Origin of the sequence: Streptomyces sp. NPDC048290 (assembly GCF_040652095.1) — a bacterium.
Lineage (GTDB): Bacteria > Actinomycetota > Actinomycetes > Streptomycetales > Streptomycetaceae > Streptomyces.
The window spans coordinates 337,963-568,648 of record NZ_JBEZLM010000002.1; the positions used below are offsets into that span (position 1 = coordinate 337,963).

At 72.0% G+C, this 230,686-nt stretch carries 181 protein-coding genes and 2 pseudogenes (2 of these 183 running past the window's edge); 92 read left to right on the forward strand and 91 right to left on the reverse strand.

Going from position 1 to position 230,686, the window contains the following annotated elements; all coding sequences use genetic code 11:
* Both AB0D49_RS03770 and AB0D49_RS03775 read left to right on the forward strand, forming a co-directional pair.
* Positions 1 to 824: the 3' portion of an NAD(P)H-quinone dehydrogenase gene (locus tag AB0D49_RS03770; protein ID WP_362750118.1), read on the forward strand. Its footprint begins 625 nt before the window's first position; only the last 824 of its 1,449 coding nucleotides appear in the window; its start codon lies off the left edge, out of view; the stop codon is at positions 822 to 824.
* Between the two features lie 176 nt (positions 825 to 1,000).
* A complete protein-coding gene (locus AB0D49_RS03775; RefSeq protein WP_362750121.1) occupies positions 1,001 to 1,990 on the forward strand; it encodes a DeoR/GlpR family DNA-binding transcription regulator in 990 nt (329 codons plus the stop codon).
* 203 nt (positions 1,991 to 2,193) lie between these two features.
* On the opposite strand, the gene AB0D49_RS03780 is transcribed toward AB0D49_RS03775, so the two are convergent.
* Entirely contained in the window at positions 2,194 to 3,966 is a 1,773-nt protein-coding gene (locus AB0D49_RS03780; protein ID WP_362750124.1) for a biotin carboxylase N-terminal domain-containing protein, read from the reverse strand.
* A 376-nt stretch (positions 3,967 to 4,342) separates the two neighbouring features.
* Here AB0D49_RS03780 and AB0D49_RS03785 point away from each other — a divergent pair, with 376 nt between their 5' ends.
* Positions 4,343 to 4,792 carry a hypothetical protein gene (locus tag AB0D49_RS03785; protein WP_362750127.1) on the forward strand — a complete coding sequence of 150 codons (450 nt, stop codon included), beginning with the start codon at positions 4,343 to 4,345 and terminating at the stop codon, positions 4,790 to 4,792.
* Here AB0D49_RS03785 and AB0D49_RS03790 read toward each other — a convergent pair.
* From AB0D49_RS03790 to AB0D49_RS03805, 4 genes are all read right to left on the reverse strand, one after another.
* Positions 4,761 to 5,378: a nucleoside triphosphate pyrophosphatase gene (locus AB0D49_RS03790; RefSeq protein WP_362750129.1), complete on the reverse strand. Its 618-nt coding sequence runs from the start codon at positions 5,376 to 5,378 to the stop codon at positions 4,761 to 4,763. The genes AB0D49_RS03785 and AB0D49_RS03790 overlap by 32 nt on opposite strands.
* Before the next feature lie 29 nt (positions 5,379 to 5,407).
* Complete coding sequence (locus tag AB0D49_RS03795; protein ID WP_362750131.1) at positions 5,408 to 5,536, reverse strand: hypothetical protein; 129 nt, start codon at positions 5,534 to 5,536, stop codon at positions 5,408 to 5,410.
* Between the two features lie 236 nt (positions 5,537 to 5,772).
* Complete coding sequence (locus AB0D49_RS03800; protein WP_362750133.1) at positions 5,773 to 5,982, reverse strand: acyl-CoA carboxylase subunit epsilon; 210 nt, start codon at positions 5,980 to 5,982, stop codon at positions 5,773 to 5,775.
* 18 nt (positions 5,983 to 6,000) lie between these two features.
* Positions 6,001 to 7,584, reverse strand: a complete 1,584-nt coding sequence (locus AB0D49_RS03805) for an acyl-CoA carboxylase subunit beta (RefSeq protein WP_362750136.1) — start codon at positions 7,582 to 7,584, stop codon at positions 6,001 to 6,003.
* 175 nt (positions 7,585 to 7,759) lie between these two features.
* On the opposite strand from AB0D49_RS03805, the gene AB0D49_RS03810 reads away from it, so the two are divergent.
* Both AB0D49_RS03810 and AB0D49_RS03815 read left to right on the forward strand, forming a co-directional pair.
* Positions 7,760 to 8,620 carry a biotin--[acetyl-CoA-carboxylase] ligase gene (locus AB0D49_RS03810; RefSeq protein ID WP_362750139.1) on the forward strand — a complete coding sequence of 287 codons (861 nt, stop codon included), beginning with the start codon at positions 7,760 to 7,762 and terminating at the stop codon, positions 8,618 to 8,620.
* Between the two features lie 171 nt (positions 8,621 to 8,791).
* Positions 8,792 to 9,913 (forward strand): adenylate/guanylate cyclase domain-containing protein, encoded by a 1,122-nt coding sequence (locus tag AB0D49_RS03815; protein ID WP_362750142.1) that lies wholly within the window; start codon positions 8,792 to 8,794, stop codon positions 9,911 to 9,913.
* A 213-nt stretch (positions 9,914 to 10,126) separates the two neighbouring features.
* Here the strand turns inward: AB0D49_RS03815 and AB0D49_RS03820 are convergent, their stop codons facing one another.
* The gene (locus AB0D49_RS03820) at positions 10,127 to 10,714 is read right to left on the reverse strand and encodes a hypothetical protein (protein WP_362750145.1); all 588 of its coding nucleotides are present in this window, start codon (positions 10,712 to 10,714) and stop codon (positions 10,127 to 10,129) included.
* A 219-nt stretch (positions 10,715 to 10,933) separates the two neighbouring features.
* Between AB0D49_RS03820 and AB0D49_RS03825 the strand changes: the two genes are divergently transcribed.
* From AB0D49_RS03825 to hutH, 3 genes are all read left to right on the forward strand, one after another.
* Positions 10,934 to 11,737: an enoyl-CoA hydratase-related protein gene (locus tag AB0D49_RS03825; protein ID WP_362750148.1), complete on the forward strand. Its 804-nt coding sequence runs from the start codon at positions 10,934 to 10,936 to the stop codon at positions 11,735 to 11,737.
* 300 nt (positions 11,738 to 12,037) lie between these two features.
* Positions 12,038 to 13,201 (forward strand): diguanylate cyclase, encoded by a 1,164-nt coding sequence (locus AB0D49_RS03830; RefSeq protein WP_362750151.1) that lies wholly within the window; start codon positions 12,038 to 12,040, stop codon positions 13,199 to 13,201.
* Positions 13,202 to 13,265: 64 nt separating this feature from the next.
* Entirely contained in the window at positions 13,266 to 14,804 is a 1,539-nt protein-coding gene (gene hutH, locus AB0D49_RS03835; RefSeq protein WP_362750761.1) for a histidine ammonia-lyase, read from the forward strand.
* A 54-nt stretch (positions 14,805 to 14,858) separates the two neighbouring features.
* Here the strand turns inward: hutH and AB0D49_RS03840 are convergent, their stop codons facing one another.
* Positions 14,859 to 15,677, reverse strand: a complete 819-nt coding sequence (locus tag AB0D49_RS03840) for a hypothetical protein (protein WP_362750154.1) — start codon at positions 15,675 to 15,677, stop codon at positions 14,859 to 14,861.
* 110 nt (positions 15,678 to 15,787) lie between these two features.
* Positions 15,788 to 16,126, reverse strand: coding sequence for a hypothetical protein (locus AB0D49_RS03845; RefSeq protein WP_362750157.1), 339 nt, complete (start codon positions 16,124 to 16,126; stop codon positions 15,788 to 15,790).
* A gap of 109 nt (positions 16,127 to 16,235) precedes the next feature.
* On the opposite strand from AB0D49_RS03845, the gene AB0D49_RS03850 reads away from it, so the two are divergent.
* From AB0D49_RS03850 to AB0D49_RS03870, 5 genes are all read left to right on the forward strand, one after another.
* Complete coding sequence (locus AB0D49_RS03850; protein WP_362750160.1) at positions 16,236 to 16,652, forward strand: hypothetical protein; 417 nt, start codon at positions 16,236 to 16,238, stop codon at positions 16,650 to 16,652.
* A gap of 293 nt (positions 16,653 to 16,945) precedes the next feature.
* Complete coding sequence (locus AB0D49_RS03855; RefSeq protein WP_362750163.1) at positions 16,946 to 18,202, forward strand: Ig-like domain-containing protein; 1,257 nt, start codon at positions 16,946 to 16,948, stop codon at positions 18,200 to 18,202.
* Between the two features lie 160 nt (positions 18,203 to 18,362).
* On the forward strand, positions 18,363 to 19,811 hold the full coding sequence (locus AB0D49_RS03860; RefSeq protein ID WP_362750166.1) for an ABC transporter permease: 1,449 nt from the start codon (positions 18,363 to 18,365) through the stop codon (positions 19,809 to 19,811).
* 338 nt (positions 19,812 to 20,149) lie between these two features.
* Positions 20,150 to 20,833, forward strand: coding sequence for an ABC transporter ATP-binding protein (locus AB0D49_RS03865; RefSeq protein ID WP_362750169.1), 684 nt, complete (start codon positions 20,150 to 20,152; stop codon positions 20,831 to 20,833).
* A gap of 227 nt (positions 20,834 to 21,060) precedes the next feature.
* Entirely contained in the window at positions 21,061 to 24,369 is a 3,309-nt protein-coding gene (locus tag AB0D49_RS03870) for a S8 family serine peptidase (protein ID WP_362750172.1), read from the forward strand.
* A gap of 81 nt (positions 24,370 to 24,450) precedes the next feature.
* Here AB0D49_RS03870 and AB0D49_RS03875 read toward each other — a convergent pair whose 3' ends face one another.
* Positions 24,451 to 25,365, reverse strand: coding sequence for a helix-turn-helix transcriptional regulator (locus AB0D49_RS03875; protein ID WP_362750175.1), 915 nt, complete (start codon positions 25,363 to 25,365; stop codon positions 24,451 to 24,453).
* Between the two features lie 172 nt (positions 25,366 to 25,537).
* Between AB0D49_RS03875 and AB0D49_RS03880 the strand changes: the two genes are divergently transcribed.
* A complete protein-coding gene (locus AB0D49_RS03880) occupies positions 25,538 to 26,578 on the forward strand; it encodes an NAD(P)-dependent alcohol dehydrogenase (protein WP_362750178.1) in 1,041 nt (346 codons plus the stop codon).
* Between the two features lie 300 nt (positions 26,579 to 26,878).
* Here AB0D49_RS03880 and AB0D49_RS03885 read toward each other — a convergent pair whose 3' ends face one another.
* The 3 genes from AB0D49_RS03885 to AB0D49_RS03895 all read right to left on the reverse strand — a co-directional run bounded on the left by AB0D49_RS03885 (position 26,879) and on the right by AB0D49_RS03895 (position 30,335).
* The gene (locus tag AB0D49_RS03885; RefSeq protein ID WP_362750181.1) at positions 26,879 to 27,949 is read right to left on the reverse strand and encodes an iron ABC transporter permease; all 1,071 of its coding nucleotides are present in this window, start codon (positions 27,947 to 27,949) and stop codon (positions 26,879 to 26,881) included.
* A 296-nt stretch (positions 27,950 to 28,245) separates the two neighbouring features.
* Positions 28,246 to 29,238 carry an iron ABC transporter permease gene (locus AB0D49_RS03890; protein WP_362750764.1) on the reverse strand — a complete coding sequence of 331 codons (993 nt, stop codon included), beginning with the start codon at positions 29,236 to 29,238 and terminating at the stop codon, positions 28,246 to 28,248.
* A 20-nt stretch (positions 29,239 to 29,258) separates the two neighbouring features.
* Complete coding sequence (locus AB0D49_RS03895) at positions 29,259 to 30,335, reverse strand: iron-siderophore ABC transporter substrate-binding protein (RefSeq protein ID WP_362750184.1); 1,077 nt, start codon at positions 30,333 to 30,335, stop codon at positions 29,259 to 29,261.
* Positions 30,336 to 30,471: 136 nt separating this feature from the next.
* Between AB0D49_RS03895 and AB0D49_RS03900 the strand changes: the two genes are divergently transcribed.
* A complete protein-coding gene (locus tag AB0D49_RS03900; protein WP_362750187.1) occupies positions 30,472 to 30,858 on the forward strand; it encodes a VOC family protein in 387 nt (128 codons plus the stop codon).
* A 1-nt stretch (position 30,859) separates the two neighbouring features.
* Here AB0D49_RS03900 and AB0D49_RS03905 read toward each other — a convergent pair whose 3' ends face one another.
* The 7 genes from AB0D49_RS03905 to AB0D49_RS03935 form a co-directional block, all read right to left on the reverse strand.
* Entirely contained in the window at positions 30,860 to 32,458 is a 1,599-nt protein-coding gene (locus tag AB0D49_RS03905; RefSeq protein WP_362750190.1) for a sigma-70 family RNA polymerase sigma factor, read from the reverse strand.
* A 189-nt stretch (positions 32,459 to 32,647) separates the two neighbouring features.
* Complete coding sequence (locus AB0D49_RS03910; RefSeq protein WP_362750193.1) at positions 32,648 to 34,750, reverse strand: restriction endonuclease; 2,103 nt, start codon at positions 34,748 to 34,750, stop codon at positions 32,648 to 32,650.
* 34 nt (positions 34,751 to 34,784) lie between these two features.
* Positions 34,785 to 35,921: a caspase family protein gene (locus tag AB0D49_RS03915; RefSeq protein ID WP_362750196.1), complete on the reverse strand. Its 1,137-nt coding sequence runs from the start codon at positions 35,919 to 35,921 to the stop codon at positions 34,785 to 34,787.
* Positions 35,908 to 36,312 carry a hypothetical protein gene (locus AB0D49_RS03920; RefSeq protein WP_362750199.1) on the reverse strand — a complete coding sequence of 135 codons (405 nt, stop codon included), beginning with the start codon at positions 36,310 to 36,312 and terminating at the stop codon, positions 35,908 to 35,910. The genes AB0D49_RS03915 and AB0D49_RS03920 overlap by 14 nt, the downstream gene beginning before the upstream one ends.
* Before the next feature lie 46 nt (positions 36,313 to 36,358).
* The gene (locus AB0D49_RS03925; protein WP_362750202.1) at positions 36,359 to 36,931 is read right to left on the reverse strand and encodes a DUF4291 domain-containing protein; all 573 of its coding nucleotides are present in this window, start codon (positions 36,929 to 36,931) and stop codon (positions 36,359 to 36,361) included.
* 233 nt (positions 36,932 to 37,164) lie between these two features.
* A complete protein-coding gene (gene msrA, locus AB0D49_RS03930) occupies positions 37,165 to 37,833 on the reverse strand; it encodes a peptide-methionine (S)-S-oxide reductase MsrA (protein ID WP_362750205.1) in 669 nt (222 codons plus the stop codon).
* A 58-nt stretch (positions 37,834 to 37,891) separates the two neighbouring features.
* On the reverse strand, positions 37,892 to 39,010 hold the full coding sequence (locus tag AB0D49_RS03935; protein WP_362750208.1) for a hypothetical protein: 1,119 nt from the start codon (positions 39,008 to 39,010) through the stop codon (positions 37,892 to 37,894).
* 130 nt (positions 39,011 to 39,140) lie between these two features.
* Between AB0D49_RS03935 and AB0D49_RS03940 the strand changes: the two genes are divergently transcribed.
* On the forward strand, positions 39,141 to 40,295 hold the full coding sequence (locus AB0D49_RS03940) for a cystathionine gamma-synthase (protein WP_362750211.1): 1,155 nt from the start codon (positions 39,141 to 39,143) through the stop codon (positions 40,293 to 40,295).
* On the opposite strand, the gene AB0D49_RS03945 is transcribed toward AB0D49_RS03940, so the two are convergent.
* From AB0D49_RS03945 to AB0D49_RS03955, 3 genes are all read right to left on the reverse strand, one after another.
* Positions 40,292 to 40,555, reverse strand: a complete 264-nt coding sequence (locus AB0D49_RS03945; RefSeq protein ID WP_362750214.1) for a hypothetical protein — start codon at positions 40,553 to 40,555, stop codon at positions 40,292 to 40,294. The genes AB0D49_RS03940 and AB0D49_RS03945 overlap by 4 nt on opposite strands.
* Positions 40,552 to 41,052: a sigma factor-like helix-turn-helix DNA-binding protein gene (locus tag AB0D49_RS03950; protein WP_362750217.1), complete on the reverse strand. Its 501-nt coding sequence runs from the start codon at positions 41,050 to 41,052 to the stop codon at positions 40,552 to 40,554. The genes AB0D49_RS03945 and AB0D49_RS03950 overlap by 4 nt, the downstream gene beginning before the upstream one ends.
* Before the next feature lie 506 nt (positions 41,053 to 41,558).
* Positions 41,559 to 42,065, reverse strand: a complete 507-nt coding sequence (locus AB0D49_RS03955) for a MarR family transcriptional regulator (RefSeq protein WP_362750767.1) — start codon at positions 42,063 to 42,065, stop codon at positions 41,559 to 41,561.
* A 281-nt stretch (positions 42,066 to 42,346) separates the two neighbouring features.
* Here AB0D49_RS03955 and ilvA point away from each other — a divergent pair, with 281 nt between their 5' ends.
* The 3 genes from ilvA (at position 42,347) to AB0D49_RS03970 (ending at position 45,640) form a co-directional block, all read left to right on the forward strand.
* A complete protein-coding gene (ilvA, locus tag AB0D49_RS03960; protein ID WP_362750220.1) occupies positions 42,347 to 43,576 on the forward strand; it encodes a threonine ammonia-lyase in 1,230 nt (409 codons plus the stop codon).
* 217 nt (positions 43,577 to 43,793) lie between these two features.
* Entirely contained in the window at positions 43,794 to 44,798 is a 1,005-nt protein-coding gene (locus AB0D49_RS03965) for an ATP-binding cassette domain-containing protein (protein ID WP_362750223.1), read from the forward strand.
* Positions 44,795 to 45,640, forward strand: a complete 846-nt coding sequence (locus AB0D49_RS03970) for an ABC transporter permease (RefSeq protein ID WP_362750226.1) — start codon at positions 44,795 to 44,797, stop codon at positions 45,638 to 45,640. Before AB0D49_RS03965 ends, AB0D49_RS03970 begins: the two co-directional genes overlap by 4 nt.
* A gap of 94 nt (positions 45,641 to 45,734) precedes the next feature.
* Here AB0D49_RS03970 and AB0D49_RS03975 read toward each other — a convergent pair whose 3' ends face one another.
* Both AB0D49_RS03975 and AB0D49_RS03980 read right to left on the reverse strand, forming a co-directional pair.
* Positions 45,735 to 46,106, reverse strand: coding sequence for a hypothetical protein (locus AB0D49_RS03975; protein WP_362750229.1), 372 nt, complete (start codon positions 46,104 to 46,106; stop codon positions 45,735 to 45,737).
* Positions 46,107 to 46,111: 5 nt separating this feature from the next.
* Positions 46,112 to 47,338 (reverse strand): helix-turn-helix transcriptional regulator, encoded by a 1,227-nt coding sequence (locus tag AB0D49_RS03980; protein WP_362750232.1) that lies wholly within the window; start codon positions 47,336 to 47,338, stop codon positions 46,112 to 46,114.
* Positions 47,339 to 47,732: 394 nt separating this feature from the next.
* Here AB0D49_RS03980 and AB0D49_RS03985 point away from each other — a divergent pair, with 394 nt between their 5' ends.
* The 3 genes from AB0D49_RS03985 (at position 47,733) to AB0D49_RS03995 (ending at position 49,522) form a co-directional block, all read left to right on the forward strand.
* The gene (locus tag AB0D49_RS03985) at positions 47,733 to 47,972 is read left to right on the forward strand and encodes a hypothetical protein (protein WP_362750235.1); all 240 of its coding nucleotides are present in this window, start codon (positions 47,733 to 47,735) and stop codon (positions 47,970 to 47,972) included.
* 230 nt (positions 47,973 to 48,202) lie between these two features.
* The gene (locus tag AB0D49_RS03990; RefSeq protein ID WP_362750238.1) at positions 48,203 to 48,349 is read left to right on the forward strand and encodes a hypothetical protein; all 147 of its coding nucleotides are present in this window, start codon (positions 48,203 to 48,205) and stop codon (positions 48,347 to 48,349) included.
* Positions 48,350 to 49,522 carry a methyltransferase domain-containing protein gene (locus tag AB0D49_RS03995; RefSeq protein WP_362750241.1) on the forward strand — a complete coding sequence of 391 codons (1,173 nt, stop codon included), beginning with the start codon at positions 48,350 to 48,352 and terminating at the stop codon, positions 49,520 to 49,522.
* Positions 49,523 to 49,604: 82 nt separating this feature from the next.
* Here AB0D49_RS03995 and greA read toward each other — a convergent pair whose 3' ends face one another.
* Positions 49,605 to 50,105, reverse strand: a complete 501-nt coding sequence (gene greA / locus AB0D49_RS04000; RefSeq protein ID WP_362750244.1) for a transcription elongation factor GreA — start codon at positions 50,103 to 50,105, stop codon at positions 49,605 to 49,607.
* Between the two features lie 229 nt (positions 50,106 to 50,334).
* The gene (locus AB0D49_RS04005) at positions 50,335 to 50,733 is read right to left on the reverse strand and encodes a DUF4307 domain-containing protein (protein WP_362750247.1); all 399 of its coding nucleotides are present in this window, start codon (positions 50,731 to 50,733) and stop codon (positions 50,335 to 50,337) included.
* Between the two features lie 267 nt (positions 50,734 to 51,000).
* On the opposite strand from AB0D49_RS04005, the gene mca reads away from it, so the two are divergent.
* The 3 genes from mca to AB0D49_RS04020 all read left to right on the forward strand — a co-directional run bounded on the left by mca (position 51,001) and on the right by AB0D49_RS04020 (position 52,841).
* The gene (mca, locus tag AB0D49_RS04010) at positions 51,001 to 51,882 is read left to right on the forward strand and encodes a mycothiol conjugate amidase Mca (protein ID WP_362750250.1); all 882 of its coding nucleotides are present in this window, start codon (positions 51,001 to 51,003) and stop codon (positions 51,880 to 51,882) included.
* The gene (locus AB0D49_RS04015) at positions 51,875 to 52,162 is read left to right on the forward strand and encodes a hypothetical protein (protein WP_362750253.1); all 288 of its coding nucleotides are present in this window, start codon (positions 51,875 to 51,877) and stop codon (positions 52,160 to 52,162) included. The genes mca and AB0D49_RS04015 overlap by 8 nt, the downstream gene beginning before the upstream one ends.
* 94 nt (positions 52,163 to 52,256) lie before the next feature.
* Positions 52,257 to 52,841: a hypothetical protein gene (locus tag AB0D49_RS04020; RefSeq protein WP_362750256.1), complete on the forward strand. Its 585-nt coding sequence runs from the start codon at positions 52,257 to 52,259 to the stop codon at positions 52,839 to 52,841.
* A 105-nt stretch (positions 52,842 to 52,946) separates the two neighbouring features.
* Here the strand turns inward: AB0D49_RS04020 and AB0D49_RS04025 are convergent, their stop codons facing one another.
* The 9 genes from AB0D49_RS04025 to AB0D49_RS04065 form a co-directional block, all read right to left on the reverse strand.
* Positions 52,947 to 56,147 (reverse strand): tetratricopeptide repeat protein, encoded by a 3,201-nt coding sequence (locus AB0D49_RS04025; RefSeq protein ID WP_362750259.1) that lies wholly within the window; start codon positions 56,145 to 56,147, stop codon positions 52,947 to 52,949.
* Positions 56,148 to 56,269: 122 nt separating this feature from the next.
* The gene (locus AB0D49_RS04030) at positions 56,270 to 57,616 is read right to left on the reverse strand and encodes a cation:proton antiporter (protein ID WP_362750262.1); all 1,347 of its coding nucleotides are present in this window, start codon (positions 57,614 to 57,616) and stop codon (positions 56,270 to 56,272) included.
* Between the two features lie 194 nt (positions 57,617 to 57,810).
* The gene (locus AB0D49_RS04035; RefSeq protein WP_362750264.1) at positions 57,811 to 59,079 is read right to left on the reverse strand and encodes an MFS transporter; all 1,269 of its coding nucleotides are present in this window, start codon (positions 59,077 to 59,079) and stop codon (positions 57,811 to 57,813) included.
* On the reverse strand, positions 59,076 to 60,338 hold the full coding sequence (locus AB0D49_RS04040) for an ATP-grasp domain-containing protein (protein ID WP_362750267.1): 1,263 nt from the start codon (positions 60,336 to 60,338) through the stop codon (positions 59,076 to 59,078). The genes AB0D49_RS04035 and AB0D49_RS04040 overlap by 4 nt, the downstream gene beginning before the upstream one ends.
* 31 nt (positions 60,339 to 60,369) lie before the next feature.
* Positions 60,370 to 61,563, reverse strand: a complete 1,194-nt coding sequence (locus AB0D49_RS04045) for a serine hydroxymethyltransferase (RefSeq protein ID WP_362750270.1) — start codon at positions 61,561 to 61,563, stop codon at positions 60,370 to 60,372.
* A gap of 64 nt (positions 61,564 to 61,627) precedes the next feature.
* Entirely contained in the window at positions 61,628 to 62,974 is a 1,347-nt protein-coding gene (locus tag AB0D49_RS04050) for a hypothetical protein (protein ID WP_362750273.1), read from the reverse strand.
* On the reverse strand, positions 62,971 to 74,481 hold the full coding sequence (locus AB0D49_RS04055) for an amino acid adenylation domain-containing protein (RefSeq protein WP_362750276.1): 11,511 nt from the start codon (positions 74,479 to 74,481) through the stop codon (positions 62,971 to 62,973). The genes AB0D49_RS04050 and AB0D49_RS04055 overlap by 4 nt, the downstream gene beginning before the upstream one ends.
* A gap of 512 nt (positions 74,482 to 74,993) precedes the next feature.
* Complete coding sequence (locus AB0D49_RS04060; RefSeq protein WP_362750278.1) at positions 74,994 to 75,572, reverse strand: dienelactone hydrolase family protein; 579 nt, start codon at positions 75,570 to 75,572, stop codon at positions 74,994 to 74,996.
* A 182-nt stretch (positions 75,573 to 75,754) separates the two neighbouring features.
* A complete protein-coding gene (locus AB0D49_RS04065) occupies positions 75,755 to 76,462 on the reverse strand; it encodes a phenylalanine--tRNA ligase beta subunit-related protein (RefSeq protein WP_362750281.1) in 708 nt (235 codons plus the stop codon).
* Positions 76,463 to 76,544: 82 nt separating this feature from the next.
* Between AB0D49_RS04065 and AB0D49_RS04070 the strand changes: the two genes are divergently transcribed.
* Positions 76,545 to 77,222 carry a VOC family protein gene (locus AB0D49_RS04070; protein WP_362750284.1) on the forward strand — a complete coding sequence of 226 codons (678 nt, stop codon included), beginning with the start codon at positions 76,545 to 76,547 and terminating at the stop codon, positions 77,220 to 77,222.
* A 427-nt stretch (positions 77,223 to 77,649) separates the two neighbouring features.
* On the forward strand, positions 77,650 to 78,636 hold the full coding sequence (locus tag AB0D49_RS04075; protein WP_362750287.1) for a fatty acid desaturase: 987 nt from the start codon (positions 77,650 to 77,652) through the stop codon (positions 78,634 to 78,636).
* On the opposite strand, the gene AB0D49_RS04080 is transcribed toward AB0D49_RS04075, so the two are convergent.
* Together AB0D49_RS04080 and AB0D49_RS04085 are read right to left on the reverse strand one after the other, a co-directional pair.
* On the reverse strand, positions 78,620 to 87,685 hold the full coding sequence (locus AB0D49_RS04080) for an amino acid adenylation domain-containing protein (RefSeq protein WP_362750291.1): 9,066 nt from the start codon (positions 87,683 to 87,685) through the stop codon (positions 78,620 to 78,622). The genes AB0D49_RS04075 and AB0D49_RS04080 overlap by 17 nt on opposite strands.
* On the reverse strand, positions 87,685 to 89,616 hold the full coding sequence (locus tag AB0D49_RS04085) for a fatty acyl-AMP ligase (protein WP_362750294.1): 1,932 nt from the start codon (positions 89,614 to 89,616) through the stop codon (positions 87,685 to 87,687). Before AB0D49_RS04085 ends, AB0D49_RS04080 begins: the two co-directional genes overlap by 1 nt.
* 379 nt (positions 89,617 to 89,995) lie before the next feature.
* Between AB0D49_RS04085 and AB0D49_RS04090 the strand changes: the two genes are divergently transcribed.
* The 3 genes from AB0D49_RS04090 (at position 89,996) to AB0D49_RS04100 (ending at position 96,364) form a co-directional block, all read left to right on the forward strand.
* On the forward strand, positions 89,996 to 91,519 hold the full coding sequence (locus AB0D49_RS04090; protein ID WP_362750297.1) for an MFS transporter: 1,524 nt from the start codon (positions 89,996 to 89,998) through the stop codon (positions 91,517 to 91,519).
* A gap of 31 nt (positions 91,520 to 91,550) precedes the next feature.
* Positions 91,551 to 93,974 carry a lantibiotic dehydratase gene (locus AB0D49_RS04095; protein ID WP_362750300.1) on the forward strand — a complete coding sequence of 808 codons (2,424 nt, stop codon included), beginning with the start codon at positions 91,551 to 91,553 and terminating at the stop codon, positions 93,972 to 93,974.
* 110 nt (positions 93,975 to 94,084) lie between these two features.
* Complete coding sequence (locus tag AB0D49_RS04100) at positions 94,085 to 96,364, forward strand: M20/M25/M40 family metallo-hydrolase (RefSeq protein WP_362750302.1); 2,280 nt, start codon at positions 94,085 to 94,087, stop codon at positions 96,362 to 96,364.
* An 809-nt stretch (positions 96,365 to 97,173) separates the two neighbouring features.
* Here AB0D49_RS04100 and AB0D49_RS04105 read toward each other — a convergent pair.
* Positions 97,174 to 98,304: an aminotransferase class I/II-fold pyridoxal phosphate-dependent enzyme gene (locus tag AB0D49_RS04105; RefSeq protein ID WP_362750305.1), complete on the reverse strand. Its 1,131-nt coding sequence runs from the start codon at positions 98,302 to 98,304 to the stop codon at positions 97,174 to 97,176.
* A 251-nt stretch (positions 98,305 to 98,555) separates the two neighbouring features.
* Here AB0D49_RS04105 and vioC point away from each other — a divergent pair, with 251 nt between their 5' ends.
* Complete coding sequence (vioC, locus tag AB0D49_RS04110) at positions 98,556 to 99,584, forward strand: arginine beta-hydroxylase, Fe(II)/alpha-ketoglutarate-dependent (protein ID WP_362750308.1); 1,029 nt, start codon at positions 98,556 to 98,558, stop codon at positions 99,582 to 99,584.
* A 15-nt stretch (positions 99,585 to 99,599) separates the two neighbouring features.
* Here the strand turns inward: vioC and AB0D49_RS04115 are convergent, their stop codons facing one another.
* The 5 genes from AB0D49_RS04115 to AB0D49_RS04135 all read right to left on the reverse strand — a co-directional run bounded on the left by AB0D49_RS04115 (position 99,600) and on the right by AB0D49_RS04135 (position 106,314).
* Positions 99,600 to 100,763 carry an aminotransferase gene (locus AB0D49_RS04115; protein ID WP_362750311.1) on the reverse strand — a complete coding sequence of 388 codons (1,164 nt, stop codon included), beginning with the start codon at positions 100,761 to 100,763 and terminating at the stop codon, positions 99,600 to 99,602.
* A gap of 196 nt (positions 100,764 to 100,959) precedes the next feature.
* Positions 100,960 to 102,201: a crosslink repair DNA glycosylase YcaQ family protein gene (locus AB0D49_RS04120; protein ID WP_362750314.1), complete on the reverse strand. Its 1,242-nt coding sequence runs from the start codon at positions 102,199 to 102,201 to the stop codon at positions 100,960 to 100,962.
* Positions 102,198 to 102,953, reverse strand: a complete 756-nt coding sequence (locus tag AB0D49_RS04125) for a response regulator transcription factor (RefSeq protein WP_362750317.1) — start codon at positions 102,951 to 102,953, stop codon at positions 102,198 to 102,200. The genes AB0D49_RS04120 and AB0D49_RS04125 overlap by 4 nt, the downstream gene beginning before the upstream one ends.
* Before the next feature lie 426 nt (positions 102,954 to 103,379).
* Positions 103,380 to 104,729, reverse strand: a complete 1,350-nt coding sequence (gene lat / locus AB0D49_RS04130) for an L-lysine 6-transaminase (RefSeq protein WP_362750320.1) — start codon at positions 104,727 to 104,729, stop codon at positions 103,380 to 103,382.
* 58 nt (positions 104,730 to 104,787) lie between these two features.
* Positions 104,788 to 106,314, reverse strand: coding sequence for an aldehyde dehydrogenase family protein (locus tag AB0D49_RS04135; protein WP_362750322.1), 1,527 nt, complete (start codon positions 106,312 to 106,314; stop codon positions 104,788 to 104,790).
* Positions 106,315 to 106,504: 190 nt separating this feature from the next.
* Here AB0D49_RS04135 and AB0D49_RS04140 point away from each other — a divergent pair, with 190 nt between their 5' ends.
* Positions 106,505 to 107,755, forward strand: coding sequence for a cytochrome P450 (locus tag AB0D49_RS04140; protein ID WP_362750325.1), 1,251 nt, complete (start codon positions 106,505 to 106,507; stop codon positions 107,753 to 107,755).
* 183 nt (positions 107,756 to 107,938) lie between these two features.
* Here the strand turns inward: AB0D49_RS04140 and AB0D49_RS04145 are convergent, their stop codons facing one another.
* From AB0D49_RS04145 to vioD, 3 genes are read right to left on the reverse strand one after another with little or no spacing between them, the layout of a single operon-like run.
* Positions 107,939 to 111,778, reverse strand: a complete 3,840-nt coding sequence (locus AB0D49_RS04145; RefSeq protein WP_362750328.1) for an amino acid adenylation domain-containing protein — start codon at positions 111,776 to 111,778, stop codon at positions 107,939 to 107,941.
* Entirely contained in the window at positions 111,775 to 116,457 is a 4,683-nt protein-coding gene (locus tag AB0D49_RS04150; protein ID WP_362750331.1) for an amino acid adenylation domain-containing protein, read from the reverse strand. The genes AB0D49_RS04145 and AB0D49_RS04150 overlap by 4 nt, the downstream gene beginning before the upstream one ends.
* Positions 116,454 to 117,587, reverse strand: a complete 1,134-nt coding sequence (vioD, locus tag AB0D49_RS04155) for a capreomycidine synthase (RefSeq protein ID WP_362750334.1) — start codon at positions 117,585 to 117,587, stop codon at positions 116,454 to 116,456. Before vioD ends, AB0D49_RS04150 begins: the two co-directional genes overlap by 4 nt.
* Before the next feature lie 253 nt (positions 117,588 to 117,840).
* Here vioD and AB0D49_RS04160 point away from each other — a divergent pair, with 253 nt between their 5' ends.
* The 6 genes from AB0D49_RS04160 (at position 117,841) to AB0D49_RS04185 (ending at position 124,213) form a co-directional block, all read left to right on the forward strand.
* Positions 117,841 to 118,947 carry a branched-chain amino acid aminotransferase gene (locus tag AB0D49_RS04160; RefSeq protein ID WP_362750337.1) on the forward strand — a complete coding sequence of 369 codons (1,107 nt, stop codon included), beginning with the start codon at positions 117,841 to 117,843 and terminating at the stop codon, positions 118,945 to 118,947.
* 214 nt (positions 118,948 to 119,161) lie between these two features.
* Positions 119,162 to 119,380 (forward strand): MbtH family protein, encoded by a 219-nt coding sequence (locus tag AB0D49_RS04165; protein ID WP_362750340.1) that lies wholly within the window; start codon positions 119,162 to 119,164, stop codon positions 119,378 to 119,380.
* 59 nt (positions 119,381 to 119,439) lie between these two features.
* Positions 119,440 to 121,290: a non-ribosomal peptide synthetase gene (locus AB0D49_RS04170; protein ID WP_362750343.1), complete on the forward strand. Its 1,851-nt coding sequence runs from the start codon at positions 119,440 to 119,442 to the stop codon at positions 121,288 to 121,290.
* Complete coding sequence (locus tag AB0D49_RS04175; protein WP_362750346.1) at positions 121,274 to 122,566, forward strand: cytochrome P450; 1,293 nt, start codon at positions 121,274 to 121,276, stop codon at positions 122,564 to 122,566. Before AB0D49_RS04170 ends, AB0D49_RS04175 begins: the two co-directional genes overlap by 17 nt.
* A gap of 139 nt (positions 122,567 to 122,705) precedes the next feature.
* Complete coding sequence (locus AB0D49_RS04180) at positions 122,706 to 123,455, forward strand: alpha/beta fold hydrolase (protein WP_362750349.1); 750 nt, start codon at positions 122,706 to 122,708, stop codon at positions 123,453 to 123,455.
* Entirely contained in the window at positions 123,452 to 124,213 is a 762-nt protein-coding gene (locus tag AB0D49_RS04185) for a thioesterase domain-containing protein (protein WP_362750352.1), read from the forward strand. The genes AB0D49_RS04180 and AB0D49_RS04185 overlap by 4 nt, the downstream gene beginning before the upstream one ends.
* Positions 124,214 to 124,232: 19 nt before the next feature.
* On the opposite strand, the gene AB0D49_RS04190 is transcribed toward AB0D49_RS04185, so the two are convergent.
* Positions 124,233 to 124,460: a type I-E CRISPR-associated protein Cas6/Cse3/CasE gene (locus tag AB0D49_RS04190; RefSeq protein WP_362750355.1), complete on the reverse strand. Its 228-nt coding sequence runs from the start codon at positions 124,458 to 124,460 to the stop codon at positions 124,233 to 124,235.
* Between the two features lie 237 nt (positions 124,461 to 124,697).
* Positions 124,698 to 125,264, reverse strand: a complete 567-nt coding sequence (locus tag AB0D49_RS04195; RefSeq protein WP_362750358.1) for a Uma2 family endonuclease — start codon at positions 125,262 to 125,264, stop codon at positions 124,698 to 124,700.
* A gap of 145 nt (positions 125,265 to 125,409) precedes the next feature.
* On the opposite strand from AB0D49_RS04195, the gene AB0D49_RS04200 reads away from it, so the two are divergent.
* From AB0D49_RS04200 to AB0D49_RS04220, 5 genes are all read left to right on the forward strand, one after another.
* Entirely contained in the window at positions 125,410 to 127,443 is a 2,034-nt protein-coding gene (locus AB0D49_RS04200; protein WP_362750360.1) for a thioredoxin domain-containing protein, read from the forward strand.
* A 234-nt stretch (positions 127,444 to 127,677) separates the two neighbouring features.
* On the forward strand, positions 127,678 to 128,973 hold the full coding sequence (locus tag AB0D49_RS04205; RefSeq protein ID WP_362750363.1) for a glycosyltransferase: 1,296 nt from the start codon (positions 127,678 to 127,680) through the stop codon (positions 128,971 to 128,973).
* A complete protein-coding gene (locus AB0D49_RS04210; protein ID WP_362750366.1) occupies positions 128,970 to 130,646 on the forward strand; it encodes a phospholipid carrier-dependent glycosyltransferase in 1,677 nt (558 codons plus the stop codon). Before AB0D49_RS04205 ends, AB0D49_RS04210 begins: the two co-directional genes overlap by 4 nt.
* Positions 130,643 to 131,941, forward strand: coding sequence for a glycosyltransferase (locus AB0D49_RS04215; RefSeq protein ID WP_362750368.1), 1,299 nt, complete (start codon positions 130,643 to 130,645; stop codon positions 131,939 to 131,941). The genes AB0D49_RS04210 and AB0D49_RS04215 overlap by 4 nt, the downstream gene beginning before the upstream one ends.
* The gene (locus tag AB0D49_RS04220; protein WP_362750371.1) at positions 131,938 to 134,349 is read left to right on the forward strand and encodes a galactose oxidase-like domain-containing protein; all 2,412 of its coding nucleotides are present in this window, start codon (positions 131,938 to 131,940) and stop codon (positions 134,347 to 134,349) included. Before AB0D49_RS04215 ends, AB0D49_RS04220 begins: the two co-directional genes overlap by 4 nt.
* Positions 134,350 to 134,594: 245 nt before the next feature.
* Here the strand turns inward: AB0D49_RS04220 and AB0D49_RS04225 are convergent, their stop codons facing one another.
* Positions 134,595 to 135,926 (reverse strand): tetratricopeptide repeat protein, encoded by a 1,332-nt coding sequence (locus AB0D49_RS04225; protein ID WP_362750374.1) that lies wholly within the window; start codon positions 135,924 to 135,926, stop codon positions 134,595 to 134,597.
* Between the two features lie 620 nt (positions 135,927 to 136,546).
* On the opposite strand from AB0D49_RS04225, the gene AB0D49_RS04230 reads away from it, so the two are divergent.
* Together AB0D49_RS04230 and AB0D49_RS04235 are read left to right on the forward strand one after the other, a co-directional pair.
* Complete coding sequence (locus AB0D49_RS04230; protein WP_362750377.1) at positions 136,547 to 136,792, forward strand: hypothetical protein; 246 nt, start codon at positions 136,547 to 136,549, stop codon at positions 136,790 to 136,792.
* A 623-nt stretch (positions 136,793 to 137,415) separates the two neighbouring features.
* Positions 137,416 to 138,261, forward strand: a complete 846-nt coding sequence (locus tag AB0D49_RS04235) for a phosphotransferase (protein WP_362750380.1) — start codon at positions 137,416 to 137,418, stop codon at positions 138,259 to 138,261.
* A 282-nt stretch (positions 138,262 to 138,543) separates the two neighbouring features.
* On the opposite strand, the gene AB0D49_RS04240 is transcribed toward AB0D49_RS04235, so the two are convergent.
* Positions 138,544 to 138,792, reverse strand: a complete 249-nt coding sequence (locus tag AB0D49_RS04240; RefSeq protein WP_362750383.1) for a GntR family transcriptional regulator — start codon at positions 138,790 to 138,792, stop codon at positions 138,544 to 138,546.
* Between the two features lie 330 nt (positions 138,793 to 139,122).
* Between AB0D49_RS04240 and AB0D49_RS04245 the strand changes: the two genes are divergently transcribed.
* The 4 genes from AB0D49_RS04245 (at position 139,123) to AB0D49_RS04260 (ending at position 141,364) form a co-directional block, all read left to right on the forward strand.
* Positions 139,123 to 139,473, forward strand: a complete 351-nt coding sequence (locus tag AB0D49_RS04245; protein ID WP_362750386.1) for a hypothetical protein — start codon at positions 139,123 to 139,125, stop codon at positions 139,471 to 139,473.
* A 190-nt stretch (positions 139,474 to 139,663) separates the two neighbouring features.
* Entirely contained in the window at positions 139,664 to 140,203 is a 540-nt protein-coding gene (locus AB0D49_RS04250) for a hypothetical protein (protein WP_362750388.1), read from the forward strand.
* 31 nt (positions 140,204 to 140,234) lie between these two features.
* The gene (locus AB0D49_RS04255) at positions 140,235 to 140,783 is read left to right on the forward strand and encodes a SigE family RNA polymerase sigma factor (RefSeq protein ID WP_361531038.1); all 549 of its coding nucleotides are present in this window, start codon (positions 140,235 to 140,237) and stop codon (positions 140,781 to 140,783) included.
* The gene (locus AB0D49_RS04260) at positions 140,780 to 141,364 is read left to right on the forward strand and encodes a PASTA domain-containing protein (RefSeq protein WP_362750392.1); all 585 of its coding nucleotides are present in this window, start codon (positions 140,780 to 140,782) and stop codon (positions 141,362 to 141,364) included. The genes AB0D49_RS04255 and AB0D49_RS04260 overlap by 4 nt, the downstream gene beginning before the upstream one ends.
* Positions 141,365 to 141,440: 76 nt before the next feature.
* On the opposite strand, the pseudogene AB0D49_RS04265 reads toward AB0D49_RS04260, so the two are convergent.
* Positions 141,441 to 142,462 (reverse strand): annotated as a pseudogene (locus AB0D49_RS04265) (transposase); the annotation flags it as partial.
* Positions 142,463 to 142,474: 12 nt separating this feature from the next.
* On the opposite strand from AB0D49_RS04265, the gene AB0D49_RS04270 reads away from it, so the two are divergent.
* Together AB0D49_RS04270 and AB0D49_RS04275 are read left to right on the forward strand one after the other, a co-directional pair.
* Positions 142,475 to 142,705 (forward strand): helix-turn-helix transcriptional regulator, encoded by a 231-nt coding sequence (locus AB0D49_RS04270; protein ID WP_362750770.1) that lies wholly within the window; start codon positions 142,475 to 142,477, stop codon positions 142,703 to 142,705.
* Between the two features lie 292 nt (positions 142,706 to 142,997).
* The gene (locus AB0D49_RS04275; RefSeq protein WP_362750395.1) at positions 142,998 to 144,239 is read left to right on the forward strand and encodes a hypothetical protein; all 1,242 of its coding nucleotides are present in this window, start codon (positions 142,998 to 143,000) and stop codon (positions 144,237 to 144,239) included.
* A gap of 33 nt (positions 144,240 to 144,272) precedes the next feature.
* On the opposite strand, the gene AB0D49_RS04280 is transcribed toward AB0D49_RS04275, so the two are convergent.
* Together AB0D49_RS04280 and AB0D49_RS04285 are read right to left on the reverse strand one after the other, a co-directional pair.
* Entirely contained in the window at positions 144,273 to 144,902 is a 630-nt protein-coding gene (locus AB0D49_RS04280; RefSeq protein WP_362750398.1) for a class I SAM-dependent methyltransferase, read from the reverse strand.
* A 479-nt stretch (positions 144,903 to 145,381) separates the two neighbouring features.
* Positions 145,382 to 147,205, reverse strand: a complete 1,824-nt coding sequence (locus AB0D49_RS04285) for a phosphoenolpyruvate carboxykinase (GTP) (RefSeq protein ID WP_362750401.1) — start codon at positions 147,203 to 147,205, stop codon at positions 145,382 to 145,384.
* A gap of 297 nt (positions 147,206 to 147,502) precedes the next feature.
* Between AB0D49_RS04285 and AB0D49_RS04290 the strand changes: the two genes are divergently transcribed.
* The 3 genes from AB0D49_RS04290 (at position 147,503) to AB0D49_RS04300 (ending at position 149,715) form a co-directional block, all read left to right on the forward strand.
* Positions 147,503 to 148,219, forward strand: coding sequence for a hemolysin III family protein (locus AB0D49_RS04290; protein ID WP_362750404.1), 717 nt, complete (start codon positions 147,503 to 147,505; stop codon positions 148,217 to 148,219).
* A 62-nt stretch (positions 148,220 to 148,281) separates the two neighbouring features.
* Positions 148,282 to 148,923, forward strand: coding sequence for a TetR family transcriptional regulator (locus AB0D49_RS04295; RefSeq protein ID WP_362750407.1), 642 nt, complete (start codon positions 148,282 to 148,284; stop codon positions 148,921 to 148,923).
* Between the two features lie 33 nt (positions 148,924 to 148,956).
* A complete protein-coding gene (locus AB0D49_RS04300; RefSeq protein WP_362750409.1) occupies positions 148,957 to 149,715 on the forward strand; it encodes a Mut7-C RNAse domain-containing protein in 759 nt (252 codons plus the stop codon).
* A gap of 78 nt (positions 149,716 to 149,793) precedes the next feature.
* On the opposite strand, the gene AB0D49_RS04305 is transcribed toward AB0D49_RS04300, so the two are convergent.
* The 6 genes from AB0D49_RS04305 to AB0D49_RS04330 all read right to left on the reverse strand — a co-directional run bounded on the left by AB0D49_RS04305 (position 149,794) and on the right by AB0D49_RS04330 (position 156,312).
* A complete protein-coding gene (locus AB0D49_RS04305) occupies positions 149,794 to 150,396 on the reverse strand; it encodes a hypothetical protein (protein WP_362750412.1) in 603 nt (200 codons plus the stop codon).
* Positions 150,383 to 151,948: a VWA domain-containing protein gene (locus tag AB0D49_RS04310; RefSeq protein ID WP_362750415.1), complete on the reverse strand. Its 1,566-nt coding sequence runs from the start codon at positions 151,946 to 151,948 to the stop codon at positions 150,383 to 150,385. The genes AB0D49_RS04305 and AB0D49_RS04310 overlap by 14 nt, the downstream gene beginning before the upstream one ends.
* The gene (locus AB0D49_RS04315; protein ID WP_362750418.1) at positions 151,945 to 153,174 is read right to left on the reverse strand and encodes a toxic anion resistance protein; all 1,230 of its coding nucleotides are present in this window, start codon (positions 153,172 to 153,174) and stop codon (positions 151,945 to 151,947) included. The genes AB0D49_RS04310 and AB0D49_RS04315 overlap by 4 nt, the downstream gene beginning before the upstream one ends.
* 14 nt (positions 153,175 to 153,188) lie before the next feature.
* Positions 153,189 to 154,262 carry a substrate-binding domain-containing protein gene (locus AB0D49_RS04320; RefSeq protein WP_362750421.1) on the reverse strand — a complete coding sequence of 358 codons (1,074 nt, stop codon included), beginning with the start codon at positions 154,260 to 154,262 and terminating at the stop codon, positions 153,189 to 153,191.
* A 292-nt stretch (positions 154,263 to 154,554) separates the two neighbouring features.
* Complete coding sequence (locus AB0D49_RS04325; RefSeq protein WP_362750424.1) at positions 154,555 to 154,986, reverse strand: hypothetical protein; 432 nt, start codon at positions 154,984 to 154,986, stop codon at positions 154,555 to 154,557.
* A 114-nt stretch (positions 154,987 to 155,100) separates the two neighbouring features.
* A complete protein-coding gene (locus AB0D49_RS04330; RefSeq protein WP_362750427.1) occupies positions 155,101 to 156,312 on the reverse strand; it encodes a pyridoxal phosphate-dependent aminotransferase in 1,212 nt (403 codons plus the stop codon).
* 239 nt (positions 156,313 to 156,551) lie between these two features.
* Here AB0D49_RS04330 and AB0D49_RS04335 point away from each other — a divergent pair, with 239 nt between their 5' ends.
* On the forward strand, positions 156,552 to 157,403 hold the full coding sequence (locus tag AB0D49_RS04335; protein ID WP_362750430.1) for a serine protease: 852 nt from the start codon (positions 156,552 to 156,554) through the stop codon (positions 157,401 to 157,403).
* A 10-nt stretch (positions 157,404 to 157,413) separates the two neighbouring features.
* Here AB0D49_RS04335 and AB0D49_RS04340 read toward each other — a convergent pair whose 3' ends face one another.
* Complete coding sequence (locus AB0D49_RS04340) at positions 157,414 to 159,033, reverse strand: D-aminoacylase (RefSeq protein ID WP_362750433.1); 1,620 nt, start codon at positions 159,031 to 159,033, stop codon at positions 157,414 to 157,416.
* Positions 159,034 to 159,046: 13 nt separating this feature from the next.
* Positions 159,047 to 160,363 carry an amino acid deaminase gene (locus AB0D49_RS04345; RefSeq protein ID WP_362750436.1) on the reverse strand — a complete coding sequence of 439 codons (1,317 nt, stop codon included), beginning with the start codon at positions 160,361 to 160,363 and terminating at the stop codon, positions 159,047 to 159,049.
* A 131-nt stretch (positions 160,364 to 160,494) separates the two neighbouring features.
* Between AB0D49_RS04345 and AB0D49_RS04350 the strand changes: the two genes are divergently transcribed.
* From AB0D49_RS04350 to AB0D49_RS04370, 5 genes are all read left to right on the forward strand, one after another.
* The gene (locus AB0D49_RS04350) at positions 160,495 to 161,562 is read left to right on the forward strand and encodes a sugar kinase (protein WP_362750439.1); all 1,068 of its coding nucleotides are present in this window, start codon (positions 160,495 to 160,497) and stop codon (positions 161,560 to 161,562) included.
* Positions 161,559 to 162,308 (forward strand): IclR family transcriptional regulator, encoded by a 750-nt coding sequence (locus AB0D49_RS04355; protein ID WP_362750442.1) that lies wholly within the window; start codon positions 161,559 to 161,561, stop codon positions 162,306 to 162,308. Before AB0D49_RS04350 ends, AB0D49_RS04355 begins: the two co-directional genes overlap by 4 nt.
* 89 nt (positions 162,309 to 162,397) lie before the next feature.
* A complete protein-coding gene (locus AB0D49_RS04360; protein ID WP_362750445.1) occupies positions 162,398 to 162,808 on the forward strand; it encodes a RidA family protein in 411 nt (136 codons plus the stop codon).
* 124 nt (positions 162,809 to 162,932) lie between these two features.
* Positions 162,933 to 164,423, forward strand: coding sequence for a gluconate:H+ symporter (locus AB0D49_RS04365; RefSeq protein WP_362750448.1), 1,491 nt, complete (start codon positions 162,933 to 162,935; stop codon positions 164,421 to 164,423).
* A 91-nt stretch (positions 164,424 to 164,514) separates the two neighbouring features.
* Positions 164,515 to 165,102, forward strand: a complete 588-nt coding sequence (locus tag AB0D49_RS04370) for a hypothetical protein (protein WP_362750451.1) — start codon at positions 164,515 to 164,517, stop codon at positions 165,100 to 165,102.
* 30 nt (positions 165,103 to 165,132) lie between these two features.
* On the opposite strand, the gene AB0D49_RS04375 is transcribed toward AB0D49_RS04370, so the two are convergent.
* Positions 165,133 to 166,482, reverse strand: a complete 1,350-nt coding sequence (locus AB0D49_RS04375; RefSeq protein ID WP_362750454.1) for a M14 family metallopeptidase — start codon at positions 166,480 to 166,482, stop codon at positions 165,133 to 165,135.
* Positions 166,483 to 166,843: 361 nt separating this feature from the next.
* On the opposite strand from AB0D49_RS04375, the gene AB0D49_RS04380 reads away from it, so the two are divergent.
* The 4 genes from AB0D49_RS04380 (at position 166,844) to AB0D49_RS04395 (ending at position 172,645) form a co-directional block, all read left to right on the forward strand.
* Positions 166,844 to 169,243, forward strand: coding sequence for a LuxR C-terminal-related transcriptional regulator (locus AB0D49_RS04380; RefSeq protein ID WP_362750456.1), 2,400 nt, complete (start codon positions 166,844 to 166,846; stop codon positions 169,241 to 169,243).
* 376 nt (positions 169,244 to 169,619) lie between these two features.
* Positions 169,620 to 170,555: an MEDS domain-containing protein gene (locus AB0D49_RS04385; RefSeq protein WP_362750459.1), complete on the forward strand. Its 936-nt coding sequence runs from the start codon at positions 169,620 to 169,622 to the stop codon at positions 170,553 to 170,555.
* 86 nt (positions 170,556 to 170,641) lie between these two features.
* Entirely contained in the window at positions 170,642 to 171,133 is a 492-nt protein-coding gene (locus tag AB0D49_RS04390; protein WP_362750462.1) for an ATP-binding protein, read from the forward strand.
* A 180-nt stretch (positions 171,134 to 171,313) separates the two neighbouring features.
* A complete protein-coding gene (locus AB0D49_RS04395; protein WP_362750465.1) occupies positions 171,314 to 172,645 on the forward strand; it encodes an Nramp family divalent metal transporter in 1,332 nt (443 codons plus the stop codon).
* A 122-nt stretch (positions 172,646 to 172,767) separates the two neighbouring features.
* Here the strand turns inward: AB0D49_RS04395 and AB0D49_RS04400 are convergent, their stop codons facing one another.
* The gene (locus tag AB0D49_RS04400; RefSeq protein WP_362750773.1) at positions 172,768 to 174,426 is read right to left on the reverse strand and encodes a glycoside hydrolase family 18 protein; all 1,659 of its coding nucleotides are present in this window, start codon (positions 174,424 to 174,426) and stop codon (positions 172,768 to 172,770) included.
* 456 nt (positions 174,427 to 174,882) lie between these two features.
* Here AB0D49_RS04400 and AB0D49_RS04405 point away from each other — a divergent pair, with 456 nt between their 5' ends.
* The 14 genes from AB0D49_RS04405 (at position 174,883) to AB0D49_RS04470 (ending at position 186,548) form a co-directional block, all read left to right on the forward strand.
* Positions 174,883 to 175,800, forward strand: coding sequence for a hypothetical protein (locus tag AB0D49_RS04405; RefSeq protein ID WP_362750468.1), 918 nt, complete (start codon positions 174,883 to 174,885; stop codon positions 175,798 to 175,800).
* A 53-nt stretch (positions 175,801 to 175,853) separates the two neighbouring features.
* Entirely contained in the window at positions 175,854 to 176,561 is a 708-nt protein-coding gene (cpaB, locus tag AB0D49_RS04410; protein WP_362750471.1) for a Flp pilus assembly protein CpaB, read from the forward strand.
* Positions 176,562 to 176,592: 31 nt separating this feature from the next.
* A complete protein-coding gene (locus tag AB0D49_RS04415) occupies positions 176,593 to 177,921 on the forward strand; it encodes an AAA family ATPase (protein ID WP_362750473.1) in 1,329 nt (442 codons plus the stop codon).
* Between the two features lie 74 nt (positions 177,922 to 177,995).
* Positions 177,996 to 178,325 (forward strand): pilus assembly protein, encoded by a 330-nt coding sequence (locus AB0D49_RS04420; protein ID WP_362750776.1) that lies wholly within the window; start codon positions 177,996 to 177,998, stop codon positions 178,323 to 178,325.
* A 166-nt stretch (positions 178,326 to 178,491) separates the two neighbouring features.
* Positions 178,492 to 178,818 carry a TadE/TadG family type IV pilus assembly protein gene (locus tag AB0D49_RS04425; RefSeq protein ID WP_362750779.1) on the forward strand — a complete coding sequence of 109 codons (327 nt, stop codon included), beginning with the start codon at positions 178,492 to 178,494 and terminating at the stop codon, positions 178,816 to 178,818.
* Positions 178,819 to 178,927: 109 nt separating this feature from the next.
* Positions 178,928 to 180,265, forward strand: coding sequence for a CpaF family protein (locus AB0D49_RS04430; protein ID WP_362750476.1), 1,338 nt, complete (start codon positions 178,928 to 178,930; stop codon positions 180,263 to 180,265).
* 18 nt (positions 180,266 to 180,283) lie between these two features.
* Complete coding sequence (locus tag AB0D49_RS04435; RefSeq protein WP_362750782.1) at positions 180,284 to 181,228, forward strand: type II secretion system F family protein; 945 nt, start codon at positions 180,284 to 180,286, stop codon at positions 181,226 to 181,228.
* A gap of 16 nt (positions 181,229 to 181,244) precedes the next feature.
* Positions 181,245 to 182,135: a DUF5936 domain-containing protein gene (locus AB0D49_RS04440; RefSeq protein ID WP_362750478.1), complete on the forward strand. Its 891-nt coding sequence runs from the start codon at positions 181,245 to 181,247 to the stop codon at positions 182,133 to 182,135.
* A gap of 18 nt (positions 182,136 to 182,153) precedes the next feature.
* Positions 182,154 to 183,539, forward strand: a complete 1,386-nt coding sequence (locus tag AB0D49_RS04445) for an ATP-binding protein (protein ID WP_362750481.1) — start codon at positions 182,154 to 182,156, stop codon at positions 183,537 to 183,539.
* Complete coding sequence (locus AB0D49_RS04450; RefSeq protein ID WP_362750484.1) at positions 183,536 to 184,378, forward strand: response regulator transcription factor; 843 nt, start codon at positions 183,536 to 183,538, stop codon at positions 184,376 to 184,378. The genes AB0D49_RS04445 and AB0D49_RS04450 overlap by 4 nt, the downstream gene beginning before the upstream one ends.
* 120 nt (positions 184,379 to 184,498) lie before the next feature.
* On the forward strand, positions 184,499 to 184,696 hold the full coding sequence (locus AB0D49_RS04455; protein WP_362750785.1) for a hypothetical protein: 198 nt from the start codon (positions 184,499 to 184,501) through the stop codon (positions 184,694 to 184,696).
* A complete protein-coding gene (locus AB0D49_RS04460; protein WP_362750788.1) occupies positions 184,693 to 185,283 on the forward strand; it encodes a pilus assembly protein TadG-related protein in 591 nt (196 codons plus the stop codon). Before AB0D49_RS04455 ends, AB0D49_RS04460 begins: the two co-directional genes overlap by 4 nt.
* A 36-nt stretch (positions 185,284 to 185,319) precedes the next feature.
* Positions 185,320 to 185,907 carry a hypothetical protein gene (locus AB0D49_RS04465; protein WP_362750487.1) on the forward strand — a complete coding sequence of 196 codons (588 nt, stop codon included), beginning with the start codon at positions 185,320 to 185,322 and terminating at the stop codon, positions 185,905 to 185,907.
* A gap of 11 nt (positions 185,908 to 185,918) precedes the next feature.
* Positions 185,919 to 186,548, forward strand: coding sequence for an OmpA family protein (locus AB0D49_RS04470; RefSeq protein WP_362750490.1), 630 nt, complete (start codon positions 185,919 to 185,921; stop codon positions 186,546 to 186,548).
* A 70-nt stretch (positions 186,549 to 186,618) separates the two neighbouring features.
* Here AB0D49_RS04470 and AB0D49_RS04475 read toward each other — a convergent pair whose 3' ends face one another.
* Complete coding sequence (locus AB0D49_RS04475; RefSeq protein ID WP_362750493.1) at positions 186,619 to 186,993, reverse strand: DUF192 domain-containing protein; 375 nt, start codon at positions 186,991 to 186,993, stop codon at positions 186,619 to 186,621.
* A gap of 89 nt (positions 186,994 to 187,082) precedes the next feature.
* On the opposite strand from AB0D49_RS04475, the gene AB0D49_RS04480 reads away from it, so the two are divergent.
* The 6 genes from AB0D49_RS04480 to AB0D49_RS04505 all read left to right on the forward strand — a co-directional run bounded on the left by AB0D49_RS04480 (position 187,083) and on the right by AB0D49_RS04505 (position 194,947).
* Positions 187,083 to 187,958, forward strand: a complete 876-nt coding sequence (locus AB0D49_RS04480) for an LLM class flavin-dependent oxidoreductase (protein ID WP_362750496.1) — start codon at positions 187,083 to 187,085, stop codon at positions 187,956 to 187,958.
* 9 nt (positions 187,959 to 187,967) lie between these two features.
* On the forward strand, positions 187,968 to 188,885 hold the full coding sequence (locus AB0D49_RS04485; RefSeq protein ID WP_362750499.1) for a methyltransferase domain-containing protein: 918 nt from the start codon (positions 187,968 to 187,970) through the stop codon (positions 188,883 to 188,885).
* A gap of 913 nt (positions 188,886 to 189,798) precedes the next feature.
* A complete protein-coding gene (locus AB0D49_RS04490; protein WP_362750502.1) occupies positions 189,799 to 190,572 on the forward strand; it encodes an isoprenyl transferase in 774 nt (257 codons plus the stop codon).
* A 404-nt stretch (positions 190,573 to 190,976) separates the two neighbouring features.
* Positions 190,977 to 192,302: a PhoH family protein gene (locus AB0D49_RS04495; protein WP_362750505.1), complete on the forward strand. Its 1,326-nt coding sequence runs from the start codon at positions 190,977 to 190,979 to the stop codon at positions 192,300 to 192,302.
* Between the two features lie 418 nt (positions 192,303 to 192,720).
* Positions 192,721 to 193,425 carry a transglycosylase SLT domain-containing protein gene (locus AB0D49_RS04500; RefSeq protein WP_362750791.1) on the forward strand — a complete coding sequence of 235 codons (705 nt, stop codon included), beginning with the start codon at positions 192,721 to 192,723 and terminating at the stop codon, positions 193,423 to 193,425.
* 157 nt (positions 193,426 to 193,582) lie between these two features.
* A complete protein-coding gene (locus tag AB0D49_RS04505) occupies positions 193,583 to 194,947 on the forward strand; it encodes an AI-2E family transporter (RefSeq protein WP_362750508.1) in 1,365 nt (454 codons plus the stop codon).
* 21 nt (positions 194,948 to 194,968) lie between these two features.
* On the opposite strand, the gene AB0D49_RS04510 is transcribed toward AB0D49_RS04505, so the two are convergent.
* Both AB0D49_RS04510 and AB0D49_RS04515 read right to left on the reverse strand, forming a co-directional pair.
* Positions 194,969 to 195,505 (reverse strand): alkyl hydroperoxide reductase, encoded by a 537-nt coding sequence (locus tag AB0D49_RS04510; RefSeq protein WP_362750511.1) that lies wholly within the window; start codon positions 195,503 to 195,505, stop codon positions 194,969 to 194,971.
* 5 nt (positions 195,506 to 195,510) lie between these two features.
* Complete coding sequence (locus AB0D49_RS04515; RefSeq protein ID WP_362750514.1) at positions 195,511 to 196,065, reverse strand: peroxiredoxin; 555 nt, start codon at positions 196,063 to 196,065, stop codon at positions 195,511 to 195,513.
* 139 nt (positions 196,066 to 196,204) lie between these two features.
* Here AB0D49_RS04515 and AB0D49_RS04520 point away from each other — a divergent pair, with 139 nt between their 5' ends.
* Positions 196,205 to 197,188: a LysR substrate-binding domain-containing protein gene (locus tag AB0D49_RS04520; protein WP_362750794.1), complete on the forward strand. Its 984-nt coding sequence runs from the start codon at positions 196,205 to 196,207 to the stop codon at positions 197,186 to 197,188.
* Positions 197,189 to 197,569: 381 nt separating this feature from the next.
* Here AB0D49_RS04520 and AB0D49_RS04525 read toward each other — a convergent pair whose 3' ends face one another.
* The 5 genes and pseudogenes from AB0D49_RS04525 to AB0D49_RS04545 all read right to left on the reverse strand — a co-directional run bounded on the left by AB0D49_RS04525 (position 197,570) and on the right by AB0D49_RS04545 (position 202,703).
* The gene (locus AB0D49_RS04525; protein ID WP_362750517.1) at positions 197,570 to 199,891 is read right to left on the reverse strand and encodes an FtsX-like permease family protein; all 2,322 of its coding nucleotides are present in this window, start codon (positions 199,889 to 199,891) and stop codon (positions 197,570 to 197,572) included.
* Positions 199,888 to 200,586, reverse strand: coding sequence for an ABC transporter ATP-binding protein (locus AB0D49_RS04530; RefSeq protein ID WP_362750519.1), 699 nt, complete (start codon positions 200,584 to 200,586; stop codon positions 199,888 to 199,890). Before AB0D49_RS04530 ends, AB0D49_RS04525 begins: the two co-directional genes overlap by 4 nt.
* Positions 200,583 to 201,107: a PadR family transcriptional regulator gene (locus tag AB0D49_RS04535; RefSeq protein ID WP_362750522.1), complete on the reverse strand. Its 525-nt coding sequence runs from the start codon at positions 201,105 to 201,107 to the stop codon at positions 200,583 to 200,585. Before AB0D49_RS04535 ends, AB0D49_RS04530 begins: the two co-directional genes overlap by 4 nt.
* Before the next feature lie 430 nt (positions 201,108 to 201,537).
* Positions 201,538 to 201,765: pseudogene (locus tag AB0D49_RS04540) on the reverse strand (hypothetical protein); the annotation flags it as partial.
* Positions 201,762 to 202,703 (reverse strand): SPFH domain-containing protein, encoded by a 942-nt coding sequence (locus AB0D49_RS04545; protein WP_362750524.1) that lies wholly within the window; start codon positions 202,701 to 202,703, stop codon positions 201,762 to 201,764. The gene AB0D49_RS04545 and the pseudogene AB0D49_RS04540, both read right to left, overlap by 4 nt.
* 276 nt (positions 202,704 to 202,979) lie before the next feature.
* Between AB0D49_RS04545 and AB0D49_RS04550 the strand changes: the two genes are divergently transcribed.
* The 4 genes from AB0D49_RS04550 (at position 202,980) to AB0D49_RS04565 (ending at position 208,882) form a co-directional block, all read left to right on the forward strand.
* A complete protein-coding gene (locus AB0D49_RS04550) occupies positions 202,980 to 205,286 on the forward strand; it encodes a transglycosylase domain-containing protein (RefSeq protein ID WP_362750527.1) in 2,307 nt (768 codons plus the stop codon).
* Between the two features lie 207 nt (positions 205,287 to 205,493).
* Positions 205,494 to 207,725, forward strand: coding sequence for a glycoside hydrolase domain-containing protein (locus AB0D49_RS04555; RefSeq protein ID WP_362750530.1), 2,232 nt, complete (start codon positions 205,494 to 205,496; stop codon positions 207,723 to 207,725).
* 40 nt (positions 207,726 to 207,765) lie between these two features.
* Complete coding sequence (locus tag AB0D49_RS04560) at positions 207,766 to 208,221, forward strand: hypothetical protein (RefSeq protein ID WP_362750533.1); 456 nt, start codon at positions 207,766 to 207,768, stop codon at positions 208,219 to 208,221.
* Entirely contained in the window at positions 208,211 to 208,882 is a 672-nt protein-coding gene (locus tag AB0D49_RS04565; RefSeq protein WP_362750536.1) for a twin-arginine translocation signal domain-containing protein, read from the forward strand. Before AB0D49_RS04560 ends, AB0D49_RS04565 begins: the two co-directional genes overlap by 11 nt.
* A 201-nt stretch (positions 208,883 to 209,083) precedes the next feature.
* Here the strand turns inward: AB0D49_RS04565 and AB0D49_RS04570 are convergent, their stop codons facing one another.
* From AB0D49_RS04570 to AB0D49_RS04655, 18 genes are all read right to left on the reverse strand, one after another.
* Positions 209,084 to 210,547, reverse strand: a complete 1,464-nt coding sequence (locus tag AB0D49_RS04570; protein ID WP_362750538.1) for a catalase — start codon at positions 210,545 to 210,547, stop codon at positions 209,084 to 209,086.
* A 114-nt stretch (positions 210,548 to 210,661) separates the two neighbouring features.
* A complete protein-coding gene (locus AB0D49_RS04575; protein WP_362750541.1) occupies positions 210,662 to 212,788 on the reverse strand; it encodes a SpoIIE family protein phosphatase in 2,127 nt (708 codons plus the stop codon).
* Between the two features lie 317 nt (positions 212,789 to 213,105).
* Positions 213,106 to 213,816 carry a DUF402 domain-containing protein gene (locus AB0D49_RS04580; RefSeq protein WP_362750544.1) on the reverse strand — a complete coding sequence of 237 codons (711 nt, stop codon included), beginning with the start codon at positions 213,814 to 213,816 and terminating at the stop codon, positions 213,106 to 213,108.
* A 100-nt stretch (positions 213,817 to 213,916) separates the two neighbouring features.
* A complete protein-coding gene (locus tag AB0D49_RS04585) occupies positions 213,917 to 215,326 on the reverse strand; it encodes a class II fumarate hydratase (RefSeq protein ID WP_362750547.1) in 1,410 nt (469 codons plus the stop codon).
* A gap of 182 nt (positions 215,327 to 215,508) precedes the next feature.
* Positions 215,509 to 216,186 carry a GntR family transcriptional regulator gene (locus tag AB0D49_RS04590; protein WP_362750550.1) on the reverse strand — a complete coding sequence of 226 codons (678 nt, stop codon included), beginning with the start codon at positions 216,184 to 216,186 and terminating at the stop codon, positions 215,509 to 215,511.
* Positions 216,187 to 216,214: 28 nt separating this feature from the next.
* Positions 216,215 to 217,216 carry a proline racemase family protein gene (locus tag AB0D49_RS04595; RefSeq protein ID WP_362750553.1) on the reverse strand — a complete coding sequence of 334 codons (1,002 nt, stop codon included), beginning with the start codon at positions 217,214 to 217,216 and terminating at the stop codon, positions 216,215 to 216,217.
* A gap of 14 nt (positions 217,217 to 217,230) precedes the next feature.
* A complete protein-coding gene (locus tag AB0D49_RS04600; protein ID WP_362750556.1) occupies positions 217,231 to 218,124 on the reverse strand; it encodes a dihydrodipicolinate synthase family protein in 894 nt (297 codons plus the stop codon).
* The gene (locus tag AB0D49_RS04605; RefSeq protein WP_362750559.1) at positions 218,121 to 219,569 is read right to left on the reverse strand and encodes an FAD-dependent oxidoreductase; all 1,449 of its coding nucleotides are present in this window, start codon (positions 219,567 to 219,569) and stop codon (positions 218,121 to 218,123) included. Before AB0D49_RS04605 ends, AB0D49_RS04600 begins: the two co-directional genes overlap by 4 nt.
* A complete protein-coding gene (locus tag AB0D49_RS04610; RefSeq protein WP_362750562.1) occupies positions 219,547 to 219,873 on the reverse strand; it encodes a (2Fe-2S)-binding protein in 327 nt (108 codons plus the stop codon). The genes AB0D49_RS04605 and AB0D49_RS04610 overlap by 23 nt, the downstream gene beginning before the upstream one ends.
* A complete protein-coding gene (locus tag AB0D49_RS04615) occupies positions 219,860 to 221,032 on the reverse strand; it encodes an FAD-binding oxidoreductase (RefSeq protein WP_362750565.1) in 1,173 nt (390 codons plus the stop codon). Before AB0D49_RS04615 ends, AB0D49_RS04610 begins: the two co-directional genes overlap by 14 nt.
* A 74-nt stretch (positions 221,033 to 221,106) precedes the next feature.
* Positions 221,107 to 221,325 carry a DUF397 domain-containing protein gene (locus AB0D49_RS04620; RefSeq protein WP_362750568.1) on the reverse strand — a complete coding sequence of 73 codons (219 nt, stop codon included), beginning with the start codon at positions 221,323 to 221,325 and terminating at the stop codon, positions 221,107 to 221,109.
* Entirely contained in the window at positions 221,322 to 222,152 is an 831-nt protein-coding gene (locus tag AB0D49_RS04625; protein ID WP_362750572.1) for a helix-turn-helix transcriptional regulator, read from the reverse strand. Before AB0D49_RS04625 ends, AB0D49_RS04620 begins: the two co-directional genes overlap by 4 nt.
* Positions 222,153 to 222,607: 455 nt before the next feature.
* Entirely contained in the window at positions 222,608 to 223,078 is a 471-nt protein-coding gene (locus AB0D49_RS04630) for a hypothetical protein (protein ID WP_362750575.1), read from the reverse strand.
* Between the two features lie 66 nt (positions 223,079 to 223,144).
* The gene (locus AB0D49_RS04635) at positions 223,145 to 223,369 is read right to left on the reverse strand and encodes a DUF397 domain-containing protein (protein ID WP_362750577.1); all 225 of its coding nucleotides are present in this window, start codon (positions 223,367 to 223,369) and stop codon (positions 223,145 to 223,147) included.
* Positions 223,370 to 223,467: 98 nt separating this feature from the next.
* The gene (locus tag AB0D49_RS04640) at positions 223,468 to 224,301 is read right to left on the reverse strand and encodes a helix-turn-helix transcriptional regulator (protein ID WP_362750579.1); all 834 of its coding nucleotides are present in this window, start codon (positions 224,299 to 224,301) and stop codon (positions 223,468 to 223,470) included.
* Entirely contained in the window at positions 224,298 to 224,816 is a 519-nt protein-coding gene (locus tag AB0D49_RS04645; RefSeq protein ID WP_362750581.1) for a DUF6879 family protein, read from the reverse strand. The genes AB0D49_RS04640 and AB0D49_RS04645 overlap by 4 nt, the downstream gene beginning before the upstream one ends.
* Positions 224,800 to 225,012: a hypothetical protein gene (locus tag AB0D49_RS04650; protein ID WP_362750583.1), complete on the reverse strand. Its 213-nt coding sequence runs from the start codon at positions 225,010 to 225,012 to the stop codon at positions 224,800 to 224,802. Before AB0D49_RS04650 ends, AB0D49_RS04645 begins: the two co-directional genes overlap by 17 nt.
* 237 nt (positions 225,013 to 225,249) lie before the next feature.
* Complete coding sequence (locus AB0D49_RS04655; RefSeq protein ID WP_362750585.1) at positions 225,250 to 226,917, reverse strand: fumarate hydratase; 1,668 nt, start codon at positions 226,915 to 226,917, stop codon at positions 225,250 to 225,252.
* A gap of 156 nt (positions 226,918 to 227,073) precedes the next feature.
* Here AB0D49_RS04655 and AB0D49_RS04660 point away from each other — a divergent pair, with 156 nt between their 5' ends.
* Positions 227,074 to 227,802 (forward strand): DUF1707 domain-containing protein, encoded by a 729-nt coding sequence (locus tag AB0D49_RS04660; protein ID WP_362750588.1) that lies wholly within the window; start codon positions 227,074 to 227,076, stop codon positions 227,800 to 227,802.
* A 195-nt stretch (positions 227,803 to 227,997) separates the two neighbouring features.
* Positions 227,998 to 228,375 carry a WhiB family transcriptional regulator gene (locus AB0D49_RS04665; protein WP_362750591.1) on the forward strand — a complete coding sequence of 126 codons (378 nt, stop codon included), beginning with the start codon at positions 227,998 to 228,000 and terminating at the stop codon, positions 228,373 to 228,375.
* A gap of 169 nt (positions 228,376 to 228,544) precedes the next feature.
* On the opposite strand, the gene glpX is transcribed toward AB0D49_RS04665, so the two are convergent.
* Complete coding sequence (gene glpX / locus AB0D49_RS04670) at positions 228,545 to 229,579, reverse strand: class II fructose-bisphosphatase (RefSeq protein ID WP_362750594.1); 1,035 nt, start codon at positions 229,577 to 229,579, stop codon at positions 228,545 to 228,547.
* A gap of 174 nt (positions 229,580 to 229,753) precedes the next feature.
* Here glpX and AB0D49_RS04675 point away from each other — a divergent pair, with 174 nt between their 5' ends.
* Positions 229,754 to 230,290: a DUF4245 domain-containing protein gene (locus tag AB0D49_RS04675; RefSeq protein WP_362750597.1), complete on the forward strand. Its 537-nt coding sequence runs from the start codon at positions 229,754 to 229,756 to the stop codon at positions 230,288 to 230,290.
* A 108-nt stretch (positions 230,291 to 230,398) separates the two neighbouring features.
* On the opposite strand, the gene AB0D49_RS04680 is transcribed toward AB0D49_RS04675, so the two are convergent.
* On the reverse strand, positions 230,399 to 230,686 hold the 3' portion of the coding sequence (locus AB0D49_RS04680; protein ID WP_362750600.1) for a malonic semialdehyde reductase. 303 nt of this gene lie beyond the right edge of the window; the window shows 288 of its 591 coding nt (coding positions 304-591); its start codon lies beyond the right edge, outside the window; it ends in the stop codon at positions 230,399 to 230,401.

Below are 230,686 nucleotides of genomic sequence, written 5' to 3' on the forward strand. Positions count from 1 at the left end.
CCTACCAGGCGCTCGGCTCCGACGTCACCCTGGTCTCGTCCCGCGACCGGGTGCTGCCCGGCGAGGACCCGGACGCCGCCGCCGTCCTGGAGGACGTGTTCCGCCGCCGCGGGATGAATGTGATGGCCCGCTCCCGCGCCGCCTCCGCCAAGCGGGTCGGCGACCGGGTCGAGGTCACCCTCGCCGACGGCCGGGTGATCACCGGCTCGCACTGTCTGATGGCCGTCGGCGCCATCCCGAACTCCGCCGGGATGGGTCTGGAGGAGGCCGGGGTCAAGCTCACCGAGTCCGGGCACATCTGGACCGACAAGGTCTCCCGCACCAGCGCCCCGGGCGTCTACGCCGCCGGTGATGTCACCGGGATCTTCGCCCTCGCCTCGGTCGCCGCCATGCAGGGCCGTATCGCCATGTACCACTTCCTGGGCGACGCGGTGACCCCGCTCAACCTCAAGGCCGTCTCCTCCAATGTCTTCACCGACCCGGAGATCGCCACCGTCGGCTACACCCAGGCCGATGTGGACGCGGGCCGGATCGAGGCCGTCGTCGTCAAGCTGCCGCTGCTGCGCAACCCGCGCGCCAAGATGCAGGGCATCCGGGACGGCTTCGTGAAGCTCTTCTGCCGCCCCGGCACCGGCATCGTGGTCGGCGGTGTGGTCGTGGCGCCGCGCGCCTCGGAACTGATCCACCCCATCTCGATCGCCGTCGACAACAATCTGACCGTCGAACAGATCGCAAAGGCGTTCACCGTGTACCCGTCCCTCTCGGGTTCGATCGCCGAGGTGGCCCGGCAGCTGCACACCCGCAAGACCAGCGGCCAGGGCTGACGGCCGCCCCGACTCCCCACCGGTCACGGGGAGTTGCCGTCCGGCCGGGCCCGCGGGCCCGGCCCGGTCACCGGGCGTGGACCCCTATACCACCTTCAGTGGTCGCGTGCGAACAACTTCTGCTATTCGGCGCAAACTGCTGAAAGCAGACGGTCGTTGGGGTTACTGTCAGTTTCGTGTTCGCAGCAGAACGTCGCCAATTGATCCTCGAAATGGTGCGAGCAAACGGAGCGGTATCGCTCCGTGAGCTGGCCCGCGTCGTCCAGACCTCCGAAGTGACCGTACGGCGGGACGTGCGCGCACTGGAGGCAGAAGGACTCCTCGACCGCCGTCACGGCGGTGCGGTACTGCCGGGCGGATTCACGCGGGAATCCGGCTTTCCGCAGAAATCACATCTCGCGACCGCGGAGAAGACGGCCATCGCCGATCTCGCCGCGAGCTTCGTCGAAGAAGGCGAGGCGATCGTCGTCGGCGCCGGGACCACCACCCAGGAGCTGGCCCGCCGGCTCGCCCGGGTCCCCGGACTCACCGTCGTCACCAACTCACTGCTGGTCGCCCAGGCCCTCGCGCACGCCAACCGGGTCGAGGTCGTCATGACCGGCGGTACGCTCCGCGGCTCCAACTACGCCCTCGTCGGCTCCGGCGCCGAACAGTCCCTCCAGGGTCTGCGGGTCTCCCGTGCCTTCCTCTCCGGCAGCGGGCTCACCGCCGAACGCGGGCTGTCCACGTCCAACATGCTCTCCGCCTCCGTCGACCGGGCGCTGGTGCAGGCCGCCGCCGAGGTCGTGGTCCTCGCCGACCACACCAAGCTCGGCACCGACACCATGTTCCAGACCGTTCCCACCGATGTGATCACCCGGCTGGTCACCGACGAGCCCCCGGCCCATGACGACCGGGCGGCCACCGAGTTGCAGGCCCTCGCCGACCAGGGCGTCCAGATCGCCGTGGCGGGTACCCCGGGCGCCTCGGGCGGCCCGCCGGGAAGCACGGGGGGTGACGCCACACCGACCCGCCCGGCCCGCCGGGACATGCGTGACGTCCCCCTCCCGGGCCCCCGCAGGGGCGTCCCCGGCTCCACCTCCGCCCTGCGCGGCGCCGCCGCGGTGCTGGGCGAGCAGCCCCCGGGCCCGGAACGGGCCCGCGTCGCGGATCTGCGGCGCCGGTAGCACGCGCCGGTAGCACGCGCCGGTAGCACGGGAGCGGACCCGCGCGGCAGATCCGCCCGGGGACAACGGAAGGGGTCGGCCTGCTGGCCGACCCCTTCCGGTCATTCTCGGTCAATCTCAGTATCCGTTCGGCACCTTTTCAGTGCCTTCTCAGCGCCTTTCAGCGCCTTTCAGTGCCTGTGCAGCACCCGCTCGGTGCCTGCTCAGTCCTTGATCTCGCAGATCGTCGCGCCGGACGTCAGCGATCCGCCGACCTCCGCCGACAGGCCCTTGATGGTGCCGGACTTGTGGGCGTTCAGCGGCTGCTCCATCTTCATCGCCTCCAGGACGACGACCAGGTCGCCCTCCTTGACCTCCTGGCCCTCCTCGACGGCCACCTTCACGATGGTGCCCTGCATCGGGGAGGTGAGGGTGTCGCCGGAGGCCACGGGCCCGGACTTGCGGGCCGCCCGCCGCTTCGGCTTGGCGCCCGCCGCCAGCCCCGTACGGGCCAGGGACATGCCCAGCGACGCCGGGAGGGAGACCTCGAGGCGCTTGCCGCCGACCTCGACCACCACCGTCTCGCGGCTGGTGTCCTCGTCACTGTCGGTGTCGGCCGGAGCCGTGAAGGGCGCGATGTCATTGACGAACCCGGTCTCGATCCACCGGGTGTGGACCGTGAACGGGTCGGCGGAGCCGGTCAGCTCGGGGGCGAACGCCGGGTCGGTGACCACCTTGCGGTGGAACGGGATGGCCGTGGCCATGCCCTCGACCTGGAACTCGGCGAGCGCGCGGGCGGCCCGCTGGAGGGCCTGCTCCCGGGTGGCGCCGGTGACGATCAGCTTGGCCAGCAGGGAGTCCCAGGCCGGACCGATCACCGACCCGGACTCCACGCCCGCGTCCAGCCGGACGCCGGGGCCGGTCGGCGCGTCGAACCGGGTCACCGTGCCGGGCGCGGGCAGGAAGCCCCGGCCGGGGTCCTCGCCGTTGATCCGGAACTCGAAGGAATGGCCGCGCAGCTCCGGGTCCCCGTAGCCCAGCGCCTCGCCGTCGGCGATCCGGAACATCTCACGGACCAGGTCGATCCCGGCGACCTCCTCGGTGACCGGGTGCTCGACCTGGAGCCGGGTGTTGACCTCCAGGAAGGAGATGGTGCCGTCGTTGCCGACCAGGAACTCCACGGTCCCGGCGCCGACGTACCCGGCCTCCTTCAGGATCGCCTTCGACGCCGAGTACAGCTGGGCGACCTGGGCCTCCGAGAGGAACGGCGCCGGGGCCTCCTCGACCAGCTTCTGGTGGCGGCGCTGGAGCGAGCAGTCACGGGTGGAGACGACCACGACATTGCCGTGGGTGTCGGCCAGACACTGGGTCTCCACATGCCGGGGCTTGTCGAGGTAGCGCTCCACGAAGCACTCGCCCCGGCCGAACGCGGCGACCGCCTCGCGGACCGCCGACTCGTACAGCTCCGGGACCTCCTCCAGCGTCCGGGCGACCTTCAGACCGCGACCGCCACCGCCGAAGGCGGCCTTGATCGCGATCGGCAGCCCGTGCTCCTCGGCGAACGCCACGACCTCGTCCGATCCGGACACCGGGTCCGGCGTACCGGCGACCAGCGGGGCGCCGGCGCGCTGGGCGATGTGCCGGGCGGCCACCTTGTCGCCGAGGTCGCGGATGGCGTGCGGCGGCGGGCCGATCCAGGTCAGCCCGGCGTCCAGCACGGCCTGCGCGAACTCGGCGTTCTCCGAGAGGAAGCCGTAGCCGGGATGGATGGCGTCGGCGCCGGACTCGCGGGCGGCGGCCAGCACCTTCTGGATGTCGAGATAGCTGGTGGCCGGGGTGTCACCACCCAGGGCGAACGCCTCATCGGCGGCGCGGACATGGAGCGCGTCCCGGTCCGGCTCCGCGTAGACGGCCACGCTCGCGATCCCTGCGTCCCGGCAGGCTCGCGCCACGCGGACAGCGATTTCGCCACGGTTGGCGATGAGCACCTTGCGCACGATTGAGGCTCCCTCCTTGAAACAAGCCGAGTTTAGGGACAGCCGACACGACACTTCGACCCGTCCCCAATGGTGAGCTTGCCCACACGGAGCGTGATGCGAGGCTCGCTCCACCCGCGAAAGCCCTTGTCGCACCGTGGTACGCCGGGACCCTCCGTAAAACCCTAGCCCTCCTCTGTGGCCAAGGTCTCTGTCACCAGGTGCTGCGGGCCACTCGGTTTCTTTGTTGAGTCCCTACTAATGGCCCAATGATTCTTTGCCCTCCGTAGAACCCTTGTCCCGGGATTTACCCGTTAGTAGCCTGCGGGCTGTCTCGAACGTACTTGGGGTAACCCGGGTCGTGGTCGAACGACGCTCGGAAAGAGGGTGGGGACCGGTGATACGCAGGCCGGTGGCGTGGGTCGTGGCGGTGGTGCTGTTCGGCGAGGCGCTCGGTGTCGCCGCGCTCAACTGGTTCCTCGGGATGGTGGTCGACCGCCAGGACATGTCCCTGGCCGGGCTCGACCCGCAGCTGATGTCCGTGTCGTCGAAGACCGGCGGGATCGTCTTCGGCCTTTACTACGTCCTGTGCGGGCTGACCGCGCTGCGGGTCGCGCTGCGCGACCGGGCCCCGGCCCGCCCCGGCCGGGCCCTGCTGATCAGCGCGGCCGTGGTGCACGCCCTGCTGGGCGCGGTCACCTGGGGCCTGGTCGGCTGGCCCGCCTTCCTCTTCATGGTCCTGGTGTTCGCGCTGATCGTGCTCCTGCTGACGACCTACGACGGGCCGCGGCGGCGGGAGCCCGGGAATGCCCCGGTCAGCTCTCCGGCTGCGCCCACAACTCCGTGATCCCGACCCCGAGTTCGGCCAGCAGACGGCGGAGCAGGGGCAGGCTGATGCCGATCACATTGCCGTGGTCGCCGTCGATGCCCGCGATGAACGGCGCGGAGCGGCCGTCCAGGGTGAACGCCCCGGCGACGTGCAGCGGCTCGCCCGAGGCCACGTACGCGGCGATCTCCGCGTCCGTGGGCTCGCCGAAGCGGACCACGGTGGAGGCGGTGGCGGAGGCGTAGCGGCCGGTGGCCGTGTCGTAGACGCAGTGGCCGGTCTGGAGGGTCCCGGCGCGGCCCCGCATCGCCTTCCAGCGGGCGGTGGCCTCCTCGGCGTCGGCGGGCTTGCCGAGTGCCTGGCCGTCGAGGTCCAGCACCGAGTCGCAGCCGATCACGAGCGCGTTCCTCGCGTCGGGGCGGGCGGCCACCACGGACGCCTTCGCCTCGGCGAGGGCGAGTGCCAGTTCGGCGGGGGTGGGCGCGGTGACGGCGTCCTCGTCGACGCCGCTGACGATGACCTCCGGGGTCAGGCCGGCCTGGCGGAGCAGATTCAGCCGGGCGGGGGACTGGGAGGCGAGGATCAGACGGCGGGGGTGGTCGGTCATGCGGTCAGATTACGGGGTGTCGGGTGGGGTCAGGCGAGGCCGATCACGATCATCGCGACGACCATCGCCAGGGCCATGAGAACGCTGAGGCGCCGGAGCATCTCCTGGGTTTCGCGGAGTTCCTTGGGGGGTTTGTTCTCGGGGTCGGACCAGAGCATGCCACTAGCGTGGGGCTTGGGGGGTTGGGGGGCCTGAGTATGCGTACTCAAGTCGGTGCCCCCCGCTTTTGCGCCTGCTGTGGGGGGGGCTTTCGGTCGGATGGCGGGTGCGGGTTCGTTGTGGCTGGTCGCGCAGTTCCCCGCGCCCCTGGGGGGGGGGCCGGTGCGTTGTCGTGTGCGGGGCGGTGGGGCTGATTCGCGCAGTTCCCCGCGCCCCTAAAAGACGGGGGTGGCTGCTAGCTCGGCCAATAGGTGCGGGGCCATGCCGTGGGGCCTGGGTGGGGGACCCTGGTGGCTGCCAGGCGGGACGGGTCTGACCAGGAGTCGCGGGGGGTGAGGGGGCCGGGGGGCTGGGAGTCGGCTGCCAGGGCTCGGGCTCGGACCACCGCCAGGGTCGCTGCCAGTTCCTCCGGGGTGGGGTTGCCTCTTATGACCTTGATGGACATCACTGCGGGCTCCTGGGGCTAGAGGGGGATGTTGCCGTGCTTCTTCGGAGGCAGGGATGCCCGCTTCGTACGGAGCTGACGCAGACCGCGGACCACCTGGCCGCGGGTGTCCGACGGCATGATCACCGCGTCGATGTAGCCGCGCTCGGCCGCGATGTACGGGTTGAGGAGGGTGTCCTCGTACTCCCGCATCAGACGGGCGCGGGACGCTTCCGGGTCGTCGGACTCGGCGATCGTGCGGCGGTGCAGGATGTTGACCGCGCCCTGGGCGCCCATGACCGCGATCTGGGCGGTCGGCCAGGCCAGGTTGAGGTCGGCGCCCAGGTGCTTGGAGCCCATGACGTCGTAGGCGCCGCCGAACGCCTTGCGGGTGATGACCGTGATCAGCGGGACCGTCGCCTCCGCGTAGGCGTAGATCAGCTTGGCGCCGCGGCGGATGATGCCGTCGTGCTCCTGGTCCACGCCGGGCAGGAAGCCGGGGACGTCCACGAAGGTCAGCACGGGCACGTTGAAGGCGTCGCAGGTGCGGACGAAGCGGGCCGCCTTCTCGCTGGCCGTGATGTCCAGACAGCCCGCGAACTGCATCGGCTGGTTGGCCACGATCCCGACCGGGCGCCCCTCGACCCGGCCGTAGCCGGTGAGGATGTTCGGCGCGAACAGCGCCTGCGTCTCGAAGAACTCGGCGTCGTCGAGGACATGCTCGATGACGGTGTGCATGTCGTACGGCTGGTTGGCGCTGTCCGGGACGATCGTGTCCAGCTCGGCGTCCTCGTCGGTGCGGGTGAGGTCCGCCTCCTCCGGGAACGCGGGCGGCTCGGAGAGGTTGTTGGACGGCAGGTACGACAGCAGCTGCTTGACGTACTCGATGGCGTCCTTCTCGTCGCCCGCCATGTGGTGGGCCACCCCGGACGCGGTGTTGTGGGTGCGGGCGCCGCCCAGCTCCTCGAAGCCGACGTCCTCGCCCGTCACCGTCTTGATGACGTCGGGGCCGGTGATGAACATGTGCGAGGTCTGGTCCACCATCACCGTGAAGTCGGTGATCGCCGGGGAGTACACCGCGCCGCCCGCGCACGGGCCGACGACCAGGCTGATCTGCGGGATCACCCCGGAGGCATGGGTGTTGCGGCGGAAGATCTCGCCGTACGCGCCGAGTGAGGCCACGCCCTCCTGGATACGGGCGCCCCCGGAGTCGTTGATGCCGATGACCGGGCAGCCGGTCTTCAGCGCGAAGTCCATCACCTTGACGATCTTCTGGCCGTAGACCTCGCCGAGCGCCCCGCCGAAGACCGTGAAGTCCTGGGAGAAGACGGCCACCGGCCGTCCGTCGACCGTGCCGTAACCGGTCACCACGCCGTCCCCGTACGGGCGGTTGTGCTCCAGGCCGAAGTTGGTCGAGCGGTGCCGGGCGAACTCGTCCAGCTCGACGAACGACCCCTCGTCCAGCAGCAGCCCGATCCGCTCACGCGCCGTCAGTTTTCCCTTGGCGTGCTGCTTCTCGACCGCGCGTTCCGAACCGGCGTGCGTCGCCTCCTGGACGCGGCGCTGGAGATCCGCGAGCTTCCCCGCGGTCGTGTGCGTGTCGATCTCTTCCGGCTCGGACATCGGGATGCGGCTCCCTGCCTGCTCAAAAGGGGGGACGGTTACTCATCCGTAGAGTAGTGCGGGGCCCCGCGTTCGGCAGTGCGGCGTTTCCCACACCCGGCGTGCCTTGCGGATCACACCCGGCAGCGGTCGTCCGGCGCGAACCGTACGCCCCGCCGACCCTAGGGTTGGTCGTATGACGCCGCGAGACGAAGACCCCGCCGGCCGCTGGGCCGATCTGGACCGGCCGCCCCTGAACGCCACCGCCCTGCGCCGGGCCCTGCTGCGGGACGGCGGGCTCTGGCGCGAGCTGGAGGTCGTGCAGCGCACCGGCTCCACCAACTCCGACCTCGTCGCGCGGTCCGTGGGCGGCAAGGCGGCGGACGGCACCGTACTGATCGCCGAGGAGCAGACCGCCGCGCGCGGGCGGCTCGACCGGCGGTGGACCGCGCCGCCCCGCTCGGGCCTGTTCCTGTCCGTGCTGCTGGAGCCCGCCGGTGTCCCCGTCGCCCGCTGGGGCTGGCTCCCGCTGCTGACCGGCGTGGCCGTCGCCACCGCCCTGTCCCGCACCGCCGGGGTCGACACGGCACTCAAGTGGCCCAATGACCTCCTGGTGACCGTGGACGGCCAGGAGCGCAAGGCGGGCGGCATCCTGCTGGAGCGCGCCGGGGACCGCGCGGTGGTCATCGGCGCCGGGATCAACGTCAGCCTGCGCGCGGACGAACTCCCCGTCCCCACCGCCGCCTCCCTGGCCCTCGCCGGGGCCGCCGTCACCGACCGCGACCCCCTGCTCAGAGCGGTGCTGCGGTCCCTGGAGGAGTGGTACCGGCGCTGGCTCGCGGCCGGTGGCGACCCGGTGGCCAGCGGCCTCCAGGAGACCTACGCGGCGGGCTGCGCCACCCTCGGCCGGACCGTCCGGGCGGAACTGCCGGGCGACCGGTCGATCACCGGGGAGGCGGTGGCCCTGGACGGCGACGGACGGCTGGTGATCGCCACCGCCGAGGGCGTGCAGGAGCCGGTCGGGGCGGGGGACGTGGTCCATCTGAGGCCGGTGTGAACGGGCAGGTCCGGCTGCCGGTACGGACACCGGGAGCGGCGAGGGCGTCCGCCGCGGCCCCGCCGTGCCCCACCATGGCGGCACGTCCGAGAACGGAGTGACCTGGCCCACAGCTACCGTAAAGTTGTGGCCGGTCGATCCTGACCGCGGCAGATCGGAAGGGCAGCAGGCGTGACCGTCGACGACACCGGCTCCGGCATGGGTCGTAACCCAGCGCCCGACGGCACCGAACCGGGGGACGACCCCCTGGCGCTCCGGCTGGAGCAGCTCATCCTGGGCGCCGAGCGGCGCTACACCCCCTTCCAGGCGGCCCGCAGCGCCGGGGTCTCCATGGAACTGGCCTCGCGCTTCTGGCGTGCCATGGGCTTCGCCGACATCGGCCAGGCCAAGGCGCTCACCGAGGCCGACGTCCTCGCGCTGCGGCGGCTGGCCGGTCTGGTGGAGGCGGGGCTGCTCAGCGAGGCGATGGCGGTGCAGGTGGCGCGGTCCACCGGGCAGACCAGCGCCCGGCTGGCCGAATGGCAGATCGACTCCTTCCTGGAGGGCCTGACCGAGCCGCCGGAGCCCGGCATGACCCGTACCGAGGTCACCTATCCGCTGATGGAGCTGCTGCTGCCGGAGCTGGAGGAGTTCCTCGTCTATGTCTGGCGGCGCCAGCTCGCCGCCGCGACCGGCCGGGTGGTGCAGGCCGCCGACGACCAGGAGATGGTCGACCGCAGGCTCGCCGTCGGCTTCGCCGACCTGGTGGGCTTCACCCGCCTCACCCGCCGGCTGGAGGAGGAGGAACTCGGCGAGCTGGTCGAGGCGTTCGAGACCACCGCCGCCGACCTGGTCGCCGCGCACGGCGGACGGCTGATCAAGACCCTCGGCGACGAGGTCCTGTACGCCGCCGACGACTCCGCGGTGGCCGCCGAGATCGCGCTGCGGCTGATCGAGACCATGTCCGGCGACGAGACCATGCCGGAACTGCGGGTCGGCATCGCCTTCGGCACGGTGACGACCCGGATGGGCGATGTCTTCGGCACCACCGTGAACCTCGCCTCCCGGCTGACCTCGATAGCGCCCCGGGACGCCGTCCTGGTCGACAGCGCCTTCGCCGAGGAGCTGATCCGCACCGGCGAGGCCCCCGCCTCGGAGTCCGAGGCCGCCGAACGGGCCGCCGCCGCGGAGAAGGAGGGCGAGCCGCCCCCGGCATACCGCTTCGCGCTCCAGCCGATGTGGCAGCGCCCGGTGCGCGGCCTCGGCGTGGTGGAACCGTGGCTCCTGACCCGCCGGGACGGCGACCGGCCGTAGGACGGCGCCGGAGCGCCTCCGGCGGTGGTGCCCGACGTCCTCCCGACCGGGTGGCCGCGCGCGCCGGGCCCTGCTCTCGCCGGTCGGTGAGGGCGGTCGGGCGCCGGGTGTCGGAGCGCCCTCCTGGCTCGGTGGCCGCGCTCGGCGCGCCCCGCTCCGGTCGGTCGGCGGGGGCGGCCGGCCGCTGTCGGGGTGGTCCGGGCGGCCGGCACGTCAGCCCAGGAGGCCGCCCAGGCACAGGTTCAGCAGCGGGACGCACAGCCCCGGGTCGTCGTCCTCCTCGGCCGGGGGTGTGGTGGACGGTGGCGGTGGCGCGGGTGGGGTACGGGGCGGGGTCGCCGTGGGGGACGGGCGGGGCGCGGGCGGGGTGGAGGGCTGGGGCGTGCCGGGAGCCGGTGCGGTGCCGGGCGTGCCGCCGGGGTCCGCGGCGCGCGGTGAGGCCGGGCCGCTCTCGGTGACCTTGCCGCCGGTCGGCGGGGCGGTCTCCGGGGAGGCGGCGGTGGCCCGGGTGGCGCGGGCGGAGCGGGTGACGGACGGGTCGGGACCGGGCCAGGCGTGCGGCGCGTCCGGGGCCGCGGTCCCGGGACCGGCCTGCACGGTACGCGGCGCGCCGGGACCGGTCCCGCCCTCGGGCGGTACGAGGCTCAGGGCGCCGACCGCGAGGACCAGCCCGGCGACGGTCGGCACGAGCCCGCGCGGACGCGGGCGGCGGTGCCGTCCGGTCGGGTACAGGGGCCAGAGCCGCAGCCCCCCGGCCGCGCCGTCGGCCGTCCGACCGCCGGATGTGTCCGTCTCCGTCATGGGTCCCCTCCCCGGTGTGCGCCGCGCGACCCCCCGGTACGGCGTGGCGGTGGGCACGCTATGCGCTCGTGTGGGTGAAGGGACGGGAGTCGGCCGGGATGTCACCCGAACGGGGTGCGGGGCGCTGCCGCGCGGGTTTTGGGCGGGTCTTTCCCCGGTGTGGCCCCGGCTGCGATGATCGGCGGCGTTGGTGTTAACCCGCGTTAACCGGAGGGTGTCATGGGCGGCGAGGAGCGGTTCGGGGAGCACGTGGCGGTACGGCGGCCCGGGGACGGGCAGGTCGCTGAGCTGGTGCTCGACCGGCCGCGCGCGATGAACGCGGTGTCGACCGAGCTGGGCGGGTCGCTGGCGCGGGCCTGCGCGGCGCTCGGCGCGGACCGGGACGTGCGGGTGGTGGTGCTGACCTCGACCAGCGAGCGGGCGTTCTGCGTGGGGGCGGATCTGAAGGAGCGCAACGGGCTGAGCGACGCCGAGCTGGTACGGCGGCGCCCGGTGTCCCGGTCCGCGTACACCGGGGTGCTGGAGCTGCCGATGCCGACGGTGGCGGCGGTGCACGGGTTCGCGCTGGGCGGCGGGTTCGAGCTGGCGCTGTCCTGCGATGTGATCGTGGCCGACGGGACGGCGGTGGTGGGGCTGCCGGAGGTGACGGTCGGGGTGATCCCGGGCGGCGGGGGGACGCAGTTGCTGCCCCGCCGGGTGGGGGCGGCGCGGGCGGCGGAGCTGATCTTCACGGGGCGGCGGGTCGAGGCGGCGGAGGCGCGGGAGCTGGGGCTGGTGGATGTGCTGGTGGAGAACGGGCGGGACCGGGAGGAGGCGATGGGGCTGGCCGCCCGGATCGCCGCGAACTCTCCTGTGGGGGTGCGGGCGGCGAAGCGGGCGCTTCGGGTGGGGTACGGGTTGGACCTGCGGTCCGGGCTTGAGGTGGAGGACGCGGCGTGGCGGACGGTGGCGGTGTCCGGGGACCGGGCGGAGGGGGTGGCGGCGTTCGTGGAGAAACGGCGGGCGGTGTGGCCGGGGGAGTGACGGGGGAGTGCCGGGGGCGGTGCCGGTGTGGTGCCGGGTGCGGGTTGGTGGGGGCTGGTCGCGCAGTTCCTCCCCCAGAGGGGGGACCCCCAGCGCCCCTAAAAGAAGCGGCGTCCGGTGTGGCCCGGGGAGTGACGGGTGCGGGCCGGTGGGGCTGATTCGCGCAGTTCCCCGCGCCCCTGGAAGCGAAGGGCGAGGGCGATCCCCTGGTTTTTAGGGGCGCGGGGAACTGCGCGATCAGCCCCCACCGGGCCGCACCCGGCCATGCACAACAACCCATACCCTCCCTAATCTGGACGAATGGCAGAGGACATCCGGCTGGCCGCCGTGGTCGCCCTGGCACAGGCCATGGCCGCGGCCACCACCCCGCGACAGACCTGGCACGCCGCGGCGACCGGCGCCCGCCGGGCCCTCGGCGGCGGCTTCGCCGCCCTGTCCCTGTGGGAGCGCGAACTCGGCCGCCTCCGCGTCCTGGTCAACGTCGGAGACGACCTCGCGGCGGACGAGGAGGAGTTCCCGGACTACGAGGCGTACCCCGTCCACCAGTTCCCGGAGATCACCGAGTTCCTGCATGAGCGCTGGGCGGGCGGCGGCGGTCCCAACGCCTGGGTGGAGACCGCCGACGGTCCCGCCGCCGGCCGCCCCGGCTATCTCCATCAGCGGGTCGCCGCCCTGCGCCGCCGGGGTCGCGGCTGCTGTGTCGTCGCCCCCGTCGTCCTGCACGGCCGGGCGTGGGGCGAGCTGTATGTCGCCCGCCCGGTCGGCGCCCCCGTGTTCGACCGCGCGGACGCCGAGTTCGCCACCGTCCTCGCCTCCGTCGTGGCCGCGGGGCTCGCCCAGACCGAGCGGCTGGAGGAGGCCCGCAGGCTGGCGTTCACCGACTCGCTCACCGGTCTCGCCAACCGCCGCTGTGTCGACACCCGGCTCGACGAGGCGATCGAGCGCCATCGCCGCGAGGACACCGTCGTCAGCCTGGTCGTCTGCGACCTCAACGGGCTCAAGAAGGTCAACGACACCCAGGGGCACGCCGTCGGCGACCGGCTCCTGGAGCGCTTCGGGACGGTGCTCTCGCTGTGCGGCGCGATGCTCCCCGGCGCGCTCGCCGCCCGGCTCGGCGGCGACGAGTTCTGTCTGCTGGCGGTCGGCCCCCCGGCCGACGACGTGGTGCGGGTCGCCGAGGAACTGTGCCGCCGCGCCGCCGGACTGGAACTGGGCGAGGGCGTGGCCTGCGGGGTGGCGTCCACCGAGGACGCCATCGGCCCGGTCCGTTCCGCCCGCCGGCTCTTCCGGCTCGCGGACGCCGCCCAGTACCGGGCCAAGGCGGTCCGCGCCGACCGGCCGGTGGTCGCCGGACGCGAGGGCCCGGACGACCCCGTCGTACGGCTCGCCGACGCGCCCTCCGAGCGGCCCGCCGGTGAGCGCCGGCGCTTCCGGGGCCGTCAGGACACCGCCGCGGACCGGTAAGGGGCGAACCCGGTCGCCACTGGTGACATCTTCGAATTCACTGCGTACGCTCCTGAATATGGATATGCACACTGTGGTGGTGGGGACGTCGGGTACGACCGCGTCCGACGTGCTCGCCGTGGCGCGCGGCGGCGCCCGGGTGGCGCTCTCCGACGAGGCGGTCGACGCCCTCACGGCGGCCCGGACGGTCGTCGAAGCGCTGGCCGCCAAGCCCGAACCGGTCTACGGGGTCTCCACCGGCTTCGGCGCGCTGGCCACCCGGCACATCGGCCAGGACCTGCGCACCCGGCTCCAGCGCAACATCGTCCGCTCGCACGCCGCCGGGATGGGCCCGAAGGTGGAGCGGGAGGTCGTCCGGGCGCTGATGTTCCTGCGGCTGAAGACCGTCTGCTCGGGCCACACCGGGGTCCGCCCCGAGGTGGCGCGGACCATGGCCGATCTGCTCAACGCCCGCATCACCCCGGTCGTGCATGAATACGGCTCCCTGGGCTGCTCCGGCGACCTCGCCCCGCTGTCCCACTGCGCGCTCACCCTGATGGGGGAGGGCGAGGCGGAGGGCCCCGACGGCACCGTACGCCCCGCCGCCGAACTGCTCGCCGCGCACGGGATCGCCCCCGTCGAACTCCGCGAGAAGGAGGGCCTCGCCCTCCTCAACGGCACCGACGGAATGCTCGGCATGTTGCTGATGGCGCTCGCCGACCTCGACGCCCTCTACACCGCCGCCGACATCACCGCCGCGCTCTCCCTGGAGGCGCTGCTCGGCACCGACAAGGTGCTCGCCCCCGAACTGCACGCCATCCGCCCGCACCCCGGGCAGGCGGCCAGCGCCGCCAACATGCTCGCCGTGCTGAAGGGGTCCGGACTCACCGGCCATCACCAGGACGACGCCCCCCGTGTCCAGGACGCGTACTCGGTGCGCTGTGCCCCGCAGGTCGCCGGGGCGGGCCGGGACACCCTCGCGCACGCCCGGCTGGTCGCGGAGCGCGAACTGGCCGCCGCCGTGGACAACCCGGTGGTTCTGAGGGACGGCAGGGTCGAGTCCAACGGCAACTTCCATGGCGCCCCGGTCGGCTATGTCCTGGACTTCCTCGCCATCGCCGTCGCCGACCTCGCCTCCATCGCCGAGCGCCGCACCGACCGGCTGCTCGACAAGAACCGCAGCCATGGGCTGCCGCCGTTCCTCGCCGACGACCCCGGTGTCGACTCCGGGCTGATGATCGCCCAGTACACCCAGGCCGCCCTGGTCAGCGAGTTGAAGCGGCTGGCCGTACCCGCCTCGGCGGACTCCGTCCCGTCCTCCGCGATGCAGGAGGACCATGTCTCCATGGGCTGGTCAGCCGCCCGCAAGCTGCGCACCGCCGTCGACAATCTGACCCGGGTCCTCGCCGTCGAGCTGTACGCCGCCACCCGCGCCGTCGAACTCCGCACCGGCCTCACCCCGGCCCCGGCGACCCGCGCGATCATCGACGCGGCCCGCGCGGCGGGCGTCGGCGGCCCCGGCCCGGACCGCTTCCTCGCCCCCGACCTCGCCGCGGCGGACACGTTCGTCCGGGACGGCGCGCTGGTCGCGGCGGCGCAGACGGTCACCGGCCCGCTCCACTGACGGCAACGGAAAGGGCCCTCCGGCGGGGGAGGGCCCTTTCCACACGTGTGTCTTCTACTTCAGCTTGGCGACCTGCGCCTCGAGGACCGCGGCCGGGACCTCGCCCAGATCCCCGGTGCCCAGCGACGCCAGGTTCACGGTGTAGAACGTGGCGATCGTGTTCCCCTTGCGGACGACCTCCGTCTCGAAGGTCGCGGTGCCCTCGCCGTCCATGTCCACGCCCATGGTGAACGCCAGCGACTCGTCACCCAGGTCGGCGCCCTCGGTGGCGGCGACCTCGGTGAACTTCGTGGTCTCGCCCTCGGCCGTCATGGTGAAGCCCCCGGCGCACGCCTTCACCCCGTCGGAGAGGGACTTCATGGCCTGCCCGGCGCCGTCGCCCTCGTAGGACGAAAGGCCCACGAAGGTCATCGCCATGTCGAAGGCGGACTCGATGCTGTCCTCGGTCAGCTCCGTCGCCGCCGGGTCGGGCGACTGCTGCTCCTCGGTGAGCACATTGCCCGCGCCCGCGTCCGTGTCGCCCGGCGGGAGCGCGGCGGTGGCCCACATCAGCGGCTCGCACTCGGCCTTGCTGATCTTCGCGTCGGACTTGGCGGCGAGCGCGGTCTCCTCACCCGTATCGGCGGAGTAGCCCTTGACCTCGCCCGTCGTCAGCAGCAGCTTCTCCAGCTCCGCCGCGCTCAGCGCCTTGCCCGAGGAGCCGGAGGACCCAGAGGACCCAGAGGACTCGGACGAGCTGGAGGAACCGTTCTCCTTCGCCCCCTCGGCGTCCGTGGATCCCCCGTCGGAGTCCGAGCAGCCGGTGATGAGGGCCAGCGACAGCGCGCCCGCGGCGAGCGTGGCGCTCAGCCGCGCCCTCGATGTTCTGTTCATGAGCGGACTATGAAGAACGGGTCAAAGGAACGTCAAATCCAATACGCCAGATCCGCGTCGAGCCCAGTTCCCATACCGGTCCAAGACAGGTCCCCTACAGGTCCAGAACGTCAGATCCGCGGCGAATACAGCCGGTCGCGCCGGACCGAATACACCACGAATCCCGCCCCCACCGTCAGAAACAGCGTGCCCCCGACGACATACGGGGTGCTGTCGAAGCTGCCGGTGTCGGCCAGCTCGATGCCGCCCCCGGCCGGGTCGGTGCCGGTGGTGGCGGTCGGGTCGGAGGTGATCGTGGCGATCCTGGCCTGGGTGGTCGGGGTGGTCGCGGGAGTGCCGCCCCTGAGGGGCTCGTCGTCCGTCGCGTTCGCGGAGGGGACGAACCAGAGGGCCCCCAGCAGGGCTCCCGCGGCGGTGGCGGTCAGCAGCGGACGGCGGGCGGATGACACGGAATATCGATCCCCTTGTGATGCTGGCGAATTGGCCGTGTGGGGCGATGTTAGTGAAAGGCGCGGGTCACGGGAAAGTCACGGGAGCCGCTGGCCGTACGCTCCGACCATGAGCACACCAGAGACATCACGATTTGTACGGCTTCGGGTGGACCTCGTCCTGGAGGTGGAGGATGCCGCCGCGGTGACCGGAGCCGCGCTGGCCAGGGTCGCGGGCGACGCGGACCTGCCGCCCGCGGAGCGGTCGCACGCGGAGGCCGCTGTGAGCGAGGACACAGCGGAGGCGCTGGCGTACCTCGTGGACCCCTTCGACCTCGTCGGCGAGGTGCCCGGGGTCGAGCTGCACCAGGCGTCCTGGAGCAGCGAGCAGATCGACTACGACCCGGACTCGCCGGAGTGGGACGCCGACGCCGACGACGAGGACGCCGACGACGACGAGGGGTACCGGCTGTACGGCTCCGGCGGTGAGGGAGCCGTGGACGGAGCCGCGGGCGGTGTGGCCTCGCTCCGGGCGGTCCCTCAGTAGCCGCCCCCGACCCCCCTCCCGACCCCGCCCCTGAGTCCCCGGCAAAGTCCGGGTAAAAGGCCGCGGGTTCCAGTGCCCCGGACGGGAACCGCCGTCCGGGGTTTCGTCGTCTCACCCTGCGCACGGACCGACTTGCGTCACCCCTGTCGCGCACGCGCGCGCGGACGTGGTGCGCCCCACACCGCCCAGGCATGGGGAACGGGATGATCCGGTCGTAGCGTTGATGGTTGTGGACGGGGACTCTCGGGGTACTTCGCGGTACCGGGGATTCGGCAGTGATGGAGAAGCGTGTGATGACGAACAGCAAGCGGCGCAGGGGCCTCGCGGTCGCGTCCGCTCTGCTCGGCGGTGTGCTGGTGCTCTCTGCGTGTTCCGGCGGCGGGGACGACGGAGCCTCCTCCGGTGACGGGGGCGGGGCCAGCGCGCAGGCCAAGGTCGACGAGGCGGCGGCGCAGAAGACCTCCGAGGCCCAGATCAAGATCACGCCGAAGGACGGCTCGGCCAACGCCTCCATCAACAACTCCGCCGCGGTCACGGTCAGCAAGGGCACGCTCACCGAGGTCACCATGACCACCGCCGACGGGGCGGCGGTCGAGGGCGAGATATCCGCGGACAAGACGAGCTGGAAGCCCACCGGTCAGCTGGAGCGCTCCACCACCTACAAGGTCCAGGTCACCGCCACGGACGCGGACGGCCGCGCGGCCCACGAGAACGCCTCCTTCACCACGGTCTCCCCGGACAACAGCTTCATCGGCACCTTCACCCCGGAGGACGGTTCCACGGTCGGGGTGGGTATGCCGGTCTCGATCAATTTCGACAAGGCGATCACCAACAAGGCCGAGGTCCAGCAGGGCATCACGGTCAGCACCAGCAGCGGCCAGGAGGTCGTCTGCCACTGGTTCAACGCCAACCGCATGGACTGCCGCCCCGACGAGTACTGGCAGGAGAACTCCACCGTCACCCTGAAGCTGGCGCTCGACGGTGTCGAGGGCGCCGACGGGGTCTACGGCGTCCAGCAGAAGACGGTCTCCTTCACCATCGGCCGCAACCAGGTCTCGATCGTCGACGCCAACACCAAGCAGATGAAGGTCATGCAGGACGGCAAGGTCGTCAAGACCATCCCGATCTCCGCGGGCGCCCCCGAGAACAAGACCTACGAAGGCCAGATGGTGATCTCCGAGAAGTTCAAGGAGACCCGGATGAACGGCGCCACGGTCGGCTTCACCGACGACGACGGCAAGGGCGAGTACGACATCAAGGACGTCCCGCACGCCATGCGCCTGTCGACCTCCGGCACCTTCATCCACGGCAACTACTGGGGCGCCAAGTCCATCTTCGGCAGCGTCAACACCAGCCACGGCTGTGTCGGCCTCTCCGACACCAAGGGCGCCAACGACTCCGGCACCCCGGGCGCCTGGTTCTTCGACAACTCGATCGTCGGTGACGTCGTGGTCGTCCAGAACACCGGCGACAAGACCATCGCCCCGGACAACGGCCTGAACGGCTGGAACATGGACTGGACCCAGTGGAAGGCGGGTTCGGCGGTCTGACGCCGGATCACCACCGCCCCGGCCGTCCTCCGTACGGCTCCGAGTGCCGCCCCCCGTCCGACGGGGGGCGGCACTCTTTTGCCCGTGCTGTACGCGCTTCTCATGGTCCTCTTATCCCGGCCTTATTCCGCCATCACGCTGCCTCCCTACTTTGCGGCGCATGTTCTTCACCTATCTGAGGCGCGAACTGCGCCGCCGCAGGAAGGCGGCCCTTGTCGTCGCCTCCGGACTGGCGCTGGGAATCGCGCTGGTCATCGTGGTCAGCTCCGTGTCGTCCGGCATGGGCAAGGCCCAGGACAAGGTGCTCGAATCCCTCTACGGGCTCGGCACCGACATGACGGTCACCAAGGCCGTCGAACAGCCCACCGGGGAGGACGCCGAACGGCCGCGCTTCCAGTTCGACGCGGGCGAGGAAGGAGCCGGGGAGCAGAGCAGCGACCGGGTCATGGTGCAGGGCTTCCAGACCCTCGCCGCGTCCACCGTCGACAAGGTCGGCCGGCAGAAGGGGGTCTCCGGCGCGGTCGGCGGGCTGAGCCTCCAGGTCATGAAGGTCAACGGGGAGTTCACCCGGGGCGAGGTCCAGCCGCAGGAGGGCGCCGCGCCGACGGCTCCCGGTGAGGGCGGCGGAGGCGGCGGGGGCCGGGTCGAGGGCGGCGGCGCCGAGTTCGACGTCAACAGCTACTCCGTCTACGGCACGGACGTCGGGCAGCTCGGGCTGGGCCCGCTGACCACCTCGAAGATCACCAGCGGCCGTGGCTTCGCGTCCGGCGACACCGATGCCAAGGTGGCCGTCGCCGACTCCGCCTACGCCCAGGAGAACGACCTCAAGGTCGGCTCCGAGGTCACCATCAAGGAGGTGAAGTACGACGTCGTCGGTATCGCCACCGCCGACAGCGGCGACTCCACCGCCGATCTCTACCTCCCGCTGAAGCAGGCGCAGACGCTCAGCGACTCCGCCGACAAGATCACCACGATCTATGTCCAGGCGGCCGACTCCCAGCAGATCGACGCCGTGAAGTCGCAGATCCAGAAGAACATCGCGGGGACGACGGTGACGACCTCCGCGGATCTCGCCGACACCGTGTCCGGGTCGCTGTCCACGGCGGCGGACCTGGCGACCAAGGTCGGCACCTGGCTGTCCATCGCCGTACTGATCGCCGCGTTCCTGGTGGCGGGGCTGCTGACGTCGTCGGCGGTGTCACGGCGGGTGCGGGAGTTCGGCACGCTGAAGGCGCTCGGCTGGAAGTCCGGGCGGGTGACCCGGCAGGTGGTCGGCGAGGCCGTGGTCAACGGGCTGGTCGGCGGGGCGCTGGGCATCGCGGTCGGACTGGCGGGCGCGTACGCGGTGACCGCGGTGTCGCCGACCCTCCAGGCGGAGCTGGGCGGCGGCACGGAGGCCGCGGGGCCCGGCGGGGGCGGCCGGATGATGATGACCGGCGGCCCGTCCGCGTCCCGCACGCTCGATGTCGCCCTGACCGCGCCGGTGTCCGTGACGACGATCCTGCTGGCGGTGGGCCTCGCGGTGACGGGCGGCCTGATCGCGGGCGCGTTCGGCGGCTGGCGAGCCTCCCGCCTCCGCCCAGCAGACGCGTTGCGCCGCGTGGAGTAGCCCCCCCTTGGCAGCGGGGGCCGAGCTGTCCAGGGGCGCGGGGAACCGCGCACGGCACAGGAGCTTGCGCAGGATTCTCACGCAGGCGAGCAGCAACGTTTTCAGGGGCGCGGGGAACCGCGCACAGCACAGGAGCCTGCCCAGGATTCTCACGCGGCCGAGCAGCAACGTTTCAGGGGCGCGGGGAACCGCGCACGGCACAGGAGCCTGCTCAGGAATCTCACTCAGGCGGACAGCAACGCCCTGCTTTTCAGGGGCGCTGGGGGTCCCCCCTCTGGGGGAGGAACTGCGCGACCAGCCCCCCGAACCCGCACCCGAACCACCCAGGAGCCACCCACATGTACGAACTACGCGCCGTCACCAAGACATACCAGCGCGGCAAGCAATCCATAGACGCCCTCGCCGAAGTCGACCTCACCATCCCCGACGGGGACCGTCTCGTCATCCAGGGCCCCACCGGCGGCGGCAAGTCCACCCTCCTCCAGATGCTCGGCGGCCTGGACCGCCCCACCTCCGGCGAGGTCGTCCTCGACGGCACCGACCTCGCCCGCCTCCCCGAGGCCCGCCTCACCCGCGTCCGCAGCGAAAGCATCGGCTTCGTCTTCCAGAGCTTCAACCTCATCCCCACCCTCAACGCCCAGGAGAACGTCGAGACCGCGCTCGTCCCGCTCGGCGTCAAGGCCAAGGACCGCGCCGAACGCGCCGCCGAGGCACTGGACTCGGTCGGACTCGGTGAACGCCTCGGACATCTCCCCGGCGAGATGTCCGGCGGCCAGCAGCAGCGCGTCGCCATCGCCCGCGCCCTGGTCAAACGCCCCAAGGTGCTGCTGGCCGACGAACCCACCGGCAACCTCGACGAGTCGATGCGCGACGAGATCATGGACGTACTGGAGACCCTGTGGAAGGAGCACGGGCTGACCTTCGTCATGGTCACCCATGACTCCGCGATCGCCCGCAAGGCCCCCCGGGTCGCGACCCTGCGCAAGGGCAGGATCACCGTCGCCGAGAACCGCCACACCTGACCGGCCCTCCCGGGACGGGACGGCACGACACATCGCCGCAACACATGTGCCCCACAGGAGACTTATAGCGAACTCGTGACAGAGGCCCCTATTGAGGTGCGTGATCACCCCCCGGCATACTGCGACGTCCGGGGGGTGTACGCGCACATGTACGAGACCGCCCCCGGCCGGGTGAACACCCACGGGCACCCGGTACCTCGTCTCCAGGGGGAGTTTTGCGCAGACAAGTGAAGAGTGCGGGCGCGGCCACCGTCGCCGCAGCCGCGGCCGTGGTCCTCGCGGCGGGCCTGACCAGCCCGGCATCCGCGAAGACCGAAGCGGGCGCGGACGGCGCCGCGGTTCCCTCGCCGGCCGGGCAGCAGCACATCACCCTGATCACCGGTGACCGGGTGAGCCTCGACGCCAAGGGCCGGGTCGTCGGCCTGGAGCCCGCCAAGGGCCGGGAGCGGATACCCGTCCAGGTCCGGCAGAGCGACGGGCACACCCTGGTGATCCCCGCCGACGCGGCCCGCCTGGTCGCCACCGGCAAGCTGGACCAGCGGCTGTTCGATGTCACCGAGCTGACCAAGTCGGCCACCCGCAAGGCCCAGAAGAACGGCCTCAAGGTCATCGTCGGCTACCGGGGCACCGCCGCCGCGGCCAAGTCGGACGTCCGTGACGCGGGCACCCTGCGGCGCACCCTGAAGTCCCTGAACGCGGACGCCGTGCAGACCCCGAAGAACGACCCGGCCGATCTGTGGGCCGCGGTCACCGACGGCGGCAGCGCCGCCTCCGGCATCGCCCATGTCTGGCTGGACGGCGTCCGCAAGGCCGCCCTCGACAAGTCCGTGCCGCAGGTCGGCGCCCCCAAGGCGTGGGCCGCGGGCTACGACGGCAAGGGCGTCAAGATCGCCGTCCTCGACACCGGTGTGGACGCCACCCACGACGATCTGAAGAACCAGGTCGTCGCGTCGAAGAACTTCAGCGCCGCGCCCGACGCCACCGACAAGAACGGCCACGGCACGCATGTCGCGTCCACCGCGGCCGGTACCGGTGCCAAGTCCGGCGGCAGGATGAAGGGGGTCGCGCCCGGCGCGCAGATCCTCAACGGCAAGGTCCTCGACGACAGCGGCTTCGGCGACGACTCCGGCATCCTCGCCGGTATGGAGTGGGCGGCCGAGCAGGGCGCCGGGGTCGTGAACCTCAGCCTCGGCGGCGGTGACACGCCCGAGATCGACCCGCTGGAGGCGGCGGTCAACAAGCTGTCCGCCGAGAAGGGCATCCTGTTCGCCATCGCGGCGGGCAACGAGGGCCCCGAGAGCATCGGTTCGCCGGGCAGCGCCGACGCGGCCCTCACCGTGGGCGCCGTGGACGGCGCCGACAAGCTGGCCAACTTCTCCAGCACCGGCCCGCGCGTCGGTGACGGGGCCATCAAGCCGGACCTGACCGCGCCCGGCGTGGACATCACCGCCGCCTCGGCCAAGGGCAGCGCCATCGCCGCCGAGTTCGGCGAGAACCCGCCCGGCTATGTGTCGATCAGCGGTACGTCGATGGCGACCCCGCATGTCGCCGGTGCCGCCGCGATCCTCAAGCAGCAGCACCCGAACTGGACGTCCGCGCAGATCAAGGGCGCCCTGACCGGCTCCACCAAGGGCGGCAACTACACCGCCTTCCAGCAGGGCTCGGGCCGCCTCCAGGTGGACAAGGCCATCAAGCAGACGATCGTCGCCGACCCGGTCTCGGTCAGCTTCGGCACCGCGCAGTGGCCGCACACCGACGACACCCCGGTCACCAAGCAGATCCAGTACCGCAACCTGGGCACCCAGGCCGTCACGCTCAACCTGACCGCGACCGCCATGAACCCCAGGGGCCAGGCGGCTCCCGCCGGGTTCTTCACCCTCGGCGCCACCCAGGTCACGGTCCCGGGCGGGGGCACCGCCTCCGTGCCGCTGACCGCCAACACCAAGCTCGGCGGCACCACCGACGGCACCTACTCGGCGTTCGTCACCGCCACCGGCGGCGGGCAGAGCGTCCGTACGGCCGCCGCCGTGCAGCGCGAGGTGGAGTCGTACGACCTCACCGTCAAGCACCTGGACCGGGCCGGGAACGCGGCCAAGGACTACGGCACCACCCTCATCGGGACCGCCGGTCTCGGCGCGGGCAAGTGGCTGCCGGTGTACGAGCCGGACGGCACCGTCACGCTCCGGGTGCCCAAGGGCACCTACGCGCTGGACTCCGCGCTGTTCGTCGACCCCGAGGACTTCTCCAAGGGTTCCGACTGGGTGGCCCAGCCGAAGCTGAGCATCACCAAGAACACCACGGTCACCGTCGACGCCCGTAAGGCCAAGCCGGTGAACATCACCGTGCCGGACGCCACCGCCAAGTCCGAGTTCGCCGCCCCGTCGTACACCATCGAGGCGGGCAACTCCGGGTTCACCTTCGGCTGGTGGCTGGACTCCTACGCCGGGTTCCGCAGCGCGCACCTCGGTCCGCAGATCACCGACGGCTCGCTGAGCCAGCAGTGGGACGCGCACTGGTCCAAGGGCACGGACAAGCAGTGGTCCACCACCACCGGCTCCGGCGTCAAGCAGCTGGCCACCGGGTTCACCAAGAACTACAAGGCCACCGAGCTGGCCACCGTCAAGGTGAGCATGGGCGCGCCGACGCCCGGCAAGACCGGCAACGTCACCGCCTTCGGCTGGCTGCCCGGCGGTTCGGGCGGCACCGCGATCTCCATCGACCAGAAGCTGCCCGGCACCCGCACGCTGTACCTGTCCACCGTGAACGGGGCCACCTGGGACATCGACTTCGCGCAGAACGGTCCCCGGGACCCGGACGGCTGGCCCACCACCGAGGCGGTCTACAGCGTCTCCGCCGGTGAGGTCTTCAAGGGCGGCAAGAGCTACTCCAAGACCGTCCACCGGGCCGTCTTCGGACCGACCCTGACCAAGGGCTTCGGGCTGTACCGGGACGTCAACGAGATCAGCGGGATCATCCCGCTGTTCGCCGACTCCCAGCGCAACCCGGGCCTCTCGCTGCTGACCTCGTCGGCCACCACGCTGTACCGCAACGGCACCAAGGTCGGCTCCAGCACCGATCCGCTGACCGGTGAGGCCGTCTTCAAGGTGCCGTCCGCCGACGCCGAGTACCGGCTGACGACCTCGGTGAAGCGCACCACCGCCGTGGCCGCCGCCTCCACCCGGATCGACGCGAGCTGGACCTTCCGGTCGAAGAAGACCTCCGGGTTCAGCACGCTGCCCGCCTCCACGGTCCGCTTCCAGGCGCCGACCGGGGCGGACAGCAAGGTCACCGCGGGCTCGACGCTGTCGGTGCCGGTGGTGGTCGAGGGCGCGGCCCGGGGCAGCAACCTGAAGTCGCTGGCCGTGTACGCCTCGTACGACTACGGGCAGACCTGGAAGAAGCTGACCGTCCGGAACGGGAAGGTCTCCGTGAAGAGCCCGGCCAAGGGTAAGGCGATCTCCTTCCACGCGAAGATCACCGACAAGAAGAACAACAAGTCGACGATCTCGATCTACAACGCCTACTACGGCAAGTAGGGGTCCGGTTCTTCGGTAGTTCCGGTCTTCCACCGGCCCGCAGTCGCCTTCCGGCTGCGGGCCGGTCCGTTGTGCGGGCGGCTACACGCCCGCCCGGGTCGCGTCCGCGCCCCAGCTCGCCAGCAGGCGCAGGGACTCGGCGGACGGGGAGTCCGGGGCGGCGTGGTAGGTGATCAGGGACTGCTCGCCGTCCGCCGCGGGGCGGAAGGACTCGAAGTGCAGCTCCAGTTCGCCGACCAGCGGATGGCACAGCCGCTTGACGCCATGGGTCTTCTCCTTGACGTCATGGGTCGCCCACAGCCTGCGGAAGTCCTCGCTCTTCACCGACAACTCGCCGACCAGCGCGGACAGCCGCTGATCGTCCGGGTAGCAGCCCGCGTCCATGCGTAGCTGGCAGACGACGTCGATGGCCTTCTGCTCCCAGTCGACGAAGGGATCCTGGTAGTCGGGGCGGAGGAAGACCAGCCGGGCCCAGTTGCGCTCCCGCTCCGGCAGCGCGCCCCAGTCGCCGAACAGCGCCGCCGCCATCGGGTTCCACGCCAGGATGTCGGAGCGGCGGCCGACGACATACGCCGGGATGCCGTCCAGGACGTCGAGGAGTTGGCGCAGCGCGGGCCGGACCCGCTGGGTGCCGCGGTCGGCCGGTTTCTTCTTGTGCTTGGGCTTGGCCAGATGGGTCAGATGCGCGTGCTCGGCGTCGCTCAGCCGCAGGGCCCGCGCGATGGCGTCCAGCACCTCCGCGGAGACATTGCGGCCGTTGCCCTGTTCCAGCCGGGTGTAGTAGGCCACGGACACCCCGGCGAGCTGGGACAGCTCCTCGCGGCGCAGTCCGGGCACCCTGCGGTGCCGTCCGAAGTCGGGCAGCCCCACGTCACCGGGCTTCAGCCGGGCCCGCCGGGTGCGCAGGAACTCGCTCAGCTCGGCCCGCCGGTCCAGGCCCGCCGCGGAGGCGGGCCGCTCCGGGTCCGGTCCGGCCGTGGGGTCGATGGCGTCCATCCCCCCAGTATCGCCGGACGTAGGTCCAGGAGCCTGTCCCCGCCAGTGGTAGGCACGGCGGACGTACGCAAAGCGGTGACCTGGGTGGATCGGCGGACCGGGGAGACGCTGGAGAGGTCTCCGGCGGAACACGGCCGGACGGCATCCGTCTCTTTCGAGGAGAACCCCCAGCATGACCACCGTCGCCGCATACGCCGCCCCCGCAGCGAAGGCTCCCCTGGAGCGCACCACGATCGAGCGCCGGGCGGTCGGTGAGCACGATGTCCTGATCGACATCAGGTACGTCGGGATCTGTCACTCCGACATCCATCAGGCCCGCGAGGGCTGGGGCGAGGCCATCTTCCCGATGGTTCCCGGCCATGAGATCGCGGGCATCGTCGCCGAGGTCGGCCCCGGCGTCACCCGGTACGCGGTCGGCGACCGGGTGGGCGTCGGCTGCCTGGTCGACTCCTGCCGCGTCTGCGAGAACTGCCGCGCCGGGCGGGAGCAGTACTGCACCGGCGGCAATGTGCTGACGTACAACGGCGTCGGCAAGGACGGCGAGCCGACCTATGGCGGTTACGCGCAGACCGTCGTCGTCGACGAGAACTTCGTCCTGCGTATCCCCGAGGGCATCGGTCTTGACGAGGCCGCGCCGCTGCTGTGCGCCGGGATCACCACGTACTCGCCGCTGCGGCACTGGAACGCCGGACCCGGCAAGAAGGTCGCCGTGATCGGTCTGGGCGGGCTCGGTCATATGGCCGTCAAGCTGGCCCACGCGCTCGGCGCCGAGGTGACCGTGCTGTCGCAGTCCCTGCGCAAGAAGGACGACGGGCTGCGGCTGGGCGCCCAGCACTACTACGCCACCAGCGACCCGGCCACCTTCGAGGACCTCGCGGGCGGCTTCGACCTGATCGTGTCGACCGTGGCGGCGCCGCTGGACCTCGACGCGTATCTCGGGCTGCTGAAGACCGGTGGTGTGCTGGCGAATGTGGGCGCTCCCGAGGAGCCGGTGCGGCTGAACCTGTTCTCGCTGCTCAACCACGGTCGTGTGCTCGCCGGTTCCATGATCGGCGGTATCGCAGAGACCCAGGAGATGCTGGACTTCTGCGCCGCGCACGGGGTGGGCGCCGAGATAGAGCTGATCAGCGCGGACCAGATCAACGAGGCGTACGAGCGGGTGCTCGCCAGCGATGTGCGGTACCGCTTTGTGATCGACAACGCGACGATCTGAGCCTCTGGCGATTTCGGTGGTCCAGTGGTCCGGCGGTGGTGATCCCGGTACCGCCACGAGGTGAGTGCTGGGCCGAGCGGGCTGTGCGGCGGCTGGGATCAGATCAGTACGGCCGGGTTCGGGCGCCGGGCTGAGCGGGCGGTCCAGTGGCTGGGCGGCGTGGATGGGCGCGGTCGTGAGGTGAGCGCCGGGCGGTGTGGGTGGTCCGGTGGGCGCGATCGGTGCCGCCTTGATCTGAGTGCCTGGCGGTGTGGGTGGTCCGGTGGCCACCGTCGGGAACGCGGCGGTCCGAGCCCCCGCTCAGTGGGTGGTCCGGCGGCCCAGTAGCCACAGCAGGTACGGGCCGCCGACCAGGGCGGTGAGTGCGCCGACCGGGATCTCCAGTGGGGGGAGCGCGGTGCGGGCGGCCAGGTCCGCGGCCACCAGGACCACCGCGCCCGTCAGCGCCGAGCCCAGCAGGGGCAGTTGCGGGGTACGGGTGAGGCGCCGGGCCAGTTGCGGGGCGGTCAGTGCGACGAAGCCGATGGGTCCGGCGGCGCCGGTCGCCGTCGCGGCGAGGACCACCCCGATCAGGGTCAGCCCGAGCCGGGTCCGGTCCACCCGGACGCCGAGCGCGCCCGCCGTCTCCGGGTCGAGACCCAACGGGCGCATCGCCCGTCCCGCCCACACCAGCGCGGGTACGGCGGCCAGCAGGACGACCGCGAGTGGTCCGGCCTGCTCCCAGCCGCGTCCGTTCAGGCTGCCGGTCAGCCAGAGCTTGACCTGCTCGGCGGCCTCCAGCTCGCTGTCCGTGAGGTACAGCTGCACCACCGCCGACAGCGCCACCCCGACGCCCACGCCGGTCAGCACGAACCGGCTCGGCTGCATACCGTGCCGCCACGCCAGGACGTAGACCAGCGCGGCGGCGGCCAGTCCGCCCGCGACCGACACGACCGGCAGCGCCCCCGGGGACGCCACCGTCCCGGTGGCCAGCGCCAGGACGGTCGCGGCGGCGGCGCCGTGTCCGACGCCGATCACATCGGGGCTGGCCAGCGGATTGCGGGTGACGCTCTGGATCAGCGCGCCCGCCGTGCCCAGGGCGGCGCCCACCAGGGCGCCCAGCACGATCCGGGGGACCCGCAGCTCGCCCACGACCAGGTGGTGCGCGGGGTCCCGGCCCCGCAGGGTCTCCCAGACGGTGAGGGGCGTGACCACGGTCTGTCCGAGGGACGCGGACGCGGTCATCACGGCCAGCAGCAGCAGGGCGAGCGCCACGGCGACGGTGGCGGAACGCCGGTGCACCAGGATCGAGACGCGGGGGCGTGGGCGCAGCACCCAGGCGGTCTTCGCGACGCGGCTCCCCGGTGCGGGAGCACCGGCCGCGGAGGTCACGACACCGGCCTCTGGTGCCGTGCCCGGGGCGCTGGCCCGCGGTGTCGTTCCGGGGGCGCCTGTGCCGGACGTCCTGGCACCGCCCTCTGGTGCCTCGCCGGGGGAACGGCCCTGCGGCCCCGTTCCAGGAGCGCCGGCCGCGGAGGTCATGGCACCGGCCTCTGGTGCCGTGCCCGGGGCACCGGCCTGCGGTGTCGTTCCGGGGGCGCCCGTGCCGGTCGTCACGGCACTGGCCTCTGGTGCCTCGCGAGGGGCGCCGCCTTCCGGTGCCGTGCCAGGGGCGTCCGCGGCGGACGTCATGACACCGCCCCCCGGCGCCGTACCAGGAAGACCAGGACCGGTACGCCCACCAGGGCCGTCATCACTCCGGCCGGGATCTCCGCCGGGGCGCGGATCACTCGGCCGGTGATGTCCGCGGCTGTCAGGAGGCCCGCGCCGAGGAGGGCCGACAGCGGGAGGACCGCACGGTTTCCGGCCCGCACCAGGCGGCGGGCCAGATGCGGGACCGCGAGACCGACGAAGGCGATCGGACCCGCGGCGGCGACCGCGGCGGCCGTCAGCAGGGTCGCGCCCAGTGCCGCCGCGCCCCGGACCAGCGCGACCCGGTGCCCGAGCGCCGCCGCCGTCTCGTCGCCCAGCGCCAGCGCGTCCAGGCCCCGGGCGCAGGCCAGCACCAGGACCGTCCCGGCCAGCAGGAACGGCAGCATCGACAGCACCGTCCCGGCGTCCCGGCCGCTGAGCGAGCCGACCTGCCAGAACCGGAACTGGTCCAGGGTGGCGGAGCTGGAGGTGAGGACGACCGTCGTGCCGCCCGCCGCCATCGCCGACAGCGCGGTCCCGGCCAGCGCCAGCTTCACCGGCGTCGCCCCGCCGCGTCCGCGTGCGGCGATCCCGTACACCAGGGCCGCCGCCAGCACCGCCCCGGCGAAGGCGTACCAGACATGGCCGCCGAAGCCGCTGGCCAGGCCGAGGCCGAGGGCGAGGACGACGCCGGCCGCCGCGCCCTGGGAGAGGCCGAGGATGCCGGGGTCGGCGAGCGGGTTGCGGGTGACCGCCTGGAGCGCGGCCCCGGCGAGTCCCAGGGCGGCCCCGGCGGCGAGTCCGACCTCGGTCCGCTCCAGCCGCAGTTCCCGTACGACCAGCGCGTCCGGGGTGGTGCCGCCGTGCAGCAGCGCGTCCAGCACCACCGCGGGCGGTATCGGGCGGGTGCCGACCGCGAGGCTGAGCACGGCGACGGCGGCCACCGCGAGGGCGACCGCCGGCCACACCAGTCCCCGGGCCGCGGACAGCCGCCCGCCCGGTCCCTTGCTCACGCCCCGAGCTGCTCGGTGAGCTGCCCGATCACCAGCCGCGCGGCCGTGGGACCGGCGTTGAGGTACCACGGGTCGTCGTCCACCCGCACGGCCTGCCCGGACCGGACCGCGCCCATCGACTTCCACAGCGGACCGGCCACCACGCTCGCCGCGTCCGTCTCGGCCGCGTCGCCCTGCACCGAGTAGAAGATCCAGTCGCCGTCGGCGATGTCGATGCTCTCGGCGCCGATGTCCTCGGAGATCGCCTGGAACCGCTGGGACTCCGGGCGGGCGAGGCCCATGTCGACGGCGATCGAGCCGGTGAAGGAGGAGACGCCGAACATCCGGGTGCGGTCCGGGGTGAAGCGGACCATGGAGACGGTCGGGTCGCCCTCGATCGCCGCGCCCCGCTCGGCCGCGTCGGCGACGATCCCGTCCAGCAGCTCCTGTGCCGCCTGCCCCTTGCCGACGGCCTCGCCGACCAGCAGCAGGTCCCGCTTCCAGTTGATGCCGTTGCCCGCGGTGACCACGGTCGGCGCGATCTTCGACAGCTGTGGGTACAGCTCGCCGAGGGAGTCGTTGGCGAGGATCAGATCGGGCTTGGCGGCGGCCAGGGTCTCCAGGTTGGGCGCGGAGCGGGTGCCCGCGTCCGTCATGCCGTCCAGCCGTTCCTTGTACTGCGGGAAGGCGTCCGTCAGATAGTCCGGGACCAGTCCGGCGTTGTCGGCGCGGGTGGTGGCCGTCGGGACCAGGCCGAGGGTGAGCAGATCGTCGAGCTGGCCGGTGCTGAGCGCGGCGATCCGGGTGGGCGCGGCCGGGATCTCCGTAGCGCCCTGGAAGTGGGTGACCGTGCGCGGGAAGGCGCCGTCGGTGTCGGTGTCCGCGCCCATCCCGTCGGCGAGCGCGCTCGGCGCGGCGGACGGGCCCTCGGAGGCCCCGGCGACCAGATTGCGGTCGCCGTCGCCGCTGCCGCTCGCGGCGTCGCCGGCCCCGCCACCGGACCCGTCGCCGGAGGAGGAGCAGCCGGCGAGCAGCCCGCCGACCGCCAGCGCGGCCAGCACGGTCTTTACGGTCCCGCTTCGGAAAGTGCGCACGACAACTCCGGAAGTGCTCGACAAGGGAAGTCCCGCTAAGGGAAGGCTTACCTTAGCTCGTCTCGCTGTGTGATGGACCCGGCCCCGGGGGATGCTGGAAGCAGGCCCGCGACCAGCCCCTGAGGAGGCTCACGGCATGACCGTCCAGCTCAACCACACGATCGTCGCCGCCCATGAGAAGCACGGTTCGGCCCGTTTCCTGGCCGATCTCCTGGGACTCCAAGTCCGCCCGGAGTACGGCCCGTTCGTGCCGGTCGAGGTCTCCAACGGGGTGACCCTCGACTACATGGACACCAGCGGCCCCATCACCACCCAGCACTACGCCTTCCTGGTCTCGGAGGACGACTTCGACGTCATCTTCGACCGCATCCGCGGTGCCGGACTGACCTACTGGGCCGACCCCTACCACCGCCGCGCGGGTGAGATCAATCACCTGGACGGCGGCCGGGGCGCCTACTTCGACGACCCCAACGGCCACAACATGGAGATCTTCACCCGCCCCTACGGCAGCGGTGGCGACTGACCTACAGCCGCGTACCGAACACCTGGGTCCACCACGGGCCGCCCGCGCCCTCGTGCACCCCGAGACCCATCTCCCGCACCGAGCAGTTGAGGATGTTGGCGCGATGGCCGGGGCTGTCCATCCAGGACCGCATGACCTGGGCGGCGCTCTGCTGGCCGAGGGCTATGTTCTCGGCGTAGGTGCTCCAGCGGTAGCCCGCCGCGGTGATCCGGTCGCCCGGGTCCTCGCCGTCCGGGTTGGTGTGGTCGAAGAAGTCCCGTGCGGCCATGTCGGCGGAGTGCTCCCGGGCCGCGCTGTCCAGGGTGCCGTTCTGTCCGACCGACGGGCAGCCGGCCTTGGCCCGCTCCTCGTTCACCAGCGCCAGCACCTGCCCCGTGAAGGTGCCCGGCGGTGCCGCGGTGGGCGCCGGGAACGGGTCGGGGCGCGCGGTCGTCCGGCTCGGCTCCGGCGCCGGGCGCCCGCTGCTCGCCGCCGGGCTCGGCCTCTTCGTCTTCGAGACCGAGGGGGACGGTGAGGCAGAGGCCGAGCGGGAGACGGACGGTGACGCGGACGGGCTCGGCGACGCGGACGGACGCCCGGCGGACCGCTCGGGCGCGGTGAGCGCCGCCGTGGCCCCGCCCTTGTCCCGTACCGCCTGTGACGGACCGTCCGAGCCGTCCCCGGGGAGCAGCAGCGCGATCGTGCCGCCACCGGCCAGCAGCGCCACGCACCCGGCGACCGCGATCCGGCGGCGTCTGCGGCGCAGCGCCCGCCGCTGCCCGACCCGGCCGCCCGCCGTGGGCCCCGCGGCGGCGGCCAGCGCGAGAGTCTCCTCGGAACCGGCGGACACGACGACCCCCGGCGGGATCAGCGCCAGCCCCACCAGCAGCCCCTCGGCCGGGGCCAGCCCCCGGCCGAGCCCGCCGCACACCGTGCAGTCCCGGGTGTGCCGCGCCAGCCGTTTGCGCCACAGCGCCGACGGCACACCGTCCCAGGACGCGACCACCTCGTCCAGCAGCACGCACCGGGGCACCGCCGCCAGCGCCCGTACCCCCACCCGGGCCGACTCCAGCTGGGCCTTCATCCGCTGTACCCGGACCGCGGTGTGCTGCGGCGTCAGCTCCAGCGCGCTGGCGACCTCCGCCCGGCTCAGCCGCCCGGCGGCCTCCAGCCACCACAGCGACAGCAGCGCCCGGTCGTCCTCGTCCAGCCAGCGGCTCGCCTCGGCGACCTCGCGCCGCTGCCCGGAGAGCCCCAGCCGCAGGATCGCCAGCTCCACGAAGTCCGCGCCCGGGTCCGGGACGTCGTACGCCTCGCGCAGGCCGTCGCCGACCACCGGGGTGGCGCGATGGGCGTGCACATGGCCGCGTATGCGGTTCATGGTGATGGCGACCAGCCAGGACCGGAAGCGGTCCGGCTCGCGCAGCGAACCGAGCGCGTTCAGCGCCCGGATCATCGTCTCCTGCACCACGTCGTCCACATCGGCATGGCCGTTCAGGGCCCGTCCCACGATGTTGTAGACGAGCGGCAGGTACCGGGCGACCAGTTCCTGCCGGGCCTGGTCGTCACCTCGCTGCGCGGCCCTGACCAGCGCCGCGTCACCGTCCCTCTCCCTGCCCACACTCACTCCTCGGATCGTCCCTGTGCTGCGGCTGTCCCTTCCGGCACACGGGAGACCCCGCGCGGGCGGTGGCGATAACAGAAATCTGAGTACGGGAGCGTAGGGCGGACGGCGGTGGGGGCGCCGGACTATTCGGACGTGACGGTGGCCACGTGGCGCGGGCGTGGGGGAGGGGGAGGTGGATCGCGGTTACGCAACAGCGATTCCAAAGTCCTGGACGAGGTGGGCGAGCCCGCCCGTGTAGCCCTTGCCGCCGACCACGAAGTCCCAGTCGCCGTTCGCCCGCCGCCGGAACGACCCCAGCACCAGCGCGGTCTCTCCGGCCCGTCCGTCGGACACCTCCAGCTCGCCCAGCGCCGCCCCCGACGGGTCCAGGAGCCGGATACGGGCGTCGGTGAAACCGGACAGATCGGCCGCCGGATTCACCTCCGGGTCCACCGCCGCCACCAGCACCAGCCGGTCGGCGTCGGCCGGCAGCGCGTCGAACGCGACCCGCAGCGCGGCCTTGTCCGGCGGCACCGCGGACAGCGCGCGGACCGCCCCGCCCGGGGTGGCCGGGTTGTTGAAGAAGACGAAGTGGTCGTCGTCGAGGACCCGGTCGCCCCGGCAGACCAGCGCGCAGACATCCAGCACCACCGCACCCGACCAGGACATGCCGAGGGTGTTGTGCTCGGCGGCGGGCGGCTCCGGTTCCTGGTGCGCGGGCATCACCAGCGTCGGCGCCTCCGGGTCCGGGACGGCGGCCCGTGCGCCCGATGGCCCGCCCTCCCCGAGCCGTCCGCGCAGCCCGTGCCGGTGCAGCAGATCGACCAGATCGGGCCCGGTCACCAGCTCCAGCGGCTTGCCGTGCGCGAACGCGTACGAACCCGGGCCGAAACCGGACGTGGTGACCAGCACCCCCTTGTTGGCCCCGGCGTCCTGGACCGTGCCGTACAGATCCCGCACGGCCGTGGGCGGCACGGTGGCCCGGTAGCGCTTGACCTGGACGACGATCTTCCCGCCCCGGATCGGCGCCGGGTCCACCGCGTCGATGTCCACGCCCCCGTCGCCTGAGCGCTGGGTGGTCACCGCGCGCATCCCCATCGCCCGGAACAGCTCGGCGACCAGCCCCTCGAACGCGATCGGGTCCATGGCGTACAGATCGGGCTCCTCGCCCAGGTCCGGCAGCCCCGCGCCATGTGTGACGACGGGATTCCCGATCTCGTCGGGCCGCGGCCCCGGACGGACCGCCGTCAACTGGTCCGGGCGGGCCGTGAGCCGCCCCCGCAGGGCGTCCGTCAGACAGCTCACCGGGTCCACCTGGTCCAGCCGCAGCTCCCCGAGGACGTCCCGCGCGGCGCTCACCGAGGCCAGCACGATCCGCGCACGGCGCCCGGTGGCCGGGTCGTTGTCGTCCACGAAGCCATTGAGGACGACCGAGCGCAGCACCCCGTACGCGTCCCCCGCGTGCAGCTGACGCAGCACCAGCAGGACGCACTGGGCGAGCAGTTCCCGGTACAGCGCCCGCCGCTTGGTGACCGGAAGGGCGGTCTCCCGGTCGCGGTCCTCGGTGGCGACGTACCGCACCGCCCGCGCCTCGGGCACCAGCGCGTACGGCGGTAGCTCCCAGTCCAGGACCAGCCGCCGCGCGCCCGGCTCGTAGGCGGCGGAGACCTGCCGGGGGAAGTCCTCCGGCCAGGCGGTGGAGGCGTACAGCGCGGCGGTGAAGTACGCGACGACCGCCTCGGGGTCACCGCGCCGGACCCCTTCGGTGACCTCCGAGACCCCGTCGTTGTGCCCCCGCACCTCGGCCCGCCGTCCCTCGGCCCACCGCTCGTACTCCCGCTGCCGCAGGGCGAGTTGCCGCTGCCGCTCCGCCTCGGCGGCCTGCGCGGTGTGCCAGTCGTACTCGAACCGGGCCCGCGCCTCCGCCTGCGCCCGCCCCCGCGCGCCCCAGCCGCCCTGCGCCGGGTAGTGCGCCGGGTCCGGCATCGGCACCGGTATGCCCAGCGGGCCGGGGTCGAAGGCGGGGATGTCGACGGCCCGCAGCAGCGCGGACGCGCTGAACCCGGGCGCCTGACAGCCGTTCACCAGAATCCCCCGCAGGCCCGCGAGCCGCGCCTCCAGCTCGTCGGTGCGCCGCCGCGCCTCGGCCTGCCGCCACTCCTTGTACTCCCGGGCGGCCTGATTGCGCCGCTGTCGCGCCTGCTGCTCCTGCCCCCGCTGCCGCTGTGCCTCGGCGGCCACCAGCCGCTGCTGCTGCCGCTGCATCTCCGCCCAGATCCCCACCAGACCGGCAGACCGACGACTCATCCGCTTGTGCCCTCCCACCCCACCGAACGAACTCCTACCGTACGAGTCTGAGCACCGGGAGTCTGCCGTGGGCGCCGACGAAGGCGGGCGGACCGGGCTGGTAGTGGTGGTCGGGCGGGGCCCAGACGTGATAGCCGCCGGGCACCCGCTGGATCTTCATCTCGACGGTGCCGCCCGGGTGTTCGTCGGCGGGATAGTCCGGGTGCAGCCACAGCCGCCGGTGCTCGTCGGCCCACATCGCCCAGGGCAGGGTGTAGGCGACGGCACCGACCTCCATACCGGAGATGGTGGCGGGCTGCATGTCCTCCGGCAGCAAAGCGGCGTCACCTTCGGCACTTTCGGCCCCCGCGACGCCGGGCGAGCCCCCCTCCCGTCCTTCCTCCCCCTCCTCCCCCTCCTCCCCCTCCTGCCCCTGCTGTCTCTGCGCGACGACGAGGTCCCCGACCCCGTCGAGAATCCACAGCTTGGGCGTCTGCCGGGTGCGCCCGGTCCGCATCTCGGCGCTGAGATACCGGTGCAGATCGAGCGCGGACACGAACCCGTCCCCGTCGACATCGGCGGCCCCGGTCCGCAGCCCCTGCACGACGGCGGCGGTGAACACGGACAGCCCGTCACCGTCGCCATCGCCGTCGTCGTCGGGCACGGTCTCGAAGGCGAGCTGGATCTCGTCGGTGGCGCTGATCACGACGGTGCCGCTGCCCCGGAACGACCCGGCGAACCCGACCCCGGACTCCTCGGCCCCCTTGGCACCCGGCCGGATGGCACCGCTGAAACAGCAGTCGAGCAGCAGCACCTTGCGATCCGCCCGGCACGACTGGAGCTGCTCGCTGACGAACGCGGCGGGCACGGCGTACGACTGGAGGAGCAGAGGTTCGCGCAAGGTGTCCGTACCGGCGAAGAAGAGCCGCTCGTCGTAGTCCTTGATGCCGTGGCAGGAGAAGTAGACGAGCAGTTCGTCGTCCCGCCCGGCCTCGGTGAGGAACCGCTGAAGGACACGCTGGACCAGATAGGCGGGCTGATCGACCACGGAGGTGACCTGATACCCCCCGATCCCGTCGTCCGCCAGCACCCGCCCCAGCGCCTCCGCGTCCCGCGCGGGCGCCCCGAGCGGACTCCACCGCTCGTCCTCGTACCTGCCGATACCGATGAGCAGCGCCCTACGCCGCCCCATCGCCGCCGTCCTCCCCGGACGAGCCATCGGTTCGCGCCAGGAACCGGTCGATCAGCTCCTGCTGCTGCCGCGCGGTGAGCCCGGTCATCTCCAGGCTGTCGTCCCCGAACTCCAGCCGGGCACTGCGCCCGGCGGCCCGCTCGGACCACGCCTGCACCACGGCGACCACAGCGGTGATCACCTGCGGCACCAGCGTGACGACCAGGGTCCCGGCGACCACCAGCTCCCCGCCCTTGCTGTGCCCCGGGCCCGCACCGCCCCCCTCGGGCACCACGTCCTCGACGGACCGCCGCAGCAGCATCTCCCGCAACTGCCGCACGGCGTCCACCAGCTCCCGCCCGTCGGACCCGTCCCCCGCACCCACGACGACCCGCACCTTCACGCCACCCATGCCGAACATCCTGGCAGAGAAGGGTAGTTGTGGACCCGGGATACCCCTACTCACCTACTGGCGGATAGGGACGCTCCTGCGGAAGCAGCCGCGTCGCCGCGTCCAGGTCACCGGCGCGGACCAGACCATGGATCTCCCGAGCGAGCGGGGTCACGTCATGGATGGCGACCGTCCACTCGTCCGCGTAGCGCCGCACGGCCTCACCGGACAGCCCCAGTTGCAGCGAGCGGTAGGGCAGGCGCTCCAGCCGCAGATCCCGCTCCGGGTCCCACTGCACCCGGGCGACCGACCGCTTCAGCTCCCGCTGCCAGGCCGCCCGATCAGCATGCACGCCCCGGACATAACTCGACAGACACGCGTTGCGCAGCGCCCACTCGAACCCGTCCCGACGGATCTCGACGGCGAGAACGGTCTCCTGGCCCTCCTTGGCGCCCCAGCCGCAGCGGTACATCATCCACAGGAAGGACGGCTTGATCCAGGTCATCCGGTCCCGCTGCCACGCCGCCGGAAACCGCCCCTCCCGCGCGGCGGCCAGCCCCAGCTCGGGGCGGTACGCCTGGTAGACGGTGATCGTGCTGGCGCTGTAGGACGCGCGGATCTCACGCTGTGGTCGTTCCATGACGTACAGCGTCGGGCGATGCGGACGGCGGTGGCCAGCGAATTTCGCCGGTGGGTCGGCCACCGGGGTGGTCCGCCGGTGGGGCGGGCATCGGGGCCCGTCCGTGGTGTGGAGACCTCCGCGCGCTGTGGGAGGCGCGCGGGGGCGTCGGCCCGGTGGCCTCGTCGGGCAGCCGTGGGCGATCTGTCCGGTTGCCCTCCGGGCTGCCGGGCCGCCGGGCGGGCGCGGGGGCGTCAGCTCCCGGCGGGGGCCACGCCGATCGGGCAGGAGACGCCCGTCCCGCCGATGCCGCAGTAGCCCGCCGGGTTCTTGTCCAGGTACTGCTGGTGGTACGCCTCCGCCGGGTAGAAGGGGACGCCGTCCGCCGGGCGGATCTCCGTGCTGATCTTTCCGTAGCCCGAGCCCGTCAGGACCTTCTGGTAGGCCGCGCGGGACGCCTCGGCCGTCGCCGCCTGCTCGGGGGAGTGGGTGTAGACCGCCGAGCGGTACTGCGTGCCCACGTCATTGCCCTGGCGGAAGCCCTGCGTGGGGTCGTGGGACTCCCAGAACGTCTTCAGCAGGGACTCGTACGAGACGATCTTCGGGTCGAAGACCACCCGGACCACCTCGGTGTGACCGGTCAGGCCTGAGCAGACCTCGTCGTAGGTGGGGTTCTCGGTGGAGCCGCCCTGGTAGCCGACCAGCGTGGTGTACACGCCTGCCGGGAGCTGCCAGAACTTGCGCTCGGCGCCCCAGAAACAGCCGAGGCCGAAGTCGGCGGTCTCCAGGCCCTCCGGGTAGGGGCCGAGCAGCGGATTGCCGAGGACCGTGTGGCGCTCGGGGACGGTGAAGCCCGGCTCCGGGCGTCCCCGCAGCACCTGCTCGGGGGTCGGCAGCTGGGGCGTTCGGCTGTACAGGAACATCGCGGTCTCCCATCGGGGGTCGATCGGGTCAACGTCAGGGGCGTCCCCGGAATTCCGGTCAGGCTCTGAGTGTGGCCGGGCTGCCGCCGTTCGCCTCGTAGCCCGCCACCGCCAGTGCCCGGTACACCGCGAACTCCGCCGCCGGGTCCGGCGACAGCGTCCAGGGCAGGGCGCCCACATGGCCGTCCACCCGCACCAGCTGGCCCATGGCCTCCGCCCAGCGCTCCGAGCGGACCAGGAAGAACACCAGCAGATGACGGACGTGCGCCAGCATCGGGTCGTCCGCGCGGGCCGAGTGCACCGCGTGCAGCGCGCCATGGATCGCCTTGGTCACCACCTCGCTCTGGTAGAAACTCGCCACGAGATTGACCTCGGGCAGATGCTCGAACACCGCGAACAGCGGCATCGCGGCCAGCAGCGACCCGCGCGGGGCCCGCGCCGCCGCTGCCTCCGCGAACGAGTACGCCAGCTCCCGCGAGCCGTGCCACTTCTCGCACCAGTAGTGCAGCGCCGCCAGATGCGCGCCCATGTGGTTCGGCGCCCGGTCCAGGATCTTCAGCCAGAGCTGCTCGAACTCCTCGCGGGTGTAGCCGAGGCCCCGCGCCACCGACAGCTCCACGATGTACGGCACCGGGTCCCCGGGGGCGAGCAGCGCCGCCTGTCCCAGCGCCGCCTTCGCCTCCTCCATGATGATCCGGAACTCGTCCGTGCCCCGGGTAGCCGTCCGCCACGCCTGCTGGGCCAGGAACTCCGCGTGCACCGCCGCGCCGCCCGCGTCCTTGGGCTGCTCCGCCCGCCACACCCGCAGCCACTGCCCGCCAGGCGTCTCACCGACCCCGCCGGGCCGCTGCTGGAGCTCCAGCGCCGCCGCGCCCGCGAACGCCTGCACCCGCTGCCAGCGCGGCTCGCCCTCCGCGTCCGTACCCGCGAGGAGCTGGGCCGCGGCGCGATAGTCCTGGCCGCGCTGCACCACGTCCAGGACGTCCAGCAGATCCTGGTCGGGGCCCGGCATCCGGATGTCCAGCTCCTCCTGGCGCACGAACCCGTAGTTCGCCGGATCGGCCGCGTCCGGGTGGCCGGGCGGGACCAGCCCCACGGCGCGCCGCCTGCGCAGGGCCACCGGGCCCAGCACGAAGCCGAGCATGAGCAGCGCCATCAGGACCCACAGAATCTCCATGCCTCAAGCGAACCAGACCGCGCCGACAATTGGCCAACCCGGTCCCCCACCCTGTGGATAACTCCCCTCCGGGGGCCCCGGCGCCCGTTCCCGGCCTGCCCCGCCCTCCCGGCGGACTACGCTCGGGCCCATGAGTGACAGGCACATCAGTCAGCACTTCGAGACCCTCGCGATCCACGCGGGCAACACCGCCGACCCCCTGACCGGGGCGGTCGTACCGCCGATCTACCAGGTGTCCACCTACAAACAGGACGGTGTCGGCGGGCTGCGCGGCGGCTACGAGTACAGCCGCAGCGCCAACCCCACCAGGACCGCCCTGGAGGAGAACCTCGCGGCGCTGGAGGGCGGCCGGCGCGGTCTCGCCTTCGCGTCCGGGCTCGCGGCCGAGGACTGCCTGCTGCGCACCCTGCTCGGCCCCGGCGACCACGTGGTCATCCCGAACGACGCCTACGGCGGCACGTTCCGGCTGTTCGCCAAGGTCGTCGCCCGCTGGGGTGTGGAGTGGTCGGTCGCCGACACCAGCGACCCCGCCGCCGTACGGGCCGCGCTCACCCCGCGCACCAAGGCGGTCTGGGTGGAGACGCCGTCCAACCCGCTGCTCGGGATCACCGACATCGCCGCCGTCGCCCAGCTCGCCCAGGACGCGGGCGCCCGGCTGGTCGTCGACAACACCTTCGCCACGCCCTATCTCCAGCAGCCGCTGTCGCTCGGCGCCGATGTCGTGGTGCACTCCCTGACCAAGTACATGGGCGGGCACTCCGACGTGGTGGGCGGCGCCCTGGTCGTCGCCGACGAGACGCTCGGCGAGGAGCTGGCCTTCCACCAGAACGCCATGGGCGCGGTCGCCGGACCCTTCGACTCCTGGCTGGTGCTGCGCGGCGCGAAGACGCTCCCGGTGCGCATGGACCGGCACAGCGAGAACGCCACGAAGGTCGCCGACATGCTCACCCGGCACCCGCGCGTGACCCGCGTCCTGTACCCGGGCCTGCCCGACCACCCCGGTCACGAGATCGCCGCGAAGCAGATGCGGTCCTTCGGCGGCATGGTCTCCTTCCAGGTCGAGGGCGGCGAGGAGGCGGCCGTCGCGGTGTGCGACCGTGCCCGGATCTTCACGCTCGGTGAGTCCCTCGGCGGTGTGGAGTCCCTGATCGAGCACCCGGGCCGGATGACCCACGCCTCGGCCGCCGGTTCGGCCCTGGAGGTCCCGGCCGACCTGGTCCGCCTGTCGGTCGGCATCGAGAACGTCGACGACCTGCTCGAAGACCTCCAGCAGGCGCTGGGCTAGTCGCCGGGCAGCCACCAGCCGGTCAGGGGTGGGGTCGTCTCCGACGGCGGCTCCACCCACGGGCGCACCGTCAGCGCCCACACCGTGAACGCCACGGACCCGGCCAGCAGCACCAGCCACAGCAGCCGCAGCGCGGCCCGGCGGCGCCGCAGCAGCCGGGCGCCGAGCCGTACGGCGTCCCCGTGCAGCTCCGGGGGCACCGGCGGTGGACGCCGCTCCAGGACGCGCCGCGCGGCGGCCTCCCGGTCGGCGCGGCTCATGAGGTGACCGCTTTCGCCGTCACCGTCGGCGCGGGCGGGCGCGGCGGATGCAGCAGCGTCGCGGTGGCCCGGTCGCACAGGGCGCGGACCCGCTCCACGGGCATGCCCAGCAGGGCGGCGGTCTGCTGCTCGGCGACCCCCTCGAACAGCCGCAGCACCAGGACCAGCCGTTCCCGGGGCGCGAGATCGGCCAGGGTGCTCCCGGGGCGGGGCCTGGCCCGGCCGAACGCCCCGTACTGGTGCCAGGCGGCGCGCGCGAACCGGCCCGCGAGGTGCTGCCGGGTCCGGTCGTAGGGGTCCTCGCCGCGCAGCCCGTCCCAGTGGGCGTACGTGTGGGCGAGGGCCAGGGTGAGCAGGCGCCGGGCGCGCGGATGGGCGTCCGGGGTCTCCGCGGTGAGCAGGACGGCGGTGTGCAGCAGCCGTCCCGAGGCGCCCGCGACGAACGCCGCGAACTCCCGGTCCCGGCGCGCGTCCCGCGCCGTCCGCCGTGCGTGCACCGCGCCTCCCCCCTGAGGCCGCTCCGAAGGGGCGGCACGGGAAGCGACCGCCCTGCGCCTCATATGAGGCCAGCCGGACCCCGACGGTCAAGAACCGTGCACGACCGGGAAGGGATCGGTCAGGAACGGAAGGAGTGGTTCAGGGGCGGGGGAGAGAGACCCCGGCAGGGGCAGGGGCAGGGGCAGGGGCAGGGGCAGGAGAAGGGGAGGGGGAGGGGAGGGAACGGCGGACACGGGCGCGGCAGGGGACGCCGGACAGGTGGGCCGCGACGGGACGCCGGACATGGGTGGCCGTCAGGGAACGCTGGACATGTGTGCCGCGACGGGACGCCCGACACGGGTGGCCGTCAGGGAACGCCGGGCATGTGCGCCGCAAGGCACCGGCGGACAGGTGTGCCGCCAGGCAACGCCTGACACAGGTGCCGCACGCGAACCCCGGACACAGGTGCCGCACGCAAACGCCCGACACAGGTGCCGCACGCGAACCCCGGACATACGTGCCGCCCTCAGGACACGCCCGGCGCCTCCGCGCCCGTCTCACCCGGCGCCGCCATCCGCAGCGACAGCGCCCGGTTGAACCGGGTCAGCAGCGCGCAGAACGCCACCCGCTCCTCCGGCGCCCAGTCCTCGGTCAGCTCGGCCATCAGCTGGCGCCGCGAGGAGCGCACCTCGTCCAGCCGGGACAGCCCGCGCGGGGAGAGCTGGAGCACCACCGCGCGGCCGTCCTCCGGGTGCGAGGTCCGCTTGACCAGCCCGGTGTCGACCAGCGGGGCCACCTGCCGGGTCACCGTCGAGGAGTCGATGCCCATGCTGGCGGCGAGCGCCTTGACACCCATCGGGCCCTCCTTGTCCAGCCGGTTGAGCAGCAGATACGCGGCCCGGTCCATGGAGTTGCGCACCTGCCCGACCCCGCCGAGCCGGGTCTGTTCGGCCCGGCGGGCGAACACCGCGACCTCGTGCTGCATCGCGTCGAGAAGACCGGTGTCACCGACGGTCGTCATGTCCATCGACATGTCAGGCGTTGTGGGCATGGCCGGGGGCTCACTTCATGCTGGGTGCAAGGTTGGGGGACAGGGTACGCGGCTGGGAGGCGGGCCGTACCGGGGCTGAGCAAACCGGTCCCGGCGCTTGGTCACACCCGCGCGGGGCGGCTGTGAACTGCGAGACTCGAGTCATGAACGACTGCGGGACCCGAGTCATGAACGGCTGCGGGACCCGAGTCATGAACGGCTGCGGGACCCGAGTCATGAACGGCTGCGAGACCTGCGTCATGAACGGCTGCGAGACTTGAGTCATGAACCACCGCAGGACCGCCCCTTTGCCGCCGGTCACCCTGGACGACGTACGCGGTGCCCAGAAGATGCTGGCGGGTGTGGCGCGGACGACCGCCATGGAGGGCAGCCGCTATCTGACCCAGCTGCTGGGCTCGCCCGTGCACCTCAAGTGCGAGAACCTCCAGCGGACCGGCTCCTTCAAGCTGCGCGGCGCGTATGTGCGGATCGCCGGGCTGCTGCCCGAGGAGCGGGCGGCCGGGGTGGTCGCGGCCAGCGCCGGGAACCACGCGCAGGGCGTGGCGCTGGCGTCGGCGCTGCTCGGCGTGCGGGCGACGGTGTTCATGCCGAGGGGCGCCCCGCTGCCCAAGATCAGCGCGACCCGGGAGTACGGCGCCGAGGTGCGGCTGCACGGTCAGGTCGTCGACGAGACCCTGGCCGCCGCGCAGGAGTACGCCCGCACGACGGGGGCGGTGTTCATCCACCCCTTCGACCACCCGGACGTCATCGCCGGACAGGGCACGGTCGGGCTGGAGATCCTGGAGCAGTGCCCGGAGGTGCGCACGATCCTCGTGGGGATGGGCGGCGGCGGGCTGGCGGCCGGGATCGCGGTCGCGGTGAAGGCACTGCGGCCGGACGTGCGGATCATCGGGGTGCAGGCGGCGGGCGCGGCGGCGTATCCGCCGTCGCTGGCGGCGGGGCGCCCGGTGGCGGTGGAGCTGCCGTCGACGATGGCCGACGGCATCAAGGTCGGGCGGCCCGGGGACGTGCCGTTCGCGATCTGCGCGGAGCTGGTGGACGAGGTCCGCACGGTCTCCGAGGACGCGCTGTCGGCGGCGCTGCTGCTCTGTCTGGAGCGGGCCAAGCTGGTGGTGGAACCGGCCGGGGCGAGCCCGGTGGCGGCGCTGCTCAGCGACACCGCGGGGATCGCGGGGCCGGTGGTGGCGGTGCTGTCCGGCGGCAATGTCGACCCGGTGCTGATGGAGCGGGTGCTGCGGCACGGCATGGCCGCGCAGGGCCGCTACCTGGCCGTACGGCTCCGGCTCACCGACCGGCCGGGGGCGCTCGCCTCGCTGCTGGGGGCGTTGTCAGTGGTGGACGCTAACGTGCTCGATGTGAGTCATGTACGGACCGATCCACGGCTGGGGCTCACGGAGGCGGAGGTCGAACTGCACCTGGAGACCAAGGGTCCGGCGCACTGCGCCGAGGTCGGACAGGCCCTGCGTGACGCGGGGTACACCGTCATCGACTGAGGCGCCCGGGGTCGATCAGACCGGGGAGAAGCGGAGAAGCCCCAGGTCAGCGCCGTTTTCCTGGCCGCGGCGGGGAGCACTGCAAATTCCGTTGTGACACGCGATACATCGCGTTATGGTGGGTCGTCGGGTCTGGGCTCGCCGTATCCAGGCGGCACAGGACGCCCATCCGCACCCACGCTTCTCACTCACACACCCTGACCATGGGGAGACTCATATGCCAGGCGCCATCTACGCCGAGGGTCTGGTCAAGACCTTCGGTGAGGTAAAGGCACTGGACGGCGTCGATCTCGATGTCCCGGAAGGCACCGTACTGGGCCTGCTGGGGCCGAACGGCGCCGGAAAGACCACCACCGTCCGCTGTCTGACCACCCTGCTCCGCCCCGACAGCGGCCGTGCCGTCGTCGCCGGGATCGACGTCCTCAAGCATCCCAACGAGGTCCGCCGCTCGATCGGCCTGTCCGGCCAGTTCGCCGCGGTCGACGAGTATCTGACCGGCCGCGAGAACCTCCAGATGGTGGGCCAGCTCTACCAGATGCGCTCCAAGGCCGCCAAGGTCCGCGCCACCGAGCTGCTCGACCAGTTCCATCTGACCGACGCCGCCGACCGCCCCGCCAAGACCTACTCCGGCGGGATGCGGCGCAGGCTCGACCTCGCCGCCGCGCTCGTGGTCCGCCCGCCGGTGATGTTCATGGACGAGCCGACCACCGGCCTCGACCCCCGCAACCGCCAGCAGCTGTGGGAGGTCATCAAACAGCTCGTCTCGGGCGGTACGACGCTCCTGCTGACCACCCAGTATCTGGAGGAGGCCGACCACCTCGCGCACGACATCGCGGTGGTCGACCACGGCAAGGTGATCGCCCGCGGCACCTCCGACCAGCTCAAGGCCCGCACCGGCGGCGAGCGCGTCGAGGTCGTCGTCCACGACCGCGAGCACATCGCCACCGCCGCCGAGATCCTGCGCGGCCTCGGCAAGGGCGAGGCCACGGTCGACGACCACCAGCGCAAGCTGACCGTCCCGGTCACCGGCGGCGCCAAGCTGCTCGCCGAGATCATCCGCGAACTCGACACCCGCGGCATCGAGATAGACGACATCGGGCTGCGCCGCCCCACCCTGGACGACGTCTTCCTCTCCCTCACCGGCCATGTCGCCGAGGAGAACCCCGCCGACGAGGACGTGTCCGGCACGCCCCGCAAGCAGCAGAAGGAGACCGCGCAGTGAGTGCCGTCCCCGAAGCGGTGCCGATCGCACCGCCCGCGAACCCGGTGGTCCAGTCCGTACGGGACTCCCTGGTGGTGGCCCGGCGGAATCTGATCCGCATGTCCCGCATCCCCGAGATGATCATTTTCGGCCTGTTCCAGCCGATCATGTTCGTCGTGCTGTTCAGCTATGTCTTCGGCGGCTCCATGGACATCGGGGGCACCACGGACCCGGCCGTCTACCGCGAGTTCCTGATGGCGGGCATCTTCGCCCAGACCGTCACCTTCGCCACGGCCGGCGCGGGCGCCGGAATCGCCGACGACATGCACAAGGGCCTGATCGACCGCTTCCGCTCGCTCCCGATGGCCCGCGGCGCGGTGCTCACCGGACGGACCCTGGCCGACCTCGTCCAGACCGCGCTCACCCTCTTCGTCCTGGCGATCGTCGCCCTGCTGGTCGGCTGGCGCACCCACACCAACCTCGGTGAGGTACTGGGCGCGTTCGGCCTGCTGCTCCTGCTGGGCTACGCGTTCACCTGGGTCGGCGCCCTCATCGGCCTCTCCGTCCGCACCCCGGAGGCGGCCACCTCCGGCGGCCTGGTCTGGCTGTTCCCCGTCACGTTCGTGTCCAACGCGTTCGTCGACAGCAGCCGGATGACGCCCTGGCTCCAGCATGTCGCCGACTGGAACCCGTTCAGCGCCACGGTCCAGGCGTGCCGCGTCCTGTTCGGCAACCCCGGCGTCTCCCCGTCCGACGCCTGGCCGATGCAGCACCCGGTGTGGGCGTCCCTGATCTGGTCGATCCTGATCATCGTGGTGTTCCGGACCCTGGCGGTCCGCAAGTACCGGAGCGCGAGCCGCTGAGCGGGGGCGGTGCCCGGATCGGCAGAAGGGCCAGGACCGAGAAGCAGCGGTCCTGGCCCTCCGGGTTCCTCCGCCCCGCCGTGGATCAGCCGGGTCAGCCGACGGCCTCGATCGCCTCGAAGATGTCGGAGTTCACCGCACGCTGCCACTCGGGCTGATCCGCCCAGTCGGCGACGTACGACGGCTTGGGGTCCGGGAAGTGGGCGAAGATCTGGGCGATCCAGCACAGCGAGACGAAACGGCCCTTCTGCTCGCGGGTCAGCCGTGCGGCGCTCCGGCCGCTCACCCGGAGAAACTCGCGGACCTGTCCGCAGACCACCGCGGCGGACTCCCGCTCCCAGTCCGGGGTCTCCTCCCAGGGCACGATGTAACCGGGCTTGGGCTCACCGGGGTAGTGGGCTTTGACCCCGGCGATCCAGGCTTCCCGGAACAGTCGGCCGTCTTCTTGGGGGTGTGACACGTCCATCCCTTTCATTGCGCCAATGCGGCAATCTCCGCGCTCAGTTCGGCCACCCGGGCGTCGTGAGCGACCTGCTCCAGTTCTCGTTGCAGGACCTGGAGTCTACGGACGATGTACCCAGATCTTGAGCGTTGGGCCAGTTCCAGTGCTTGTCGGCCGAATGTCATGACTTGATCGACTTCTCGGCGCTTGGCGCCAATGGTCGCCAGGTCGGCGAGTACAGCCGCGCGCCGCCGGAAGGAAGAACCACGAGCAAGGGCATCCTGCGTGAGAGCGGCCGTCAATGTCGTCTCGGCCAGATCGAGCCGCCCCAGTTCCAGATACCGCGACCCACGTTCCTCAGCCAGTCGTGAGCCGTCGAACCGTAGCCAACCGCCGTTGGTACTGCCCGCCGGAAGCCGCGCCACGTCCTCGGCTGCGTCGAGTGCTCTCTCGCACGCGCTCAAATCTCCGAGTCCCGCGTACGCCTGGGCCTGCGCGGCAGCTACCCAGTGGCGGGTCGCAAGGGCGCTGTCACCCCGTTGTGCCACCTTCTCGGCAGCCGTGAGCATGGCAGCCGCTTGGCGGTGCTGGCCCTCGTACAGGCCCACGTATGCGTGTCTGGTCAGGGCGCAGGCCCACAGGTCGTAGGCTCCGGCCTCACGGCTGGCGCTCAGGGCGAGCGTGTAGCAATGGGCCGCCTCGGTGTATCGGTCTCCGTCGAAGGCGAGTTCGCCCGCGAGTTGGAAGAGATCGGCGGTCAGACCGCACAACTCTGCCACGCGCCTTCCGCTTTCGAAGGAGTCCGAGAGGGTCGTGAGCTGATCCAGAATCAGCGGACGGACAGAACTCTTGTTGCGGGAGAGCTGATAGACGCGCCATAAGTGTGTGTTCATCGCCTCGAAGTCGTCCCAGCCCGGTCCTTCGTCCAGGGCATCGGCAGGAAGCATGGCTATTGAGCCAGCGACGGTGAGATGGCGGAGGAAGTCTCTGCGAAGCATGTCGTCGGAGTCACCTGAGTCAAAGGAGGTGGCGGGGACTGGATGTTCAGCGGCCTTCGGCGCCATGAGGAGTGAATCGAGTTCTGTCAGCGTAACGTCGAACAGGTCTGCGAGCTTGCGGCGGTGGTGGCCGCGCATCTGGGTCTCGCCTCGTTCCCAGCGGCCAACCGTGGTGCGGTCGGTGCCCAGGCAGTGGGCCACATGTTCCTGGCTGTAGCCCAGTCTGCGGCGCAGCTTGGCGAGTTCCGACGATGCCATGACCTGTCTCCCTGCCTGCTCGGACTCGTGTGCGCATCATGCGCTGCCCGCAGATGCATCAAGAGTGCCGCACATGTGCCGTGGTCAGGTGACGCCTCATGCGATTTCCTCAAAGGGAACTTGCAAACGCGCTTACTGCGAGGAAGGTCGACATGGTTGCGCGTGACTTCGCAGGGTCCGGTGAGCCTGCTCCCCGTGTCGGTGATCGATTCCTGGACACTCGAACGAATTGCGTCGGTGAGTGGCAGGGCGAGATCGCTGGGCGGTGGATGCTGCGGCCGGTAGGTGGAGGGCGTGAATGGGAAGTCGATCCCGACCACGTCAGAATTCCCGGAACCTCGGAAGATGTGCGGGCGCGCAATAACGCCCGTAACCGGATGACGGGGAGGGGCCTGTGAGCGGCCCGCACACCGTCATCGCTCCCACAGAACGGCACCTGGTGCCCGACCGCGAGCCCGGCGCCCCGCCCGTGACCCACACGATGCGGTGTTCCGCCTGCGGAGAGGAATCCGCCCCCGACGGCGAGTGGGAGCCGCCTCAGCGCTGGGCGTTGGCCCACTCCGGACGCAACCCGGACCACCTCGGCTACGAGGAGATCATCACCCGGCCCTGGCGTACGCGGAGCAAGCAGTGATCAAGCAACTCCTCTTCCGATACGCCGGACCCCTCTTGGTCTTCACCGTCGCAGGGTCGACCGGCTTCGTGCTGATCGCCGCCTACATCCTGGCGAACCCCTGAGACCGGCCCCGCCCGAGCTGATCCCTTCCCTGTCGCTCGGGCGGGGTCGCACCACTCCACCCCGGGCATCGCCCAGGGTGGTCCGCACCACCACTTCATCCGAACCCCCCACCACACGGAGAGACCATGAATCCCACTCCTCCACCCCGGTCCGCCACCGCAGGCGGCGGCAACCCCCAGGACGACAGCGACAGCGGCAACAAGCACGGAGGCGGCGGCTCCGACGAGGGTGGCAACACCAACGACGGCCAAGGCCCCGCGGACGGCCGCTGAGTGAGTACGGGACACGACCAAGAAGCGCTCGCCGCCGCCCTCGTGGCGAAAGGCGTCCTGACCTCGGACTGGCTGCCCGCCTTCCACCGCGCGCCACGCCACCACTTCGTACCGGACACCATCTGGCCCGGCCGGGCGGGCATGAACCGGCAGGACGACAGGGTGATCCGCTCGGAAGATCCCGAGCTGTGGTGGAACGCCGTCCACACCGACGCGCCGATCACGACCCAGTGGGACGACGGTGCCCACACGGGCCCCGGAAGAGGCGGCACACCCACCAGTTCCAGCTCCATGCCCACCATGGTCTTCGCCATGCTGGACGCCCTCACCGTGGACGACGATCACCGCGTCCTGGAGATCGGCACCGGCACCGGATGGAACGCGGCCCTGCTGAGTCATCGCGTCGGCCCCGAGAACGTCGTGACGATCGAGGTCGACCCGGCCACCGCCGACGCGGCGCGGAAGCGCATCCGGGCGGTCGGCCTCCATCCGCTGTGTGTCGTGGGGGACGGCGCCGCCGGGTATCCGGAGGCCGGACCGTACGACCGGGTCGTCGCGACCTGCTCGGTCGGCGAGGTGCCCGCCGCCTGGATCAGACAGACCCGGCCCGGCGGCATCATCGTCGCCCCCTGGGGCCCGACGTACGGCGGTGAGGGCGTCGTGCGACTCGTGGTCCAGCAGGACGGCGGCACCGCGTCCGGGCGGTTCGTCGGGTCGTCCGCCTTCATGCGGCTCCGCGATCAGCGGATCGTGCGCAGGCATGTCCGGGAGTATCTAGGCGGGCAGAAGTGGCCGGGGGACGGCGTCAGGTCGATGACCTCCGTCTCGCCGGACGATGTGGGGGAGTGGCTGGCGATGTTCGCCATCGGTCTTCAGACGCGCGGTGTCCATCCCTGGGCCGAGATGTACGGCGACGGTACGTACACGCTGTGGCTGCGCGATCTCGCCGTCAGCTCCTGGGCCACGGTCGACTACGTACCCGAACGGGAGGAGTTCGAGGTGTACCAGTCAGGGGCGCGTCGGCTCTGGGACGAGGTGGTCGTCGCCCATCTGCACTGGCATGGGCTCGGGCGGCCCGGCTGGGAGCGGTTCGGGCTCACGGTCGACGTCGCGACGGGCGGGCACGTCGTCTGGCTGGACTCCCCGGACCAGCCGCTGTCGCCCATCGGCTGACCCCGCGTCCCCCGGCGGACATGCCGAGGCCCCGGTGTCACCAGCGACACCGGGGCCTCCAGGTCAGGGCGGAAAGGGGCCGTCAGCCGCTGTACGGTTCCGCCTTCAGGATGCGGACCGACGCCGTGCGGCCGTTGGGGAGTTCGTACTGCACGTCCTCGCCGACCTTGTGGCCGATCACGCCGCCGCCCAGCGGGGACTGCGGGGAGTAGGTCTCGATCTCCGAGCTGGCGTATTCACGGGAGGCGAGCAGGAACGCCAAGGTGTCGTCCTCGTCGCCGTCGAAGGCGATGGTGACGACCATCCCGGGGGCCACGGTGCCGTCCGTGGTGGCCGGTGCCTCGCCGACCTGGGCGTTCTCCAGCAGCTGGGTCAGCTGGCGGACCCGCAGCTCCTGCTTGCCCTGCTCCTCCTTGGCCGCGTGGTACCCGCCGTTCTCCCGCAGGTCGCCCTCCTCGCGTGCGGCGGCGATCTTGGCGGCGATCTCCGTGCGCGCACGACCAGTAAGGTAGTCAAGCTCTTCCCTGAGCTTGTTGTACGCCTCCTGGGTCAGCCAGGTGACGTTCTCGCTGGTCTGGGTCACAGGGTGCTCCTCGTCGGTACTGGGAATACAAAGCATCGCCCTACCCAGAAGGATGTTCCTTCATGAGTGGGCGAAACCACGAGCCTAACAATTCAATGGCGACCCCGGGAGGACATAAGTCACCAAAATCCCGTCAACGCAGGTCAGCCTTGAGGTTTTGGTCGTCGCCCGATGGTCGTGGGCGGGGCGGGGGCGGCGGGCGTCCGCCGGGCCCCGGGCCCCGGGGGAATCAGGTCGCGTGGCAGCCCATGAGTTCCGCCGATGTGGCCGGGGACGCCGTACGGAGCGTGACCACCTCATCCAGGCTGCTCGCGGCGCCGTCGAAGCGGAAGTCGGCGCGGCCCACCTCGGCGCCGCTCTCCGCCAGGGAGCGGACCGTACAGTAGCCGGACGCCCCGGCGTCCTTCTCCACCTTCAGTCTGACCTGCACCGCGTCCTCGCCCAGCTCGAAGCTGATCAGCTCCGCGCTGATCTTGTTCTGGCCGACGTAGTGGTAGGCGAAGTAGCCGAACAGGGCCAGCAGGGCGGCGCCCAGCACGGCTCCGGCGATCTTCAGGGTGCGGTCGGCGCGCTCGTCCGAGGTCCGGCCGTAGCGGCCCTGCGGCGGTCGCGTGCTCACCGTACTCATGATCGTCCTCTCGGCCGGGGGCGGAACACTCCCGAAGACGCTGTCCCAAAAGGGGCCCCGGAGCCGGACTCCGGAATTATTGGCCCTCCGATTCGGTCACTATAGAAGCCGCCCGTCCGTCGTCCGTCGCGGACCCCCGCCCCTCGTCGGCGAGACGGACCGGCCACCGGCCGCCGGTCACCGGGCCTTCGACCGCCGGCCACCGGCCATCGGCTACCGACCATCGCACCCGGGCACCCCGGGCGCCTATTCACCGAGGATCGAGTCTTGACTGACCAGCTGCGACTGATGGCCGTGCACGCGCACCCCGACGACGAGTCGAGCAAGGGCGCCGCGACCATGGCGAAGTATGTCTCCGAGGGGGTGGACGTGCTGGTCGTGACCTGCACGGGCGGCGAGCGCGGCTCCATCCTCAACCCCAAGCTCCAGGGCGACACCTATATCGAGGAGCACATCCACGAGGTGCGCAAGAAGGAGATGGACGAGGCCCGCGAGATCCTCGGGGTCAAGCAGGAATGGCTCGGCTTCGTGGACTCCGGGCTGCCCGAGGGCGACCCGCTGCCGCCGCTGCCCGAGGGCTGCTTCGCCCTGGAGGACGTCGAGCACGCCGCGGGCGAGCTGGTGCGGCGCATCCGTTCCTTCCGGCCGCAGGTGATCACCACCTACGACGAGAACGGCGGCTACCCGCACCCCGACCACATCATGACCCACAAGATCTCCATGGTGGCCTTCGACGGGGCGGCCGACACCGAGCGGTTCCCGGAGGCCGTGTACGGGCCCGCCTTCCAGCCGCAGAAGCTCTACTACAACCAGGGCTTCAACCGGCCCCGCACCGAGGCACTGCACCAGGCGCTGCTCGACCGCGGCATGGAGTCGCCGTACGGGGACTGGCTCAAGCGGTGGGACGAGTTCGGGCAGAAGGAGCGCACGCTGACCACGCATGTGCCGTGCGCCGACTTCTACGAGATCCGGGACAAGGCGCTGATCGCGCACGCCACACAGATCGACCCCGACGGCGGCTGGTTCCGGGTGCCGCTGGAGCTCCAGAAGGAGGTCTGGCCCACCGAGGAGTACGAGCTGACGAAGTCCCTCGTGGACACCTCCCTCCCCGAGGACGACCTCTTCGCGGGCGTCCGGGACAATGCCTGACATGAGCGCAAGCGCAAGCCTGGCAATGACGAACCTCGTCACCCTCGCGAAGGAGCTCGACGAGGACAAGGTGACCCCCGGCGTCCTCGGCTTCATCGTGTTCGCGGTGATGGCCCTGGCCGTATGGGGCCTCATGAAGTCGATGAACCGGCACATGGGCAAGGTCGACTTCAAGGAAGACCCGGAAGGGCAGCCCTCCGGCGGTGACGGTGACGGCTCCGTGGGCAAGGAGCCCAGCTCCGCGGGCGCGCCGCAGCGTCCCGGTGACGCCGGAGCGTAGGCGTCCCGATCCGCCGTCGTGTCGTTGACGTGTTCACCGCCACCCCGTCACCCTTGACCCGGGCACCGGGTCGGTGACCGGGGAGGCGGCACGGATGTGGGGCACACGAGCGGACACGGCGGCCGAGGACGCCCGGCGCCGGGCGCTGGAGGCCGCGGCGGCGCACGCGCTGGGCGAGCCCGCCGGACCGTCCCAGCGGCTGGCCGGCGGCACCGGCGGGCTGGGCTGTGTGTCCGCGCTGGTCGCCCTGCCCTGCGGTCTGGCGGGCGTCGGTCTGCTGCTCGGGCCCTACGGCACGACCGTCCAGGCCGTCGCCGCCGGTCTGCTGTTCGTCGCGATCGCCGTGCCGTTCCTCGGTCCCTGGGCGGAGAGCCGTCTCACCCACCGGGGGACCTGGCTGTACGTCTTCGAGGGCGGGGCCGTTCTCGTCCGTGGCGCCGACCCCGCCCACGCCGTGCCCTGGTCCCAGCTGGTGGTCACCGAGCGCACCGAGTCCGGGACGTACGGTCAGGGCGGTAACCGCTACCGCGCGGAGTGGCTCCATCTCGCCGGGCCCGGCGGTGTCGCTCTGGGGCGGGTCAACGCCAGCGGGGAGACGGGGCGGGCCCTGGTGCGGGCCCGGTCGGCGTACGGAGAGGGGACGCGGGCGCCGGAGGAGGACCGTCCCGACGCCGTCTGATCACACCGGACGCCGGGAGCCCGGCCTTTTGAGCCCGACCCCGGCGCCCCGGCCTCGCGCCCCGACCCCGGCGCCCCGGCCTCACGACCCCGACGCCTCCTGACGTCACGACCCCACCTGTACCCCCACCCCCATGACCTCCCGGGCGTGGCGGCTCGGGACCATGCCCAGGCGCCATGCCTGCCAGCCCGCCTCCAGACTGATCCCGCGCTCCAGGAACAGCTGGTACGTCTCCGCGTACTCGGTGAGCTTGGGGTCGCGGGAGGCGTGCGGGGAGCGGGACAGCTGGGCCAGCTCCTCCTGGGCCACCGCCGTACCGACCTCGACCCCGCCCGGCGCCGCGTACGGCAGCAGCGTGCAGCGCAGGAAGCGGGCCCAGTCCTCGCCCCGGCGGTCGCCGTACGAGGCGAACAGTGCCGCCGCCTCCTCGCACAGCGCGAGCGCCTGCGGGGTCTTCGCGTTGCCCGCGTCCACCACCGCCAGTTCCAGACAGGTCCACGCCTCGCCATGGGCGACGCCGATCCGCTGGAAGTCGGCGCGGGCGTCCACCAGGAGCTGCCGGGCGAAACCGGAGTTGCGCAGGGAGCCGGTCTGCGCCGCCCGCTGGTCGCGGGTCACCCGGGCCGAGTGGTGGCGGGCGCAGGCCAGCCCGTACACGTCCCGCATCCGGGAGAACATCGTGCGGGAGCGCTCCAGGTCGCGGACCGCCTGTTCGCGGTCGCCGCTCTCCTCCAGGGCCTGGCCGAGGTAGTACAGGGTCCACGCCTCGCCGCGGGCGTCCTCGTTCTCCCGGTGCCGGGCCGCCGCCGCGCGCAGTTCGTGCACCGCGGGGGAGGCGTCACCGGCGACCAGGTGGGCGCGGGCCAGCTGGGTCAGCGCCCAGGCCGTGCCGCGCGGGTCGCGGGTGCGGTCGTAGAGGTCCAGGGCCGAGTGCAGGGCCGACTCGGCGCGGGCCGTGTCGCCGAGCCGGACGTACAACTGGCCCAGCTGGAAGTGCGCCCATGCCTCGCCGTGCACCGACTCGCCCGCGCGGTGCAGGGCGAGGGAGCCGGTGAGCAGGTCGAGGGCCTCGGCGAGATGGGCGCGGTCGCGTTCGACGGCGGCCAGCGCGTGCATCGTCCACGCCCGGTCGGTGGCCAGCTGCGGGGCCGCCTGGAGGTCGAGCGCCTCGCGCAGCTTGGCCGCCGCCTCCACCAGATTGCCCTGGTGGTGCAGGGTGATGCCGAGCGAACACAGGGCACGGGCCGCGCCCGCGTCGTGATGCGCCTCCATATAGAGGTCCACGACGGAGGTGAGGGTCGTGCGGGCCTTGTCCAGCTCGCCGAGCTGGCGGGCCGCGATGCCGGTGCGCCACTGCACCGAACGGATCAGCAGCCCCTGGTCCACCGCCTGCGCCAGCTCGCTGATCTCCCCCAGCCGGTACAGGTCGCCGCGCAGTAGGCAGTAGTCGCACAGCGCGCCCAGCAGGTTCAGCACCGCGCCCTGGTCGACGCCCTCGGCATGGCGCAGGGTCGCCGTGATGAAGCTCGACTCGTCGTCCAGCCAGCGCAGCGCCTCGTCCAGCGAGGTGAAGCCGTGCGGGCCGAACCGGTCCGAGCGGGTCGACATGTTGCCGTCGACCAGCCGCAGGACGGAGTCGGCGAGTTCGGCGTAGTTGACGATCAGCCGCTCCTGCGCGGCGGTCCGTTCGGCCGCCTCCTCCTCGTCCAGCAGCCGGGCGTGGGCGAAGGCCCGCACCAGGTCGTGCAGCCGGTAGCGGTCGCCGCGCACCTGGTCGATCAGGCCCGCGCGGGCCAGCGCGGTCAGCTGGCGGCCCGCCTCCGCCTGGTCGGTGGCCAGCAGCGAGGCCGCGGCTGCCGTGCCGAGCGAGGCGCGTCCGGCGAGCGCGAGGCGGCGCAGCAGCCGCCGGGCCGGGTCGGACTGGTCGGTGTAGCGCAGCCACAGGGCCCGCTCCACCGGGTCGACGGGCCCGTACGCGCCCAGGTCGGCGGCGAGTTGCCGGGGGGAGCGCGGGCCGAGCGAGGAACCGGCGATCCGCAGGGCCAGCGGCAGCCCGCCGCACAGCTCGGTGATCCGGTCGCCGGACTCGGCGTCGTACGGTCCCGTGGTGTCCTCGGCGACCGCGCCGAGGACGTCCTCCGCGCCCGCCGCGTCCAGCGGCGGTACCGGGAGGTGGTGGACCGACGCCGGGAGGTCGGGCGGCAGGGCGAGCGGGTCGCGGGCGGTGACCAGGACCAGGCTGTCCGAGCGCTCCGGGACCAGGGTGCGGATCTGCGCCAGGTCCGAGGCGTCGTCCAGGACGACGGTCACCGGGACGCCGGTCAGATGCTGGTGGTACAGCTCGCTCAGCCGTTTGACCTGCTGGTCGGCGGACGACCGCTCACGGAACAGCAGTTGCTCACGCGGGGCGCCCAGCCGGTTCAGCAGATGCAGCAGGGCGTCCCGGGTGGACAGCGGCGGCTCGTCGGCGCTGTCGCCGCGCAGATCGACCACACAGGCGCCGCGGAACTGGTCCCTGAGGTCCAGCGCCGCCCGCACCGCCAGCGTCGTACGGCCGCTGCCCGGCGGGCCGTGCAGCACCACCACCGTCGGCCGGGTCGTGGTGCTGGCCCGGCCCGCCTGCACCCACTGCCGGATACGGGCCAGCTCCGGCCGCCGCCCGGCGAACGGCCCCGACGGGGCCGGGAGCTGACCGAACGACTGCTCCAGCACGCTCCGGCCGCGCGCCGCGCCGCTCTTGTCCGCGCCGAACAGCTTGGGCCCGGGTTTCGTCGGTCCGGTGGACGCGGCGAGCACCCGCTGCTGGTCCAGGAACGGCCGGATGCCCCGGACTTCGAGCGCGGTCAGCCATTGCAGCCGGAGCTGCTCCGGGCCGCCCGGCTGGCCGACCGCCCCGGCCCGGTGGTGCGCGGCCGGCAGATGGGTGCCCGCCACCTTCACCACCGTGGCCGCCGCCCCCGCCACGCCGACGGCCACGCCCGCCCCGACCGCCGTGCCCGTACCGGTGCCCAGCGCCAGGTCGGCCACCACCGCGGCGACCGCGCCCACCCCCGCCACCAGCAGCGGCGTCCCGCCGCCGTCGCGCGCGTAGCGCTGGGCGAACGTCAGCCGGCCGGCCTCGGACTCGTCCAGCGCCCGGGTGTACGCCGTGTACTCCTCGGCGGCGGTCCGCGCCATCGCGTCCAGCGCTCCCCGCGCCCGCGACATCAGCACCTTCGCGTCCGTACGGCCCCCCGAGCGCCGTACCTCCTCCTCCACAGCCCGTGCCAACAGCCTTTCGGCGTCGGCCCGATGACTGTCCCGCATCTTCCGTCCCCCTCCGGCAGCAACCGCTTCGTCGGTCAAGTGTGCTGCGGACGGCGCACGGGGGCGAGGGGGCGGTCGGTCTTCCGCACGTCTGTGGCGAGGCTGTGCCGTCGCCGTGGCCGTCAGACGTGGGCGTCCGGGGACTGGCCGGCCGGTTTCCAGTCGAGCACCGACCGGTCGCGCAACCGCAGTTCCTCCTCGGCGGTGTGCTCGACCCGGCGCATACTCCAGCGCAGCACGGGCGGCGCCATCAGCGAGGTCACGATGGCGACCAGCACGACGATCGTGTACGACGTGGCGTTCAGCACCCCGATCCGCAGTCCCGCGGCGGCGATGACCAACTGGATGACACCGCGGGCGTTGAGCGCCCCGCCGAGGGCCACCGACTCCCAGGTGCCGACGCCGACCGCCCTGGCGCCCGCGAAGACCCCGGCCACCTTGCCGACGACGGCGACCAGCAGCAGGACGACACCGGCAGCGAGCGTCGTGGGGTCGGCGAGGGCGTCCAGCTCCAGGCGCAGCCCGGCGGTGGCGAAGAACAGCGGCGCGAACACCGCGAGGACGACCGTGCGCAGGGGCGCGAGTCGGGCGCGCAGGGCCCGCGGGCCCGAGCTGATGAGCATTCCCGCCAGGAAGGCGCCGAACATGGCCTCCAGGCCCAGCGCGTGGGTGGCGGCGGCGGACAGCAGGACGAAGGCGGTCGCCGCGCCCACCACGGACGCGGTGTCGGTGGTGTGTTCGGCCGCCTTCATCACCCGGTTCACCAGGGGCCTGAGCACCCCGAAGGTGACCGCCAGCACCAGCGCCGTGGCGAGCAGCGGCAGGACGAGACCGGCCCCGCCCGCCCCGCCGACGGCCATCGCCGACACCACCGACAGCAGGATCCAGCCGACCACGTCGTCCAACATGCCCGCGGCCAGGGTGAGCTGGCCGACGTCCCGGTGGACGAGCTGCATATCGGTGAGGATCTTCGCGATGACCGGCAGCGCGCTCACGGACAGCGCGACACCGACGAACAGCGCGAAGACGAGGGGGTCGGCGCCGTCGGGGCGCAGGCTCTCGGGCGCCGCCCAGCCCACGGCGAAGCCGAGACCGAACGGCAGGACCAGGCCCCCGATGCCGACGCCGAGCGCGGTGGTGCCACGGCGGCGCACCAGCGCCATGTCCATCTCCATGCCGGTGATGCCGACCAGCAGCAGTACGCCGATCTGGCCGACCGCGTCGAGCAGATGGAACTGTCCGGCGTCCCGGGGCAGCAGCCACTCCGAGGCGGCCGGTAAGGCGCTGCCCAGCACGGTCGGCCCGAGCAGGATGCCGACGCACAGCTCCCCGGCCACGGCGGGCATCCGGAGCCGTACGGCGAGGCGCCCGCACACCACGGCGAGCAGGACGAGCAGCCCGGCCTGGAGCAGGAACACGAACAGTTGGTGGGCGGGCAGCGGGGGGATCGGCGGGGCTGAGAGGTGCACGGGGGGCGTCTCCTGACGGACGGTACGGCGTCGGGGTGCGGCGGAGGTGTGGGGTGGAGGCGTGGGGTGGAGGCGTACGGCGCCGGGGTGTGGCGGAGGTACGCGTCCCGGTCCGGCGGCGTGGGTCGCACGACGCGCGGTCCGGACCGGCGGCACGGGTCACGCGGCGCGCGGTCCGGTCCGGTGTACGGAGGTCACGCCACGCGCGTGCCGTCCCCCGTGTCCGCGGCGGACGCCGCCGGGTCCGGACGGGACAGCCGCGCACGGACAACGACGTAGAGGCCCGCCGCGACACCGGCCCCGGCTCCACCGGCCAGCCACCAGGGCAGGTCGCCGTGGACGCCGTAGAGGAAGACGCCGAGCGCCGGGCCGACCGACATGCCGGTGGTCTGCCAGAACACCAGGAACGACTGGTACCTCGCCACCGCGCCCCGGGGCGCCGCCCGCGCCGCGATCTCGGCGGCGGTGGGGGTCACCAGGATCTCCCCCGCCGTCCACAGCACGACGGAGGCGATGACGACGGGCCAGGCGATGCCGAGGGCCAGGATCGCCATGCCGCCGATCACACAGGCGGCCCCCGCAGCGGCCACCGCCTGCGGGGGCAGCCGCCGGATCACCACCGACACCGGGACCTCGCAGCACAGCACGATGACCGCGTTCGCGGTGAGCATGGCGCCGTACGTGCCCGCCCCGAATCCCGCGTCGGTGACGGCGAGGGGCAGCGGGCCCAGGTGCATGGCGTACACCATCGCCGTGAGGCCGATGAGGACACAGAACGCCATATAGCCGGGGTCGCCGGTCAGGGAGCGCTTCTCCGGCCGCCCGGCCGGGTCCTTCCCTGCCGTGTCCTTCTCTGCCGGGGCGGGCCGTTCCCGCAGCCCGGACGGCAGCGCCAGCAGCACCAGGGTCGAGGCGAACGCCGCGACGGCGTTGCCCAGCAGCAGGGTGTCCATGTGCGACTCGGCCCACAGTCCGCCGATCAGCCCGCCGAGCGCCGCCCCCAGATTGAACGTGGTCCGGAACCCGGCGAACATCGTGAGCCGCCGCTCCGGGGGAGCCGTCACGCTGATGACCGCCTGCGCCACCGGCGAGAAGCCCTGGACCGCCATCGACAGCAGCGCCGCGAGGATCACCGACGCGGTGAACCCGGTCAGCCCCATCAGCGCCAGGGACAGCACTCCGGTCGCCAGGGTGCACAGCACCAGCGTCCAGCGCGGCCCCATGCGGTCGGCGCTCCAGCCCGACACGCCCGCCCCCACCATGCCCGCCCCGGCGACGACGGCCAGCGCCATCGTGATCTGACCGGGGTCGAAGCCCCGGGAGGCGAGGATCAGCGCCAGGAAGATGGCGAAGAAGCCGCCGACCCGGTTGAGGAAGGCGCTGACCGCGATGATCAGGATCGGGGTGGGGACGCCCTTGACGGTGCGGTAGCGCCGCTCACCGGCCGCCGGTCCTTCGCTCATGCGTCGTCCAGCGGCTCGAAGTCCAGCTCCACGGTCCGCTCGGCCCGGTCCAGCAGCTCCGCGCACTCCTTCTCGTCCGCGCCCTCCACGATGATGTACGCGTAGCGCGCCTGGTAGTCGCCGGGGGGACAGCGCAGGACGGCCCCGGGGTAGGCGGCGGGGCCCGCCTCCACGACGCCCGGCAGGGCGACGGTCCGGGTCAGGTCCACCGACCGCAGGATCAGGTCCCGTTCGGGGCGCAGGAAGCGGATGCTCACCGTCTTCGAGCGGGTGGCGACGATCGACGGCGCCCGGCCGACGAGGGCGTCGACCGAGGCCGCGCCCACGTCGATGCCGGTCGCCAGCTCGCCGAGGCGCGGGATGAGGTCCCCGCCCGGACGCCCGTTGATCTCCACGATCACCGGGCCCCGCGGCGTGAGCTTGACCTCGGTGTGGGTCGTCGCGTGGGTGATGCCGAGGACCCGGTGGGCGTCCTCGACCATCCCGACCAGGGACGCGTCCCGCAGCAGCGGGTCGTCGCCGGTGACGGTGTGCCCCACCTCCACGAAGTACGGCGCGTCCGCCACCCGCTTGTGCGCCACGAACATCGGCGTGTACCGGCCGTCGAAGACGGTGCCGTCGACGCTGATCTCCGGACCGGTGAGGAACTCCTCCACGAGGTGGTCCTCCGGCACCGGGACGCCCGGGTAGCCCGCGCTGGTCGACACGGTGAACGCCCCGGTCATCTCCTCGGGGCGGTGCACGGCGACCACGCCGTAACTCGCGCCCAGCGTGCGGGGCTTGACGACCACCGGATAGCCCAGCTTCCGGGCCGCCTCGTGCGCCTCCCGCGCGGTGCGGGCCGTCGTGAACCCCGGCTGCGCGATGCCCGCCGCCGTCAGGAGCCGCCGGGTGGTCATCTTGTCGCGGCAGTTGGCCGCCGCGGCGACCGTGAGCCCCGGCAGGCCGAGGTGGTCCACGATCGCCGCGTAGTGCCGCAGTACCGCCTCGTCGGGGCAGAGCACCCCGACGATCCCGTGCCGTCCGGCCAGCTCCCCCGCCGCCCGGATCATGGCGTCGGTGTCGAAGAGGTCCACCACGGTGTGTCCGACCGCGTAGTCGGACTGCCAGGTGGGCTCGTCCTCCTCGAACAGCCAGACCGGATGACGGTCCGCCGCCGCCCGGAGCAGGTATTCCCGGTAGGGCCGGTTGTCGCGGCCCTTGTGACTTCCGATCCCCACGACCAGGAACACCTGGCCGCGGGCGGGCTGGCTGGTCACGTGCGCTGTCCTTCCTCGGGGCTGCTCGGGGTCAGGCGAACGTGGTCCGGACGGTCGGGTAGCGGGCCGTCAGCTCGGCGACCTCCTTGGCGAGGGTCTCCGGATGCCCGCCCTCCAGCGCACGGCAGATCAGATCCACCACCTCCCCCATGGCGTCCAGGTCCATGCCCATCCGGGTCAGTTCCTGCGTGCCCAGCCGCAGCCCGGACGTGCCCTGCCCGGGGAGGTGGACGACCGCCGCGCGTATCCCGCACTGCTGGAGCCGGGCGCCCCAGGCCACCGCGTCGGACGTGTTGCGCGGTGGCAGCACCCACACCTGATGGGTCTCGGTGAACCCGAAGTGCTCGCCCAGCACCCGCTGGCCGCGCTCGCTCAGCAGCTCCGCCAGCTTCCGCGCGTTGGCGATCACCGAACGGGCGTACGCCTTGCGGCTGTCCATCAGCTCGCCCAGGGTGACCGCCAGCGCCCCGACGCTGTTGCTGTGCGCGCTGGAGACCCGGAACTTCAGATGCTCGGCCATCCGCCCGGCGACCCGGTCGTCGCTGGTCAGCATGACCGCCTTCTGCGGACCCGGGAGCGTCTTGTGGGTGCTGGCCGTGCACAGGCTGATGTGGCGCCAGAAGTCGGGGAGGTCGTAGATCACCGGCAGCAGCCCCAGCACGTGCGAGGCGTCGAAGCAGATGAGCGCGTCGTCGCCGACCGCCTCGCGCATCCGCGCCATGTCGGGGACGCGCAGCGCCGTGGAGAGGTCCAGGTAGTAGAAGCGGGACGGGGACGTGCGGTGCTGTTCCGCCAGCCGGTCCATGTCGAGGCGCAGATCCACGGTGTCGAACGGCAGCGTGCCGACGTCATGGCCGAAGTCCCGGCAGATCTGCTCGGTGGCGTAGTGGCCGCCCGCGTCCGGGCCCAGCGACACGATCCGCTCGCCCGGCAGACTCAGGGTGGAGATCATGCTCTGCATGGCGTGCAGCCCGGACAGGAAGTGCACCAGGGCGTGGTCGACCTGGAAGTACTCCCGGGCGACGCGGGCGCATTCCTCGTACAGCTCGCCCACGCCGGAGGGGTCCCCGTACAGATAGCCGGGGCCGCTCATGCCCGGGTAGCGGGAGACCAGGTCGGAGGCGAGCAGGGACCGGGCTCCGTCGCTCATCCGGTTCTCGATCGGATAGAGATTGAGGGTGGGGCTCGCACCGCCGAAGCGGCTGACGATGTCTTCAGGGGTCACAGCGGGCCTCTCGTCGACCGTGGAAGAAGGGGAAAGAGGGGAAAGCAGGGGGAGCAGGGGGCGTTCACCGGCCCGGCTGTTCGCTCAGCGCCGCCAGGCACTGCCTGGCCCGTTCCGGCAGGACGTACTCGCCCTCCTTCTCGATGGCGTCGTACAGGGCCTCGACCCGCTCGTAGTGGGCGTCCAGGTTCTGGTCCAGCAGGTGGTAGTCCGACTTGTTGTAGATGCCGAACTGGAGGTCGGTCATCAGGCCGAATGGATCGATGTCCGCGGCGGTGCGGGCGGAGCCGAACACCAGGCGAAGGAAGTCGTCGACGCTCTCGTAGCCGAGCGTGGCGAGGAGGAACTCGATGGACGCCCACTTGCGCCGGACGTGGTGGGCGCGCTCGGCGGGGTCGACGATGAAGTCCAGACCGCTGGTCATGCCCTTCGGGTAGAGCACCTTGTTGAAGCAGCGCAGATCGATGGTGAGGCGGTCCTTCGTCGTCCGGGGCAGTGTGCTGTCCGCGTGCACTCGGTAGTTGTCGAAGACCAGGGCGTCCCCCACCCGGCTGTCGCAGTAGTAGCCGGGCGACGGCGGCCGGTCGGCGTAGGTGACCGCCCAGTACATCGCCATCAGGTAGTCCCGCACCGACGGCAGGTCGATCTCGGACAGCAGCCCTTCCTGGAACAGGTACAGCGCCTTGTCGACGGCGTCCTTCCGCTCCCCCTCAAGGCCGTGCTCCAGCATCTTCGTGTAGACGTACGGGAGGTTCGGCGCCTCCAGGTCCGCCTCCTCGAAGATCACGAACGGCTGGCGGGTCAGCGGTGTCGGGGTCAGCGCGGTGTGGAAGCTGCGGTACTCGGTGGGGAAACCGAGCTGCTTGCGCACCAGCGACGGGATCTGGAGGGCGATCGAGCTGGCCGCGTGCGTGCCGTACGGGCGTTTCTCGGCGGGCACGATGAAGGCGTTGACGACGGCGGTCTCGACCTCGGGGAAGTGCTCGCGGACGAGGTCCTGGTTCAGGTCGTAGAAGCGCTTCGCCGACGGTACGAACAGCACACAGTTCTCGAACATGGTGGACACCGGGAAGTAGCTGCCGATGGAGGCGGCGGCGAAGCTCTCCTGGATCACCGCCTGGCAGCGCAGCTGGCGGGCCAGGTTGTCCGCGAGGTCGTCGTCCAGGTTCATCCGGACGACATGGGTGGGGTGCGACTCGGGCAGGAAGCGGCTGGTGTTCAGCTTCCGCTCGGGCGGCAGCGTCGCCCGGACCGCCGCCGGGTCCGCCTGGTACTTGTCCAGCACCGGGGAGAGCTGTTCGGCGTGCGCCGCCGCCGAGCTGTGCAGGAAGGTGCCGGTCTTCTGGTAGGTGCCGGTGACGGTGGTGTCGTCGTCCACCGTCCCGCCGGTGATCTGGTGTGTGTCGCTCATGACGGGGTGTCCTCCGCTCGGTCCGAAGTGTGGATGCGGTGCACATAGGTACGGACATATGCCTCGTCGACCGGCGGGGAGGGGTAGTCCTCCGCGCCGAAGACGGCGTCTCCCACGGGCAGCGGGGCGAACATGTCCACCAGGCCCTGCGCGGTCAGACCGTCGATCAGGGCGGCGATCCGGGCCAGGGGGCTCGCCGGGTGCCCGGCGGCGAACTCCAGCGCCCGCAGCCGCCACACGTCGAACGGCAGGATCTCCGCCCCGCCCGCGGCTCCACCGGCCAGCTCGAAGAACCGGTCGAAGCCGGGGGCGCCGGAGTTGACGAAGTCGTGGTCCCGGCCGATGCGTGCCGGGTCGCTGATCATCGCCGCGGCGACCGTGCGGCACAGATAGTCGACCGGCAGCACCGCCCTGAGGTCGGTGGCCAGTTCCGGGAAGCCGCCCATGCCGAGGCAGCCGGAGACGAGGTTGTGCAGGAAGTCGCCCCGGTCCAGGCGGAACCGCCCGGTGCGGGTCGACGCCGCCACGTACGGCAGCCGGTAGGTCGACGCCTTGGCGCCCCGCCAGCGGGCGGCGGCCACCATCAGTTCCGCCTGCCACTTGGAGGTCTGGTAGCCGTACTCGGGCGCGTCCTCGGTCACCGGGTGTCCCAGGTAGCGGGGCAGTGTGGCGAACGTCGAGATGAAGTGGAACGCCTTGCCACGACCACGGGCCGCCAGCCGCAGCGCCTCGTGCGTGCCGACCATGTTGGGGCCGACGTACTCGGCCAACGGCCGCATCCAGTCCAGCAGGGCGGCGGAGTGGCAGACGGCGTCCACCTGGTCGGCCAGCGCGTCGAACCGCTCCTCGTCCAGACCGAACAGCGGCCGGGTGAGGTCGCCCACCACCGGGGTCAGCAGCGGGGCGAACTCCGGCTGCCACAGCTCGTAGTCGTCCAGGGCGGTGACCAGGCGCTTCATGGCCTGCTGGGGGTCGTCCGCGCGTACCAGGCAGTGGGCTTCCAGCCCGGCGGCGAGCAGCTCGGACAGCAGATGCGCGCCGACGAACCCGGTGGCGCCGGTGACGAAGACCGCCGACGGGCGGTCCGGCGCCGTGGCGGCGTTGTCGAACCGGAGGTCGGGGTGCAGGAAGCCCTGGCGGGCGGCGGACAGGTCCGGGACCGCGGCACCGGGCGGCTCGGCGGCCGGGGCGGGTCCTGAGGCCGTGTCCAGCCCCACGTCCAGGAGTTTCGCCAGCAGGAAGTCGCTCAGCGCGATCAGGTGGGGGTGGTCGAAGGCGATCCGCGCGGGCAGGGCGAGCCCGGTCAGCCGGGCGAGCTGGTTGCGCATCAGGACCGCGCTCAGCGAGTCGAAGCCGATGTCCCGCAACGGCAGATCGACGCCCACCGCCTCCGGCGAGGTGAAGCCGAGGGTCTTCGCCACCTCCGCGCGGACCGTACGCAGTACCACGGCGGGGTAGTCCTCCGGCGCGGTCTCGCCCAGCAGCTTGCGCAGATCCGTCCCGCCGCCCGGTGCGGAGCCCGGATCGGCGCCCGTGTCGAGCAGCGCCCGGAACAGCGGCGGTACGCCGCCCAGGTCCGCGAAGGAGAGCTGGGCGCGGGACAGGTCCAGGGCCGCCGCCACCGTCAGCGGGAGAGCGCCGCGCGCGGCGCGTTCGAGCAGCTCCAGGCCCTCGTCCGGGGTCAGCGGGTCCAGCCCGAGCCGGCTCAGCCGGGCCTGCTCGGACGCGCCGAGCCCGGCGGCCATGCCCGTGCCCTCCCAGGGGCCGTACGCCACCGATGTGGCCGGGAGGCCCGCGGCGCGGCGCCGGTGCGCGACGGCGTCCATGAAGGCGTTGGCGGCGGCGTAGTTGCCCTGCCCCGCCGTGCCCAGGACACCGGAGACGGACGAGAACATCATGAAGAGGTCCAGGTCCGCGTCCAGGGTCTGCCGGTGGAGCTGCCACAGACCGTCCACCTTGGGCCGCAGCACCGCGTCCAGCCGCTCCGGCGTCAGATCGGTGAGGACCCCGTCGTCCAGCACCCCCGCCGCGTGGACCACACCGCGCAGCGGGCGCTCCTCGCCGAACAGCGCCATCACCCGGGCGACATCGGCGCGGTCCGCCACGTCGCCCTCCACCACGGTGACCTCGGCGCCCAGCGCGGACAGTTCGGCCACCAGGTCCCGCGCGCCGGGACTCTCCGCGCCCTGCCGGGAGACCAGCACCAGGTCGCGTACGCCGTGCGTGCCCGCCAGCCATCCGGCCACCCGGCGTCCGAGGCCGCCGGTGCCGCCGGAGACCAGCACCGCGCCGTCCGGCCGGACGAAGGGCTCTCCGGCCGGGGCCGCCTCCTGCTGGTCCGCCCGCAGCAGCCGGGGCACCAGCACCTCTCCGGCGCGCACGGCGCACTCCGGTTCGGCCTCCAGCATCAGCGCGGCGGGCAGCGCCACCCGGTCCGCCTCCGCCTCGCCGATGTCGACCAGGCGCAGGCTCAGCTCGGGGTGTTCGGCGCGGGCGGTCCGTAGCAGCCCCCACAGCGGGGCGGCGCCCGGCCCGGAGACCTGGTCCCCGGCGCCGGTGCCGACCGCCCGCCGGGTCACCCAGACCAGCGGGGCACGGAACTCCGCGCCGATCGCCTCCTGAAGCAGTTCCAATCCCCGGGCGGTGAACGCGTGCGCCTGGCCGGGCACGTCTGTTGCTGTCTCCGTCTCCGTCTCCGTCTCCGTGCCCGCGTCCGCGTCCGCGTCTGTGCCCGCGTCCGTGTCCCACAGGCAGACCAGGCCGTCCAGGTCGTCGGCGTCCGCCAGGTCCTCGACCCTGATCAGCTGGATGCCGGACCGGGCCAGCAGGGTCTTCACGTCCCGCGCCCACGGCACGTCACCGGCGGGGGTCAGCAGGCCCCAGGAGCCGCCCAGTTCGACGTCCGCGATGTCCGCCGGACGCCAGTCCACGTCGAACCGGAAGCGGTCCACGCCCGGCGCGGCCAGCCGCCGCAGCACCGCCCGGTCCATGCGCCGGGCGTGGAGGCGGTGGAGGTGACCGACGGGGCCGCCGTCGCCGTCGTAGAGGTCGAGCGAGCCCCAGAACTCGCCGTCGGCCTGCTCGAACGCGGCGACCCGGACCCAGACCTCCGCCCGGCCCGTCACCCGTACCGAGAGGCGTTCGGCCTCGAACGGGACGAAGACATCGGTGCTGCCCGGGTTCCGCAGCCGGTGGGTCATCAGCAGCGACTGCATCGCCGAGTCCAGCAGCGCCGGATGCAGGGCGTAGTCGGCGGCGGACGGCTGTTCGCCCTCCGGCAGCGCGACCCGGGCCCACACCGCGCCCTCCGCCCGCCACGCCTCCCGCACGCTCCGGAAGCTCGGCCCGAAGCCGTACCCGGCGGAGTCCAGCTCGCGGTACAGGGCGGACACGTCCAGGGGTTCGGCGCCCGGGGGAGGCAGCGGGCCGGAGACGGGGGCGGTGACCGCCCCGGCGGGGGTGAGCGCGCCCTCGACGGGAGCGGCGGCCGGGTCCGTGGGGGTGACCGCGCCCGAGGCGGAAGCGGCGGCCAGGGCCGCCGGGGTCGGCGTGCCCGAGGGGGGAGCGCCCACCGCGCCCGCCAGGGTGAGCGAGCCCTCTCCGGTGGCGCCGACCGCCCCGGCGGGCGTGAGCGCGCCCTCGCCGGGAGCGCCCACCGGGACCGCCGGAGTCAGCGTGCCCTCGACGTGCAACTGCCAGGGGCCCTCCGCGTCCTCGGACGCGCTGTACACCTTGACCGGGCGGGCGCCACCGGCGGCCGGGGGGCCCACGGTGACCTGGGTGCGGACGGGCGTGCCGGGCTCGATCACCAGCGGCCAGGAGAACACCATGTCCGCCACGTCCCACGCGCCGTCGCCGAGGGCGTCCCCCGCCGACCGGGCGAGTTCGAGGAACGCCGTGCCCGGCAGCAGGACGCTGTCCAGCACCCGGTGTTCCCCCACCCAGCCGGGCCGGTCCGCCGCCAGTACTCCGGTGAACAGGGACAGCCCGGTACCGGCGATCTCCACACCGCCGCCGAGGAGCGGGTGCCCGGTGGGGCGCAGGCCCGTGGCGGCGGCCGGGGAGCGCGGCGGCTCGAACCAGAACCGCTCCCGCTGAAAGGCGTACGTCGGCAGGGGGACCCGGGTGCCGCCGAAGGGCGCGAAGTAGGCGTCCCAGTCGACCGCGACGCCCCGGACGTGCAGGGCGGCCAGGCTCCGCCCGGCGACCGTGGCGCCGTGCTCGCCCGGGGCGCAGGACGGCACGAAGGCCACCGGTTCCCCGTCGGCCAGGAAGGACGCGCCCATGGCGGACAGCACGGGCTGCGGGCCCAGCTCCAGGAAGGTGTCCACGCCCTGGTGGCGCAGCGCGCGCAGCCCGTCGGCGAAGCGGACCGTGTGGCGGACCTGGCGGACCCAGTAGTCGGGCCGCTCCAGTTCGCCGGGCGCGGCGGGCTCGCCGGTGAGGCCGCTGACGACCGGGACGCGCGGCGGATGGAAGCGGACGGTGTCCGCGACCGCCCGGAAGTCGGCGAGCAGGGCGTCCATATGGTGGGAGTGGAAGGCGTGGGACACCGTCAGCCGCTTCACCCCGCGCCCCCGCTCCGCGAAGTGGGCGGCGACCGCCTCCACGGCGTCGGTGTCGCCGGACAGCACGGTCTGCGTGGGTGTGTTGAGCGCGGCGATGTCCAGCCGCCCGCGCAGCCCGAGGGCGTCGAGCGCCGCCTCGGCCTCCTCGCCGCCCGCCTCCAGCGACACCATGGCGCCCCGCGCGGGCAGCGCCCGCATCAGCGCGCCCCGGGCCGCGACCAGCCGGCAGGCGTCGTCCAGGTCGAAGACGCCCGCCACATGGGCGGCGGCGAGTTCACCGATGCTGTGGCCGAGGAGCAGCCGAGGCCGTACGCCCCAGCTCTCCCACAGCCGCCACAGCGCCACCTCCAGGGCGAACAGGGCGGGCTGGGTGAGGTCGGTGCGGTGCAGCAGCGCCGCGTCCGCGCTGTCCGGGTCCGCCCACAGCACGTCCAGCAGCGGCCGGTCGAGACCGGTGAAGCGGGCGGCGACCTCCTCCAGCGCCGTACGGAAGACGGGGTGGACGTCGTACAGGTCCCGGCCCATGCCGGGGAGTTGGCTGCCCTGGCCGGTGAAGAGCAGGGCCAGCCGGGGTTCCCCGGTGGGGTCACCGGTGACCGCCGCGCCCGCGGGCGGCTCCCCGGTGCGCGCGAACGACGCCAACTGGGCCTGGAGTTCCGTCCGGTCCGTGGCGGACAGTACGAGGCGGCGCCGGAAGCGGCTGCGGGTGGTCGCCAGGGAGCGCGCCACGTCGATGAGGGGGTCCCCGGGGTGGGTGTCCAGGTGCAGGCGCAGCTTCTCGGCCTGGCCGCGCAGGGCGGCCTCGTCGTGCCCGGACACCAGGAACGGCAGCGCGGGCGGCAGCACGGGGGACGCGGCTTCCCCGGCGTCCGGCGCTGGCGGTCGCGGGGGTTCCTCGACGATCACATGGGCGTTGGTGCCGCCGATGCCGAACGAGCTGACGCCCGCCCGCCGCGGCACGTCCGTCACCGGCCAGGGGCGCTGCTCCTGGACCAGCGCCATCCCGGCGCCCTTCCAGTCGACGGCGGGCGTGGGCTCGGCGATGTGCAGGGTCCGGGGCAGGGTGGCGTGGCGCAGGGCCAGGACCACCTTCAGCAGACCGGCCAGACCGGCGGCGGCCTGGGTGTGGCCGAGGTTGGACTTGGCCGAACCGACCCACAGCGGCGCCTGCGGCGGGTGGCTGCCGCCGAAGACCTCCGCGAGGGCGGTGCCCTCGATGGGGTCGCCCAGCTTGGTGCCGGTGCCGTGCGCCTCCAGGTAGTCGATGTCGTCCGGCCGCAGCCCGGACGCGGCCAGCGCGGCCCGGACGACCCGCTGCTGGGCGGGACCGCTCGGTGTGGTGAGGCTGGCGCTGTGGCCGTCGTGGTTGACGGCGGTGCCACGCAGCACGGCCAGCACCGGGTCGCCGTCGCGCCGGGCGTCGGACAGCCGCTTGAGGACGACGGTGGCGGACCCCTCGCTCCAGCCGGTGCCGTCGGTGTCGGAGGAGAACGACCGGCAGCGGCCGTCCACCGACATACCGCGCAACCGGCTGAACTCGACGTGCAGTTCGGGGGTCAGCAGCAGACTCACCCCGGCCGACACCGCGAGATCGCACTCGCCCGCCCGCAGCGCGTTGCAGGCCAGATGCGTGGTGACCAGGGACGAGGAGCACGCCGTGTCCACGGTGAGGGCCGGACCCTCAAGACCGAGGATGTACGACACCCGCCCGGACATGGTGCCGCCCATGGACCCCGGGCCCACATAGCCGTCGAGGTCGCTCAGCCCGCCGGACGTGGTGAGGCCGTACTCGCGCCACGCCGAACTCTTGCCGATGCCGATGAACGTCCCGGTCCGGCTGCCACGGAGCTGGTCGAGGGTGTAACCGGCGCGTTCGAACGCCTCCCAGGTGGTCTCCAGCACCATCCGCTGCATGGGGTCCAGCGCACGGGCCTCGCGCGGCGAGATCCCGAAGAAGGGCGCGTCGAACAGGTCGATGGACCGCACGAACCCGCCCCGGCGGCAGTACGAGGTACCGGGCGTCTCCGGATCGGGGTCGTACAGCGCCTCCGCGTCCCAGCGGTCCTTCGGGATGTCGACGATCCCGTCCCCGCCGCGCTCCAGCAGCTCCCAGTACTCCTCCGGCGTGCTGACATCACCGGGCAGCCGGCAGGCCATGCCGATGACGGCGATGGGCTCGTCCCGGTCGGCGCGCGGGGACGCGGGGACCGGCTCGGGACGGGGCGCGGTGTCACCGGCCAGGTAGGCGGCCAGGGTCCGGACGGTGAAGTGCTCGAACAGCTTGGCGGCGGGCAGCGGGCGGCCGACCAGTTCCTCCAGCCGGGTCTGCACCCGGACGACCCGCAGCGAGGTGCCGCCGATCTCGAAGAAGCTCTCGTCCACGCCGATCCGGTCGTGTCCGAGCACATCCGCCCAGATGGCGGTGATGTCCCGCTCCAGTTCGGTGGCGGGCCGGGCGGCGGCGTCGATCTCCCGCACCGGGTCGGGCAGGGCGCTCTCGTCGGTCTTCCCGTTCGGGGTGAGCGGGATCGCGTCCAGTTCCACCACGAACGCGGGGACCATGTACTCCGGCAGCCGCTCGGCCAGCCAGGGGCGCAGCAGACGGTGCAGCGGGGGCCGGTCCGGTGCGCCGACCGCGGGCGTGTTGGCGTGCGGGCCGGTCACGGCGGGCGGGACGCCGAGGTCGGGGCGGACGCCGGGCCGCCAGAACAGGGCGTCGCACCGCCACGGGTCGCCGGAGCGGCTGGGCAGCAGGGCCACTTCCAGGCCCGCCGCACCGGCCGACGCGGTGAGGTCGGCGGGGTCGGTCCAGGCCGGGGGGACCGCCGAGGTGAGCGCGCCCAGGAAGTCCAGCGCCGGGGCGACCCGGCCGCAGACCCCGGCCAGCCGGCCGTTGGGGACGCCGTTCAGCCGCAGCGGGCGGTCGGCGATTGCGTCCAACTCGGCGCCGAGCGCCGCCGGGTCCAGGCCGTCCACCGGCCAGTCCCGCTCCTCCGCCGGGACGGCGGGCGGGGCGTCCTCGCCGATGTGCAGGGTGACGTCGTAGCGGTAGCGCGTCATCTCGTTGACGTAGTGGCCGTCCCGCAGGGTGATGTCGACGCGGCTGATCTGCGGGAACCGGGTCGGCAGCGCGGCGAAGTAGGCGTGCCCGAGCAGGAGTTCGCGCTCCGCGCGTGCCCCGCGCTCGGTCCGGCGGGCCAGTTCCTCGGCGGAGATCCCGCCGCCCTCCCCGGCCGCGCGGAAGTCCGCCACATCGGCGTGGAAGACGTCCAGCAGCGACAGATCGCGCACATCGCCGAGGAACACCCGGCCCCGGGTGACGGCCCGGGTCGCCCACTCCAGCACCGAGGTCAGATAGTCGGCGCCGGGGAAGTACTGGGCCACGGAGTTGATGACCACCGTGTCGTAGGCGCCCTCGGCCACCTCGGGCAGTTCGTGGGCGGCACGCTGTTCGCAGCGCACCTGCGGCAGACCGGCCAGGTGCCGCCGGGTGGTCTCCACGGCGGCGGCCGAGGCGTCCACGGCGTGGTAGGTGCGGCAGTGCGGGGCCAGCCCGAACAGCATCAGACCGCTGCCGGAGCCGATCTCGAAGACGTCCTCGGGCGCGTGGGAGAGGATGCGCCGGACGGAACTCCGCTGCCAGTCGCGCATCTCCCCGTCGGAGAAGGGCAGCCCGTCGTAACTGGTGCGCCAGCCCGCCAGGTTGAATCCGGGATCGTCGGCGCCGGGCCCGGGTCCGGCCTCGTAGGCGCGGTCCCAGGCGGCGGCCCACTCGGCGAGCGCGGTGCCGTGGCCCGCCGGGGACGGGACCGGGTCGGCGGCCGGGGCCGGTTCGCGGACGCAGTAGGCGATCAGCCGGTCGTCCCGGCCGACCACCACGGCACGCCGGACCGCCTCATGGCGGGTGACGGCCGCCTCGACATCGGCCAGTTCCACGCGGTGGCCGCGCAGTTTGATCTGGCGGTCGTCGCGCCCCAGCAGCCGTAGCCTGCCGGGTCCGTCGCTGACGGCCAGGTCGCCGGTCCGGTAGAGGGCGCCGGGGTGGAACGGGTTGTCCGGGAAGCGGTGCCCGGTCCGCGCGGGGTCGCCGCGATAGCCGCGGGCCACTCCCGCGCCGCCGACGCACAGCTCCCCGGGGAAGCCGGGCGGTACCGGCGCCAGGTCCGCGCCGAGCACATAGACCTGGGTGCCGTCGATGGGCGTGCCGATGAGGACGCCGTCCTCCTCGGAGCGCGCCGCCACCTCCCAGGCCGTCGACCACACGGTCGTCTCGGTGGGGCCGTACATGTTCCACACCGAGCCCTCGCCGACGGCGGCGAGCAGCCGGTCCGCCAGGTCGCGGGGGAGCGCCTCGCCCCCGCACAGCACCTTCGTCAGCGTGGGCGTGCCCCGCCAGCCGCCGTCCAGCAGCAGCCGCCAGGTGGAGGGCGTGCCCTGCATCAGGGTGATCCGATGCCGCTCCATCAACTCCCGTAGCGCCCTGGCGTCCACGGTCTCCCCGGACCGGGCGACCACCGTGGTCGCCCCGCAGACCAGCGGCAGGAACAGCTCCAGCACGGAGATGTCGAACGACACGGTGGTGATCGCCAGCAGCCGGTCGGCGGCGGTGCAGCCGGGCCGTCCGCGCATCGCGGTCAGGAAGGCGCCCACCGCCCCGTGGGTGATCTCGACGCCCTTGGGCCGCCCCGTCGAACCCGAGGTGTACAGGACGTACGCCAGGTCCCCGGGGTCCGTGTCGACGGCGAGGTCCCCGTCGGCGTCCGTCCCGTCGCCCAAGTGGACGCTCACACAGCGGCTCTCCCAGACGGCGAGGACGGGCGGCACCTCGGCGGACGTGATCACCAGGACGGGATCGGCGTCCTCGATCATGTGGTGCACACGTTCCGCGGGGAACCCGGGGTCGACGGGCACATAGGCCGCACCGGTCTTCAGGACCGCCAGCAGCGCCACGACCAGCTCGGTCGAGCGGCCCAGCGCCACGCCCACCAGGTCCCCGCGGCCCACGCCCCGGCCGACCAGCGCGTGCGCGAGCCGGTTGGCGCGGGCGTTCAGCTCGGCGTACGGGGTGCCGGTGTCCCCGCAGATCACGGCGGTGGCGTCGGCGTGCTCGCGGACGGTCGCCTCGAAGAGCCGGTGCAGGCCCGGTACGGGGACGCCCGCCGGGTCGGTGTGGTGCTGTCCGACGAGGGCCGCGCGTTCGGGCGCGGTGAGGAGGTCGACGGCGGCGGGGAGCCGCTCGGCGGCGGTGCGGAGCCGGCCGCACCAGGCGGCGAACTGGTCGGCGAGCCGGGCCACGTCGGGGGCCGCCAGACGGGCGGGGTCGGGGTGGAAGGTGACGCGGGCGTCCCGCGTGCCGCTGGCCGGTTCGATGTGGAGTGCGAGGCGTGGACCGTGGGCGTCCTGTGCGCCGGTGGCGCCGCGGGGACGGTCGCCTCCCGTGTCGCGAGGACGGTCGCCTCCCGTGTCGCCGGGGCGGTCGTCTCCCGTGTCGCGGGGGCCCCAGGAGATCAGGACGTCCGGGGTGAGCGCGCCCCGGTTCCAGCGCTCCCGCAGCGCCTCGTCCCGGCCGACGGCGTCCCGGCGTATCCAGCCCCGGTCCTGGCCGCGGGTGAACTCCTCGCGCACCGCCCGCAGGTTCTCGGCGACCGTCGCCCCGGCGTCGATCCGGCACGGCAGCGGCAGCCACGCGGCGAACAGGTCCCGGTGCGCGGGGTCGACGCCCTCCCGGGGGGCCGCCATCGCGAGGTGGACCTCCTCCCGGCCGCTCGCCCGGCCCAGGAAGAGGCCCAGTGCTCCGGCCAGGTACGCGGCGGTGTCACGGTCGGTCGCGGGCCCGGGGACGGGGCAGCGCACGGTGACCGGGGCCGCCGGGGACCCATGGCCGGGCTGCGGATGCGGCAGGCGGTAGGGGTGGTCACCGGCCTCGATCAGCTGGGCCCGCCAGCGGGCGGCGGACTTGGAGGCGTCGGTGCCGGCCCGGGTGAGCCGGGCGGCGGCGTCCTCGCCGGGGACGGCCAGGACCGTGCCGGGGCGGATGCCGTGCGTTGCCGCGAGCGCGTCGGCGGAGCGCTCCTCGCCCTCCAGGGTGCACAGCCGGGTCAGCGCGACGGTTCCGGCGCCGGTGGCCACGCGGAGGCCCGAGGCGGCGTCGCAGGCGAGGACCGTGCCGGGCGCGGCGGGGTCTTCGGCGGTGGTGGCGTCTGCGGCCTGGGGAACGGCTTCCCGGACGGCGTAGAAGTGCCCGCCCAGGTCGACCTTGGGCCACACCAGCGGGCTGGCGAACGGGCCGTGGTCGGTGGCCCGGACCAGGGCGGCGACGCGCTCGGCCGGTGCGTGCCAGTCGATGAGTCCCTCGGCGGGGAACTGGGTGTGCCGGGAGAAGTAGCGGCGGGTCGCGGGGTCCTGCGGGGTCGCGGTCTCGCGGCCCTCCGCGATCTGGTCGATCAGCGCGCCCACACTGGCGACGGCCGCCTCGTCGCACCTCAGGCCCAGCGACAGCGCCGTGTCCTCCGGTTCGATCGCCACCGGCACGCGCCCCAGCACCGCGCCGCCGTCCACCACCGTGTCCATGCGGTGCCAGGTGATGCCGTACTCCCGTGCCCCGTCCGCGATGGCCCAGGACGGGGTGTGCAGCCCGGAGTACTGGGGCAGCGGACCGTAGTGGTAGTTGACGGCGGCCCGGCGCGCGCAGGCCAGCAGGGCGTCGGGCACCACCGCGTAGTTCCCGGCGCTCAGCAGGAGATCGCAGGAGAGCCGGGGGGCGAGGGCCACGGCCTCGGCGAGTCCATGGTGCGCCACGCCCGCCTTCACCGCCCAGGACCGGGCGGTGGCGTCAGCGGTCACCACGGCGACGACCCGGTGCCCTTTCGCCAACAGCGCCTCGGCACAACGGGCGAGGACGCTCCCCCCACCGATCAGGACACAATTCATCGAAGTCATTGCCGTGCCTCCCCGTGATGGATCACCTGGTCGGTGAAAGTCCGGTCGAATCCGGGTGCGGCGAGGATCGGCTCGCGTTCCGTGTCCGACACCGGTTGTCGCTGGTGCGCATCTCGAAGTCCACCGGCCGACCGTTCACTTCCCGGCGGAACTCGGGAACTCGAAAGGTCTGTTGGCGACGCAGACACTACCTGCGGCTACTCGGCGGGGCGGTGTCACATGAATGGACGACAGATGGCCGCGGAGGCGGTGAAGGAGACCGGCTGAGCGGGGAAGTCACCGAATTCCGGCATTGGTGTTCGTGCCGAATCCGGGGTGCGCCGGGAGGAAATTGCTTTACACCCGCCGGCACAATGCGATCATCCGTTCGTGAACGGCGGACGGCCGGTCACGGACGACCGGTGACGGATGTGGACGACGTGTGAGGGACGCCGGGGCGGCGGCGGGATCACGCCAGGCGGCATGGACGTCCGCCCGTCGTTCCCGGCGGCGGAAGGGGGGCGAGGCGCGGGCTACTTGACGCGGTCGAGGAAGTCGAGGATCTGCCGGGTGGCCCGGGTCGCGGCCTCCTCGTCGTACGTCGCCAGGCTGCCGTCGGTGAACAGATGCCGGTCTCCGGGGTAGAGGAACAGCTCGGCTTCCGCCGCCGACGCGACCAGCTCACGGGCCGCCTCCAGGTCGCCCTCCTCGGTGAAGAAGGGATCGGCGTCCATGCCGTGGACCTGGACGGGCACGTCCCCGGGCCAGGAGTCGCCGTACTCCGAGACCGGCATACACGCCTCCAGCAGGAGCGCGCCCTTCGCGCCGGGGCGGGTCTGGGCCAGCTTCTGGGCGGGCAGCACGCCGAGCGAGAAGCCGAGGTAGACCAGTTCGGCGGGCAACTCCCCGGCGGCGGCCGTGCCGCGCTCGACGAGCGTGTCGAAGCCGATGCCCTCGGCGTAGTCGACGCCCTCCTCCAGGGTGGCGAACTCCTGGCCCTCGAACAGGTCCGGGACATGGACGGTGTGCCCGGCCCGGCGCAGCTGCCCGGCGAAGTCACGGACGCCGGCGGTCAGCCCGTGCCCGTGGTGGAAGACCAGTACCTCGGCCATGTCGTGCGCTCCTCGTACTCTGCGTGCTCTGCGTGCTCTGCGTGCTCTGGGTGTCGCGGTGCCCCGGTGGCACCGCGGCACCAGTATGGTTCGCGGCCCCCGGCTCCGTGGGCCGCGGACCGGCCCGATCAGATGGCCGAATACCGGGCGGCGCCCCGCCGCCCGGCGCCGGTGGGCGGGTCTCACACAGTGATCTCGGGGACGGCCGGGCCGAGGTGGTGCAGGTCGGTGCGGTCCGCGTGCGGGTCGAGCAGGGCCCGCAGCTCCGTCGCCGCCGACTTGAGCAGATGTCCGTCGCGCGGCTCCTGCACGGTCTCCAGGATGAAGGCGACGCGGGTGGAGTCCTCGGTGACCCGGGTGCGGTGGGCGTCACGGTGGTTCCAGCAGCGGGTCAGGACGCCCCCGGCGTCGGTGTAGACGACCTCGCCGGGCTTGGGGTGCTCGACGGTGTCCGGCTCGCCGAGCGGGGTGAACTCCTCGTCGCCGGTGGCGTACCGGATGGCGATGTCCCCCTCGACCTGGTCCAGGTCGAAGGCGCCTGCGGGCAGTCCGTGCCGGACGGAGACGCTGTTGTAGGAGTCCACGGCCGGGTTGATGCGCGGCAGATCGCCCTTCTTCGCCATCCGGCGGCCGAGCGCGTCGACACTGGGCCGCAGCCGGCGCGGGTTGGTGCCGAAGGCGCGGTACGCGGTGTGCCATGCCTCGATCCGGGGATCGCTCTCGTCGGCCGGGCTCCAGGTGCCGTCGGCGAGCTGTCCTTCCAGGTCCGCCAGGGCGCGGGCGGTGTCGGGCCAGGGCCCCTGGCCGCGCAGTCCGGTGGCGACGACCAGGGCGATCATTGTGCCGGGGAAGGCGTCGGCGACGGTGGGGGCGATACGGAAGACAGTCATGGGAGCGGCGTTCCTCGGGGCAGTGGCGGGCGTCGGGGGCGGGCCCGGTTCGGCCGTGCCCCGGTCGAGCATCATGGCAGGTATGCATGTACTGGGAGTCCAGGACGTCCTCGCGGCCATCGATACCGAACTCGCCGACTGGCGCAGGCTCGCCCAGCCGCTCGTGGCCCGGTTCCGGGGCGCGGACGCCGTCACCGGCGCCGGATTCGTGGCGGCCGTGACCCGGGAGGCAGCCGCCGCCCGCTACGAGATCCCCGACATCCGGCTGGGCCCCGGATACGTCGACGTGACCCTTTACACCGTGCACCCGGACGGCGGGCGGCGGCGGGTGACGGACAGGGAGCTGGAGCGGGCCCGCGCCATCAGCGCGCTCGCGGTGCGGCACGGGCTGCGGGCCGTGCCCGACGAGGTCACCCAGCTCGAACTGGTCCTCGACGCGCCCTCGGTGGCGGTCTCGGGACCCTTCTGGGCGGCGCTCCTCACCGGCGATCCCGCCAACGCGCCCGTGTCCGACACGGTGTTCGACCCGACGAACCGGGTGCCCAGCACCTGGTTCCAGCACACCGAGGTCCGCCCCGTTCCCCCGCAGCGCTGGCACCTCGACCTCTGGCTGGCGCCGGAGGCGGCCCCCGGCCGGATCGCCGCCGCGCTCGCCGCCGGGGGCACGGTGTACGACGACAGCCACGCCCCGGCGTTCACCGTCCTCGCCGACCCCGACGGCAACCGGGTCTGTGTGTGCACGGCCCTCGGCCGCATTTAGGGAACCTGGCCGAAGGCCGACCACGGCCGAAGGCGGGCCCCGGGGAAAGGTCCCCGGCAAAGCGCCCCGGCAAAGCTCCCTGTCAAAGGTCCCCGGTAAAGGGGACAGGAACCGAATGGCGCAGGTCTATAGCATCGCTCGGGACAGGGAAGCGCTGCGGGGTATTCGCGGTCATTGTCGCCGCGAATGCGTAAGGGACTGGCTGAGGCGAGAAGTTGACGAGCTGACGGACGGTTACTGTTCGCCGTGACGGCGGACGTCGACAGCGCATGGGTGGAACTCCGTGGAACTCCGCCGAGTTTCCGCCAGGTGTATCACCATGTCCGACGCTCCGCATTCTCGGCGTGAATGCCGACAGCGGTGCGAGGTATCCGAACGCTCCCCCCAGCAAGAGCCGGACTGCTCCATTGCTGCCGGGGGGGAACCGATGACGACGCGCCAGACACGCCCTGTTGCCCGACCGGAGGACGAGAGGCCGTACCGGAAGGGATACCGTCCGCCCCCGGCGCTGCGCGCCGAGATCGCCGCCGCGCACCGGACCCGCCCCCTGCTCACCGCGAGTTGCGCGGCCCTCGACGTACTCGTCGCCGTCGCGGTGACCGTGGCCTGCGGCTGGGCGCTGGTCTCCCTGACCCTGTGGGCGGCGCTGCCGCTCGCCCTGGCCGGCTGCGCCGTCGTCGCCCGGCAGTTGCGGGCGCTGGAGAACCTCACGCACGAGGCGTCCCACTACAACTGGGCGCGCCGCCACCGCCGGTGGAACGACGTCCTGGGCTTCGCGCTGGCCGGGCTGCCCACCGGCGGGCGGCTGGCCGCCTACCGGGAGAGCCATCTGCGCCATCACGGCAGGTTCGGCACCTTCGAGGACCCCGACCGGCAGCGCTACACCGCACTCGACCTGGAGGGCATACGGCGCTCGTCGGCCCTGGCGTTCCTGGGGTCCCTGCGCAGCCGGGTCGTGCCCTACCAGCTCGGCTGGCTGCGCGAGGTCGGGTCGGACCTGGCGGTGACCGCCGCCACGCTGCTGTGGAGCGCGGTGTGCGTGGCCCTGCCCGCCGCGCTGGTCGCCGGGCCGGGCGCGGCGCTCGCCGCCGAAGGGCTGTGGCTGGTGTCGGCGTTCGGGGCGCTGCCGGTGCTGCGGCTCGTCGCCGAGGCGGACGAACACGTCTACTCCGACTGCGACACCGTCTTCGAGGCCACCATCTCCAACATCGGGCTGCTGCAACGCGTCCTCGTCCATCCGCACGCCGACGGCTACCACACGGTCCACCATCTGTGGCCGGGCATCCCCCACCACGCGCTGCGCCGCACCCACCGGATGCTGATGGAGCGGGACCCGCAGTACGCCCGGCGGATACGGCTCCGCCGGGGCGTACTCGACACCCCCCGGGTGGGCGGGGCTACTCCAGCTCGCTGAGCAGCGCCTCCAGGGCGGCGGCGTCCGCCTGTCCGGCCTGGGAGCGGACGATCAGCTGGGCCAGGCTCTCCACCGTCGGCGACTCGAAGACCTCCCGCAGCGCCAGCTCGATCCGGAACGTCTCCCTGATCCGGGAGACCAGCTGGGTCGCCAGCAGCGAGAAGCCGTTCAGCTCGAAGAAGGTCTGGTGGACCCCCACCCCCTCGATACCGAGCAGCTCCTCGAAGATCTCCACCAACTGGCGTTCCACCGGGGTGCGCGGCGCGACATACAGGTCGGCCGGGTCGTTCCCGGCCGGGTCGGGCAGGGCGATCAGGTCGTAGTCGCCGTCGGGGGTGAGCGGGAGCCGGTCCAGCAGCACCAGCCGCTGCGGCGTCAGCCGTTCCGCGAGCCGGACGGTGAGATGGCCGCGCAGCTCGGACAGGCTGACCGCGTCCTCCTCGGCGGCGACGAAGGCGACCAGGTCCACCCGGCCGTCGGGCCCGGCGAGTTCGGTCACCAGGGCGTCCCGGACGGCGGGCAGGTCCCGCAGCGCCGCGACCGCCTCCACCAGGTCGGTACGGGAGCCCGCGGCGGCGGCGAACTCCAGCGTCCCGTCGGGGAGCCGGCGCCCCAGGTCGCCGGTGCGTCCGGCGGCGGAGCGGATCTCCCCGATCTCCCCGGGCGCGACCGGACGGCCCGCCGCGTCCATCACCTCGGTACCGGAGCCGTCCAGCGCCGTGCCGAGGGGGACCCGCAGCGGGGCGGTCTCCGCGGACCAGCCGTCCGGCACGTCGAAGACGGCCAGCGGACGGCCCGTGGCGCCCACCCGGTAGAGGGCGCTGACCCCGCAGGACGGCGCCACCCGGCGCGCCAGCTCCACATCGTGCGCGGTCAGCCTGCCGTCATGGGCGAGGAACACCCGCCGCAGCGCAGGCAGCCGCACCTCGTGCGCCGCCAGGTCCCGCAGTTGCGGCGCGGTCAGGTACAGCACGGTCACCGGGGTGTCCCGCAGCCAGGCGGCGAGCGCCCCGGGGTCCTTGGTGGCCGTCCCGTCCGGCACCACCAGCGTGCCACCGGCGGCCCGGGAGGCGTGGAACGCGCACATCAGGGCCCCGGAGCCGTCCTGGAGCACGGCGAACCGGTCGCGCGGGCCCAGCCCGTAGCGCCCGAGCGTCCAGTCCGCCACGGCGGGCACGGCCGCGTCCCCGGCCGGGCCCGCCACCTCCCCGAGCAACTGCCGTACGTCGATCGCCCCTTCGGGTGTGTCGTCGCCGGGGGCCGGGTCGAGGACCGTGGTGATCAGCGGGTGGTGCGCCAGCGCCGGGTCGGCGGCCACGGCCGAGAAGGGGACGCCCGCCAGGGCGCAGCCGAGCCCGGCCACGGCGAAGCCCGCTGTCCGCCGCTTGATCACGGCCACCTCCCCGTCCTCGTGTTCCGGGCGCTCCGCCCGCTCGGCGACAGCGCGGGCGACCCGCTCGGCCGCCGCGTACACCTGCGCGTACGTCCACGACCCGGCGGCGTCCGTCAGCGCGATGGCGTCGGGGGCGGGGCTGACGGGGCGTCCGTCGACCATCGCAGCCGGGGCTGCGGGAGTCTCGCCGGGCGCCTGGAGCGGGTACTCCAGGATGCCCAGCGCCGGGTCGGCGGCGACCCCGGCCAGCAGGGTCCGTATCTGGTCCAGCAGCGCGCGCATCAGCGCGGTGTCGTACCGGTCCCGGTGGTGGACCAGCTCGAAGCGGACCCCGCCGTCGGACATGTGCGCGGTCAGCGCGAGGTCGAACTTGCTGGGCAGGGCCGGGGGTTCCACGTTCCGTACCGACACGCCCGCCAGCTCCCAGTCCTCGGCGGTGCTCTCCACCATGTTCAGGACGATCTGGAACAGCGGGGTGTGGTGCGGGTCGCGGGGCACCTTCAACTCGTTGACCAGCACGTCGAACGGGGTGTCCTCGTTGTGCGCGTACCCGTCGAGGGCGACCCCGCGCACCCGGCGCAGCAGGGTGTCGAACGCCGGGTCGCCGGAGAGGTCCACGCGCAGCGGGAGCGTGTTGACGAAGAAGCCGATCAGGTCCGTCGTCGCCGCGTCGCTGCGGGTGGTGACCGGCGCCCCGACCACCAGGTCGTCCTGGCCCGACCAGCGCCGCACCACCGTGGCCAGCAGGGTCAGCAGCAGCATGAACGGGGTGACGCCATGGGCCCGGCACAGCGCGTGCAGCGCGGCGGTCTCCTCGGGCGTCAGCCGGGCCCACACCCGGCCGCCCTCGGCGCCCTGGGCGGGCGAGCGGCGCCGCGCGACCGGCAGGTCCACGGCGGCCGGGCCGCCGTCGAGGTGCTCGCGCCAGTAGCCGAGCTGCGCCTCCAGCCGCTCGGGGGTCAGCCAGGCGCGCTGCCACGCCGCGTAGTCCCGGTACTGCACCGGCAGCGGCGTGAGCCCCGCGGCGTCCGGGTCGCCGCCCGCCTCGTACAGCCGGGACAGCTCGCCGAGGAACAGCCGGATCGACCAGGCGTCCGAGACGATGTGGTGGATGGTGATGCTCAGCAGGTGCTCGTCGTCGCCGAGCCGGACCAGCAGACAGTGGAACAGCGGCCCCTGGGCCAGGTCGAACGCGGTGGTGGCCTGCTCGTCGGCGAGCTTCAGCGCGGCGCCCTCACGGTCCCCGGCGAAGCCGGTGAGGTCCTCGGTGGCCAGCCGCCAGGAGCCGTCCGGGTCGGCCACCGACTGCACGGTCCGGCCGTCCACCACCGGGAAGGTGGTGCGCAGCGTCTCGTGCCGGGCGATGACGGCCCGGATGCTGCGCTCCAGCACCGGCACGTCCAGCGTGCCCAGCAGCCGCTGCCGTCCGTGCACGTTGTACGCGACCGAGGAGCGCAGCTGGTCCTCCAGCCACAGCCGCCGCTGGTCGTAGGAGAGCACCGCCTCGGCGCCCGCCGGGCTCGGCTCGATCGCCGGGCGGCCGGGCGTCAGGGCGGCGGCGATGCGTTCCACCGTGCCCAGTTCGAAGACCTGCCGGACGGAGACCTCCACCCCGAGGGTCTCGCGCAGCCGGCCCACCACCTTCGACGCCTGGAGCGACTGCCCGCCCAGGTCGAAGAAGTTGTCCTGCCGGCCGACCGCCGGGACCTCCAGGACCTCCCCGATGACATCGGCGATGGCCTGCTCGGTGGGTGTGCGGGGCGGGGCGGTCGGCGCGGGCGCGTACCAGTCGGGCGCGGGCAGCTCGGTACGGCTGATCTTCGCGGTCCGGGTGTAGGGCAGCGCCGCCATCGGGACGAGCACCCGGGGCACCATGTAGTGCGGCAGGATCGCGTACAACTCGGCGCGCAGCTCGGCGCCTTCGGCCGGTCCGGTGAAGTACCCGGCGAGCTGGAGCTGCCCGGCCGGGTCGGTGACGGGGACGACGGCGGCGTCGGTGACCCCGGGCAGGGCGCGCAGCCGCGCCTCGACCTCGCCGGTCTCGACCCGGTGACCCCACAGCTTGACCTGGCCGTCACGGCGGCCCACCAGTTCCAGGGAGCCGTCGGGCAGCAGCCAGGCGAGGTCGCCGGTGTGGTAGCTGCGGCCCTCGGGACCGTCGTGGAAGACGGCCGCCGTCTGGGCGGGGTCGAGATAGCCCAGGGCCAGCGACGGCCCCGAGCAGATGATCTCGCCGAAGAGTTCGGCGGGGCGGCCGTCCGCGCCGCGAAGGTGGACGTCGACGCCGGGGATCGGGCGTCCGACGGACACCGAGGCCCGGGGGAGTGCCGCGCCGGGCTCGATGACGTGCATCAGCGCGACACTGCACTCGGTCAGCCCGTAGACATTGACGATCCGGCAGTCGGGCAGCTTGCGCTGGACGAAGGTGACGTCGTCGCGGGTGAGCTTCTCGCCGCCGTACGCGCAGGTGTGCAGGGTGTCCGGCCAGTCGGCGGCCCCGGCGGCGGTGGCGAGTTCACGGAACGCGGTCGGCGTGGAGTGGTAGACGGTCGCCCCCGAGCGGGCCAGGGTCTCGCGGACCGCCTCGGCCCCGTCCCGGCGCAGATCCATCGGGCAGGCGGTGGCGCCGTGCACCAGCGCCGAGTACAGGTCCTGGCCCGCGCCGTCCGCGGTGTAGGAGCAGACCATGGTGAGCCGGTCGCTCTCCCGCACACCGAGCACCTCGGCGTAGGCGTACACATGCCGGGCCACGTTGTGGTGGCTCTGGAGGACCGCCTTGGGCCGCCCGGTGGAGCCGGAGGTGAACAGGACGTACGCGACGGCGTCCGGGTCGAGCGGCGTCCAGGACTCCAGCGGGGGCGCGGAGGTGTCGGCCACGTCGAGCACCGGGCGGTCCCCGGCGATCTGCTCGGCCAGCGCCCGGTTCGCGCGGTCGGTGACGAGCGCGTCGGCGTCGGTGAGTTCGATCAGCTGGGACAGCCGGCCCGCGGGCGCGCTGGTGTCCAGCGGCATGTAGGCGTGCCCGGCGGCCATGATGCCGAGCATCGCCACCGGCACCTCGACACCTTGGCCGCACAGGATGCCGACCCGGCCGTGCCGGGCCGCGACCCGCTCCCGCAGGGCGCCGCCCAGCAGCCGGGCGCGCTGGTCGGTCTCGGCGTAGCTGAGGGTGACATCCGGCGTCCACAGCGCGGCATGGCCGGGCCGGCGCGCCACCTGCGCCAGGAACCCGTCAGCCACGGTGGCGCCCGGCGGGGCGACGGACGCGGTCAGCGAGATGCCGGTGCCGTCGGTGAGGCGCAGCGCGCCCACCGGGCGGCGGGGGTCGGCCGCGACCTGGGCGAGCAGCGTGACATACCGGCCGAGCACCGCCTCGGCGGTGTCCGGGTCGAACAGGTCCTCGCTGTAGCTGAGCAGCAGATCGACGGTGCCGTCGGGCAGGTCCTCGGCGTACAGCTCCAGGTCGTACTTGGCGGGCAGCCGCTCGGCCGCGAGCTGCTCGGCCCTCAGACCGGGCGCGGTGAACCCGGACCCGGGCTGGTTGAGGTAGTTGAACATCACGTCGAACAGCGGGGTGCGGCTCGGGCCGCGGGCGGGCAGGTCAAGCTCCGCGAGGATCGCCTCGAACGGGGCGTCCTGGTGGTCGAGGGCGTCGAGCACGGTCCGGCGGACCTGCTGGAGCAGCTCGGTGAACCCGGCGTCGTCACGGACCTCGGCCCGCACCACCACGGTGTGCAGGAAGAACCCGATCAGCCGCTCGACGTCGCTGTGGCCGCGGCCCGCGACGGGCGAACCGACCGTGATGTCGCTCTGCTCGCTGTGCCGGCGCAGCAGCACCAGGAACGCGGTGAGCAGCACCGTGTACGGGCTGGCCGCGTGCTCCGCGCCCAGCGCGTGCAGCCGCCGCGCCACATCCGCGGGGACCCGGCGGCGCACCAGCGCGCCCCGGTAGCTCGGGCGGGCCGGGCGCAGCCGGTCGGTGCGCAGCTCCAGCGGGGCGGCGCCGTCGAGTTGCTCGCGCCAGTAGGCGATGTGCGGCGCGAGGGCGCCGCTGTCCAGGGCCTCCCGGTGCCAGGTGGCGTAGTCGGCGTACTGGAGGGGCAGCGCGGGCAGCTCGGGGGCGCGGTCCTCGGTCAGGGCCGTGTAGGCGCGGCCGAGTTCGTCGCCCAGCACGGCCAGCGACCAGCCGTCGGCGACCAGGTGGTGCACGGTGAGCAGCAGGACGTGCTCCTCGGCGCCCAGCTCGGCCAGATGGACGGTGAGCAGCGGCCCCGCGTCCAGATCGAGCCCGGCCGCCGCCGTCTCGGCGAGGTCCGCAAGCTCCGACTCCGCGCCCAGCCGCACCCGCCGCAGCCCGTCGAGCGGCTCGGGGTGGACGACCTGCCGCAGCTCCCCGTCGACCTCGCGGAACGTGGTGCGCAGCGCCTCGTGCCGCCGTACGACCGTGCGCAGCGCCTGGTCCAGGAGGTCGGGGCGCAGGGCGCCGGTGAGGCGCAGCGAGCCCTGCATCAGCCACGCCCGGTGGGCGGCGGGGTCCATCCGGCACAGGAACCACAGCTGCTGCTGACCGGTGGTCACCGGGGCGGTCGTGGTGCCGTCCGGGCCGGGGCGGCGGGGCGCCGCGGCGGGCACCGCCCGGGGGCCGGCGTCCGTCAGCGCCGCCGCCAGCTCGGACAGCACCGACCGCTCGAACAGCAGCCGTACGGAGCCGTCGAGCCCGGCGCGCTCCCGCAGCCGGGTGAGGACCTGCCCGGCGAGCAGGGAGTGCCCGCCCAGGTCGAAGAAGTCGTCGTCCCTGCCGACGGTGGTGACACCGAGCACCTCGCGCCAGACCTCGGCGACGCGTTCCTCGGCCGCGCCCCGGGGCGGTCCGCCCCGGCTGCCCGTCCGCACCGGCGCGGGCAGGGCACGCCGGTCGACCTTGCCGTTGGGGGTGCGGGGCAGGGCGTCGAGCACCACGAACGCGGACGGCACCATCGCGTCGGTCAGGGTCCGGCGCAGCCCGTCCCGGAGCGCGCCGACATCGACCGTGCCCGGGTCGGCGGCGGCCACATAGCCGACCAGCCGGTCGCCGTGCAGGGTGGCGACGGCGTCGTCCACCCCGGGGTGGCGGCGCAGGGCCGCCTCGATCTCGCCGGGCTCGATCCGCTGTCCGCGCACCTTGACCTGGAAGTCCTGGCGCCCGAGGTAGTCCAGCCGGCCGTCCGGGCGGTACCGGACCAGGTCGCCGGTGCGGTACATGCGGCGGCCGGGGGCGAACGGGTCGGCGACGAAACGGGCGGCGGTCAGCGCGGGCCGGTTCAGATAGCCGCGCGCCAGGCCCGCGCCGGACAGATACAGCTCCCCGACGGCGCCCACCGGCACCGGGCGCAGCTCGGTGTCCAGGACACGGGCGTCCTCGTGCGGCAGCGGCAGCCCGATCGCCGGGGTCCGCTCGCCGCGCGGAATCCGCGCCCAGGTCGAGTAGGTGGAGTCCTCGCTCGGCCCGTAGAGGTTGTAGACGGCCTCCACGGCACCGGTCGCGTACAGGTCCTCGACCAGGGCGCCCGGCACGGCCTCGCCGCCGAGACCGATCACCTTGGGCGTGCCGCGCAGCCCGCCCCCGGCGACCAGCTCCCGCGCGGCGGTGGGCACCGTGCAGACCATGCTGACGTCGGGCGCGTCCGGGGCGAGCAGGGCGAGCGGATCGTCCACGACGACGACCGTGCCGCCCGCGCCGAGCGGACCGAAGAACTCGAACACCGACACGTCGAAACAGATCGACGTGGAGGCCAGCACCCGCGACAACTGCGGCTCGCTGTACGTGTCCAGCCCCCACCGCACCAGCTCCACCGTGCTCGCGTGGGTGACCATGACGGCCTTCGGGTTCCCGGTCGAACCCGAGGTGTACAGGACGTACGCCAGCGAGTCCGGCCGGGTCCCGGTGCCGGTCACCGGCGTCACGGGCTGCCGGTCCAGGGCCTCCTGGTCCAGCGCGGTGAGGATCGTCCGGGCCCCGCTGTCCTCGCGCATGAACGCGAGACGCTCGGCGGGATACGCCGGGTCGAGCGGCAGATACGCGGCGCCCGCCTTGAGGACGCCGAGCATCGCCACGGCCAGATCGGCGGTGCGCGGCAGCTGGATGCCGACGATGTCCCCGACGCCCGTGCCGTCCGCCCGCAGGAGATGGGCGAGCCGGTTGGAGCGCTCGTCCAACTCCCGGTAGGTGAGCTGCCGGTGGGCGTCGGTGACGGCGGGCACGTCCGGGACGCGGGCGGCCTGCGCGGCGAACAGATCGGTGAGCCGGGCCGGTCCGGCGGCGGGCCGGGGTCCGGCGCCCCACCGGGCGAGGAACGCGCGGTCGTCGGCGGTGTGCGGATCGAGATGCGCGGCGATCCCGTCCGGGTCCGCGAGGGCCTCGGTGAGCAGCACCCCCAGCCGCTCGGACATCCGGGCCGCGGTCGGCGCCTCGAACAGCCCGGCGTGGTAGTCCCAGGCCCCCCACAGCCGCTCACCGTCGCGCCACAGATGGAGTTCCACATCGTGCTGGAGCGCCGGGCGGCGCAGGGCGACCGGGCGCAGCGGGGCGCCGCCGAGCCGGGGGGCGGTGAACTCGCCGTGGAAGACGAAGTGGGTGCGGAACAGCGGATCGCGGTCCATCCGGCGGCCGTCCGCGAGCGCGGCGACGACCTCCTCGAAGGGCGCGTCGCGGTGCGCGAGGGCGGCCAGAGAGGTGTCCTTCGCGCGCCGCACCAGCTCCCGGAAGGTGGGGCGGCCCGACAGATCGGTGCGCAGCACCAGCGGGTTGGCGAGCAGTCCGACGGTGCCGTGCAGGCCCGGCCGGGCGCGGCCCGCCTCCGCCGTGCCCACGCCGAAGTCCCGCTGCCCGGTGTGGCGGCCCAGGAGCAGCTGGTAGGCGGCGAGGAGCACCGTGAACAGGGTGGTGCCCTCCGCCTTCGCCAGCCGTTCGGCGGCGGCCACCAGCGCGCCGGGCAGCTCCACCGGGACGGAACCGGCGGCGAAACCGGCGTCCGCCGTGCGCGGCCGGTCGGTGGGCAGGTCGAGCACGGGCAGCCCGGCCAGCCGCTCCGTCCAGTACGCGAGATGGCCGGGGTCGGCGACCTTGGCGGGGACGTCCGCCGCCGGGACCGGCAGCGTGCCGCCGTAGAGGTGCTCCAGCTCACCGAGGAGGACGCGCAGCGAACCGCCGTCGCACACCAGATGGTGGGTGACCAGGACGATCAGGTGCTCCCCGTCGGCGACCCGGATGCCGTGCACCCGCACCAGCGGCGCCCGGCCCAGGTCGAACGGGGCGGCGGCGGTCTCCTCGGCGAGCCGCTCGGCGGCGCCCGGGTCGGCCCGCAGGTCGGTCCAGCGCGTCGCCGGTGCCGCGGGCCCGGTGTGCACCGTGCGCAGGGGGCCGTCCGGTCCCGCCGTGAAGGTGCTGCGCAGGGCGGGGTGACGGTCGATCAGGGCGGTGACCGCCGCGTCCAGCCGGTCCTGGTCGAGCGGTCCCGTGTGCCGGGCCGCGAAGGCGAGGTTGAACACCGGGGTGTGCGGATGCAGCCCCTCGAACAGCCAGATGCCCTGCTGGGCGGGGCTGAGCGCGGCGGGTCCGCCGGTGCTGCGGGCCGCGCGCCAGCGGGCCACCAGGTCGCGTCCAGTCGTCAGATCCATCACGCCGCCGCCTCGCCCTTGATCACGGTCAGGACGCGGTGGAGCACCGCGTCCTGCGCCCGCCCGTCGGCGAGCCACTCCTTCACCAGCGCGTCCGCCACGTCCGCCGCGGTCGCCGCGGACAGCACCGTCCCCAGCGGCACCGGCAGTTCCAGCGCGTCCTCCAGCACCGCCGCCGCCTCGGCGGCCAGCACCGAGTCGAGGCCCAGATCGAGCAGCGCGTCCGTCGGGCGGCACTCCGGGATGTCCCGGATCGCGGCGACGACCCCGCAGATCAGCGTGGTCAGCTCGGCCGCCGTCGCCGTCTGCGCGGCAGCGTCGGGCGCGGGGGAGGAGAGGCCCCCGAGCCGGTCCGGGTCGTCGACGACCGCGTCGGCGAACGCCCCGGCGAGGAACTCCTCCCGGCACCGCGACCGCCGTACCTTGCCGCTGGACGTGCGCGGCACCGCGCGGGGCGGCACCAGGACCACCAGACCGAGCGGCAGTCCGGTGCCCGCGAGCACCGCCGAACGCACCTGGGCGGCGAGTTCCGGGGTCCGCTCGCCACGCACCTCCAGGACCAGCACCGGGCACGGGGACACCCCGTCGACCAGGAACGCGGCGGCCGTACCCGCCCGGCGGCCGAGCAGTTCCAGCGCGGGCGCCTCCACGTCCGTGGCGTGGTGGTTGGCGCCCCGGAACACGATGACGTCCTTCGCCCGTCCGGTGACGGTCAGTTCGCCCGCCCGCAGCCGCCCGAGGTCCCCGGTGCGCAGGAACCTCTCCCCGTCCAGCTCGCCGAACAGCCCATCGGCGTCGGCGGACAGATAACCGGGGGTGATGTGCGGTCCGGCGATCCAGATCTCGCCCTCCTGGCCCTCCGGGCTCGGCGCGCCGGTGTCCGGGTCCACGACGGTGACATGCTGGCCGGTCACCGCGGTGCCGCAGCTCACCGTGGCGTCGGCCGTCGGCCCCGACCAGTGGCCCGCGCTGACGATCAGCGTCGCCTCCGCCAGCCCGTAGCAGGGCACGAACGCCCCGGGCGTGAAACCGACCGGCGCGAAGCGCTCCGCGAACGCCGCCATGGTCCGCTGCCGGACCGTCTCGCCGCCGCTGAAGGCCACGCTCCAGCCCGACAGGTCGAGCCCCTCCAGCGCCGCGTCGTCGTGCGCCCGGCGCACACACAGCTGGTACGCGAAGTCGGGGCCGCCGCTGGCCGTGACGCCGTGCTCGGAGATCTGCCGCAGCCAGGACAGCGGCGCCTTCAGGAAGTCCTCCGGCGGCATGACCCGGACCGGGATGCCCGCCGACAGCGGCGCGAGCAGCCCGCCGATGAGCCCCATGTCGTGGTACGGCGGCAGCCAGGTCATCCCGCGCGAGGCGGCGGTCAGCCCGAACGCCTCCGCGATGGCCGCCGTGTTCGCGGCGACACTGTCGTGCCGGACCAGGACACCACGAGGCTGCCCGGTGCTGCCGGAGGTGTACTGCACGATGGCGATCCGCTGCTCCTCCGCACCCGGCGGGCGGAACCAGGCGGTGTCCTCGGCCTCCGCGCCGGGCACGGTCAGGAACGCGGCGCCCGGGACGCCCGGATGCCGCTCCGGCGCCAGCACCAGCGGGGGACGGGCGTCCTCGACGATGCCCGACAGCCGTCTGCGGTCCGGCAGCGACGACTGGTTCGGCGGGTACGCGGGAATCACCGGCCGGCCCGCCAGGAACGCGGCGAACACCGCGACCACATAGTCCAGACCGGCGGGATACAGCAGCAGCACCGGTCCGTCACCGCCCCCGGCCAGCTCCCCGGCCAGGGCGGACGCCCGCCCGGCGAGCGCCCGGTAGCTCAGCGCGGTGCCCGACCCGTCCCGGCCGACGAGTTCATAGGCGGTGGCGTCCGGGTCCCGGTCGGCCCGGGAGTGAAGTATGTCGACCAGAAGGTTGGCACGGCCGATCATCAGGGGCCCTCCCGAGCAATGCGATCCGACGGCCTGACCGGGGGATTCGGCAGACCGGACAGGGCCCCGCACACCGCGGGCGCACCGCTCGCGGCGCCGTCCTCGCCGAGGCCCGAGACCGATGGGGGTGCCACCCGCGGTCCGGCAAGGCGTCGTACGGGCGGCAGCCCACACCATGCCGAGGAAGGTAATCGCCTGTCGGAGGGGGCGGGCGTCCCATGAAACGGGGGGTGCACCCGCGGCGGCCCGATCCGTGAACATGGCCGGGTGCAGGGTCCGTCGGGCGCCGTACGCCCCGGACGGCACGGCACGGACGCACGTCCCGGGCGGCGGGGCTGCGGTCCCGACTCGACATACACCGTGGAGGGGGCGGTCGCACATGCGGAAGTTCACAGTGATCTGGGCGAGCAGCCTCGTCACGATGACGGGCTCGGCGCTCACCGGGTTCGCGCTCGGGGTGTGGGTCTATCTCGAAACCGGGTCGACCACCCAGCTCGCCCTCACGTTCGTGCTCGCCTTCCTGCCCGGCATCGTGTTCTCCCCGCTGGCCGGGGCGCTCGTGGACCGCTGGGACCGCCGGCTGATCCTGCTGGTCGGCGACGCGGTGGGGATCGGCACCACCCTGACGCTGGGGCTGCTCTTCGCGGCCGGCTCGCTGGAACCGTGGCACATCTTCGTCACCACCGTGATCCGGTCGACGCTACGGGCCCTCCAGGTCCCCGCGCTCAACTCGGTCGTGGTGCTGCTCGCGCCCAAGGAGCAGATCGGCCGGGCCAACGGCCTGATGGGCGTCGCCACCGCCGTCAGCCAGACCGTGGCACCGGCGCTCGGCGGTGCGCTCATGCTCGGCATCGGCCTCGACGGTGTGCTGTTCCTCGACTGTGCGACCTTCCTCCTCAATGTCGTCGTGCTCTTCCTGGTCCGCATCCCCACCCCGCCCCGCTCGCAGGCCGGGACCGAGGGCAAGGGGTCGCTGCGCGGTGAGATCGCGCAGGGCTGGCGGGTCCTGGCGGGCAACCGGGCGCTCCTCACCCTCGCCGGGTTCTACGCGGCGCTCGACCTCAGCGTCGGCTTCGTGGACATCCTCATCACCCCGATGGTGATCAGCTTCGCCTCGGTCTCCGCGCTGGGCGTGGTCCTCACGGTCGGCGGGGTCGGCCTGGTCCTCGGCAGCGTCACCATGGCGTCCTGGGGCGGCCCCCGGCGCCGGGTCCACGGCACCGCGGGCTTCGCGATCCCGCTCGGCCTGTTCCTCTGCCTCGGCTCGCTGCAACCCAGCGTCACCTTGGTCGCGATCGCCGCGTTCGGCTTCATGTTCTGCTCGATGATCATCGACGGCACCTCGCGCAGCATCATCGGCACCGAGGTGGAACCCGACCTCCAGGGCCGGGCGTTCGCCACCTTCAACATGGTGACCAACACCGTCCTGTGCGGCAGCTACCTCCTGGCCGGACCGGTCGCCGACCGGGTCTTCGAGCCGCTGCTCGCGACGGACGGCGCGCTCGCCGGGAGCGTCGGCGATGTCCTGGGCACCGGCCCCGGGCGGGGTATGGCGCTGCTGTTCGGGCTGCTCGGGCTGCTGGTGCTGGCGACGGCCGCGGTCGGCTATCTGACGCCGGGGCTGCGCGGGCTGACGGACAAGGTGACCAAGGCGACGGGGCCCGTCCCGGGGGACACCGGGGGCACCGGGGACACCGGCGCGGGTCCGGACGGCGACGGGGACGGGGGCGCGGACTTGGGCGCGGGCTTGGGCGCCGACCGGCGTACGGGCCAGGGCCCGGACCAAGGCGCGGACCAGGACAGCCCCGACAGCCCCGACGCCCCCGACGCCCCGGGCGCGGCCGGGCACCCGGACCGGGAGACCGCGGCGGGCCCCGCGCCCCAGCCGGTCTCCGACCGATGACCCGCCGCGACACGGAACGAGGGCCCCGCGTATGAGCAGCACGAACCCCACCGGCCCTACTAGCCCCACTGGCCCCACCAGCCCTACCGGCCCTACTAGCCCTGCCGGTACCGCCGGTACCGGACACCACCACCGGCGGCTGCCGCTGGGCGCCTCCGGCTGGGACCTGTGGGGGGACGCCGCGCTGCGCAGCGCCGGGTTCCCCGCGGAGCGGATCGGCGAGCTGTGCGACGGCGAACTCGCCACCGCCGCAGACCAGTTCGACGCCGGGGACGAGACGTCCCGCGCGCACTACGCCAAGGTGTTCCAGGCCGCCGCCGCCCGGCTGAGCGCGGTCGTCCGCCGTACCGCCGCCGACCCGGCCTTCCGGGAGGCGGTCACCTGGCAGAACCCGGCGCTGGTGCACAACTGCCTGGACAAGGCGGCGGCCGGTGAGCCCCGCAATGTGCGCGGCCGGTACCACGAGCTGACCATCGTCACCTACCTCCAGCGCTACTGCCTGAAGAACGACACGGTCGGGTTCTTCGGCCCCGTCGGCTGGGCCCGTATCGGCCCGGAGGAGACCGGTCTGACGCTGACGCCCGGTCCCGCACTGGTCGACCGCCGCACCACCTACTTCGAGGGCTGGGCCATCGAGGCACTCGCCCAGGCGATCGGCGCCCGCCGGGAGGTCCTGCCCTGGCTGGTCCCGCGGACCGCCCCCGCCGCCTCCCGCACCGGCTGGACGGTCCAACTGCCCTTCCAGAAGCCGGTCACCCTGACCGCGCGGGAGGCACGGGTCCTCGACCGGTGCGACGGCCGGCACACCGTCGGCGACATCGCGGGCACCCCCCTCGACCTGGAGACCGTGACCGCCCTGCTGAAGCTGCGCGATCTCGACATCGTCCGGATGGACCTCGCGGGCGGGCTCGTCCCCGAGCCCGAGCGGGACCTCGCCGACCGGATCGCCCGGATCGGCGACCCGGCCGTACGGGACCGCGCCGCCCAGCCGCTCGACGTCCTCCTCGCCGCCCGCGCCGAGGTCGCCGCCGCGGCCGGGGACCCGGACCGGCTGCTGAGCGCGACCCGGCACCTCGCGACCGAGTTCGAACGCCTCACCACCGCCTCCGCCACCCGCCGCGCGGGCGGCACCTACGCGGGCCGGACCCTGGTCTACGAGGACACCGTCCGGGACGTCGACCTGCGCATCGGACGCGCGGTGACCGACCGCCTCGCTCCGCCCCTCGGGCTGCTCCTGGACAGCGCGCGCTGGCTGGCCCACACCATCGGCGAGCGCTATCTCGCCCGCGCCCGCCAGATCCTCGACCGCGAACTGGCCCGCGGCGGCGCCGAGACGATGCCGCTGCTCCAGATGCTCACCGCGCTGCTGCCCGAGGTCGCCCGGCTCGCCACCGACAATGTCGGCTCGGAACTGGTCGACGAGGTGGTCGCCGAGTTCCGGGAACGCTGGCGCCGGGTCCTCGCCCTGCCCCTGGAGGCCCTCGCGGACACCCGTCACCACCAGGTCGGCGCCGCCGAGATCGCCGGAAGGGCGGCCCGGGAGTTCGCCACCGGGGCACCGCTGTGGAGCTCCGCCCGCTGGAACTCGCCCGACATCATGATCATGGCGGACAGCCCGGAGGCCGCCGCCCGGGGCGAGGTGGACTTCGTCGTGGGCGAGATGCACTGCGCCATCAACACCCTGGAGAGCCAGCTCTTCGTCTCCCAGCACCCCGACCCCGACCGGCTGCGGGCCAGCGCCGCCGCCTCCGGCATGGACCGCCGGATGATGATCGTCCCCCGGATGGACGCCACCCTGACCACCTCCCGGATGGCACGCGCGGCCCAGCTGAGACTGCCGCAGTACACCTATCTGTCGATCGGCTCCGACTCCTTCGACGCGCCCCCGGACGCCACCACCCTCTCGGTCGCCGATCTGGTGGTGGAGCGGCAGGGCGACGACGGACTGCGGGTGCGCCACCGCGCCGACGACCGGACCTACCCGTTCCTCGAAGTGATCGGGGAACCGCTGTCCCTGCTCACCGCCAACGCCTTCAGCCCGCTCGGCGGGACCCGCCACCGCCCCCGGGTCAGCATCGACCGGCTGGTCGTCGAACGCGAGGCGTGGACCTTCCCGGCGGCGGACTGCGACTGGGCGTTCGTCAAGGACGAACAGCGGCGGTACGCGGCGGCCCGCGCCTGGCGCGCCCGGCACGGTCTGCCCGAGCGCGGCTTCTACCGGGTGCCGGTCGAACGCAAGCCGATGGCCGTGGACTTCCGCAGCCTCGCGCTGGTGAACCTGCTGGCCAAATCGGTGCGCAGGACCGCCGAGACCGGCACCGGCGGCTTCACCCTCTCCGAGATGCTCCCCGACACCGACCGGCTCTGGCTGCGGGACCGCACCGGCGAGCGGTACACCGCCGAGCTGCGGATCGTAGCCGTCGACGCGACGACCCCCCGCCCGCCGGCCCACTGACCCCTTTTACTTCGCCGCCCACCCCGTCACCCATCCCGTCACCCACCCCGTCGCAAATCCCGTCGCCCATTCCGTCGCCCATTCCGTCGCGAGGTACGACTGTGCAGGCCATGACGATTCTGCGGAGACGGATACCGGCCCTGGCCGCCTTCCTGCTCCTGCTCCTCACCGGTGTCGCGGCGACCCTGCCGCTGCTCACCCCCGACCCCCGCCCGGCCTCCGCCGCCGAGGGCGACTTCTCCGCGGATCGCGCCCTCGGCAGACTCGACCACATCGCGAAGGTCCCGCACCCGACGGGTTCGGCCGCGCAGGCGGACGTGCGGGACTACCTCGTCGGCGAGCTGCGGGCGCTGGGCCTGCGGCCCGAGGTGCTGACCCGGGTCGCCGTCCGGCCCGCCGACGACGCCCCGGCGGGCGCGGGCACGGTCTCCGACGTGCACGCCACGCTGCCCGGCGAGCGGTCCACCGGCCGGGTCCTGCTCGTCGCCCACTACGACTCGGTGCCGACCGGCCCCGGCGCCGCCGACAACGGGGCCAATGTCGCCGCGATCCTGGAGATCGCCCGGGTGCTCACGGCCGGACCGGAGCCGCGCAACGACGTCGAGTTCCTCTTCACCGACGGTGAGGAGCACGGACTGCTCGGCGCCCAGGCGTACGTGGACGCGGCGACCGGGGACCAGCCCACCGTGGTGCTCAACCTGGAGGCCCGGGGCGTTTCCGGACCCGCCGTCATGTTCCAGATGGCGGGCACCGGACTGACCCCCGCCGTCCGGGAGGCGGGCGCGTTCACCACCTCCCTCGCCGACGAGGTCTACGGACTGCTGCCGCACGACACGGATCTGACGGTGTTCGACGAGGCCGGGATGCGGGGCCTCAACTTCGCCTTCATGCAGGGCGCCGCCCACTACCACACCGCCCATGACGACATCGAGCGGCTCGATGCCGGGTCCGTCCAGGACATGGGCGACAGCGCGCTCGGCGCGGTCCGTCAACTGGCGGACGACGACCTCGCCGACACCGGCGCCGACGCCACGTACTTCTCGGTGTTCGGCACGGTCGTCTCCTACCCGGCGTGGCTGGTCCTGCCGCTCGCCGCGGTGGCGCTGCTGGCCGTACCGCTGCTGCTGTGGACCGGCCGCCGCGCGGGCCTCGCCCCGGGCGGTGTCGGACGGGCCGCCGCCACGTTCCCGCTGACCCTGCTCGGCGCGGCCGTGCTCGGACTCGCCGCCTGGTTCGTACTGGCGTGGGTCCGCCCCGACTTCGTGCTCACCGCGGGCAGCGTCCACCACCTCGGGCGGTACGCGGTCGGCGAGGCGCTGCTCCTGCTGGTGCTGCTCGGCGGCTGGTACCGGTGGGCCCGCCGCACGGCGTCGCCGCTCGATGTCACGGTCGCCGTGCTCGGCTGGTTCGCGCTGTTCGCGGTGGTGTGCGCCGTCCTGCTGCCCGGCGCCGCCTATCTCTTCACCTGGCCCGCCCTGGCCGGCCTCGCCGCCGTCGCCGTACTGCTCCGCCGGACGGCCCGCACCTCGCCCTGGCGGCCCCTCGCCGCGGCGGTGGCCGCCGTACCGGCCGTGGCACTGGTCGTGCCGGTCGCGCTGCTGCTGCTGCCCACGCTGGGTCTGTCGGCCGTGGCTGTGCCGCTGGTCCTCGCCGCGTTCGTCGCGGGCACGCTGCTGTGCCTGGTGGAACCCCTGCCGCGTAAACGGGTCGCCACCGCGGCGATGCTCACCGCGGCGGTCGCGGGCACCGCCACGCTCGGCGTGGGGGCCGCCCTCGACGGCTACAGCGCCGACGAGCCCGAGGCGCTCAGCCTCGGCTACGTCCTGGAGGCCGACACCGGCAAGGCGAGCTGGGTCAGCCTCGGCGACGCCGCCGACCCCACCGTCGGCGGACTCCTCACCGAGAACCCCGTCCGCTACGACGACCGCGTCCCGCCCCTCTCCGGCGTCGCCCTGCCCAACGGCGCCGCCGAGACCGCCCCGCTGGCCGTCCCGCGCGCCGAGGACGCCTCGGCGACCGAGGACGGCGGCGTCCGGACCGTCCGCGTACGCGTCACCGTGCCCGAGGGCATCCACAGCCTCGCCGTGTACGCCGACACCCGCGACCACGAGATCCTCGGCGCCACCGCCGAGGGGGCGGAGCTGCCCGGAGGCCAGAACCATCCCCAGGGCGACTGGGGATGGGGGTTCACCTACGCGGCGCCGCCCGCCGACGGCCTCGACCTCGTCGTCCGCGCCCGGGGCGAGGGCCCGCTGCCGCTGCGCGTGGTGACCACCGCGGTGGGCCTCCCCGCCGGGGTCGGCGCCCCCGAACCCGCCGCCGACCAGAGCTGGGCGGGCTGGCCGTCGGTCGCGGGCCAGACCTTCGTGGTCCGCACCTTCACCCACTGACCCGCCCTGAACGGGGCGGTCCGGCCGGGCCACCTCCCTTGCCCGCCCGGACCGCCCACACGCCCCGGGACACCGGGGAGGGTACGGCGGTGGGCGCGGGGCGCCGGGAGGGGACGGCGGGGGCGCGCGGCGCCGACTGGGACGGCGGTGGGCGCGGGGCGCCGGAGGGTACGGCGGTGGGCGCGGGGCGCCGGAGGGGACGGCGCTGGGCGCGCGGCTCCGTACGGGACGGCGGTCGGTATCCGCCGCCGGACGCGGTCGTCGTGCGTACCCGTCGCCGGACGGACTCCCGTGGGCGCCCGCCGCCGCACGGCCCGGGGCGGGCACCCGTCACCGGTCCCGCCGCCGGAGGGACCGCCGTGCCCCCGGGCCGGACGGGACCGCTCCGGGCACCTGGCGTCGTAGGCGACCGGCGAGGGCACCAGCCTCGCGACGGACCGCGCTGGGCATCCGTCGTCCGAAGGGACCGCTGGGGGTGTCCGCCTGCGGGTACCCGCCGTCGGAGGGACGGACCGCCCGGAGTCCCGTCGCCGGGCGCACCGGCCGCCGGCGGGGACCGCCATGGCCCCCGGGCCGGACACACCCGCCGTGCGCACGCCCCTCGCCGGACGCCACCGCCTTACACCACACGAAGGCGGCACCCCCCGTCTCCCGGGGCGGTGCCGCCTTCGTCGTCCGATATCCAGACGCCCGGCGTCCAGACGCCCGGCGTCCAGACGCCCGGCGTCCAGACGCCCGGCATCCAGGCGTCAGGGCGTCCCCGCATCTGCGCGTCCAGGCGTCCTCACCGACGCGGGGCGCCGCGGGCGCTACGTCGCCGGGGTCAGGTCCCGGTACGCCGCTGCCATCGCCCGTACGGCCGTCTGGACCGTCTCGAACGGGCGGGCCAGGGAGATCCGGATGAAGCGGAGCCCGCTGTCCGGGTCGGCCCAGTGGAACGGGGCGCACGGCAGCACATGGACGCCGCGCGCCAGCAGCTCCTTGTGCAGCACCGCCGAGTCGGGGCCCCCGGCGGGGAGTTCGATCCGGGCGACGCTGATCTGCGAGCCGGGGTCGGCGAGCTTCAGGCCCGCCCCGGTGACCGTCTCCTCGACCACGGCGCGGTTGCGTTCGACCAGGTCGCGCGCCCGCTCGTAGCCGCCGTCGACCCAGTCCCCGGCCAGCTCGGTGATGAGCTGGAGGACGACCGGGGAGGCGGCGAGCAGCGACTCGGAGAAGGCGTACTCGATCGGCAGGTCGGTGCGCTCGCTGTAGGCGAGCAGACCGATCTTCAGCTCGTGCGTCGGCCACAGCTTGCCGGTGTCCTCGATGGTGATCCAGGCGCAGCCCGCCGCGTCGAGCACCGCGTAGGTGTCGTACTGGGCGTCGCGGACCTGGCCGCGGAAGCTGGCGTCGATGATGACCGTCTGGCCGTTGCGCGCCGCGTGCTCCGCGAGGGACCTGAGGTGTCCCTCCGGGGTGATCAGCCCGGTCGGGTTGTTCGGCAGCGTCACCACGATCGCCTCGACGGGGGCGCCCGGCCAGCGCTGCTCGAGGAGGTCCTCCTCGGACATCGGGACGAGCTGGAGCCCCCGGGTCCGCATCAGGTCGGCGATGTTGTCGAACGTCGGGTGCAGCACCGCGACCGTCGTGCCCGCGGGCAGCGCGCGGGCCACGATGTCCGTGGCGAGCGTCGACGAGTAGCAGCTGAGGATGCGGCCGGAACCGACCGGTGCGGTGTGCTGGCCGACGGCGCCGAAGAACGCCTTGTGAGCCGCCAGCTCGATTTCGGAGAACGGCCGGCGGGTGGCCTCCACAAACATTTCCGGAATACGGGCGACAATGTCCGACTGCTGTGGTGTGAGAACGAGCCGGGCGTGTCCGTCGGTGAGATTCAGCCCACCGTCGACGTCCATCAGCGCGTCAACTTCCATTGTCGTCAGATTGACAACTTCGGTCATCCTCAGCCCTTCAATAAGTCCCCGGATGCCTTCTGCTCGCCGTACTGTTGAGCCGCTTCGGGCGTCACGAAAATGCGATTGGGCTCCGCAGAAACTGTCACGTTGCCGAAATTATGGGGACAGTCGCACCCGCTGCGCCTGTCCCCTCTAACGGGGACCGCGGGCCATTCCGGTCCGCGCCTAGACTCCGGTCCGTTCACGTCGGACCGCGGGCGGAGACGTCCCGCGGCGGGAAGGGGGAGGACGGATTCATGCACCACCTGGCGCTCACACCCGAGGACAACGCGGCGCTCACCCCGATGCTGGCCGAGCTGGCGGCGGCGTACGACACGATCGAGAACCCCGGGCTGATCCGCCGGGCCCCGGTGTTCGCGAAGGCACTGCCCGCCCACCTTCTGGCCTTCCTCGAGGAGTTCCGCTTCGCGGAGCCGTCGGCGCTCTGCCTGGTCTCCGGTCTGGACGTGGACGAGGCGGTGCTCGGTCCGACGCCCGAGCACTGGCGCGACAGCCAGTTCGACTCGCCGTCCTTCCCGCAGGAGATCTTCTTCCTGCTGTGCGCGACCGCGCTCGGCGATGTCTTCGGCTGGGCCACCCAGCAGGACGGGCGCATCATGCACGACGTCCTGCCGATCCAGGGGCACGAGCACTACGAGATCGGCTCCAACAGCCTCCAGCACCTGTCCTGGCACACCGAGGACGCCTTCCACCCCTGCCGGGGCGACTATGTGGCGCTGATGTGCCTCAAGAACCCCGACGCGGTGGAGACGGTCGTGTCGACCGTGCCGGACATGGACTGGACGGACCTCGACGTGGACGCCCTGTTCGAGCCGGAGTTCACCGTCATGCCCGACAACTCGCACCAGCCCCAGCAGGGCCTGGCGTCGTCCGGCGACCCCCGGATCGACGCCCTGCGCGAGCGCAGCTTCCGGCTCATCCAGGAGTGGAACGAGAACCCGCAGCCCCGCGCCCTGCTCTACGGCGACCGGAGCGACCCGTACATGGCGCTCGACCCGTACCACATGGACCCCTCGGGGTGGCCGGAGCGCAGTCGGCGGGCGTTCACGCAGCTCTGCGAGGAGATCGAGAAGGCGATGAAGGACGTCGTGCTGCGCCCCGGCGACCTGGTGTTCATCGACAACTTCCGCGCGGTGCACGGCCGTAAGTCGTTCCAGGCCCGGTTCGACGGGTCGGACCGCTGGCTGAAGCGGCTCAACATCACCCGCAATCTGCGGGGGTCACGGGCCTGGCGCCCCGCGGCCGGTGACCGCGTCATCTACTGACCTGCCCTCCGGGGTTCACCCGCCGGCCGCCGCGAGGCGGCCGGCGAAGTCGTGCAGGGCGGCCTCGGACACATTGCTGACGCTGACCCGCAGGGTGCCGTGGTCCTCGGGGTGGAAGGCCGTGCCGGGCAGCACCAGGACGTCGTGCTTGAGCAGGAGTTCGCGCACCACGTCCTCGGTCGGCCGCCCCGCGAACGGATGGCGCACCCAGCCGAAGAAGCCGCCGACGGAGAGCAGCTCGAACCCGCCGGGACGGTCCGCCATGGCCGTCGCGAAGGCGTCCCGCTTGGCGGCGGCCTCCGCCGCCCGGTCCCGGCGCCACGCCCCGGCGGCGGTGAGCCCGGCCCACGCGGCCTCCTGTCCGATGCGCGGCGGGCAGATCGCGACACAGTCGAGGAGCTTCATGATCTCCCGGTTCAGCGCGGGCGGGGCGACGACCGCGCCCACCCGGTAGCCGGGGATCGCCAGGTCCTTGGAGAAGCTGTGCAGGCTGACCACCGTCTCCCGCCAGCCGGGGTCCGCGAACAGCGGATGCGGCGGCTCGTCCGTGCCCCGGAACGAGCGGTACGTCTCGTCCAGGACCAGGGCGATCCCGTGCCGCTCGGCCAGTCGGGCGAACGCGGCGATCTCCGGCGGCGGGATCGTGACCCCGGTCGGGTTGCCGGGCGTGACCAGCACGATCGCCCGGGTACGCGGGGTGATCTGGGCCTCCGCCGCCGCGGCGTCCGGCACCAGACCGGGACCGGGCTCAAGGTGGACCGGTGTGATCCCGTCGAGCCGCAGCCACATGTCGTGGTTGAAGTAGTACGGCAACGGCAGGATGATCTCGTCGCCCGGCTCTGCGAGGGCCGAGACCGCCAGACAGAACGCCTGGTTGCAGCCCGCGGTCACGACGATGTCCGCCGCGTCGACCCGCCCCCGGTAGTCCCGGGACAGCTCGTCGGCGAGGGCGGTCCGCAGCTTCTCCAGTCCCGCGAGGTCGACGTAGTCGGCGCCATGGGCGTCCCGGGCGATGTCCACGACATGGTCGACGACCGCCGGGGCCGCCGGGTACGCGGGCGCCGCCTGGGCGAGGTCGAGCAGCTCGGCGCCGCCCGCCGCCCCGCGCTCGTCCAGCAGCGCGTACGTCGCCCCGATGGGCGAGTCGGTGCGCAGCAGGGTCCTGGGAGTGAGTCGCACGCCGGTTCTCCTTCGGGGAAGCTGATCACCTTGAGCTTCCCCGGCGCCGCCCGCCACCGCCATCCCCCTCTTCAGGGGACGTGCTCCCCGAGCGGTACAGGACGGCGGCACGGGACGGCGGGGCGGGCGGTACGACACAGGTGGTGCGGGCGGTACGGCACAGGTGGTGCGGGTCGGTGCGGGGCGGTGCGGCCCGTCAGGACCCGACGAGCGCGGTACGCCATCCGTCCGGCAGCACCTCGCCGTACTCGATCCCGCCCACGCCCCGGAAGACGGCGAGTTCCTCCAACTCCGCGACGACCGCGCGGCGCAGCGCGGCCGTCGGCTGGACGCCGGGCTCCAGATGGATGCCCTCGACGACCAGGCTGTCCCGTTTGCGGTCGAGGCGCGGGGAGATGCGGCCGACGAGCCGGTCGTCGTGCACGATCGGCAGCAGGTAGTAGCCGTACTCCCGTTTGGCCTTGGGGATGTACATCTCGTTGCGGAAGTCGAAGTCCCACAGCCGCTGGGTCAGCCGCCGGTCGCTGACGAGGTTGTCGAAGGGGGAGAGCAGGGCGGTGCGGCCCTGCCACGCGCCGGAGCGGATCGCCGTCAGTTCCTCCTCCGCGTCCGTGTGCACGTACCAGGTCTCGGACGGCTTGCCGCCCTCGACCCGTACGGGGATCACCTTGCCCTGCTCGGTGAGGGCGCGCAGCACGCCGGGCAGACCGTCGTACTGACCGCGCAGGAAGTACTGCTTGATGTCCAGCGGCCGGGCCACTCCCAGGGCGCGCAAGGTGTGTTCGGTGGCCGTGATGACCTTCTGCTCGGGTGACATCGGGCGCCGGTCGGCGTCCGCGGGCAGACACGCGTCGGGCAGTCCCCACAGGCGCAGGCCGCCCTCGCGGGCCTGCACCATCACCTTGCCCTGGAGCCAGAGGAAGGTCAGCATCCGCTCGACGTTGCGGCCCGCGGTCCAGCCGGAGGACGGCCAGTCCATGGCCGCGCAGTCGTCGAACGCCTCGGTGGGCAGCGGGGTGCCCTCGGCGAGCCGGGACAGGATGTGCTTGAGGAGCACCTCGTTGGCGTCCATCCAGACCTGGGTGAAGGACCGGTTGGGCGGCGGGTAGGCGTCCATCGTGGCGCGGTGCAGCGGATAGTCCTCGGTGAGGACGATGGCCGCCGCGTGCGCCCAGTACTCGAACAGCTGGCGTTCCTGCCACCACGTCGTGGCCAGGTGGGGGGTCGCCGCGGTGCCCAGCCTGCTCCACACCACCAGTTCATGGCTGGGCGCCACGACGCTCACCGGGTCGAGCTGGAGGTAGCGCAGCGCGCGCAGTACGGTCCGCAGGCCCTCAGGCGTCGGCTCGGGGCGGGAGCCGGTCAGCTGCTGCCGGGTCAGCGCGAGCCGGCGGGCCTCGGCCGTGCTGAGGGTGGGAAGTGCCGTGGACGGGGTCATCGGGCCGCTCCTTGCTGTGCCAGCTCCCCGCGGGACCGGCCGAGCCCCAGGAAGCACTCGCCGCCGTGGGTCGTCCGGGCGGCCGGCGCGGGCAGCGGGGCGACCGGCGACGGCGCGGGCAGCGGGGCCGGGGGCTGCTGTCCGAGCAGGGCGACACGTGTGAGTTCCGCCTTGTTGCCGACGCCCAGCTTGGCACGGATGCGTTTGACGTAGGTGTCGACCGTGTGCGGGCTGATGCCCAGCCGGGTCGCTATCTGGCCGTGGGTCAGACCGCGGGAGATCTGGCGCAGCACCTGCGCCTCACGGTCGGAGAGATTGCCGTCGGGCGCGGCCACGCGTTCCGCCGCGGTCGGTGCGCCGGTGCAGCCGCAGGAGGACGGGGACTGGGCGTCGTCGCGCTGGCACGGGGTGGCCCGGGAACCGGCGGCGATGGCTTGAACGGCGCGCACGATGCACGCCACCGATCCGCGTTTGTGAATGACGCCGGAGGCACCCGCCATCAGATAGGCGTCATAACTTGCGGCGGGGCTGTGATTGACGACGAGGACCGGTGTATGGGCGGCGAGTTCGGTGATGTAGTGCACGGAATCGATGGGCAGGACTTCGGAGTCGAGCAGGATTACATCAGTGCGCCGGAGCGGATTCGCCTGGGACGAGCGGACGGTGACATCGATTCCCGAACCGTCCAGAACCTGGACGAGTCCGGCCAGATAGATGGGAGACGCCGTGATTACTTCGGTCCTGATCATCATTCCCCGTCTTGTAGCCGTGTTGCGTGCAAGCACATCGATATACAGATGCAAAGAACGGCTATGGGCAATTGTGTCGCCTCAGCCGCCTTCCCACGCGCGGCCCGGCCGCAAGTCCCCGTTATCGAGTGAACTGCGGTCCCGGGCAGTACTTCTCGAATCAAATCGGTATGTTATCAGCGGATTACCGATCATCCTGTAGCTGTTTCGGGGGACACATGAACCAGCCATTCATCGGCTTAGACCGGCCTATTCCGGTTGTTCTACGATGTGTCCCCCGAAGGCGGTTCGTCACCTCTGCGTCCGGGCCGTCCGGTCCGGGAGGCGACCGGCGCGCCACCCGGCCGTCACCGGCCGCGCGCGCTACCCGCCGTCGCCGTCCGCGCTACCCGCCGTCGCCGTCCGCGCTCCCCGCCGTCGCCGTCCGCGCTACCCGCCGTCGCTGGAGCGCTTGAGCGCCCGCGCGAACGCGTCGAGCGCGGCGGACAGTTCCTCCGGGCTCACCGACAGCGCGGGCCGCAACCGGACGCCGAGTTCGCCGCCGGGGAGGACGAGGACCCCCTCCTCCTCGCGGAGCATCGCCACGAAGGAGTCCCGGAACGCCGTCGACGGCAGATCGAAGGCGCACATCAGCCCGCGCCCCCGGGCGTTGGACACCAGCGCGGGGAACCGGTCGGCCAGCGACCGCAGCCCCGTCAGCAGCAGCTCGCCCAGCGTCCCGGCGCGCTCGATCAGCCCGTCCCGCTCGATGACTTCGAGCAGCCGCCGCGAGCGGACCATGTCGACCAGACCGCCCGCCCAGGTCGACCCCACCCGGGCGCTCACCCGGAACACATGATCCGGCACCAGATCCACCCGCCGCCCGGCCATGACCCCGCCGACCTGCGCCTTCTTGCCGAACGCCACCAGGTCCGGCGCGATGCCCAACTGCTGGTACGCCCAGGGCGTCCCGGTCAGCCCCACCCCGGTCTGCACCTCGTCCAGCACGAACAGCGCGTCGTGCTCCAGGCACAGCCGCTGCATCGCCTGGAGGAACTCGGGGCGCAGATGCTTGTCGCCGCCCTCGCTCAGGACCGGCTCGGCGATGAAGCACGCGATGTCGTGCGGGTGCGCCCGGAACGCCGCCTCGGCCTGGGCGAGCGCCGCCCGCTCCGCCTCCTCGACCTCGGCGCGATGGTCGGCGAGCGGGAAGCGGATCGCGGGGGCGTCGATCCGCGGCCAGTCGAAGACCGGGAACCGCTCGGTCTTGACCGGTTCGGTGTTGGTCAGCGAGAGGGTGTAGCCGCTGCGGCCGTGGAAGGCGTGCCGCAGATGCAGCACCTGGGTGCCCAGCGTGGCCGGGCGGCCCGCCGCCTCGTTGCGCCGGCTCTTCCAGTCGAAGGCGCACTTCAGCGCGTTCTCCACGGCCAGCGCCCCGCCCTCGACGAAGAACAGGTGGGGCAGCTCCGGGTCGCCCAGCACCCGGGCGAAGGTGGCGACGAACTCGGCGAGTTCCGTGGTGTAGGCGTCCGCGTTCGACGGCTTGTTGGCGGCGATCTTCGCCAGCAGCCGGCCGAACTCCGGGTCGTCGGCGACGTCCGGCGGATTGAGACCCAGCGGACTGGACGCGTACATGGTGAACAGATCGAGATACGCCCGCCCGGTGAGCCGGTCGACCAGCCGGCTGCCCCGGCTGCGCTCCAGATCGAGCACGAACGGGTACCCGTCGACCAGCAGATGGGCGGCCAGGCTGGTGTGCACCTGGTCCGGGGTGATGGAGCCCGTGGGGGGAAGAGTCATGGGAGTTCCTTGCGTCGAGGGGGGCGACAGGGCGACATCACCGGTCAGGAGAAACGGGTCAGGAGAAGCTGATGTTCTGGGCGAGGGCCACCTCGCCCGAGTAGTTGACGACCGCCGTCGACCGGCGCATGTACGCGTGCCACGCGTCCGAGCCGCACGCCCGGCCCCCGCCGGTCTCCTTCTCGCCGCCGAACGCGCCGCCGATCTCCGCCCCCGAGGTGCCCAGGTTGACGTTGACCAGACCGGTGTCGGCGCCCACCGCCGACAGGAAGGTCTCGGCCTCCCGCTGGTCCTGGGTGAAGATGCTCGCGGACAGTCCCTGCGGCACGTCGTTCTGGAGCGCGATCGCCTCGTCGAGGGTGTCGTAGGTCAGCACGTACAGCAGCGGCGCGAACGTCTCCTCCCGGACGACCGGGCTGTGTCCGTCGATCCGCACGATCGCGGGCCGCACATACGCCGCGGACCCGGCCGCCGTCGCCACCTGGTCGCCGCCGGTGAGCAGCTTGCCGCCGTCCTCGGTGACCCGGGCGAGGGCGCTTTCCAGGGCGGCGAGCGGCGCCGGGGAGATCAGCGGGCCGACCAGGGTGCCCTCCTCGAACGGGTCGCCCACCGGCAGCCGTTCGAAGGCGGCGGTCAGCCGGGGCAGCAGCTCGTCCACCACGTCCCGGTGCACGATGAGCCGCCGCAGCGAGGTGCAGCGCTGACCGGCGGTGCCCGCGGCGGCGAAGACCACCGCGGGGAGCGTCAGTTCCAGGTCGGCGCTGGGGGCGACGATCGCCGCGTTGTTGCCGCCCAGCTCCAGCAGGGAACGCCCGAAGCGGGCGGCCACCCGGGGACCGACCGCGCGGCCCATCCGGGTCGACCCGGTGGCGCTGACCAGCGCGACCCGCGGATCGTCGACGAGCGCCTCACCCGTCTCCCGCCCGCCGATCAGCAGCCGGTGGATGTCCGCCGGGGCGCCGCTCTCCTCGGCCGCCCGCGCCAGCAGCCGGGCGCAGGCCAGCGAGATCAGCGGGGTCTGCTCGGACGGCTTCCACACCACCGTGTCACCGCAGACCAGCGCGACCGTGGTGTTCCAGGCCCACACCGCCGCCGGGAAGTTGAACGCGGAGATGATCCCGACGACCCCCAGCGGATGCCAGCTCTCCGTCATCCGGTGACCGGCCCGCTCGGACGCGATGACCCGCCCGTACAGCTGGCGGGAGAGACCGACCGCGTAGTCCGCGATGTCGATCATCTCCTGGACCTCGCCGTACGCCTCGGCCCGGATCTTGCCCGCCTCCAGGGTGATCAGCTCGGCCAGGTCGTCGTGGTGCGCGCGCACCAGGTCGCCGAACCGGCGCACGATCTCGCCGCGGCGCGGCGCCGGGGTGGAGCGCCAGGTGAGGAAGGTGTCGTGGGCGGCGGTCACGGCCGCCGTCGTCTCCGCCGCGTCGCCGCCGCGCAGCCCGAACAGGTCCTCGCCGGTGATCGGGGTCCTGGCGTACAGGTCGCCGCCCTCCGGGACCACCACCCCGATACGGTCCAGGCACGCACGGGCACGGGTCCGCAGATCGTGGGTGGCGGGCAGGACCAGAGAAGTCATGCGTCCTCCTGAGACGTCGGGCGGGCCGCGGCCGACGGAGTTCCCGACGGTCGGCAGTCACCAGCTCAGGTCGTCACGGAGCGGACAGGTAGCCCCCGGTTCGCGTGACAGGACAGTGGGCCGCGGGCGTCGTACGTTCCTGAGACAGGGCGCAGGGGGCCCTGTTCGTACCGGCACTGGAGTTGTATAGATGCGCACCGACAGCCCGGCCCGACAGGACGACGGCATCGACGCGGCGGAGCGGCCCTCGTACGACCCGTTCTCGTGGGATCTGCACGAGAACCCCTACCCGGTCTATGCCTGGATGCGGGAGCACGAGCCCGTCTACCGCAACGCGGCACGCGACTTCTGGGCGCTGTCCCGGCACGCCGACGTGCTCTCCGCGCTGCGCAACCCGAAGCTGTACTCCAACCGCAACGGCATCTCGCTGGAGACCGAGCTGTGGGGTCCCGAGGCGTACAAGACCAGCTTCTTCCTCGCCATGGACCCGCCCGAGCACGGCCGGCTGCGCACCCTGGTCTCCAGCGGCTTCACCGCCCGGCACGTCACCGGTCAGGAGGCGCGCATCCGGCAGCTGGCCCGTGAGCGGCTGCTGCCGCTGCTGGAGGAGGGCGAGTTCGACTTCGCCGGGGACTACGCGGCGGCCCTGCCCAACGACATCGTGTGCGACATGGTCGGCATCCCCGCCGCCGACTGGGACCTGATCCGCGCCGACACCGACATGCTGAACATGCGGGGCGACGGCGAGGAGGACCGCCCGCCCGGCTCCGTCCAGGCCGCCCTGCGCCTCGCCGCCTACTTCGTCTCCCATGTCACGGAGCTGCGCCGCCACCCCGGCGACGACCTCACCTCGCATCTGCTGGACGTACGCGTCAAGGACCGGGCGCTGACCGACTCGGAGATCGTCGCCTTCCTCTTCCTGCTGATCACCGCCGGGAACGAGTCGACGGGCAAGGTCATCGGCAACGCCTGGTACCACGGCTGGCTGCACCCGGACGTGAAACGAGCGGGCCTCGACGACCGCCCCGACGACTGGACGATGGAGACCCTGCGCTACGACTCGGCCAGCCAGATGGTCGCCCGGACCGTCACCGAGGACACCGTGCTGCACGACGTCCACCTCCCGGCCGGCTCCCGGGTCGCGATCCTCCCCGCCTCCGGCAACCGCGACCGCCGGGTCTTCACCGACCCCGACCGCTTCGACCTGGACCGGGACACCAGCCAGCTGATCAGCTTCGGCCACGGCCCGCACTACTGCCTGGGCGCCGCCCTCGCCAAGCTGGAGATCAAGATAGCCCTGGAGGAGATCGGCGCACGGATCGCGGACTACGACATCGACCTGACGTACGCCCGCCGCGTCCACTCCCCCCACCAACGCGGCTTCGCGGTCCTGCCGACATCGGTGACGCCACGGAAGACGCCCCGCGCCCTGCCGGAGTAGCGGGGGCCGCCCCCGACGCCGTGAGCCCCGCCCCGAGTTGAGGGGCGGGGCCTCAACCGCGCCACCGGAGCGCGCGGGACTCCGACAGGCCCGCCCCGGGAGGGGCGCCGGGATGATCCAAACGACAGGCCCCAGCCCAGGGGACGCCGGGAAGTATCCGGCGTCCCCTGGGCCCACCCATGGTCACCCGACCCCCCGTCCCCCCTCCCCCGTCGCGGACGCGATCACCGTCGCCAGAGTCCCCGGCTGCTGTTGCAGGAAGTAGTGGCCGCCGTCGGGGACCGTCGCCAGGGTGACGGAGGAGCCGAAGCGTCCCCACACCCGGTGCTTGCGCTCGTAGCGCGCGGTCTCCGGGTCGGCCGTGCCGATGACGACGGTGACCGGCGCGGCCAGCGGCTCGACGCGGCCACGGCGTGGCCAGTGCTCGGTGAAGTAGCGCTGGGCCGCCGCCGCGTCGTGCCGGAACGCCCGCATGACGAAGGCGAGTTCGTCGTCCTCGACGACTCCGCCGAAGCCGCCGAGCGACTGGAGGTAGCGCATCTCCGCCCGGTCGGCGTCCGGACCCTCACGGCGCCGCCGCGCGAACCGGCTCTCGTAGAACGGGTACGACGCGCCGACGAACAGCCGCTCGACGGGCCGTCCGGCCGTCTCCAGCCGCCGTACCACCTCCACGGCGAGTGCCACCCCGACACAGTGGCCGTAGACCGAGACCGGTCCTTCCACGGTCTTCAGGACCTCGTCCGCGATCTCCTGGGCGACCTCGCCGAGCGGTCTCAGTCCCGGGTCGCCGCCCAGTTCGTGGCCGGGCAGGGCCACGGCCAGCAGGGCGAGGCCGGGGTCGAGGCTGCCCGCGAGGGGCTGGTAGCCGATGGCGCTGCCGCCGCCGAACGGGACGCAGACCAGGGTGTGTTCCGCCGCCCGGTCGGACGGGGTCAGCCGGAGCAGCAGCCCGGGTTCCTCCGCCGCGTCGAGCGCCGCCGCCAGTTCACGCACGCTCGGGTGGGCGGCGAGCAGCCCCACCGTGGCGCCCTCGATCCGCCGTACCGCCCGGACCGCGGCGAAGGAGTCGCCGCCGAGGTCGAAGAAGCTCGCGCGGACGTCCACGGCGGGCAGGTCCAGCAGGTCGCGGAAGACCGCGGCGACGCTCTCCTCCCGCGCGGACCCCGGCGCGTCCCCGGCCGCCCCGCCCGTCACGGGAGCCGGGTCGGGCAGGGCGCGGCGGTCCAGCTTGCCGTTGTGGGTGAGCGGCATCTCCGGCAGCGCGGTCACCGTGGCCGGGACCATGTAGCGGGGCAGCGCCGAGCGCAGGGCGTCCCGCAGCGCGGCCGGGTCGGGGGAGTCGCCGGTGACGTACGCGGCGAGGCGCGCCCCGTCCCGTACGGTCACCACCGCCTCCCGGACCGTCGGCTGGGCGAGCAGGACCTGCTCCACCTCCCCCAGCTCGATCCGGTAGCCGTGGATCTTCACCTGCTGGTCGATCCGGCCGAGGAACTCCAGCGCCCCGTCCGGCAGCCGGCGCGCCTTGTCGCCGGTGCGGTAGAGGCGTCCGCCGGGTCCCGCCAGGTCGTGCGCGACGAACCGTTCGGCGGTCAGCGCCGGGCGGTTGACATAGCCGAGCGCCAACTGCACGCCGCTGAGGAAGAGTTCGCCCGGCACTCCGGGCGGCGCGGGCTCCAGCCGGTCGTCCAGGACGTGCGCCCCGGTGTTCGCGACCGCGTCCCCGATCGGGACAACCCCCTGCGGCGCGGGCCGGGCGCAGTCCCACCAGGTGACATCGACGGCGGCCTCGGTCGGCCCGTACAGATTGTGCAGCTCCACCTGGGGCAGGACCGCCCGGAAGCGTTCCACCAGCGGGTACGGGAGCGCCTCGCCGCTGCACATGACCCGGCGCAGCGCGGGCGCCTCGACGGGCTCGTCCAGGAAGAGCTGGAGCATCGACGGCACGAAGTGCGCGACGGTGATGGCTCGTTCGGTCATGATCCGGGCCAGATAGGCGCTGTCCTGGTGTCCGCCGGGGCGGGCCAGCACCATGGTGGCGCCCGTCGTCAGCGGCCAGAACAGCTCCCACACCGACACGTCGAAACTCAGCGGGGTCTTCTGGAGCACCCGGTCGGCGGCGCCGAGCGGGAACGTCTCCTGCATCCACAGCAGCCGGTTGACGATCGCCCGGTGGGTGACGGCGACGCCCTTGGGGCGCCCGGTGGAGCCGGACGTGAACAGGACGTAGGCGGTGTCGTCGGAGCGGCCGGACGTCCGACAGTGCGTGTCCGCGCGGTCCGCCGGGGTCAGGACGGGGCGTCCGGTGGCCCGCGCGGCGGTCTCCGCGTGCTCTGGTGAGGCGAAGGCCACCGTCATGCCGGCCTCCCGCGCCATGAACGCCAGCCGGGCGGACGGCAGCGACGGCTCCAGCGGCAGATAGGCGGCGCCGGTCAGCAGGGCCCCGAGCACGCCCGTGACCAGGTCGAGGGAGCGGTCCGCGCAGACGCCGACGACCTCGCCGGGACCCGCCCCGGCCGCGGCGAGCGCGCCCGCCGTCCGCCGGGCGCGCTCCAGCAGCTCCGCGTACGTGAGAGTGCCGTCGTCCGCGTGGACGGCGACCGCCCCGGGGGTAGCCGCCGCCTGCCGTTCGACCAGTTCCGTGAGGGTGCGGCCCGCGTCCGGGTAGGCCACGCGCGTCACCGGCACGTCCGCCGTACGCTCCCCGGCGGTCCGCAGCACAGCGGAGACGGTCCCCGCCCCGGTGAGCGCGGCCAGCACCCGGAAGAGGTACGCCATCATGGCGTCGACCGCGCCCGGCTCGAACCGTTCGCGGTGGAACACCAGCCGCACCACGGAGGCGGGCGCGGGCGTCACGATCAGGGTCAGCGCCTCGCTGGTCTTCTCGAAGTCGTTGACCGGACGGATGGAGAACTGCCCGGCCAGGTCGCCGCCGCCGAGCGCGAGGGGGTAGTTGTCGAGGACGACGACGCTCTCGAACAGCGGCTGGTCGCCGGGCAGCCCCGCCCAGCCCCGGATCTGGGCCAGCGGGGTGTACTCGTAGCGGCGGGCCGTGGAGTGCCGCGTCTGGACCTCGCGCAGCCAGTCGGCCAGCTCGCCGTCGTCGGGCACGGTGACCCGGATCGGCAGGGTGTTGATGAACGAGCCGACGATCGCGTCGACGCCCCGCAGTTCGGCCGGGCGCCCCGAGCTGGTGCACCCGTAGGTGACCTCCGCGTCCCCGCTGAACCGGCGCAGGACCAGCGCCCAGGCGGCCTGGAGGACCGTGCTGAGGGTGACCTGATGGCGGGCGGCGACCGTGCGCAGCGCCTCGGCGAGGCCGGGCGGCAGATCCCGGCGGACCTCCTCGACCGGGCCGGGACCGCGCCGCGGGTCGAGCCGCAGCAGCGGGCCGAGCCGCCCGCCGCCGGAGGGGCCCGAAAGGGCCCCGCTCCACCAGGTCCTGGCCGCCGCCATGTCCTGGCGCTGGAGCCAGGCGATGTAGTCCCGGTACGGCGCGGGCGCGTCCGGCGCGGGAGCGCCGGTCACGAGAGCGCGGTAGCGCCGGACGAGGTCGCCGAGCACGATCGGCACCGACCAGCCGTCCAGCAGCAGCATGTGATGGGTCCACACGAACCCGTGCCGCCGCTCGCCCAGCCGGATCAGACGCAGCCGTTGCAGCGGGGGCCGCTCCAGGTCGAAGCCCGCCGACCGGTCCTGGGCGAGCAGCCGCTCGAACCGCGCCGACTGCTCGCCGCCGTCCACGTCCGACCAGTCGTGCCGCTCCAGCGCGCTCGGCGGATCCCGGTGCACCACCTGGAGCGGCTTGTCCAGCCCTTCCCAGTGAAAGGAGGTCCGCAGCGCCGGATGCGCCGCCACCACCTGCTGCCACGCCCGCTCCAGCAGATCGGCGTCGAGCGCCCCCTCGATCTCGAAGCTGCGCTGTGCGAGATATGTGTCCGGGTCACCGCCGTACAGGGTGTGCAGCACCATCCCCTGCTGGAGGGGCGACAGCTCGTAGACGTCCTCGACGCCGGAAGCGGTCACGGGGTGTCCCCGCCCGCCCCGAGCCGGCCGAGCAGTCCGTCGAGCTGCGCCTGGTCGACCCGGGCCAGCGGGAAGTCCGACGCCGTGGGCGTGCTGTCACCGCCGGACAGCAGGGCGCGCAGCTCCGCCAGCAGGCCCTGCGCGAGCCGCTCGACGGTCTCCCGGTGGTGCAGCCGGTGGTGGTACTCCCAGGTGACGGTGAGCTGTCCGCCCCGGATGGCGGCCCGGACCTCCAGCGCGTACGGGCGCCGGGCGCGCGGGCTCGCCGCGGGACCGGCGGGACCGGTCACGGTGAACCCGTCCGTGGCGGGCGACGGCTCGTCCACCTGCCCGGTGTACGCGAAGACCAGCTCCGCCGGGGACGGCGGCAGCGGATCGGTGCCCTGGCGCAGCAACTGCCAGCCGAGCCCGCCCTCGGGCACGGCCCGCAGCGCCTCCTTGACCGACTTCAGCGCGGTCTCGGGGGTGGCGCCGGGCTCGCTGACCAGGGCGACCGGGTGCACGGTGTCCAGCCAGCCCGTGGTGCGGGCCAGTTCGATGTCGCCGAACACCCGCTCACGGGTGTGCCGCCGCAGGTCGATCACGGTCCGGGGCGCGCCGGTCCAGGCGCCGAGGGTCCGGCCGAGTGCGCTCAGCAGGACGTCGTCGATCCGGCAGGTGTGCGCGGCGGGCACGCTCTGGAGCAGTGCGGTGGTCTCCTCGGCGCCGAGCCGCGCGACGACCTCGCGGGCGTCGGCGACCGTGCCGGGACCGGGGGCGTCCGCCGCGTCCGAGGGCAGCGGACCGGCCGTCTCCCCGACGACCTCCGTCCAGTACGGCCGCTGCGACTGCACCGGCTGGGTCGTGGCGTACGACGCCAGCCGGCGGGCCCAGGACTGCCAGGACGTGGTCTTCGCGGGCAGCGCCACGGTCCGGCCCGCGCCCAGCGCCAGCAGCGCGGTCCGCAGATCCTCGATCAGGATGCGCAGCGAGGTGACATCGGCGACCAGATGGTGTGCGATCACCGCGAGCCGGTCGGGGCGGTCCGCGCCGAGCTGGAAGAACTCGAAGCGGACCAGCGGGCCGACGGACGGCCGCAGGCCCGCCGCCGCCTCGGCGGTCAGCTCCGTGACCCGGCGCTCCTGCTCCGCCGCCGCCAGCCCGGACAGATCGTGCGCCGTGAACGGCGTACGGGAGTCGGGCAGGGCGATCCGCACCCGGGTCTGCACCCCGTTGAACTGGAACCGCTGGCGCAGCCCGTCATGGTGGACGAGGAGCTGCGCCACCGCCTCCCGCAGCGTCTCCGGCGGGTAGGTCGCGCGCAGTTCGAGCAGGGCGGAGACGTTCCAGTGGTGCGGGTCGGCGAGGTCGGCGCCGCAGAACCAGCGCTGGAGCGCGGTCAGCGGCGACGGCCCGCTGACCACGCCCTGCTCCGCGTCGATGACCGGCGCGGCCGTGGTCACCGCCGCCAGCATCGCGACCGTGGGGTGCTCGAAGAGGTCGAGCGGGGAGATCCGGATGCCGATGTCCTGTGCCTGCGCGACCACCTGGATGGCCAGGATCGAATCGCCGCCCAGCTCGAAGAAGTTGTCGTGCACACTGACCTTCGGGAGGCCGATGACCCCGGCGACGATCTCCGCGAGCCGCTGCTCCACCGGGTTGTCCGGGGCGACGAAACCCTCCGGTTCGGCGGGGCGTTCGGCGGTGGGCGCGGGCAGCGCGGCATGGTCGATCTTGCCGTTCGGGGTGAGCGGCACCGCGTCGATCGCGACGAACGCCGAGGGCACCATGTACGGCGGCAGCTCCTTGTCGAGGAACTCCCGCAGCTCGGCGGCGGCGGGTCCGGGGGCACTACGCGGGACGACGTACGCCGCGAGCCGCTTGTCGCCGGGTTCGGGCTCGTGCACCACGACCACCGACTCGGTGATCTCCGGATGCAGACTGAGGACGGCCTCGATCTCCGCCGGTTCCACCCGGAAGCCGCGGATCTTGATCTGGGTGTCGACCCGGGACACGAACTCCAGGTTGCCGTCCGGCCGCTGCCGGACCAGGTCACCGGTGCGGTACAGCCGCGCGCCCGGGTGCGCCGGGTCGGGGTCGGCGACGAACCGCTGCGCGGTCAGCGCCGGGCGGCCGTGGTAGCCGCGGGCCAGACCGACCCCGCCGATGTACAGCTCGCCGAGCCCGCCCACGGGGACCGGCCGCAGCCGGGCGTCGAGAATCCGCAGGTCCGCCGAGGGCAGCGGGGTGCCGATCGGCAGATTGGGCCAGTCGCGGGCCTGGTCGACCGGGTCGATCCGGAAGAACGTCGAGCTGACCGTCGTCTCCGTCAGGCCGTACACATGCATCAGCGGCACACCGAGCGGCTCCCACAGCGTGATGCGGTCGGGCAGGACCCGCTCGCCGCCGATGATCACCAGACGGAGCCGGTCGGAGAGAGCGCGGTCCTGGCGCCGCAGCGCGCGTGTCCACTCGTGCCAGTACGCGGTGGGCAGCTCCATCACCGTGACCTGCTCGCGCTCGACCAGCTCCGCGAGGTCGGCGCCGCCGCCCAGCATCCGTTCGGCGGGGATCACCACGGCGCCCCCGGCCAGCCAGATGGGGAACAGCTCCTCCACGAGGACGTCGAAACTGGGCGAGGCGAACTGGAGGAAGCGGTCCCCGCTGCCCAGCCCGAACCGCTCCACCACGTCCCGGGCGAAGGTCACCAGCGAACGGTGCTCGATCTGGGCGCCCTTGGGCCGCCCCGTCGAACCCGATGTGTACACCATGTACGCCGGGGTGGCCGGTCCCGGCAGCGTGGGCAGATCGTGGTCGGGCCGGTCCAGGGGGGCGTCCACCAGGACGAGTTCGCCGGGCAGCGGGCCGCCCGCCGCGGTCAGCGCCGCGGCCGGTGCCTCCTCCGTGACCAGCACCCGCACGTCCGCGTCGGTGAGCATGAACGCGAGCCGCTCCGCCGGGTACGACGTGTCCAGGGGCACGTAGTAGCCCCCGGCCTTGAGCACCGCGAGGATCGCGACGGCCATCCGGGGCGACCGGTCCAGCAGGACGCCCACCGGGACCTCAGGGCCGACGCCCCGGGCACGCAGCTCGTGCGCGAGCCGGTTGGCGTCCCGGTTGAGCTCCGCGTAGCTGACGGCGGTCCCGCCGTGGGTGACGGCCGTGGTGTGCGGGGCGAGCGCGGCGCGCCGCTGGAACAGCTCCACGAAGCCGGGCCCGTGGTCCACCGCCGTGCCGGTCGCCGCCGCGGCCGGGGCGACGATGAACTCGACCTCGCCGACCGCCGTGTCCGGCGCCGTCACCAACTGCCGCAGCACATGCACGAACTGCGCCGCCAGCAGCTCCACCGTCGCCGTGTCGAACAGCTCGGTGCTGTACTGCCACTGGAGCGAGACGGTGTCGCCGCGCGGCATCGCGAACAGCGTGAGGTCGATGGAGACCGGGCCGATGTCCATCGGCTCCGGCGCGATGGTGAGCCCCGGCACCGCGAGGGTGTTCGCCGGGGCGGTCAGCACATTGACCATCACCTGGATCAGCGGGGTCTGCGCCGCGTCCCGCCCGATGCCGAGCTGCTCCAGCAGCCGTTCGAACGGCAGATCCTGATGGTCGTAGCCGGAGGTCGTGGTGGACCGGGCGGCGTGCACCAGGGAGCGCAGGGTCTGGTCCTGGGCGAGCCGCATCCGCAGCGGCAGCAGATTGGCGAAGCAGCCGATGAGCTGCTCGGTCTCGACCCGGTTGCGGCCGGAGATGGCCGACCCGATCACCAGGTCGTCCTGCCCCGAGTACCGGTGCAGCAGCACCGAGAACGTGGCCAGCAGCACCATGAACAGCGAGGCGTTCTCCCGCTCGCTGAACACCTTGAGCTCGTCGCTCAGCTCGGGCGCGAGGTCGATGTGGTACTGGGCGCCCGCGAAGGTCGGCCGGGCCGGGTAGGGCCGGTCGACGGGGAGCGCGAGCCGGGTCGGCGCCCCGTCCAGCTCCCGCTTCCAGTAGGCGAGTTCGGCGGCGATCCGCTCATCGGTGTACTCCCGCGCCTGGAGCGCGGCGAAGTCGCCGAACTGGATCTCCGGCGCCGGGAGTCCGCCCGTGCCGCCGCCGCGGTGGACGCCGTACAGGGTCACGAACTCCCGGACCAGGATGGCCATCGACCAGGCGTCGGACGCCGCGTGGTCGGTGGTGAACAGCGCCACATGGGTGTCCGGGGCCAGCCTCAGCAACTGGAGCCGCAGCCGCTGCACATCCTCGGGGGCGAAGGGCCGCACCAGCTCGGCGTCGGCCCTTCGCCGCACCTCTGCGGGCTGCTCCTCGGCGGGCAGGTCCGTCAGGTCGACCACCGGGGTCGGCACCGGCGTGACCGGATGCACCACCTGCACCGGGGTACGGCCGTCCAGCTCGACCGTGGAGCGCAGCGCCTCATGCCGGTCGACGATCTCCGTGAGGACCCGGCTGAGCAGGTCCAGGTCGAGATCGCCGACGAGCCGCAGGGCGCCGCCGATGTTGTTGGAGCCGCGCAGCCGGCCGGTGGTCCACTCGCGCAACTGCGCGAACGACAGCGGGGTCGGCACACCGCGGTCGCGCGGCACGATCCGCCCGGCGGTGGCCGGGGCGCGCTCGGCCGCCATCGCGGCGAGCCGCCGCTCCAGCACCTCCCGCTTGTCCGGCGAGAGCGCCGCGATACGGGCCTGAAGGTCGTCGGTCATGCCGCCACCGTCCGGGAGTCTGCACGCAGCACGCGTTCGAGGGAGGAGAGTCCGGCGGTCAGCTCGGCGGTGGTGCCGCCGAAACCGAGCCGGGCGTAGGAGCGGAAGTCGTCGCCGAAGCACATGCCGGGCACCAGCAGCACCCGGTGCTGTTCCGCGAGCCTGCGGCAGGAGCGCTCCACGTCGGGCAGGCGCGGGAACTCGACGAAGGCCGTCACCCCGCCGTCGGGCGGGGTCAGCCGCACCAGGTCGGGCAGCCCGGCGGCCCAGTCCGTGAGGATCTTCAGCTGGGCGCCCGCGTGTTCCCGCTGGAGCGCCACGATCCGGTCCGCGTTGCGCACCGCGTGCTCGGCGAAGAACTCCAGCACGGGGGAGACGTACAGCGCGATGTAGTCGCGCAGCACCGCCATCTCCTCGTGCAGGGCGCGCGGCGCCAGACACCAGCCCACCCGCATCCCCGCCAGGCCGTAGCTCTTGGAGAGGGTGCCGAAGGAGATGACCTTGTCGTAGCGGTCGTGCGGCGGACGCAGCGGCTCCCCGGTGTAGGTCATCTCGCCGAACGCGTTGTCCCACACCAGCCAGGCGCCCGACGCGGCGGCGATGGCGACCAGCTCGTCCTGCTCCTCGGCGGTGATCGACACGCCGGTCGGGTTGTGCGGGAAGTTCACCACGATCATCTTGGGACCGGACGCGGCGAGTTTCCGCAGCAGTTCCAGGTCGGGGGAGAAGCCCCGGTCGGCGCGGAGCGGCCAGCGCGTGATCCGGCAGCCCATCGACTGGGCGATGTCGTAGAGCTGCTGGTAGGCGGGGTCCACGACGATCACCTCGTCGCCCGCTGACAGCAGGGTGTGCATGACGATGTAGATCGCCTCGCTGGACCCGTGGGTGACCATCACCGGGTCGACGTCCCCGCCGGTCCAGCGGTCGGCGAGCGCGGAGCGCAGTCCGGGGCCGCCGTACGCCTCGCTGTCGTGCAGCACCAGCGAGTCCAGCTCGGACAGCTCGAACCCGCACAGCGCGCGCAGTTCCGCCATGGACAGATCGCGTACGCCGCTGCTGCCGATGTCGTGATCGACCTTGTGGTAGTAGTCGCGCATCCAGGCTTCCAGCTTGGCAATGGCGATGCCCATACGTAATTCCATCCCGTCCGCGGCCACTTCGGTGGAACTGCGCGAAGCCGGAATTCGACAGCTTCCCCAGCCTCGGTCAGTCAGCCTCCTTCACCGGCCCCCGGCCCGCATGTCGTTCTTTCATGTGACACCGCGTCGCCCGCCGGGCGCGGGTACTTTCGAGGCGCCGACAAAGGCTTTCACCCGCCCGGTCCGGGCGGGGAAGAGCGCGGAAGTGCGCGGAAGTGCGCGGAAGAGAAGAGGTGGTCAGCCGGTGGACTTCGAGATCCGTACCAGTGACCGGCCGGTGCCGGACGGGGAACGCGCGGCGCTGCTCGCCGCCCCCGGCTTCGGCCGGACCTTCACCGACCACATGGTCACCGCGCGCTGGGACGAGGACCGCGGCTGGCACGACGGACGGCTCGAACCCTACGGTCCGATCGGCCTGGACCCCTCCGCCTCCGTCTTCCACTACGGCCAGGAGTGCTTCGAGGGCATGAAGGCGTACCGGCAGCAGGGCGGTGGCACCGCCCTGTTCCGGCCACGGGTCAACGCCGCCCGGTTCAACCGCTCCGCCGCGCGCCTGGCGATGCCCGACCTCCCCGAGGAGACGTTTCTGCGCGCCCTGGAGCTGCTGATCCACCAGGACGCCGCCTGGGTCCCCGAGGGCGTCGGCGAGAGCCTCTATCTGCGCCCCCTGATGATCGCCACCCAGCCCGAGCTGGGCTTCACGCTTCCCTCGCGCAGCTATCTGTTCGTGGTGTTCGCCTCCCCGGCCACCGCCTACTTCGGCCCCGGCGAACGGCTGCGCCCGCTCACCGTGTGGCTGTCCGAGGAGTACACCCGGGCCGCGCCCGGCGGCACCGGCGCCGCCAAGGTCGGCGGCAACTACGCCGCCGCCTTCGCCGCCCAGCGCCAGGGCGTCGCCGAGGGCTGCGACCAGGTGGTGTGGCTGGACGCGGCCGAGCACACCTGGGTGGAGGAGATGGGCGGCATGAACGTCTTCTTCGTCCTCGACGAGGGCGGCGGCGGCAGACCGACGCTCGTCACACCGCCGCTGACCGACACGCTGCTGCCCGGCGTCACCCGTGACTCCCTGCTCCGGCTGGCCCCGAGGCTCGGCCTGGCCGCCGAGGAACGGCCCGTGTCGGTGCCCGAGTGGCAGGAGCTGTGCGCGTCGGGGCGGATGACCGAGGCGTTCGCCTGCGGGACCGCCGCCGTCATCGCCCCCGTCGGCCGGGTCAAGGGAGCCGGCGGCAAGGGCTGGACCATCGGCGACGGCGAGCCCGGACCGGTCACCCGGCGGCTGCGCGAGGAACTGCTCGGCATCCAGTACGGGCGGCTGCCCGACCCGGACAGCTGGGTGTACAAGGTGGGCTGAGCCCGCGCCGGGGCCCGATGTCGTCCTTTCATGTGACACCACGCGGAGAGACCGTCCGGGTAGCTTCAGCTCGACGTCCCACGGTAATCGGGCGACCCGAGTGCGCGGTCCGCCGGGAATTCCCCGGTTGCCGCCGACGCCCTTTCGAAACCTCGCTGCGGCATTCCCGTCCGGTCCGCTCCCCTTCCGGCCGCCAATTCAAGGAGCCCATGCAATGAATCCCTTTGACGATTCCGAGGGGACCTTCGCCGTTCTCGTCAATGCCGAGGAGCAGCACTCGCTCTGGCCGGTCAAGCTGGACACCCCAGCGGGCTGGACCGCCGTCCACGAAGGCACCCGGCAGTCCTGCCTCGACCACATCGACGAGCGGTGGACCGATCTGCGCCCGCTCAGCGCACGCCAGGACCCCGCGGCGGCCTCCGCCTCCCGGTGAACCCGCAGCACCGCAGCGGCCGTCGGGCCGAGCCAAGAATCACCAGGCAGGAGTCAGTGATGGGTAGCCTTCAGTCAGCCCGCTCGCCGCGCTGTGTGCACGACATGGTCGCGGAACAGGCCGCGCGGACTCCCGGGGCGACCGCGATCAGCCACGGCGACCGCAGCCTCAGCTACCAGCAGCTCGACATGGGCGCCGACGCCCTGGCCCGGCGGCTGCGCGCGGCGGGCGTCGGCGGCGGCAGCGTCGTCGCGGTGCTGCTCGACCGCTCCATGGACCTCATGGTCGTCCTGACCGCGATCCTCAAGGCGGGCGGCGCCTATCTCTACCTCGACCCGGCCGAGCCGGGCGAACAGCGCGCCCGCATCCTGGACGACGCGCGGGCCCGCTTCGCCGTGGTCGACACGGCCACCGCCCCCCTGGCCGACGGCATAGCCCACGTGCTGTCCATAGACGACCGTGACGACCCCGCAGACCCCGCCGCCGACCGCCCGGGACTGCTGCCCGCCACCGAGATCGGCCCGGACAGCCCCGCCTACGTCTGCTACACCTCGGGCTCCACCGGCGTCCCCAAGGGCGTGGTGGTCTCGCACCGCGCGATCTTCCGGCTGATCGACACGCCCGACTGGATCGAGGTACGCCCCGACGACGTCTTCCTCCAGATCACCCGGGTCGGTTTCGATGTGTCGACGTTCGAGATCTGGACCTCGCTGGTCAAGGGCTGCCGGCTCGCCCTGGCCCCGTCCGGGCGGGCCGACCTGGACGAGATCGTCAAGACCATCCACGACGAGGGCGTCTCCATCCTGTGGCTGACCTCGGGTCTCTTCCACAAGCTGGTCGCCCACCACCTGGACGCCCTGGGCACCGTACGCCACCTCCTCGCGGGCGGTGACGTCCTCTCGCCCGACCATGTCCGCCGGGTCCTCGCCGCGCATCCGCATCTGACGTTCACCAACGGCTACGGCCCGACCGAGAACACCACCTTCACCACCTGCTGGACGACCCGGGAGAGCAGCGACAACGAGCGGGTGCCGATCGGCACCGCCATCCACGGCACCACCGCCGCCGTCCTGGACGACGCCATGCGCCCCGTCCCGCCCGGCGAGTGGGGCGAACTGTGGGTCGGCGGCGACGGCGTCGCCACCGGCTATCTCAACAAGCCGGGCGCCACGGCGGAGAAGTTCGTCGCCGACATCTTCGGCCCCGAACCGGGCCGCCGCATGTACCGCACCGGCGACATCGTGCGCGAACTGCCCGACGGCGCCCTGGACTTCCTGTGCCGCGCCGACCGCCAGGTCAAGATCCGCGGCTACCGCGTCGAGCCCAGCACCGTCGAGACGGAACTCCTCAAGTACCCCCGGGTCGAGGAGGCCGCCGCCCTCACCCACACCGACGGGGCGGGCGACACCCGGCTCCTCGCCTATGTCGCCGTGGGCGGCATCACCGAGGAGGAGGCCGCGGAGTTCGGCGCGGGCCTGCGCGAGAAACTCGCGGCCGTCCTGCCCGCCCATCTGGTCCCCTGGGCGATCCTCGCCCTGCCGGAGATCCCGCTCAACGCCAACGGCAAGGTCGACCGCGGCGCCCTGCCCTCCGCGAAGATCCCGCGCAATGTGTGGAACGACTACGTCGAACCGGCCGACGACCTGGAACGGCGCCTCGCCGCGATCTGGAGCGACGCCCTCGACGTCGAGCCCATCGGCTCCACCGACAACTTCTTCGAGCTGGGCGGGCACTCCCTGATGGCCGCCGAACTGCTCGCCGCGCTGCAACGCGACTTCAACGTCGAACTGCCCGCCCGGACCCTGTACCTGCGCCCGACGATCGCGGACCTCGCCGAGGGACTGCGGCGGGGCGAGGAGTCGGGCACACCCGAGTCGACCCAGGAGGCCGAGGATGCCACCGCTCGATGAACCGCCCGCCGCGGCGACCGCCCTCGCCGCCGGGTGCCCCGTGATCCCCGCCCAGCCCGCGCCCGGCTGCCCGGTCGGCAAGGCGGCCATGGGCCTCGCCGACCCCGCCCTCTACAGCCACGGCGACTTCCACCCCCTGTGGGCGGACCTGCGCGCGAAGGACCACCTCACCTGGCAGCAGGTCGACGACAACAACGGCTTCTGGTCGGTGGCCAACTACCACGACGCCGACCAGGTGCTGCGCGACTCCCACACCTTCACCTCCGAGCGCGGCACCCTGCTGAACATCCTCGGCGTCGAGGACCCGGCGGGCGGACGGCAGATCGCGGCCACCGACCCGCCCCGGCACACGATCATGCGCGCCCGGCTCCAGAAGGCCATGGCCATCAAGGCCATCGAACGCCAGGACCAGATGATCCGCGACCTGGTCCTGGAGATCCTGAAGCCCCTGGAGGACGGCGGCCCGTTCGACTTCGCCGAGGCGATGCTCGCCCTGCCGGTCGCCGTCGGCGGCATGTCCATGGGCCTGCCCCGCAAGGACTGGCCGTGGCTCGCGACCCTCCTCAACTCCTCCATCGCCGCCGACGACCCCGAGTACCGGCTGCCCGGCGGCACCCAGGCCACCCTGGACCACGCCCACCGCCAGCTGTTCGCCTACTTCCAGGACATCTACGGCGAACGCCGCCGCGCCCTGGGCGACGACCTGATCAGCGTCCTGATCACCACCGAGGTGGACGGCCGGCGCATGACCCCGGGCGAGGTGATGTCGAACTGCTACAGCGTGCTCCTCGGCGCCGTGGTCACCACCCCCCACTCCCCGAACTACATGCTGGCCACCCATGTCGAGGACGGCCTGCTGGACACCTGGGCGGCCGACCTCAGTGTCACCCCCACCGCCGTGGAGGAGGCCCTGCGCATGGGCTCCCCGGTCAGCCACTTCATGCGCTACGCCGTCAACGACACCGTCATCCGCGGCACCCGCATCAAGGCCGGTGACGCCGTGGTGGTCTGGCTGGGCTCCGCCAACCGCGACCCGGAGGTGTTCCAGCGGCCCGACACCTTCGACCTGCGCCGCCGCCCCAACAAACACATGGCGTTCGGGATCGGCCCGCACTACTGCGTCGGCCACACCGTGGCCCGGGTCACCCTGAAGATCCTCTTCACCGAACTCCTCACCCGGTTCAAGGACTTCGGGTACGCGGGGGAGCGCTCGCGCCTGGTCTCGAACTTCATCTCCGGCTACAAACACCTGCCGATCACCGCCAGCCGGCGCTGAGCCCCCGCCCCCGCCGCCCGCCGGCGCTGAGCCCCCGCCCCTGCTCCTGCCCACCGGCGCTGAGTCCCCTGCCCTCGCCCCCGCCCCCGCCGGCCGGCGCTGAGCCCCTCCGCCCTTCCCGACCCCTGGAGACCCGTCGATGACCCCTCGCCCGTCCGGCCGGAACCCGTGGCTGCCCCACCGGCCGTCGGCCGACGCCGTAGCGCGGGTGTTCCTCATCCCCTACTCGGGATGCGGCGCCAGCATGTACCGCCAGTGGCCGCGCCAGTGGAAGGGCGTGGACTTCGTCCCGGTGGAACTCCCGGGCCACGAGACCCGTTTCGCCGAGCCCAACTTCACCACGTACCAGGAACTGGCCCAAGCCATGTCCGCCGGACTACGGGACCACCTGGACGTCCCCTTCGCCTTCTTCGGCCACTGCGGCTCCGCGCTCGCCGCCTACGAGACCTCCGCCGAACTGGCCCGCACCGGCGGCCCCGCCGCGTCCCAGCTCTACATCTCCTCCCAGGTCGCCCCGCAGGACGGACCCGCGGGCCGCTTCCTGTCCATGGACGACACCGAGCTGAAGGCCGAACTGGAGAGCCTGATGCGCCGCATGGGCGGCAACCCCAACAGCGAGCTGCTCTCCCTCTACCTGGAGATCCTCCGCGCGGACGTCGACACCAACAAGCGGTACGTGATGCCCGACCCGTACGGGCTGCCCGGCCCGATCACCGCCATCGGCTGGACCGAGGACGACGAGATCCCCTACGCCGACATGACCGGCTGGACGAAGTGCGGCGAGACCACGTCGGTCCTCCTCGACGGCGGCCACCACGCCTTCATGGAAGCCCCCGAGAGCCTCCTCGACCTGATGTCCGCCCACCTCCTGAAAGCGTCCTCCCGATGACCGGCACCACCACGCCGGGCGCGGACGTCGACCGCCGCTGGTTCAAGCGGTTCGGCCGCACCGGGCCCGCCGAGACCCGCCTGTTCTGCTTCCACTTCGCGGGCGGCAACGCGGCACTGTTCCGCCGCTGGCCGCAGGACCTGCCCTGGTACATCGAGCCGGTCGCCGTCCAGCTCCCCGGCCGCGCCGACCGCTTCACCGAACAGCCCTACGACCGCATGACCCCCTTGATCGACGACCTGATCGAGGCCATCCACCCCCTCCTGGACCGCCCCTTCGCCTTCTACGGCGTCAGCATGGGAGCCCGCGTCTCCTGGGCCCTGACCCACGCCCTGCGCGAACGCCAACTCCCCCTCCCACGCGCCCTGTTCGTCGCCGCCAGCGTCGCCCCCGCGTGCGACGACGGCCAGTGGGAGTGGGACGGCCGCGACGACGGCCTCGAAGGCTATGTCCGCGAGATGGGCGGCACCCCCGTGGAGGTCCTGGACCAGCCCGAACTCCTCGCCGGCCTCCTCCCGACCCTGCGCGCCGACCTGACCGTCCTGAGCACCCACGGCTTCCACCCCTCCACCCCCCTGGACCTCCCTGTCCACGCCTTCGCCGGCACCGAGGACCCCGAGGCCCACCCCGACCGGATGACGGACTGGTCCCGAGAGACCCGCGCCCCCTTCAGCCTGACTCCGGTCCCCGGCGGCCACTTCTTCGACGACGCGGGCCGTCAGCAGGTGGTCCGCGCGATCGTGGACCACCTGACATGACGCCACTGTGTGGAGCCGTTCAGCGGACGAGGATCAGCCCGCAACTGTAGGCCCGCGCATGACCGATGCCCTGGGTGAGCGCCGCGACGAACACCGGGGGGTCGGTGACCGTGAGGGTGCCCTTGACCTCGGCGCGGGCGATACGCAGCCCTCTGTGCGGTGCCGGGCTCGACACGACCGGGAGCATCCGCACGGCGAGCCGGTCACACCAGCTCCGCCCGCTGACCAGCACCGCCGAACGCTCCACGTACGTCCTCGACCTGCCCCGCCCACAAGGCCGGGCCGCTCGTGGAGGCCCTCGCGCGGCGGATCGAGGTCCGGGGCAGCCCCCTCACCCCCCTCCCCGAGCTAGGGCGGAGACCGATACGGCTAACCCGACGCTCCGGCCCACAAGTTCGGCAAGCCAGTCGGCCATGCTGCGTCCGGTATCACGACGTGCGTGCCAACGGTCACGCTTCGACGCTGGCCGACCTTTCGGTGTCCCCTACAGGGCCCCAAGATCGACCATGAGAGAAAAGGGTGCGGTCGCCTTCACCGTGCCGGTGAACATCTCGCCGTCCCTGTATGCCTTGGTGGCGGGGTCGAGAATGTAGGTGTAGATGATCGGAACCCCGGTGGCGGCCTGTTCGACCCGCCAGTAGAAGGGGATGCCCGCCTTGGCGTACTGGTCCACCTTCACGATCCGGTCCGTGGTCTCCGAACCGGGCGAGACGACCTCGACGACCAGGAGCACGTGCTCGGGGCGGGTGGGCGTGAGGTCGATGGTGTCTGCCCGGTAGACGATGACGTCCGGACGGCGGTTGGTGAGCGGGACGTCCTGCAGACGGACGTCGAAGTCCGTGTCGGCGTTCCAGTCCGGGCCCGCGGCGGCGTCCAGGGCATTGGCCAGGACTCGGGCCAGCCGGTTGTGCCGCTTGGAGGCGCTCGGGCTCACGACGACCATCCCGTCCACGATCTCGATGCCGGCGCACTGCTCCTCGGACCAGGAGTCGTACTGCTCCGCGGTGATCTGCGTGTGCATCCACGCGGGCGCCACCATGTCAGCGGTCATGGTGCTCCTCCTTCGAGGGCCTCGGCGGTTCGGCAGTGCTTCCCCCAGCGTACTGTCCGGGGCGGGCTCGGGCCCGGAACCGTGAAAGGGGCCCCGAGCCGTGCCGGGCCCGCGGCGGGGCGGGGGCACGGCATAGATTGGCCACATGCCGAATCGCCTTGCGAGCGAGACCTCGCCGTACCTGCTCCAGCACGCCGACAACCCCGTCGACTGGTGGCCGTGGTCGCCGGAGGCTTTCGCCGAGGCGCGCGAGCGGGACGTGCCCGTTCTGCTGAGCGTCGGGTACAGCTCGTGCCACTGGTGCCATGTCCTAGCCAAAGAGTCCTTCGAGGACGAAGCCGTCGCCGCCTTCATGAACGCGCACTTCGTGAACATCAAGGTGGACCGCGAGGAGCGGCCCGATGTCGACGCGGTCTATATGGAGGCGGTGCAGGCGGCCACCGGACAGGGCGGCTGGCCCATGACCGTGTTTCTGACGCCGGACGCCGAGCCGTTCTACTTCGGTACGTACTTCCCGCCCGTCCCGCGCCACGGTATGCCGTCGTTCCAGCAGGTGTTGCAGGGGGTCGGGCAGGCGTGGAGCGGGCGGCGGGAGGAGGTCACCGAGGTCGCGGGGAAGATCGTCCGGGATCTCGCGGGACGGGAGATCTCCTACGGCGACGAGCAGCCGCCCGGCGAGGAGGAGGCCGCGCAGGCGCTGCTGGGGCTGACCCGGGAGTACGACCCGCAGCGCGGCGGGTTCGGCGGGGCGCCGAAGTTCCCGCCGTCCATGGTGATCGAGTTCCTGCTGCGCCACCACGCCCGCACGGGCGCCGAGGGCGCGCTCCAGATGGCGTCGGACACCTGTGAGCGGATGGCCCGGGGCGGGATCTACGACCAGCTCGGCGGCGGCTTCGCCCGCTACTCGGTCGACCGCGAGTGGGTGGTGCCGCACTTCGAGAAGATGCTGTACGACAATGCCCTGCTGTGCCGGGTGTACGCGCATCTGTGGCGGGCCACCGGCTCGGAGCTGGCCCGGCGGGTGGCGCTGGAGACCGCCGACTTCATGGTCCGGGAACTGCGCACCGCCGAGGGCGGGTTCGCCTCCGCGCTGGACGCGGACAGCGACGACGGCACCGGACGGCATGTGGAGGGCGCCTACTACGTGTGGACGCCGGAGCAGCTGCGCGAGACGCTCGGTGACGAGGATGCCGTGCTGGCCGCGCGGTACTTCGGGGTCACCGAGGAAGGGACCTTCGAGGAAGGTGCCTCCGTGCTGCAACTGCCGCAGCAGGAGGAGGTGTTCGACGCCGGGCGGGTCGAGTCGGTCCGGCGGCGGCTGCTCGCGCGGCGCGCCGAGCGGCCCGCGCCCGGCCGGGACGACAAGGTGGTCGCCGCCTGGAACGGGCTCGCCATCGCCGCGCTCGCCGAGACCGGCGCCTACTTCGACCGCCCCGACCTGGTGGACGCGGCCGTCGCCGCCGCCGATCTCGTCGTCCGGCTGCATCTGGACGAGCACGCGCGGCTCACCCGCACCAGCAAGGACGGGCGGGCCGGGGCGAACGCCGGGGTGCTGGAGGACTACGCGGATGTCGCCGAGGGCTTCCTCGCGCTGGCGTCGGTCACCGGCGAGGGGGTGTGGCTGGAGTTCGCCGGATTCCTGCTCGACCATGTGCTGGCCCGGTTCACCGACCCGGACAGCGGGGCGCTGTACGACACGGCGGCCGACGCCGAGCGGCTGATCCGCCGCCCGCAGGACCCCACGGACAACGCCGCGCCCTCCGGCTGGACCGCCGCAGCGGGCGCGCTGCTCGGGTACGCCGCCCAGACCGGCGCCGAGCCGCACCGCACCGCCGCCGAACGGGCGCTCGGCGTGGTCAAGGCGCTCGGGCCACGGGTGCCGCGGTTCATCGGCTGGGGGCTCGCGGTCGCCGAGGCGCTGCTCGACGGGCCGCGCGAGGTGGCCGTCGTCGGACCCGATCCGGGTGACGAAGGCGGGCGGGCACTGCACCGCACGGCACTGCTGGGCACCGCGCCGGGCGCGGTCGTCGCGTACGGGGTCCCGGACGGCGGGGAGTTCCCGCTGCTCGCCGGGCGACCGCTCATCAGTGGCCAGGCGGCGGCCTACGTATGCCGTAGCTTCACCTGCGACACCCCGACGACAGATCCGGACACCCTCCGCACGGCCCTGACCGGCTGATTCGCCCCGGCCGCCGCAAAGTCCCCGGCCAGCGGCCGTCTCCGCGGTGGTCCGGACCGTCCGAATAGGAGCACCTGTTCGGATACGCCCCGCTACCCACCCGCCGATCCGAAACACGCTTTTTATCGGAACGGCCCCCGCGCTTCACACATCCCCCTTAATCTCTCCACGGTGACGTGACGGCCATGACCTGCCGTCGCGCCCGGGGGATTAAGGGATCTGGGGGGATCTTTCTTGCTGACGTCCGTCTTGGTCGCCACCGTGTCGCTCGCCCTTTTCTGGATGGCGGCGTTCACTCTGTGGTGGCAGATGCACGCGTGGCGCACACCGGAGGTGCTCGCCTCCACCCGGTTCGGCAGACCGGACGGGGAGGGCCATGTCTCCTTCTCGCTGCTGCTGCCGGCCCGCCATGAACAGGCCGTGCTCGACCACACCATCCAGCGCCTGCTGGAGTCCTCGCACACCGACTACGAGATCATCGTCATCGTCGGCCATGACGACCCGGAGACCACCGAGGTGGCACGGGCGGCCGAGGAACGCGATCCCCGGGTCCGGGTCGTGGTGGACACCCATGAGAAGAAGAACAAACCGAAGGCCATGAACACCGCCCTGCCGTACTGCCGGGGCGATGTCGTCGGGGTCTTCGACGCCGAGGACCAGGTCCATCCGGAGCTGCTCGCCCATGTCGACCACGCTTTCCGCTCCACCGGCGCCGATGTCGTCCAGGGCGGGGTCCAGCTGATCAACTTCCACTCCAGCTGGTACAGCCTGCGCAACTGCCTGGAGTACTTCTTCTGGTTCCGTTCCCGGCTGCATCTGCACGCCCAGAAGGGGTTCATCCCGCTCGGCGGCAACACCGTCTTCGTCCGCACCGACGTACTGCGCGAAGCGGACGGCTGGGACCCCGACTGCCTCGCCGAGGACTGCGATCTCGGGGTGCGGCTGTCCAGCGTCGGCAAGAAGGTCGTCGTCGCCTACGACTCCGAGATGGTCACCCGCGAGGAGACCCCGGGCTCGCTGATGTCCCTGCTCAAGCAGCGCACCCGCTGGAACCAGGGCTTCCTCCAGGTGTACCGGAAGAAGGACTGGAAGCAGCTCCCCACCCTCGGACAGCGCCTGCTGGCCCGCTACACCCTGATGACCCCGTTCATGCAGGCGTTCACCGGGCTGATCATCCCGCTCAACATCGCCATCGCGCTCTTCCTCGACGTCCCCGTGGGCATCGCCTTCATCACCTTCCTGCCGGCCGTCACCGCCCTGGTCACCTTCGTCTTCGAGATCGTCGGCCTGCACGACTTCGGCAAGCAGTACGGACTGCGCGTGCGATTCGTCCACTACCTCAAGCTGGTCGTGGGCGGCCCCTTCTACCAGGTGCTGCTCGCCGGGGCGGCGCTCCGCGCCGTCTGGCGGGAGCAGCGCGGACGCAACGACTGGGAGCTGACCACGCATGTCGGCGCCCATCTGGGCCCGGCGCACGGCGATGAGGCCACCCGAGCCACCCGAGACATCCGAGAGGACGTTCCCGCGTGACCTCCACCCTCGACGCGGTGACCACCACCACGGTCCCCGCGCAGCCCCGGCCTGTCCGGATGGCCCGGCCCGGCCCGCCGCCCCCACCGCGACGGCTCCGCTCGTCCCGCCCCGACCTGCTGCTGTGCGCCGCCCTACTGCTCGTGATCATGGTCGTGCAGGGCTGGAACATCGCCGACTACCCCGCCCTCAGCGACGACGAGGGCACCTATCTCGCCCAGGCGTGGGCCGTCCAGGAGGGCCGGGGCCTGGCCCACTACACCTACTGGTACGACCACCCGCCGCTCGGCTGGATACAACTGGCCGTGCTGACCTGGATACCCGCCCTGCTCAGCCCCGAGTCGATGACCGTCGGCTCGATGCGCGTGGCGATGCTCCTGATCAGCGCGGCCTCCGCGGTCCTGCTCTACGTCCTGGCCCGCCGTCTCGCCCTGCCCCGCTGGGCCGCCGGACTCGCCATGGCGATCTTCGGGCTCTCCCCGCTCTCCGTGGTCCTCCAGCGCGAGATATTCCTCGACAACCTCGCCGTGATGTGGACCCTGCTGGCGTTCTGCCTCGCCGCCTCCCCGAGCCGCCACCTCTGGCACCACTTCGGCGCCGGGATCGCCGCCGCGACCGCCGTGCTCACCAAGGAGACGATGCTCGTCATCCTCCCGGCGCTGCTGCTCACCATGTGGCGCCACAGCCACCGCGACACCCGGAAGTTCGCCGTCACCGGCGCCATCACCGCCTGCGCCCTGATCGGCTTCTCCTACCCCCTGTTCGCGCTGCTGAAGGGCGAACTGCTGCCCGGCGCGGGCCATGTCTCCCTCTGGGACGGCATCACCTACCAGATGACCCGGCCCGGCTCCGGCTTCATCCTCGACCAGGGCACCGGCTCCTGGGGCGTCCTCCAGTCCTGGCTGTACTACGACCGGGTGCTGCTCCTCGGCGGGCTCGCGGGCGCGGTGCTGCTCCTGCTGACCTGGCGCTGGTCGGTCACCGCCCGCGCGCTGGCCGGACCCTGTCTCACCGTCACCATCCTCGCCGTGGTCGCCCTGCGCCCCAGCGGCTACCTCCCCGCGATGTACATCATCCAGGCGCTGCCCTTCCTCGCCCTGGTCCTCGCCGGGGGCACCGCGTCCGTCGCCCACGCCTGTCTGCGCCGCGGCCGGCGCCCCGGCGAGAAGCGGGCCGTCACCGGCGGCCGGTACGCCCTCGCCACGGTCCTCGCCATCTCCGCGGGCGCCTATGTCGTACCCCGCTGGTACGACGGCGCCCACATCGCCATGACCACCGACGCCAACGCGCCCTACCAGGCCGCCACGCGCTGGATGGCCACCGAGGTGCCCGACCCCGAGGACACCCGGGTCCTGGTGGACGACGCCATGTGGCTGGACCTGGTGCACGCCGGATACGAACCCGGGCTCGGCGTCATCTGGTTCTACAAGGCCGACCTCGACCCCGCCGTCACCAAGACCATGCCGGACGGCTGGCGTGACCTCGACTACGTCGTCGCCTCCCCGACCGTGCGCCGGGACGCCGTCGACCTGCCGAACGTGAAGGCCGCCATCGAGCACTCCACGCCGGTCGCCGTGTTCGGCGAGGGCGAGGACCGGGTGGAGATACGCCGGATCACCACCGGCGCCGACGCCGACGCGGACGCCGTGGCCGTCACCGGAGGCGCCCGATGAGCCAGGACCACATCCTCGGCGGCCCCGCCCCGCTGACCACCGAGGTCCCCGAACCGGGCGCCGTCACCGTCGTCGTCCCCACCTACAACGAGTCCGCGAACGTACGGCAGCTGCTGCGGCAGATCACCGAGTCGGTGCCCGCGCGGCTGCCCTGCGAGGTGGTCTTCGTGGACGACTCCACCGACGACACCCCCGACGTGATCCGCGCCGCAGCCCGCGACTGCCCCTACCCGGTGACCGTGCTGCACCGCGACGAACCCACCGGAGGGCTCGGCGGCGCCGTGGTGGAGGGCATCCGGACCGCCGGGTCGGACTGGGTCGTCGTCATGGACGGCGACTGCCAGCATCCGCCCTCCCTGGTCCCCGAACTCGTCGCCACCGGCGAGCGGACCGGCGCCGCGCTGGTCGTCGCCTCCCGCTACATCAAGGGCGGCAGCCGCGCCGGACTCGCCGGAAGCTATCGCGTCGCCGTGTCCCGCGTCGCGACCTGGCTCACCAAGTCCCTCTTCCCGCGCCGGCTGCACGGCATCAGCGACCCCATGAGCGGCTTCTTCGCGATCCGCCGCAGCGCGGTCACCGCCGAGGACCTCAAGCCCCTCGGCTACAAGATCCTGCTCGAACTCGCCGTCCGCGCCCGTCCGCGCGGGGTCAGCGAGGTGCCGTTCGTCTTCCAGGACCGCTTCGCCGGGGAGTCCAAGTCCACCGCCCGTGAGGGGCTGCGCTTCCTGCGCCATCTCGCCGGGCTGCGCACCGCCTCACCGGTCGCCCGGATGGTGGTCTTCGGACTGATCGGCGCCACCGGCTTCCTGCCCAATCTGCTCGGACTGTGGGGCCTGACCGCCGCCGGGATGCACTATGTGCCCGCCGAGGTGGTCGCCAACCAGTTCGGGGTCGCCTGGAACTTCCTGCTCATCGAGCGGCTGCTGTTCCGCGACCGCCGCCGCTTCCGCCGCTGGTGGGACCGGCTCGGCCGGTTCGCCCTGCTCGCCAACGCCGATCTGCTGCTGCGCATCCCGCTGATCGCGCTGCTCGTCGGCCGGTTCGGCATGGAAGCCCTGTCCGCCACCGCGCTCGCGCTGGTGACGACGTTCGTCCTGCGCTTCATCGGGACCGAGGCGCTGGTCTATCTGCCCCGCCGTGGGACGCGGGGCGATCAGGAAGAGAGCGGCAGCACAGCAAGGGAGAGCCGAGTGCACGACCACGACCACGATCACGACCGCGATCACATCACGCACGGAACGCACGAGACGCCGGGAACACCCGGAGCGACCAGCTCAGAGGGGAGAGCGGCGTGAGACCCGAGAGACGGAGAACCTCCACCGCCCTGCTCGCCGTCGCCGCGCTGACCGGCGGACTGCTGCTCACCTCGCCGCAGTCCGCGTCGGCCGCCAACCTCATCACCAACCCCGGCTTCGAGACGGCGGGCACCGGCGACATGCCGGCCTGCTGGTCCAAGTCGGGCTGGGGCGACAACGACTTCACCTTCGAGACCACCACCGACGCCCACTCCGGCGACAGCGCCATGAAGGTCACCCTGACCCGCCGCGCGGACGGCGACCGCAAGGCGCTGATCACCGAGTCCGCGGCCTGCGCGCCCCTGGTCACCGAGGGCAAGCAGTACGACCTGTCGCTCTGGTACAAGACGACCACCCCGGACGCCAACATCACCCTGTTCCGGCATGACACCACCGCGGGCTGGCAGTACTGGACCGACCTCAAGACCCTCGACCTGGCCGCCGACTGGACCCAGGCGGGCGTACGCACCCCGGAGATCCCGCCCGGCACCGACCAGATCACCTGGGGCGTCTCCGTCTACGGCACCGGCTCCGCCACCACCGACGACTACGTCATGGAGCAGGTCGCCGACCCGATACCGGACCCGGAGTGCACCGGCACCGCCGAGGAGTGCGCCAACGGCCGCTGGGACGTGCTCCCGGTGCAGAACCCGGTCCGCTCCATGCACTCCGTCGTCCTGCACAACGGCAAGGTGCTGCTGATCGCCGGGTCCGGCAACGACCCGGAGATGTTCGAGGCGGGCACCTTCACCTCCGCCGTCTACGACCCCTCGGACGGCACGTACACGATCGTCCCGACGCCCAAGGACATGTTCTGCGCCGGTCATGTCCAGCTCCAGGACGGCCGGGTGCTGGTGATGAGCGGCAACAAGGGCTATCCGTCGGCCGACGGCACCCTCGGCTACCAGGGCTACAAGGACTCGTACATCTTCGACCCCGAGACGGAGACGTACACCAAGACCAACGACATGAACGACGGGCACTGGTACCCGTCGGCGACCATCCTCGGCAACGGTGACGTGATCTCCTTCGGCGGGCTGAAGGAGGACTCCACCGGGGCCGTCAGCGCCGAACTCTGGTCGGACGCCCAGCAGAAGTGGCTGCCGACCTGGCAGGTCAACCAGACCTGGTCCTTCTGGGGCCTGTACCCGTCGATGATCCTGATGCAGGACGGCCGCCTCTTCTACTCCGGCAGCCATGTCTTCGGCAACAACATCCCCGGCACCGGCTCGGCGATCTACGACTACGACGCCAACACCATCACCCAGGTACCCGGCCTCCAGAACAAGGACGAACGCGACCAGTCGGCGAGCGTGCTGCTGCCGCCCGCCCAGGACCAGAAGGTCCTGACCCTCGGCGGCGGCAACATCGACTCCAACCCCGAGGCGAACCGGCTCACCGACGTCATCGACCTCAAGGACCCGAACCCCGCGTATGTGGCGGGGCCGCCCATCCCGCAGGGCACGGTCGACTTCGGCGCCGGACCGGTCCCGCAGACCGGCGACCAGGGCAAGATGTACCTCTCCGCGGTGCTGCTGCCCGACGGCAAGGTCCTGGAGACCGGCGGCGCCCTGCACAACCGGGCCAACCCGGTCTTCGAGACCTCGCTCTACGACCCGGCGACCGGCACGTTCGACCCCGTCGCCACCGACCCCGAGGCGCGCGGCTACCACTCCTCGGCGTTCCTGCTGCCCGACGGCCGGGTGATGACCACCGGTGACAACCCGGGCAACGGCTCCTGGAACCACAACGTCTCGGTCTACACCCCGCCCTACCTCCTGAGGGGCGACCGTCCGGCGATCACCTCACTGATCGACACCGAGTGGACCTACGGCGACACCCAGCGGATCACGGTGGACCGGCCGATCGCCAAGGCGGAACTGATCCGCCCGGCCGCCGTCACCCACTCCTCCGACCCCAACCAGCGGTTCGTGGACCTGCCGCTGACGGTCGACGGCAACACGGTAGACCTGAACGTCACGTCCAACCCGAACCTCGCCCCTCCGGGCTGGTACATGCTCTTCGCGGTGGACGCGGCGGGCGTGCCGTCGGTGGCGAAGTGGGTCCACCTCCAGGGCCCGCAGGCCCTGTCGGCGACGGACGCCTCCGCCCATGTCCATGACTTCGCGGGCGACCTCTCCGGCAAGGTCACCAAGCCGGGCAAGAAGCGCGCGTCCCAGAAGGTCCCGCCGACCATCTCCGGCTGCGACCGCCACTACGGCTCCGCCAACATCTGCGTCCCGACGGTCTTCCCACCGGACGTCAAGAAGACAACGGCGTCCCGCTGCGAGTGGCTGGCCGCCAACGACTACGGCCGCCTAAAGGTAAACGGCAAGGACGACCCCTTGCTCCTGGACCCGAACGGCAACGGCACGGCGTGCGACAAGAAGGACGTGAAGCGCCGGTAGAGGGCGACGCACGGAGGGCGTGGCGCTCACCCGCGCCCCTCCGTGCCGCCACTGAAGCCGACATGGCGGTTACAGGGCTGACGAACGGCCGGGGTTCGGCGGAAAGGGTGCCGCCCGGCTCAGGAATGTCCTGAAGGGTGACCGCATTAAGGGCCTCCGCACCAACTATTCCGAAAGGGATGGCGAGTGCGGGGGTATCTTTTTCCCCTGTTCCTTCACTCGGATTGCCCCTGGCGCCGGGTTTCTCATCTCGGAAGGAGTTCACGGAACCGCTCGCGGGTATGCCGTGCGATCGGATTCAATCGATACGGCGAAAGCAGTGAAGGAATCTTTGCCAACTGTGCATCGATCCTGCCCGAGTGAATCGCCGGATACTCATCCAGGATCGTGTTCCAAGTGGCGCAGGCCGCCTCCAGGTGGCCGATTTTGATTTGCCTTTCTGCGAGTAGCGAGCTGAACAGCAGTTTGGTTAGCTGCTTATCCGTGGAGTCCCGGAGGGGGAAATGATCATTGAGGGACTCAATGCTTCCTGCTGTATCACCCAATGCGTACCGGACTTGCGCCGTGACATACGCCAGTGTGGCCGAGTTGAAGCCGCCAAATGCTTCGGGCTGACTTTCCGCCTGATTTACGGCACGTTCCGCCTCTCGCAGGCTATTGAACGCGTTCGCCTTTTCTCCTGCTAGCGCGTACGCGTGTGCCTGTTGTCCGGTGAGAAATGCTCGCATTCGGGGGGTGGATTCAGGCGACGACTCTGCGGCTGCATTCGCAAGCCTTACTGCCGGCGTGCCGTGCCCCAGATTCGCTGCTTGCACTGACATACCGCGCAGGACATGGCAGTAGGTCATGCGGTCGCCGCCAACCCCCGCAAGCTCCAGGCTCTTTACGTAGTACTGCTGTGCTCGTCCATGCGTCCCCTCGTCCACTGCCATCCATCCAGTCAGATAGCAGAGAAAGGAAACAGCGGAGAGCAGTGATTTACGGTTCTCTTCCGATGTGCTCGCTTTCAAATGCGGGGCAACCGTGTTCACAAGGAAAGCGGCAGCCATCGGACGTGCGTAGCGTCCGCCGAATTCGCTATAGATGTCCATCAGGCGTTCTGTCATTTTTGTCACGCCCTGGATTTCACGTTGCCCAATACGCCGTTGTGGATCGACTCCTACCGCATCCATCCGGCCGACTACATCTTGCCACCCTGGAATAGTGAGCGCCACGGAGAAAACCCCTGCGCCAAGGACCCTGCGACGGGATGGGTCCATATCTTCCCTTCCTAAGTCGAACAACCCCTCCACCGTGCTGACGGATTGATTCAACTCAAGAGAAGAGAAGGGAAAACCCACCTCGTCGGAGGTGACAGGACGGTGAAGTCTGCGGGAGAGCGCTTCGAGGATCAACGGGCGAGTGTCTTCCTTGGGCATGTGACCCTTGAGCCACTGGTGCACCGATGGTTCTCGATACCGCAGTGGTGTCCCGCGCTCCGTGCCCAAGCGGTTGATCTCCTGTGCGAACTGACGCAGTGTCCAGCCGGTTTCCCGGTACACGTGCTCAAGCGCCATGTTCGGTGCCAGATCGCCCATCGGCCCCTCAACTCCCAGCATCTTAAGGTCACTTAAAGCTCTTAAGTCCTGCCATTGCATCAACGGTACCGCTGTGAGTAGCGGAGCGGTTGCCTAGTGCGAGCAAGGACGCCCACAGCGAGGGACCGGACATGGACCAGCAACCACCCGCGGAGCACTGCGACGTGGCCGAGTTGGCGGCGCTCATCTGTAGAGGCGGGTTCTGGTGCCTCGCACCGGAGTGGGTACCACGGACCGGCTACACACTCCCCACTCAGTCGGCGCTCAGGAAGGTCGAGGCCGGCTTGCGGAGGTTGATCAATGACTGACACGTCCAAGCGGCTCGCACTCCACGTACCGCCGCTACAGCCTGCCCCGGTCGAGGGGTGCGCCGAGTGCGGTGCAGCGGCAACCTCTCGGGACTCCGCCCGGAAACTGGGCAGCGTCAGCAGTGAACGGGCAGCAGACGAGACGATCAGACAGCACCCGCACCGACACGTCACGGACCAGACAGTTTCCGGCGAGGGGGACAGCCAGACTCTCTCCCGGTTGCGGTCGCTGGTGCGTGAAGACAACAGGAAGCGACGGGACGGGGGCGGATCGCCATGAGAAGTCGCAACCCCGTTGCGGCACCCGCACGGGTGAGCAAGCCGCACCCGTTCTTCCGCACCCCAAACGAGATCGTCATCGGCGCGGTTGTCTTCGATCGTGACTACGAAATGCCCGGCACGGTGCGAAATCTTGATGGCCGTTGGGTCGAGTTGCAGCGCCCCACGGGTTTCATCTGGCGCGTGAACTTCACCCGGCTGAGACGGGGAACGGAGCGTGAGGCCCGCCAACTGGTCGCCCTGGCCAAACTCCAGCGGGCACGCGAACGGGGGCGGTGACCGTGAAGCGGTTGTGGGATCTTGCCGCAGTGATCACCGGACCATTCCTGATTGCTGTGCTGAGTGGTTCGTGCGGATTCGCGCTCTGCATGGTGCTCCGACCCTAGATTCCCGTTCCTGCCGGACGTATCGAACAGGCTCCCCAGCTATCGGAATCCCGGCAGGAACGGGACACCACTCCGCTTTTGTCGAGGACTTCCCGGGAGCGCCGGTAACCATCACGGCCGGTGCTCAAGCGAGAGCGGATGCCCGACCCCGAAGTGACGGAACGGGGTCGGGCGCATCCAAGCCCCGTCCGACTGCCAGAGAGGGACAGCGGCAGTCGGGCGGAACTCCGGGCCCGACCGGGCTCGGCGCACCGAGCGGCGTAGCCCACCGTGCGCCCCTCGGTGTACTGAGCTGCACCAGCTTGGCGGGGAGCAATCCTGATAGGCGCACATCGAACAGGGAGGTTCAGCAATGGGTCCGTACATTCTGAGCAACAAGTGTGACCACGAGTGGGTCAAATGGAGCGGCGCAAATCGGTGCCGCAAATGCGGGGCTACGCAGAAGTAGCACCCTTGAGAAGAAGGGGTACCGGGCTCAGCCTCCCGGCGCCCCTTCCGGCTCGAAGCGAGGATTTAATGACAGAACGTATCTTATGGGATGAACTTCCCTCCGCTCTACGCCGGGTGGTGGAGTCGCGCACCGGTCCCGTGGTCGCGTCGGAAGTCGTGGCCACCGGTTTCAACTGTGCCGTTGCCCTGATCGCACGCACCCGGAAGAGCGGGCCGCTGTTCATCAAGGGCGTGCGGACATCCGATGCGGCAGGGGTCGCCGGCCTGCTCTGGGAAGAGCGGTTGAGCAAGCTGGTCGGCGGTGTCAGCCCCACGGTCCGCCACCGGTTCGAAGCGGAAGGGTGGATGTGCCTTGCGTTCGCCCACATCGATGGGAGACACGTCGACTACGGCCCCGGGACCGGTGATCTGATCCCGCTCGCTGCCACACTTCGCCGGCTCGGGCACCTGCGTGCGCCCGCGTTTCCTGTTCCCCAGTTGGCGGACCGCCTCGTCGAACACCTGAGCACTTCGGAAGCCCAAGCGCTGCGCGGCACGCATCTGCTCCACACGGACATCAACCCTCACAACGTCCTGATCAGCCACAACGGACCCGCCTACCTTGTGGATTGGGCCATGCCCGCCCTCGGACCCGCATGGATCGATGCCGCCTACACGGCCACATGGTTGATGTGCTTCGGGCAGACCCCCGGGGACACAAGTACGTGGCTGTCCAGCATCCCCAGTTGGCAACAGGCGGACAGTCCAGCAGTTGAGGCGTTCGTGAACGGAACATGCCGACAGTTCACCGCTCACGTGGGGGAGCGGGACGCGGCAGCCAGCAATGCGCGGTTTCAGCATCTGCTCGACTTCCCCCGCGCACTGTCCGGCAGCCATCGGCGAGGTGGTCTCAAATCCCCCCGTCCGTCATGATCCGCCGAACATTGCGGACGGGGCTGTCCCGCAGGTGCGCACCATGAGCCGCACCGTCCTGATCGCTCCACACCCCGCAGATCTTGGATTAGCGCATACCGTGCATCGGGACTGGACCGGAAACGTGATCACGCTCCGTTGTCCGGGCCCCCTCTGTCGGCGCCTTGTGACCGTGGCCGCGCTGTGGGTGGACGAACACACGCCCTTCGGCAAGCCGGACCGGTGCGGCGTGTCAGGGGCGATGATCCTGGATGACGCGCACCCCACAGGGGCGGACCCCGCTTAGCCCTGGTCGCGACCGTCCGACCGGTCCAGCACGAAAGAGCCCATGCCGGGCACGGTGGTGATCAACCCCTGTTCCCGCAATGCCGCTGTCGCCTTGCGGATCGTCACCCGAGCTACGCCGAATTCTGCCTCCAACTTCACCTCAGACAAGTGGTGCTGAGGCGGATACTCACCGGTCACGATTCGCTGCCGCAGTACCTCGGCAATCTGCTGCCACTTCGGGCGGGTGGGGTCGAACTCAGTCACAGCCGGACCGTACACACTCGCACTCATCACTACATAGATGCTCCTGTCTACAGCTTGCTATAGACAGGTGTAGACAAGTCAGCCTACCGTCGAAAACGAAAGCGCCCCGAGGGACCGCGTAGGACCGGTCCACCCGGGGCTCCGCCTCAGCTTTAAGGGAGCTGAAACGACATGCGCGATGCTATCGCCCGTGCCCTCGCTTGGGTGTTATCCGTCCTCGCCCCCTCCGGGCCCGGACGCCACAGTGCGGCATTCCTCGCCGCGCAGACGCCCGCATCCGTCCCTGACTCGCCCTGGTCTCGTCCGTGGCGTGCCCCCTCGGCCGAGCAAGTGCGTGCCATCTTCCGAGATGAGCGGACACAAGAGCTTCCCGAACTCCAGCGGGAGCGGTTGTGGGCTGCCGGGTTCGCGGCGATCGGGGTGGACTACGACTACCCCACCATGCCGCTCGGCAGCGTCGTAGCCCGCAAAGAGCGGGCGCTGTTGCGTGCCGTGATGGCGGACGAACCCGCCCCTGCAACCGGCGCGCTGTGCTGCCGCTGCAAGCGGTGGACCTACATGCCCATGCCGGTCCGGCACATCGAGTGCCCGAGCGGCCCCGGGGTGACTCTGTACGCGTGCCCGAACCATGCTGTGGCGTTCCTCGCGGGCCCGACCGAGGAAGACCTAAGCGTTCCGTAACCCGTCGCAGATCCGCGCCACAAGCCCCGCTCGGCTACTCATCCGAGCGGGGCTTTCCCTGCGCTGACCTGGCGCCTTCTGAGTTGCCCGGGTGTAATCGGTCGCGAGTGGCAGCGGTACAGCGGTTAGCGCTAAGGAATGATCTTCGCTGCTGGGGGCGGCCCGGCCAGAACGGGCGCGCGCTGGAGGTGTGGCTGAGGACCGGAACGCCGAGCTTGCCGCTCTCGCCCGCCAGGCCGTGGCAGCCGCGGGCGGCCTGCGGCTGCTGGTCGAGCGGATGGGCGATCTCGGCTGGCGGATGCAGGACTACCGCGACGAGGACCTGCTGAACGTCGCCTCCGCCCTGCGCGGCACCGCGATCCTGATCGCCCTCGACACCGAGGACATGGACCTGCACGAGGAAGTCACCGGGCGCCGGGTGCACGAGGTGCACGATGTCGCCGAGTGGTTCCGAGAGCACGGCGAAGGCGACGGCCGGCCGTTAGCCTGCCGACCCGGGCCGGTTGTCCCGGCCGCCGGGGATGACCCGCAGGACGGGGCCGGCGGGGGCGAACTCGCCGAGGTCGAGAGCGGCGTCGCGTCCGCCCGCGCGGGACGCCGGGCCCCGCCCCCACCCCGGGCGGCAGCGGCGCGAGGTCCTGGGACACCCTTCCGTCCCAGTTGTGATTCACGTCACTGCCGACGGCTCGGTGCAGCACCCGGCCCCGTTCCGCCGTCATGGGGGCAGTGATCGGGACGGGACGAGGAGAGGAGGTCGGCGGGTGAGGTTTCGCAGGAGCGGTCCGGGCAACGGATTCACGGAGTTCGTCGCACAGCGGTCGGGAGCGTTGTTCCGCACCGCGTATGCGCTGACCGGTGACGTGCACGTGGCCGAGGATCTGGTGCAGGAGGCGCTGGAGCGGGCGTGCCGACACTGGCGGAAGGTCGAGGTGGCGGACTCGCCGGAGGCGTACGTGCGCAAAGTGCTGGTCAACCTGGCCAACGACCGCTGGCGGCGGCTGTCGCGCCTGGGCGAGCGCCCCGGGCTGTCGGGGGTGCCCGAGACGGCCGACCCCCGGGACCGGTTCGGGCAGGTGGATCTGCGCGCGGAACTGATCGAGGCACTGCTCGGGCTGCCGATGGGCATGCGCAGCGTGGTGGTCCTGTACTACCTGCACGATCTGGACGCCCGGCAGATCGCCGGCGTCCTGGACATCTCTTCGAGTGCGGTGAGATCCCAGCTCGCCCGCGGCCTGGCCAAGCTGCGCGATTCCGTATCGGGCGCCCAGGCGCCGCACACCCCGTCGGCCGCTTTCGGAGGTACGAAGTGAGGAACACGTCGTCCGGACCCGCCCCGTTCGAGCCGGGCCTCGAAGCCGAGCTGCGTGCCGCGGTGGCCTCCTTCGCCGACGGGCCGACGGCGCCGGTCGTCGACGCGGCCGCGATCGAGCGAGTCGTCAGCCGCAGCCGCACCCGCCGGGCGCTCCTCGGCACCGCTGCGGCGTGCTGCGTGCTGGCGTGCGCCACGGTGGGGTTCTTCGCGCTGAAGCCCGTGCCGCCCGCGCCCGGCGCCTCCCCGTCCCTGTCCCCACCGGCGAACGGGGCGTGCACCCCGCTCGCCACCGGCACCCCCAAGAGCGGAAGCGCCGATGCGACTCCGACACAGGAGCAGGAGCAGGAGCAGACCGAGGGAGCGGGCATCGCGCTGCCGGACCTGGCCGGCATGTCGGTCGAACAGGCCGGAAGCCTGCTGCGCGGACTCGGACTGGGCTGCACGATCATGCGGCACACGGACTGGAACGCTCCCGCCGGGCAGGTGATCAGCAGTGCCCCCCGGGGCGGCGCAGAACCGGTGGCACCGGGCTCGTCCGTCCTCCTGCTGGTCTCGACGGGCAAACCCGGCAGAACCTGAGCGACCGGGCCCTTCGGCCCGCGCACCGGCGGACGGCGCCCCAGCCCGCCCGTTCCTCGCGGTTGGGCCGCCGGAGCTACTCGTCGTCCTGGTCGTCGTCGTCCACCGCGTCCGGGTCGCGCAGCGGACGCAGAGCGCCTTCGGGCTGGGAGGGGGGAAGGCGTACCGGCCCAGGACGTTCAGGTGGCCGGCCTTGAGCGGGGACAGGCGGGCGACGTCCTCGTCCAGGACGTCGTGCTCGCGCTGGTCGGCGGGCAGCGCCCGCAGCTGCTCGACGGCGGCGTCGAGGTAGCGGGTGTTCCACAGCACCACGGCATTGAGGACCAGTCCGAGGCTGGCCAACTGGTCCTCCTGGCCGTCCTTGTAGGCCTGCTGGATGTGGCCGCGCTTGCCGTGGCAGATCGCGCGGGCCAGGGTGTGGCGGGACTCCTGCACGGTGAGCTGGCGGTTCATCCGGCGCCGGTAGGTGTCGTCCACCGGGTCGACCAGGTCGAAGAGGTGGAAGGTCTTCTCGATCCGGCCGTACTCGGCGAACGCCCGCCCCAGCGGGGTGGGGTGGCCTTCGCGGCCGAACATCCGCAGCAGGTCGTAGGCGCGGACCTGGTTGGTGATCAGCGACCCGGCCACCCGCAGCATGTCGGGCCACTGCTCGCGGATCTTCTTGAGGTTCACCTTGTTGCGGGCGATGGCCTCCAGCGGCCCGTAGCCGCTGGCCGGTTGCTCGCCGGGGATGTCGGCGCGCCAGAACCGCTGGTCGGCCAGGTCGCGGAAGCGCGGCGCGAAGCGGAAGCCGAGCATCTTGAAGATCCCGAAGACCATGTCGGAGTACGAGGCGTTGTCGGTCGCCACCATCTCCGGGCGCACCCCGCCGTCCAGGTTCAGCAGGGTGTCCAGGATGAACAGGGAGTCGCGCGGGGTGCCGGGCACCAGCATCGCGCCGATCCCAGAAACCTGGTCATTCAGGGCATTGAGCCAGGTCAGACCCCTCTTCTGGCCCAAATTCTGGGGCGAGGGCGCCGAGTTGATGCTGCGCTTGGGCACCACGAACCGCAGGCCGTCCACCGAGGCGAGCATCCCGCCGCCCCAGCTCTGCGCGAGCGCGGCATCGACCTGTCCGCCTCCCAGGTCCACCGAATGGTCTCCGGCACGCCGGAACGGCTGTCGTTGCAGGTCATGGCCGCGCTCTGCGACATCCTGGCCTGCACTCCGGCCGACCTGGTGGCCACCACCGCCGAGAACGCGGGGGTCCGCAAGACCGCCACCGGCGACCTGCCCGCGCCGCCCGCTGACAACGTCGCGAAGCTGCGTCCCCGCCCGGCCCGCATCCTGCCCGACGCATGAGCCCCGCCTACACCACCGCCGAGCAATACGAGCGCTGGCACAAAAAGACATGCTCCCGCTGCACACGCCACGGCTGCTTTGCCGCACGGTGGCCGGACGGATATGTCTGCCGCACCTGTCACGACAAGGCCCTACGGGTTCGTGGACACTGCCCCGGCTGCGGCGCCGACCGCGCACTCCCCGGCCTGCGGACCGACGACGACGCGTCCATATGCCCGGACTGCGCGGGCTTCACCGTCTCCTACCAGTGCGTCCGCTGCGGACACGAGGGCAAACTCCACGCCCGGCACCTGTGCACTCGCTGCACTTCGCCGACCGCCTCGCTGAACTCCTGGACGACGGCACCGGCCGGATCCGCCCCGAACTCGTCCCGCTCGCTGACTCCCTGCTCGCCATGGACAACCCGCTGTCCGGCCTGACCTGGCTCTACACCCGCAAGGGACGGACCGACTCGCCCGAACACCTGATGCGGCGCCTTCGCCTCGGGGAGATCGAGCTGACCCACGAGGCATTCCACCCTCTCCAGCCCTGGCGGGCAGCCTCCCACCTGCGGGAACTCCTGATGGCCTGCGGCGTGCTCCCCGCCGTCGACAAGCAGATCTGCTCCTTCGAGCGGTGGCTCGTCGGCCATCTCGCCGACATCACCGAACCGGACCACGCCCAACTCGTCCGCCGATTCGCCACCTGGGAAATCCTGCCGAAGCTCCGCACCCGGGCGGGGAGGAAGCCGCTCACCCCGGCAAGCCGCCGCTATGCCGGCGACCAGGTCAAGCACGCCACGGCGTTCCTTGGATGGCTCGCCGAGCACGGCCTCACCCTGCCCACCTGCCGTCAGACCGACATCGATGCCTGGCACGTCGAGCACACCGAGCACGGCCGCAACACCATTCGGCCCTTCCTGCTGTGGTGCATGGCCAGCAAGCTCACCAGGCGCTTCCGTCTTCCCGCCGCAGTGATCCGTCAAGCGACACCGCTCCCGCAACACGAACGCGTTGACCTGCTCGGACGCCTCCTGACCGATCACGACCTGCCGCTGCGGCCCCGGGCCGCGGCCGCCATCGTCCTGCTCTACGCGCAACCGCTCAGCCGCGTCGTCCGCCTCACCGTCGACGACGTGGTCCACGACGGCGACCAAGTCCTCCTACGGCTCGGCGAACCACCTTCCCCGGTCCCCGGACCGGTCGCCGAACTCCTGCTCAGCTGGATCCCGAACCGGGACAACATGAACACCGCGACGAACCGCGACTCGCGCTGGCTGTTCCCCGGGCGCCGGGCCGGGCAGCCGATGCACCCCGACGCTCTCTCGGCTCTGGTCAACGACCTCGGCATCCCCACCATCGCCAGCCGGGCCTCCGCGATCCGCCAGCACGTCCTGGAGATGCCCGCCCCCGTCGTCGCCGACGCCCTCGGCTACCACCAGGTCACCACCGCCAAGCTGGCCGCCCAAGCCGGAGGCACCTGGAGCCGATACGCCTCGGGAGACCACACAAGGTCACCAGTGGGCTGGGTTCCTCGGACAACTGGCGACAGTTGAATACGCGAGCCCACCAGTACCGAAGGCCATGCTCTAGCGGAGGCGGGCCAGCAAGTGGGCGTCGAGGAAGCCCCGCTCAGAGGCCGGGTCGTGGAGCAGTCGGGCGAACGTGACGAGCCCCGCCCGATCCAGCAGCTCGGCGAACTGGTCCACCGGCCAGCTATAGGCGGGCGTCACCTTGTGGTCGAAGCGGACCGGCTCGGGCCCGTCGGTCGCGAAGAACGAGGCCAAGAGCAGGCCCCCTGGTGCCAGGACACGCGCCTGCTCGGCGAGCAGCGCGGGCAATTCCCCAGGCGGGGTATGGATCATCGAGTAGTGGGCCAGCACGCCGCCGAGCGCGCCGTCCTCGACTGGCAGGGCCTCCATCCGCGCCTCGTCGAACTGCAGCGCCGGATGGGCCCGCCGGGCGTGGTCGACCATGGCTGGGGAAAGGTCGAGCCCGAAGGCGTCCAGCCCCAGGTCACGCAGCATCGCCGTCAGATGTCCGGGCCCGCAGCCGACATCGGCTGCCCGCAGGTTCCCCGTCCCACGCACCAGCTCGGCAAAGATGCCGATCATGTTCCGCGAGAACGGCTGCGTCTCCAGCCGATCAGCGAACAACGACGCGTACAGCTCGACGACCCCGTCGTAGGCCGCCCTGGTCTCGTCCTGGTGCTCCACCACGGGAAGGAAGTTAACACCCGCTGTTCGCAGTTGTTCTCCCGCCCCGTCCCGAATCCCGCGCCCTCGCCGCGGACGCTCTCGGCCATCACGACAAGACCACCACCCGGCTCCGCAACGAGACCAGCGGGACATGGAGCCGATACCGCTGGCGGTCACAGCCGGTCACCAGCGGGCTGGGTTCCTCGGACAACTGGCGACAGTTGAATACGCGAGCCCACCAGTATCACGACCGGTAATGCCCGCCTGCGCGAGAAGCGACCACGACCCGCACCCGGCCACCAACCCCACCCGCCCACGACGAGAGCCCGCCCCCCACCTCCGTCGGGGCGGACGGAGACACAGGGGACGGGCCCACAAGCCGCGCGCAGCGCTGAGCGCGGCCCGCCATAAAACATCCGCGGTCGACCGTGACGATACTGCTGGTCAGGGCACTGTCGGTTCCCGGCCGACCGCGGAATCCAAGAGGGACGTGACGGGGATCAGCCCAGTCGAGCGACCAGCGCCCGGTACTCGTCCCACAGCTCCTTCGGCGTGTGCTCCCCGAAGGTGTTCAGGTGGTCGGGGACCAGCGCCGCCTCCTCACGCCAGATCTCTGTGTCCACGGTGAGCAGGAACTCCAGATCCTCCGCGGCGAGGTCCAGCCCGTCCGTGTCCAGCGCGGCAGCGGTCGGCAGCACACCGATCGGCGTCTCGACGCCCTCCGCCCTGCCGTCCAGCCGCTCCACGATCCACTTCAGGACACGGGAGTTCTCACCGAAGCCGGGCCAGACGAACTTGCCCTCGTCGTTCTTGCGGAACCAGTTGACGTAGTAGATCTTCGGGAGCTTCGCGGCGTCCTTGTCCTTGGCCACGTCGACCCAGTGACCCATGTAGTCGCCCATGTTGTAGCCGCAGAACGGCAGCATGGCGAACGGGTCGCGGCGCAGCTCACCCACCTTGCCCTCGGCCGCGGCGGTCTTCTCGGAGGCCACGTTGGCGCCCAGGAAGACCCCGTGGTTCCAGTCGAAGGACTCGGTGACCAGCGGTACGGCGGTGGCGCGCCGCCCGCCGAACAGGATCGCGGAGATCGGGACGCCCTTGGGGTCCTCCCACTCGGGCGCGATGATCGGGCACTGGGACGCCGGGACGGTGAAGCGGGCGTTGGGGTGGGCGGCGGGGACGTCCGAGGACGGCGTCCAGTCGTTGCCCTTCCAGTCGGTGAGGTGGGCGGGGGTCTCCTCGGTCATGCCCTCCCACCAGATGTCGTTGTCGTCGGTGAGGGCCACATTGGTGAAGACCGAGTTGCCCCACAGCGTCTTCATGGCGTTGGCGTTGGTGTGCTCGCCGGTGCCGGGCGCGACGCCGAAGAAACCGGCCTCGGGGTTGATGGCGTAGAGCCGGCCGTCGTCGCCGAAGCGCATCCAGGCGATGTCGTCGCCGATGGTCTCGACCGTCCAGCCGGAGATCGTGGGCTCCAGCATGGCGAGGTTGGTCTTGCCGCAGGCGGACGGGAAGGCGGCGGCGACGTACTTGGACGCACCGGTGGGCGGGGTGAGCTTGAGGATCAGCATGTGCTCGGCGAGCCAGCCCTCGTCGCGGGCCATGACGGAGGCGATCCGCAGGGCGTAGCACTTCTTGCCGAGCAGGGCGTTGCCGCCGTAACCGGAGCCGTAGGACCAGATCTCGCGGGTCTCCGGGAAGTGGGAGATGTACTTGGTCTGGTTGCAGGGCCAGGGGACGTCGGCCTCGCCGGGCGCGAGGGGGGCGCCCAGGGTGTGCACGGCCTTGACGAAGAAGCCCTCGGTGCCCAGCTCGTCCAGGACGGGCTGGCCCATCCGGGTCATGGTGCGCATGGCGACGGCGACATACGCCGAGTCGGTCAGCTCCACCCCGATGGCGGACAGCGGGGAGCCGAGCGGGCCCATGCAGAACGGCACCACGTAGAGGGTGCGACCGCGCATCGAGCCACGGAAGAGGCCCTTGTCACCGGCGAAGATCTCCCGCATCTCGGCGGGGGCCTTCCAGTGGTTGGTGGGGCCCGCGTCCTCCTCCTTCTCGGAGCAGATGAAGGTCCGGTCCTCGACGCGGGCGACATCGGTGGGGTCCGAGGCCGCGTAGTAGGAGTTGGGGCGCTTGATCGGGTCGAGCTTGCGGAAGGTGCCCTTGTCGACCAGTTCCTCGCAGAGGCGGTCGTACTCCGCCTCTGATCCGTCACACCAGACCACGCTGTCCGGTTCGGTCAGTTCGGCGATCTCGTTGACCCACGAGATCAGTTCCTGGTGTCGGGTCGGGATGACGGGGGGAGCCGCGATATCGCGCGCCACGATCGCTCCTAGTTGAGGGTTCACTGTCTTTTCTGCTGCCCCGTGGGGGCTGCGACCCGGATGCTTCGCAGCTGCCGCACTCATGCTGCTTGGCGCTCATCCGGTGCCGACCGCACTCATCTGATCATGCGAGGTGTATGCCCATCTGTCCAGAGCGGCGCCCACCTGAGCGGCGTGAGGAATCCCACGTAACTCTGTGTTTCTCTCCGTCTCTTTGCGTACACGTTGAGTTCGCATGACCGCCCCTTGGGAGGCTCCCTGATGCCCGACTTACGGTGTCCTCGCTACCATCGGCGCATGACTGCGCATGCCTCCGACGCGCCGAGGGACTCGACGACGGTCGCCGATCGCGTCTCCGCCGCTCTCGCCCTGCCGCATCCGGTCAAGCCGAAGCTCCGCGGCTGGCTGCATCTGGGCATGTTCCCGGCGGTGCTGGTGGCCGGTCTCGCGCTCACCGCGCTGGCCGAGTCCCCGCGCGCCCGGCTGGCCTGCGCCATCTACGCGCTGACGGCCTGTCTGCTGTTCGGGGTGAGCGCGCTCTACCACCGGGGCAACTGGAGCCCGCGCATGGACGGCGTCCTGCGCCGCCTGGACCATTCGAACATCTTTCTGATCATCGCGGGTACGTACACCCCGCTGACCATGCTCCTGCTGCCCGACGCCAAGGGGCAGTGGCTGCTGTGGGGGATCTGGGCGGCGGCGCTCGCCGGGATCGCCTTCCGGGTCTTCTGGGTCGGCGCCCCGCGCTGGCTCTACACCCCGTGCTACATCGCGATGGGCTGGGCCGCCGTCTTCTTCCTCCCGGACTTCCTGCGCACCGGCGGGATCGCCGTCCTGGTGCTGGTCGTGGTCGGCGGACTGCTCTACAGCGCGGGCGGGGTGATCTACGGCATGAAGCGCCCGAACCCGTCCCCGCGCTGGTTCGGCTTCCACGAGGTGTTCCACTCCTTCACCCTCGCCGCGTTCGTGGTGCACTACGTGGGGATCTCCCTGGTGGCGTACCAGCACGCGTAGCCCGAGGAGCCGGGAGGGGGCCGTGTCGCGGTCATGGCCGCGGTGGCGGCGGATGACCGACAATGGCGGTCATGACGGCCGCACAGACCACCTCCCCCGCCGACCGCCCCCCGCTGGGACTGCGGGAACGGAAGAAGATCAAGACCCGCACGGCGATCCGCACGGCGACCTTCGGGCTGATCGAGGAGCAGGGGTACGAGGCCACCACGGTCGAGCAGATCGCCGACCGGGCCGAGGTGTCGCCGTCGACCGTCTTCCGCTACTTCCCCACCAAGGAGGACATCGTCCTCACGGACGAGTACGACCCGCTGATGCTGGCCGATCTGCGGCAGCGGCCCGCCGACGAGCCGCTGCTGGAGTCCGTGCGGTTCCTGGTGCGGCGGGCCGTCGCCCTCGGGTTCACCGAGAGCCCCGACCTGGTACGGCTGCGGATGCGGCTGATGGTGGACGTACCGGCGGTGCGGTCGCGGGCCATGGAGAGCCTGTCCGCCACCGGTGGGGTGCTGTGCCGGGGCATCGGGGAGCGGACCGGGCGCGACCCCGGCTCGCTGGAGGTGCGGATCTGGGCGATGGCGCTGGTCGGGGGGATGATGGAAGCGTCCCTGTACTGGGCCGAGAACGGCTACCGGGACGATCTCGCGGAACTCTTCGACCGGGCCGTGGAGATCCTGGCGCACGGTCCTGGAGTCCGGGAAAACCCCTGAGGCGGTCCGGTACGACCGTGCCATCCTGGCCGCATGACCGGTGTGACGTGGGTGAGCCGAAGCGGACCTGAGATCCAGGTGGAGGTCGCGCCCGAGCTGGCGCTGTTCGTGCCGCACGCCCGGCGGGCGGGGGTCAGCGCGCTCGCCGTCGACGGGGTGTCCACGCTGGGCCATGTGATCGAGTCGCTGGGCGTGCCGCTCACCGAGGTCGGGGCGCTGGTGGTGGACGGGCGGGAGGTGCCCGTGGGGCACATTCCGGCGGACGGGGAGCGGGTGGACGTCCGGGCGGTGGTCCGTCCGCAGCGGGTGCCGGGGGGTGAGCCGCGGTTTCTGCTGGATGTGCATCTGGGGACGCTGGCGCGGCGGCTGCGGCTGCTGGGCGTGGACGCGGCGTACTCGTCCACGGATCTGGGGGACGCGGTGCTCGCCTCGCGGTCGGCGGCGGAGCGGAGGGTGTTGCTGAGCCGGGACCGGGGGTTGCTGCGGCGGCGGGAGCTGTGGGCGGGGGCGTATGTGTACAGCACGCGGCCGGAGGAGCAGGTCGATGACGTGCTGGGGCGGTTCGCTCCCGCGTTGCGGCCGTGGACGCGGTGCACCGCGTGCAACGGGGTGTTGGTCGCGGCGACGAAGGATGAGGTGGTGGGGCAGTTGAAGGGGGGTACGGAGCGGTCGTACGACGTGTTCGCGCGGTGTGGGGAGTGCGGGCGGGCGTATTGGAAGGGGGCGCATCATGAGCGGTTGCGGGCGATCGTGGACCGGGCGGTGGCCTCCGGCGAGGGGCGGGTGGGGTAGTTCGGTGGGTGCGGGGCGGTGGGGGCTGGTCGCGCAGTTCCTCCCCCAGAGGGGGTACCCCCAGCGCCCCCAGAAGCCTTATTGCTGGCGGTCCTCCAGGTAGCGGGTGTGGGATTCCTGGCGGCTTGACTCTGTTTCTCTCAAGGTTGTCGTCAGGTGGTGGGCCTCCTCGTTCAGGAGGGTCAGTTGGCGTTCCAGGTGGTGTTCCGGGGGGTCCTGGCCCGGGGTCATGCGGTGCCACCATCTCGTGCGGACGAAGGCGTCCACCGCCTCCGGGATGTCCTGGCGGACCGCGCGGGACACCTGGTGCACGCCCTCCGGGTCCTGGGCGAGGATCTCGGCGACCCAGCCCGGGGCCAGGAGGGCGTCCAGGACATCGGTGAGGGCGCGCAGCCGGGTCGCGGTGCCGGGCGGCAGGTCCACGCCGGAGAGGTAGTCCTGGAGGATGGTGAAGTCGGCGCGGATCTCGTCCAGTTGGGCGGACGGGTCGGGGAAGTCGGGGAGCGTGGGGCGTTCCGGTGGGGCGATCAGCGCTCCGGCGCCGTACAGGCCGAGGACGACCACCGGCCAGTACGGGCCCGCGACCCCGGTGAAGGTGAGGGCGAGGCCGAGCAGGCCGCAGGCGCTGCCGGTGATGTTCTTGCGGGACTCCAGATAGCCGACGAACCTATTGGTAGCCACGGATCTCCTCGAAGGCGCCGTCCAGGGAGCCCTGCTGGGCGTCGAAGAGACGGCCGCCGGTCAGGTCGGCGATGTGCTCCAGCTCCTCCTTCGAGGAGTCGCCGAAGAGGATCGCGAAGACGGGGGTCTGCTTGCCGGTGGTGTCGAGTCCGGCGTAGAAGCCGTCGAAGTCGTCGGCCCCGGCGCCCGTGGTGTTCTCGCCGTCCGTCATCAGCACGATCGAGGTGAAGGTGTCCCGGTCGGTGCTCAGCTGGTCGTACGCCTTCTCCAGCGAGGTGTAGATCGCGGTGTCGCCCTCGGCCTCCAGGGCGTCGGCGTCCGCGCGGATCGCGGCGCGTCCGGCGCTCGGGTCGCCCGGGTCGAGGACATGGGTGCGCACGCTCTTCACATCCGAGCCGAACGGCATCAGGGTGACCTCCTCACGCTCCCGGAAGTCGCCGGTGAGGGCGGTGAGCGCGGTCTTCAGCCGGTCGAGGCGGTCGCCCTCCATGGAGCCGGAGGTGTCGAGGACGTACACGGTCCGCGAGGGGCGGCGCAGTTCGTTCTCGTACGCGTCGAGGAGGCCGTCGGCGACCGAGCGGCTGCCTGGGAAGGGCAGTTCGCGGCGGCGTTCGGTGTCCAGGCCGGGGGCGGGGTCCACGGACGGGACGACCGGGCGGCGGTGGGTACGGGCGGTGATCTCGCGCTGGATCTCGGGGGAGCGCAGCGCCTCGGTGAGCCTGCGGACGTCGTCGCGGGCCGTCTTCGGGGAGGCGGCCAGCGAGGAGACCGGGTAGTCGGCGGTGATCACCCCGTCGGTGGGGCGGATCACGGTGAGGCCGGGCAGCCCGGTGAGGACGGACTCGTAGTTGAGCAGCGCGTCGACATCGCCGCGCCGCTCGTACGCCTCGGCCAGCCAGCCCGAGGAGCCCGAGGTGAGCTGCTGCCCCTGGAAGAACTCCTTCAGCCGGGGCGCCGCCTTCTTCACATCGGCGTCGGTGAGCGCGGACTGCGCGCCGGACAGCGCCGAGGCGACCGAGACGAGGGTGGAGAAACCGGAGTTGGAGCGGGCCGGGTCGGTCATGCCGTAGGTGAGCCGTCCGTCCTGCACGGCCTCCTCGATCTGCGACCAGGTCACGTCACCGGGGTCCCAGCCGAGGGTGGTCACGGTGGCGGGCTTGACGCCGATGGCGACCGGGCTGGACATCACGGACGTCTCGGAGAGGATCTTCCCGGCCGCCTCGGGCCGCAGCCGCAGCGAGTCGTTGGAGGACAGCCACACCGCGTCGTACGAGGTGTCGGCCTCGCCCTCGGCGATCAGGTCGACGGCGTCCAGGGTGCCCATGTAGGTGGGCTTGACGGTGATGCCGGTCTCCCGGCGGACCAGGTCCAGGACCGCCGTCATATCGCTCAGCTCGCTGGAGGCGAGCACCCGCAGCGTGCCTGCCTGGTACGTCGGTTCGGGCGTCGGATCGGAGTTGTCGATCACCGAGCAGCCGGTGAGGCCCCCGGTGAGCAGCGTGAGACAGACGAGGCCGAGAACCCGCAGCCGATATCCCCTACCTGATCTCATACCTGGCCGCCCCCTTCGAGCGCGCCCTGTGCGCGGCTGCGCTCCAGATAGGCGCTGGCGTGCCGGAGTTCGCTGGTGAGGGACTCCACGGTGGTCGCCATGGCCTCGGTGGCCCGCACCTTGTAGGAGTCGATGGTGTCGAGGGTGCGGTAGATCTGCTGGAACGCGGCGCGCAGGGTCTCCGCGCCGACCGCCGGGTCGGCCGCGATCCGCTGGATCTCCCCGCTCTGGGTGGCGAGCATGTCGGCGTTGGCCCGGATCAGGTCCTCGGTGGTCCCGCGCAGGGCGTTGACCTGCTCGATCACCTTCTTCTGATGGTCCAGCGCGGACGCCAGCATGACCGAGATCCGCAGCGCCGACACGGTCGTCGTGGCGGCCCGGTCGACCCCCTTGATCAGCTCGTCGTTGTTCCGGCGTACGACGTCCATGGCCAGGTAGCCCTGGGCGCACACGGCGAGCTGGGTCAGCAGGTCCTGGTGCTTCTGCCGGACGGGGAAGAGGACGTCGGCCCGGAGCGAGTCGGCGGCCTGGGGCTCCCCGGTCGCCTCCACCCCGGCGATGTGCGACGCGACGGCGCTGTCCAGGGCTTCGGTCAGCACCACGTACTCCTGGAGCTTGCCCATGGTCTCCCACAGGCGGACCCGCTCGGTCTGGAGCGCCGCGTTGTCCCGGCGCAGTTCGTCCTGTCCGCCGCGCAGCGAGCCGACGATCCGGTTGAGGGTGCCCTGCGCGGAGGCGTACTTGGCGAGGTGGTCGCGCAGCTTGTTGCCGCCGGGCAGCCGGGACAGGAACTTGCGGGTCCTGGCGGTGGGCAGCTCGCGCGGGTCGAGGTCCTCCACCACCCGGCGCAGCTCCACCAGCGACCCGGCGACCTTCGCCGAGGGGTCGCCGCCCTTGCCGGGCAGGGAGCGCACGGTCCGCTCCAGCATCCGGTTGGACTGGGCGGCGGCGGTGCGCATCTCCCCGGCGCCCAGCGCGGTGATCTCACCGACCTTCCCGGCGAACTCGGGGGAGCGGGCGTCGAGCGCGGCGAGCCCGGCCACATAGTCGGCGGCCTTGCGGGCCATGTCGCCGCGGACGCTCTCGTCCACCGGGACCAGCCCGCCGGCCTTCTCGCGCGGCACGGCGGCCACCGGCTCGGGCGGGGTGAGGGTGAAGGTCTCCTCACTGCTGCGGCTGCTGTTCTGACTGGTACTGGCCCCGAGGAGCCCGTCGAACTCGGTCATGGTGGCTGTCCCCCTCATCCGCGCGCCCGGCGGGCCATCTCGTGCAGCACCGCGGAGGTGGGCACGGGCGCCTGCCGGACGCCGGTCAGCTTCTGGTTGAGATAGTCGGTACGGTCCGCGGTGGCCTCGGTGAACTCGGGCGCGGCACCCTGCGGCCGGAACCCGTGCTTCACGGCCAGCTCGCGCAACGCCGGGTCGGTGCTGAGCAGCTCACCGATCTTCCGCCCGTCGTCGGTGAGCGGTACGACGGTGTGGTCGCTGTTGACGGTGGTGTCCGGGTACAGCACCACCAGGTCGTCGACGCCCTGACCGGCCGTCAGCAGGGCGGCGACCTGGGACTCGTACACCCACACCAGGGGGTTCCCGGCGCCGCTGACGAAGTCCCGGAAGGCGGCGTCGGAGCTGGACTGCTGGGCGCCCTGCACACTGACCAGCTTGCGCAGCAGCGGCGCGGTGCGGTCGATGTCGGCGTCGGAGGCCACGACCCGCCCGTCGTTGGCGACATAGGAGGTGGCCGCGAGGTAGAGGGCGCCGGAGTTGGAGGTCTCGGGGTCGGTGGTGGCGATGGAGAGCGTGCCGGTCAGCTCCCCGTACGGCCCGGACCCCTTGAGGTCCTGCCAGCGCTCGTCGTCCCCGGCCGCCTTGAGGAACGCCGCCATCTTCAGCGTGCCGCGATGCTCGGTGTCGACGGAGGCGAGCCCGCTCTGCTCCAGCACATCGGCGGCGTTGCGATGGGCGACCACGACGAGCGGTGAGTAGAACGGCCGGGGCAGCGGCTGCTGCACGCCCCGCTTCTTCGCCAACTCGTCGGCCGGCGCCTGGCTGGACGGGAACGCGAACGCGTACCCCTCAAGCTCCAGCCCTTCCATGGCCCAGGACCCGGAGGTCTCCGCCTCCACCCGGTAGCCCCGGGCGTCCAGCGCCTCCATGACCTCAGGATCGGCGAAGAACTCGGCCTTCTCCGACCCGATGACAGCCTGCACGGTCTTCGTTGCCGTGCCCGCGTCCTCGTCCCGGCCCACCAGAACAGCGGCGACCACGCCACCGATCAGCAGCACCGCGAGGACTATTCCAATAGTTCGTCTCACCCGACGGAGCGTGCTCCCGGAACCCAACGTTCCCCATCAACCCCGGTAAACAAGAGATGACGTACCGGTCCCGGATCACCACGCCCTCAAAGAGACCCGAGGGCCACGTCCTCGCAGGGACGCGGCTTCCCTGTCAAAGAGGCGCGAGGCACATGCTTTTAGGGGCGCGGGGAACTGCGCAAAGAGCGACCACGACCCGCACTCACTCCCGGGACGCAAGCCCCCACTTCAGGGGCGCGGGGAACTGCGCGAGAACCGACCACGACCCGCACCCGCCCCCCAGACGCCAACCTCAGCCCCTGGACGCCGCCCCACTCAACTCCCGCGACCCGCCGGAGGCGCCGGCATGTACATCCATCCGCTCCGCAGCCAAAATTGCCACCACCGTATCCGCCCGAGACGCAGCCACCACCAACGCCCGCCCCGCCACCGCAAGCGCCCGCGTATGCAACCCGGCAACATCCCGCCCGCCCCGAGTCACACCGGCCCGCACCACAGACGCACCACCCCGCAACCGAGCCACCTGCTCCGCGATCCGCCCCGCCGCCGCGTCCAGCTCCCCGGACGGAGCCACCGCCCGCAACTCGTCGGTGACGGCGAGCAGCGCGGCAAGATGCCCCGCGAGCTGAATATCCAGCTCTTCCTCACGGGACCGGTGGGGAAAGTCCGAGACGGTGTCGCCCACGGTGCTGTGGACCGACTTGGTACGGATCGGCTCGTACATGGGGGGCCTCCAGAAACTCTGACGGAAGCCATCCTAGCTTAGATCGAGTCTAAACAAGGGGTGGATCACAACAACGGACCCGGCCGGTCACCCCTGGTCACCTCGGCGGCGCACTCAGTACTGCGCGTACCCGTCCAAGAACTCCCCGATCCGAGTCACCGCGTCCTTCAGATCCGCCGCCCCCGGCAGCGTCACCACCCGGAAGTGATCCGGCTCGGTCCAGTTGAACCCCGTCCCGTGCACGACCATGATCTTCTCGCGCCGCAGCAGATCCAGCACCAGCTGACGGTCGTCCTTGACCCGGTACACCTTGGGGTCGAGCCGCGGGAAGAGGTACAGCGCCCCCTTGGGCCGTACGCAGGTCACCCCGGGGATCTGGGTGAGCGCCTCGTACGCCACGTCCATCTGTTCCTTCAGTCGCCCGCCCGGCAGCACCAGATCGGCGATGGACTGCCGTCCGCTGAGCGCGGCGACCACCCCGTGCTGCCCCGGCATATTGGCGCACAGCCGCATGTTCGCCAGGATCGTCAGGCCCTCGATGTACGACGCGGCGTGCGCGCGCGGACCGGAGATCGACATCCAGCCGACCCGGTACCCGGCCACCCGGTACGCCTTGGACATCCCGTTGAAGGTGAGGGTGAGCAGATCGGGGGCGACGGCGGCGGTCGGGGTGTGGGTGGCGCCGTCGTAGAGGATCTTGTCGTAGATCTCGTCGGAGCAGACCAGGAGATCGTGGCGGCGGGCGAGGTCGGTGAGCCCGCGCAGCATCTCCTCGTCGTACACGGCCCCCGTGGGGTTGTTCGGGTTGATGATCACCAGCGCCTTGGTGCGGTCGGTGATCTTGCGCTCGAGATCGGCGAGATCGGGCATCCAGTCGGACTGCTCGTCGCACCGGTAGTGGACGGCGGTGCCGCCGGACAGCGAGACCGCGGCGGTCCACAGCGGGTAGTCGGGCGCGGGGACGAGCACCTCGTCGCCGTCGTCCAGCAGGCCCTGCATCGCCATGGTGATCAGCTCGGAGACGCCGTTGCCGATGAAGACATGGTCGACGTCGGTCTCGATGCCGAGGGTCTGGTTGTGCATCACCACCGCGCGCCGGGCGGCGAGCAGTCCCTTGGCGTCGCCGTAGCCATGGGCCGTGGAGACATTGCGGAGGACGTCCTCCAGGATCTCCGGCGGGCACTCGAAGCCGAACGCGGCCGGGTTGCCGGTGTTCAGCTTCAGGATGCGGTGACCGGCCGCCTCCAGCCGCATCGCCTCCTCAAGAACCGGGCCCCGGATCTCGTAACAGACGTTGGCGAGCTTGGTCGACTGGATCACCTGCATGTCAAGGAGCTTACGGCCGGGTAGCGGGGGCCGCGTGGTGCTTTCCGCCACATGAGACACGGACGGGGCGGGGAGCGCACAGACGGGGGAGCGTGCGGACGGAGGAGGGGTGTGAGGGAAACCCCTACGGCTGCGGAGGCGTCCTTGTGGCCGCGCCCCCCGCTGCTGATGATGTCCATGACAAGACAGCGCACGTCTCCGCACTTCTCCGCACATCTCCGCAGGAGGGGACCCCCCACATGCGCAAGCCCCTGCTCGCCGCCCTCGCCGCCGTCGCCGCGACGGGCATCGCCGCCGCCCCCGCGGTCGCCGTCACCCCGGACACCGCCTCCGGCGCCGCACCCGCGCCCGCCGTCCAGGCCGTGAACTACGCCGGGACCGTCGCGCTCAGCAACTGCTCCGGCTCGGTGGTCCGGATGTCCGACTCCGCCGACGACGACCCCGCGCTCGTGATGAGCAACGGACACTGTCTGGAGAGCGGCTTCCCGGCCGCCGGACAGGTGATCGTCGACCGCGCCTCCACCCGTACCTTCGGGCTGCTCAACTCCGCCGGGACCCGGGTCGCCACCCTGCGGGCCAGCAAGATCGCCTACGCCACGATGACCGACACCGATGTCGCGGTCTACCAGCTGACCAGCACCTACGCCCAGATCCGCAGCTCCTACGGGATCAGCGCGCTGACCCTGAGCGACACCCGCCCCAGCGCCGGGACCGCGATCAGCGTGGTCTCCGGCTACTGGAAGCGGATCTACAACTGCTCGGTCGACGGCTTCGCGTACCGCCTCAAGGAGGGCGACTGGACCTGGAAGGACTCGGTCCGCTACACCTCCGCCTGCAACACCATCGGCGGCACCTCCGGCTCCCCGGTCGTCGACCAGACCACCGGCCGGGTCGTCGCCGTCAACAACACCGGCAACGAGAGCGGCCAGCGCTGCACCCTGAACAACCCCTGCGAGGTCGACGCGAACGGCACGGTGACCGTCCGCCAGGGCATCAACTACGCCCAGCAGACCTACCCGCTGGCCGCCTGCTTCGGCCTGGACAGCAAGCTCGACCTGAACGCGGCCGGGTGCACACTGCCCAAGCCGTAACCGGCGCGGGCTAGCCCTGGGCGGCCGGGGTGCGGCGGACCGAGCGTCCCGCCAGCACGTCCGTGCGCCGGCCGTCCTCGATCACCAACCGCCCGTCGACCAGGACGTGCGGGATGCCCACCGGCAGGGTGCGCGGCGCCTCGAACGTCGAGCCCGCCGCCACCGTCGCCGCGTCGAACAGCACCAGGTCGGCCCGGTACCCCTCACGGACCGTGCCCCGGTCGGGCAGCCGCAGCCGGGCCGCCGGGCGCGAGGTCAGCCGGGCCACGCACTCCTCCAGCGACAGCACCCCCAGCTCCCGTACATACCGGCCGAGGTAGTGCGGGAACGTGCCGTACGCCCTCGGGTGGGGCTTGGCGCCCTGGAGGATGCCGTCCGAGCCGCCGGTGTGCACGGCGTGCCGCATGATCAGCCGGACGTTCTCCTCATGGCCGACGTGCTGGAGGATCGTCGGGCCGAGCCGGTCCTCGACCAGCAGCCGGTGGGCCGTCGTCCAGGGCGGCTCGGAGCGCGCGGCGGACGACTCGGCGATGGTCCGGCCCACATATCCGGCCAGCTCGGGGCTGGTGACGCCGGAGATCTCGATGGTCTCCCACTCCACCGGCACGCCGTGGCAGCCGTCCGAGCCGAGTTCCTCCAGATGGTGCCGGATGCGTTCGGCGGTCTCCGGGTCGGTCAGCCGGCGCAGTGCCTCGGCGGGGCCGCCCTCGCCCGCCCAGCTCGGCAGCAGCGCGGCCAGCGTGGTGGAGCCGGGGGTGTAGGGGTAGGTGTCGAGGCTGATGTCGGCCCCGGCGGCGAGGGCCTCGTCCAGCAGGGCCAGCAGTTCGGGCGCGCGGCCCTTGTTGACGCCGAAGTTCATGGTGGCGTGCGCCAGGTGCAGCGCGCAGCCCGCCTCCCGGGTCAGCGCCACCATCTCCCGGTACGCCTCCAGCGCCCCGGCCCCGTAGGAGCGGTGGTGCGGGCAGTAGTAGCCGCCGTACGCGGCCACCACCCGGCACAGCTCGGTCAGCTCGGCGTCCTCGGCGTACATGCCCGGGGTGTAGGTGAGCCCCGACGACATGCCCACCGCGCCCTGCTCCAGGCCCTCCGCGACCAGCCGCTTCATCCGGCCCAGCTCGGTCGCGGTGGGCGCGCGGTCCTCCCAGCCGACGGCGAGCGCCCGGACCGTGCCCTGCGGGATCAGATAGGCGGCGTTGACGGCGATGCCCCGGTCGAGGCGGTCCAGGTACTCGCCGACCGAGCGCCAGTCGAAGTCGATGTCGTCGCCGTTGCCGTTCCAGCCGGTGATCGCCGCGCGCACCTCGCCGAGGGTGCGGTCGTCCACCGGGGCGTAGGACAGCCCGTCCTGGCCGATCACCTCCAGGGTCACGCCCTGCGCGGCCTTGGCGCTGTGGTCGGGGTCGCGCAGCAGCGCCAGATCGCTGTGCGCGTGCATGTCGATGAAGCCGGGGGCGAGGGTCAGCCCCGCCGCGTCCAGCACCCGGGTCGCGGTGGGCCGCTGACAGCCGGACGCGGCGGCCTCCTGGACGATCGAGACGATCCGGCCGCCGTCCACCACCACGTCCGCGCGATAGGCGGGGGCGCCCGTGCCGTCGACGACGTCCGCGTCCCTGATAACCAGCTCTGCCATGCTGCCGGGCCTCCTAGAAGAACGTACGGATGTAGTCGACGACCGTGCCGTCCGCCTCCGCGACCGGGATGAGCTGCCACTTGTCGAACGAGGTGCACGGGTGGGACAGGCCGAGGCCGAGCCAGTCCCCGACCTCCAGATCGGCGTCCGGGGCGGTGGCCAGCCAGCCGTGCTGGTCGGACAGGCCGGTCACCTCGATGCCGGTCGCCGGGACCTCCCGGCCGTCGCGCCGGACCACCTGGGCGAACGGCAGATGCAGGTCGTAGGCCGCGTCCCGCTTGCCCGCGTTCACGAACGCCTGCCCTGCGGAGGGGCGGGAGACGACCTGTGCCCACAGCCGGAACGCGGGCTCCAGCGCGCCTTCCTCCGGGACCCGGTTGAAGGGGGTCAGCTCGCGGTAGTGGCCGTCGTCGTGGGAGACGTACGCGCCCGAGCGCAGCAGCTTCAGGACCGGCGCGGACAGCTCCGGGACCTCGGCGAAGGCGTCGGCGACCGCGTCGAACCAGGCGCTGCCGCCCGCGCTCAGGGTGATCTCCGGGAGCCCGGCGAACCGGCCCGCCGTGTCGAACTCCGCCGTCAGCGCCACCAGCCGGCGCAGATACGCCCGCACCCGCTCCGGGTCCGCCTCCGGCACCTCGCCCTCGTACCCGGCTACCCCGGCCAGCCGCAGCGTGGTGGTCGCGGCCACCGCGTCGGCGACGGCGGCGCAGGCGGCCTCGCCCCGGGCGCCGGTCCGGGCTCCGTCACCGGCGGCCAGCTCCACGACCACCTCCAGCGGCCGGGCGGCGCCCTGGAGAGCGGCGTCCATCAGCTCGACGCCGCGCACCGAGTCGACGTAGCACAGGAAGCGGAAGGACGGGTCGGTGTCCTGCTCGGCGGCGATCCAGCGCAGCGCGGCGGCGTCCACCAGCTCGTTGGCGAGGAAGATCCGCCCGACGCCGAACGCCCGTGCCACCCGCACCTGGTGGGGCTGGGCCAGCGTGATGCCCCAGGCGCCCCGGTCGAGCTGGCGCTGGAAGAGCTGCGGCGCCATGGAGGTCTTGCCGTGCGGCGCGAACGCCAGCCCGTGCCGGGCCGTGTACGTCTCCATCAGCGCGAGATTGTGCTCAAGGCGCTCGGCGGACAGCGCGAGGACGGGGGTGGTGAAGCCGCCGGTGAACAGATTGCGGCGCTGGGCGGCGAGTTCCGCGACGGTGAGACCGTCGGCGTCCGGGGGAAGGCCCTTGAAGCGATGGTCGACGCGCTCCCCGGCGAGACCGGCCAGTGCGGCGGGACCGGCGGTACCGGCCTGCCGGGTGCCCGGGACGTCGCTGTCGTGGGCGTGGGCCATGGAGCCTCCCTGATCCGGTACGTTGCATTGTGTGCAACGTCCATTGCGTATGTCGCTTACTGCTGTCTAACATCTCGGCCAACGCGGGGTCAACGGAGCCGCCTCGCCACGCCCGAGGGAGCCACAGCATCGTGACGGTCACCGGAGCCACCCCCGACGTCGTGGACCACCCCGCCGTCGTGGACGTCGTAGCGCTCGGCGAGTCCATGGTCACGTTCCTGCCCTCCACACCGGGCCGCCTCGCCGACGTCCCCTCCTTCGACCGGGGCATCGGCGGCGCCGAGTCCAATCTCGCCTGCGTCCTGGCCGCCGCCGGGCACACCACCCGCTGGGTCAGCCGGGTCGGCGCCGACCCGTTCGGCGACCACCTGGTCGCGGCCATCGCCGGGTACGGCGTCGACACCCGCGCGGTCCGCCGGGACCCGGCCCGCCCCACCGGCATCTACTTCCGCACCGCGGGCGACCGCGCCACCGACGCCCATGAGGTGGCGTACTACCGGGCGGGCTCGGCCGCCTCCGCGATGTCCACCAGCACCGTCGACCTGGCCGCCGTACGGTCCGGCCGGGTGCTGCATCTGTCCGGCATCACCGCCGCGCTCTCCGCCGACTGCCGGGACCTGCTGCGCGCCCTGCTCACCCCCGCCCCCGGGCGCCCGCTGATCTCCTTCGACGTCAACCACCGCCCCGCGCTCCAGCGCGGCACCGAAGGCCCCGCGACGCTGCTGGAACTGGCCCGCCGCGCCGACATCGTCTTCGTCGGCCTGGACGAGGCGGAGGCCGCCTGGGGCGCGACCGGCGGCCCCGACCACATCCGCGCCCTGCTCCCCGAACCCGGCGTACTGGTCGTCAAGGACGGCGGCGCCGGAGCCACCGCCTACCTCGGCTCCACCGCCACACCTCCCGTCCGTGTGCCCGCGCCCCGGGTCGACGTCGTCGCCGCCACCGGCGCCGGGGACGCCTTCGCCGCCGGGTTCCTCTCCGCCACCCTGCGCGGTCTGTCCGTACGGGACCGGCTGCGGCACGGGCATCTGATGGCCGCCGCCGCCCTCACCGTCCCCGGCGACCTCGCCACACCCCCCTCCCGTGCCCGCGCCGACCGCCTTGCCGCCCTCGGCGACGAGGCGTGGGGGACACTGCGACTCGGCCCCGGCTGGACCCACGCCGACGAACGGGCCGACGAGGAGGTACGCACCCCATGAGCCAGACCGTCGACCGTGCGCTGAGCATCCTGCCGCTGCTCGCCGAGGGCCCCGCCGACCTCGGCCGGGTCGCCGAGCGGCTCGGCGTCCACAAGTCCACCGCGCTGCGCCTCCTGCGCACCCTGCACGACCACGGCTTCGTCTACCGCCAGGCCGACCAGCGCTACCGGCTCGGCGCCCGGCTCTTCGCGCTCGCCCAGGAAGCCATGGAGAACCTGGACATCCGGGAGATCGCCCACCCCCATCTCGTCCGGCTCAACGAGAGCTGCGGCCACACCGTCCATCTCGCCGTGCACGAGGACGGCGAGGTCCTCTACATCGACAAGGTGGAGAGCCGTTACCCGGTGCGGATGTACTCCCGGATCGGCAAACCGGTCGCGATCACCGTCGCCGCCGTCGCCAAACTGCTGCTCGCCGACCTCCCCGAGCACGAGCGCCGCGCCCTCGCGGAGAAGCTCGACTACCCCATGTTCACAGCCCGTTCGACCCCGAACGCCGACGCCTTCCTCAAGGAGCTGGCCAAGGTGCGCGAACAGGGCTGGGCCACCGACCTCGGCGGCCACGAGGAGTCCATCAACTGCGTCGGCGCCCCCATCCGCGGCGCCGACGGCCGGGTCGTCGCCGCGATGTCGGTGTCCGCGCCCAATGTCGTCGTCACCGCCGACGAACTCCTCACCCTGCTCCCGCTGGTGCGCCGCACCGCCGACGCCATCAGCGGCGAGTACTCCGGCAGAACCCCCGCCTGATCCCCCGTACGACCGGCTGAACGACCGGCTGAACAACCAGCCGCGCGACCAGCCGCACGACCAGCCGCACGACCAGCAAAGGACCCCGCATGACCGAGAAGACCGCCCTCACCCCCAGCACCCACACCGCCCCGCCCGCGAAGTTCTCGCACGGGGTGAAGAAGGGCAACCTCCTCCAGGTCGCCGGACAGGTCGGCTTCCTCCCGGCCGTCGAGGGCCAGGCCCCGACCCCGGCCGGTCCCACCCTGCGCGAGCAGACCCTCCAGACCTTCGCCAACGTCAAGGCGATCCTGGAGGAGGGCGGCGCGAGCTGGGACGACGTGATGATGATCCGCGTCTACCTCACCGACGTGGACCACTTCGCCGAGATGAACGCGATCTACAACGCCTACTTCGAGGAGCAGGGCCTCACCGCCCCGCCCGCCGCGCGCACCACCGTCTATGTCGGACTGCCCGCCGGACTGCTCATCGAGATCGACGCGCTGGCCGTCCTCGGCTGACCCGAGCACGCCCGCGCGCACCGCACTACCCACCGCACACCGGTCACGGCACGGCGTCCCCACGACGCCGTGCCGCGCTCCCCCCTGCCCCGAAGCACCATATGAACGCCCTAAGGACACCCGCATGTCCCACATATCCCTGCCGCTCGCCGCCTCGGCGCCGGCCGCCGAGGCACCGCCCCACACGGGCGGACTGCTGCTGCTCATCGACGGCACGGCCGGACTCCTGACCGTCGCCGCCCTCGGTATCGCCCTGCTGCTCTTCCTGATCATCAAGACCCGGCTCCAGCCGTTCGTGGCGCTGCTCGCGGTCTCCATCGTGGTCGGTCTGATGGCCGGTCTCTCGGTCACCGAACTCTTCGGCACCGTCCAGCGCTCCGCCGCCGTCTCCACCATCGAGTCCGGCATGGGCGGCATCCTCGGCCATGTCGCCATCATCATCGGTCTGGGCACCATGCTCGGCGCGATCCTCGAAGTCAGCGGCGGCGCCCAGGTGCTGGCCTCCCGGCTGCTCGGCCTGTTCGGCGAGAAGCGCGCCCCGCTCGCGATGGGCATGACCGGTCTGATCTTCGGTATCCCGGTCTTCTTCGACGTCGGCATCTTCGTCCTCGCGCCGATCGTCTACGCCGCCGCCAAGCGCTCCGGCAAATCGATCCTGCTGTACTGTCTCCCGCTGCTCGCGGGCCTGTCGATGACCCATGCCTTCCTGCCCCCGCACCCCGGCCCGGTGGCCGCCGCGGGCCTGCTGAAGGTGGACCTCGGCTGGGTGATCCTGATGGGCGTGATCTGCGGCATCCCGGCCGTGCTCGCCGCCTGGGCCTACTCCGCCTGGATCGGCCGGAAGATCTTCGTGCCGGTCCCGCAGGACATGGTCGAGGCCGCCGACGAGGCCAAGGAGGCGGTCCGCGCCGAACAGCGCGCCGCGGGCGTCGAGCCCCGCGAGGACCCCGTCTCGCTCGGCACCGTCCTCGCCATCATCGGCACTCCGCTGATCCTGATCCTCGCCGCGACCTTCTCCTCCATCGCGCTCGACCCCTCCACCCTCCGCTCGGTGATCGAGTTCTTCGGCCACCCCTTCGTCGCCCTGACGATCGCCCTGCTGATGGCGTACTACGTCCTCGGTATCCGGCGCGGCTGGTCCCGCAAGTCCCTGGAGACCGTCTCCACCTCGTCCCTGAAGCCGGTCGGCAACATTCTGCTGGTGGTCGGCGCGGGCGGGGTCTTCGGCGCGGTCCTGAAGGCCAGCGGGGTCGCCCAGGCGCTCTCCGACACCTTCAACGACGTCGGCCTCCCGGTGATCGTGCTGTCCTACCTCATCTCGCTGGTGCTGCGGGTCGCACAGGGCTCGGCGACGGTGGCGATCGTCACCACGGCCGGGATCGTGGCCCCGCTGCTCGCCGAGGGCGACCACTCGCAGGCGTTCATCGCCCTGGTCATCATGGCGATCTCAGCCGGTTCGATCTTCGCCTCGCATGTCAACGACGGCGGCTTCTGGATCGTCGCCAAGTACTTCGGCATCAGCGAGCGGGACACCCTGAAGACCTGGACCGTCCTGGAATCGGTGCTGTCGGTGGCCGGTTTCGTCGCGGCGGCGGTCCTCAGCCTCTTTGTCTAGCGCGACCGGGCCCGGGTATTGGGCATCGTCGCCATAACGAAGTAGGGGCCGACTGTCTCTGACACAGGTTTGTCGACCATACTGCGGGGCTGTGGAGCAGCAGCGCAGAGGTACGAGCAGTCAGCCCCTGGACGCCGGGGTCAACCCGGCGCACATCCCCGGGCTCACACAGCCCGCGCCGGCGGAGCCGGAGGACGCGGTGGAGGAGGAGACGGCGAAGCCCGCCGTCCCCTCCGCCGACGCCCCGGCCGAGGACGCGGCCCCCGGACCGGAGGAGCCGGACGGCTCCGCCGAGGAGGCGGAGCCAGCGGAGGAGCCGGAGCCGGAGGCGGCCGACGGCCCCGTGTTCGAGGCCGCCGACCGCCGGGCCCGGATCGTCGCCGACGCCCGGGGCGTCCGTCTCAGCCTCGACGAGGAGAAGTGCGAGTTCGGCTGGGACGAGATCGGCGCGGTCGAGACCGCGGCGCCCCGGTTCGGCAAGCGGTTCACCGTGACCGTGCACACCCCGGAGCGCCGCTGGTACCCCATCGAGATCGAGGCCGCGTCCCGCGCCGACCACAAGAAGTGGGAGGAGCGACTGGACGCGGTCCTGGACGCGTACTTCGAAGAGGGCACCGAGGACACGGCGGACACGGGGGACACGGAGGACGCGTCAGCGAAGGCCGACGACACCCCCTAAGGGCCCCCTAGGGACCTCCAGGGGCGCCCGTCAGGCGCAGTACTGGGCTTCCTTCCCGATGGACCGGTACATACAGTCCGCGTTCTCCAGCAGTTGGAGAACGGCGTCCCGGTTCCGTGCGGTCTCCCGCCCGATCACCTCGTCGGGCGGGTAGAACCCACCCCCGCTCGCCGACCGCGGATACATCTCGAACGTGTACCCGAAGATCTTCTGGTTGCCCCACAGCCAGTCGTCGATCGACCCGTCGGTGATGTACAGATCGCTGGACTGCTCCGGTGTGTACCCGTTGCTGGCGGCCATCTTCTGCCCCACCGCGGCGAACGCGTTCCGGTCGTCCGCGGTCATCCCGGTCGCGGTGTCGGAGTAGGTGTACCCGAACGGCCACAGCACCAGTTCGCTGTAGGTGTGGAAGTCGATCGCCGCGGTGATCTGCTGCTTGCCGCCGACCACCCGGCCGCGGACGAAGTTCGCGACCACCTTCACCTCGGGCGCCGACTCGGCGGACGGCCCGCGGTAGGTCTCCGAGGACGTGGTGCCGGAGGAGCCGCCGCAGCAGCCGAAGCGGTACGCCCAGTTGCGGTTGAGGTCGGTGCCGACATTGGTCGAACCGGTGTTGGGCTGCCGGTTCTTGCGCCAGGACCGGTAGGAGCCGGTGGCGATGTCGTACTCGCCGCCGTCCGGGTTCATGTCCGGGATGATCCAGATCTCCCGGCTGTCGACCAGGTTCTTCACCCGGGAGTCGGTGGCGTAGTCGCCGGTCAGCTCCTTCAGCAGATACAGCGCCATCTCGACGGTGAGGTGCTCACGGGCGTGCTGGTGGTGGGTGAACAGCACCTCGGGCTCGGCCTCGTCGCTGGCCACGTTGTCGCTGATCTTGATGGCGACGATATTGCGGCCCTGGTAGGAGGTGCCGATCACCCGCTGGCTGACGAGCGACGGGTTGGCGGCGACGACGGAGTTGATCTCCGCCGTCATCTCCGCGTAGTTGTGGTACTGCGCGTCGGCGGACGGGAAGTCCATCAGCCGTACGTCGCCGTCGCCCGCGGAGCGGTCGGGGGCGGCGCCGAGCGCGGTGATCTCGTAGCCGAGCGCGCGCAGCTTCTTGATCTGGTCGGCGCGGCCGGACACCACGACGCCGTGGTCGTCGGCCGAGTCGACGCTGACCCCGGCCCGCTGGAGCGCGGTGCGGTCCGCCGGGGTGGAGCGCATGTGCACCTCGTACTGGCGGATGTCGTCGGCCGAGGCCGTCGGCTTGCTCGCGCTGTCCGCGCTGGCGGAGCCGGTGGTGGCCGAGATCGGAGCGGCGAGCGCGAGGGCGAGCAGGGCGGCGAGTGCCGCGCCGCGTCTGCCCGTCGCGGGGCCGCGGAGGCGAAGTCGCATGAAGTCTCCTCGTTTCTCCAGGAGTCCGGGGTCTCCGGACGTGGGGGTGTGGAGCGGGGGGTGGTTCGTCCGTGCGACATACGGGTGGCGCTCATGGTCCGGGCATGGCATGCGCAGGTCAAGAGTGAGTCTGAGAGTGGCCTGTGTACGACGTCCGCCGCGCACCGCCCGCCGGTGATCATCCACGGGAAACGGCGCAGTGTACGCGCTGTGGGAGGGCTTCCACGCGGCAAGCGGCGAAGTGCACTCACCGGCGTGACCTTGGCGTGCATATATGTGAGGGAGGGGGGAGAGTGGCAGTCCCCGGAGGGGAGCCCCGTACCCCGGCTCCCGCACCCCACCCTCACAGGACAGGCTGATCATGGGCGGATCAGCGGCACGGCGGGACGGCCGGCTGCCGGTCGAGACGACCAGCTTCGTCGACCGGCGCGGTGAGCAGACCGAAGGCCGTGAACTGCTCGCGCAGGCCCGGCTGGTCACCCTGACCGGACCGGGCGGGGTCGGCAAGACCCGGCTGGCGGCCCGGATCGCGGCCCGGGTGGAGCGCGCGTTCCCCGACGGGGTGCGCTTCGTCCACCTCGCCGGGCTGGACCACCCCGACCTCGTCCCGCTCGCCGCCGCCGACGCGCTCGGCCTGCACGACCACTCCGCCCGGCCCGCCCTGGACGCCCTGGTCGAACAGGTCCGCGACCGCCGGCTGCTGCTGGTCCTCGACAACTGCGAGCACCTCGCCGCCGCCTGCGCCGAACTCGCCGCCGCCCTGCTGCACGGCACCACCGGCATCCGGGTCCTCGCCACCAGCCGCCACCGCCTGGGCCTGACCGAGGAACACCTCCTAGAGGTCCGCCCGCTGCCCGTCCCCGGCCCCGACGACGACCTCACCGCCCACCCCGGCCCCGCCCTCACCCTGTTCGCCGACCGGGCCGCCGCCGTCGTCCCCGGCTTCCGGCTCACCGCCGCCAACCGCGCCGCCGTGGCCCGGCTCTGCCGCCGCCTCGACGGACTCCCGCTCGCCATCGAACTCGCCGCCGTCCGGATGCGCGTCCTCGGCGTCGAACAGCTCATCGCCCGCCTCGACGACCGCTACCGGCTGCTCGCCAACGGCAGCCCCGGCGTGCTGCCCCGCCACCAGACCCTGGGCGCCGCCATCGACTGGAGCCACGAACTGTGCACCCAGCGCGAACAGCTCGTCTGGGCCCGCGCCTCCGTCCTCGCGGGCAGCTTCGACCTGGAGACCGCCGAGGCGATCTGCGCCGACGGTGAACTCGTGCGCTCCTACGACGTCCTGGAGGCCGTCGCCGGACTGCTCGACAAGTCGGTCCTGTGCCGGGAACCCCCGCCCGGCGAACCGGACCCCGCCCCACCCGAGGGGACCGGCCCCGCAGCCGACCCGGCCCCCCACGAGGACGCCCCCTGTCCCGCCGCCCCCGTCCGCTACCGCCTCCTCGACACCCTGCGCCACTACGGACTGACCAAGCTCCGCTCCCGGCCCGGCGAGGAACGGGCCGCCCGCCTGCGCCAACTGGCCTGGACCCAGCGCCGGGCCGAGGAGTGCGAACGGGCCTGGTTCGGCCCCGCGCAACGGCAGATCGTCGTCCGGCTCCGCGCCGACCAGGACAATCTGCGGGCCGCCCTCGACTTCGCCCTCACCGCCCCCGGCGAGGCCCTCGCCGGACTCCGGCTGGCCGGCACCCTCTGGTTCTACTGGCACGCCTGCGGCGCCCCCCGCGAAGGCCGCCACTGGCTCGACCGCGCCCTGGAGGCCAGCCCCGAACCCACCCGCGAACGCGCCCGCGCCCTGTGGACCTCCGCACTTCTCGCGGGCAGCCCCCAGGACCTCACCCGGGGACGGCGCCGGGCGGAAGAGGCCCGCGCCCTCGCCCTGCGCCTCGGCGACCGGGCCGAGGCCGCGCACGCCGAGTACGTCATGGGCGTCGTCGTCCTGATCGGCGACGACCTGCCCGCCGCCCTCGCCCACTTCCGGGCCAGCGTCGCCCGCGGCCCCGTCCCCGGCCAGCACCTCGCCCTGGTCTGCCTCGACCGGGTCGAACTCGGCTGCGCGCTGACTCTCCTCGGCGACGCCGACCAGGCCATCGCGGTCGGCGAGGAGACCCGCGGACTGTGCGAGCGCCACGGCGAGGTCTGGGTCCTCTCCTACGTCCTGCGGGTGCTGGCCCTCGCCCATGTCGTCAAGGACGACCTGCCCCGCGCCGAACGCCACGCCCGCGAGGCACTGCGCCTCAAACGGGCCGTCCACGACGTCCTCGGCATCGGCCTCACCCTCGATCTGCTGGCCCGGATCACCGTCCTGCGCGGCGCCCCCGACCGGGCCGCCGTCCTGCTCGGCGGCGCCGACCGGATCTGGGCGGGCGTCGACCGCGACCGCTGGGGCTCCGACGCCCTCACCACGGCCCGCGCCGACGCCGAGTCCCGCTCCCGCGCCGCCCTCGGCCCCGCCCTCTTCCAGAAGGCGTACGACCTCGGCGGCTCGCTCGGCCTGGAGGAGATCGTCGGCCACGCCCTGGACGAGCGGCGCGCCGCCCCCGTCCCCGCCCCGGCCACCACCCCCGCCCCGGCACCGCTCACCCGGCGCGAGAACGAGGTCGCCCTGCTGGTCGCCGAGGGCCTGGCCAACCAGCAGATCGCCGACCGCCTGGTCATCGCCCGCCGCACCGCCGAGGGCCATGTCGAACGCATCCTCAACAAGCTCGGCTTCACCAGCCGCAGCCAGATCGCCGCCTGGGTGACGGCCCGCCAGTGACCCGCCCCCACCGGGCCCGCCCGACCCGGCGCCCGATCCCCGTCTCCGTCCCCCCTGTCCCCCCGGGCCTGCGCGACCTCGCGCCCGATCCCCGTCCCTGTCCCCCCGTCCCTCCGGGCCCGCACGACCTCGCGCCCGATCCCCGTGCCCGTCCCCCCCCGTCCCTCTGGGCCTGCGCGACCCGTCGCCCGATCCCCGTCCCTGTCCCCCCGTCCCTGTCCCCCCGTCCCTCCGGGCCCGCACGACCTCGCGCCCGATCCCCGTGCCCGTCCCCCGTCCCACGGGGCCCGCACGACCCCGCGCCCCATCCCCATATCCCCGTCCCCTTCCCCGCCCCGTCCCGTCCCGTCCCGCCCGTCCGACCCCGGGAAGTCCCATGAACCCGCACAGCCCGGCCGCCGCCGCCACCAGCGCCCCGCCCGGTCTCTTCGACCACCGGATGGCCGTGTTCGGCACGGACGAGGAGTTCCTGGCGGCAGCCGTGCCGTTCCTCACCGAGGGCCTGCGGGCCCCCGGCGAACCCGCCCCGACCGCCATCACCACCCCCGCCCGGCTCGCCCTGCTCGCCGACGCCCTCGGCGACCGGGTCGCCCTGATCGACCACACCGACTGGTACACCGGCTCGGCCGCCAACGCCGTCGCGCGGAGCGCCGGACATCTGGCCCGGCACGCGGGCGCGGGCGGCCGGGCCCACCTCCTCATGGAGCCCGACTGGTCCGGCCGGGCCGGGAGTTCACCGCGCGAACGCACCGAGTGGATGCGCTGTGAATCCCTGGCCAACCTGCTCTTCGCCGCCCTGTCCACCACCGTCCTGTGCGGCTACGACACCCGGATCGCGCCCCCGGAGGTGATCGCCCAGGCCCGCCGCGCCCACCCCGACACCGACGCCTACGAGCACCCGTACCGGCTGACCGCCGCGCTGGACCTCGTCCCGCTGCCCGCGCCGCCGCCGGACGCCCGGGACACGACCCTCGACGCCCTCGCCGACGCCGCGGCCGACCGGGGCCTGGCGGCGCCGGACGCCCGGCTGTTCGCGGCGGCCGTGCGGGAGGCGGCCGGACTGCTCGGCGGCGCGAGGCGCGCCCGGCTGCGGGTGTGGGGCACCGCACCGGCCTGTGTCGCCGAACTGCGCGCCACCGGCCGCCTCGGCGACCCGCTCGCCGGTTTCGTGCCCCCGCCGGGACCACCGGCCCCCGAGCCGGGCCAGGGCCTCTGGTTCACCCGTCAGACCTGCGCGTACGTCGACGTCCGGGACACCACCGACCCGGACGGCACCCCCGTGATGACCGTACGGGTGCAGTACGGGCGCTGAGGTGACGGACGGGACGGGGGCGCAGGTAGGGAATGGGGTAGTCCTCCCCGTGCCCGGCCCGGCCCCGCCGGGGCAGTCTGGGGGACATGCTCCAGCTCTCCGGGGACCGCCCCCCGGGCCCCGCCTCTTCGGACGGCGCGTTCCCCCAGCCACCGCTGCGGGCCGGCCATCTGAGAGTCACGTACGACCCCCGTCCCACCGCGGTCCGGGAGGCCCGTGCGACCGTCCGCAGGCAGCTGGAGGAGTGGGGGCTCACCGAACAGGACGCCCCCGAGGACCTGGTGGACACGGCGGAACTCCTGGTCAGCGAGGTGACCACGAACGCGCTGCTGCACTCCGCCGGCCGCTTCACCCTCACCCTGTCCGCCGCGCACGGCACCCTGCGCTGCGAGGTGGACGACACCGGCCCGCGGCCCCCGCGGGTGGTGCAGGCGTCCGGCGCGGAGAACGGACGCGGAATGTTCCTGGTGGCGGCGCTCGCCCGGCGCTGGGGCTGCCGCCAGGAGGGGCCGGGCAAGACCGTCTGGTTCGAGCTCGGCACCTGCGCGTGCGACGGCTGCGGTCGGCGACAGCCGTAGGACGCGCGACCCCCAGCGGGGGCCCCGGCGGCCCGCCCAGCGGCCGGGGCCCACGAGCCGGGCCGATTCGCGGATGCGTACACCGGAACCGCCCTGGCCGCGGCCAGGGGTGCGGACATCGGGTGAAGATCGCCGCGCACCCTCTTGCCGGTCCCCGTACCGTGCGCTTACTTGACCCTCATGGCCGACATCACAGGCGACACCCCTGGCACCACGACGCCGGACCAGCCGGACACCGGCCCCGGACCCCGCACGTCGACCTGGCGTCACATCGGCCCCGGGATCGTGGTCGCGGCGACCGGCGTCGGCGCCGGTGACCTGGTCGCGACGCTGATCGCGGGCAGCAACTTCGGGTACACCCTGCTGTGGGCGGCGGTCCTCGGCTGTCTGGTGAAGATCGCCCTGGCGGAGGCGGCGGGCCGCTGGCATCTCTCCACCGGCCGCACCCTGTTCGACGGCTGGGCCGGCCTCGGCCGCTGGACCCTGTACTTCTTCGCGGTCTACGCGGTGGTGTGGGGCTTCGTCTACGGGGCGGCGGCGATGTCGTCCAGCGCCCTGCCGCTCCAGGCGCTGTTCCCGGATGTGATGGACCTGAAGTGGTGGGGCATCGCGTGCGGACTGGTGGGTCTGGTCTTCGTCTGGTTCAACAAGTACGCGGTGTTCGAGAAGGTCATGACGGTGCTGGTCGGCGTCATGTTCGTGGTCACGGTGTATCTGGCGGTCCGGGTCACCCCGAACCTCGGTGACGCCTTCGCCGGGCTGCTGCCGGTGCTGCCCGACGAGCCGGACTCCGTCCTCAACACCCTCGGCCTGATCGGCGGGGTGGGCGGCACCATCACGCTGGCCGCCTACGGCTACTGGGTCAACGCCAAGGGCTGGACCAGCACCGGCTGGATGAAGGTGATGCGGCTGGACAACCGGGTGGCGTACGCGACGACCGGTGTCTTCGTGGTGGCGATGCTGTTCGTCGGCGCGGAGCTGCTGCACTCGGCGAACGTGGCCATCGAGAGCGGTGACAAGGGCCTGGTCCAGCTCGGTGACATCCTGGCCGCCGAGTACGGCTCCGCCACCGCGAAGTTCTTCCTGATCGGCTTCTTCGCCACGTCCTTCACCTCCCTGATCGGCGTCTGGCACGGGGTGAGCCTGATGTTCGCCGACTTCGTGGCCCGCTTCCGCGACACGTCCAAGGACCTCACCGGCGAGGAGGTCGCCTCCGGCACCCGGGAGCGCTCCTGGCCGTTCCGGGCGTATCTGCTCTGGCTGACCTTCCCGCCGATGGTCCTGCTCTTCATGGACCAGCCCTTCCGCCTGGTCATCCTGTACGGCGTGCTGGGCGCGGCCTTCCTGCCGTTCCTCGCCGGGACCCTGCTGTGGCTGCTCAACTCCTCCCGCACGCCCCGGCAGTGGCGCAACGGGCCGGTCAGCAACACCATGCTGGCGGTGGCGGGCCTGCTCTTCCTGGTGCTCTGCGTCAAGCAGGTCTGGGACCAGCCGTGGTCTGAGTTCTTCTGAGTTGTTCTGCGTTCTTCTGATCCGGCGCCGCCGCCGGAACGGATGACGCCCGGGACTCCTTCGTGGAGGTCCCGGGCGTCGTCCTGAGCGGCCGAGTGAGCTGGGGAAGTGCTAGGCGAGCGCTACGGCAGCGCGTCCACGTGCGGGCCGACCACGTTCGACCAGGCGTTGCCCGACGTGGCGTCCCAGTTGGTCGACCAGGTCATCGCGCCGCGCAGGTCGGGGTAGGTCCGCGGCGGCTTGAAGGTGCCGCAGCTGGTGCCCTTGGTCAGGCAGTCCAGGGCGGCGTTGACCACGGACGGGGCGACATAGCCGCCGCCGGCCGCCCGGGTGGAGGCGGGCAGACCGAGGCCGACCTGGGACGGGGCGAGCCCGTTCTCCAGCTGGATGCAGGCCAGGGCGGTGAGGAAGTTGATGGTGCCCTGGGCGTAGACCCCGCCGTCGCAGCCCAGCATGGTGCCGCTGTTGTAGTACTGCATGTTGACGACCGTGAGGATGTCCTTCACGTTCAGGGCCGTCTGGAAGTAGGAGTTCGAGGGGGACTGCATGTCGATGGTCTGCGGCGCCATCGTCAGCACCATCGACGGGCCCGCCTTGGCGGACAGGGCGCGCAGCGCCTGTGTCATGTAGGTGGCGTTGAGGCCGTTCTCCAGGTCGATGTCGACGCCGTCGAAGCCGTACTCCTGCATCAGCGCGTAGACCGAGTTGGCGAAGTTGGTCGCCGAGGCGGCGCTGTTGACCTGGACCGTGCCCAGTTCGCCGCCGATGGAGATGATGACCTTCTTGCCGGACGCCTTCTTCGCGGCGATGTCCGCCTTGAACTGGGCGACGGTGTAGCCGCCGAGGCCCGCGGTGTCCAGGTTGAAGGTGACCGCGCCGGGTGTGGCGGTCGCGTCGGCGAAGGCCACCGCGATGATGTCGTAGGCGGCGGGGACGTCGGAGATCTTCTGGACCGTGGCGCTGTTGTTGAAGTTCTGCCAGTAGCCGGTCACCGCGTGCTTGGGGACCGTGCCGGTGCCGCCGTCGGTCGGGGTGGTCGCGTTGACCGTCGTCGAACGGGGTGACTCACCGGCCGCGTTGGTCGCCGTCACCTGGAAGGAGTACGTGGTGTTCGCGGTGAGCCCGGTGACGGTCGCCGAGGTGCCGGTGACCGCGGTGATCCGGGTGCCGTTCCGGTAGATCGCGTAGCCGGTCGCGCCGGAGACCGGGCTCCAGGACAGCGAGACCGAGGTGGGGGTGGTGCCGGACACCGCGACACCGGTCGGGGCCGTGGGGATGGTCGGCTCCGGGTCCGTACCGCCGCCGCCGTCCGGGCCGAACACCGACAGATCGTCCACGAAGTACGGCTGCTGGCCGTACCAGCCATGGGTGTAGACGGTCACCGAGCGGGTGGCGGCGCCGGTGGTGAAGGTGGTGGTCAGCTGCTTCCAGGCCGCCGAGTCGGGGGTCCAGGTCGACACATCGGTGGTGCCGGTGCCGGTCGCGCCGAGATAGGCGAAGCTGCCCTGCACCCAGGCGCTCAGCGTGTACGTCGAGTTGGGCTGGACGGCGACCGTCTGGGAACAGCGGGCGTTGTCCTGGCCGGAGGGGGCCGCGCGCAGCGCCGAGGTGCCGGTGCGCACCGGTGTGGTCGTGTTGCTGCCGCTGTTCGCGGAGCAGGTCCAGTTGGCGAGTCCGGACTCGAAGCCCGCGTTGCGGGCGTTGTTGATGTCCGCCGCGGACGCTTCCACGGCCGTGGACAGGGAGAGAGCGAGGGCGGCGACGGTGGCGCCCGCCCAGATCCGGGCACCGAGCCCGCGTCTGGTGGTGCCGCTGTGCCGTCTGTTCCGTACGAGGTCCACTCGGGCCTCCGAGGGGGAGTCGGGACGAGGAGGGGGGAGAGCAGGAGCACGAAGGGAGGTGCGCGAGGTGGTGCGGGGAAGGGGAGGAAGAACTGCGGGGGGAGGTGAGGAAGGGGAGGAAGAGGAACGGTGGCCGCCGCTGCGACAAAGGTGGTCCAGACCAATTGTGTTGTCAAGGTCTGGACCAAAGCCGACACCGTGTTCACAGAAACGGAGCGCGCCTAACCTGCCCTGATTTGACGGCACTTGTTCGCTGTCAGTTGTCGCACAGCCACCGAAACGCTGTTCTCCGGCCATGGAGGCGCAGATACAGTGCTGACGTAGTCACGCAACGAAGTCGTCTCGGTGCACCGGAGTGACGCCCCTGCACCGGCCGCCGGAACCGGGGAGCTGCGCGTGCCCACTGCCATCGCCGTGACCGGCGCGGACCTCGCGCTGCCGGCGCAGGACGAGCGGACCCTGCCCGCGGCCGTGCTGCCCGACCTCGACCGGCGCCCGCTGGACCAGACCCTCGCCGAGATCCAGATCCTGCTCGACCAGCACGGTCACCTCGTCGTGGTCTGCTCGGGCGCCGCCCCCGAGGGCGTGTACCGGCGGCTCCACACCATCCGCTCGCTCCTGGAGAGCGACCGCATCGCCCTGTTCCGCCCCGACCTGCCCCCGCTCGGCGCCGCCGTCCTCGCCCGGCAGCTGCGCCAGCTCGCCTCCTGCGACCTCAGCCCCGGTGTGCTCGCCTCCGCGGGCCGGCTGCTCACCCACTACATCCACGCCGGTGCCCTGCTCGGCTCCGTCGCCCGGCTCGACCGGGTCCCCGTCACCCTCAAGGCGCACGCCAAGTCCTGGATGCCCGGCAGCCAGTTCGCCGTCCTCGCCCACCCCCAGCCCCAGCTCGTGCGGATCGGACCCGGTGCCGCCCTCGCCGGACCCGAGTTCGCCACCCGGATGACCGTCGCCAAGGGCCAGCTGAACTCCGACTGGGTCACCGGCACCCTCGCCCCCGCCTGGCAGGTCCAGGGGCTGCGCGAGGTCCCGCTGCCCGCGGACTCCGCCCGCTGGTGGGGCACCGGGAAACTGGTCGAGTTCTGCGCCTACCTGGGCGACCTGTCCGTGCTGTACCAGCTCGTCACCTCCGTCCGCCAGACCGTCTGCCACTGGTGCGGCCTCGACGTCATCGGCGACCTGTGCGTGTTCTGCCGCGCCACCCCGCCCGATACCGGGGACGGCGACCCGACCGCCGCGCACCGCACCACCGACGCCCGCCCCGCCCGTCTCACCGAGAGCGCCGCCCGCGCCCGGCGGGCCCTCACCCTCTGACCCGCACCACCGCCCGCCTCCACTCCGCCACCCCCAACGAGGACGCACGGTTCATGAACTCCCGTCAGCGCCGCGGCGTGATACTCCTGCTCCTGTCCATCCTGTGCGCCCTCGGTGCCTTCGCCGGTGTGCTCTCCGTCGTCGACGATGTGAAGTCCAAGGTCGGCCCCGAGGTCACCGCGTACGAGCTGAAGTCGGACATCGCGCCCTACACCCCGCTCGGCGCGGGCCAGTTCAGCGCCGTCCGGATGCCCGAACGCTGGCTGTCGCCGACCGCCGTCACCGATCTCGCCGACATCCGCGACAAGATCGCCGTCACCACCCTGAAGAAGGGCTCCCTGCTCCAGAGCGACATGATCGTCGACCAGCCCGCGCTGAAGGCGGGCGAGCAGGAGGTCGCCATCATGATCGACGCGGCCACCGGGGTCGCCGGGAAGATCACCCCCGGCGCCACCGTCAATGTCTACGCCACCTTCGAGGGCGCCCGCGAGAGCGACCCCGACCAGTCCCGGGTGATCGTCTCGGGCGCCCGGGTGCTGGACGTCGGCGAGCTGACCCCGCTGGACCCCGACGCGAACGACCGCTCCAGCACGGCCACCGAGGCCGTGCCGATCACCTTCGCGCTGTCCGCGATCGACGCCCAGCGCATCACCTACGCCGAGTCGTTCGCCGAGCGGGTCCGGCTCGCCCTCGTCGCCCCCGGCGGCGACGGCACGGTGCCCGAACAGGACCGCACCTACGAACTCGCCGACGACCAGTGACGACGAGCAGGGACCAGGGAGAGGCCGCCCCATGCCCACCAGAATCCTTCCGGCGGTGGCCGACGCGGACGCCGTCCGCTCGCTCACCACACTCCTCAGCCAGCTCCCGGACGCCGAACCCGTGGGCCCGGTCCTCGACTCCACCCAGCTGATCGACACCCTCGCCCGGCTCGCCGCGGAGTCCGTGGACGAACTCCCCGAGGTGGTCGTCGTCCATGAACGGATCGGCCCGGTCCCCGCCCTGGAGCTGATCCGCGAGGTCGCCCTGCGCTTCCCCGCCGTCGGCGTCATCCTGATCACCTCCGACGCCGGACCCGGCCTCTTCGCCGCCGCCATGGACTCCGGCGCCCGCGGCCTGGTCACCCTGCCGCTCGGCTACGAGGAACTCGCCGCCCGCGTCCAGGCCGTCGCCCAGTGGTCCACCGGTGTGCGCCGCCATCTCGGGCACGGCGGCGCCGACGTCCTGCCCGGCGTCGGCGGCACCGTCGTCACCGTCTCCGGCGCCAAGGGCGGCGTCGGCACCACACTGACCGCCGTGCACCTCGCCCTCGCCTCCCAGGCGTCCGGCCGCTCCACCTGCGTGGTCGACATGGACCTCCAGACCGGCGATGTCGCCGCCTACCTCGATGTCCAGTTCCGCCGCTCGGTGGCCGACCTCGCCACCATCACCGACATCTCGGCCCGGGTGCTGGCCGACGCGGTCTTCCGCCATGACACCGGGGTGGCGCTGCTGCTCGCCCCCGGCGACGGCGAACGCGGCGAGGAGGTCACCGACCGCGCCGCCCGCCAGATCGTCAGCGCGCTGCGCGCCCGCTACGAGACCGTCGTCCTCGACTGCGGCTCCCAGATGAGCGGCGCCGGGGCGGCGGCCGTGGAGATGGCCGACCTCGCGCTCCTGGTCACCACCCCCGACGTGGTCGCCGTCCGGGGCGCCAAACGCCTGGTCCGGCTCTGGGAACGGCTCCAGATCCGCAAGGCGGAGGAGACCACCGTCGTCGTCAACCGCCACACCCGCGGTACGGAGATCCAGCCCGCCCTCGTCCAGCGGATCACCGGCACCTCCGTCGCCCGGACCGTCGTCCCCGCCCACTTCAAGGAGCTCCAGGCGGTGGTGGACGCCGGACGGCTGCACGAACTCGACGCCAAGAGCACCGTCAAGCAGGCCCTGTGGACGCTCGCCGGTGAACTCGGCCTGGTGCGCGGCTCCGACGGCGGACCCACCGGTCACCGGCGCGGCGGCCGGTCCCGCGCCCGCGACCGGGCCCGCGCCGCCGAGGGGCCCCGCCCGGCCGAAGCGGCGGCCGGGGGCGGCGACCGCGCGGCCCTGACGTTCCGGCGGCGCAAGGAACTCGGGCGGTGAGCGGGCGGCGGCGGCCCGGCGGTATCGCCCGCGTCCGCGGCGACCGGGGCCAGGTCACCGTCGAGTTCCTCGGCATGACCCCGCTCATCGTGATCACACTCGTGCTGCTGTGGCAGTTCGTCCTGCTGGGGTACACCTTCACACTCGCGGGGAACGCTGCCGACGAGGCCGTACGAGCCGGGACGGCGGCCTCGCCGGGGGCCCGGCAGGGGGCGTGCGAGCAGGCGGGCACCGACAAGCTGCCGGGGGCCTGGGAGGGGGGCGCGAGCGTGGACTGCGGCACATCGGGCGGGTTCGTGACCGCCACGGTCACCCTCGACGTCCCGGTGCTCTTCCCGGGCTCGGTCGCCTTCCCGTTCACGGTGACCGGACACGCGGGCGCGGTGGAGGAGGAGACGGACTGAGATGCCGTACATGCGTGAGAGGGACGCCGGGGACGGGAAGGGCGCGAGGGGCGGTGCGGTCGCCCCGCACGCCGGGGGCGAGACGGGCGGCGCGGTCGCCCCGCACGACCCCCGCCCCGCGCCCCCCGCGGCACGCCCCCGGTGCCGGGATCGCGGCCAGGTCGCCATCGAGTACCTCGGCTTCGTGCCGATCCTGCTGCTCGTCGCCCTCGGCGCGATCCAGCTCGGCCTGATCGCCTACGCCGGGCAGCAGGCCGGTACGGCGGCCCGCGCCGGGGCCCGCGCCGCCTCGCTCGACCTGGGCGCCCAGACGGGCTGCGCCAACGCCGTCAGCGACTGGCTCTCCGCCAGCTGCTCCGCGTCGCGGCTCGGCGACGAGGTCGAGGTCACCGCCACCGTCGACATCCCCTCCCTGGTCCCCGGCTGGGACTTCGGCCCCGCCACCCGGACCGCCGTCATGCCGATCGACCACAGCGACTCACCCAGCGACTGACACACCGACTGACACACCGACTGACACAGCGATTCACCAGCGACTCACCAAGCGACCGACCAAGCGACCGACACACCGACTGACCAAGCGACTGAGAGGAGGCCCGGCCATGAGTCTGCGGGCACGCATCAACGCCCCCGAGGAGCAGGGCAGCCGAGGCGAGGACGGCCATCTGGTCGCCTCCTACCGGGCCAAACTCCTGGAGGAGATCGACCTCGCCGAGATGGGCTCGCTCGCCGCCGCCGACCGGCGGGCCCGGCTGGAGCGGGTGCTCGGCCACATCATCAGCCGCGAGGGCCCGGTGCTGTCGACCGCCGAACGGTCCCAGCTGATCCGCCGGGTCGTCGACGAGGCCCTCGGCCTCGGCATCCTCGAACCCCTCCTCGAAGACGCCTCCATCACCGAGATCATGGTCAACGGCCCCGACGCGATCTTCGTGGAGCGCGGCGGCCGGGTCGAGCAACTGCCCATCCGGTTCGCCTCCGCCGACCAGCTGATGCAGACCATCGAGCGGATCGTGTCCACCGTCAACCGACGGGTGGACGAGTCCAACCCGATGGTGGACGCCCGGCTGCCGTCCGGCGAGCGCGTCAACGTCATCATCCCGCCGCTGTCCCTGACCGGCCCCACCCTCACCATCCGCCGCTTCCCGCGCTCCTTCACCCTCCAGGAGCTGATCGGCTTCGGCTCGCTCGACGAGCACATGCTGTACCTGCTCGCGGGGCTGGTGCAGGCCAAGTTCAATGTGATCGTCTCCGGCGCCACCGGCACCGGCAAGACCACCCTGCTCAACGCCCTGTCCGGCCTCATCCCCGGCGGCGAGCGCATCATCACCATCGAGGACTCCGCCGAACTCCAGCTCCAGCAGGCCCATGTCATCCGGCTCGAATCCCGCCCGCCGAACGTCGAGGGCAAGGGCCATGTCACCATCCGCGACCTGGTCCGCAACTCGCTGCGGATGCGGCCCGACCGGATCGTGGTCGGCGAGGTCCGCGGCGGCGAGTCCCTCGACATGCTCCAGGCCATGTCCACCGGCCACGACGGCTCCCTGGCCACCGTCCACGCCAACAGCGGCGAGGACGCCCTGATGCGGCTCCAGACCCTCGCCTCCATGTCCGACGTCGAGATCCCCTTCGTCGCCCTGCACGACCAGATCAACAGCGCCGTCGATGTCATCGTGCAGCTCACCCGGTTCGCCGACGGCACCCGGCGGATCACCGAGATCGCCCTCCTCGACAGCCACGGCGGGGAGCCGTACCGGCTGGTGACCGTGGCCCGCTTCGACGCCCGCCCGATGGCCGCCGACGGCCGGATCCACGGCGTCTTCCGGTACTTCCCGCTGCCGCGCCGCGCCGCCGACCGCCTCTACATGGCGAGCCAGCCGATCCCGCAGGCGTTCGGTGTCGCCCTCACCGAGGACATGCTCGCCACCCGAGAAGCCAGGTAGGACCCGCCCGCCATGACCATGAACCTAGAGAACCTCACCACCCTCACGATCGGCGCCACCCTGCTGACCCTGCTGCTCGCCGTCCTCGGCGTCCAGGCGTACGCCGCCGGACGCGCCCAGCGCCGGGCCCTGGTGGAGCGGCTCACCGCCACCGGGCAGGCCCCGGTCACCGGTCGCCGCCGGCACTTCCGCGACCTGGACCGCAGGCTGCGCCGCACCGCCCTCGGCCGCCGCCTGGAGCTGCGCCTCGCCGCCACCGGCCTGGATGTGACACCCGGCGAGTTCACCGCCGCCCTGCTGGTCGCGGTCGCCGGGCTCTGGCTGGTCGGCCATGCCGCGCTCGCGCCCTTCTTCGGCCCGATCGCCGGTCTCCTCGGTATCGCGGCGGCGGTCCAGTTCCTCAACTGGCAGCGCCAGAAACGCATCGAGAAGTTCATCAACCAGCTCCCCGAACTCGCCCGCATACTCGCCAACGCCACCAACGCCGGGCTCGCCCTGCGCACCGCGATCGGCATGGCCGCGGAGGAGCTGGAGGCCCCGGCGGGCGAGGAACTCGCCAAGGTCGCCGACCAGCTCGCCCTCGGCGCCTCCCTGGACGACGCCCTCGACGAGATGGCCCACCGGCTGCCGTCCCGCGAACTCGTCGTCCTGGTCACCACCCTGGTCCTCGCCAACCGGGCCGGCGGCCAGGTCGTCGGCGCCCTGCGCAACCTCACCGAGACCCTGGAGGAGCGCAAGGAGACCCGCCGCGAGATCCGCACCCAGCTCTCCCAGGTCAGCATGACCTCGTACGCCGTCCCCGCGATGGGCGTCGGCGCGCTCTTCCTGATGAACGGGGTCAAGGACGGCGCCCTCGACCGGATGACCGGCTCCCCGTTCGGCCAGGCCGCCGTCCTCATCGCCTTCGGCCTGTACGTGGTGGGCTTCGTCCTGATCCGCCGCCTGTCCCGGATCGACGTGTAGAGGAGCGACGACGACCATGACACCGCTGCTTCTCGCCGCGCTCGCCGCCCTCAGCGTCTGGGGCGTCTTCGCCGGTATCCGGATGTACCGCGCCGACGCCAAGCTGCCGCCCGATCTGCTGCTCGCCCTTGAGGTCGGCGCCACCCGCACCGGCGCCGTCGACTCCGTCATCGACCGCATGGGAATGCGCTACGCCCCCGCCGTCCTGCGCCTCATGGGCCCCAAGCAGGTCGCCAAGTACCGCCGCCGCATCGACCTCGCCGGAAACCCCGGCGGCCTCACCATCGACCGCTACGCCGCCCGCCGCGCGGTCTACGGCGCCCTCGGCGCCACCGGCTTCCTCGTCTTCCTCCTCCGGGGCGACTACCTCGTCGCCCTGCTGCTGCTCGCGTTCGGCGCGTTCTGGACCGAGGTCGGCATCTGGTCGGCGATCCGGGTCCGCAGGGACGTCATCGAACGCACCCTGCCCGACTTCCTCGACGTCCTCGCCGTCGTGGTCAGCGCGGGCCTCGGCTTCCGCCAGGCCCTGGACCGGGTCGCCGCCAAGTACGAGGGCCCCTGGGCCGACGAGATCCGTATCACGCTGCGCCAGATGGACCTCGGCGTCAGCCGCCGCCAGGCGTTCGCCGAACTGCGCCGCCGCAACGACTCCGAGCAGGTCGCCATGTTCGTCACCGCGCTCCAGCAGGGCGAGGAACTCGGCGCCCCCATCGTCGACACCCTGGTCGCCCTGGCCCGCGACATGCGCCGCACCGACGCCCAGAACGCCCGCCGTAAGGCGGCCCGCGCGGTCCCCAAGGCCACCATGATGATCACCACGTTCATGGTGCCCGCCACCATGCTGCTGCTCGCCGCGGGTCTGCTCCTCGGCTCCGGCACCGACTTCGGCACCCTCACGGGCGAGTAGGACGGGACGGGCCGAGGGATGACGACGGTGGACGCGGGCATGGACCCGACCGCGGGCGTGCGGGCGAGGGACCGGGCGTGCGCGGCCCTGCGGGCGAGGGACCGGGCGTGCGCGGCCCTGCGGGGCCGGTGGCGCGCCCTCCGCACCGCCCCCGCGCCCCCCGACGGTCCACCGGAGCCCACCGTCGCCCTCCAGGTGAACGCCCTCCAGGCGCTGTGCCGCCAGGTCTTCGGCTTCCGGCTGGCGATGATCGCGGTCGCCGCCCCGGCGGCCCTCCTCCACGCGGACCCGGGCCTCGGCGCCCCCCTGGTCGGCGCGGCCGTGGTCGCCGCCGTCACCGTCTCCTTCGTCCTCTTCCGCGACTGGGAGCGCTTCGGTCCGCTGCTGCTGCGCCACCCCGCCCTGCTCGCCGCCGACACCGCCCTGGGCACCCTGCTGCTGGTCTCCGCGGGCCCGGACAGCACCCTCGCCTACGTCAGCGTCTGCACCCCGCTGCTGGCGGGCCTGGTGTACGGCTGGCGGTCCGCGGCGGTCTTCGCCTCGCTCCAGGGACTGATCCTGTGGCTGGTCCAGGCGACCCTGGACCGCGACCGGCCGACCACCCTCGCCGAGTCCCTGCTCCTGCCCGGTCTGTGCGTGATCGTCGGGGCGGTCGGCTCGGCGCTGCGCCATCTGATGTTCCGCTTCGGCGCGGCCACCCAGGCGCTGACGGAGGTCCGCGCCCGGCTCGCGGCGACCGAGGCGGTGGCCGAGGAACGCGCCCGGCTGGCCCGTGAACTGCACGACTCGGTCGCCAAGACCCTGCACGGCGTGGCACTGGCCGCCGAGAGCCTGGCGGCGACCGCGGCCCGCCCCGCGGCGGACCCGGCGCTGATCCGCCACCAGGCGGACCTGGTGGCGCGCTCGGCCCGCCGCGCGGCGGCGGAGTCCCGCGCCCTGCTGCGCGACCTGCGCACCCACCCGTCCCCGGCGGACCCCGGCGTGGACGTCCTCCCGGAACTCCGCGCGGTCCTCGCCGACTTCACGGCCCGTACGGGCCTGACGGCGCCGTACGTGGGCGCGGACCGGGTCCCGCGCACCACCGGCGACCGGGCCAGGCAGCTGCTCGCGGTCGCCGCCGAGGCGCTGGAGAACGCCCACCGGCACGCGGACGCGGCCCGGGTGGAGGTGGGCCTCGCGGTCCGCGGCGACCAGCTCCGGCTGACGGTCCGCGACGACGGCCGCGGCCTGCCGCCGGACACGACGCTGGAACAACTGCGGGGATCAGGCCATTTCGGCCTGGTCGGGATGGTGGAGCGGGCGGCGGCGATCGGAGCACGCATCCGGATCGGCCGGGGGGAACGCCCACGCGGCACGGAAGTCAGGCTGGACATCCCGCTGAGGGTGTGGAGGAGCAGCACATGAGCGGCCTGGGCAGCACGGGAGGGTGCGGCATGGGGACGGTCCCGTACGAGGAGCTTCCCCGGGGCGAGTTGCCGTCGCCGCCGCCGGTCAGAAGCCTGCGGGTGGTGGTGGCCGACGACAATCCGGTGGTCCGCGCGGGCCTGACGGCGCTGCTGTCCGGCCGCCCGGACATCACGGTGGTGGCCCAGGCGGCGGACGGCCGCGAGGCGTGCGAGGCGGTGGGACGGCACCGGCCCGACGTGGTCCTGCTGGACGTCAGGATGCCCGGTGTGGACGGTATTTCGGCACTTCCGTACCTGGCCCCGCTGGCACCGGTCATGATGCTGACGTACAGCGGCGAACCGGAGACCGTCCGGGAGGCGCTGCGGCTGGGGGCCCGGGGATATCTGGTGCACGGCGAGTTCACGGTGGAGCAACTGGTCACGGCGGTCCATGACATGACCGCCGGCCGCCCCCACCTGACCCCCACGGCGACCCAGGCGCTCCTCACTCCGACCGATGCGACTGCACACACCACGGAACCGAATTTCCCCGCCACCCCGCCGAATTCCGCGAAACAGCTTTCGCAAGTGCAATCATCTGTGGCACAGTCGTCCTCGGGGGCCGTGGAGTCAGCGGCACGGGCGAGGTTCCGGCTCAGCGCGAGGGAGGCGGAGATCATGGACCTCATCGCATCCGGGATCACCAACCAGCGGATCGCCGCGCTGTGCTTCATCACCGAGAAGACCGTCAAGAACCACATCAACCGCATCTTCGCCAAACTCCAGAGCGGCACCCGCTCCGAGGCCACCGCCCGGTGGCTGGGAACGGCTCCTGACGACCAGTGGGGCACGCGATGAACCGGCACCGGATCTGGGCCCGGGATTGGGCCCGTGGACCCTGGGGCAGACAGGGCACACGGCACTACGGTGGCCGCGTAGGAAGCGGCACCGGCCACGGTGACCCTGGAGGGGTGCGTCATGGGCAACTGGATCAACACCGCGGTCTCGCAGATCAGGGACCGCGCTGCTCGGGGCGACCGGGGGCAGACGGCGGTGGAGTATCTCGGGATCATCGCGGTGGTGGTGGCCATCGTGCTGGCGATCACGGGGACGGACATCGGGCAGACGATCTACAACGCGATCACGGACAAGATCACCGAGGTCACCGGCGGCTGACGCCGTGCCGGGGTGATTCCGGGCAGGCTTTCCCCATCTACATCACGGTGGTGGCGGGTCTGCTCTTTCTTGCGTTCGCTTATCTGGCAGTCGGACAGGCCGCCGCCAACCGCAGTGACGCGCAGACGGCGGCCGACGCCGCCGCGCTCGCGGCGGCGCTGGAGACACGGGACGAACTGGCGGGCGCCTGGGTCGACAAGGTGCTCGACCCCGACGAGTGGCTTCCTATCTTCAACGGCTCGGCACCCGGCATCGGTTCAGCCTGTTGGCGAGCGCATGAACTCGCGGCACTGAACGACGCCACCGCCGCATGCCAGCCGGACGGTCTCCTCGCCTACCAGGTCGAGACGACGACCAACAAGACCGTGGGCGATTCCATCGTGCCGGGCACCGAAGGGCAGCGCTCGACGGAAACCGCCCGAGCGGTCATCGAGCCGCGCTGCGTGTTCACCCTCCCCGGCGAGGATGCCGGTGACGAGGTGCTGCCCATCCTCTCGTGCGACGGCGAGGACTGGGAGCTGGACCCGGAAGACCTCACCGACCTGCCGGACCCCGAAGACCTCTTCGACGTCCATCTGGCCGACTGACACAAGCGAACGACAAGCGATGAAGGAAGCGGAGTCATGAGTATTCGGTTCACGACGAAGGCTCGCAGGGGGATGGCTGCGCTGATCGTTGCGGCCGGGCTGGTTCTTGGCGCAGCCGGATGCAGCAGTGGTGACGCCGAAGGGGGCGACACGGAGACGGAGTCGTCGCAGCCCGCCGCCAAGAACGGCGGCTCCCAGCCGGACGCGCAGGAAGGACAGGCGGACGTCCCTCTGGCCGAACTGAAGGGCCCGGAGAGTCTGCTCCTCCAGATCAACTCGGCGCGCCGGGACGCGGGGGGATTCGTCACCCTCGACGGCACGCTGAAGAACGACGGCGGTGACACCGTCAACGTGCCCGCCCAGCTCAGTGGCAACGAGACCGAGATCATCCGCAACGGCCGTTCACTGGGCGGCGCGACACTGGTGGACTCGAAGAGCAAGAAGCGCTACTACGTCCTGCGCGACACCGACGGCCGACCCCTCACGACCACCAACTTCCCGGCCCTGAAGGCGGGCGAGTCCCTGCCCGTGTTCATGCAGTTCCCGGCGCCCCCGGAGGGGACGACAGAGGTCACCTTCCAGCTGCCCATGTTCGCCGCCGCCCCCATCCAGATCTCCGGATGAGGCCCGCGACCATGACACGCCCCCGCCACCCCCGCCACCCCCTGCCCGTTCTCCTCACCGCGACGGCGCTGCTGCTGGCCACGGCGACCGGTGTCGCGTCCGCCGACGGTGATCCGAGTGTGCCGCCCGGTACGGAGGCCAGCGCCTCCGCGCCGGTCGAGGTGGACCCCAACGACCCCGACCTCAAGCTCCCGGAGGGCGCCACCCTGGCGGAGCCCAAGGTGCTGGACATCAAGCTGGTCGTCGAGGAGCAGAGCGGCGACGAGCGGCGCGAGGACACCAACGCGGACGTCAAGTTCGCCCTCCAGGCCGAGGTGCTGTTCCCCAAGGGCAGCGCCCGGCTCACCGGCGAGGCCCAGTCCCGGATCGCCGCCATCGCCGCCGAGATCAACACCCAGGACGCCCCCACGGTCCGTGTCTTCGGCTTCACCGACAACCTGGGCTCCGCCTCCAGCGGTGACGCCCTGTCCAAGGAGCGCGCCAACGCCGTGCACGACATCCTGGACTCCGAGCTGAACGACCCGAGCGTCACCTTCGAGGTCCGCGGCTACGGCGAGGAGTACCCCATCGCCTCCAACGACACCGAGAGCGGACGCAAGAAGAACCGCCGGGTGGAGGTCTCCTTCCCGCGCACCGGCTGACGGCCGCACGGAATCAGACCCCCGCGCGGAAACAGACCCCCCGTACCGACCCCCCGCCTCGCCCCGCCCCCTACCCCACCCGTACCTCCACCGTCACCCCCGCCCGCACACCCCACCCCGCCATCGCCCCCGCCTCCGCCTCCAGCACATGCCGGGAGCGCGGGCGGGGGAGTCCCAGACGGCCGGGGGACATCGTGCGTACCGCGAGGACCCGCATCCGGCGGTCCAGATACGCCACGTCGATCGCGAAGCGCATCCCGAACGTGTGGACGCTCCCCGCCGGTGTCAGCAGCAGCGCCCCGTCGATCCCGTCCCGCCCCAGCAGCCCCTTCGTCCGGGCGCGGTACGAACGGGCGACCTCCACCGGTATCTCCACCGGCACCCCCGCCGACAGCTCCCCTGGCACCACCAGCACCCCCACCCCGTCCCGCCACCGTCGTCCCACCCCGGACCACCTCCCTGCCCCCACCCCACCACACGCGCCCCCGGCGCAAAGGAGTTGTCCCGAACCCCACCCGCCGATAGGAAGAACCCATGACCACTCTCGGCGCGGTGTTCCGTCCACAACTGCCCCCCGAGCGGCTGCGCGCCCTCGCCCGGCTCGCCGACGACTCCGGGATCGAGGAGCTGTGGCTCTGGGAGGACTGCTTCCGGGAGGGCGGGATCTCCACCGCCGCCGCGGCCCTCGCCTGGACCGAGCGGGTACGGATCGGCGTGGGACTGCTCCCCGTGCCGCTGCGCAATGTCGCGCTGACCGCCATGGAGGTCGCCTCCCTGGACCGCATGTTCCCGGGCCGCGCCGTCGTCGCCGTGGGCCACGGCGTACAGGACTGGATGGGCCAGGTCGGCGCCCGCGCCGGCTCCCCGCTGACGCTGCTGCGCGAGCACCTCACCGCCCTGCGCCGGCTCCTCGCCGGTGAGACCCTCGACGTCAGCGGCCGGTACGTCACGCTCTCCGACGTCACCCTGGACTGGCCACCGGCCCGCCCCGTACCGATCCTCGCCGGTGCCACCGGCCCCCGTACCCTCCGGCTCACCGGGGAGGCCGCCGACGGGACCGTGCTCACCAGCGAGACCACCCCGGACGACCTGCGCCGCGCCCGTGCCGCGATCGAGGAGGGGCGCCGCTCGGCCGGGCGGACCGACGCGGCCCACCGGGTCGTCGTCTATCTCCTCGCCGCGACCGGCCCCGGCGCCGAGCAGCGGGTGCGTGCCGAGCTGGCCGCCGACGGACACGCCGAGGACTCCGGGCGCGGGGTCGCGGGCGACGCCGCCACCGTGGCCGCAGCCGTGCGGCGGCTCGCCGACGCCAGTGCCGATGCCGTCATCCTCCAGCCCACCGGCGACGAACCCGACCCGGAGGCGTTCCTGCGGTTCGTCGCTAAGGACGTCCGCCCCCTGATCCCCTAGGCAACCGCCATGCGCTCCGCATCACCGTCGCCGTCCGACACCTCCTTCGAGGAACTCCTCGCCGAAGGGGCCGCCGTGCCCACCGAAGGGTGGGACTTCTCCTGGTTCGAGGGCCGGGCCACCGAGGCGCGGCCCTCCTGGGGGTACGCGCTCGCCCTCGCCGGACGGCTGCCCGGCGCCACCGCGCTCGACATCCAGACCGGCGGCGGCGAGGTGCTCGGCTTCGCCCTCGGCCGGGCCGCCGCGCCGCCCCGGCTCACCGTCGCCACCGAGGGCTGGCCCCCGAACGTCGCCAAGGCCACCGCGCTGCTGGGCCCCCGGGGCGTCGCCGTCGTGGCCTGCCCCGAGGACGCCCCGCTGCCGTTCGCGGACGGGGCCTTCGACCTGGTCTCCAGCCGTCACCCGGTGCGCCCGCACTGGTCCGAGATCGCCCGGGTCCTCGCCCCTGGCGGTACGTACTTCGCCCAGCACGTCGGTCCGTCCACCGTCTTCGAACTGGTCGAGTACTTCCTCGGACCCCAACCGGAGGCCGTCCGCGCCGCCCGTGATCCGGCGGGGGAGCGCGCCGGGGCGGAGACCGCCGGTCTTGAGGTGGTGTCGGTGCGGGCGGAGCGGCTGCGGATGGAGTTCTACGACATCGCCGCCGTCGTGCACTTCCTGCGCAAGGTCGTGTGGACGGTCCCCGGCTTCACCGTCGAGGCGTACGAGCCCCGGCTGCGCGCCCTGCACGAGCGCATCCGGTCCGACGGCCCGTTCGTCGCACACAGCACCCGTCACCTCTTCGAGGCCCGCAGACCCGCCCGCACGCCCAGCCGCACCCCCGCCCACACGCCCGCGCCGAATCCCACCCCGAGTCCCGCCCAGAGCCCCACCCACAGTCCCGCCCCGAGTCCCGCCCAGAGCCCCACCCACAGTCCCGCCCCCTGACCGCTCCGGCCCCGCCCCGCGGCCCCGGCGAAGGAATGGCCAGGAATGGCCGGTCGTGCCCAGGGGGCCACCGGGCCCCTGTCGGCGATTGCAACGGTCGGCCGGTCGCCGCGCGATGGCGACACCGTGACAGGCGGCTCCGGATACCGGAAGTCCGATCCGGGGCAAAATGCCCAAATCGACAGGAATGTGAATCTGGCGCGGCGTCACTTCACGGGTTCTCCACATCGTTATCGCCAGTGATTCGCATCTGGCGCGGGCGTCGCGTAAGTTCGGACCAAGGCAATTCGCGCCAGCAAAGCTGCGCGGTAGGCACCGCGCGGTGGAGGGGACTGCGCGGTGCCGTGCCCCCGTACCGGGCGTCAAGTGGGCGTTCGCCCGCCGATTAGCCCATCGGAGGGACGTCCCGGCGATTCGTCCGGACGATCCGGTGGGCGCTCGGAACCAGCCATGAATCCGCTGTGAAGCGGGCATTCCACGGCTGTCGAGGCGTTGTCGGCCGACTTCGGAGAGTAGTTGTGGCACGCCGGTGCACGCAGCATCACTTACGAAGGGTTATGGTGGAAGCCCCCCCTCGGGCCGGTCCGTCTCCCCCCCACGGACCGGCCCGTTTTTCTGCCCCCGCCCGGCCGCCCTCCGTGCGCCCCGTCCGCGCCCCCCGGTTCCGTCCGGCCCCCGCGCGGCCCCCGCGCCGCCGCCGTCCGGCCCCCTCACCAGCACCCGCTCCCGGGCCCCGGCCCGTCCCCCCGCCGTCCCCCCGCCGTCCCCCGCCCTCGCCCCGCCGGACCCCAACACCCCTTGGGGGAGCCGTCGTAGAACGGGGGTAGGCTCACACCCCTCGGGGGACCGCCACTCGGACTGGACCCGCACTCGACCGGGCCGTCCGATCCGTACCGGAGGGGCTGACAATCACGTGAACCTGCGCGACACGCTGCGGAGCCTGCTCGTCAGGCTGTACGCGCACCGGGTGGAAGGCCACCTGGACCACGCTCAGGTGCCCAAGCACATCGGCGTCATCATGGACGGCAACCGACGCTGGGCCAAAGCCTCCGGCTCCACCACGATGCACGGACACCGGGCCGGCGCGGAGAAGATCGGGGAGTTCCTCGGCTGGTGCACCGAGACCGATGTCGAGGTGGTCACCCTCTGGCTGCTGTCCACCGACAACTTCGACCGCCCCAAGGACGAGCTGGTCCCGCTCCTCGGCATCATCGAGGACGTGGTCCGCAGCCTCGGCGCCGACGGCCGCTGGCAGGTGCACCACGTGGGCACCCCGGACCTGCTGCCCGCCGGGATGCAGCGCACCCTGAAGGAGGCCGAGGCGGCGACCGCCGACATCGACGGCATAGTGGTCAATGTCGCCATCGGCTACGGCGGACGGCAGGAGATCGCCGACGCGGTCCGCTCCATGATGCTGGACGCCCACGACAGGGGCACCACGATGGAGGAGCTGGCCGAGGCCGTCGACGTCGAGATGATCGGCCGCCACCTCTACACCCGCGCCCAGCCCGACCCCGACCTCGTCATCCGGACCAGCGGCGAACAGCGGCTGTCCGGCTTCATGCTGTGGCAGACGGCCCATTCCGAGTACTACTTCTGCGAGGTCTTCTGGCCCGCGTTCCGGAAGGTCGACTTCCTGCGCGCGCTGCGCGACTACGCCGCCCGCCACCGGCGCTACGGCGGCTGACACCCCTGCGGGAGCCGCAGCGCCGCCCGTTCGGCGGATGGCCGCCGCGCCCGGCCCGGTCACCCGGCCCCGCGAAAGTGACGCACTCCCGCATATCAGGTGTAACCCAGACGTACCGCGCTTAATACGGAGTTCACCGGAGCGCCGTCGTCGGCCCTGGCATGGCCGCGCTCGTTCGAGGGCATAACGCAGACAGGTCGACGTCCGAACCACGGATGTCTCGATCTCAGCGGACGGCACGGGGCCGTCCGCCCGGGAGGCCCTTTGCACCAGCCCGACCGTGCGGTCTCGGCACGGATGAAGCCGCGGAGGGCCGGTTCCCGGCCCGTGGTGCCACGGGGCCGAGGACCGGTCCAGCTCCTCTCCGTCGCTCCCCGACCTCATCCGAGGGGGTACGTCCTTCCGTGGTGACCAGCACAAAGCGCCACAAGCCCGACCGGCGCACCTATGTTCTCGACACCAGCGTCCTGCTGGCCGATCCCAACGCCCTCAGCCGCTTCGACGAGCACGAGGTCGTGCTCCCGATCGTGGTGGTGACGGAGCTGGAGGCCAAACGGCACCATCCCGAGCTCGGCTACTTCGCCCGCCAGGCACTGCGCCTGCTGGACGACCTCCGGGTGCGGTACGGCCGTCTCGACGCCCCCATCCCCACCGGGGAGCTGGGCGGCACCATCCGTGTCGAGCTCAACCACTCGGACCCCAGCGTGCTGCCCACCGGCTACCGCCTGGGGGACAACGATTCCCGCATCCTCGCGGTCGCCCGGAACCTCCAGGCCGAGGGGTTCGACGTCACCGTCGTGTCCAAGGACCTCCCGCTCAGGATCAAGGCGTCCTCGGTCGGTCTGCTGGCCGAGGAGTACCGGGCCGAACTCGCCATCACGGACGCCTCCGGCTGGACCGGCATGTCCGAACTGACGCTGCCCGCCGAACAGGTGGACATCCTCTTCGAGGAAGGACATGTGTATGTGCCCGAGGCGGCCTCGCTGCCCGTGCACACCGGTCTCACCCTCCAGTCCGACCGGGGCAAGGCACTCGGCCGGGTGTCCGCCGAGGGCACTGTCCGGCTGGTGCGCGGCGACCGGGAGGCGTTCGGCATCAAGGGCCGCAGCGCCGAGCAGCGGATCGCGCTCGATCTGCTGCTCGACCCGGACATCGGGATCGTCTCGATGGGCGGCCGGGCCGGCACCGGCAAGTCGGCGCTGGCGCTCTGCGCGGGTCTGGAGGCGGTGCTGGAGCGCCGTCAGCACCAGAAGATCATGGTCTTCCGGCCGCTGTACGCGGTGGGCGGGCAGGAACTGGGCTATCTGCCCGGCACCGAGGCCGAGAAGATGGGCCCCTGGGCCCAGGCGGTCTTCGACACGCTGTCCTCCGTCACCAGCCGCGAGGTCATCGAGGAGGTCACCGCGCGCGGCATGCTGGAGGTCCTGCCGCTCACCCACATCCGCGGCCGGTCGCTGCACGACGCGTTCGTGATCGTGGACGAGGCCCAGTCACTGGAGCGGAACGTCCTGCTGACCGTGCTGTCCCGGATCGGCGCCAACTCACGGGTGGTGCTCACCCATGACGTGGCACAGCGGGACAATCTGCGCGTCGGGCGGTACGACGGAGTGGTCGCCGTGGTGGAGAAGCTGAAGGGGCATCCGCTCTTCGCGCATGTCACGCTCACCCGGTCCGAGAGGTCCCAGATCGCCGCCCTTGTGACCGAAATGCTGGAGGACGGGCAGATCTGACCCACCCGCCCCACGACGGGGCGAATATCCCGCAGTTGGCGCCGCTCGGCAAAGGGGAGACCCTAGCCGGGCGGCGCCATCATGCGCCGCTCTTTCCCGAAATCCCCTGGGGCACGCGGGGTGTGAGCTTTCACACGCAACACAGAATTGCCACCCGGTGTCGGGTTACGGCAGAGTCTCGTTCCTGTCAGGCCCCGCATACGGCACCCGTGTACCCCGAGGGGTACGGCACCACAGAGCTTCACCGCAAACTCAACAGCGTCGCCGTATGCCGCCCGAGCATCTCGCGGCGCTCCCCGTGCGGGAGTTGCCCACCGGGTCCGTCGCCTCCCGTGACCGCGCAGTAGGGGAGGCCAGCGCCAGGGGCACGATCGCGTCCGCCAGGGTCACCGAAGCGGCGCTGCTGGAAGGAAACCGTGTGAGCCGGATCTCGGTCCGGGGATTCGCAGTGGCCTCGGCCACCGCGGTCACCGCCGTCGGTAGCGTTGTCGGCGTTGCCTCGGGCAGCACCGCTCAGAACAACGACGCCGAATCGACGGCCGCCGACCTGACGCTCCTCGCGGACATACCCACGGGCCAGCAGGCCCAGGTGCAGACCGCGTCCCTCACGCAGCAGGCCAATGTCCAGGCCATCGCCGCGGATGCGAGCGCGAAGAAGGACGCGGAGGCGGCGGCCCGCAAGGCGGCGGCCAAGTCCGCCGTCGAGAAGAAGGAAGCCGCCGAGGCCAAGGCCAAGGCCGAGAAGGAGGCCAAGGAGCGCGCGGAGGCCGAGGAGGCCGCCAGCCGCGAGGCCACCCGGGACGCCTCCAGCTTCAGCGTCCAGGGCTCCTACTCCGTCGCACAGATCCAGGCCATGGCCCGCCAGATGGTGCCGTCCGGCCAGTGGACCTGCTTCAGCAACATCGTGGACCACGAGTCCGACTGGAACTACCGGGCCGTCAACCCGTCCTCGGGTGCCTACGGTCTCTTCCAGGCCCTGCCGGCCTCCAAGATGATCTCCGCCGGTGCCGACTGGCAGACCAACCCGGCCACCCAGATCAAGTGGGGCCTGAACTACATGAACGAGCGCTACGGCAGCCCCTGTGACGCGTGGTCGTTCTGGCAGGCCAACAACTGGTACTAGGCACCGCGCCGCGCCTCGCGCGGCCCGCCGCGGGCGTACTCCGCTCAACCCCGTGAAGCCCCTCCCCGTCCTAGGGGGAGGGGCTTTCGCCCTGTACGGTCGGACACGGCGACTCCAGGGGGGAGTGGTGGGGAAGGACGGGGGCGAGGGACGGATCATGTCGCGAGTGCCGGGGTGGCTGGGCCGGATGGGTGCCGGACTGACCGAGATGGGCCACAAGCTGGACGAGCGCCGCCGCGCCGGAGCCGCCGAGGACGACACCGGGCCCGGACCCGAGAACCCCGGCCCGCTCGCCCCGTCCCCGCCCGCGCATCAGCCCGCCCCCGGCGCCCGCCCCGACCCGGCGCACGTCGTGCCCTGGGGAGTGCGGGTCGCCGCCGAGGCGGGCTGGCGGCTGCTGGTGCTGGCCGGAACCCTATGGGTGCTGATGCGGGTCATCAGCGCCGTACAGCTCGTGGTGCTCGCGTTCGTGGCCGCGCTGCTGATGACCGCGCTGCTCCAGCCGACCGTGGCCTGGCTGCGGCGGTACGGGGTGCCGCGTGGACCGGCCACCGCGCTGACCGCGATCCTCGGGTTCGTGGTGATGGGTCTGATGGGCTGGTTCGTCACCTGGCAGGTGATGGAGAACATCGACACTCTCTCCGACCAGATCCAGGACGGTATCGAGGAGTTGCGGCGCTGGCTGCTCACCAGCCCGTTCCATGTCACCGAGGAGCAGATCAACGACATCGCGGGCAATCTGCGGGACGCGGTCGGCGCCAACACCGACGAGATCACCTCCGCCGGTCTGGAGGGCGTCACGGTCATCGTGGAGGCCCTCACCGGCATCGCGCTCGCCGCGTTCTGCACGCTGTTCCTGCTGTACGACGGGCGGCGGATCTGGGAGTGGGCGCTGAAGCTGGTGCCCGCCGCCGCCCGGCCGGGGGTCGCGGGCGCCGGTCCGCGCGCCTGGCAGACCCTGACCGCCTATGTGCGGGGCACGGTCGTCGTCGCCCTCATCGACGCCATCTTCATCGGGCTCGGCATCTACTTCCTGGATGTCCCGATGGCGGTCCCGCTGGCCGTGTTCATCTTCCTCGGCGCGTTCATCCCGCTGGTCGGCGCGGTGATCTCCGGGGCGCTCGCGGTGGTCGTCGCGCTGGTCACCCAGGGCGTGTTCACCGGGGTGATGACGCTGGTGGTGGTGCTCGCGGTGCAGCAGATCGAGGGGCACATCCTCCAGCCGTTCATCCTGGGCCGGGCCGTGCGGGTGCATCCGCTGGGGGTGGTCCTCGCGGTCGCGGCGGGCGGACTGGTCGCCGGGATCGGCGGCGCGGTGGTCGCCGTACCGCTGGTGGCGGTCACCAACACGGTGGTCGGCTATCTGCGGGCGTACGCGGCGGGGCGGTACGACGACGGGGCAGGGCAGGTGATCGCGGCCCGGCCGCCGGTCGAGGACGTGGTCGCGGTCGGCGATGGCGGGACGGAAGCGGTCCGCGCCGAGCCGGGCGGGAACGCGGAGAGCCCCGCCCACCAGGGGTGAGCGGGGTCGTCGTACCGGGGGTCACTGCTCGGTGAGGACGGCCTCCGCGTCGAGGGTGACCGCGACCGCCTGGATCACCGAGGCGATCTTGAACGCCTCCTGGACGGTGTCGCGCTCCACGCCCGCCTTGCGCAGCACCTGCTCGTGCGAGTCGAGGCACAGACCGCAGCCGTTGATCGCGGAGACGGCGAAGGACCACAGCTCGAAGTCGACCTTGTCGACGCCGGGGTTGCCGATGACGTTCATCCGCAGACCCGCGCGGAGAGTGCCGTACTCATGGTCCGACAGGAGGTGGCGGGTGCGGTAGAAGACATTGTTCATCGCCATGATCGCGGCGGCCGACCTGGCGGCGGTGTACGCCTCGGGCGTCAGGTTCGCCTCGGCCTCCGGCGCCAGCTCGCGCAGCACGATCGGGGAGCGGGCGGCGATGGCGGTGGCCAGGACCGTGCCCCACAGCTGCTGGGCGGGGAGGGCGGAGTTGCCGATGACCGAGCCCAGGTTGAGCTTCAGGTCCTTGGCGTAGTCCGGTATGCGGGACTTCAGGGAGTCGAGGGACATGGCACTCACTCTCCGGCGAGCAGGGCGACCGCGTCGAGGGTCTCGTCGCCCTTGCTCCAGTTGCACGGGCACAGCTCGTCCGTCTGGAGCGCGTCGAGGACCCGCAGGACCTCCTTGGGGTTACGGCCGACGGAGCCCGCGGTCACCATGGTGAACTGGATCTCGCGGTTCGGGTCGACGACGAACACCGCGCGCTGCGCGAAGCCGTCCTCGCCCTCGATGCCCAGGTCTCGCATCAGCTCGTGCCTGGAGTCCGCCAGCATCGGGAACGGCAGGTCGCGCAGGTCGTCGTGGTCCTTGCGCCAGGCGTGGTGGACGAACTCGGAGTCGCCGGAGAAGCCGAGGATCTGGGCGTCACGGTCGGCGAACTCCTCGTTCAGCTTCCCGAACGCGGCGATCTCCGTCGGGCAGACGAAAGTGAAATCTTTCGGCCACGCGAAGACCACCAACCACTTGCCCTCGTAGGACTTGTGGTGGATCTGCTCGAACTCCTGGCCCTTCTCCAGCGAGACACAGGCGGTCAGTTCGAACTCGGGGAACTTGTCACCGACAGTGAGCACTAGCTCTCCTTGCAGCGAGGAGACACCTCAAGTGCGGGTGCCCCCCATGGGTTGGACGTGCTCGATGCTTTCATACGCTGGATTGATTGCGGTAATAGCTACACTGGGGCGGGTTGATCGGAGAGGGCTATCAGTGACTGTGAGTAAATCGGCGGGCAGGTTGGTGAGTGGGTCGGCGAGTGGGACGGCGGGGAAGCGGCGCCAGCCCAGCCTGGCCCAGCTACGGGCCTTCGCGGCCGTCGCCGAGCATCTGCACTTCCGGGACGCGGCGGCGGCGATCGGAATGAGCCAGCCCGCGCTGTCCGGGGCGGTGTCCGCCCTGGAGGACACGCTCGGCGTCACCCTGCTGGAGCGCACCACCCGCAAGGTGCTGCTCTCCCCGGCCGGTGAGCGGCTCGCCGTCCGCGCCAAGGCGGTGCTCGCGGAGGTCGGCGCGCTGCTGGAGGAGGCGGAGGCGGTCCGGGCGCCCTTCACCGGGGCGCTGCGGCTCGGCACGATCCCGACGGTGGCGCCCTATCTGCTGCCGACCGTGCTGCGGCTGGTCCACGACCGCTATCCCGAGCTGGACCTCCAGGTGTACGAGGAGCAGACCGCGAGCCTCCTCGACGGCCTCGCCGCCGGACGCCTCGACCTGCTGCTGCTCGCCGTGCCGCTCGGCGTCCCCGGGGTGACCGAACTCCCCCTCTTCGACGAGGACTTCGTCCTGGTCACCCCGGTCGGGCATCCGCTCGGCGGCCGGGAGGGCGTGCCCCGCGAGGCCCTGCGCGAACTGCGGCTGCTGCTCCTGGACGAGGGGCACTGTCTGCGCGACCAGGCGCTCGACATCTGCCGGGAGGCGGGCCGCGAGGACGTCCCGGCGACCACGACGGCGGCCGGACTCGCCACGCTGGTGCAGTTGGTCGCGGGCGGGCTCGGGGTGACCCTGCTGCCGCGGACGGCGGTACGGGTGGAGACCAGCCGCTCCGGGCAGCTGCTCACCGCGTCCTTCACCGCCCCGGCCCCGACCCGCCGTATCGCCCTCGCCATGCGCACCGGCGCGGCCCGCTCCACGGAGTACACCCACCTGGCGGCGTCCTTGCGGGAGGCGATGGGGGAGCTGCCGGTGCGGGTGGTGGGGGAGTAGGGGGGAGTAGGGGGGAGTAGGGGGGAGTAGGGCAACGGGGGGCGGCGCTCGGGGAGTCGGGCGGGGGCGGGAGTATCGCGATCTGTGGGGGCGGAAGTGGGGCGGTGGGCGTTGGGGTCGGGAGGCTGGCAGCGAGGGGACTGGTGCTGGGGTGGGGAGCGGGCAGCGAAGAGACTGGTGCTGGGGTGGGGGAGCGGGGCGGCGGTCGCCGAACGGCTCGGGCCGGGGCCCGGGAGGACGCCCCCCAGACCCCGGCCCGCTGGACCCGGCCCCCAGACCCCGCCCCCCAGACCCCGGCCCGTTCGACCCGACCCGCTGACCCCGACCCGCTGACCCCGGCGCGTCGGCTCTTGGTCCGCGCCGACGCCCCGCTCCCGCTGCCTACTCCGTCCTCAGTCCCTCCGGCCGCATCAGCCGCAGCAGCGGTGGCAGGCTCAGCAGGGTCACGGCCAGGACCACCGCCGCGCCGATGCCCGTCATGGTCAGCACACTCGTCCAGTCGATGCCGATCGGTGTGCTGGTCATGCGGAGCAGCACCGCGCCCAGGGTCAGACCCACCGCGTTGGCGAGGATCAGGCCGAGGGCGATGGGGATCGCCGTCTGCCAGAGCACCGACAGGGTCATCGTGCCGCGCCGGGTGCCGAAGGCGACCAGGACCGACAGCAGCTTCTTGCGCTCGCGCAGCTGTTCCGTCTGGGAGACCAGCAGGCTCGCCCCGATCAGCACCAGGACCGCGGCGGCGCCGACGAACAGACCGGTGCGGACGGCGTCGAAACGCCGGGCGCTCTCCTGGGCCGCCCACATCGACGACGAGGACAGCGGTTCGACCTGGGCCGCGATGGTGCGGGCCTTGTCGACGGCGTCCGGGACGTTGTGGTCGAACCCCAGGTAGATCTGTCCGGCCAGCTGTGGGCGCAGCTTCGAGGGCAGCGCCTTCGGGGTGACGAACAGTCCGCCCCACTCGGTGCCGGTCAGCTCGCTGCTCACCGCGGCCCGCTGGACGGCGGGCAGCTTCCAGGGGATCTCCTCGCCCTGGTCGCTCTCGTAGCTCGGGTCGAGCCAGAGGGTGCGGCCCTCCTTCGCCAGCTCCTCGGTGTCGGTGTCGAACATCGTGTTCGGCGTCGCGAACACGTCCCCGTCCGTGCAGGACGACAGCTTCAGCGCCCGGCGCAGGGCCGCGCAGTCGCCGACCGTCAGCGCGGCGTACTTCTCCGGGTTCACGGCCTTCTCGGCCAGATAGCCGTCGGAGAACGGGAACACCATGCGGACGCCGTCGGACTTGCGCAGCTCGGCCGCCATCGCGGCGGAGTCGGTCCCGGTCGGCAGGCTGACCTGCATCTGGACGTTCTGCACCGACTTCCCGGTGTCCGTGGTGAAGTCGTCCTGCACGCCCGTGAACAGCATCTGGAGCGCGATCGCGCCCGCGACGGCCACCGCGATCCCGTTGACCGTACGGGCCGCCGTACCGCCGCTCAGCTGGAGGCGGCGTACGGCCAGTTGCCAGGAGACCGGGCCGCTGCCCAGCCGCCCGACGAACCGCTCCACCAGCCACGGCAGCAGCGCGGTGACCCCGACCAGCAGCAGCACCACGCCGCCGACCACCAGGTACTGGTTGAACTCGCCGCTGTCGCTGTCCCGGCCCACCATCGGGGCCAGCAGTCCCAGACCGGCCACCGGCAGCAGCAGCCGCCACCACAGCCGCCGCCTGCGCTGCTTCGCCGTACGGACCACGCCCAGCGGCTCGATCACCACACCGCGCATCGCCAGCAGCGTCACCACCACCGCGGCGGCCGGCACCAGCAGCGCGACCAGCACCGCGAGCAGCGGCGACGGGTTCAGATAGCTGGGGAAGACACTGAAGCCGAAGACCTCGGCGGTGCCCGCGAGCTGGCGGGCGACCAGGAAGAAGACCGTGCCGAAGACCAGTCCGAGCGCCGACCCGGCGAGCGCCTCACCGGCCGCGATCCGGCGGGTCATATGGCGGTCGGAGCCCACCAGCCGCAGCGCCGCGAGCCGCCGGTCGCGTCCGTCGCTGCCGAACCGCTCGGCCGCGGCGACGAACACCGCCACCGGCATCAGCAGCACCACGAACACGACCAGGACCAGCAGCATCAGGACCGGGTCCCAGGGTTCGGTGACCCCGGAGTCCCGTCCGAAGGAGTCGATCCGGGTGGTCTTGTCGTCCAGATGGCGTTCCAGGCCCTCGCCGCCCCGGTAGAAGGCGAGTTCGTGCGACCCGATCAGACCCGGCTCGCCGATGGTCCCGACGATCCGCTCGGGCAGCCGCTCGCGCAGCAGCGCCCCCTCGGACGAGTCCAGCAGCTCCTTCAGCGCGGGCGAGACCACCATCGCGCCCGGCTCCGGGAACGCCGAGACCCCCGGCGGCAGCGGTGCCTTCGGACCCTCCGGCTCCACGATCCGGCCCCGTACGTCGGAGCCGCGGTACTCCGTGTCGGCCGTGACGATCAGCAGCGTGCCGTCGGTCTTCGGCGGCGGGGTGGCGTCGAACGTGTAGTCCTGGCGGGCCTCCTCGCGGGCGTGCCGCTCGCTCAGCGCGTTCGGCAGGGCGGTGGTGAACAGCAGGAGCGTGACGCCCAGGCCGACGCCCACGGCGGTGAGCGCCGCCCGGATCAGCCCGCCGCGCCCCGAGAACGCGAACCGGACGCCCATGGCGAGGTCGCGCGCCCACAGACGGGTTCTCATACCGCGCGCTCCATGTCCCGCGAGCGTCCGTCCCGCACCACGACCTCACGGTCGGAGTAGGCGGCGACCCGTGCCTCATGGGTGACCAGGACGACCGCCGCGTTGGTGGAGCGGGCCGCCTCGGTCAGCAGGTCCATCACCCGCTCGCCGTTGAGCGAGTCCAGCGCGCCGGTCGGCTCGTCGGCGAACAGCACCCGGGGTCCGGTGACCAGCGACCGCGCCACGGCGACCCGCTGCCCCTGCCCGCCGGAGACCTCGCCGGGCCGCTTGGCGCGCAGGTCCTCGACCTCCAGCCGTTCCATCCAGGCGAGCGCGGTGCGTTCGGCCTCCTTGCGGGAGGTGCCGTTCAGCCGCAGCGGCAGCGCCACGTTCTCCACACAGGTCAGCTCCGGCACCAGCTGGCCGAACTGGAAGACGAACCCGAACTCGCTGCGCCGCAGGGCGCTGCGCTGGGCGTCGTTCATCCCGGACAGCTCACGGCCGCCGTAGACGATCGACCCGGAGTCGGGCGTGACGATCCCGGCGAGACAGTGCAGCAGGGTCGACTTGCCCGACCCGGAGGGGCCCATCACCGCGACGACCTCGCCGGGGTGGATGGAGAACTCGGCGCCGTCCAGGGCCGTCGTGGGGCCGTAGGACTTGCGCAGCTCGCGGGCGGCGAGCAGGGAACCGGCGGGAATGGCAGATCCGGTCATGGCGCCACCGCCTCCTTGAGTCGGTCGAGACGGGCGGCGGTCAGTTCCAGCCAGCGCAGATCGGCTTCCAGATGGAACAGGGCGTGGTCGCAGATCAGCTGGTCGGCGAGATCGCCCTTGCGTTTGCGGTCGGTGAGGATGCGCATCATCCGCAGATGCTCCGAGCGCTGGCTGTCGAGGATTCCGGCGGCGTCGCGCTCGGTGAGCAACGCGAGGACGACCTTGGTGTACAGCGTGGACTGGAGATACGGCTCCGGCTTCTCCGGGGTCGCCAGCCACTGCTGGACGTCGGTGATCCCGGCGTCGGTGATCGCGTACCGCTTGCGCTCGGGGCCGCCGCCGGGCTCGATGCCGTCGACCTCCACGAGCCCGTGCTTCAGCAGCCGGGACATCGTGGAGTAGACCTGGCCGTAGTGGAGCGGCCGGTCCTGACCGAACTTCTCGTCGAAGGCCCGCTTGAGGTCGTAGCCGTGTCGTGGCCCGGACTCCAGAAGACCCAGAAGGGTGTGACCGATGGACATGCGGAGCACTCTACACACGGGGTATACGCAGTATGTATACGCGGGGGGTGTAGTTACCGGGAGGGTAGGTGAAACCGCAGGTCGGAGGCCATTGTCACGGTTCCGCGACGGGCCCTTAGGGGGAAGCGGGCGGGCGGGGCGGGGGCTCGTCGCCGGTGCGCTCCCCGAAGCCGCCGGGGGATGCCGCTGTCCCGCCGGGGGAGCCCGCCGCTGTCCCGCCGGGCGATGCCGCCGATCCGCCGGGGGAGCCCGCCGTCGTCCCGCCGGGGGAGCCCGCCGCTGTCCCGCCGGGGGATGCCGCCGTTCCGCCGGGCGATGCCGCCGTTCCGCCGGGGGAGCCCGCCGCTGTCCCGCCGGTCGGCCCCGCCGACCCCCCGGGCGGCCCCGCCACCCCCCTGCCGGAACCCCCCGCCCCCCCGCCGGAGGTGCCCGGCGGGCGGCCCCGGCGGGGGATCGGGCCCGCGTCTCCCGGCAGTCGGCCCGTCTCCGCCAGCGCGCGGCGCAGCAGGAACTCGATCTGCGCGTTGGCCGAGCGCAGTTCGTCGGACGCCCAGCGGGCCAGCGCGTCGTACACCGCCGGGTCCAGTCGCAGCAGCACCTGCTTGCGCTGTCGCCGCGCCCGGCGCTCGGGGCCGGTCTCCCCGGACGGGCCCGTCACTGGTAGAGCGTCCCGGTGTTGAGGACCGGCTGCGCGGAGCGGTCGCCGCACAGCACCACCATCAGGTTGGACACCATCGCCGCCTTGCGCTCCGCGTCCAGCTCCACGATGTCCTGCTCGGCGATCCGGGCGAGCGCCGCCTCGACCATGCCGACCGCCCCGTCCACGATCTGCCGCCGGGCCGCGACCACCGCGCCCGCCTGCTGCCGCTGGAGCATCGCCGAGGCGATCTCGGGCGCGTAGGCGAGGTGGGTGAAGCGGGACTCGATGATCTGCACCCCGGCCGCCTCGACCCGGGCGTGCAGTTCGACGGCCAGCTTCTCGGTGATCTCCTCGGCGTTGCCGCGCAACGACAGCCCGTCCTCCTCATGGGCGTCGTACGGGTACTCGATGGCGATGTGCCGGACGGCGGCCTCGGTCTGGGTGGAGACGAACTCGATGTAGTCGTCGACCTCGAAGGTGGCCTGCGCGGTGTCCTCGACCCGCCACACCACGACCGCGGCCAGTTCGATCGGGTTGCCGTAGGCGTCGTTCACCTTCAGGACGGCCGTCTCGTGGTTGCGCACCCGGGTCGAGATCTTCGTACGGGATGTGAGCGGATTCACCCAGCGCAGTCCGTCCTGGCGGATCGTGCCCCGGTAGCGGCCGAAGAGCTGGACGACCCGGGCCTCGCCCGGCGCCACCATGTTCAGTCCGCACATGGCGAGGAACGCGGCGAAGGCGATGAGCACCCCGCCGACGATCAGCGCCGCCTTGCCTCCGGTGGCCGTGACCGCGGTCGCGGAGATGGCCATGCCCACCCCGCCGAGCAGCCCGATCAGGCCGAGGAGCAGGGCGAGTCCACCGCCGATGCTGTGTGCCGCGAACTCCCGCACCCGTGGCTCGGGCATCTCCGGGACATCGGCGACAGGGGTGGAGGGGTGACTGGACGACGACATGGGCGGTCCCCGTTTCTCGTACTTCGACCGGACCACCGACCCTCGGCGGTCCGCTAGCTAATGTCTAGCTAAGTGATATCACTTTACCCCGCCACGACAACCCCCACCCCCCTTCGTTCGTCGGATTCAGTGAGCCAGGTCAGGACACGTGCGGATTGTCACGTCCGTAAAAGGCCGGATCGTACGCACTTCGTCACAGACGACGGTGTTAGCTTCTGACCCGGCCCGAGACGACACGGATGTGACAGACGAGAACGAAGCGGAGCAGGCGGACACATGGGACGAGCGGAAGAGAGACGAGCGCGTCAGCGCGGCGGTCGCCGCCGTGCGGCGGGCAACGGCCGTTCGTCCCGGGGCGGTGGCAGGACGGGCATACGCCGGTTCCTCACCTGGAAGAAGCTCCTCGGTACGTTCCTCGGCTTCTGTCTGCTGGGCATCGGCGCGTTCATCGTGCTCTACATGGTGATCGACATACCCGAGGGGAACGCGTTCGCCGAGGAGCAGAGCAACGTCTACCAGTACAGCGACGGCTCGGTCCTGACCCGCCGGGGCGAGGTCAACCGGGAGATCGTGGACCTCGCCCAGGTCCCCAAGGACGTCCAGCGCACCTTTGTCGCCGCCGAGAACAAGACCTTCTACGACGACGCCGGAGTCGACCTCAAGGGCACCGCCCGAGGGCTGTTCAACACCCTGACCGGCAAGGGCACCCAGGGCGGCTCGACCATCACCCAGCAGTACGTCAAGAACTACTACCTGACCCAGGAACAGACGATCACCCGCAAGCTCAAGGAGCTGGTGATCTCCCTGAAGGTCGACCGCGAGACCTCCAAGGACGACATCCTCGCCGGGTACATCAACACCAGCTTCTACGGCCGTGACGCCTACGGCATCCAGGCCGCCGCCCAGGCGTACTACCGGATCGACGCCGACCAGCTCACCGTGGAGCAGGGCGCCTACCTCGCCGCGCTGCTCCAGGCGCCCAACCAGTACAACTGGACGGTGGCCTCGGAGAGCACCAAGGAACTCGTGCGGGCGCGCTGGAACTACGTCCTCGACAACATGGTCGAGGAAGGCTGGCTGGACGCCGCCGACCGCCGGGGCATGGAGTTCCCGGTCCCCGAGGAGCAGCAGGGCAACCCCGGACTCCAGGGCCAGACCGGCTATCTGGTGGACGCGGCCAACGACGAGCTGGCCCGGCAACTCGTCGCCCAGGGCGCGGCGGAGAACGAGGACGACGCCCTCGCGATCGTCAAGCGCGGCGGCTGGACCCTCACCCTGAACATCGACAAGAAGCGCCAGAACCAGCTGGAGCAGGCCGCCGAGGACCAGCTGATCAGCAAGCTGGACGCCGAGAAGCGCCCGGTCGACGGCGACATCCAGCCCGGCGCGGTCTCCGTCGACCCCAAGACCGGCAAGGTCGTGGCGATGTACGGCGGCGCCGACTACGTCAAGCACTACCGCAACAACGCCACCCGGCGGGACTACCAGGCCGCGTCCACCTTCAAGCCGGTCATCCTGGCCGCGGCCGTGGAGGGCGGCGCCGAGACCCAGGACGGCGATCCGATCACCGCGGACACCGTCTACGGCGGCGACAGCAGACGCGAGGTGATGGCCGACGGCGAGAAGGTCGGCTTCAACCCGCCCAACGAGGACGACGTGGACTACGGCGACGTCACCGTGCAGGCCGCCATGAACAAGTCCATCAACTCGGTGTTCGCGCAGATGGGCGTGGATGTCGGCATGGAGCGGGTGATGGAGGTCGCCGGGCTGCTCGGGATGGACACCGAGGGCATGGAGGCGGTGCCCGCGCAGACCCTGGGGTCGATGGGCGCCAGCCCGCTGGAGATGGCCGGGATCTACGCCACGCTCGACAACCACGGCAAGAAGGTCACCCCGTCGATCCTCGCCTCGGTGGAGCACAAGGACACCGTGGTGGACCTGCCCGACCCGATCGGCGACCAGGTGATCAGCCGGGAGACCGCGGACACGGTCACCTCGGTGCTCACCGGTGTGGTCGACGACGGCACCGCCCGCACCTCGGTCCGGGACAACCCCGAGCGCGACGGCCGCCAGGTGGCCGGCAAGACCGGTACCTCCGACTTCGGCCGCTCGGCCTGGTTCACCGGCTACACCCCGGACCTGGTGACGTCGGTGGGGCTGTTCGGCGAGGACGCCGAGTCCGGCGAGCAGGTCAACATGGCCGGAGCCACCGGCACCCTGCCCGGAAAGGGCCGGGTCAACGGCGGTGGCCTCCCGGCGCGGATCTGGGCCCAGTACACCTTCGGCGCGACCGACGAGGCGAAGAAGTTCGACCTGGAGACCGACCAGGGCGCGGCCGTGGAGCCGTCCTGGACGCCCAGCGAGACCCAGGAGCCCACGACCCAGGCGCCCACCGAGGAGCCCACCACCGAGGAGCCCACCGAGGAGCCGACCACGCGGGAGCCGACGACCCAGCCGCCGACCACCGAGGAACCCACCGGGGAACCCACCACCGGGGAGCCGACGCAGACCCCGACCACCGGCCCGCCGACCAGCACCACTCCCGAGCCACCGGTCGAACCGGACAACCCAGGTCAGCAGTAGCGAACACGTCCAGCCCGGCCCAACACCCCCATACCCGCCCTCAACCGCACCGCACCGGACCGTCACAGGGAAGACTTTCGGCCACTCTCACGGCCGCCCTTTCCTCAGCCGAACGGCCCATGCCTATGGTGATCTTGTCGCTGACCCGGCCCCGCCCACTGGCGGGGCCGTCGCTTGTGCAACTCCCCATGAAGGAGCGCCACATCCATGGCCGACGAGATGGTGCGCAGAGCGCAGACGTTCATCAACACCACCTACGACAACGGCGCGAAACTCGGGATATCCCGGCTCACCGAGAACGGTGAGACCAGCTGGACCGTGATGTACGCCCTGACCCGGGCCCTCCAGTACGAGCTGGGCATCACGGCCCTGTCCGACAGCTTCGGCCCCACCACCCTCTCCACCCTCCAGACCAAGTACCCGACCATCGGCTCCGGGAGCGCCGTCCCGCAGAACATCGTCCGGATCGTCCAGTCCGGCCTGTACTGCAAGGGCTACGACGGCGGTGAGATCGACGGAGTGTTCAACGCCCGGGTGCAGGCGTCGACCCTCAAGCTCAAGCAGGACATGGGCGTCGCCGCCGCCTTCCCCGGCGACGGTGTCGTCCCGAAGGTCTTCAAGGGCCTGCTCACCATGGACCCGTACATCACCGTCAACAACGGCTCCGCGCAGATCCGGGCCGTCCAGCAGTGGATGAACGGCTCCTTCATCCACCGCCGGGACTTCTTCGTCGTCCCCTGCGACGGCCACCACTCCCGCACGGTCGCCACCGCCATGCTGTACGCCGTCCAGTACACGATCGGCATGGCCGACGGCACCGCCAACGGCAACTTCGGCCCCGGCACCCAGGCCGGACTGAAGGCCAACACCCTCACCGTCGGCTCGTCCGGCACCTGGGTGCAGCTGTTCACCGCCGGGATGCTGCTCAACCAGCGGCCGGTGGCGTTCTCCAGCACCTTCACCGCCGCCGTCGCCACCGAGGTCCGCGCCTTCCAGTCCTTCGTGATGCTCCCCGCGACCGGCCAGGGCGACTACTCCACCTGGGCGTCCCTGCTGGTCTCCTACGGCGACCAGACCCGCAAGGGCGGCGCCTGCGACGGTGTCACCCGGGTCACCCCGGACCGGGCCGCCGCGCTCAAGGCCGAGGGCATCACCATCGTCGGCCGCTATCTCACCAACCCGGTACCCGGCGGCGGCGCGGTCCCCGAGAAGACCATCCAGCCCGGCGAGCTCCAGACCATCGCCGCCCAGGGGATGCGCTGCTTCCCCATCTACCAGACCTTCGGCCGGGGCGCCGGGGACTTCAGCTACCCGCTGGGCCGGGCCGCCGGACAGGCCGCCGTCAACGCCGCCCTCGACCACGGCTTCAAGGCCGGCACCCGGATCTTCTTCGCGGTCGACTTCGACGCCTACGACTACGAGGTCACTGACAACGTTCTCCCGCACTTCAAGGGCATCGAGGACGCCCTGCGCGACGACGGCAACCGCTACACCGCCGGTGTGTACGGCCCCCGCAACGTCTGCACCCGGGTCTCCGCCGCCGGACACGCCTCCGCGTCCTTCGTCTCCGACATGTCCTCCGGCTTCTCCGGGAACTTCGGCTACCCACTGCCCGCGAACTGGGCCTACGACCAGATCGTCACCAAGACCGTCGGCACCGGCGCGGGCGCCATCAACATCGATGTCAACATCGCCTCCGGACGCGACACCGGCCAGGGCTCCTTCGACCCGCCGCGCGCCGTCAAGGCGGACACCCGGCTGCACCCCGACGTCATGACCGCCATGCAGATCGACGTCGGCAAGTACATGGAGTCCCTCGGCTTCCCGCTGGACGGCGGCGTCCGCAGCTACCAGCACTGGAAGTGCTTCGAGCGGACCGTCACCGCCCACGACGACCTGATCACCGAACTGTCCCAGCGGCACTCCATGCGCAAGGCCCTCATCCAGACCACCGCCTACTGGGAGATGCGGCACATCGCCCCCGACGACGAGGCCGCCTGGCTCGCCGTCATCGCCGCCTTCAACACCACCGGGCAGTACATCCGCGACACCTCCACCGGCATCGCCAAACAGCGCGCGCTCACCCTCATCGGCGCCCACAACCACGCCCTGGACCGCGGCTACGGCACCGACCAGCCCCGCCGCAACACCGCCGTCGACGAGGACAAGTACAACGCCTGGAAGCAGGCGTACGACAATGAGCGGTACGCCCTCACCAGCGTCGCCCTCATCCACCGCTGGGACATCGACGGCAAGCCCGGCGGCGACGACGACTCCCCGGCCCTGCGCGCCCCCAGCCTCGACTACACGGACACCGAGATCTACGAGGTGCTGCGGCGCTACCAGGGACCGGGCGAGCCCGCGTTCACCGAGGCCAAGAAGCGGATGGGGCTGTACTACGTCATGGAGAAGTACAACTCCATCTCACGCAACTACTGACGCGCCCCACCGACGCACGTCCACGCACAGGGAGCCCCACATGTCGGGAGACGAGCCCTACGCCGGTCATGACGGCACACTGCTGCTGCTCCTGCTGCTGGCCGGATGCGCCGCGGTGCTGATCCTCACCGTCCAGGGCGTCAAGCGCCTGCTGCGCGCCCGGCGGCCGGACGGTCCCCCCGTCTGGACCGGCGCCGCCCTGCTCGTCTGGGACGCCGCGGTCGCCCTCTACGTCTGGGGCCTGCTGCACCTGCTGCTCACCGACGACTACGGACAGGCCCAGTCATGCCGGGACGCGGTCGGCGACCGCCTCACCGGCTACGACCCGGGCTTTATGCCCCTGCGCTTCGGATGCCGGACCGCCGACGGGACGACCGTCGACACCGTCGTCCCCTCCTATCTCGATCCGGCCCTGGCCGTGCTCGCGCTCGGCGCGCTGGCCCTGACCGGACTCGCCCTCGCCCACCACCGAAGGACACCGTCCCGTGACCAGTGAACTGTCCCGCCGCGGCGTACTGCGGCGCACAGCCCTCGTGGCCGCCGCAGTGGCCCTGGGGTCCCCCCTGCTCTCCACCCCCGCCCAGGCGGCCACCGACCCCGGCAAGCTCCGCGCCGCCGTCCGCGCCGCCCAGGAACGCAACCGGCGCCAACTGACCGGCACTCCGTCCACCAACGGCTGGGAGATGGAACGCACCGCCGACGACCACGGCCACATCTACACCAGACCCGTCCCCGGCACGCCCGTCCCCGGCGTCCAGGTCCGCATGGGCGACGCCGAGACGATCCTCGTCCACGCGATCCGCCGCTTCCACTACGAGATCGACGAACTGCGCGCCGGTGACGTCATCGGCTGGCGCCCCCCGACGAAGGTCCGCAAGGGCCTGCCCGAGTCCAACCAGGCATCCGGCACGGCCGTCCAGATCCGCCCCGGCCACTACCCGTCCGGCACCCGCGGCGGCTACTTCCCGCACCAGCTCACCACGGTCCGCGCGATCCTCGCCGACTGCGACGGAGTCCTGGCCTGGGGCGGCGACGACCCCCACCCCGACGAGTCCCTCTTCTACCTCAAGACACCCCCCACGGACCCCCAGATCCCCACCACAGCCGAAAAACTCCGCACCTGGAACCAGACCCCGGGCAAGGGCGCCGGCTCCTAGAAATCCCGGCTCACGACAACCCCCTCAGGGGCGCTGGGGGTACCCCCTCTGGGGGAGGAACTGCGCGACCAGCCACACACAACCCGCGCCCTCCCACCGGCATCAAGCCCCCTAAGGGGCGCGGGGAACTGCGCGACCAGCCACACACCACCCGCGCCCCACCACCGGCATCAAGCCCTACGGCGATCGGCTCCCAAAAAGTCACCCGCCGTTGAACGCCCCGGCGATCCGATCCCCCAACCCCTTGTCCACGTTCCGCCAATACTGAAGCGCCCGCTCCAGCACCGGCCGAGACACCCCGCCCCCCAGATGCCCCGTGACGTTCGACGCCAGTCGATCCCGCGCACCCTGGTCCAAAACCTCCCGCACCATCGTCCCCGCCTGCCCGAAGTCGTCGTCCTCCGCGTGCAGCGCGTAAGCCTCCCGCACCATCTCCCCCGCCGCGTACCACCCGGCGATGTCCCCGAACCGCTCGACATCCGCGGCCGGACCCCCGTACGAGTTGGGCGCGTACGGCGCCCCCGTACGGGCCGGCTCATACCGCATCGGCCCGTCCTTGGCGTAGGAGCGGACGTCGGAGTGGGCCCGGTTGGGGGGAAGCTGCGCGTAGTTGGGCCCGATCCGGTACCGGTGGGTGTCCGGGTACGAGAAGAGCCGCCCCAGCAGCATCTTGTCCGGCGACGGCCCGATGCCCGGCACCAGGTTCGACGGCTCGAAGGCGGCCTGCTCGATATGGACGAAGTAGTCCTCCGGGTTGCGGTCCAGCCGCATCCGGCCGACCTCGATCAGCGGATAGTCGCCGTGCGGCCACACCTTGGTCAGATCGAACGGGTTGAACCGGTAGTCCGGCGCGTCCGCGAACGGCATGACCTGCACATACATCGTCCAGGACGGGGCGTCGCCACGGTCGATCGCGTCGAACAGGTCCCGGCGGTGCACATCCGCGTCCTCCCCGGCCAGCCGGTCGGCGTCGGCCTGGGTGAGGAACTCGATGCCCTGGTCGGTCTTCAGGTGGTACTTGATCCAGAACCGCTCGCCGCCGCCGTTGACCCAGAGATAGGTGTGGGACGAGTAGCCGTTCATGTTCCGGTACGTCTTCGGGATGCCCCGGTCGCCCATCAGCCAGGTGACCATGTGCGCGGACTCGGGGGACAGGGTCCAGAAGTCCCACTGCATGTCGTTGTCGCGCAGCCCGCTGTCCGGGCGCCGCTTCTGCGAACGGATGAAGTCCTGGAACTTCTGCGGGTCCCGGACGAAGAACACCGGGGTGTTGTTGCCGACCAGGTCGTAGTTGCCGTGCTCGGTGTAGAACTTCAGCGCGAAACCGCGCGGGTCGCGCCAGGTGTCGGGGGAGCCCTGTTCACCGGCGACGGTGGAGAAACGGGCCAGCATCTCGGTGCGCCGACCGGGCTGGAAGAGATCCGCCTTGGTGAACTGGCTGACGTCGTTGGTCACTTCGAAGGTGCCGTACGCACCCGAACCCTTGGCGTGGACCACCCGCTCGGGGACCCGTTCCCGGTTGAACTGGGCCATCTTCTCGATCAGATAGTGGTCCTGGAGCAGAATGGGCCCGGTGTCGCCGATGGTCAGCGAATGCTCGTCGCTCTCCACCGGGATTCCGGCATTGTTCGTGGTGTACGGCACGCGCGGGGGCGTCTGCGTCATGAGCGTCCTCCTTCATGAGGTCGTCAGGTCGCCTCGCTCACCCCATCCACTGAACTCCGTCACCGGTACATCGGCAACTTCTGGACCCATTCCAGAACCAGACCTATATGGTCTCTAGGTCTGGTTCAGCTCGAACCACACGACCTTGCCCGTGCTCAGCCGGGTCGCGCCCCAGCGCCGGGCCAGCCGGTTGACCAGATACAGTCCGCGTCCGCCCTCGTCGGTGGCACGTGCCTGCCGCAGCCGGGGCAGCTGGGGCACATCGTCACCGACCTCGCAGCGCAGCACATCGGTACGGAGCAGCCGTAGCGTCACCGGCCGGGACGCGTACCGTACGGCGTTCGTCACGACCTCGCTGACCAGCAGCTCCACCGAGTCCGAGAGGTCCTGGAGGCCCCAGCGGTCCAGGGCGCGGCGGGCCAGCTTGCGCGCCTTGCCGGGCGCCGCGTCCTCGGGTTCCAGGAACCAGTACGCCACGTCGTTCGGGGGAATCCCGTCGAAGCGGGCGGCGAGCAGCGCGATGTCGTCGTCCCGGTCGCCCGGACCGAGCATGTCGAGCACCTCGTCGCAGAGCGCTTCCAGGGGCGGCGGATGGTCGGGTCCGGTGAGCTGGGCGGTGGCGGCGAGCCGGTCGCGCAGCTGGTTTATACCGGTCCAGACGTCCCGCAGCCGGGACTCGACCAGGCCGTCGGTGTACAGCAGGAGTGTGGCCCCGGCGGGCGCGTCCAGCTCGACCGCCTCGAAGTCCACTCCGCCGACCCCGATCGGGGCGCCCGCGGGCACGCGCAGCACCTCCGCCCGGCCGCCGAGGTGCAGCAGCACGGGCGGCGGGTGCCCGGCGTTCGCGATGGTGATGCGATGCGAGACCGGGTCGTAGACCGCGTACAGACAGGTCGCCATGCGGTCGGTGCCCAGGCGCTGGGCCTGTTCGTCCAGGTGGTGCAGGACTTCCTGGGGCGGCAGATCGAGTCCGGCCAGGGTCTGGGCGGTGGTGCGGAGCTGGCCCATGATGGCCGCCGAGGTCATCGAGTGCCCCATGACGTCCCCGACGACCAGCGCGACCCGGCTGCCGGGCAGCGGGATGGCGTCGTACCAGTCGCCGCCGACCCGGGCCGTCTCGGCGGCCGGGAGATAGCGGGAGGCCAGCCGGACGCCGGTGGGGCGGGGCAGGGTCTCCGGGAGCATCGTGCGCTGGAGCTCGTCCGCGATGTACGCCTCACGGCCGTACAGCACCGCCTTGTCGATGCCGAGGGCGCTGTGCGTGGCGAGCTGGGCGGCGACCAGCAGATCGTCCGGATCGAACGCGAGCCGCTCCGGGCCGCGCAGGAACACCGCCGCCCCGATCACCCGGCGGCGCCCCCTGAGCGGCGCCAGGATCGCCCGCTGACCCGCGGGGACGACGAGTTCGGCGTCGTCGCCGAGCAGCTCGGGCAGGGCGGCACGGGCCGCCGCGGCGTCCGCGAACACCGGACGCACCCCGCGCAGCACCTCGGCGAGCGCCCCGCCCGGCCGTACCTCGCACAGCTCGGCGGTGACCGCGGACAGCTCGCTGGGCTCCGGGGTCTGGGCGGGCAGGAAACCACCGTCCGTGTCTCGCTCCTCCGGGATGCGGTCGGTGCGCCGCAGCCGCAGCACCACCGGTCCCGTCGGCCGTTCGTCGCCGACCGGCAGCGGGTCGCGCAGATACACCAGGATCGCGTCCGCGAACGTCGGCACGGTCGCCCGGCACAGCCCCATCACGATCTCGTCCAGGTCCATGCCCCGGGCGATCCGCCGGGTGGCCGCGCCCACGAACCGCAGCCGGTCCCCGTCGCGCCGCATCGGGGTCGGCTTGCCGCCCGGCAGGGTGCCGCCCGTGCCGCTGCGCCGCTCCGGGCCGGTGGTCCGGGCGGTGGCGTCCGGCTGCACCGGGATGCCGTCCGGCGCCGGGCGCCGCCGCGGGTCTCCGTCCTCGCCGGGGTGGTCGCCGTCGCCGGGCTTCTCCCGGGCCGGGGGCGCCACATCGGCGGACGGCTGGGAGTGCTCGGTGTCCGCCCCGCCCTGCGGCCCCGCCGACAGGCCCTGCGCGCTCTCCCCGACCGGGGGCTGCGCCGCACGCGGCGGCTCACCCGGGCCGGGCGTCGGACCGGGCGTCGGACCGGGCGTCGGGCCGGGCGTCGGGGTGTGCAGAAGCGCCCCGCGGGGGTCCACGGGGTCGACGCCCGGCTGGGGGCGTTCATAGGAGGTGGGGTTCTCCGTCACGCGTGTCGCATCCGTCCGTCGGGGGCCGTGCGCCGCGCTCGCCGGGGGCGGGCGTGCCGCGCGTGTTCGTCCCGCAGAAGTCCCGATACCCGGAACACAGGCCCCAGGAACGGAATCTCCGCGTGGTCAGAGGCTGTTCCCGTGCTGTTGGCCGACCGCTCGCGGCCCGCACGCCCGATGCCCTCGTACCGCTCGCTCACGTCCTGCCGCCCCTCGGTGACATCTGGTCAGACTCCGTGCACACTCCGGCAGTTGCCGCACGCGCTTCCTGGCGGAGGACGATCCTACGTTTCTTGCCCGGGGGCGCATCAAGGGTCTCATGAGGACACATGCGCGGGCGTACGGTCCCAGTCGTCCGGCAATGACGGTACCCCCCAGGCCGGGTCAGGGCGCCAGTGCTGCCAGTCATCGGCGAACGGCGGACCCCAGGCCGTGATCAGCTCGATCGCGGCCCGGCCCGCCGTCCGCACCCGTCCGGCCAGCGCCGTGTCCACCAGACCGTCCCGCTGGGCCTGCGCGAACTCGTCCTCGTCGCGCCAGTGCCAGGACCGGTCCGGGTGGACGGAGATGTCCAGAAAGTGATCCTCGGAGTCGACTCCGCCGTCCCAACGGGACAGCGGCTCCTCCAGATTGACGTACCAGTTCTTGAACCGCCAGCCCGGCTCCCAGAACAGCCAGACCGACCAGGCATCGCCCGGCCGGGCCAGCTTCAGCACCCCGGTGCCGAACCAGTGGTCCCGGACGACCGCGCGGGGCTTGGTGTAGCGGGAGTCCAGCGGTTCCGCGTGCACGGGCGTGCCGTCGGCCAGCACCGGCTTGACGCACTCCGTGCCCGGCGCCAGCCACACGGCCAGCAGATCGGCGTCGTCCTGGACCACGGTGACCGGACGGGCGATGTGGAAGCCCGGCCCGCCGTTCTCCCGGTAGCGCCACAGGATGGGGCTGCCGGGCGTCCAGTGGGCGACCGGGCGGGGTGCCGTCGCCGCTGTCACCGTCGTGTCCGCCGCCGTTCCCTCGTCGTCCGCCATGGGCAGATAGTAGGTGGCGGCGGCAGGACACGCCGCAGTGATGGTCACGGTTCACCCGACGGTCGGACGGCGGGGTCTTCCCGGCGGCCTGCCACGGGCCTCAGGGGCGGGTCATGCGCAGCACGTCGAGCGCCTCGTCAAGCTGCCGCTCGGTCAGGTCGCCGCGCTCCACATAGCCGCCCTCCAGCACCACCTGCCGGATGGTCTTGCGCTCGGCGAGCGCCTTCTTGGCGACCTTCGCGGCCTCCTCGTAGCCGAGGTACCGGTTCAGCGGGGTGACCACCGACGGGGACGACTCGGCGTACTCGCGGGCCCGCTCGCGGTGCGCGGTGATGCCGTCGACCGTGCGGTCGGCGAGCAGCCGGGAGACGTTGGCGAGCAGCCGGATCGACTCCAGGACGTTCCTGGCGATGACCGGCAGCATCACATTCAGCTCGAAGTTGCCGGCCGCGCCCGCCGTGGTGACGGTCAGGTCGTTCCCGATCACCTGCGCGGACACCATCAGCACGGCCTCCGGGATCACCGGGTTGACCTTGCCCGGCATGATCGAGGAGCCCGGCTGGAGGTCGGGCAGCGCGATCTCGGCGAGGCCGGTGCGGGGCCCGGACGCCATCCAGCGCAGATCGTTGGCGATCTTCGTCAGTCCGACCGCGATGGTCCGCAGCTGGCCGCTGGTCTCCACGATCCCGTCCCGGGCGCCCTGCGCCTCGAAGTGGTCGCGGGCCTCGGTCAGCGGCAGCCCGGTGGCCCGCGCGACCTCCTCGATCACCGCCGCCGAGAAGCCGGGCGGGGTGTTGATGCCGGTGCCGACGGCGGTACCGCCGAGCGGGAGTTCCGCGAGCCGGGGCAGGGACGCGGTGAGCCGCTCCACGCCGTAGCGGACCTGGGCCGCGTACCCGGCGAACTCCTGGCCCAGGGTGACCGGGGTGGCGTCCATGAGGTGGGTCCGGCCGGACTTCACCACGTCCGCGAACTCCGCCGCCTTGCGCTCCAGCGCGGCGGCCAGGTGCTCCAGCGCCGGGATCAGGTCGCGGGTCACGGCGGCGGTCGCCGCGATGTGGATCGAGGACGGGAAGACGTCGTTGGAGGACTGGGAGGCGTTGACATGGTCGTTGGGATGGACGTCCCGGCCCAGCCGCTCGCTCGCCAGGGTGGCGATGACCTCGTTGGTGTTCATGTTGGACGAGGTGCCCGAGCCGGTCTGGAACACGTCGACCGGGAAGTGCGCGTCCCACCGGCCCTCGGCGACCTCACCGGCCGCGTCCTGGATCGCCTCCGCGATGTCCTCGTCCACCACCCCCAGCCGGGCGTTCACCTTCGCCGCGGCCCCCTTGACGCGGGCCAGTGCCTCGATGTGCGCCCGCTCGATGCGCTGCCCCGAGACGGGGAAGTTCTCCACGGCCCGCTGGGTCTGCGCCCGCCACTTCGCGTCCGCGGGCACCCGCACCTCGCCCATCGAGTCGTGCTCGACCCGGTAGCCCTGCTCGTCGCCGCCGGTGGTGCTGGTCATCGTGCTCATACCTCCAGGAGTGCGTGTCGGCCCCGCACGGGTGAGCGCGTGGCTCCGGAGGCGTATTCCCCGTGGGGGAGCGCGGCTCCCGGTCAGGGGCGCCGGGGGCTGGGCCGCTCGTCAGGGTTCCCGTCTGTCAGGGTCCCTGTCCGGGGGTGCCGGAGCCAGGGTCGCCCCCCTCGTCAGGGTCCGGCCCACAGCCCCCGTACATGCCCCAGATGCCGGGTCATGACCGCCCGTACGGCGTCCTCGTCGCGGGCGAGGAGGGCGTCCAGCAGTTCCAGGTGCTCCTCGGCGGACGCCTGAAGTCTGCCCTCCTCGACCAGCCGGGTCAGCCCGTACAGCCGGGCCCGGCCGCGCAGGTCCCGGACCACCTCCACCAGGTGCGCGTTGCCCGCGAGGGCGAGCAGCTCCAGATGGAAGCGGGTGTCCGCCTCGACATAGGCGATCAGATCACCGGCCGCCGCGGCGGTCACGATCTCCTCGGCGACCGGGCGCAGCGCCGCCAGCGCCGCCGGGTCGGCGGTCGCCGCCAGTTCGACGGTGGTCGGGATCTCGATCAGCGCCCGGACCCGGGTGTACTCGTCGAGCTGGCGGCCGGACACCGCCGTCACCCGGAACCCCTTGTTCGGCACCGGGTCGACCAGCCCCTCCTTGGCCAGGTCGAGCAGCGCCTCCCGGACCGGGGTGACCGACACCCCGAACCGGGCGGACAGCGCGGGCGCCGAGTAGACCGCGCCCGGCCGCAGCTCCCCGGCGATCAGCGCGGCCCGCAGCGCCTCGGCGACCCGCTCGCGGTAGCTGGCCCGGGGGCCGCCCAGCGCGGGCAGGGGCGGGGGCTGCGGGGGCTGTGGGGTCATGCGGCATCGCTCCTCGAAGGGGTCGGGTTCAGAGTACGAACCCGGCCGGGAACGGGTCGTCCGGGTCCAGCAGATACTGGGCCGTGCCGGTGATCCAGGCCCGGCCGGTGAAGCTGGGCAGCACCGCCGGGCGTCCGGCCACCTCGGTGGTGCCGAGCAGCCGCCCGGTGAACCGGGTGCCGATGAACGACTCGTTCTCGAACTCGGTGTGCAGCGGCAGCTCGCCGCGCGCGTGCAGCTGTGCCATCCGGGCGCTGGTGCCGGTGCCGCAGGGGGAGCGGTCGAACCAGCCCGGGTGGATGGCCATGGCGTGCCGGGAGCGGCGGGCGGTGGAGCCGGGCGCGAGGAGCTGGACATGATGGACGCCGTGGATGGAGGGGTCCTCGGGGTGCACCGGCTCCTCGTCCGCGTTGATGGCGTCCATCAGGGACAGCCCCGCCGCCAGGATGTCGTCCTTGCGGTCCCGGTCGAACGGCAGCCCGAACTCGGCCAGCGGCAGGATCGCGTAGAAGTTCCCGCCGTAGGCCAGGTCGTACGTCACCGTCCGGCCGTCGGCGAGGGTGGCGACGCGGTCCAGGGCGACGGCGAACGACGGCACGTTCCGCAGGCTGACATGCCGGGCGCGGCCGTCCTCGACGGCCACCTCGGCGACGACCAGCCCGGCCGGGGTGTCGAGCCGGATGGTGGTGACCGGCTCGGTGACCTCCACCATCCCGGTCTCCACCAGTACGGTCGCCACCCCGATGGTGCCGTGTCCGCACATCGGCAGATACCCGGAGACCTCGATGTACACGACCCCCCAGTCGCAGTCCGGGCGGGTCGGCGGCTGGAGGATCGCGCCGCTCATCGCGGTGTGTCCGCGCGGCTCGTTCATCAGCAGCCGCTTGATGTCGTCGCGGTGCTCACGGAAGTACAGCCGCCGCTCGTTCATGGTCGCGCCGGGGATCGTGCCGATACCGCCGGTGACCACCCGGGTCGGCATCCCCTCGGTGTGCGAGTCGACGGCGTGCAGGACGAGTCTGCTGCGCATCGCGGCCCCGCCCCCTACGCCGTCAGCCCGGCGGCGACCGCCTGCTCGGTGGCCGTGCGCACCGCCGCCGCCTGCTCCGGCAGCAGCGGCATCCGGGGCGGACGGCACGGGCCGCCGTACCGGCCCACGATGTCCATCGACAACTTGATGGCCTGCACGAACTCGACCTTGGTGTCCCAGCGCAGCAGCGGGTGCAGCACGCGGTACAGCTCCCTGGCGGTGTCCAGGTCCCCGGCGACCGCCGCCCGGTACAGCCGCACGGACGCCTCCGGCAGCGCGTTGGGATACCCGGCGATCCAGCCCTTGGCGCCCCCGATGCCCAGCTCCAGCAGCACATCGTCGGCACCGGCCAGCAGATCCAGCTCCGGGGCGAGTTCGGCGAGCCGGTACGCCCGCCGGACGTCCCCGGTGAACTCCTTGACCGCCCGTACGTACCCCTCGGCCGACAGCTTGGCCAGCAGTTCCGGCACCAGGTCCACCTTGGTGTCGATGGGGTTGTTGTACGCCACCACCGGCAGACCCGCCTGCGCGACCTCGGCGTAGTGGGCGAGCACGGAACGCTCGTCGGCGCGGTAGGAGTTGGGCGGCAGCAGCATCACGGCCTGGCAGCCCGCGTCCCGGGCCTGCTCGGCCCAGCGGCGGGCCTCGGCCGCCCCGTAGGCGCCGACGCCGGGTACGACCCGGTCGCCGCCGATCGCCGCGACGGCGGTCTCGACGACCTTGGCGCGCTCCTCGGGGGTCAGCACCTGGTACTCGCCGAGGGAGCCGTTGGCGACGACGCCGTCACAGCCGTTCTCGACCAGCCAGGCGCAGTGCTCGGCGAATCTGCCGTGGTCGACGGCGAGATCGGGGGTGAGGGGGAGGGCGGCGGCGACGAGCACTCCGTGCCAGGGGAGGCGGGCGGTCATGACGTACTCCTGGGGGTCGGGTCCGGGTGGGTTGGATCGGTGGGGTCGGCCGGATCGGTCGGGTCGGTGGGCGGTTGGGTGGCGAGGACGCCGAGGGGGACCGGGCGGGCGAGGAGGCGGCGGCCGGGGCCTTGCGCGCACCCGGCGATCCCGGCGACGCCGGGGGCGCAGATCCGGCCCTGGCACCAGCCCATCCCGGCCCGGGTGAGCAGCTTGACGGTCCGCAGGTCGCGGGCGCCGAGGGTGTCGACGGCCTCGCGGACGTCCCCGGCGGTGACCTCCTCGCACCGGCAGATCACGGTGTCGTCGGGGACATGGTCCGGCCAGTCGGGGCGTGGCGCGTAGGCCCGTTCGAGGGCGGCGGCGGTGCGGCGCGCGCGGTGCCGGGCGCGGACGGGTGCGCGGAGGTCGCCGGGCTCGGGGGAGTCGCCGGGCTCCTGGTGGCCGAGCCGGGCGGCGACGGACCGGCCCGCGAGATGCCCCTCGGCGAGCGCGAGGGCGGCGCCGCCGATGCCGGTGGCCTCACCGGCGGCCCAGACGCCCGGCACGTCGGTGCGCTGCTCGTCGTCCACGCGGACGAAGGCCCCGTCGAGCGCGCACCCGAGCGCCTCGGCGAGATCGGTGTGCGGCAACATGCCGTGGCTGACGGCGAGGGTGTCGCAGGGGATACGGCGGGTGGCGCCGGTGGCGAGCGAGCGGACGGTCACGGCGTCGACCCGTTCACGGCCGTGGGCGGCGACGACGGTGTGCGGTGCCAGCACGGGCACCCGGTGGCGCAGGAGGGCCGCCGCGTACCCGAGCGCCTCGGGCGCCTTGGGGACGAACGCGGCCAGATGGGGTACGAGGTCGCGCGGACCGGCGGATTCCACGAGCGCGGCGATCCGGGCCCCGGCGGCGGCGAGCCCGGTGGCGACGGGCAGCAGCAGGGGCCCGGTCCCGGCGACGACGACGGTACGGCCGGGCAGGACCAGCCCGCCCTTCAGCATGGCCTGGGCGCCCCCGGCGGTGACGACCCCCGGCAGGGTCCAGCCGGGGAAGGGGAGCACCTTCTCGTACCCGCCGGTGGCGAGCAGTACGGCTCGGGCGGAGTGGGAGGAGCCGGTGTCCTGCCCGCTCCCGAGCAGGGAATGGACGGTGAAGCCCCCTCCGGGACGGCGTTCGACGGCCCACACATGATGCTCGCTCAGCTGGACGATCCGCCCGTCCTGAATTCTGTCCCGCAGCCCGTCCCGCAGCCGCTCCCAGGTCCGCCACTGGTGGTGGAGCGCCTGGGGGCGGCGGGCGCCGAGGGCGGGCGCGGGCTGCCGGTAGAACTGCCCTCCGGCGCCGGGCGCGGAGTCGACGAGGGTGACGTGGACGCCCCGGGCGGTGGCGGCCAGGGCGGCGGCGAGTCCGGCGGGCCCGGCGCCGATCACCGTGAGGTCAGTCGCCGGTTCGGTCGTCATCGTGGCCGGTCCCTTCCTGGGTGCGGATGGCGGCGCCGGGGGTGGCGGGGAGGAGACAGGCACGCTGGTTGGGCCGGCCGTCGACGGTGACGAGGCAGTCGTAGCAGACCCCGATGCCGCAGAAGACCCCGCGCGGGGCGCCGTCGCCGCGGGTGGTGCGCCAGGAGACGATCCCGGCGGACCAGAGCACGGCGGCGACGGTCTGACCGGGCAGCGCGGGCAGCCGCCGTCCGTCGAAGGTGACGGTGAAGGGGGCGCCGGGGTGGGCGTGGGTGAGCGCGAGCGGGGAGTCAGGGGCGGTCATCGGTCACGGCCTCCTCCGGGAAGCGGTCGGGTCGCAGGGCGTGCGGATCGAGCGACGGGGGCTGCCCGCACATCAGTTGGGCGATGAGGTGCCCGGTGCCGGGGGCGAGCCCGATGCCCGCGCCTTCGTGCCCACAGGCGTGGAACAGCCCCGGGGCGCGGGGGTCGGCGCCGACGGCGGGCAGATGATCGGGCAGATAGGGCCGGAACCCGGCGTACGTCCGCATGACCCGCACGTCCGCGAGGAACGGGAACAGCCGGGTCGCCCCGGCGGCGAGGGCCCGCACGACGGGCAGGGACAGCCGCCGGTCGAAGCCGACCCGTTCCCGGCTGGCGCCGATCAGTACGGGCCCGGCGGCGGTGCTCTCGACGACGGGCGAGGTCTGGAGGGCGGCGGAGTCACTGGCGACATCGGCGACATAGTCGGCGGCGTACACCTTGTGCCGGACGCGGCGCGGGGGGAGCGGTTCGGTGACCAGGACGAAGCCGCGGCGGGGCAGTACGGGGAGATGGACCCCGGCGAGCGCGGCGACCTGGCCGCCCCAGGTACCGGCGGCGTTGACGACGAACGGCGCGTGGATGTCACCCTGCTCGCCGGTCCGTACGCCGTACACGCTCCCGTCGGCCCGCCGCAACACCTTGCTGACCGTCCGTCCGGTCTCGACGCGCGCCCCGGAGGCGCGGAGCAGGTGGGCGGCGGCGAGGGCGGGCATGACCTGGGCGTCCTGCGGATACAGCACGCCGCCGAGGGCGTCGAGGGTGAGGTGGGGCTCCAGCTCGCGCAGCCGCTCGGGGTCGACGCTCAGCGCGCTGACCCCGGAGGCCCGCTGCCGCGCCGCGAAGGCGTCGAGCGCGGCGAGCGCGTCGGGTGTCTCGGCGACGACGATCCCGCCCTTGGCCTCGTACTCGACGGCCGCGCCGAACTCGTCCGCGATCTCGCCCCACAGGCGGAGTGACAGCAGGGCGAGTTCCAGCTCGGGCCCGGGTTCCTTGTCGGAGACGAGGAGATTCCCCTCCCCACCGCCGGTGGTCCCCCCGGAGACGGCCCCCCGGTCGAGCACGACGACATCCATCCCGGCCAGCCCGGCGTAGTACGCACAGGCGGCCCCTACCATCCCGGCCCCCACGACGACGACGTCGCAGGTCATCTGCTTGGGCATGGCAGTAATATGTCACACAGTACTGGGGGTGGGAATGGGGTGGACGCGGGGAAATCGGTGCGGGGGCCGGGGTGTCAGTCGGAGAGGTGGTTGCCCTTGAGGGCGGCTATGAAGGAGGACCAGGGGGCTGCCGGGAAGGCGAGTGTGGGACCGTCGGAGATCTTGCTGTCGCGCACGGGCACGACTTGGTGCGCATGGGCGTATGCCGACGCCCACTGCACGCACTCGCCGCCGTTGCCCTGGCTGTAGGTGGAACTCCGCCAGTCCGCTTCCGGGATGTGGGCGTGGATCACGAGTACCAGTCCTTCGCAACGGAATCGATCAGCTCTGCCGATTCGTCAGGCGGAGCGGCCAGCGCTGTGAGCAGATCATAGGCTTCCTGTGCGGCACCCACATCGGCCTGTTCGGCCAGCACATACCCCGTGGGGAATCCGTCGACATGCACGACGTCGGTCCCCGTGGCGAAGGAGAGAAGCCCGAACGGGCTCGCTGCCGATGCTCGGTACTGACCGGTGTTCCGGATGATCTGCACTCGGTGCACGGGGTTCTCCGCGATGCCTCGAAGGCGCGCCAGCTGTTCTCGCATGACATCTGGACCGCCGACCACGTTCTTGAGCACAGCTTCTTCCAGCACGAGCCACAACCGGGTCGGCTTGTCCCGGGAAAGGATGCGTTGCCGCGCCAGGCGGGCCGTCAGGAGATTGTCCAAGTCCGTGCACCGACCGGCCCGCAGAATGGCCCTTGCGTACTCCTCTGTCTGGGCCAGGCCCGGCAGCAGAACGGGATGGAACATCCGAATCGCCGTGGCCTTCTCCTCAAGTTCGACGTACGGCCGGAACCAGGGCGGAAAGGCGTACTTGAGCGCGAGCGGCCACAGCCGCATGAACCGTCCACCCGCGTTCGGGAAGACCCGGTCGCACGCCTCCGCGAACTCCCTCGGCGGCACCCGCTGTCCCTGTTCGACCTTGGCCACGAGGGAGTACCCGCAGGTCGCCTCCTTGCCGAAGTCCGCGCGGGACATGCCCATCGACTCCCGGGCGAGCCGTACCTCGTTCCCGAAGTGAGCGAGCGCCGACGACGTCGGATCGGTGAAGTCCGCGCCGTCCGTCTCAGGGGTCATGGCCTCTGCCTCCGTTTCTCCTCTGGACAGTTGGCGCTGTCCAGTCGTCACCCCTGGTGAGCGTATCCCTACGCAACGAAGCTGATGAGGGGAACGCAAGACCCCCGCGACGGGCAAACGTCCGGGGGCGTGGCCATCAGCCATGCAGAGGAGCTGACGACAGTGAGCATTATCCATAGGGTCGTTGCGTTGACGCTGGGCTTGTTGATGCCCGGCACGGGCAAGCGCAGGGCGGGCGCCGTCTACTCCGTACGGTGCCGCTGTGGGGCCTCGCGGTGAAGGCCGGTACGCCTCCGCTTCCGGGCAAGTCCCGGCTGACGATCGAGACGTTCACCATCCGCCCGGACGGCGAGCGGATCGCCCGTACCCCGCCATGGACCTACCGGCCGGGCCCCGGCGTCGCCGTGATCGACCCCCTCCACTGGCCCCCGTGCCGCTGCCCGCGCTGCCGATCCTTAGAAGGGCCGCCCGGGGCAGGCTAGTTCGGTGGTGGCGCGGTTGGGGGAGCAGGTCACGAGGGCGATGGAGTGGAAGTGGGTGCCCTTCAGATAGTGCCCGAGGGACACGTCCCCGCCCCAGGCCAGCCGCGCGACCGCGTACGTGACGAGAAGGACGAGCCGGTGCGTGTCCCGCTCCGCCGAACAGGCGAACCGGGGTGCCAGTTCGGCGAGCTGGAGGCCGAGCCACTCGCCGGCCTCCTTCGGCTCCGTCCATGTCCCCCGCAGTACGGACGGCTGCTTCATCAGCCAGTGGGCCGTCTGGAGCGGGGGAATGCCGGAGGTGGGGAAAGAGGCGACGGCTTCCCGGTACCGGTCGCGGAGTTCGTGATCGCTGCTGTCGGCGGGGGCCGGACCGGGGGGCCTGCGGAGGCTCTCCCGGTCGAACGTCTTCTTGTCCCCGACCCATGCGTACCCGTGGTGGTGCACTGCCGCCGCTCCGCTCGCTGTGGGGGAACGGCCCCGCCCGAACGTGTTCCGGAGCGGGGCCGTGGATCAGGCGGAGAGGTCGAAGCGCGCGGGGTCGATCCCCGCCGCGTCCAGCTCCGCCGTGGTGAAGCGCAGCGGCTCGGCGTCCGGGCGCTTGCTGTCGCCCAGGGCCCAGGCGCCGGGCCCGATCCTGGCGAGCGTCACGCAGCTCTCGCCGTCCGGATGGGTATTGCCGCCGCACGCCTTGGAGAACGCGACTCCCTCAAGGGGGAGCCGGTAGAGGTCGGTCATGACCGTGCCCTTCGTGATGCACTGACGGCTCCGGGAGAGCCGTCTTCCGTCTGAATTAGACGGAAGTCCTGGAGGCGGGCCTCGGCATGCCGGACAGATCACGGACGGTAGACGCGTATCCACTCTTGCAGTCGGCTTCTCGCGCCATCTCCAAACAGCGCGCTGTTTTCGTAGGCGCCGAACAGTTCAAGATGCTGAGTGATGTCGCGGAAGTCCTGGAACACAATTCTCCCCGTGAAAGTCTCCACCGTCGCCAGGCGATCGTCATAGACCGTGAAAGTGTTCATCGGGCCACGGGGAATGTACGTCCCGAGAGGGATCACTCCGATACGCACAGCGGGGAGATGAGACAAGGAAATCAGACGGTCGATCTGCACAGCCATGGCAGCTGCGGGGACGATCGACCATTTCACGGCCTGCTCGGTGAGGATGAACGTGAACGACTTCGAGTCGTCGTAAAGAACTGCCTGACGTTCTAGCTTGCGGGCGACGATCTTGGAGATGTCACCGGGAGTTTGGGTGAGGCTGGCGCGAACATACTCGGGTGTGGCGAGCAATCCCGTGATCATCGCTGGCAGAAAGTAGCGCAGTTGACGTGCTTCACGTTCGAGCGTTGCCAGCTCGGTCTGTCGTTTCTCAATACCCCGGCGCCAGGAGGAACGCTTGCCCTGCCATTCCGTGTGGGCGATGCGGGCAAGCGCCAGCGCTTCGCTGACGAGTTCGGGGGGTGCGTCCACCGCCCGCAAGATCTGCTCGACGTCGACAAGGGACGGAGTCGTACGCCCGGTCTCGATCTTCGAGATCTTGCTCTGGCTCATGGCGCAGCGCCTGGCGAGCCGCTCCCCGGTGAGACCGGCTCGTTGGCGCAGCCCTCTCAGCAGCTCCGCCAGCTCCGCCTTCGGCTTCCCCGGCTGGTCCGGATCGAATGTCACCCGTCGTCTTTCACATACTCCAGGAGCGGTACGGACGCGGCGAGAGCAACCTGCTTCCAGTGCTGGAAGGCTTCGATCCCGCCCTTGAGCAGCTCGCGTCCGATCAGAGTTCCGTCGGGTCGGAAGTTCAGGCGCACGATGGTGGCGTCATCGAACATCCACCAGTCCTGCCCGGTCACGGGAAGCCCATGGTCGTTCTCGGTGATGTCGAGAATCCGAATGTCCTCACCGGCGCCGATGTTCCCCGGGATGCCCCACGCGAGCTGGTACCGCTGATAGTCCGTCAGTGGCTTGCGGACGATGCGGACACGACCGATGGTCTTCCCCGCCGCGCGGAACGCCTCGACCCTGCCGTGCCATCGCGCGTTGTGGTCGGCGGGTTTCGGCTCACCCCGTAGGAATCGGGCAAAGTTCTCCGCCTCGCGAGGCATGGTGTATGTGGGCTGTGCCTCGAAGCGCCACGCATCGTACTGGTAGGAATCGAAGACGTCCTGCCATTCACCATCCGAGAGCACGAAACGCCTCCCGCAGAACGTTCTCCGGGATCTCCACAAGGCATTCGCCGTCGGGCGCCGCAAAGCCCGTGAAGGCGTCCCCCTGGACCACGAACGTGTTCCGCTGCGTGGCGTAGATGTTGGGGCAGTCCTCGTCGTCACAGTTCGGTCCGTAGAGCCTGCCCGTCAGGCGCGTGAGGCTTTCTTTGCCGGTCATGAGGAACCCTTCAACTCGGGTGCTTCCAAGCCCTGTTGATGAAGGTAGTGGGGCACCCCGTGGCGAGTCGACGCCGAAACGCAGGTATTCCCGTCCTCGAATAGATGATCTTGGAGCGCCCAGCGCCCAGCGCCCAGCGCCCAGCGCCCAGCGCCCAGCGCCCCCGTGGCCTCGGGCCGACGGGGGCGCTCTGACCGGCCGGAAGGCGCCGACGCGCGACCGTCCCGGCGTCGACCGCTACCCCAACCCCGCCCCCCGTACCGGAATCGAAGTGAACGTAGGCGCAGGCGCCGGGTCCTGGAAGAAGTCGTTGCCCTTGTCGTCCACCACGATGAACGCCGGGAAGTCCTCCACCTCGATCCTCCAGACCGCCTCCATGCCCAGCTCCTCGTACTCCACGACCTCCACCTTCTTGATGCAGTCCTGGGCGAGGCGGGCCGCCGGGCCGCCGATCGAGCCCAGGTAGAAGCCGCCATGCGTACCGCACGCGTCGGTGACCTGCTTGCTGCGGTTGCCCTTGGCCAGCATCACCTTGGAGCCGCCCGCCGCCTGGAACTGCTCCACGTAGGAGTCCATCCGCCCGGCCGTCGTCGGGCCGAAGGAGCCCGAGGCATAGCCCTCGGGGGTCTTCGCGGGGCCCGCGTAGTACACCGGGTGGTCCTTCAGGTACTGCGGCATCTCCTCACCCGCGTCCAGCCGCTCCTTGATCTTGGCGTGGGCGATGTCCCGGGCCACCACCAGCGGGCCGGTCAGGGACAGGCGGGTCTTCACCGGGTACCGGGTCAGCTCGGCGAGGATCGCGTCCATCGGATGGCGCAGGTCGATACGGACCACGTCCGAGGAGTCGTCCAGATGCTCGTCCGTCGTCTCCGGCAGGAACCGCGCCGGGTCCGTCTCCAACTGCTCCAGGAAGACGCCCTCCGCCGTGATCTTCGCGACCGCCTGCCGGTCCGCCGAGCAGGACACCGCGATGGCGACCGGGCAGGAGGCGCCGTGCCGGGGGAGGCGTACGACCCGGACGTCATGGCAGAAGTACTTGCCGCCGAACTGCGCCCCGATCCCGATCCGCTGCGTCAGCTCGAAGACCTTCTCCTCCAGGTCCTTGTCCCGGAAGCCGTGCCCGAGCGGCGAGCCCTCCGCCGGGATCTCGTCCAGATAATGCGCGGAGGCGTACTTCGCGGTCTTCAGCGCGTACTCCGCCGACGTACCACCCACCACGATCGCCAGGTGGTACGGGGGACAGGCCGCCGTGCCCAGCGAGCGGATCTTCTCCTCCAGGAACTTCATCATGGAGGCTTCGTTCAGGACCGCCTTCGTCTCCTGGTACAGGAAGGACTTGTTGGCGGAGCCGCCGCCCTTCGCCATGAACAGGAACTTGTACGCGCCGCCGTCCGTCGCGTACAGCTCGATCTGCGCCGGGAGGTTCGACCCGGTGTTCTTCTCCTCCCACATGGTCAGCGGCGCCATCTGGGAGTAGCGCAGGTTGAGGCGGGTGTAGGCGTCGTACACACCCCGGCTCAGGGCGCGCTCGTCGGCGCCCTCCGTCAGCACGTTCTGGCCGCGCTTGCCCATCACGATCGCCGTGCCCGTGTCCTGGCACATCGGCAGGACGCCCGCCGCCGCGATGTTCGCGTTCTTCAGCAGGTCCAGCGCGACGAACTTGTCGTTCGCCGACGCCTGCGGGTCGTCGATGATCCGGCGGAGCTGGGCGAGGTGCGCGGGGCGCAGATAGTGCTGGATGTCATGGATGGCCTCCTCGGCGAGCTTGCGCAGCGCCTCCGGCTCGACCTTGAGGAACGTGCGCCCGTCGGCCTCGACGGTGGAGACACCCTCGGCGGTCACCAGCCGGTACGGGGTGGTGTCCTCTCCCATCGGGAGCAGATCGGTGTACGCGAACTCCGGCATCTCGGCCCATTCCTCACTCACGGCAGACGGCGGCTGGCATCCATTGGCAGCGTTCCCCAGGGTAGGACGCGCCACCGACAGCGTGCCGGTGAGGTAGGACTCAGTTCCCGGCCGCGCGGGGTGTCGCGATCTATCGTGTTTGGGTACGCTGCTGGCGTGGACCTTCAGAAGCAGCCCAGCCCCAGCTCCAGTCCCCGTCCCGGCGCCCCTGCCGCCACTGCCGCTCCCGCCGCCGAGCTGCGCGCGTCCGACGCCGAGCGGGACCGGTTCGCGGACATCCTGCGCGAGGCCATGGCCGAGGGCCGGCTGACCGCCGACGAGCACGCCGAGCGGATCGACGGCGTGTACCGCGCCAAGACGGTCGGCGAGCTGGAGCCGCTCGTCCGCGACCTCCCCGGCGCCCACCAGGGCCCCGCCGACCCGGCCGCCGCCCCCGGCACCGCCCCCTCCCGCCCGAGCGCGGGCGCGATCCCGGCCGAGCCCGACGACACCATCGTCGCCGTGTTCAGCGCCGCCACCCGCAAGGGCCGCTGGCGCGCGGGCCGCCGTATCCACGCGTACGCGGTCTTCGGCAGCGTCGAGATCGATCTCAGCGAGGCGCTGTTCGAGTACCAGCAGATCGTGATCAAGGCGTTCTCGGTCTTCGGCAGCGTCGACATCCGGGTCCCGGAGAACGTGTCGCTGCGCGGCAGCGGCGGCGGCGTCCTGGGCAACTTCGAGGTGCGCACCCTGGACTCCGGCGAGCCGCAGGCACCGGTCGTCTTCGTGGACGGCTGGGCGATCCTCGGCAGCGTCGAAGCCCGCCCGAAATACGGCAAGTTCGTCGCCGACATCGTCGACAAGGTGGCCCGCAAGGTGGAGAAGATCCAGCGCAAATACGGGTGACGCCGGGGTTTGCGATGGCGTACCGGATCATTGACGGTCGTGAATTTCCGGCCCGAAACGAGCGGTTCCGTATCCCGTACCGCTCAAGAACCGCCAGGATCACGGTGGTTGGGAACTCCCTGCATAGGCGCGCGCACAGCGGGTAGACCTTGCTGCATCGTCTCTCGCTCGCGAAGCCGTCGTCAGGAGTAGACCGTGCTGCAACCGCCGCAGTCGTCCATGCAGGTAGCTGCCGTTCCGGCCCAGCGGGTGCCAGCGCGAGACAGGGACCAAGACGCCCCGTGGCACACCGAGGCAGTGTGCCGGCGCGACGAGGCCGGCCTGTTCTTCGCCCCCTCCAAGGAACCCACCGCCGCCCGGCTCTCCCGCGAGGAGGCCGCCAAGCGGGTCTGCGGACGCTGTCCGGTCATGGTCGAGTGCCGCGAACACGCCCTGCTCCAGCCCGAGCCGTACGGCGTCTGGGGCGGCCTGACCGCCGCCGAACGCCGGGTCGTCCTGGCCCGGCGCCGCCGCCGCGAGATGGAGCTCCAGAAGACGGCCAGGACGACGGGACGCATAGCGCAGGCGGGCTGAGCCCGGCGCATAGCGCTTGGCGCACGGCGTACCGAGCACGGCTTACAGCGACGACAAAGGGAGCGCCCCCACCGCACCGGGGACGCTCCCGAGTCGCGCCCGCGCCGTCCGGGCGCGCCGGACCTGCCGGGTCCACTGGGCCTACGGGATCTACGGGCCCTACTGAGCCCTACTGGGCCCGCTCGAAGTTCACCGCGCTGTACGCCCGCAGCTTGCGCAGCTGATGCTCCGAGTCGATCTTCCGTACCGTCCCCGACTTCGAGCGCATCACGATCGACTCCGTGGTCGCGGTCTCCGACCGGTACCGCACCCCCTGGAGCAGCTCGCCGTCGGTGATCCCGGTCGCCACGAAGAACACGTTCTCCCCGGACACCAGATCGTCCGTGGTCAGCACCCGGTCCAGATCGTGCCCCGCGTCGATCGCCCGCTGCCGCTCCTCGTCGTCCTTCGGCCACAGCTTGCCCTGGATGGTGCCGCCGAGGCATTTCACCGCACAGGCCGAGATGATCCCCTCCGGCGTACCGCCGACACCGAGCAGCAGATCCACGCCCGTACCCTCGCGCAGTGCGTAGATCGAGCCCGCCACATCGCCGTCCGAGATCAGCTTGATGCGCGCGCCCGCCGCCCTGACCTCCTCGATCAGCCCCTGGTGGCGCGGCCGGTCCAGGATGACGACGGTCACGTCCCCGGGCTGGCGCCGCTTCGCCTTGGCGATCCGCTTGATGTTCACCGCGACCGGGGCGTCGATGTCCACGAACTCCGCCGCCTCGGGCCCGGTGACCAGCTTGTCCATGTAGAACACGGCCGACGGGTCGAACATCGAGCCGCGTTCGGCGGCGGCCAGCACGGCGATCGCGTTCGGCATACCCTTGGCCGTCAGCGTCGTACCGTCGATCGGGTCCACCGCGATGTCGCACTCGGGGCCGGTGCCGTCGCCGATCCGCTCCCCGTTGAAGAGCATCGGCGCCTCGTCCTTCTCGCCCTCGCCGATGACGACGACACCGTTCATCGAGACGGTGGAGACCAGGGAGCGCATCGCGCGTACCGCGGCTCCGTCGGCGCCGTTCTTGTCACCGCGCCCGACCCAGCGGCCGGCCGCTATGGCGGCGGCCTCGGTCACCCGGACCAGTTCGAGGGCGAGGTTGCGGTCGGGGGCTTCGGAGGGCACATCGAGTTCGGACGGCATGTGATGCGGATCGGTCATCGGAACGCACCTTTCTGATACGACGACGGCCGGATGAGGGTTTCGGCGTCGACTCTATCCCTCGGCCGACAGAATGAGCAGGGCGCCCTTCGGATGAGCGGATCAGGCCATCCGGTGCGGGCGCCGACGGGGGGTGCGGGCGGGCGCGGACCGGGCACCTGCGACGATGGGGGCGTGGCAGGTACGAACGGCAAGCAGAAGACGGTCCGGGACATGATTCTCTCCCTGGGCCTGATCGTGCTGGCGGCATACGTCATCTATCTCTTCATCCCGCACGACGAGACCGAGCCGGACATCAAGGCGGTGGACTACCGGGTGGAGCTGCTGACGGCCCAGCGCGCGGCGTCCTACCCGGTGGCCGCGCCCGAGGGGCTGCCGGACACCTGGAAGCCGACCTCCGTTCGCTACAAGGGGCAGGACGGCGAGGCATGGCACCTCGGCTTCCACGCGCCCGACGGTCAGTACGTGGCGGTCGAGCAGTCCACTCAGGCCCGCGCCCGGTTCATCGACGACACCAGCCGGGGCGGCAGCAGGACCGAGGTCACCCAGGACATCGACGGCCGTACCTGGGTCCAGTACAGCGGAGGCCGCTACAGCGCGCTCGTCCTGGACGGGGCGGACGGCGGGGCGGGCGGCTCCACCACCATGGTCGTCGGCACGGGGTCCTTCGGCCAGCTGGCGACGATGGCGGGCGCGCTGAAGCTGGACTGACGGGACCCGTTGACCGACCCGATTGTGTGGACGCCGAAGGCCCCCGGTGTGCGCGTGGTGCGCGACCGGGGGCCTTCGGCATGTCGGTCAGCCGAGGGTGCGGGCGGGTCAGACCGTCGTGACGACCTCGTCGTACGACAGGCGCGGCGAGCGCGGGAACCAGGCGTCGGGGCCCGGGTTGCCGATGTTGACCACCATCAGCGGGGTGTGGTCGTCGTCGAGGAACTCCTTGCGGACGCCCTCGAAGTCGCAGCCCGTCATCGGACCGGCGGCGAGCCCCGCGGCGCGCACACCGATGATGAAGTACGCGGCCTGGAGGGAGGCGTTCAGCGAGGCATGGCTCTCGCGGACGTCCCGGTCGGCGAAGACGGTGTCCTTGGCCTGCGGGAAGTGCGG

What these genes read in the sequence shown, in the direction of transcription:
- AB0D49_RS03790 (WP_362750129.1), bottom strand. Translation starts at nt 5,378, where the DNA reads ATGACCGACCACCCCCGCCGTCTGATCCTCGCCTCCCAGTCCCCCGCC.
- AB0D49_RS03795 (WP_362750131.1), bottom strand. Translation starts at nt 5,536, where the DNA reads ATGCTCTGGTCCGACCCCGAGAACAAACCCCCCAAGGAACTCCGCGAA.
- AB0D49_RS03800 (WP_362750133.1), bottom strand. Translation starts at nt 5,982, where the DNA reads ATGTCCATCAAGGTCATAAGAGGCAACCCCACCCCGGAGGAACTGGCA.
- AB0D49_RS03805 (WP_362750136.1), bottom strand. Translation starts at nt 7,584, where the DNA reads ATGTCCGAGCCGGAAGAGATCGACACGCACACGACCGCGGGGAAGCTC.
- AB0D49_RS03810 (WP_362750139.1), top strand. Translation starts at nt 7,760, where the DNA reads ATGACGCCGCGAGACGAAGACCCCGCCGGCCGCTGGGCCGATCTGGAC.
- AB0D49_RS03820 (WP_362750145.1), bottom strand. Translation starts at nt 10,714, where the DNA reads ATGACGGAGACGGACACATCCGGCGGTCGGACGGCCGACGGCGCGGCC.
- AB0D49_RS03825 (WP_362750148.1), top strand. Translation starts at nt 10,934, where the DNA reads ATGGGCGGCGAGGAGCGGTTCGGGGAGCACGTGGCGGTACGGCGGCCC.
- AB0D49_RS03830 (WP_362750151.1), top strand. Translation starts at nt 12,038, where the DNA reads ATGGCAGAGGACATCCGGCTGGCCGCCGTGGTCGCCCTGGCACAGGCC.
- hutH (WP_362750761.1), top strand. Translation starts at nt 13,266, where the DNA reads ATGCACACTGTGGTGGTGGGGACGTCGGGTACGACCGCGTCCGACGTG.
- AB0D49_RS03840 (WP_362750154.1), bottom strand. Translation starts at nt 15,677, where the DNA reads ATGAACAGAACATCGAGGGCGCGGCTGAGCGCCACGCTCGCCGCGGGC.
- AB0D49_RS03850 (WP_362750160.1), top strand. Translation starts at nt 16,236, where the DNA reads ATGAGCACACCAGAGACATCACGATTTGTACGGCTTCGGGTGGACCTC.
- AB0D49_RS03855 (WP_362750163.1), top strand. Translation starts at nt 16,946, where the DNA reads ATGACGAACAGCAAGCGGCGCAGGGGCCTCGCGGTCGCGTCCGCTCTG.
- AB0D49_RS03860 (WP_362750166.1), top strand. Translation starts at nt 18,363, where the DNA reads ATGTTCTTCACCTATCTGAGGCGCGAACTGCGCCGCCGCAGGAAGGCG.
- AB0D49_RS03865 (WP_362750169.1), top strand. Translation starts at nt 20,150, where the DNA reads ATGTACGAACTACGCGCCGTCACCAAGACATACCAGCGCGGCAAGCAA.
- AB0D49_RS03875 (WP_362750175.1), bottom strand. Translation starts at nt 25,365, where the DNA reads ATGGACGCCATCGACCCCACGGCCGGACCGGACCCGGAGCGGCCCGCC.
- AB0D49_RS03880 (WP_362750178.1), top strand. Translation starts at nt 25,538, where the DNA reads ATGACCACCGTCGCCGCATACGCCGCCCCCGCAGCGAAGGCTCCCCTG.
- AB0D49_RS03900 (WP_362750187.1), top strand. Translation starts at nt 30,472, where the DNA reads ATGACCGTCCAGCTCAACCACACGATCGTCGCCGCCCATGAGAAGCAC.
- AB0D49_RS03910 (WP_362750193.1), bottom strand. Translation starts at nt 34,750, where the DNA reads ATGAGTCGTCGGTCTGCCGGTCTGGTGGGGATCTGGGCGGAGATGCAG.
- AB0D49_RS03915 (WP_362750196.1), bottom strand. Translation starts at nt 35,921, where the DNA reads ATGGGGCGGCGTAGGGCGCTGCTCATCGGTATCGGCAGGTACGAGGAC.
- AB0D49_RS03920 (WP_362750199.1), bottom strand. Translation starts at nt 36,312, where the DNA reads ATGGGTGGCGTGAAGGTGCGGGTCGTCGTGGGTGCGGGGGACGGGTCC.
- AB0D49_RS03925 (WP_362750202.1), bottom strand. Translation starts at nt 36,931, where the DNA reads ATGGAACGACCACAGCGTGAGATCCGCGCGTCCTACAGCGCCAGCACG.
- msrA (WP_362750205.1), bottom strand. Translation starts at nt 37,833, where the DNA reads ATGTTCCTGTACAGCCGAACGCCCCAGCTGCCGACCCCCGAGCAGGTG.
- AB0D49_RS03935 (WP_362750208.1), bottom strand. Translation starts at nt 39,010, where the DNA reads ATGGAGATTCTGTGGGTCCTGATGGCGCTGCTCATGCTCGGCTTCGTG.
- AB0D49_RS03940 (WP_362750211.1), top strand. Translation starts at nt 39,141, where the DNA reads ATGAGTGACAGGCACATCAGTCAGCACTTCGAGACCCTCGCGATCCAC.
- AB0D49_RS03945 (WP_362750214.1), bottom strand. Translation starts at nt 40,555, where the DNA reads ATGAGCCGCGCCGACCGGGAGGCCGCCGCGCGGCGCGTCCTGGAGCGG.
- AB0D49_RS03955 (WP_362750767.1), bottom strand. Translation starts at nt 42,065, where the DNA reads ATGTCGATGGACATGACGACCGTCGGTGACACCGGTCTTCTCGACGCG.
- ilvA (WP_362750220.1), top strand. Translation starts at nt 42,347, where the DNA reads ATGAACCACCGCAGGACCGCCCCTTTGCCGCCGGTCACCCTGGACGAC.
- AB0D49_RS03965 (WP_362750223.1), top strand. Translation starts at nt 43,794, where the DNA reads ATGCCAGGCGCCATCTACGCCGAGGGTCTGGTCAAGACCTTCGGTGAG.
- AB0D49_RS03975 (WP_362750229.1), bottom strand. Translation starts at nt 46,106, where the DNA reads ATGGACGTGTCACACCCCCAAGAAGACGGCCGACTGTTCCGGGAAGCC.
- AB0D49_RS03980 (WP_362750232.1), bottom strand. Translation starts at nt 47,338, where the DNA reads ATGGCATCGTCGGAACTCGCCAAGCTGCGCCGCAGACTGGGCTACAGC.
- AB0D49_RS03990 (WP_362750238.1), top strand. Translation starts at nt 48,203, where the DNA reads ATGAATCCCACTCCTCCACCCCGGTCCGCCACCGCAGGCGGCGGCAAC.
- AB0D49_RS04005 (WP_362750247.1), bottom strand. Translation starts at nt 50,733, where the DNA reads ATGAGTACGGTGAGCACGCGACCGCCGCAGGGCCGCTACGGCCGGACC.
- AB0D49_RS04015 (WP_362750253.1), top strand. Translation starts at nt 51,875, where the DNA reads ATGCCTGACATGAGCGCAAGCGCAAGCCTGGCAATGACGAACCTCGTC.
- AB0D49_RS04020 (WP_362750256.1), top strand. Translation starts at nt 52,257, where the DNA reads ATGTGGGGCACACGAGCGGACACGGCGGCCGAGGACGCCCGGCGCCGG.
- AB0D49_RS04025 (WP_362750259.1), bottom strand. Translation starts at nt 56,147, where the DNA reads ATGCGGGACAGTCATCGGGCCGACGCCGAAAGGCTGTTGGCACGGGCT.
- AB0D49_RS04035 (WP_362750264.1), bottom strand. Translation starts at nt 59,079, where the DNA reads ATGAGCGAAGGACCGGCGGCCGGTGAGCGGCGCTACCGCACCGTCAAG.
- AB0D49_RS04050 (WP_362750273.1), bottom strand. Translation starts at nt 62,974, where the DNA reads ATGAGCGACACACACCAGATCACCGGCGGGACGGTGGACGACGACACC.
- AB0D49_RS04055 (WP_362750276.1), bottom strand. Translation starts at nt 74,481, where the DNA reads ATGACTTCGATGAATTGTGTCCTGATCGGTGGGGGGAGCGTCCTCGCC.
- AB0D49_RS04060 (WP_362750278.1), bottom strand. Translation starts at nt 75,572, where the DNA reads ATGGCCGAGGTACTGGTCTTCCACCACGGGCACGGGCTGACCGCCGGC.
- AB0D49_RS04065 (WP_362750281.1), bottom strand. Translation starts at nt 76,462, where the DNA reads ATGACTGTCTTCCGTATCGCCCCCACCGTCGCCGACGCCTTCCCCGGC.
- AB0D49_RS04070 (WP_362750284.1), top strand. Translation starts at nt 76,545, where the DNA reads ATGCATGTACTGGGAGTCCAGGACGTCCTCGCGGCCATCGATACCGAA.
- AB0D49_RS04075 (WP_362750287.1), top strand. Translation starts at nt 77,650, where the DNA reads ATGACGACGCGCCAGACACGCCCTGTTGCCCGACCGGAGGACGAGAGG.
- AB0D49_RS04080 (WP_362750291.1), bottom strand. Translation starts at nt 87,685, where the DNA reads ATGGATCTGACGACTGGACGCGACCTGGTGGCCCGCTGGCGCGCGGCC.
- AB0D49_RS04085 (WP_362750294.1), bottom strand. Translation starts at nt 89,616, where the DNA reads ATGATCGGCCGTGCCAACCTTCTGGTCGACATACTTCACTCCCGGGCC.
- AB0D49_RS04090 (WP_362750297.1), top strand. Translation starts at nt 89,996, where the DNA reads ATGCGGAAGTTCACAGTGATCTGGGCGAGCAGCCTCGTCACGATGACG.
- AB0D49_RS04095 (WP_362750300.1), top strand. Translation starts at nt 91,551, where the DNA reads ATGAGCAGCACGAACCCCACCGGCCCTACTAGCCCCACTGGCCCCACC.
- AB0D49_RS04100 (WP_362750302.1), top strand. Translation starts at nt 94,085, where the DNA reads ATGACGATTCTGCGGAGACGGATACCGGCCCTGGCCGCCTTCCTGCTC.
- AB0D49_RS04105 (WP_362750305.1), bottom strand. Translation starts at nt 98,304, where the DNA reads ATGACCGAAGTTGTCAATCTGACGACAATGGAAGTTGACGCGCTGATG.
- vioC (WP_362750308.1), top strand. Translation starts at nt 98,556, where the DNA reads ATGCACCACCTGGCGCTCACACCCGAGGACAACGCGGCGCTCACCCCG.
- AB0D49_RS04120 (WP_362750314.1), bottom strand. Translation starts at nt 102,201, where the DNA reads ATGACCCCGTCCACGGCACTTCCCACCCTCAGCACGGCCGAGGCCCGC.
- AB0D49_RS04125 (WP_362750317.1), bottom strand. Translation starts at nt 102,953, where the DNA reads ATGATGATCAGGACCGAAGTAATCACGGCGTCTCCCATCTATCTGGCC.
- lat (WP_362750320.1), bottom strand. Translation starts at nt 104,729, where the DNA reads ATGACTCTTCCCCCCACGGGCTCCATCACCCCGGACCAGGTGCACACC.
- AB0D49_RS04135 (WP_362750322.1), bottom strand. Translation starts at nt 106,314, where the DNA reads ATGACTTCTCTGGTCCTGCCCGCCACCCACGATCTGCGGACCCGTGCC.
- AB0D49_RS04140 (WP_362750325.1), top strand. Translation starts at nt 106,505, where the DNA reads ATGCGCACCGACAGCCCGGCCCGACAGGACGACGGCATCGACGCGGCG.
- AB0D49_RS04150 (WP_362750331.1), bottom strand. Translation starts at nt 116,457, where the DNA reads ATGACCGACGACCTTCAGGCCCGTATCGCGGCGCTCTCGCCGGACAAG.
- vioD (WP_362750334.1), bottom strand. Translation starts at nt 117,587, where the DNA reads ATGGGCATCGCCATTGCCAAGCTGGAAGCCTGGATGCGCGACTACTAC.
- AB0D49_RS04165 (WP_362750340.1), top strand. Translation starts at nt 119,162, where the DNA reads ATGAATCCCTTTGACGATTCCGAGGGGACCTTCGCCGTTCTCGTCAAT.
- AB0D49_RS04170 (WP_362750343.1), top strand. Translation starts at nt 119,440, where the DNA reads ATGGGTAGCCTTCAGTCAGCCCGCTCGCCGCGCTGTGTGCACGACATG.
- AB0D49_RS04175 (WP_362750346.1), top strand. Translation starts at nt 121,274, where the DNA reads ATGCCACCGCTCGATGAACCGCCCGCCGCGGCGACCGCCCTCGCCGCC.
- AB0D49_RS04180 (WP_362750349.1), top strand. Translation starts at nt 122,706, where the DNA reads ATGACCCCTCGCCCGTCCGGCCGGAACCCGTGGCTGCCCCACCGGCCG.
- AB0D49_RS04185 (WP_362750352.1), top strand. Translation starts at nt 123,452, where the DNA reads ATGACCGGCACCACCACGCCGGGCGCGGACGTCGACCGCCGCTGGTTC.
- AB0D49_RS04195 (WP_362750358.1), bottom strand. Translation starts at nt 125,264, where the DNA reads ATGACCGCTGACATGGTGGCGCCCGCGTGGATGCACACGCAGATCACC.
- AB0D49_RS04200 (WP_362750360.1), top strand. Translation starts at nt 125,410, where the DNA reads ATGCCGAATCGCCTTGCGAGCGAGACCTCGCCGTACCTGCTCCAGCAC.
- AB0D49_RS04215 (WP_362750368.1), top strand. Translation starts at nt 130,643, where the DNA reads ATGAGCCAGGACCACATCCTCGGCGGCCCCGCCCCGCTGACCACCGAG.
- AB0D49_RS04225 (WP_362750374.1), bottom strand. Translation starts at nt 135,926, where the DNA reads ATGGGCGATCTGGCACCGAACATGGCGCTTGAGCACGTGTACCGGGAA.
- AB0D49_RS04235 (WP_362750380.1), top strand. Translation starts at nt 137,416, where the DNA reads ATGACAGAACGTATCTTATGGGATGAACTTCCCTCCGCTCTACGCCGG.
- AB0D49_RS04290 (WP_362750404.1), top strand. Translation starts at nt 147,503, where the DNA reads ATGACTGCGCATGCCTCCGACGCGCCGAGGGACTCGACGACGGTCGCC.
- AB0D49_RS04295 (WP_362750407.1), top strand. Translation starts at nt 148,282, where the DNA reads ATGGCGGTCATGACGGCCGCACAGACCACCTCCCCCGCCGACCGCCCC.
- AB0D49_RS04300 (WP_362750409.1), top strand. Translation starts at nt 148,957, where the DNA reads ATGACCGGTGTGACGTGGGTGAGCCGAAGCGGACCTGAGATCCAGGTG.
- AB0D49_RS04310 (WP_362750415.1), bottom strand. Translation starts at nt 151,948, where the DNA reads ATGAGATCAGGTAGGGGATATCGGCTGCGGGTTCTCGGCCTCGTCTGT.
- AB0D49_RS04315 (WP_362750418.1), bottom strand. Translation starts at nt 153,174, where the DNA reads ATGACCGAGTTCGACGGGCTCCTCGGGGCCAGTACCAGTCAGAACAGC.
- AB0D49_RS04325 (WP_362750424.1), bottom strand. Translation starts at nt 154,986, where the DNA reads ATGTACGAGCCGATCCGTACCAAGTCGGTCCACAGCACCGTGGGCGAC.
- AB0D49_RS04330 (WP_362750427.1), bottom strand. Translation starts at nt 156,312, where the DNA reads ATGCAGGTGATCCAGTCGACCAAGCTCGCCAACGTCTGTTACGAGATC.
- AB0D49_RS04335 (WP_362750430.1), top strand. Translation starts at nt 156,552, where the DNA reads ATGCGCAAGCCCCTGCTCGCCGCCCTCGCCGCCGTCGCCGCGACGGGC.
- AB0D49_RS04340 (WP_362750433.1), bottom strand. Translation starts at nt 159,033, where the DNA reads ATGGCAGAGCTGGTTATCAGGGACGCGGACGTCGTCGACGGCACGGGC.
- AB0D49_RS04345 (WP_362750436.1), bottom strand. Translation starts at nt 160,363, where the DNA reads ATGGCCCACGCCCACGACAGCGACGTCCCGGGCACCCGGCAGGCCGGT.
- AB0D49_RS04355 (WP_362750442.1), top strand. Translation starts at nt 161,559, where the DNA reads ATGAGCCAGACCGTCGACCGTGCGCTGAGCATCCTGCCGCTGCTCGCC.
- AB0D49_RS04360 (WP_362750445.1), top strand. Translation starts at nt 162,398, where the DNA reads ATGACCGAGAAGACCGCCCTCACCCCCAGCACCCACACCGCCCCGCCC.
- AB0D49_RS04365 (WP_362750448.1), top strand. Translation starts at nt 162,933, where the DNA reads ATGTCCCACATATCCCTGCCGCTCGCCGCCTCGGCGCCGGCCGCCGAG.
- AB0D49_RS04375 (WP_362750454.1), bottom strand. Translation starts at nt 166,482, where the DNA reads ATGCGACTTCGCCTCCGCGGCCCCGCGACGGGCAGACGCGGCGCGGCA.
- AB0D49_RS04380 (WP_362750456.1), top strand. Translation starts at nt 166,844, where the DNA reads ATGGGCGGATCAGCGGCACGGCGGGACGGCCGGCTGCCGGTCGAGACG.
- AB0D49_RS04385 (WP_362750459.1), top strand. Translation starts at nt 169,620, where the DNA reads ATGAACCCGCACAGCCCGGCCGCCGCCGCCACCAGCGCCCCGCCCGGT.
- AB0D49_RS04390 (WP_362750462.1), top strand. Translation starts at nt 170,642, where the DNA reads ATGCTCCAGCTCTCCGGGGACCGCCCCCCGGGCCCCGCCTCTTCGGAC.
- AB0D49_RS04395 (WP_362750465.1), top strand. Translation starts at nt 171,314, where the DNA reads ATGGCCGACATCACAGGCGACACCCCTGGCACCACGACGCCGGACCAG.
- cpaB (WP_362750471.1), top strand. Translation starts at nt 175,854, where the DNA reads ATGAACTCCCGTCAGCGCCGCGGCGTGATACTCCTGCTCCTGTCCATC.
- AB0D49_RS04415 (WP_362750473.1), top strand. Translation starts at nt 176,593, where the DNA reads ATGCCCACCAGAATCCTTCCGGCGGTGGCCGACGCGGACGCCGTCCGC.
- AB0D49_RS04420 (WP_362750776.1), top strand. Translation starts at nt 177,996, where the DNA reads ATGACCCCGCTCATCGTGATCACACTCGTGCTGCTGTGGCAGTTCGTC.
- AB0D49_RS04430 (WP_362750476.1), top strand. Translation starts at nt 178,928, where the DNA reads ATGAGTCTGCGGGCACGCATCAACGCCCCCGAGGAGCAGGGCAGCCGA.
- AB0D49_RS04435 (WP_362750782.1), top strand. Translation starts at nt 180,284, where the DNA reads ATGAACCTAGAGAACCTCACCACCCTCACGATCGGCGCCACCCTGCTG.
- AB0D49_RS04440 (WP_362750478.1), top strand. Translation starts at nt 181,245, where the DNA reads ATGACACCGCTGCTTCTCGCCGCGCTCGCCGCCCTCAGCGTCTGGGGC.
- AB0D49_RS04445 (WP_362750481.1), top strand. Translation starts at nt 182,154, where the DNA reads ATGACGACGGTGGACGCGGGCATGGACCCGACCGCGGGCGTGCGGGCG.
- AB0D49_RS04450 (WP_362750484.1), top strand. Translation starts at nt 183,536, where the DNA reads ATGAGCGGCCTGGGCAGCACGGGAGGGTGCGGCATGGGGACGGTCCCG.
- AB0D49_RS04455 (WP_362750785.1), top strand. Translation starts at nt 184,499, where the DNA reads ATGGGCAACTGGATCAACACCGCGGTCTCGCAGATCAGGGACCGCGCT.
- AB0D49_RS04465 (WP_362750487.1), top strand. Translation starts at nt 185,320, where the DNA reads ATGAGTATTCGGTTCACGACGAAGGCTCGCAGGGGGATGGCTGCGCTG.
- AB0D49_RS04470 (WP_362750490.1), top strand. Translation starts at nt 185,919, where the DNA reads ATGACACGCCCCCGCCACCCCCGCCACCCCCTGCCCGTTCTCCTCACC.
- AB0D49_RS04480 (WP_362750496.1), top strand. Translation starts at nt 187,083, where the DNA reads ATGACCACTCTCGGCGCGGTGTTCCGTCCACAACTGCCCCCCGAGCGG.
- AB0D49_RS04485 (WP_362750499.1), top strand. Translation starts at nt 187,968, where the DNA reads ATGCGCTCCGCATCACCGTCGCCGTCCGACACCTCCTTCGAGGAACTC.
- AB0D49_RS04505 (WP_362750508.1), top strand. Translation starts at nt 193,583, where the DNA reads ATGTCGCGAGTGCCGGGGTGGCTGGGCCGGATGGGTGCCGGACTGACC.
- AB0D49_RS04510 (WP_362750511.1), bottom strand. Translation starts at nt 195,505, where the DNA reads ATGTCCCTCGACTCCCTGAAGTCCCGCATACCGGACTACGCCAAGGAC.
- AB0D49_RS04525 (WP_362750517.1), bottom strand. Translation starts at nt 199,891, where the DNA reads ATGAGAACCCGTCTGTGGGCGCGCGACCTCGCCATGGGCGTCCGGTTC.
- AB0D49_RS04530 (WP_362750519.1), bottom strand. Translation starts at nt 200,586, where the DNA reads ATGACCGGATCTGCCATTCCCGCCGGTTCCCTGCTCGCCGCCCGCGAG.
- AB0D49_RS04535 (WP_362750522.1), bottom strand. Translation starts at nt 201,107, where the DNA reads ATGTCCATCGGTCACACCCTTCTGGGTCTTCTGGAGTCCGGGCCACGA.
- AB0D49_RS04545 (WP_362750524.1), bottom strand. Translation starts at nt 202,703, where the DNA reads ATGTCGTCGTCCAGTCACCCCTCCACCCCTGTCGCCGATGTCCCGGAG.
- AB0D49_RS04550 (WP_362750527.1), top strand. Translation starts at nt 202,980, where the DNA reads ATGGGACGAGCGGAAGAGAGACGAGCGCGTCAGCGCGGCGGTCGCCGC.
- AB0D49_RS04555 (WP_362750530.1), top strand. Translation starts at nt 205,494, where the DNA reads ATGGCCGACGAGATGGTGCGCAGAGCGCAGACGTTCATCAACACCACC.
- AB0D49_RS04560 (WP_362750533.1), top strand. Translation starts at nt 207,766, where the DNA reads ATGTCGGGAGACGAGCCCTACGCCGGTCATGACGGCACACTGCTGCTG.
- AB0D49_RS04570 (WP_362750538.1), bottom strand. Translation starts at nt 210,547, where the DNA reads ATGACGCAGACGCCCCCGCGCGTGCCGTACACCACGAACAATGCCGGA.
- AB0D49_RS04580 (WP_362750544.1), bottom strand. Translation starts at nt 213,816, where the DNA reads ATGGCGGACGACGAGGGAACGGCGGCGGACACGACGGTGACAGCGGCG.
- AB0D49_RS04585 (WP_362750547.1), bottom strand. Translation starts at nt 215,326, where the DNA reads ATGACCAGCACCACCGGCGGCGACGAGCAGGGCTACCGGGTCGAGCAC.
- AB0D49_RS04590 (WP_362750550.1), bottom strand. Translation starts at nt 216,186, where the DNA reads ATGACCCCACAGCCCCCGCAGCCCCCGCCCCTGCCCGCGCTGGGCGGC.
- AB0D49_RS04595 (WP_362750553.1), bottom strand. Translation starts at nt 217,216, where the DNA reads ATGCGCAGCAGACTCGTCCTGCACGCCGTCGACTCGCACACCGAGGGG.
- AB0D49_RS04600 (WP_362750556.1), bottom strand. Translation starts at nt 218,124, where the DNA reads ATGACCGCCCGCCTCCCCTGGCACGGAGTGCTCGTCGCCGCCGCCCTC.
- AB0D49_RS04605 (WP_362750559.1), bottom strand. Translation starts at nt 219,569, where the DNA reads ATGACGACCGAACCGGCGACTGACCTCACGGTGATCGGCGCCGGGCCC.
- AB0D49_RS04610 (WP_362750562.1), bottom strand. Translation starts at nt 219,873, where the DNA reads ATGACCGCCCCTGACTCCCCGCTCGCGCTCACCCACGCCCACCCCGGC.
- AB0D49_RS04615 (WP_362750565.1), bottom strand. Translation starts at nt 221,032, where the DNA reads ATGCCCAAGCAGATGACCTGCGACGTCGTCGTCGTGGGGGCCGGGATG.
- AB0D49_RS04625 (WP_362750572.1), bottom strand. Translation starts at nt 222,152, where the DNA reads ATGACCCCTGAGACGGACGGCGCGGACTTCACCGATCCGACGTCGTCG.
- AB0D49_RS04635 (WP_362750577.1), bottom strand. Translation starts at nt 223,369, where the DNA reads ATGACCGACCTCTACCGGCTCCCCCTTGAGGGAGTCGCGTTCTCCAAG.
- AB0D49_RS04650 (WP_362750583.1), bottom strand. Translation starts at nt 225,012, where the DNA reads ATGACCGGCAAAGAAAGCCTCACGCGCCTGACGGGCAGGCTCTACGGA.
- AB0D49_RS04655 (WP_362750585.1), bottom strand. Translation starts at nt 226,917, where the DNA reads ATGCCGGAGTTCGCGTACACCGATCTGCTCCCGATGGGAGAGGACACC.
- glpX (WP_362750594.1), bottom strand. Translation starts at nt 229,579, where the DNA reads ATGACCGATCCGCATCACATGCCGTCCGAACTCGATGTGCCCTCCGAA.